The organism is Pseudomonas sp. SB113, assembly GCF_040754745.1.
Taxonomy (GTDB): domain Bacteria; phylum Pseudomonadota; class Gammaproteobacteria; order Pseudomonadales; family Pseudomonadaceae; genus Aquipseudomonas; species Aquipseudomonas grimontii.
Genome location: NZ_JBFMHW010000007.1, coordinates 56,691 through 287,376, shown reverse-complemented (window position 1 = coordinate 287,376; position 230,686 = coordinate 56,691). Strand labels below are relative to the sequence as shown.

General features: G+C 61.4%; 210 protein-coding genes, 6 tRNA genes and 1 riboswitch (2 of these 217 only partly in view). Of the genes, 80 read left to right on the top strand and 136 right to left on the bottom strand.

Annotation, left to right across the window (positions count from 1 at the left end; all coding sequences use genetic code 11):
* The 5 genes in view from AB1462_RS12375 to AB1462_RS12355 are tightly spaced (at most 19 nt apart) and all read left to right on the top strand, a layout consistent with a single transcriptional unit that may run on beyond the window.
* A protein-coding gene (locus AB1462_RS12375; RefSeq protein ID WP_090401996.1) for a DUF6162 family protein crosses the window boundary here: on the top strand, positions 1-423 show its 3' portion. The gene continues 138 nt to the left of window position 1, outside the view; only the last 423 of its 561 coding nucleotides appear in the window; its start codon lies off the left edge, out of view; its stop codon occupies positions 421-423.
* A gap of 19 nt (positions 424-442) precedes the next feature.
* Positions 443-1,363, top strand: coding sequence for a metal ABC transporter substrate-binding protein (locus AB1462_RS12370; protein WP_090401993.1), 921 nt, complete (start codon positions 443-445; stop codon positions 1,361-1,363).
* On the top strand, positions 1,360-2,106 hold the full coding sequence (locus tag AB1462_RS12365) for a metal ABC transporter ATP-binding protein (RefSeq protein ID WP_259194588.1): 747 nt from the start codon (positions 1,360-1,362) through the stop codon (positions 2,104-2,106). Before AB1462_RS12370 ends, AB1462_RS12365 begins: the two co-directional genes overlap by 4 nt.
* On the top strand, positions 2,103-3,002 hold the full coding sequence (locus AB1462_RS12360; RefSeq protein ID WP_101268265.1) for a metal ABC transporter permease: 900 nt from the start codon (positions 2,103-2,105) through the stop codon (positions 3,000-3,002). The genes AB1462_RS12365 and AB1462_RS12360 overlap by 4 nt, the downstream gene beginning before the upstream one ends.
* On the top strand, positions 3,002-3,919 hold the full coding sequence (locus AB1462_RS12355; RefSeq protein WP_315338909.1) for a zinc ABC transporter substrate-binding protein: 918 nt from the start codon (positions 3,002-3,004) through the stop codon (positions 3,917-3,919). The genes AB1462_RS12360 and AB1462_RS12355 overlap by 1 nt, the downstream gene beginning before the upstream one ends.
* A 120-nt stretch (positions 3,920-4,039) precedes the next feature.
* Here the strand turns inward: AB1462_RS12355 and AB1462_RS12350 are convergent, their stop codons facing one another.
* Positions 4,040-4,753 (bottom strand): UTRA domain-containing protein, encoded by a 714-nt coding sequence (locus tag AB1462_RS12350; protein ID WP_053128712.1) that lies wholly within the window; start codon positions 4,751-4,753, stop codon positions 4,040-4,042.
* A gap of 347 nt (positions 4,754-5,100) precedes the next feature.
* On the opposite strand from AB1462_RS12350, the gene AB1462_RS12345 reads away from it, so the two are divergent.
* The 6 genes from AB1462_RS12345 (at position 5,101) to AB1462_RS12320 (ending at position 10,473) form a co-directional block, all read left to right on the top strand.
* Complete coding sequence (locus AB1462_RS12345) at positions 5,101-6,177, top strand: ABC transporter substrate-binding protein (protein WP_027607118.1); 1,077 nt, start codon at positions 5,101-5,103, stop codon at positions 6,175-6,177.
* A 190-nt stretch (positions 6,178-6,367) separates the two neighbouring features.
* Positions 6,368-7,174, top strand: a complete 807-nt coding sequence (locus AB1462_RS12340; protein WP_090401985.1) for an alkaline phosphatase family protein — start codon at positions 6,368-6,370, stop codon at positions 7,172-7,174.
* Positions 7,171-8,016 carry an ABC transporter permease subunit gene (locus AB1462_RS12335; protein ID WP_090401983.1) on the top strand — a complete coding sequence of 282 codons (846 nt, stop codon included), beginning with the start codon at positions 7,171-7,173 and terminating at the stop codon, positions 8,014-8,016. The genes AB1462_RS12340 and AB1462_RS12335 overlap by 4 nt, the downstream gene beginning before the upstream one ends.
* Positions 8,003-8,803: an ABC transporter permease gene (locus tag AB1462_RS12330; RefSeq protein WP_053128704.1), complete on the top strand. Its 801-nt coding sequence runs from the start codon at positions 8,003-8,005 to the stop codon at positions 8,801-8,803. The genes AB1462_RS12335 and AB1462_RS12330 overlap by 14 nt, the downstream gene beginning before the upstream one ends.
* Positions 8,800-9,789: an ABC transporter ATP-binding protein gene (locus AB1462_RS12325; RefSeq protein ID WP_090401981.1), complete on the top strand. Its 990-nt coding sequence runs from the start codon at positions 8,800-8,802 to the stop codon at positions 9,787-9,789. The genes AB1462_RS12330 and AB1462_RS12325 overlap by 4 nt, the downstream gene beginning before the upstream one ends.
* Before the next feature lie 30 nt (positions 9,790-9,819).
* On the top strand, positions 9,820-10,473 hold the full coding sequence (locus tag AB1462_RS12320; RefSeq protein WP_090401979.1) for an HAD family phosphatase: 654 nt from the start codon (positions 9,820-9,822) through the stop codon (positions 10,471-10,473).
* A gap of 38 nt (positions 10,474-10,511) precedes the next feature.
* On the opposite strand, the gene AB1462_RS12315 is transcribed toward AB1462_RS12320, so the two are convergent.
* Entirely contained in the window at positions 10,512-11,474 is a 963-nt protein-coding gene (locus AB1462_RS12315) for a zinc-binding dehydrogenase (protein ID WP_259194584.1), read from the bottom strand.
* A 138-nt stretch (positions 11,475-11,612) separates the two neighbouring features.
* Between AB1462_RS12315 and AB1462_RS12310 the strand changes: the two genes are divergently transcribed.
* Together AB1462_RS12310 and AB1462_RS12305 are read left to right on the top strand one after the other, a co-directional pair.
* The gene (locus AB1462_RS12310) at positions 11,613-13,694 is read left to right on the top strand and encodes a carboxy terminal-processing peptidase (protein WP_186731575.1); all 2,082 of its coding nucleotides are present in this window, start codon (positions 11,613-11,615) and stop codon (positions 13,692-13,694) included.
* 118 nt (positions 13,695-13,812) lie between these two features.
* Positions 13,813-15,582 carry a bifunctional diguanylate cyclase/phosphodiesterase gene (locus tag AB1462_RS12305; protein ID WP_259194583.1) on the top strand — a complete coding sequence of 590 codons (1,770 nt, stop codon included), beginning with the start codon at positions 13,813-13,815 and terminating at the stop codon, positions 15,580-15,582.
* Here the strand turns inward: AB1462_RS12305 and AB1462_RS12300 are convergent.
* From AB1462_RS12300 to AB1462_RS12285, 4 genes are all read right to left on the bottom strand, one after another.
* The gene (locus AB1462_RS12300; protein ID WP_005786715.1) at positions 15,579-15,950 is read right to left on the bottom strand and encodes a hypothetical protein; all 372 of its coding nucleotides are present in this window, start codon (positions 15,948-15,950) and stop codon (positions 15,579-15,581) included. The genes AB1462_RS12305 and AB1462_RS12300 overlap by 4 nt on opposite strands.
* A complete protein-coding gene (locus AB1462_RS12295) occupies positions 15,947-16,285 on the bottom strand; it encodes a multiprotein-bridging factor 1 family protein (RefSeq protein ID WP_367246775.1) in 339 nt (112 codons plus the stop codon). Before AB1462_RS12295 ends, AB1462_RS12300 begins: the two co-directional genes overlap by 4 nt.
* Before the next feature lie 96 nt (positions 16,286-16,381).
* Entirely contained in the window at positions 16,382-16,837 is a 456-nt protein-coding gene (locus AB1462_RS12290; RefSeq protein WP_090401971.1) for a DUF1232 domain-containing protein, read from the bottom strand.
* A gap of 318 nt (positions 16,838-17,155) precedes the next feature.
* Positions 17,156-17,887 carry an FKBP-type peptidyl-prolyl cis-trans isomerase gene (locus tag AB1462_RS12285; RefSeq protein WP_053128690.1) on the bottom strand — a complete coding sequence of 244 codons (732 nt, stop codon included), beginning with the start codon at positions 17,885-17,887 and terminating at the stop codon, positions 17,156-17,158.
* A gap of 258 nt (positions 17,888-18,145) precedes the next feature.
* Here AB1462_RS12285 and AB1462_RS12280 point away from each other — a divergent pair, with 258 nt between their 5' ends.
* Both AB1462_RS12280 and AB1462_RS12275 read left to right on the top strand, forming a co-directional pair.
* Positions 18,146-19,954 (top strand): di-heme-cytochrome C peroxidase, encoded by a 1,809-nt coding sequence (locus tag AB1462_RS12280; protein ID WP_367246774.1) that lies wholly within the window; start codon positions 18,146-18,148, stop codon positions 19,952-19,954.
* Entirely contained in the window at positions 19,951-21,117 is a 1,167-nt protein-coding gene (locus tag AB1462_RS12275) for a catalase family protein (RefSeq protein WP_090399835.1), read from the top strand. The genes AB1462_RS12280 and AB1462_RS12275 overlap by 4 nt, the downstream gene beginning before the upstream one ends.
* A gap of 338 nt (positions 21,118-21,455) precedes the next feature.
* Here AB1462_RS12275 and AB1462_RS12270 read toward each other — a convergent pair.
* A tRNA-Asp gene (locus AB1462_RS12270) sits at positions 21,456-21,532 on the bottom strand.
* A 19-nt stretch (positions 21,533-21,551) separates the two neighbouring features.
* Positions 21,552-21,627, bottom strand: a tRNA-Val gene (locus AB1462_RS12265).
* A gap of 159 nt (positions 21,628-21,786) precedes the next feature.
* On the opposite strand from AB1462_RS12265, the gene rdgC reads away from it, so the two are divergent.
* The 3 genes from rdgC (at position 21,787) to sugE (ending at position 24,202) form a co-directional block, all read left to right on the top strand.
* Entirely contained in the window at positions 21,787-22,707 is a 921-nt protein-coding gene (gene rdgC, locus AB1462_RS12260) for a recombination-associated protein RdgC (protein WP_090399838.1), read from the top strand.
* A gap of 107 nt (positions 22,708-22,814) precedes the next feature.
* Positions 22,815-23,780: a bile acid:sodium symporter family protein gene (locus AB1462_RS12255; protein ID WP_090399841.1), complete on the top strand. Its 966-nt coding sequence runs from the start codon at positions 22,815-22,817 to the stop codon at positions 23,778-23,780.
* 107 nt (positions 23,781-23,887) lie between these two features.
* Positions 23,888-24,202: a quaternary ammonium compound efflux SMR transporter SugE gene (gene sugE / locus AB1462_RS12250; RefSeq protein WP_090399843.1), complete on the top strand. Its 315-nt coding sequence runs from the start codon at positions 23,888-23,890 to the stop codon at positions 24,200-24,202.
* Positions 24,203-24,318: 116 nt separating this feature from the next.
* On the opposite strand, the gene AB1462_RS12245 is transcribed toward sugE, so the two are convergent.
* The 3 genes from AB1462_RS12245 to AB1462_RS12235 all read right to left on the bottom strand — a co-directional run bounded on the left by AB1462_RS12245 (position 24,319) and on the right by AB1462_RS12235 (position 28,687).
* Positions 24,319-26,193: an MFS transporter gene (locus tag AB1462_RS12245; protein ID WP_315338916.1), complete on the bottom strand. Its 1,875-nt coding sequence runs from the start codon at positions 26,191-26,193 to the stop codon at positions 24,319-24,321.
* 57 nt (positions 26,194-26,250) lie between these two features.
* Complete coding sequence (locus AB1462_RS12240) at positions 26,251-27,399, bottom strand: TDT family transporter (protein WP_090399847.1); 1,149 nt, start codon at positions 27,397-27,399, stop codon at positions 26,251-26,253.
* An 88-nt stretch (positions 27,400-27,487) separates the two neighbouring features.
* Positions 27,488-28,687 carry an MFS transporter gene (locus AB1462_RS12235; RefSeq protein ID WP_259194578.1) on the bottom strand — a complete coding sequence of 400 codons (1,200 nt, stop codon included), beginning with the start codon at positions 28,685-28,687 and terminating at the stop codon, positions 27,488-27,490.
* A 90-nt stretch (positions 28,688-28,777) separates the two neighbouring features.
* Here AB1462_RS12235 and AB1462_RS12230 point away from each other — a divergent pair, with 90 nt between their 5' ends.
* Positions 28,778-29,317, top strand: a complete 540-nt coding sequence (locus AB1462_RS12230) for a TetR/AcrR family transcriptional regulator (RefSeq protein WP_090399852.1) — start codon at positions 28,778-28,780, stop codon at positions 29,315-29,317.
* A 126-nt stretch (positions 29,318-29,443) separates the two neighbouring features.
* On the opposite strand, the gene AB1462_RS12225 is transcribed toward AB1462_RS12230, so the two are convergent.
* From AB1462_RS12225 to AB1462_RS12210, 4 genes are all read right to left on the bottom strand, one after another.
* Positions 29,444-30,223, bottom strand: a complete 780-nt coding sequence (locus AB1462_RS12225) for an ABC transporter permease (protein WP_012723134.1) — start codon at positions 30,221-30,223, stop codon at positions 29,444-29,446.
* On the bottom strand, positions 30,220-31,152 hold the full coding sequence (locus AB1462_RS12220; protein WP_090399856.1) for an ABC transporter ATP-binding protein: 933 nt from the start codon (positions 31,150-31,152) through the stop codon (positions 30,220-30,222). Before AB1462_RS12220 ends, AB1462_RS12225 begins: the two co-directional genes overlap by 4 nt.
* A gap of 134 nt (positions 31,153-31,286) precedes the next feature.
* The gene (locus AB1462_RS12215) at positions 31,287-31,904 is read right to left on the bottom strand and encodes a glutathione S-transferase family protein (RefSeq protein ID WP_367246773.1); all 618 of its coding nucleotides are present in this window, start codon (positions 31,902-31,904) and stop codon (positions 31,287-31,289) included.
* Positions 31,905-31,960: 56 nt separating this feature from the next.
* The gene (locus AB1462_RS12210; protein ID WP_090399861.1) at positions 31,961-32,620 is read right to left on the bottom strand and encodes a transglutaminase family protein; all 660 of its coding nucleotides are present in this window, start codon (positions 32,618-32,620) and stop codon (positions 31,961-31,963) included.
* 203 nt (positions 32,621-32,823) lie between these two features.
* Between AB1462_RS12210 and AB1462_RS12205 the strand changes: the two genes are divergently transcribed.
* Together AB1462_RS12205 and AB1462_RS12200 are read left to right on the top strand one after the other, a co-directional pair.
* Positions 32,824-35,271 (top strand): acyl-CoA dehydrogenase, encoded by a 2,448-nt coding sequence (locus AB1462_RS12205; protein ID WP_259194576.1) that lies wholly within the window; start codon positions 32,824-32,826, stop codon positions 35,269-35,271.
* Positions 35,272-35,458: 187 nt separating this feature from the next.
* Positions 35,459-35,866, top strand: coding sequence for a PA2817 family protein (locus AB1462_RS12200; protein WP_053128652.1), 408 nt, complete (start codon positions 35,459-35,461; stop codon positions 35,864-35,866).
* Positions 35,867-35,935: 69 nt separating this feature from the next.
* On the opposite strand, the gene AB1462_RS12195 is transcribed toward AB1462_RS12200, so the two are convergent.
* On the bottom strand, positions 35,936-36,868 hold the full coding sequence (locus AB1462_RS12195) for a LysR substrate-binding domain-containing protein (RefSeq protein ID WP_367246772.1): 933 nt from the start codon (positions 36,866-36,868) through the stop codon (positions 35,936-35,938).
* An 89-nt stretch (positions 36,869-36,957) separates the two neighbouring features.
* Here AB1462_RS12195 and AB1462_RS12190 point away from each other — a divergent pair, with 89 nt between their 5' ends.
* The gene (locus AB1462_RS12190; RefSeq protein WP_315338921.1) at positions 36,958-37,584 is read left to right on the top strand and encodes an alanyl-tRNA editing protein; all 627 of its coding nucleotides are present in this window, start codon (positions 36,958-36,960) and stop codon (positions 37,582-37,584) included.
* 147 nt (positions 37,585-37,731) lie between these two features.
* Positions 37,732-39,471, top strand: coding sequence for a dipeptidase (locus AB1462_RS12185; protein WP_367246771.1), 1,740 nt, complete (start codon positions 37,732-37,734; stop codon positions 39,469-39,471).
* 93 nt (positions 39,472-39,564) lie between these two features.
* On the opposite strand, the gene gltS is transcribed toward AB1462_RS12185, so the two are convergent.
* The 5 genes from gltS to AB1462_RS12160 form a co-directional block, all read right to left on the bottom strand.
* The gene (gltS, locus tag AB1462_RS12180; RefSeq protein WP_090399872.1) at positions 39,565-40,776 is read right to left on the bottom strand and encodes a sodium/glutamate symporter; all 1,212 of its coding nucleotides are present in this window, start codon (positions 40,774-40,776) and stop codon (positions 39,565-39,567) included.
* Positions 40,777-40,974: 198 nt separating this feature from the next.
* Positions 40,975-41,050, bottom strand: a tRNA-Gly gene (locus AB1462_RS12175).
* Between the two features lie 3 nt (positions 41,051-41,053).
* Positions 41,054-41,129 (bottom strand) — tRNA-Glu (locus AB1462_RS12170).
* Between the two features lie 105 nt (positions 41,130-41,234).
* Positions 41,235-41,310: transfer RNA gene (locus AB1462_RS12165), tRNA-Gly, on the bottom strand.
* 3 nt (positions 41,311-41,313) lie between these two features.
* Positions 41,314-41,389 (bottom strand) — tRNA-Glu (locus AB1462_RS12160).
* A gap of 359 nt (positions 41,390-41,748) precedes the next feature.
* Here AB1462_RS12160 and AB1462_RS12155 point away from each other — a divergent pair.
* Positions 41,749-42,519 carry a hypothetical protein gene (locus AB1462_RS12155; RefSeq protein ID WP_090399875.1) on the top strand — a complete coding sequence of 257 codons (771 nt, stop codon included), beginning with the start codon at positions 41,749-41,751 and terminating at the stop codon, positions 42,517-42,519.
* A 126-nt stretch (positions 42,520-42,645) separates the two neighbouring features.
* Positions 42,646-43,458, top strand: coding sequence for an alpha/beta fold hydrolase (locus AB1462_RS12150; RefSeq protein ID WP_367246770.1), 813 nt, complete (start codon positions 42,646-42,648; stop codon positions 43,456-43,458).
* Between the two features lie 35 nt (positions 43,459-43,493).
* Here AB1462_RS12150 and AB1462_RS12145 read toward each other — a convergent pair whose 3' ends face one another.
* The 3 genes from AB1462_RS12145 to AB1462_RS12135 all read right to left on the bottom strand — a co-directional run bounded on the left by AB1462_RS12145 (position 43,494) and on the right by AB1462_RS12135 (position 47,953).
* Complete coding sequence (locus AB1462_RS12145; RefSeq protein WP_090399879.1) at positions 43,494-45,461, bottom strand: methyl-accepting chemotaxis protein; 1,968 nt, start codon at positions 45,459-45,461, stop codon at positions 43,494-43,496.
* Positions 45,462-45,576: 115 nt separating this feature from the next.
* The gene (locus AB1462_RS12140; protein WP_090399882.1) at positions 45,577-46,989 is read right to left on the bottom strand and encodes a PLP-dependent aminotransferase family protein; all 1,413 of its coding nucleotides are present in this window, start codon (positions 46,987-46,989) and stop codon (positions 45,577-45,579) included.
* 202 nt (positions 46,990-47,191) lie between these two features.
* Complete coding sequence (locus tag AB1462_RS12135) at positions 47,192-47,953, bottom strand: SDR family oxidoreductase (protein WP_315339032.1); 762 nt, start codon at positions 47,951-47,953, stop codon at positions 47,192-47,194.
* A gap of 228 nt (positions 47,954-48,181) precedes the next feature.
* On the opposite strand from AB1462_RS12135, the gene AB1462_RS12130 reads away from it, so the two are divergent.
* On the top strand, positions 48,182-49,189 hold the full coding sequence (locus AB1462_RS12130) for an NADP-dependent oxidoreductase (protein ID WP_090399888.1): 1,008 nt from the start codon (positions 48,182-48,184) through the stop codon (positions 49,187-49,189).
* A 45-nt stretch (positions 49,190-49,234) separates the two neighbouring features.
* On the opposite strand, the gene pyrF is transcribed toward AB1462_RS12130, so the two are convergent.
* Positions 49,235-49,933, bottom strand: coding sequence for an orotidine-5'-phosphate decarboxylase (pyrF, locus tag AB1462_RS12125; protein WP_090399891.1), 699 nt, complete (start codon positions 49,931-49,933; stop codon positions 49,235-49,237).
* A 259-nt stretch (positions 49,934-50,192) separates the two neighbouring features.
* On the opposite strand from pyrF, the gene AB1462_RS12120 reads away from it, so the two are divergent.
* Positions 50,193-50,957 (top strand): response regulator, encoded by a 765-nt coding sequence (locus AB1462_RS12120; protein ID WP_090409753.1) that lies wholly within the window; start codon positions 50,193-50,195, stop codon positions 50,955-50,957.
* A complete protein-coding gene (locus tag AB1462_RS12115) occupies positions 50,957-51,994 on the top strand; it encodes a HAMP domain-containing sensor histidine kinase (RefSeq protein ID WP_090399894.1) in 1,038 nt (345 codons plus the stop codon). The genes AB1462_RS12120 and AB1462_RS12115 overlap by 1 nt, the downstream gene beginning before the upstream one ends.
* Here the strand turns inward: AB1462_RS12115 and AB1462_RS12110 are convergent.
* The 9 genes from AB1462_RS12110 to AB1462_RS12070 form a co-directional block, all read right to left on the bottom strand.
* Positions 51,991-53,052: an AI-2E family transporter gene (locus tag AB1462_RS12110; protein ID WP_090399896.1), complete on the bottom strand. Its 1,062-nt coding sequence runs from the start codon at positions 53,050-53,052 to the stop codon at positions 51,991-51,993. The two genes, AB1462_RS12115 and AB1462_RS12110, sit on opposite strands and share 4 nt — an antisense overlap.
* 73 nt (positions 53,053-53,125) lie before the next feature.
* Positions 53,126-53,944 carry a DUF4892 domain-containing protein gene (locus tag AB1462_RS12105; RefSeq protein ID WP_090399897.1) on the bottom strand — a complete coding sequence of 273 codons (819 nt, stop codon included), beginning with the start codon at positions 53,942-53,944 and terminating at the stop codon, positions 53,126-53,128.
* A gap of 102 nt (positions 53,945-54,046) precedes the next feature.
* On the bottom strand, positions 54,047-54,901 hold the full coding sequence (locus AB1462_RS12100; RefSeq protein ID WP_090399900.1) for an alpha/beta hydrolase: 855 nt from the start codon (positions 54,899-54,901) through the stop codon (positions 54,047-54,049).
* Positions 54,898-55,701: an alpha/beta hydrolase gene (locus tag AB1462_RS12095; RefSeq protein ID WP_090399902.1), complete on the bottom strand. Its 804-nt coding sequence runs from the start codon at positions 55,699-55,701 to the stop codon at positions 54,898-54,900. Before AB1462_RS12095 ends, AB1462_RS12100 begins: the two co-directional genes overlap by 4 nt.
* A 97-nt stretch (positions 55,702-55,798) precedes the next feature.
* A complete protein-coding gene (locus tag AB1462_RS12090; RefSeq protein WP_259194568.1) occupies positions 55,799-56,242 on the bottom strand; it encodes a hotdog fold thioesterase in 444 nt (147 codons plus the stop codon).
* A gap of 31 nt (positions 56,243-56,273) precedes the next feature.
* The gene (locus tag AB1462_RS12085; protein ID WP_259194567.1) at positions 56,274-57,923 is read right to left on the bottom strand and encodes an AMP-binding protein; all 1,650 of its coding nucleotides are present in this window, start codon (positions 57,921-57,923) and stop codon (positions 56,274-56,276) included.
* An 85-nt stretch (positions 57,924-58,008) separates the two neighbouring features.
* On the bottom strand, positions 58,009-58,458 hold the full coding sequence (sixA, locus tag AB1462_RS12080; protein ID WP_090399908.1) for a phosphohistidine phosphatase SixA: 450 nt from the start codon (positions 58,456-58,458) through the stop codon (positions 58,009-58,011).
* The gene (locus AB1462_RS12075) at positions 58,455-58,802 is read right to left on the bottom strand and encodes a DUF4389 domain-containing protein (RefSeq protein WP_090399910.1); all 348 of its coding nucleotides are present in this window, start codon (positions 58,800-58,802) and stop codon (positions 58,455-58,457) included. The genes sixA and AB1462_RS12075 overlap by 4 nt, the downstream gene beginning before the upstream one ends.
* Before the next feature lie 10 nt (positions 58,803-58,812).
* On the bottom strand, positions 58,813-59,838 hold the full coding sequence (locus AB1462_RS12070; protein WP_259194566.1) for an NAD(P)H-dependent glycerol-3-phosphate dehydrogenase: 1,026 nt from the start codon (positions 59,836-59,838) through the stop codon (positions 58,813-58,815).
* Between the two features lie 195 nt (positions 59,839-60,033).
* Here AB1462_RS12070 and AB1462_RS12065 point away from each other — a divergent pair, with 195 nt between their 5' ends.
* From AB1462_RS12065 to fabB, 5 genes are all read left to right on the top strand, one after another.
* Entirely contained in the window at positions 60,034-62,154 is a 2,121-nt protein-coding gene (locus tag AB1462_RS12065) for a TonB-dependent receptor (protein WP_338062206.1), read from the top strand.
* 1 nt (position 62,155) lies between these two features.
* Positions 62,156-63,085: an ABC transporter substrate-binding protein gene (locus tag AB1462_RS12060; protein WP_090399917.1), complete on the top strand. Its 930-nt coding sequence runs from the start codon at positions 62,156-62,158 to the stop codon at positions 63,083-63,085.
* Entirely contained in the window at positions 63,082-64,983 is a 1,902-nt protein-coding gene (locus AB1462_RS12055) for an ATP-binding protein (RefSeq protein ID WP_090399919.1), read from the top strand. The genes AB1462_RS12060 and AB1462_RS12055 overlap by 4 nt, the downstream gene beginning before the upstream one ends.
* Positions 64,984-65,232: 249 nt before the next feature.
* Positions 65,233-65,748 (top strand): 3-hydroxyacyl-[acyl-carrier-protein] dehydratase FabA, encoded by a 516-nt coding sequence (gene fabA, locus AB1462_RS12050; RefSeq protein ID WP_003210552.1) that lies wholly within the window; start codon positions 65,233-65,235, stop codon positions 65,746-65,748.
* Positions 65,749-65,759: 11 nt separating this feature from the next.
* Entirely contained in the window at positions 65,760-66,980 is a 1,221-nt protein-coding gene (fabB, locus tag AB1462_RS12045) for a beta-ketoacyl-ACP synthase I (protein WP_090399921.1), read from the top strand.
* A gap of 135 nt (positions 66,981-67,115) precedes the next feature.
* Here fabB and AB1462_RS12040 read toward each other — a convergent pair whose 3' ends face one another.
* Positions 67,116-68,138, bottom strand: coding sequence for an amidohydrolase (locus AB1462_RS12040; RefSeq protein WP_259194563.1), 1,023 nt, complete (start codon positions 68,136-68,138; stop codon positions 67,116-67,118).
* Between the two features lie 140 nt (positions 68,139-68,278).
* On the opposite strand from AB1462_RS12040, the gene AB1462_RS12035 reads away from it, so the two are divergent.
* Positions 68,279-68,695 carry an OsmC family protein gene (locus AB1462_RS12035; protein WP_090399925.1) on the top strand — a complete coding sequence of 139 codons (417 nt, stop codon included), beginning with the start codon at positions 68,279-68,281 and terminating at the stop codon, positions 68,693-68,695.
* A gap of 64 nt (positions 68,696-68,759) precedes the next feature.
* Complete coding sequence (locus AB1462_RS12030) at positions 68,760-69,626, top strand: pirin family protein (RefSeq protein WP_090399927.1); 867 nt, start codon at positions 68,760-68,762, stop codon at positions 69,624-69,626.
* A gap of 44 nt (positions 69,627-69,670) precedes the next feature.
* Here the strand turns inward: AB1462_RS12030 and AB1462_RS12025 are convergent, their stop codons facing one another.
* The 3 genes from AB1462_RS12025 to AB1462_RS12015 form a co-directional block, all read right to left on the bottom strand.
* Positions 69,671-70,438 (bottom strand): N-acetylmuramoyl-L-alanine amidase, encoded by a 768-nt coding sequence (locus AB1462_RS12025; protein WP_090399929.1) that lies wholly within the window; start codon positions 70,436-70,438, stop codon positions 69,671-69,673.
* 124 nt (positions 70,439-70,562) lie between these two features.
* A complete protein-coding gene (locus AB1462_RS12020; protein ID WP_090399931.1) occupies positions 70,563-71,885 on the bottom strand; it encodes an ATP-binding protein in 1,323 nt (440 codons plus the stop codon).
* Positions 71,882-72,562: a response regulator gene (locus AB1462_RS12015; protein ID WP_090399933.1), complete on the bottom strand. Its 681-nt coding sequence runs from the start codon at positions 72,560-72,562 to the stop codon at positions 71,882-71,884. The genes AB1462_RS12020 and AB1462_RS12015 overlap by 4 nt, the downstream gene beginning before the upstream one ends.
* A gap of 177 nt (positions 72,563-72,739) precedes the next feature.
* On the opposite strand from AB1462_RS12015, the gene dsbD reads away from it, so the two are divergent.
* Genes dsbD through dsbG form a run of 3 tightly spaced genes read left to right on the top strand, consistent with a single transcriptional unit; the run spans position 72,740 to position 76,049 of the window.
* Entirely contained in the window at positions 72,740-74,467 is a 1,728-nt protein-coding gene (gene dsbD, locus AB1462_RS12010) for a protein-disulfide reductase DsbD (protein WP_367246769.1), read from the top strand.
* A complete protein-coding gene (locus tag AB1462_RS12005; protein ID WP_090399937.1) occupies positions 74,467-75,312 on the top strand; it encodes a TlpA disulfide reductase family protein in 846 nt (281 codons plus the stop codon). Before dsbD ends, AB1462_RS12005 begins: the two co-directional genes overlap by 1 nt.
* Positions 75,288-76,049 carry a thiol:disulfide interchange protein DsbG gene (dsbG, locus tag AB1462_RS12000; protein ID WP_367246768.1) on the top strand — a complete coding sequence of 254 codons (762 nt, stop codon included), beginning with the start codon at positions 75,288-75,290 and terminating at the stop codon, positions 76,047-76,049. Before AB1462_RS12005 ends, dsbG begins: the two co-directional genes overlap by 25 nt.
* Positions 76,050-76,237: 188 nt before the next feature.
* Here dsbG and AB1462_RS11995 read toward each other — a convergent pair whose 3' ends face one another.
* The 3 genes from AB1462_RS11995 to AB1462_RS11985 form a co-directional block, all read right to left on the bottom strand.
* Entirely contained in the window at positions 76,238-77,542 is a 1,305-nt protein-coding gene (locus AB1462_RS11995; RefSeq protein WP_367246767.1) for an IS4 family transposase, read from the bottom strand.
* Between the two features lie 751 nt (positions 77,543-78,293).
* Positions 78,294-91,202, bottom strand: a complete 12,909-nt coding sequence (locus AB1462_RS11990) for a non-ribosomal peptide synthetase (protein WP_367246765.1) — start codon at positions 91,200-91,202, stop codon at positions 78,294-78,296.
* A 65-nt stretch (positions 91,203-91,267) separates the two neighbouring features.
* Positions 91,268-92,020 carry a thioesterase II family protein gene (locus AB1462_RS11985; protein ID WP_259195034.1) on the bottom strand — a complete coding sequence of 251 codons (753 nt, stop codon included), beginning with the start codon at positions 92,018-92,020 and terminating at the stop codon, positions 91,268-91,270.
* 302 nt (positions 92,021-92,322) lie between these two features.
* Between AB1462_RS11985 and AB1462_RS11980 the strand changes: the two genes are divergently transcribed.
* Positions 92,323-92,874: an RNA polymerase factor sigma-70 gene (locus AB1462_RS11980; protein WP_027603895.1), complete on the top strand. Its 552-nt coding sequence runs from the start codon at positions 92,323-92,325 to the stop codon at positions 92,872-92,874.
* A 2-nt stretch (positions 92,875-92,876) separates the two neighbouring features.
* Here the strand turns inward: AB1462_RS11980 and AB1462_RS11975 are convergent, their stop codons facing one another.
* Both AB1462_RS11975 and AB1462_RS11970 read right to left on the bottom strand, forming a co-directional pair.
* Positions 92,877-93,665, bottom strand: coding sequence for an ABC transporter substrate-binding protein (locus AB1462_RS11975; RefSeq protein WP_259195035.1), 789 nt, complete (start codon positions 93,663-93,665; stop codon positions 92,877-92,879).
* Between the two features lie 93 nt (positions 93,666-93,758).
* Positions 93,759-94,382: a TetR/AcrR family transcriptional regulator gene (locus AB1462_RS11970; protein ID WP_090399949.1), complete on the bottom strand. Its 624-nt coding sequence runs from the start codon at positions 94,380-94,382 to the stop codon at positions 93,759-93,761.
* A 153-nt stretch (positions 94,383-94,535) separates the two neighbouring features.
* On the opposite strand from AB1462_RS11970, the gene AB1462_RS11965 reads away from it, so the two are divergent.
* The 8 genes from AB1462_RS11965 (at position 94,536) to AB1462_RS11930 (ending at position 103,880) form a co-directional block, all read left to right on the top strand.
* Positions 94,536-96,314: an acyclic terpene utilization AtuA family protein gene (locus AB1462_RS11965; protein WP_315337929.1), complete on the top strand. Its 1,779-nt coding sequence runs from the start codon at positions 94,536-94,538 to the stop codon at positions 96,312-96,314.
* Between the two features lie 12 nt (positions 96,315-96,326).
* A complete protein-coding gene (locus AB1462_RS11960) occupies positions 96,327-97,199 on the top strand; it encodes an SDR family oxidoreductase (RefSeq protein ID WP_090399953.1) in 873 nt (290 codons plus the stop codon).
* Between the two features lie 3 nt (positions 97,200-97,202).
* On the top strand, positions 97,203-98,819 hold the full coding sequence (gene atuC, locus AB1462_RS11955; RefSeq protein ID WP_090399955.1) for a geranyl-CoA carboxylase subunit beta: 1,617 nt from the start codon (positions 97,203-97,205) through the stop codon (positions 98,817-98,819).
* Between the two features lie 14 nt (positions 98,820-98,833).
* Positions 98,834-99,991 carry a citronellyl-CoA dehydrogenase gene (gene atuD, locus AB1462_RS11950; protein WP_367246764.1) on the top strand — a complete coding sequence of 386 codons (1,158 nt, stop codon included), beginning with the start codon at positions 98,834-98,836 and terminating at the stop codon, positions 99,989-99,991.
* Positions 99,988-100,749, top strand: coding sequence for an enoyl-CoA hydratase-related protein (locus tag AB1462_RS11945; RefSeq protein ID WP_259195040.1), 762 nt, complete (start codon positions 99,988-99,990; stop codon positions 100,747-100,749). The genes atuD and AB1462_RS11945 overlap by 4 nt, the downstream gene beginning before the upstream one ends.
* Before the next feature lie 275 nt (positions 100,750-101,024).
* Complete coding sequence (locus tag AB1462_RS11940) at positions 101,025-102,914, top strand: acetyl-CoA carboxylase biotin carboxylase subunit (protein WP_367246763.1); 1,890 nt, start codon at positions 101,025-101,027, stop codon at positions 102,912-102,914.
* Between the two features lie 74 nt (positions 102,915-102,988).
* Positions 102,989-103,531, top strand: coding sequence for an exonuclease domain-containing protein (locus AB1462_RS11935; protein WP_090399963.1), 543 nt, complete (start codon positions 102,989-102,991; stop codon positions 103,529-103,531).
* Between the two features lie 64 nt (positions 103,532-103,595).
* Positions 103,596-103,880 (top strand): pyrimidine/purine nucleoside phosphorylase, encoded by a 285-nt coding sequence (locus AB1462_RS11930; protein WP_090399965.1) that lies wholly within the window; start codon positions 103,596-103,598, stop codon positions 103,878-103,880.
* 63 nt (positions 103,881-103,943) lie between these two features.
* On the opposite strand, the gene AB1462_RS11925 is transcribed toward AB1462_RS11930, so the two are convergent.
* A complete protein-coding gene (locus AB1462_RS11925; protein ID WP_090399967.1) occupies positions 103,944-104,750 on the bottom strand; it encodes an MOSC domain-containing protein in 807 nt (268 codons plus the stop codon).
* Positions 104,751-104,789: 39 nt separating this feature from the next.
* Positions 104,790-105,725, bottom strand: coding sequence for a chemotaxis protein CheV (locus AB1462_RS11920; RefSeq protein WP_027603884.1), 936 nt, complete (start codon positions 105,723-105,725; stop codon positions 104,790-104,792).
* Positions 105,726-106,275: 550 nt separating this feature from the next.
* Between AB1462_RS11920 and AB1462_RS11915 the strand changes: the two genes are divergently transcribed.
* From AB1462_RS11915 to AB1462_RS11905, 3 genes are all read left to right on the top strand, one after another.
* The gene (locus AB1462_RS11915; protein WP_186731528.1) at positions 106,276-106,725 is read left to right on the top strand and encodes a hypothetical protein; all 450 of its coding nucleotides are present in this window, start codon (positions 106,276-106,278) and stop codon (positions 106,723-106,725) included.
* Positions 106,726-107,081: 356 nt separating this feature from the next.
* The gene (locus AB1462_RS11910) at positions 107,082-107,975 is read left to right on the top strand and encodes a sensor histidine kinase (protein ID WP_090399969.1); all 894 of its coding nucleotides are present in this window, start codon (positions 107,082-107,084) and stop codon (positions 107,973-107,975) included.
* Positions 107,972-108,631 (top strand): response regulator transcription factor, encoded by a 660-nt coding sequence (locus tag AB1462_RS11905; RefSeq protein WP_090399971.1) that lies wholly within the window; start codon positions 107,972-107,974, stop codon positions 108,629-108,631. The genes AB1462_RS11910 and AB1462_RS11905 overlap by 4 nt, the downstream gene beginning before the upstream one ends.
* On the opposite strand, the gene yegS is transcribed toward AB1462_RS11905, so the two are convergent.
* From yegS to AB1462_RS11635, 54 genes are all read right to left on the bottom strand, one after another.
* A complete protein-coding gene (yegS, locus tag AB1462_RS11900) occupies positions 108,590-109,510 on the bottom strand; it encodes a lipid kinase YegS (RefSeq protein ID WP_315337926.1) in 921 nt (306 codons plus the stop codon). The two genes, AB1462_RS11905 and yegS, sit on opposite strands and share 42 nt — an antisense overlap.
* A gap of 97 nt (positions 109,511-109,607) precedes the next feature.
* On the bottom strand, positions 109,608-110,153 hold the full coding sequence (locus AB1462_RS11895) for a hypothetical protein (RefSeq protein ID WP_090399974.1): 546 nt from the start codon (positions 110,151-110,153) through the stop codon (positions 109,608-109,610).
* A gap of 33 nt (positions 110,154-110,186) precedes the next feature.
* Entirely contained in the window at positions 110,187-110,507 is a 321-nt protein-coding gene (locus AB1462_RS11890; RefSeq protein ID WP_090399976.1) for a hypothetical protein, read from the bottom strand.
* Between the two features lie 24 nt (positions 110,508-110,531).
* Positions 110,532-110,840: a hypothetical protein gene (locus AB1462_RS11885; protein ID WP_090409756.1), complete on the bottom strand. Its 309-nt coding sequence runs from the start codon at positions 110,838-110,840 to the stop codon at positions 110,532-110,534.
* 463 nt (positions 110,841-111,303) lie between these two features.
* Positions 111,304-111,696 (bottom strand): DUF2802 domain-containing protein, encoded by a 393-nt coding sequence (locus AB1462_RS11880; protein ID WP_090399978.1) that lies wholly within the window; start codon positions 111,694-111,696, stop codon positions 111,304-111,306.
* Positions 111,697-112,179 carry a chemotaxis protein CheW gene (locus AB1462_RS11875; protein WP_005790025.1) on the bottom strand — a complete coding sequence of 161 codons (483 nt, stop codon included), beginning with the start codon at positions 112,177-112,179 and terminating at the stop codon, positions 111,697-111,699.
* Between the two features lie 81 nt (positions 112,180-112,260).
* Positions 112,261-113,079, bottom strand: a complete 819-nt coding sequence (locus AB1462_RS11870) for a CheW domain-containing protein (protein WP_146371552.1) — start codon at positions 113,077-113,079, stop codon at positions 112,261-112,263.
* 2 nt (positions 113,080-113,081) lie between these two features.
* Positions 113,082-113,870: a ParA family protein gene (locus AB1462_RS11865; protein ID WP_090399980.1), complete on the bottom strand. Its 789-nt coding sequence runs from the start codon at positions 113,868-113,870 to the stop codon at positions 113,082-113,084.
* 51 nt (positions 113,871-113,921) lie between these two features.
* Positions 113,922-114,809, bottom strand: a complete 888-nt coding sequence (motD, locus tag AB1462_RS11860; protein WP_090399982.1) for a flagellar motor protein MotD — start codon at positions 114,807-114,809, stop codon at positions 113,922-113,924.
* A gap of 15 nt (positions 114,810-114,824) precedes the next feature.
* A complete protein-coding gene (locus tag AB1462_RS11855; RefSeq protein ID WP_027603872.1) occupies positions 114,825-115,565 on the bottom strand; it encodes a flagellar motor protein in 741 nt (246 codons plus the stop codon).
* Entirely contained in the window at positions 115,565-116,698 is a 1,134-nt protein-coding gene (locus tag AB1462_RS11850; protein ID WP_367246762.1) for a chemotaxis response regulator protein-glutamate methylesterase, read from the bottom strand. The genes AB1462_RS11855 and AB1462_RS11850 overlap by 1 nt, the downstream gene beginning before the upstream one ends.
* A gap of 48 nt (positions 116,699-116,746) precedes the next feature.
* Complete coding sequence (locus tag AB1462_RS11845; protein ID WP_315337923.1) at positions 116,747-118,954, bottom strand: chemotaxis protein CheA; 2,208 nt, start codon at positions 118,952-118,954, stop codon at positions 116,747-116,749.
* Between the two features lie 11 nt (positions 118,955-118,965).
* Entirely contained in the window at positions 118,966-119,754 is a 789-nt protein-coding gene (locus AB1462_RS11840) for a protein phosphatase CheZ (protein WP_090399987.1), read from the bottom strand.
* Positions 119,755-119,772: 18 nt separating this feature from the next.
* Positions 119,773-120,147 (bottom strand): chemotaxis response regulator CheY, encoded by a 375-nt coding sequence (locus AB1462_RS11835; protein WP_160385018.1) that lies wholly within the window; start codon positions 120,145-120,147, stop codon positions 119,773-119,775.
* A 171-nt stretch (positions 120,148-120,318) separates the two neighbouring features.
* Positions 120,319-121,059 carry an RNA polymerase sigma factor FliA gene (gene fliA, locus AB1462_RS11830; RefSeq protein WP_090399989.1) on the bottom strand — a complete coding sequence of 247 codons (741 nt, stop codon included), beginning with the start codon at positions 121,057-121,059 and terminating at the stop codon, positions 120,319-120,321.
* On the bottom strand, positions 121,056-121,889 hold the full coding sequence (gene fleN / locus AB1462_RS11825) for a flagellar synthesis regulator FleN (RefSeq protein ID WP_003192912.1): 834 nt from the start codon (positions 121,887-121,889) through the stop codon (positions 121,056-121,058). The genes fliA and fleN overlap by 4 nt, the downstream gene beginning before the upstream one ends.
* Before the next feature lie 105 nt (positions 121,890-121,994).
* A complete protein-coding gene (gene flhF / locus AB1462_RS11820) occupies positions 121,995-123,311 on the bottom strand; it encodes a flagellar biosynthesis protein FlhF (protein WP_090399991.1) in 1,317 nt (438 codons plus the stop codon).
* Positions 123,312-123,323: 12 nt separating this feature from the next.
* Positions 123,324-125,453, bottom strand: coding sequence for a flagellar biosynthesis protein FlhA (gene flhA / locus AB1462_RS11815; RefSeq protein WP_090409758.1), 2,130 nt, complete (start codon positions 125,451-125,453; stop codon positions 123,324-123,326).
* A 234-nt stretch (positions 125,454-125,687) separates the two neighbouring features.
* Positions 125,688-125,891, bottom strand: a complete 204-nt coding sequence (locus AB1462_RS11810) for a cold-shock protein (protein WP_259193650.1) — start codon at positions 125,889-125,891, stop codon at positions 125,688-125,690.
* A gap of 378 nt (positions 125,892-126,269) precedes the next feature.
* Complete coding sequence (flhB, locus tag AB1462_RS11805; protein WP_259193652.1) at positions 126,270-127,406, bottom strand: flagellar biosynthesis protein FlhB; 1,137 nt, start codon at positions 127,404-127,406, stop codon at positions 126,270-126,272.
* Between the two features lie 3 nt (positions 127,407-127,409).
* Complete coding sequence (gene fliR, locus AB1462_RS11800; RefSeq protein WP_024076701.1) at positions 127,410-128,195, bottom strand: flagellar biosynthetic protein FliR; 786 nt, start codon at positions 128,193-128,195, stop codon at positions 127,410-127,412.
* A gap of 4 nt (positions 128,196-128,199) precedes the next feature.
* Positions 128,200-128,469, bottom strand: coding sequence for a flagellar biosynthesis protein FliQ (fliQ, locus tag AB1462_RS11795; RefSeq protein WP_003214552.1), 270 nt, complete (start codon positions 128,467-128,469; stop codon positions 128,200-128,202).
* Between the two features lie 4 nt (positions 128,470-128,473).
* Positions 128,474-129,217 (bottom strand): flagellar type III secretion system pore protein FliP, encoded by a 744-nt coding sequence (fliP, locus tag AB1462_RS11790; protein ID WP_090399999.1) that lies wholly within the window; start codon positions 129,215-129,217, stop codon positions 128,474-128,476.
* Positions 129,217-129,651, bottom strand: a complete 435-nt coding sequence (gene fliO, locus AB1462_RS11785) for a flagellar biosynthetic protein FliO (protein ID WP_090400001.1) — start codon at positions 129,649-129,651, stop codon at positions 129,217-129,219. The genes fliP and fliO overlap by 1 nt, the downstream gene beginning before the upstream one ends.
* Position 129,652: 1 nt before the next feature.
* A complete protein-coding gene (fliN, locus tag AB1462_RS11780; RefSeq protein ID WP_090400002.1) occupies positions 129,653-130,120 on the bottom strand; it encodes a flagellar motor switch protein FliN in 468 nt (155 codons plus the stop codon).
* A gap of 55 nt (positions 130,121-130,175) precedes the next feature.
* A complete protein-coding gene (gene fliM / locus AB1462_RS11775; protein WP_027603859.1) occupies positions 130,176-131,144 on the bottom strand; it encodes a flagellar motor switch protein FliM in 969 nt (322 codons plus the stop codon).
* A 9-nt stretch (positions 131,145-131,153) separates the two neighbouring features.
* Complete coding sequence (gene fliL / locus AB1462_RS11770; RefSeq protein WP_090400003.1) at positions 131,154-131,660, bottom strand: flagellar basal body-associated protein FliL; 507 nt, start codon at positions 131,658-131,660, stop codon at positions 131,154-131,156.
* A 203-nt stretch (positions 131,661-131,863) separates the two neighbouring features.
* Positions 131,864-133,216, bottom strand: coding sequence for a flagellar hook-length control protein FliK (locus tag AB1462_RS11765; RefSeq protein ID WP_367246761.1), 1,353 nt, complete (start codon positions 133,214-133,216; stop codon positions 131,864-131,866).
* Positions 133,217-133,320: 104 nt separating this feature from the next.
* A complete protein-coding gene (locus AB1462_RS11760) occupies positions 133,321-133,665 on the bottom strand; it encodes an Hpt domain-containing protein (protein WP_090400007.1) in 345 nt (114 codons plus the stop codon).
* Between the two features lie 30 nt (positions 133,666-133,695).
* Entirely contained in the window at positions 133,696-135,414 is a 1,719-nt protein-coding gene (locus tag AB1462_RS11755) for a SpoIIE family protein phosphatase (RefSeq protein WP_367246760.1), read from the bottom strand.
* Positions 135,411-135,716, bottom strand: a complete 306-nt coding sequence (locus AB1462_RS11750; protein WP_259193655.1) for an STAS domain-containing protein — start codon at positions 135,714-135,716, stop codon at positions 135,411-135,413. Before AB1462_RS11750 ends, AB1462_RS11755 begins: the two co-directional genes overlap by 4 nt.
* A 167-nt stretch (positions 135,717-135,883) precedes the next feature.
* Entirely contained in the window at positions 135,884-136,333 is a 450-nt protein-coding gene (gene fliJ / locus AB1462_RS11745; protein ID WP_090400014.1) for a flagellar export protein FliJ, read from the bottom strand.
* Positions 136,334-136,336: 3 nt separating this feature from the next.
* Positions 136,337-137,695 (bottom strand): flagellar protein export ATPase FliI, encoded by a 1,359-nt coding sequence (gene fliI, locus AB1462_RS11740; protein WP_090400016.1) that lies wholly within the window; start codon positions 137,693-137,695, stop codon positions 136,337-136,339.
* The gene (gene fliH, locus AB1462_RS11735; RefSeq protein ID WP_090400018.1) at positions 137,685-138,449 is read right to left on the bottom strand and encodes a flagellar assembly protein FliH; all 765 of its coding nucleotides are present in this window, start codon (positions 138,447-138,449) and stop codon (positions 137,685-137,687) included. The genes fliI and fliH overlap by 11 nt, the downstream gene beginning before the upstream one ends.
* 10 nt (positions 138,450-138,459) lie before the next feature.
* Entirely contained in the window at positions 138,460-139,479 is a 1,020-nt protein-coding gene (gene fliG, locus AB1462_RS11730) for a flagellar motor switch protein FliG (protein WP_048720872.1), read from the bottom strand.
* A complete protein-coding gene (gene fliF / locus AB1462_RS11725; RefSeq protein WP_053133228.1) occupies positions 139,472-141,250 on the bottom strand; it encodes a flagellar basal-body MS-ring/collar protein FliF in 1,779 nt (592 codons plus the stop codon). The genes fliG and fliF overlap by 8 nt, the downstream gene beginning before the upstream one ends.
* 16 nt (positions 141,251-141,266) lie before the next feature.
* Positions 141,267-141,596, bottom strand: coding sequence for a flagellar hook-basal body complex protein FliE (gene fliE, locus AB1462_RS11720; RefSeq protein WP_015885194.1), 330 nt, complete (start codon positions 141,594-141,596; stop codon positions 141,267-141,269).
* A gap of 128 nt (positions 141,597-141,724) precedes the next feature.
* Positions 141,725-143,101 (bottom strand): sigma-54-dependent transcriptional regulator, encoded by a 1,377-nt coding sequence (locus tag AB1462_RS11715; RefSeq protein ID WP_367246759.1) that lies wholly within the window; start codon positions 143,099-143,101, stop codon positions 141,725-141,727.
* A 4-nt stretch (positions 143,102-143,105) separates the two neighbouring features.
* On the bottom strand, positions 143,106-144,317 hold the full coding sequence (locus AB1462_RS11710; RefSeq protein ID WP_090409760.1) for an ATP-binding protein: 1,212 nt from the start codon (positions 144,315-144,317) through the stop codon (positions 143,106-143,108).
* Positions 144,318-144,427: 110 nt separating this feature from the next.
* A complete protein-coding gene (locus AB1462_RS11705; RefSeq protein WP_090400023.1) occupies positions 144,428-145,903 on the bottom strand; it encodes a sigma-54 dependent transcriptional regulator in 1,476 nt (491 codons plus the stop codon).
* A 171-nt stretch (positions 145,904-146,074) separates the two neighbouring features.
* Positions 146,075-146,371 (bottom strand): flagellar protein FliT, encoded by a 297-nt coding sequence (locus AB1462_RS11700; protein ID WP_090400026.1) that lies wholly within the window; start codon positions 146,369-146,371, stop codon positions 146,075-146,077.
* A gap of 25 nt (positions 146,372-146,396) precedes the next feature.
* Positions 146,397-146,786, bottom strand: a complete 390-nt coding sequence (gene fliS / locus AB1462_RS11695) for a flagellar export chaperone FliS (protein ID WP_034099507.1) — start codon at positions 146,784-146,786, stop codon at positions 146,397-146,399.
* A 127-nt stretch (positions 146,787-146,913) separates the two neighbouring features.
* Positions 146,914-148,281, bottom strand: coding sequence for a flagellar filament capping protein FliD (fliD, locus tag AB1462_RS11690; protein ID WP_090400028.1), 1,368 nt, complete (start codon positions 148,279-148,281; stop codon positions 146,914-146,916).
* Between the two features lie 83 nt (positions 148,282-148,364).
* On the bottom strand, positions 148,365-148,709 hold the full coding sequence (locus AB1462_RS11685; protein WP_090400030.1) for a flagellar protein FlaG: 345 nt from the start codon (positions 148,707-148,709) through the stop codon (positions 148,365-148,367).
* 74 nt (positions 148,710-148,783) lie between these two features.
* Positions 148,784-150,508 carry a flagellin gene (locus AB1462_RS11680; RefSeq protein WP_367246758.1) on the bottom strand — a complete coding sequence of 575 codons (1,725 nt, stop codon included), beginning with the start codon at positions 150,506-150,508 and terminating at the stop codon, positions 148,784-148,786.
* 265 nt (positions 150,509-150,773) lie between these two features.
* Positions 150,774-151,703, bottom strand: a complete 930-nt coding sequence (locus AB1462_RS11675) for a ketoacyl-ACP synthase III (RefSeq protein WP_367246757.1) — start codon at positions 151,701-151,703, stop codon at positions 150,774-150,776.
* A 276-nt stretch (positions 151,704-151,979) separates the two neighbouring features.
* Complete coding sequence (locus tag AB1462_RS11670) at positions 151,980-153,572, bottom strand: flagellar hook-associated protein 3 (protein WP_090400037.1); 1,593 nt, start codon at positions 153,570-153,572, stop codon at positions 151,980-151,982.
* Positions 153,573-153,586: 14 nt separating this feature from the next.
* Positions 153,587-155,632 (bottom strand): flagellar hook-associated protein FlgK, encoded by a 2,046-nt coding sequence (gene flgK, locus AB1462_RS11665; protein ID WP_146371554.1) that lies wholly within the window; start codon positions 155,630-155,632, stop codon positions 153,587-153,589.
* A 10-nt stretch (positions 155,633-155,642) separates the two neighbouring features.
* Entirely contained in the window at positions 155,643-156,911 is a 1,269-nt protein-coding gene (flgJ, locus tag AB1462_RS11660; protein WP_090400039.1) for a flagellar assembly peptidoglycan hydrolase FlgJ, read from the bottom strand.
* Positions 156,912-156,915: 4 nt separating this feature from the next.
* Positions 156,916-158,004 carry a flagellar basal body P-ring protein FlgI gene (locus AB1462_RS11655; RefSeq protein WP_033901075.1) on the bottom strand — a complete coding sequence of 363 codons (1,089 nt, stop codon included), beginning with the start codon at positions 158,002-158,004 and terminating at the stop codon, positions 156,916-156,918.
* A gap of 27 nt (positions 158,005-158,031) precedes the next feature.
* A complete protein-coding gene (gene flgH, locus AB1462_RS11650) occupies positions 158,032-158,727 on the bottom strand; it encodes a flagellar basal body L-ring protein FlgH (RefSeq protein ID WP_090400042.1) in 696 nt (231 codons plus the stop codon).
* Between the two features lie 53 nt (positions 158,728-158,780).
* A complete protein-coding gene (gene flgG, locus AB1462_RS11645; protein ID WP_027603835.1) occupies positions 158,781-159,566 on the bottom strand; it encodes a flagellar basal-body rod protein FlgG in 786 nt (261 codons plus the stop codon).
* A gap of 72 nt (positions 159,567-159,638) precedes the next feature.
* Positions 159,639-160,379 carry a flagellar basal body rod protein FlgF gene (locus tag AB1462_RS11640; protein WP_090400044.1) on the bottom strand — a complete coding sequence of 247 codons (741 nt, stop codon included), beginning with the start codon at positions 160,377-160,379 and terminating at the stop codon, positions 159,639-159,641.
* Positions 160,380-160,611: 232 nt separating this feature from the next.
* On the bottom strand, positions 160,612-162,174 hold the full coding sequence (locus AB1462_RS11635; protein WP_367246756.1) for a sigma-54-dependent transcriptional regulator: 1,563 nt from the start codon (positions 162,172-162,174) through the stop codon (positions 160,612-160,614).
* Between the two features lie 258 nt (positions 162,175-162,432).
* On the opposite strand from AB1462_RS11635, the gene phhA reads away from it, so the two are divergent.
* From phhA to AB1462_RS11620, 3 genes are all read left to right on the top strand, one after another.
* Positions 162,433-163,224 carry a phenylalanine 4-monooxygenase gene (gene phhA / locus AB1462_RS11630; protein ID WP_367246755.1) on the top strand — a complete coding sequence of 264 codons (792 nt, stop codon included), beginning with the start codon at positions 162,433-162,435 and terminating at the stop codon, positions 163,222-163,224.
* 98 nt (positions 163,225-163,322) lie between these two features.
* Positions 163,323-163,679 carry a 4a-hydroxytetrahydrobiopterin dehydratase gene (locus AB1462_RS11625; protein WP_010208721.1) on the top strand — a complete coding sequence of 119 codons (357 nt, stop codon included), beginning with the start codon at positions 163,323-163,325 and terminating at the stop codon, positions 163,677-163,679.
* A complete protein-coding gene (locus AB1462_RS11620; protein WP_367246754.1) occupies positions 163,679-164,872 on the top strand; it encodes an amino acid aminotransferase in 1,194 nt (397 codons plus the stop codon). The genes AB1462_RS11625 and AB1462_RS11620 overlap by 1 nt, the downstream gene beginning before the upstream one ends.
* Positions 164,873-164,996: 124 nt before the next feature.
* Here AB1462_RS11620 and AB1462_RS11615 read toward each other — a convergent pair whose 3' ends face one another.
* Positions 164,997-165,806: a UDP-2,3-diacylglucosamine diphosphatase gene (locus AB1462_RS11615; RefSeq protein WP_090400052.1), complete on the bottom strand. Its 810-nt coding sequence runs from the start codon at positions 165,804-165,806 to the stop codon at positions 164,997-164,999.
* Positions 165,807-165,943: 137 nt separating this feature from the next.
* On the opposite strand from AB1462_RS11615, the gene AB1462_RS11610 reads away from it, so the two are divergent.
* The 3 genes from AB1462_RS11610 (at position 165,944) to AB1462_RS11600 (ending at position 168,090) form a co-directional block, all read left to right on the top strand.
* On the top strand, positions 165,944-166,693 hold the full coding sequence (locus tag AB1462_RS11610; protein WP_367246752.1) for an AraC family transcriptional regulator: 750 nt from the start codon (positions 165,944-165,946) through the stop codon (positions 166,691-166,693).
* A gap of 99 nt (positions 166,694-166,792) precedes the next feature.
* Positions 166,793-167,677: a DMT family transporter gene (locus AB1462_RS11605; RefSeq protein WP_367246751.1), complete on the top strand. Its 885-nt coding sequence runs from the start codon at positions 166,793-166,795 to the stop codon at positions 167,675-167,677.
* 131 nt (positions 167,678-167,808) lie between these two features.
* Positions 167,809-168,090, top strand: coding sequence for a hypothetical protein (locus AB1462_RS11600; RefSeq protein ID WP_367246750.1), 282 nt, complete (start codon positions 167,809-167,811; stop codon positions 168,088-168,090).
* Between the two features lie 40 nt (positions 168,091-168,130).
* Here the strand turns inward: AB1462_RS11600 and AB1462_RS11595 are convergent, their stop codons facing one another.
* Positions 168,131-168,418: a SelT/SelW/SelH family protein gene (locus tag AB1462_RS11595; RefSeq protein WP_090400062.1), complete on the bottom strand. Its 288-nt coding sequence runs from the start codon at positions 168,416-168,418 to the stop codon at positions 168,131-168,133.
* Between the two features lie 84 nt (positions 168,419-168,502).
* Here AB1462_RS11595 and AB1462_RS11590 point away from each other — a divergent pair, with 84 nt between their 5' ends.
* The gene (locus tag AB1462_RS11590) at positions 168,503-170,692 is read left to right on the top strand and encodes a patatin-like phospholipase family protein (protein WP_315337908.1); all 2,190 of its coding nucleotides are present in this window, start codon (positions 168,503-168,505) and stop codon (positions 170,690-170,692) included.
* Positions 170,693-170,815: 123 nt separating this feature from the next.
* Here AB1462_RS11590 and AB1462_RS11585 read toward each other — a convergent pair whose 3' ends face one another.
* Positions 170,816-171,250: a MarR family transcriptional regulator gene (locus tag AB1462_RS11585; RefSeq protein WP_090400066.1), complete on the bottom strand. Its 435-nt coding sequence runs from the start codon at positions 171,248-171,250 to the stop codon at positions 170,816-170,818.
* A gap of 121 nt (positions 171,251-171,371) precedes the next feature.
* Complete coding sequence (gene recQ / locus AB1462_RS11580; protein WP_090400068.1) at positions 171,372-173,498, bottom strand: DNA helicase RecQ; 2,127 nt, start codon at positions 173,496-173,498, stop codon at positions 171,372-171,374.
* Positions 173,499-173,777: 279 nt separating this feature from the next.
* Between recQ and AB1462_RS11575 the strand changes: the two genes are divergently transcribed.
* From AB1462_RS11575 to AB1462_RS11565, 3 genes are all read left to right on the top strand, one after another.
* Positions 173,778-174,365 (top strand): YecA family protein, encoded by a 588-nt coding sequence (locus tag AB1462_RS11575; RefSeq protein ID WP_090400070.1) that lies wholly within the window; start codon positions 173,778-173,780, stop codon positions 174,363-174,365.
* Between the two features lie 20 nt (positions 174,366-174,385).
* Positions 174,386-174,769, top strand: coding sequence for a YbaN family protein (locus AB1462_RS11570; RefSeq protein ID WP_027603821.1), 384 nt, complete (start codon positions 174,386-174,388; stop codon positions 174,767-174,769).
* A 119-nt stretch (positions 174,770-174,888) separates the two neighbouring features.
* On the top strand, positions 174,889-178,359 hold the full coding sequence (locus AB1462_RS11565) for a PAS domain-containing hybrid sensor histidine kinase/response regulator (RefSeq protein WP_259193663.1): 3,471 nt from the start codon (positions 174,889-174,891) through the stop codon (positions 178,357-178,359).
* Positions 178,360-178,421: 62 nt separating this feature from the next.
* On the opposite strand, the gene rmuC is transcribed toward AB1462_RS11565, so the two are convergent.
* Together rmuC and AB1462_RS11555 are read right to left on the bottom strand one after the other, a co-directional pair.
* Positions 178,422-179,786, bottom strand: coding sequence for a DNA recombination protein RmuC (gene rmuC / locus AB1462_RS11560; RefSeq protein ID WP_186731532.1), 1,365 nt, complete (start codon positions 179,784-179,786; stop codon positions 178,422-178,424).
* A 175-nt stretch (positions 179,787-179,961) separates the two neighbouring features.
* Positions 179,962-180,285, bottom strand: a complete 324-nt coding sequence (locus AB1462_RS11555) for a hypothetical protein (RefSeq protein WP_090400077.1) — start codon at positions 180,283-180,285, stop codon at positions 179,962-179,964.
* Between the two features lie 457 nt (positions 180,286-180,742).
* On the opposite strand from AB1462_RS11555, the gene AB1462_RS11550 reads away from it, so the two are divergent.
* From AB1462_RS11550 to AB1462_RS11535, 4 genes are all read left to right on the top strand, one after another.
* Positions 180,743-181,048, top strand: coding sequence for a hypothetical protein (locus AB1462_RS11550; RefSeq protein WP_090400080.1), 306 nt, complete (start codon positions 180,743-180,745; stop codon positions 181,046-181,048).
* Positions 181,049-181,491: 443 nt separating this feature from the next.
* Positions 181,492-181,713, top strand: coding sequence for a hypothetical protein (locus AB1462_RS11545; protein ID WP_010563939.1), 222 nt, complete (start codon positions 181,492-181,494; stop codon positions 181,711-181,713).
* Positions 181,714-181,992: 279 nt separating this feature from the next.
* Entirely contained in the window at positions 181,993-182,475 is a 483-nt protein-coding gene (locus tag AB1462_RS11540; protein ID WP_090400082.1) for a hypothetical protein, read from the top strand.
* 146 nt (positions 182,476-182,621) lie between these two features.
* Entirely contained in the window at positions 182,622-183,905 is a 1,284-nt protein-coding gene (locus AB1462_RS11535) for an OmpP1/FadL family transporter (RefSeq protein WP_259193664.1), read from the top strand.
* 65 nt (positions 183,906-183,970) lie between these two features.
* Here the strand turns inward: AB1462_RS11535 and AB1462_RS11530 are convergent, their stop codons facing one another.
* From AB1462_RS11530 to cobO, 14 genes are all read right to left on the bottom strand, one after another.
* Positions 183,971-184,522 carry a glutathione peroxidase gene (locus AB1462_RS11530; RefSeq protein WP_090400088.1) on the bottom strand — a complete coding sequence of 184 codons (552 nt, stop codon included), beginning with the start codon at positions 184,520-184,522 and terminating at the stop codon, positions 183,971-183,973.
* A 35-nt stretch (positions 184,523-184,557) separates the two neighbouring features.
* Positions 184,558-184,680 (bottom strand): hypothetical protein, encoded by a 123-nt coding sequence (locus AB1462_RS11525; RefSeq protein ID WP_261384985.1) that lies wholly within the window; start codon positions 184,678-184,680, stop codon positions 184,558-184,560.
* Complete coding sequence (locus AB1462_RS11520; RefSeq protein ID WP_167361137.1) at positions 184,677-185,876, bottom strand: MFS transporter; 1,200 nt, start codon at positions 185,874-185,876, stop codon at positions 184,677-184,679. Before AB1462_RS11520 ends, AB1462_RS11525 begins: the two co-directional genes overlap by 4 nt.
* Positions 185,877-185,939: 63 nt before the next feature.
* Positions 185,940-186,344, bottom strand: a complete 405-nt coding sequence (locus AB1462_RS11515; RefSeq protein ID WP_090400092.1) for a MarR family winged helix-turn-helix transcriptional regulator — start codon at positions 186,342-186,344, stop codon at positions 185,940-185,942.
* Between the two features lie 42 nt (positions 186,345-186,386).
* Complete coding sequence (locus AB1462_RS11510) at positions 186,387-187,115, bottom strand: adenosylcobinamide-GDP ribazoletransferase (protein WP_090400094.1); 729 nt, start codon at positions 187,113-187,115, stop codon at positions 186,387-186,389.
* A gap of 2 nt (positions 187,116-187,117) precedes the next feature.
* Entirely contained in the window at positions 187,118-187,693 is a 576-nt protein-coding gene (gene cobC / locus AB1462_RS11505) for an alpha-ribazole phosphatase family protein (RefSeq protein WP_090400096.1), read from the bottom strand.
* Positions 187,690-188,745 carry a nicotinate-nucleotide--dimethylbenzimidazole phosphoribosyltransferase gene (gene cobT, locus AB1462_RS11500; protein ID WP_315337906.1) on the bottom strand — a complete coding sequence of 352 codons (1,056 nt, stop codon included), beginning with the start codon at positions 188,743-188,745 and terminating at the stop codon, positions 187,690-187,692. The genes cobC and cobT overlap by 4 nt, the downstream gene beginning before the upstream one ends.
* Positions 188,742-189,263 carry a bifunctional adenosylcobinamide kinase/adenosylcobinamide-phosphate guanylyltransferase gene (cobU, locus tag AB1462_RS11495; RefSeq protein WP_367246749.1) on the bottom strand — a complete coding sequence of 174 codons (522 nt, stop codon included), beginning with the start codon at positions 189,261-189,263 and terminating at the stop codon, positions 188,742-188,744. Before cobU ends, cobT begins: the two co-directional genes overlap by 4 nt.
* A 408-nt stretch (positions 189,264-189,671) precedes the next feature.
* Complete coding sequence (locus AB1462_RS11490; RefSeq protein WP_090400103.1) at positions 189,672-191,123, bottom strand: cobyric acid synthase; 1,452 nt, start codon at positions 191,121-191,123, stop codon at positions 189,672-189,674.
* On the bottom strand, positions 191,120-192,109 hold the full coding sequence (cobD, locus tag AB1462_RS11485; RefSeq protein ID WP_259193669.1) for a threonine-phosphate decarboxylase CobD: 990 nt from the start codon (positions 192,107-192,109) through the stop codon (positions 191,120-191,122). Before cobD ends, AB1462_RS11490 begins: the two co-directional genes overlap by 4 nt.
* Positions 192,102-193,010 (bottom strand): adenosylcobinamide-phosphate synthase CbiB, encoded by a 909-nt coding sequence (gene cbiB, locus AB1462_RS11480; protein WP_367246748.1) that lies wholly within the window; start codon positions 193,008-193,010, stop codon positions 192,102-192,104. The genes cobD and cbiB overlap by 8 nt, the downstream gene beginning before the upstream one ends.
* The gene (gene bluB, locus AB1462_RS11475; RefSeq protein ID WP_090400109.1) at positions 193,007-193,657 is read right to left on the bottom strand and encodes a 5,6-dimethylbenzimidazole synthase; all 651 of its coding nucleotides are present in this window, start codon (positions 193,655-193,657) and stop codon (positions 193,007-193,009) included. Before bluB ends, cbiB begins: the two co-directional genes overlap by 4 nt.
* Complete coding sequence (locus AB1462_RS11470) at positions 193,654-195,003, bottom strand: cobyrinate a,c-diamide synthase (RefSeq protein WP_367246747.1); 1,350 nt, start codon at positions 195,001-195,003, stop codon at positions 193,654-193,656. The genes bluB and AB1462_RS11470 overlap by 4 nt, the downstream gene beginning before the upstream one ends.
* Complete coding sequence (gene cobO / locus AB1462_RS11465) at positions 195,000-195,611, bottom strand: cob(I)yrinic acid a,c-diamide adenosyltransferase (RefSeq protein WP_027603802.1); 612 nt, start codon at positions 195,609-195,611, stop codon at positions 195,000-195,002. Before cobO ends, AB1462_RS11470 begins: the two co-directional genes overlap by 4 nt.
* A gap of 72 nt (positions 195,612-195,683) precedes the next feature.
* Positions 195,684-195,943: riboswitch (cobalamin riboswitch) on the bottom strand.
* A 99-nt stretch (positions 195,944-196,042) separates the two neighbouring features.
* Between cobO and AB1462_RS11460 the strand changes: the two genes are divergently transcribed.
* A complete protein-coding gene (locus AB1462_RS11460; protein WP_259193672.1) occupies positions 196,043-197,356 on the top strand; it encodes a sorbosone dehydrogenase family protein in 1,314 nt (437 codons plus the stop codon).
* 134 nt (positions 197,357-197,490) lie between these two features.
* Here AB1462_RS11460 and AB1462_RS11455 read toward each other — a convergent pair whose 3' ends face one another.
* The 5 genes from AB1462_RS11455 to AB1462_RS11435 form a co-directional block, all read right to left on the bottom strand.
* Positions 197,491-198,027, bottom strand: coding sequence for a C40 family peptidase (locus AB1462_RS11455; protein ID WP_090400115.1), 537 nt, complete (start codon positions 198,025-198,027; stop codon positions 197,491-197,493).
* A 144-nt stretch (positions 198,028-198,171) separates the two neighbouring features.
* Positions 198,172-198,816 (bottom strand): NlpC/P60 family protein, encoded by a 645-nt coding sequence (locus AB1462_RS11450; RefSeq protein WP_315338273.1) that lies wholly within the window; start codon positions 198,814-198,816, stop codon positions 198,172-198,174.
* Positions 198,817-199,029: 213 nt separating this feature from the next.
* Positions 199,030-199,734 (bottom strand): DnaA regulatory inactivator Hda, encoded by a 705-nt coding sequence (gene hda, locus AB1462_RS11445; protein WP_027603798.1) that lies wholly within the window; start codon positions 199,732-199,734, stop codon positions 199,030-199,032.
* A 203-nt stretch (positions 199,735-199,937) separates the two neighbouring features.
* Positions 199,938-201,011: an AI-2E family transporter gene (locus AB1462_RS11440; RefSeq protein ID WP_090400117.1), complete on the bottom strand. Its 1,074-nt coding sequence runs from the start codon at positions 201,009-201,011 to the stop codon at positions 199,938-199,940.
* 42 nt (positions 201,012-201,053) lie between these two features.
* On the bottom strand, positions 201,054-202,094 hold the full coding sequence (locus AB1462_RS11435) for a DUF2066 domain-containing protein (RefSeq protein WP_090400119.1): 1,041 nt from the start codon (positions 202,092-202,094) through the stop codon (positions 201,054-201,056).
* A 354-nt stretch (positions 202,095-202,448) separates the two neighbouring features.
* On the opposite strand from AB1462_RS11435, the gene purM reads away from it, so the two are divergent.
* From purM to AB1462_RS11400, 7 genes are all read left to right on the top strand, one after another.
* Entirely contained in the window at positions 202,449-203,507 is a 1,059-nt protein-coding gene (gene purM / locus AB1462_RS11430) for a phosphoribosylformylglycinamidine cyclo-ligase (protein WP_014719398.1), read from the top strand.
* Positions 203,507-204,157, top strand: a complete 651-nt coding sequence (gene purN / locus AB1462_RS11425) for a phosphoribosylglycinamide formyltransferase (protein ID WP_090400120.1) — start codon at positions 203,507-203,509, stop codon at positions 204,155-204,157. Before purM ends, purN begins: the two co-directional genes overlap by 1 nt.
* 8 nt (positions 204,158-204,165) lie before the next feature.
* Positions 204,166-204,879 (top strand): DUF3108 domain-containing protein, encoded by a 714-nt coding sequence (locus tag AB1462_RS11420; protein WP_090400122.1) that lies wholly within the window; start codon positions 204,166-204,168, stop codon positions 204,877-204,879.
* A gap of 273 nt (positions 204,880-205,152) precedes the next feature.
* Entirely contained in the window at positions 205,153-205,341 is a 189-nt protein-coding gene (locus AB1462_RS11415) for a hypothetical protein (RefSeq protein ID WP_033900685.1), read from the top strand.
* A 381-nt stretch (positions 205,342-205,722) separates the two neighbouring features.
* A complete protein-coding gene (locus tag AB1462_RS11410; RefSeq protein WP_367246745.1) occupies positions 205,723-207,648 on the top strand; it encodes an IucA/IucC family siderophore biosynthesis protein in 1,926 nt (641 codons plus the stop codon).
* Complete coding sequence (locus AB1462_RS11405) at positions 207,638-208,849, top strand: MFS transporter (RefSeq protein WP_367246744.1); 1,212 nt, start codon at positions 207,638-207,640, stop codon at positions 208,847-208,849. The genes AB1462_RS11410 and AB1462_RS11405 overlap by 11 nt, the downstream gene beginning before the upstream one ends.
* Before the next feature lie 11 nt (positions 208,850-208,860).
* Positions 208,861-210,981, top strand: a complete 2,121-nt coding sequence (locus AB1462_RS11400; protein WP_367246743.1) for a TonB-dependent receptor — start codon at positions 208,861-208,863, stop codon at positions 210,979-210,981.
* A 65-nt stretch (positions 210,982-211,046) separates the two neighbouring features.
* Here AB1462_RS11400 and AB1462_RS11395 read toward each other — a convergent pair whose 3' ends face one another.
* The 7 genes from AB1462_RS11395 to AB1462_RS11365 all read right to left on the bottom strand — a co-directional run bounded on the left by AB1462_RS11395 (position 211,047) and on the right by AB1462_RS11365 (position 218,942).
* Positions 211,047-211,592: a DUF2058 domain-containing protein gene (locus AB1462_RS11395; RefSeq protein WP_028617375.1), complete on the bottom strand. Its 546-nt coding sequence runs from the start codon at positions 211,590-211,592 to the stop codon at positions 211,047-211,049.
* 25 nt (positions 211,593-211,617) lie between these two features.
* A complete protein-coding gene (gene mazG / locus AB1462_RS11390) occupies positions 211,618-212,451 on the bottom strand; it encodes a nucleoside triphosphate pyrophosphohydrolase (protein ID WP_090400130.1) in 834 nt (277 codons plus the stop codon).
* 132 nt (positions 212,452-212,583) lie between these two features.
* The gene (relA, locus tag AB1462_RS11385) at positions 212,584-214,827 is read right to left on the bottom strand and encodes a GTP diphosphokinase (RefSeq protein WP_027603791.1); all 2,244 of its coding nucleotides are present in this window, start codon (positions 214,825-214,827) and stop codon (positions 212,584-212,586) included.
* Positions 214,828-214,950: 123 nt separating this feature from the next.
* Positions 214,951-216,303, bottom strand: coding sequence for a 23S rRNA (uracil(1939)-C(5))-methyltransferase RlmD (gene rlmD / locus AB1462_RS11380; protein ID WP_259193676.1), 1,353 nt, complete (start codon positions 216,301-216,303; stop codon positions 214,951-214,953).
* Positions 216,303-217,205 (bottom strand): cysteine synthase CysM, encoded by a 903-nt coding sequence (gene cysM, locus AB1462_RS11375; RefSeq protein WP_015885254.1) that lies wholly within the window; start codon positions 217,203-217,205, stop codon positions 216,303-216,305. The genes rlmD and cysM overlap by 1 nt, the downstream gene beginning before the upstream one ends.
* Positions 217,206-217,436: 231 nt before the next feature.
* Entirely contained in the window at positions 217,437-218,042 is a 606-nt protein-coding gene (locus tag AB1462_RS11370) for a tRNA-uridine aminocarboxypropyltransferase (RefSeq protein ID WP_090400134.1), read from the bottom strand.
* Between the two features lie 6 nt (positions 218,043-218,048).
* Complete coding sequence (locus AB1462_RS11365; RefSeq protein ID WP_090400136.1) at positions 218,049-218,942, bottom strand: LysR family transcriptional regulator; 894 nt, start codon at positions 218,940-218,942, stop codon at positions 218,049-218,051.
* A gap of 149 nt (positions 218,943-219,091) precedes the next feature.
* Between AB1462_RS11365 and speB the strand changes: the two genes are divergently transcribed.
* The 5 genes from speB to AB1462_RS11340 all read left to right on the top strand — a co-directional run bounded on the left by speB (position 219,092) and on the right by AB1462_RS11340 (position 223,919).
* Entirely contained in the window at positions 219,092-220,042 is a 951-nt protein-coding gene (gene speB, locus AB1462_RS11360; protein ID WP_027603787.1) for an agmatinase, read from the top strand.
* A complete protein-coding gene (locus AB1462_RS11355; RefSeq protein WP_367246742.1) occupies positions 220,042-220,464 on the top strand; it encodes a nuclear transport factor 2 family protein in 423 nt (140 codons plus the stop codon). The genes speB and AB1462_RS11355 overlap by 1 nt, the downstream gene beginning before the upstream one ends.
* 21 nt (positions 220,465-220,485) lie before the next feature.
* Entirely contained in the window at positions 220,486-222,000 is a 1,515-nt protein-coding gene (locus AB1462_RS11350) for a cytosine permease (RefSeq protein ID WP_090400140.1), read from the top strand.
* Between the two features lie 25 nt (positions 222,001-222,025).
* Entirely contained in the window at positions 222,026-223,408 is a 1,383-nt protein-coding gene (locus tag AB1462_RS11345; protein WP_367246741.1) for a sodium:solute symporter, read from the top strand.
* A 205-nt stretch (positions 223,409-223,613) separates the two neighbouring features.
* Positions 223,614-223,919, top strand: a complete 306-nt coding sequence (locus tag AB1462_RS11340) for a hypothetical protein (RefSeq protein WP_315338287.1) — start codon at positions 223,614-223,616, stop codon at positions 223,917-223,919.
* A 97-nt stretch (positions 223,920-224,016) separates the two neighbouring features.
* On the opposite strand, the gene AB1462_RS11335 is transcribed toward AB1462_RS11340, so the two are convergent.
* Both AB1462_RS11335 and AB1462_RS11330 read right to left on the bottom strand, forming a co-directional pair.
* Positions 224,017-224,139 carry a PA1414 family protein gene (locus AB1462_RS11335; protein WP_003193089.1) on the bottom strand — a complete coding sequence of 41 codons (123 nt, stop codon included), beginning with the start codon at positions 224,137-224,139 and terminating at the stop codon, positions 224,017-224,019.
* 143 nt (positions 224,140-224,282) lie between these two features.
* Complete coding sequence (locus tag AB1462_RS11330) at positions 224,283-225,176, bottom strand: LysR family transcriptional regulator (RefSeq protein ID WP_090400146.1); 894 nt, start codon at positions 225,174-225,176, stop codon at positions 224,283-224,285.
* Between the two features lie 103 nt (positions 225,177-225,279).
* Here AB1462_RS11330 and AB1462_RS11325 point away from each other — a divergent pair, with 103 nt between their 5' ends.
* The gene (locus tag AB1462_RS11325) at positions 225,280-226,488 is read left to right on the top strand and encodes an MFS transporter (protein WP_367246740.1); all 1,209 of its coding nucleotides are present in this window, start codon (positions 225,280-225,282) and stop codon (positions 226,486-226,488) included.
* On the opposite strand, the gene AB1462_RS11320 is transcribed toward AB1462_RS11325, so the two are convergent.
* The 3 genes from AB1462_RS11320 to AB1462_RS11310 all read right to left on the bottom strand — a co-directional run bounded on the left by AB1462_RS11320 (position 226,400) and on the right by AB1462_RS11310 (position 229,390).
* The gene (locus AB1462_RS11320) at positions 226,400-227,842 is read right to left on the bottom strand and encodes an NCS1 family nucleobase:cation symporter-1 (protein WP_090400150.1); all 1,443 of its coding nucleotides are present in this window, start codon (positions 227,840-227,842) and stop codon (positions 226,400-226,402) included. The genes AB1462_RS11325 and AB1462_RS11320 overlap by 89 nt on opposite strands.
* 199 nt (positions 227,843-228,041) lie before the next feature.
* Positions 228,042-228,440 carry a DUF2177 family protein gene (locus tag AB1462_RS11315; RefSeq protein WP_090400152.1) on the bottom strand — a complete coding sequence of 133 codons (399 nt, stop codon included), beginning with the start codon at positions 228,438-228,440 and terminating at the stop codon, positions 228,042-228,044.
* A gap of 113 nt (positions 228,441-228,553) precedes the next feature.
* Positions 228,554-229,390, bottom strand: coding sequence for a S1-like domain-containing RNA-binding protein (locus AB1462_RS11310; RefSeq protein WP_090400154.1), 837 nt, complete (start codon positions 229,388-229,390; stop codon positions 228,554-228,556).
* A 320-nt stretch (positions 229,391-229,710) separates the two neighbouring features.
* Here AB1462_RS11310 and AB1462_RS11305 point away from each other — a divergent pair, with 320 nt between their 5' ends.
* Both AB1462_RS11305 and AB1462_RS11300 read left to right on the top strand, forming a co-directional pair.
* Positions 229,711-229,890: a hypothetical protein gene (locus AB1462_RS11305; RefSeq protein ID WP_017527541.1), complete on the top strand. Its 180-nt coding sequence runs from the start codon at positions 229,711-229,713 to the stop codon at positions 229,888-229,890.
* A 206-nt stretch (positions 229,891-230,096) separates the two neighbouring features.
* A protein-coding gene (locus tag AB1462_RS11300; protein ID WP_090400156.1) for a TorF family putative porin crosses the window boundary here: on the top strand, positions 230,097-230,686 show its 5' portion. The gene runs 133 nt beyond the window's last position; 590 of the gene's 723 nt are visible here — the first part of the coding sequence; the start codon lies at positions 230,097-230,099; its stop codon lies off the right edge, out of view.

Genomic DNA, 230,686 nt, shown 5'->3' with positions numbered 1-230,686 from the left:
CCCAGCCATCAACTGGATGCCCGCCGCGACCTGAGCGCCGCCGAACAAGGCATCTACGCCGACCTGCGGGTAACGCTGGATGAAATCCACTTGCTGCAGCAAGAGCAAAGCGCCCTGCCTGGCCCCGAGCAACTGGCCGAAGAAGGCTTTGCGCCGTTTGCCCACGACGCCAGTTCGGTCAGCCGCGGCGACCATCGCTGGCAGCTGCTGGCGAGTTCGGCCTACTTGGGACTGAGCCAGGCGCCAACCACCAGTGGCTCGCTGCTCATGCGCGTGCAAGGCGCCGAGCCGGACATCTGGCTCAACCGCAGCAAAGACCTGGCCGCCCCCACCGACCTCACTGACCAGGCGCTGATCGCAGCCGGCTGGCAGCAGGTGGTCGCGCAATTCGATGCTGGCGTCACCCGCCAGCACCGTCACTGAACGAGAAGACCGATTGCCCATGTCTATTTCATCTCCCCTGTTGCGCGTGTTTCTGGTTGGCCTGTTCAGCCTGATACTCGCTCCCCTCGCCCATGCCGAGGCGGCCAAACGCCTGCGTATCGGCATCACCCTGCACCCGTATTACAGCTACGTGGCCAATATCGTCGGCGACAAGGCCGAAGTGGTGCCGCTGATCCCGGCCGGTTTCAACCCCCACGCCTATGAGCCACGCGCCGAAGACATCAAGCGCATCGGCACCCTGGATGTGATCGTGCTCAACGGCGTCGGCCATGACGATTTCGCCGACCGCATGATCGCCACCAGCGAGCGTCCGGACATCCCGGTGATCGAAGCCAACGCCAATGTGCCGCTGCTGGCGGCCACCGGTAACGCCGCGCGCGGTGCCGGCAAGGTGGTCAACCCGCACACGTTCCTGTCGATCAGTGCATCGATTGCCCAGGTCAACAACATCGCCCGCGAGCTGGGCAAGCTCGACCCGGACAACGCCAAGACCTACACCCAGAACGCCCGCGCCTACGGCAAACGCCTGCGGCAGATGCGTGCCGATGCCCTGGCCAAGTTGACCAGCGCGCCCAACCCGGACCTGCGCGTCGCCACCGTGCACGCGGCCTACGATTACCTGCTGCGCGAGTTCGGCCTGGAAGTCACGGCCGTGGTCGAACCGGCCCACGGGATCGAGCCAAGCCCCAGCCAGTTGAAGAAGACCATCGACGAACTGCGCGCCCTGGACGTCAAAGTGATCTTCTCGGAGATGGATTTCCCGTCCACTTACGTCGACACCATCCAGCGTGAATCCGGGGTCAAGCTGTACCCGCTGTCGCATATTTCCTACGGTGAATACAGCGCTGAAAAATACGAAGTGGAAATGACCGGCAACCTCAACACCGTGGTGCGGGCGATCCAGGAGTCCGGGGCATGACCGCAGCGCAACAACTTAAAGTCGCCAGCGTCGGCCCGACCCTCGACTTCGACAAGGTGTCCCTGACCCTGGGCCGCACCGTGATCCTCGACGGCGTGAGCTTCCAGGTGCAACCGGGCAGCATCCATGCGCTGGTGGGCCCGAATGGCGGCGGCAAAAGCTCGCTGATCAAGACCCTGCTGGGGCAAACACCGCACCAGGGACAGCTGAGCCTGCAATGGCCGGGCACACCCGGCACCATCGGATATGTGCCCCAGGCGCTGGAGTTCGACCGGGGCTTGCCGATGACTGTCGACGATTTCATGGCCGCCATGTGCCAGCGGCGCCCGGCGTTTCTGGGTTTGTCCAAACACTACGCCGCCGCGATTGGCGAGGCGCTGGAACGGGTCGGCATGCAGGACAAACGCAAGCGCCGCATGGGCGCGCTGTCCGGCGGTGAGCGCCAGCGTGTGTTGTTGGCCCAAGGGTTGATTCCGGCACCGCAGCTGCTGGTACTCGATGAACCGATGTCGGCCCTCGATGAGGCCGGCATCCAGGTGTTCGAACGCTTGCTCAATGACTGGCGCCTGGCCGGGATCACCGTGCTGTGGATCGAGCACGACCTGGAAGCCGTGGGCCGCCTGGCCGACCGCGTCACCGGCCTGAACCGCCGCCTGCTGTTCGACGCTACGCCGAAAGAGGCGCTGACCCCGGACCGCCTGCTGACCCTGTTCTCGACCCACCCTCGGAGCCCGGCGCCATGAGTTATGAAGCGTTTCGCCTGATGGTCCAGGGCTGGGCCTCTTCCGGTTACCTGCCGGAAGCGCTGGCCTATGGTTTTGTGGTCAACGCCCTGCTCGCCGGCCTGCTGATCGGCCCGGTACTGGGCGGCCTGGGCACGCTGGTGGTGGTCAAGCGCTTTGCGTTTTTCTCCGAAGCGGTCGGCCATGCCGCACTGACCGGCGTGGCGGTGGGCATTCTGCTGGGTGAACCCTATACCGGCCCCTATGGCAGCCTGTTCGGTTACTGCCTGTTATTCGGCATCCTGCTCAATTACCTGCGCAACCGCACGGGCCTCGCGCCAGACACCTTGATCGGCGTGTTCCTGTCGGTGTCCCTGGCGTTGGGCGCCAGCCTGCTGCTGATCCTGGCGGGCAAGATCAACGTGCATATCCTCGAAAACGTGCTGTTCGGCTCGGTGCTGACGGTCAACGGCAACGACCTGCTGGTACTGGCAATTGTCGGCTCGCTGGTGATGGCCCTGGCGCTGCCGCTGTACAACCGCATCATGCTCGCCAGCTTCAACCCGCAGTTGGCGGCGGTGCGTGGCGTGGCGGTGAAGACCCTGGACTACCTGTTCGTGATCCTGGTGACGTTGATCACCGTGGCCGCGGTCAAGGTCATCGGCGCCATCCTGGTGGGCGCGCTGCTGGTGATTCCGGCCGCGGCGGCCCGCCTGCTGAGCCAATCCCTCAAAGGCTTCTTCTGGATCTCGGTGGTGATCGCCACCGTCAGCACCCTGTGCGGGATCCTGTTGCCGATCATCTTCGACCTGCCCATCCCCTCCGGTGCCGCGATCATCCTGGTGGCCGGCATCGCCTTCGCCTTTGCCGCCATCGCGCGCGGCACCGTGCCCAGCCTTAAAGGGAACCTTGGATAATGCGCTCCGTTCTTCAGCCTCTGGCCCTGGCCATCGCTTGCTTGATCACCACGCCGCTGATGGCGGCCGACGTCGGCAAACCTGCTGCTCACGCGGCCAAACCGGTCAAAGTCCTGGCCTCGCTGCCGATCACCTACGGCCTCGCGCAGGTGCTGCTCAAGGGCACCGACGTGCAGCTTGAGCGCGCGGCCCCGGCCAACCTGCCGGGCTCGCGGCAGGTGTCGTACTTCACCGGCCGTGGCGCGCCGGCACTGAACACGCTGGCCCAGGACGCCGACGCCGCCATCGGCCTGCGCTCGCTGTGGGCCGATGACCCGCTCTACCCGGTGGCCCGGCGCAGCAATATCCGCATCGTCGAAATCGATGCCGCACGCCCGGTGGATGGCGGCTTGCCGGGGATCGCCGTGCAACCTGGCGTGGCCGACGGCTTGAACAGCCAGCCGTGGCAATCGAGCAACAACCTGGGGCGCATGGCCGATGTCCTGGCCGCCGACCTGAGCCGCCTGGCACCGGGCGCCAAGGCGAAGATCGACGCCAACCTGGCCGCGCTCAAGCAACGCCTGCTCAAGCTCAGCGCTGACAGCGAAGCGCGACTGGCCAAGGCGGACAACCTGAGTGTGGTCAGCTTGAGCGATCACTTTGCGTATCTGATCAGCAGCCTGAATCTGGAACTGCTCAGCACCGATGCCCGGCCCGACGCCGATTGGACGCCTGAGGCGTTGCAGAAACTCAGTGCCGAGCTAAAGGAGAATGACGTAGCGGTGGTGCTGCATCATCGCCAGCCGAGTGATGTGGTAAAAGCCGCCATCACGGCAGGTGGCTCAAAGCTGCTGGTGCTGGACGTCGACGGCGCAGACCCGGTGACCGAGCTGGAAACCAATGTGAATCAGGTGATCAAAACAATTTCAACTGACTGACACATCACCTGTGGGAGGGGACTTGCTCCCGATAGCGGTGGGTCAGTCACAGCTGCACTCACCGACACACCCTCATCGGGAGCAAGCCCCCTCCCACATTTGGATTACGGTGCACAACGGCTAAACCACATCGACGCCGACATGAATCGCATCATGCCGCCAGAATTCCAGGTCGCAGTCGATCAACCGCTGGTGCTGGTCATAATTGACCCGGGCGATCCGCAAGCCCGGGCTGCCCACCGACACGCGCAATGCTGCAGCAGCTTCCACCGGCAATGAGGTCGGTACGATCTCGAAGCGCACCCGCCCGTAGTGCAAGTCGTACTTGCGCGCATACAACTCGGTCATCGACTGATTCAGGTCGCACTCAAGAATCCCCGGGAAATACTGCGGGTTCAGGTAGTGCTCCACATACAACACCAGCCGTCCGTCAATCCGCCGTCCCCGGCAAATCTGGATCACGCTGGACAATGCCGGCAACTGCAACCACGCACACACCGCAGCCGAGGCCGGTTGCAGCCGTGCGGAAATGACCTCGGTCGACGCCACCCGCCCCTGGTCGTTGACCATGGCGTGAAAGTGACTGCGCTGCATCAGGTTGTAGGCCAGGCGTGGCGGCGAGACAAACCAGCCACGACGCTCCTCGCGATAAATCTGCCCTTGGGCCTCCAGCTGTAACAAGGCTTCCCGCACCGTAATTCGAGTGGTACCAAACAACTCGCTGAGCTTGCGCTCGGCGGGCAGCTTGCTTGCAGGCGGCAACAGGCCGTGGTCGATCTGCTCTTGCAGCGCCAGGCCAATGGATGTCACCGCCTTGATTGCCTCATCACGCATCAACGTTACCTATCTGGACTAGACCAGCACTGTTCAGGTGCACAAACCGCTGGGTAAATGGGCTTGCGCGACTGCTTGCCAGCCTAGGCACTCCTGATGACCGACAGATGACAGTCCCTGTCCCGTCCCTGCACCACACCCTGCAATACACCGGCCAAGTCCAGTCCCTACGGGCACTTGAGCATGGTCTACGCTAAGCCTGCGCTGAGCGACATCAAGGCTTTAAAAACGACATCGACATGAAACTGTCATCCATCGCGTCTAGATTGGCTCAGGTATTGCTCTGACCTAGACCAACAACACCGTAGAAAACACCGCCGCGTTGAAAACGCCCAAAGGAGCTTCGGATGAAACAGCTTTTCCTGGCATCACTGTTAGGCTCGACCATTGCCATGTGCACCGCCGCCATGGCCGCTGATACCGATCTAAAAACTCTGGAAGCCGCCGCGAAAGCGGAAGGTGCCGTCAACAGCGTCGGCATGCCCGATGACTGGGCCAACTGGAAAGGCACCTGGGAAGACCTGGCCAAGACCTACGGCCTCAAGCACATCGACACCGACATGAGTTCGGCCCAGGAAATCGCCAAGTTCAAAGCCGAAAAAGACAACGCCAGCGCTGACATCGGCGACGTAGGCGCCGCCTTCGGCCCCATCGCGGTGAAGCAGGAAGTCACCCAGCCGTACAAACCGTCCAACTGGGCTTCGGTGCCGGATTGGGCGAAAGACAAGGACGGTCACTGGGCCCTGGCCTACACCGGCACCATCGCGTTCATCGTCAACAAGAAGCTGCTGCACGGTTCCGAAGTCCCTACCAGTTGGGCTGACCTGCAAACCGGCAAATACAAAGTCTCGGTGGGTGACGTGAGCACTGCGGCCCAGGCGTCCAACGCCGTACTCGCCGCCGCCATCGCCAATAAAGGCGATGAAAAGAACATCGCCCCCGGCCTGCAATTCTTCACCAAGATCGCCCAGCAAGGTCGTCTCGGCCTGTCCAACCCGACCATCGCCACCATGGAAAAAGGCGAAGTCGAAGTGGGTATCGTCTGGGACTTCAACGGCCTGAGCTACAAAGCCAAGATGGCCAACCCGGATGACTACGTGGTGCTGATCCCGTCGGACGGCTCGGTGAAATCCGGCTACACCACCATCATCAACAAATACGCCAAGCACCCGAACGCCGCCAAGCTGACCCGCGAGTACATCTTCAGCGACGCCGGCCAGCTCAACCTGGCGCGTGGCAACGCACGCCCGATCCGTGCCGAAACCGACCTGAAACTGCCGGCCGACATTGCCAAGAACCTGATTCCGGGCGAGCAGTACACCAAGGCCAACCCGCAGCCGATCAAGGATGCCGATGCCTGGGAAGCGACTTCCAAAAAACTGCCTCAGTTGTGGAACGAGCAGGTCATCGTAGAGATGAAGTAAGGGTTTTATCCCACATTGGAGCTCCAGTGGAGATCCAATGTGGGAGGGGGCTTGCCCCCGATGACGGTGGATCAGCGAACAAATCCGTTGAATGACACACCGCTATCGGGGGCAAGCCCCCTCCCACATTTTTGACCCCGTTCCTCCAGAGGAATTGAGCCAAGTCAATCGTTGCGGAGCGCTCTCCCCCATGAAGCACACTGTCATCCTTGTCGTGCTCGACGGCCTGAACTTCGAGGTTGCCCGGCACGCCATGGGGCACTTGCAGGCCTATGTCGGCGCAGGACGCGCAGCCCTCTACACGCTGGAATGTGAACTGCCCTCGCTGTCCCGCCCGCTGTATGAATGCATCCTCACCGGTGTGCCACCGATCCACAGCGGTATCGTGCACAACCAGGTCTCGCGCCTCTCCAACCAGCGCAGCATCTTCCATTACGCCACCGACGCAGGTCTTACCACGGCGGCGGCGGCTTACCATTGGGTCAGCGAGTTGTATAACCGCACGCCCTTTCTCGCCGCACGGGATCGTCATACCGACGACAAGGCGCTGGCGATCCAGCACGGGCATTTCTACTGGAATGACCACTACCCGGATTCCCACCTGTTCGCCGACGCCGAAAGCCTTCGGCTCAAGCACACGCCGGACTTCATGGTGGTGCACCCGATGAACATCGACGATGCCGGCCACAAGCACGGCCTCGACACACCACAGTACCGCAACAGCGCACGCTCGGCCGACATCCTCCTCGCCGATTACCTGCAAGGCTGGCTCGATGCCGGTTACCAGGTGCTGGTGACCGCCGACCACGGCATGAACAACGACCGCTCCCACAACGGCCTGTTGCCGGAAGAACGCGAAGTCCCGCTGTTCGTCATCGGCGATGCCTTCAGCCTGGATACCAAAGCCGCACCGAAACAAACCGAGCTGTGCGGCACCGTCTGCGAACTGCTGGGCGTGCCCCACGACAAACCTGTGTGCCGGGAGTTACTGAAGTGAGTTCAATATCCCGCGGCAAATGGCTGGCCCTCCTGTGCCTGGTGCCTTTCACGCTGTTCTTTATCGTGTTCGAAATCGCCCCGCTGGTATGGGTGCTGATCAATAGCCTGCAAACCGAAGAAACCGGCTGGGGCCTGGACAACTTCACGCGCATCTTCAGTTCGAAGTTCTACCTGCAGGCCATCCAGTTCAGCCTGGAGATCAGCTTCTACTCGAGCATCTTCGGCATCATCATCGCCACGCTGGGCAGTTACTCCCTGCGCCGGGTGGATTCGCCGCTGCGCAACTTCGTCACCGCCTTCGCTAACATGACCAGCAACTTTGCCGGCGTGCCCCTGGCCTTCGCGTTCATCATCCTGCTGGGGTTCAACGGCAGCATCACGATCATGCTCAAGCAAGCCGGGATCATTCAGGACTTCAACCTGTACTCCAAGACCGGCTTGATCATCCTCTACACCTACTTCCAGATCCCCCTCGGTGTGCTGCTGCTCTACCCAGCCTTCGACGCCCTGCGCGAAGACTGGCGTGAGTCGGCCGCCCTGCTCGGCGCCAATGGCTGGCAGTTCTGGCGACATATCGGCTTGCCGGTGCTCACCCCGGCGCTACTGGGCACGTTCGTGATCCTGCTGGCCAATGCCCTGGGCGCCTACGCGACGGTCTACGCCTTGACCACCGGTAACTTCAACGTGCTGCCGATTCGTATCGCCGGCCTGGTGTCGGGGGATGTATCGCTCGACCCGAACTTGGCCAGCGCCCTGGCCGTGGTGCTGGTGGCGCTGATGACCGTGGTCACCGTGGTCCATCAACTGCTGCTCAAGAGGAGCTACCATGTCTCGCGCTGAAGCCGGCCCGGCCTCCCTCTACCACCGCGTGGTGGTGTACCTGTTGTTTGCGATCCTGGTGCTGCCGCTGATCGGCACCTTCGTCTACTCCATTGCCAGCAGTTGGTCGGCGACCATCCTGCCCGCCGGCTTCACGGTGAAATGGTATGTGCAGCTGTGGAGCGACCCACGCTTCCTGATGGCCTTCGGGCAATCGTTGCTGGTGTGCGTGGGCGCGTTGATCCTGTCGGTGGTGTTGATTCTGCCGCTGCTGTTCGTGGTGCATTACCACTTCCCCAAGCTCGACGCCTTGATGAACATCCTGATCCTGCTGCCCTTTGCGGTGCCGCCGGTGGTGTCGTCGGTGGGCCTCCTGCAACTGTACGGGTCCGGGCCGTTTGCGATGGTGGGCACGCCGTGGATCCTGATCGGCTGCTACTTCACCGTGGCGCTGCCGTTCATGTACCGGGCGATTACCAACAACCTGCAAGCCATCAACCTGCGCGACCTGATGGACGCCTCGCAACTGCTTGGCGCCAGCACCTGGCAAGCGGCGATCTTCGTGGTGCTGCCCAACCTGCGCAAAGGCCTGATGGTGGCGCTGCTGCTGTCGTTCTCGTTCCTGTTCGGTGAGTTCGTGTTTGCCAATATCCTGGTGGGCACCCGCTACGAAACCCTGCAGGTGTACCTGAACAACATGCGCAACAGCAGCGGCCACTTCACCAGCGCCGTCGTGATTTCCTATTTCTTCTTTGTGCTGGTGCTGACCTGGGCCGCCAATATCTTGAACAAGGACAAAAGCCAATGAGCTTCGTCAGCGTCCAACATCTGCAAAAAGGTTACGCCGGCACCCCGGTGTTCAGTGATATCAACTGCGAAATCGCCAAGGGCGAGTTCGTCACCCTGCTCGGCCCATCCGGTTGCGGCAAGTCCACCCTGCTGCGCTGCATCGCCGGCCTGACCTCGGTGGACAGTGGGAAAATCCTGCTGGACGGCCAGGACATCGTTCCGCTGAGCCCACAGAAACGCAACATCGGCATGGTGTTCCAGAGCTACGCGCTGTTCCCCAACATGACCGTGGAACAGAACGTCGCCTTCGGCCTGCGCATGCAAAAGGTCAACGCCGATGACAGCCACAAGCGCGTGCAGGAAGTACTGCAACTGGTGGAACTCAAGGACCTTTCCGGCCGCTACCCGCACCAGATGTCCGGCGGCCAGTGCCAGCGTGTGGCCCTGGCCCGCTCCCTGGTCACCCGCCCGCGCCTGTTGCTGCTGGATGAACCGCTGTCGGCACTGGATGCGCGGATTCGCAAGCACCTGCGCGAACAGATCCGCCAGATCCAGCGCGAACTGGGCTTGACCACGATTTTCGTGACCCATGACCAGGAAGAAGCGCTGACCATGTCTGACCGGATCTTCCTGATGAACCAGGGCAAGATCGTGCAAAGCGGCGATGCCGAGACCCTCTACACCGCACCGGTGGATGTATTCGCCGCCGGTTTCATCGGCAACTACAACCTGCTGGACGCCGACAAGGCCAGCCAACTGCTGCAACGCCCGATCAGCGGGCGCATCGCGATTCGACCGGAGGCCATCGAACTGAGCCGCGACGGCGAACTCGACGCGCTGGTGCGCAGCCACAGCCTGCTGGGCAACGTGATCCGCTACCGCATCGAAGCCCGTGGCGTGGAATTGGTGGTGGACGTGCTCAACCGCTCGGCGGACGATCTGCACCCGGACGGCCAGCGCCTGGCACTTTCCATCGACCCCAGTGCGCTGTGTGAAGTAGCCTGAGCAGCAGTAAACTCTGAGAGAGCGTAACGGATGGCATTGGTAATTTTTGATCTGGACGACACCCTGATTCACGGCGACTGCGCCACCCTGTGGAGCGAACAAATGGGCCGCCTGGGCTGGGTCGACCCGGAGTCGTTCATGCGCAGGAACAACGAGCTGATGGACGCCTACAGCCGGGGCGAGCTGGCCATGGAAGACTTCATGGACTTCAGCCTGGAACCGATGATCGGTCGCACCCCGGAGGAAATCGACCACCTGGTGGAGCCATGGGTCGAGGACGTGATTGAGCCGCTGATCTACAGCGACGCCACCAAGACCATCGCCCGCCACCGCGCCAACGGCGACCGGATCCTGGTGATCTCCGCCTCGGGTACTCACCTGGTGAAACCGATTGCGGCGCGTATCGGCATTGATGAGGTGCTGGGGATTGAACTGGAAGTGAGTCACGGCGTGTACAGCGGCCATACCGTCGGTGTACTGACCTATCGCGAAGGCAAGATCACGCGCTTGCTGGAATGGCTGGAGCGCGAAGGTGAGACGCTGGACGGCGCGTACTTCTATTCGGACTCGCGCAATGACTTGCCGTTGCTGTTGAAGGTCGATCACCCGCAGGTGGTGAACCCGGATGCGGTATTGCGCGAGCATGCCGAAAAATCCGGCTGGCCAATCCACCACTGGGTCTGACACCGCCCCTCCCACATCGACCCTATTCCAGTCCGGGATCAGGTGAGGTTTTCGTCAATTACCAACACCAGTTTCCCGGCGATCTGGTTAGTCGCCAGCTCCGCAAACGCCGCCTCGGCATCCTTGATCGGAAACGTTCTGGCCAATTGCGGGCTCAGACGCCCTTCGGCGAACAGCGGCCATACATGCTGGCTCAGGTCGCTGAACAGGTCTGCCTTGAACTGATCATCACGGCTGCGCAGGGTCGAGCCCAACAACTGGATACGCTTGCCCAGTACCTGGGCCAAGTCCAACTGCGCCTCGCGGCCGCCCATCAAGCCAATCAACACCCAACGACCGTCCAGCGCCAGCAGCTTGAGGTCCAGCGCGGCGTAGTTGCCGCCGACCGGATCGAGGATCACATCGAATGGCCCGAAATCCCGCAGCCCTTCGATACCGTCGGTACGTACTACGCCGCCCTGGGCGCCCAGGTCTTCACAGTAGGCCAGGCGCTGCGCCGAGCCGACGCTGACCCAGCACGGGCTGCCAAATGCCTTGCACAGCTGGATCGCCGCCGAGCCCACGCCACTGGCGCCGGCGTGCAGCAAGACTTTCTCACCAGGCTTGAGGCCCGCCAACTGGAACAGGTTGAGCCACGCCGTGCTGTACACCTCCGGCAGCGCCGCCGCTTCAATCAGCGACAAACCTTCCGGTACCGGCAACACATGGCGTGCATCCACCACCACCTCTTCGGCCATGCCGCCACCGGCCAGCAGCGCACAGACGCGATCACCCACTTGCCAGGACGAACCCGGGCCCACTTCGCTGATCACACCGGAACACTCCAGGCCCAGCACGGGACTGGCGCCAGGCGGTGGCGGATATAGCCCTGCACGCTGTAATAAATCGGCGCGATTAAGGCCCGCAGCCGCCACTCGAATGCGAACTTGGCCTACATCACATGTAGGACTTGGTTCTTCCAACCACTCCACATGACCTTCAACGCCTTGCAATGCTTTCACAGTGCCTCCATAGTGAGTCTGGACTGAGCCCGCAGCAGTAGCGTCGGGCTTTTTGCATTATGCGACCGGCCCCTATGGAACCGGCAACTTCAAAGACGGCCTAATATGCGTTATCAATTGCCCCCGCGTCGAATCAGCATGAAGCATCTGTTCCCCAGCACCGCCCTCGCTCTTTTCATTGGTATCGGCTTCGCGTCGATGTCGACCAATACGTTCGCAGCCAACAGCTGGGACAACCTTCAGCCGGACCGCGATGAGGTGATTGCCAGCCTTAACGTCGTCGAGTTGCTCAAGCGTCATCACTACAGCAAGCCGCCGCTCGACGACGCGCGCTCGGTGATCATCTACGACAGCTATCTCAAGCTGCTGGATCCGTCGCGCAGCTACTTCCTGGCCAGCGACATCGCTGAGTTCGACAAGTGGAAGACGCAGTTCGACGACTTCCTCAAGAGCGGCGACCTGCAGCCCGGCTTCACCATCTACAAGCGTTACCTTGACCGTGTCAAAGCGCGTCTGGACTTCGCCCTGGGTGAGTTGGACAAGGGTGTCGACAAGCTCGACTTCACCCAGAAGGAAACCCTTCTGGTCGACCGCAAGGACGCGCCTTGGCTGACCAGCACCGCTGCCCTCGACGACCTGTGGCGCAAACGCGTCAAGGACGAAGTGCTGCGCCTGAAGATTGCCGGCAAAGAGCCAAAGGCCATCCAGGAGCTGTTGACCAAGCGCTACAAGAATCAACTGGCGCGTCTGGACCAGACCCGTGCAGAAGACATTTTCCAGGCCTACATCAACACCTTCGCGATGTCCTACGATCCGCACACCAATTATCTGTCGCCAGATAACGCGGAAAATTTCGATATCAACATGAGTCTGTCGCTGGAAGGCATCGGTGCCGTCCTGCAAAGCGACAATGACCAAGTGAAGATCGTGCGTCTGGTGCCGGCCGGTCCGGCAGACAAGACCAAGCAGGTGGCTCCTGCCGACAAGATCATCGGTGTGGCCCAGGCCGACAAAGAGATGGTCGATGTGGTCGGCTGGCGCCTGGACGAAGTGGTCAAGCTGATCCGTGGGCCGAAAGGCAGCGTGGTGCGCCTGGAAGTGATTCCGCACACCAACGCACCGAACGACCAGACCAGCAAGATCGTGTCCATCACCCGTGAAGCAGTGAAGCTCGAAGACCAGGCCGTGCAGAAGAAAGTCCTCAACCTCAAGCAGGATGGCAAGGACTACAAACTGGGCGTGATTGAAATCCCGGCCTTCTACCTGGACTTCAAGGCCTTCCGTGCCGGTGACCCGGACTACAAGTCCACCACCCGTGACGTGAAGAAAATCCTTACCGAGCTGCAGAAGGAAAAAGTCGACGGCGTGGTCATCGATCTGCGCAACAACGGCGGTGGTTCCCTGCAGGAAGCCACCGAGCTGACCAGCCTGTTTATCGACAAAGGTCCGACCGTGTTGGTACGCAATGCTGACGGCCGTGTCGACGTGCTCGAAGACGAGAACCCGGGCGCCTTCTACAAAGGCCCGATGGCGTTGCTGGTCAACCGTCTGTCGGCCTCGGCTTCGGAGATTTTCGCCGGTGCCATGCAGGACTACCACCGCGCGCTGATCATCGGCGGCCAGACCTTCGGCAAAGGCACCGTGCAGACCATCCAGCCACTGAACCATGGCGAACTCAAGCTGACGCTGGCTAAGTTCTACCGGGTTTCCGGGCAGAGCACCCAGCATCAGGGCGTACTGCCGGACATCGATTTCCCGTCGATCATCGACACCAAGGAAATCGGCGAAAGCGCCCTGCCGGAAGCCATGCCGTGGGACACCATCCGCCCTGCGATCAAGCCGGCCTCGGACCCGTTCAAGCCGTTCCTGGCGCAGTTGAAGACTGACCACGATACCCGCTCCGCCAAGGATGCCGAGTTTGTGTTCATCCGCGACAAGCTGGCACTGGCCAAGAAGTTGATGGAAGAAAAAACCGTCAGCCTCAATGAAGTGGACCGTCGCGCGCAGCACTCCGACATCGAAAACAAGCAACTGGTCTTGGAAAACATCCGCCGCAAGGCCAAGGGTGAAGACCCACTCAAGGAACTGAAGAAAGAAGACGAAGATGCGCTGCCGACCGAGGCGGATAAAACCAAGCCGGAAGACGATGCTTACCTGGCCGAGAGCGGCCGGATCCTGCTGGACTATCTGAAGATCACCAAGCAGGTGGCCAAGCAGTAAATGATGGCGATTTAATGTGATCGCTCCTCGGAGTGTCATCATATAGACATCATTCTGTCGTGAAATGAAGGACCGTCGGCGTAACGCCTGCGGTCCTTTTTTTTCGATCGAGATCGCCATGACCATGACCGAACAGCTGAATGCACTGGGCTCTATCCTGGCTCAAGGCAGTTTGCACAGCCTGTTCCAACCGATCATCTGCCTGTCAGAACGGCGCATTCTTGGCTACGAAGCCCTCAGCCGCGGCCCGTCGAACAGCCCGCTGCACTCGCCCATTGCCCTGTTCTCGGTGGCGCGCCATGCCGGGCGCCTCAGCGAACTGGAAATGGCCTGCCGCGAAAGCGCATGCCGACGCTTCAGCGAGCAAAAGCTGCCGGGCAAGCTGTTCCTGAATGTCTCGCCCGAATCCTTGATGGAGACCGCTCATCAACCGGGCCGCACCCTGCAATTGCTGCGCGACTTCGGCATTCCGCCGAGCCAGGTGGTGATCGAACTCACCGAGCAGACCCCCACCGACGATTTCGACCTGCTGCAAACCGCCCTGCACCATTACCGCAACATGGGCTTTTCGATTGCCCTGGATGACTTGGGTGCCGGCTATTCCAGCCTGCGCTTGTGGTCGGAACTGCGCCCGGATTACGTGAAGATCGACCGGCACTTTATCGACGGTATCCATCAGGATGCGCTCAAGCGTGAGTTTGTCGGCTCTATCCTGCAAATCGCCAGGGCCTCACGTGCCCAGGTGATCGCCGAGGGCATCGAACTGCCGGAGGAGCTGGCGGTATTGACCGAAATGGGCGTCGACCTGGTCCAGGGTTACCTGCTCTGCCGTCCCCAGGAGCAGCCGCCACAGGAAGCGCGCCAGATGTTGCCCAAGCCCGACCAGGCCAACGTGGCCCTCAGCGAAGAGGCCGGCGACCTCAGCGCCCTGCTCAACGAGCAACCGGCGGTCGATCAGGACACTGCCACCGCCCAGGTATTGGAGGCGTTCCGCCGCCAGGCCAACCTTAACTCCCTGGCGGTCCTGGATGGGCGCGGCCACCCGGTGGGTATCGTGCACCGGCATTCGCTGTCGGATGCACTGCTCAAGCCGTTTGCCACCGACCTGTTTGCGCGCAAGCCCATCAGCCGGCTGATGAGTACGGATTTTCTGGCGGTGGAGTTGAGCCAATCGCTGCAACAGGTCAGCCGGCTGCTGACCAGCCGCGCCCGGCAACGCATCGAAGAAGACTTCATCATCACGCTCAATGGCGACTACCTGGGCCTGGGCCGGGTGATCGATGTACTCAAACTGATCACCGAACTGAAAATCCAGCAGGCGCGCTATGCCAACCCGCTGACCCTGCTGCCCGGCAACGTGCCGATCCAGCAGTGCCTTACGCGGCTGTTGCAGCAACAGCGGGAGTCGGTGATCTGCTACGTGGATATCGACAGCTTCAAGCCGTTCAACGACATCTACGGTTACGGACGTGGGGATGAGGTATTGCTGTGCCTGGCGCAATGCCTGAACGACCGGGTCGACCCCAGCCGCGACTTTGTCGGGCATATCGGTGGCGATGACTTTTTGCTGGTATTGGGGCCACAGGATTGGCGCAAGCGGCTCAACCAGCTGCTGGAAGATTTCCATACCCAGTGCCGGCGCTTCTACCGCGCCGAGCACCTCGACGCCGGCTGCTTCGTGGCACTGAACCGCCAGGGCGTACGCCAAGAGTTTGCGTTGCTGTCACTGTCGATTGGGGTGGTGCATTTGTATCCACAGGCCTGTGGACAACTCGATGCCAGCCAGTTGGCGGAATTGGCCTCGCAGGCCAAGCACCATGCCAAGGATATGGCCGGCTACAGCATCCATGTGATCGACAGCATGGACATGTTGCCCCAGGCGCTTTAAGCCTCGGCAGACTCCGGATACTCGTATTCGAACACCCGCACCACTTCCGAGGCATGCCAGGAGGCGGCGGCCACACCATCGGACGGCCCGCTGAAACGCCCCAGGCGCTCCACGCACTCAAAGAACCCGGTACGCGGCAGGCGACTTGCGCCCTGGCTGATCACCAGGGAGCTGCGCAACGGTTGCTCGGCCTTGGCGTCCAGCGCCGCCAGGTGCTCCAGGGCAGCAGCCAGGGTTTGCATCGCCGGCGTCGGAAATTGCAGGCGCTCCAACAGTGCTCGGTAGGTCAGCAGATGGCGCTGGCGGCGCGCCTGGTCCAGTTCATTAAGTAACCCATCCCAATGTTGACGACTGATACGTAGGCTCAAGATTCATCCCTCCAACCTGCAACGCCTAATTCCCAGGCCAGGCTGCGGCGGATTGCGGCATCCGGCTGACGTTCACCACTTTCGATCAATCCTAGATACGAGGGGCTGATGCCCACGGTGCGGGCCAACGCTTCAATCGCCAGGCCCTTGGCTTCACGTAGGCCGCGCAGGTCTGCAAGCGGGCGCAAATCCTGGTCAGGCGCGGCTTGAACAGCAGAAGAAGGCGTCGGTGAAGGCTGTTGCTGACCGGCGGCTTTTAGCAGCGCCTGGTACTGATCCCATGGCAACACCGCGTATTCGGGTTCGCCATTGCGTGAAATTATCTGAATATCCATGACCGCCCCGTAGGATAACTGCACTTACTGAGTAAGCTCTTTCCTTAGGAGTGTAATCCTAACAGCCACAAAGGTCGCAGGGGGATAGCCACGTCATCAGTTTTTTTGCGGGTGTTCCTTGGCCAGCAAGGCAGGGGTCGCAGGCAAGCGCTCAACCACCGCGAGTTTTTCCGGGCGTTGTGCATCACGCCAGGCGCGAAACGCGCTCAGCTCGCCTTCCAGGGTCTTCATGACCCACGCCAGTACGGCGATGTCGTCGAGCATGCCGAACATCGGGATAAAGTCCGGGATCGCGTCAATCGGGCTCAGGAAGTACATCAGCCCCGCCACCACCGAGATCAGTGCCTTGGGGCTGATGGCCCGGTACTCGCCCCGCCAGTACGCCAGGCACAGGGCTTGAAGCAATTTGAGATCTTCCTTGAGCTTGCCCAGGCGGTTGCCCTGGCTGGACCCTTTGGCGGCGACAGCAAACAGCAAGGTCGGCAAGCGCCCACGGCCCAGCAAACGTGCAGCCATGGGTAGGAAACGGGTGAAATTGAAGGGTGGTTTCATCTGTCACTCCAGTTCCATCAAACAGAAAGGTTATCCACACAAATTGTGGATAACCTTGTGAACAGAGCCTGTTTTACCGGCTGAAAGCCACGTTCTACAAGGCTTTCAGTCAGATCGGGCGTTTTTTGCGCACATCAAAAAAACCCAAGATTTCATTGACTTGGCGTTTGCGTGCGGCTACCCGTGCTCGAGTCCTACATCTGACTGTTGCCCTATGCAGACGTTCGTTTGGATCACCAGCACCCGCATTTGGATTTGCGCAGGCTTCAGATACAACAACGCCCCGTCGAGACGGGGCGTTATGTGTTCAGGCGCCGATTACTTCTTGGCGGCTGGTGCGTCAGGGGCTTCAGCCTTGGCTGGGTCCTTGATGGCCAGCAGTTCCAGGTCGAATACCAGCACGGAGTTGGCCGGGATCGCCGGGCTCGGGCTCTGGGCGCCGTAGGCCAGGTCGGACGGGATGTACAACTCGACCTTCTCGCCAACGTGCATCAGTTGCAGGCCTTCGACCCAACCTGGGATCACGCCGCTGACCGGCAGGTCAATCGGGCTACCGCGATCCACGGAGCTGTCAAAGGTGGTGCCGTTGGTGAGCTTGCCGGTGTAGTGAACAGTCACCACGTCAGTCGGCTTAGGCTGTGGGCCGTCGGCTTTCTTGGTGATCTTGTACTGCAGGCCGGAAGCAGTGGTGACTACGCCGTCTTTCTTGGCGTTGTCTTCGAGGAATTTCTTGCCGGCGGCTGCCGACTCTTCGCTCATTTTGGTCATGCGTTCTTCAGCACGTTTTTGCAGTGCGGCAAACGCTTCAACCAGTTCGTCGTCTTTGAGCTTCTGCTCTTTCTTGCCGACGGCATCTTCGATGCCCTGGGCTACCGCTTTGGAGTCCAGGTCATCCATGCCTTCCTGAGCAAGGCTTTTGCCCATGTTCAGGCCGATGCCGTAGGAAGCTTTCTGCGCCGGGGTTTTCAGCTCTACGCTGGTCTGCGAATCACAACCCGCAAGTACCAGGCTAACCAGGGCCACCGCCGCCGCCAACCGATGCTGTTTCATGCTATTTCCTTGTTCATGCGCCAAAAGGGCATTCGAATAAAGTCGCGAGCTTATCAGGCGGCCACGACCAATGGCTACCGGCATGTGAGCAGGAAACTTCTGATAAGTTCACGTGTTTAAAAGCATTTTCATTCATGATGGGCCGCTGCGAAGGATCGTGGGACCACTTGTTACCAGGCTCATGGCCACTTGCCCCACCTGTGGCGTAGTGGCATAACAACGCAACCCCTCGACAAGGCCGAGACAAGGATAGCCATCTTGCGCATTTTTTCCCGTGTTTTACTGCTGATACTCACCGCGCTGGGCCTGATCCTGGCCGTGGTGCTGTACTACACCGTCAACCCCAAGCTACCCGACTACGTGCCCGTGGAGCAGGTGCACTACCAGGCCCAATGGAGTGCCGCCGACCGCCAGACCTATTACTTCACGCCCCAGGGCACTCAAGTAAAAGGCCTGCACTACAACTGGTTCACCGCCTTGGAACTACCGTTCTCCGAGCGGCGTTTTGCCACACCGGAGTATCTGGCGCGCTTCGGTTTCCTGGTGGACCCCAAGCAGGTGCCCACCACGCAAAACCCCGGCAACCTGCCCGTGGGGTTCGCCCGGCATAAAAACGCCGGCAGCAACGTCGAGTACCTGGATATCACCTGCGCCGCCTGCCATACCGGCGAATTGCACTTCAGGGGCCAGGCCCTGCGTATCGACGGCGGCTCGGCCCAGCACGTACTGCCCTCCAGCGTGCCAACCCTGCGCGGTGGCAGTTTCGGCCAGGCACTGGTCGCCAGCCTCGCCGCCACCTACTACAACCCATGGAAATTCGAGCGGTTTGCCCGCCAGGTGCTGGGGGATCGCTACGACGCCGAGCACAGCCAGTTGCGCGAGGACTTCAAACAGTCGCTGGACAAGTTCCTCAAGGTCGCATGGAACGACACCCACCGCGGCCTCTACCCCACCGAAGAAGGCCCGGGTCGCACCGACGCCTTTGGCCGCATCGCCAATGCCAGTTTTGGCGATGCCATTTCGCCGGACAACTACCGCGTCGCCAATGCGCCGGTGGACTACCCGCAGCTGTGGGACATCTGGACCTTCGATTGGGTGCAATGGAACGGCTCGGCCCAGCAACCCATGGCGCGCAATATCGGTGAAGCCCTCGGTGTAGGCGCGACGCTGACCTTTTTCGACGCCGCCGGCCAACCGCTTCAAGGCGATGCCCGCTACCCGTCGAGCGTCAGGGTGCGCGACCTCAACCTGATCGAAGAAACCCTGCAACGTCTCAAGCCACCGACCTGGCCCGAGGACTTGTTCGGCACCATCGACAAGCCCCTCGCCGCCCAAGGTCGCGCCCTATTCGCCGAGAACTGCGCCGGCTGCCACGTGCCCGCTGTCGCCCAGGAAAATGGCAGGCCTGTGCAGCAGCTGAAAATGCTGCCAGTGGAGTACATCGGCACCGACCCAGGCACCGCCAGCAACATTGCCGACCAGCGCTACGACCTCAGTGCCCTGCAGTGGGACCCGGCGGAGCTGGCCAAGCTCAATGTCGAACTGCACCCCACCCCCACCGAGCCGCTGGACCTGAAAAAAATGTCCGTGGCCAAGGGCCTGGCCTACGTCACCGCCTTCGTCGAAGACCACGCCTACCGCGCCGCCGGCGTCACCCCGGCCGAGCGCCCGCGCCTGGATGGCTACGGCCTGCCCATTGGCGTGCGCGAGCTGCGCGCCTACAAGGCCCGCCCGCTGGCCGGTGTGTGGGCTACCCCGCCGTTCCTGCACAACGGCTCGGTGCCGACGATCTACCAGTTGCTCTCGCCTCAGGACGAGCGTAGCACCACCTTCTATAAAGGCACCTTCAACTACGACCCGCGTCACCTGGGTTTTGAGACCGCAGCCTTCAAGAATGCCTTCCTGTTCGACACCAAACTCACCGGCAACCACAACAGCGGCCACGAATTCCGTGCCGGCCAACGTGGCAATGGCGTCATCGGCCGTGGCTTGCTGCCGCAGGAACGCTGGGCGCTGCTGGAATACCTCAAAGTGCTGGGCGGCCCGCTGGAGCAACAACTGCCATGATGATCCGATCTCGATACGACCAACCTTCCCTGCTCGCCCGCCTGTGGCTGCGCATCGGCGCGTTTCTCGGCAAGACCCTGCTGTGGCTGGTGGGCCTGGGACTGCTCGGCTGGCTGGCGAGCACCGCCTGGTTTGCCTGGCAGCACAGCGGCGCGGTGTCGCCGAATGAGCAGATCCCCGCAGGTGAAGCGGCCATGACCCAAGGCATCATCCAGACGGCAGTGCGCATCGTTGACCAGCATCGCGAAGGCACGCGCTACCTGCGCGATGCCCATGCCAAGGCCCATGGTTGCGTGAAGGCCGAAGTCAGCGTACTGGCCGATCTCGACCCGGCTTTGCGCCAGGGTGTGTTCGCCGAACCGGGCAAGACCTGGCAGGCCATGATGCGGTTGTCCAACGGCAACGCCTACCCGCAGTTCGACAGCATTCGCGATGCCCGGGGCATGGCGCTCAAGCTGTTGGACGTGCCGGGCAAACAACTGCTGGCCGACCAGCAGGCACGTACGGAACAGGACTTCGTGATGTTCAGCCACCCGAATTTCTTTGTCAGCGATGTGGCGGAGTACGCGCAGAACATCGGTGCGCAAGCGGATGGCAAGAAAGTCCTGGCGTTCTTCCCCAAAGCCGATCCGCGCAGTTGGCAGGTGCGTCACCTGTTTATCGCCCTGGCAACCCTGGCGCCCGCACCGGCCAGCCCGACGCAGACCACATACTTTTCGGTCTCGCCCTACAAGTTCGGCGCGGCGAATGCCAAGTTTCGCGTCGCGCCCGACCCGCAGAGCTGCCCGGAATACGTCCTGCCCAAACAGAACCAGGACCTGCCGAACTTCTTGCGCAGCGCCTTGAGCCAGCAGTTGTCCACCGACCGTGTGCCGGCGTGTTTTGTGTTGCAGATCCAGCGGCAGAACCCGCAGAAATTCATGCCGATCGAAGACACCAGTATCGAATGGAAGGAGAGCGATGCGCCCTACGAGAGCGTGGCCAAGGTGCGGATCCCGGCTCAGGACTTCGATACGCCCGAGCAGAACCTGGCGTGCGACAACCAGTCGTTCAACCCGTGGTTTGGCGTGGAAGAACACCGACCTATCGGCGGTATCAATCGCTTGCGCAAGGCGGTGTACGAGGCCGTCAGCGATTACCGCCACAGCCGCAACGCCCCGTAAAGACTGCGTAACAATGGGCCCGGCGCCGTAAGGATTGCGTCGGGTCTATTGAGGCGCTTTCGCCGTAACTCTAGCGTGGACGCCTACTCCATCACGTAGGAAGCCCATCATGGAAAGCTCAACCCTAGGCATGATCGTACTGACCATCATCGCCGTGTTCGGCACTGCCTCTTTTTGCTTCGAGCACTTGGCCACGCGCCAGCCGCGCAAGAAAAAGGCCAGGTAGCGCCAGGGCGGCGGCAAGGCGCAGAAAGGTCAAATCGCAGGCAAAAAAAAGCCCGCTCAATGAGCGGGCTTTCTGTGGTGACCTGGCGTTCAGCGTTCCAGGTTACCGAATATGGCGCAGCGGACGGGACTCGAACCCGCGACCCCCGGCGTGACAGGCCGGTATTCTAACCGACTGAACTACCGCTGCGCGTAACACTTGAAGCGAATGGTGGGTGATGACGGGATCGAACCGCCGACCCTCTGCTTGTAAGGCAGATGCTCTCCCAGCTGAGCTAATCACCCTTCGTCTCGGTGTGGCGCGCATTCTACGGAGCGACCTTGGGTCTGGCAAGCACTTTCTTAAATCTTTTTTTTGAGGCCTTCCAATGGCTTAGGCAGGGTTGGCCTGGGGCGCTATCAAGAGAATAATGCCCCCCTTTGTATAAAGGAGAGACTCACCCCATGTGGTTCAAGAACCTGCTTATCTATCGCCTGACCCAAGATCTGCCTGTTGATGCCGAGGCGTTGGAAGCGGCAATGGCCACCAAACTGGCGCGCCCTTGTGCAAGCCAGGAGTTGACCACTTACGGTTTCGTCGCGCCTTTCGGTAAAGGCGAGGACGCTCCCCTGGTTCACGTCAGCGGTGACTTCCTGCTGATCGCCGCCCGCAAGGAAGAACGCATCCTGCCAGGTAGCGTGGTGCGTGACGCACTGAAAGAGAAAGTCGAAGAGATCGAAGCCGAGCAAATGCGCAAGGTCTATAAAAAGGAACGCGACCAGATCAAGGATGAAATCATCCAGGCCTTCCTGCCGCGCGCCTTTATTCGCCGCTCGTCGACCTTTGCCGCCATCGCGCCGAAACAGGGCCTGATCCTGGTGAACTCGGCCAGCCCGAAACGCGCCGAAGACTTGCTCTCCACCCTGCGTGAAGTGATCGGCACCCTGCCGGTTCGCCCACTCACCGTGAAAACCGCGCCCACTGCAATCATGACCGACTGGGTCACCACCCAGAAACCGGCCAATGACTTCTTCGTCCTCGACGAATGCGAACTGCGCGACACCCATGAAGACGGCGGCATTGTGCGTTGCAAGCGCCAGGACCTGACTGGCGAAGAAATCCAGTTGCACCTGACCACCGGCAAAGTCGTTACCCAATTGTCCCTGGCCTGGCAGGACAAGCTGTCCTTCATGCTCGACGACAAGATGACCGTCAAGCGCCTGAAGTTCGAAGACCTGCTGCAAGACCAGGCGGAACAGGACGGTGGCGAAGAAGCCTTGGGCCAACTGGACGCCAGCTTTACCCTGATGATGCTGACCTTCGGTGACTTCCTGCCGGCGTTGATCGAAGCCCTGGGCGGCGAAGAAACCCCGCAAGGCATCTAAGTCGTTTGAAGATCAAATTGAGGGAGGGGCGGTGCGACGATTCGACTTGCCCCTCCCACATTTGATCGCATCAGCCATTCAAAAATCGAACAAAAAAGGACGCCCCCATGCGCGCACTCGCCGCCTTGAGCCGCTTCGTCGGCAATACCTTCGCCTACTGGGTGTTGATCTTCGCCGTCGTCGCGTTCCTCGAACCCAGCTGGTTCATCGGCCTGAAAAGCGCGATCGTCCCGCTGCTGGGCCTGGTGATGTTTGGCATGGGGCTGACCCTCAAACTTGAAGACTTCGCCGAAGTCGCTCGCCACCCGTGGCGCGTGGCCCTGGGCGTAGTCGCACACTTCGTGATCATGCCGGGGGTGGCGTGGCTGCTGTGCCAGGCCTTTCACCTGCCGCCGGAAATTGCCGTCGGCGTGATCCTGGTCGGTTGCTGCCCAAGCGGCACCTCCTCCAACGTGATGACCTGGCTGGCCCGTGGCGACCTGGCGCTGTCGGTGGCCATCGCCGCCGTCACCACCCTCCTCGCCCCGCTGCTCACCCCGGCGCTGATCTGGCTGTTGGCATCGGCCTGGTTGCCGGTGTCGTTCATGGAGTTGTTCTGGTCGATACTGCAAGTGGTGTTGCTGCCGATCGTGCTCGGCGTGGTCGCACAACGCGTGCTCGGCGAGCGGGTCCGCCACGCGGTGGACGTGCTGCCACTGGTGTCGGTGGTCAGCATTGTGATCATCGTCGCCGCAGTAGTGGCGGCCAGCCAGGCGAAAATTGCCGAATCGGGCCTGCTGATCATGGCCGTGGTGATGCTGCATAACAGCTTCGGTTACCTGCTGGGCTACTTCACCGGCCGTGTGTTCAAACTGCCGCTGGCCCAACGCAAGTCGTTGGCGCTGGAAGTGGGCATGCAGAATTCCGGGCTCGGCGCCGCATTGGCCAGCGCGCACTTCTCGCCGTTGGCGGCAGTGCCCAGTGCGTTGTTCAGTGTCTGGCACAATATTTCCGGGGCGTTGCTGTCGACGTATTTCCGTCGCATGAGCGAGAAGGAAGACCGCCGCGCACTGGAGAACACGCCACAAACTTGATCGCATGATCAATTTTCGGCACTCTACCGAGCTTCGCGGGGACGACCTCGCGACGCTATCGAGGCGCACAATCCGGGGACGACCCCGCCTGAAAAAGCGAGGTCATCATGTCCTGGATCATTCTGTTTTTTGCCGGCCTGTTCGAAGTCGGCTGGGCCGTCGGCTTGAAATACACCGACGGTTTCAGCAGGCCGCTGCCCACTGTCCTGACCGTTGCCGCCATGGCCATCAGCCTCGGCCTGCTGGGGCTGGCCATGAAAGAACTGCCCCTGGGCACCGCCTATGCCATCTGGACCGGCGTGGGCGCGGTGGGCACCGTGATTGCCGGGATTATCCTGTTCGGGGAATCCATGGCGCTGTTTCGGTTGGCCAGTGTGGCGCTGATCATTTGCGGGCTTATTGGTCTTAAGATCAGCGCTTAGGCCGCTACCGCAATCGAGGGCAAGCCCCCTCCCACATTTGACCGAGTTGTTCTGACGAACGCGGTCTAGGTGGGAGGGGGCTTGCCCCCGATGAGGCCAGTACACCCAGCACAGAACTACCTGACACTCCCCCGCAAAACACCGACCACCGCCTGCAACTGCGCAGGCGTAGCCGCCTCCACAGCAATCGGCTTACCCGCCACCAACACCACCCGTGACCAGATTCGATGAAAGAAGCCCTTGTTCGGATCGCGACTGAAGAAACTCCCCCACAACCCCTGCAGCGCCATCGGAATCACCGGCACCGGCGTCTCTTCCAAAATGCGTGTCACGCCACCGCGGAACTCGTTCATCTCGCCATCACTGGTCAGCTTGCCTTCCGGGAAGATGCACACCAACTCCCCGTCCTTCAGGTACTGGGCAATGCGCGTGAAGGCCTTTTCGTAGATCTGGATATCTTCATTGCGCCCGGCAATCGGAATCGTCCCGGCGGTGCGGAAGATAAAGTTCAGCACTGGCAAGCGGTAGATCTTGTAGTACATGACAAAGCGAATCGGCCGACGCACCGCGCCACCAATCAACAGCGCATCGACAAACGACACGTGATTGCATACCAGCAACGCTGCGCCTTCGTCCGGGATCAGGTCGAGGTTGCGATGCTCCACCCGGTACATGGAATGGCTGAGCAGCCAGATCATGAAGCGCATGGTGAACTCGGGGACGATCCTGAAGATGTAGGTGTTGACTGCGATGTTGAGCAGCGACACCACCAGGAACAACTCGGGGATCGACAGCTTGGCCACGCTCAGCAGTAGGATCGACACGATCGCCGACACCACCATGAACAGCGCATTGAGGATGTTGTTGGCGGCGATCACTCGCGCCCGCTCGTTCTCGGCGGTACGCGACTGGATCAGCGCGTACAGCGGCACGATATAGAAGCCGCCGAACACCCCCAGGCCAAGGATATCGAACAACACCCACCAGGCTTGGCCATAGCTGAGCACCGCGAGCCAATCATTCGCTTGAACGTTCTGCGGGAAGCCGCCGGAATGCCACCAGAGCAGCAGGCCGAACACCGTCAGGCCAAAGGAGCCAAACGGCACCAGGCCGATTTCCACCTTACGCCCCGAGAGTTTTTCGCAGAGCATCGAGCCCAGGGCGATGCCCACCGAGAACACGGTGAGGATCAGGGTGACCACGGTTTCATCGCCGTACAACCACTCCTTGGCGTAGGCCGGGATCTGCGTCAGGTAGATCGCGCCGACAAACCAGAACCATGAGTTACCGACAATCGAGCGCGACACCGCCGGCGTCTGCCCCAGGCCCATGCGCAGCGTGGCCCACGACTGGGTGAAGATATTCCAGTCCAGGCGCAGTTGCGGCGTAGAGGCCGCTGCCCGCGGAATGTGGCGGCTGGCCAGGTAACCCAGCACGGCCACGCCGACAATCGCCACCGCCACGATCGGCGCGTAATCGGTGGACGACATCATGATCCCGGCGCCAATGGTGCCGGCGAGGATGGCCAGGAACGTGCCCATCTCCACCAGGCCATTGCCACCTACCAGCTCATCTTCGTGCAGGGCCTGGGGCATGATCGAGTACTTCACCGGACCGAACAACGCCGAGTGGGTGCCCATGGCAAACAACGCCAGCAGCATCAATTCCAAATGATTGAACAGAAAGCCTGTGGCACCCACGGCCATGATCACGATCTCGCCAATCTTGATCGCGCGGATCAACGCATCCTTGTTGAATTTCTCGCCAAACTGCCCGGCCAGCGCCGAGAACAGGAAGAACGGCAGGATAAACAGCAAGGCGCACAGGTTGACCCAAATAGTACGGTCACCGTCGATGGTGAGCTTGTAGAGAATCGCCAGGATCAGCGATTGCTTGAAGATGTTGTCATTGAAAGCGCCCAGCAACTGGGTGATGAAAAACGGCAGGAAGCGCCGTGTGCGCAGCAAGGTGAATTGTGAGGGGTGGCTCATCGTCCGTGTTCCTGCGTGGCCTAATAGTTATCAGGCCACGACTTTACCTAACTCCGCTTACTTATTCCCTAGTCCTGCAATGCATGGCGAAACAAAAAGCTCTCCTTTATAGGCGCCCTGCAGAGTGCGCTTGGCCACGATCAGCCACATCAGCGCCAACGCCACCACCAGCAGGCTACCGAATGCGCTGAAGAAGCCCAGGTGCAGCAGGCTCGCCAGCTTCAGCGTGGCCAGGGCGTACACCCCCAAAGGGAAGGTAAAGCCCCACCAGCCCAGGTTGAACGGAATACCGCCGCGCAGGTAACGCAGAGTGATCAATACCGCGATCAGCATCCACCATAAGCCGAAGCCCCACAGGGTGATACCTGCAACCAGGCCGAGACCATTGGCCATTTCACCCACGCCAGGCAAGCCGTTGGCGGCAAAGATCGCTGGCGCATCGCCGCCCAGCAACAACATGCCCAGGGCACCGGTACCGATCGGACCCAGCGCCAGCCAGCTCGACGCGGCCATATTGGCGTGGGGCAGTTTGTGCAGGGCCATGCGCAACATCAGGATGGTCAGGATGCTGAACGCCACCGGCAGCGAAAACGCCCACAACACGTAGCTGGTCACCAGCATTACCAGTTGCGAGTGAACATCCGCCAGGTGCGGCGCGAGCAAGCCACCGCTGGCTGCGGCGACTTCGGCCGCCACCACCGGCAGCAACCAGACAGCCGTCATCTGGTCGATGCTGTGTTCCTGGCGGGTGAACATCATGAACGGGATCAGCACACCGCAGGCCAGGGCCATCACCACATCCAGCCACCACAGGGCTTCGGCCAGCGGGATCACGTCGCCGCCCCAACGCGGCAGGCCAAACAGCAGCAGGCCATTGAGAATGGTCGCCAGGCCCATGGGAATGGTGCCGAAGAACATCGAGACCGTGGAGTGCCCGAAAATCCGCCGCGCCTCGTGGAAAAACATCACCCAGCGCGCGGCATACAAGCCACTGAACAGGATGAACAAGCCAATGGTGAACCACCACAGCGCTTCGGCAATGGCATGCAAACCTGGCAGGTTGACCGGCCATTGCGCCAGGGCCAACGCCAGCACGCCGGTGCCCATGGTCGCGGCGAACCAGTTGGGGGTGAATTGGCGAATCACTTCCCGAGGGCGGGTCAGGTGACTGAAGGGTCTGTAGCTGATGGTCGTCGAGCAGGTCATGATGGCAATCCTCTTCCTCGCATGAGGTTGAGGCCATGGTAGAACCTGATCGAATATCTATATAACGGGTAATATCTCTAACTGTTATCTACTTTGTAGATATGCAGGCTGCCTTGGACTTTGCCGAATCCTGCAGCAGCAAAGCGACCAACGCCCCGAGGGCCAGCAGAATGAGGACTGCGCCGTAACCGTCGGTGGTGGCGATCAGGCCAAAGCTGCGAATCAGGTTGCCCGCCAGCAGCGAAGGCAAGCAAAACGCCAAATAACTCAGCACATAGAATGCCGACATCAAGCCTGCCCGTTCATGGGGCAAGGCCAGCGGCACCACACTGCGCAACGCGCCGAGAAAGCCGGCGCCGAAGCCGCTGCCGGCAATCAACGTGGCGATAAAAAACAGCGGCAGGGTGGCGCTGTGCACCGCCGTGAGGATCAGCGCCACACCCACAGCCAACAGCGTCGCGCCGAGGCGCAGCACCTTGCTGGCCGGGCGATTGCGCAGGGTGAAGATCATCAGCGCCCCGCTCACCGTCAGCACCGCCACCAGGCCGCCGCCGATAAGGTTCGACGTAGAACCTGTCGCCGCCCGCACCAGCGACGGCGCCAGGGACAAGTAAAAGCCCCCCATCGCCCACACCGCCACGTCCACCGGCAGCGACAGCCACAACGCTCGACGCGCCTGGGGCGGCACATGCAACGTGGGGCGCAGCGATGCCAGTGCACCGGGAATGCGATCAACGGTTTCCGGCAGGCGCCATACATACAGCGCCTGCACCAGCATCAGCGCCAGCAGCGTCCAGTAGATCAACTGCGTCGGCAGCGGCGCGAACTCCGCCAGCACACTGCTGCCCATCGCACCGCACGCCATGCCCAGCAAAGGCGCCACACTGTTGACCAGCGGTCCCTGCTGGCGGTCGGTGTCGAGCAATGCCGCACCCAGCACCGCCGTGGCCATGCCGGTGGCAAACCCCTGCACCGTACGCGCGGCGATCAGCCAGGCCACGCTGTCTTCATTGATAAACAGCAACATCGCCAGCATATTCAGGACCAGCGCAGTAAAAATCACCGGCTTGCGTCCCAGGTGGTCCGACAGCGAGCCCACGGTCAACAGCGCCGCCAACAGGCTCAAGGCGTACACGCCAAAGATCAGCGTGAGCATGCCTGCCGAAAAATGCAGCCCCTCCTGATACAGGTGATACAACGGTGTCGGCGCACTGGAAGCCGCGAGAAACGTCAGCAAAGTGACCGCCAGGAACACCAGGCTGGAACGATGAGAAGTGAGGCTGGACATGGGCACGCTCCGCTAAAGCTAATATTTTGCTTTTGCGGAGTGTGCTACCCGCCAGCGCTTAAAGCAAATTCTTTGTGTTAAGGTCGCGGCATGGCGATAAAAGAAGGCCTCCGCCCGGGGGGCCGCAGTGCCCGGGTACAAGAATCGGTCCATTCGGCCGTGCGTGAATTGCTGGAAAGCCATGAGCGCTCCAGTGTCACGGTGCCGATGATTGCCGCGCGCGCAGGCGTCACGCCCTCGACCATCTACCGGCGTTGGGGCGACCTCTCGGTGCTGCTCGCGGATGTAGCCCTGGCGCGTATGCGCCCCGACAGCGAGCCCGCCAACACCGGCAGCCTGCGTGGCGACTTGCGGGCGTGGGCCGAGCAGTACCTGGATGAGATGAGTTCGGAGCCGGGCCGCAACATGATGCGCGATGTGCAATGCAGGGTGACGCCGGGGTACTGCGTGAGCATCTTGAGCGGGCAGTTTCAGGCGATTGTTGATCGTTATCCTCAAGACTCGCCGCCGAGCGTGGACCGCTTGATCAACTTGCTCGCGGCGCCGACGGTGTTTCGTATTCTGTTCTCGTCGGAGCCGTTGGCTGTTGAGGAGTTGCATACGCTGATCGAGCTGGCGCTGAAGGCCTGAAGACCTGACACACAACCAAATGTGGGAGGGGGCTTGCTCCCGATTGCGATGTGTCAGCTACAGATAAGCTGACTGACATACCGCCATCGGGAGCAAGCCCCCTCCCACATTTTTTGACCGCGTTTATCAGGTACGCATCCCGCGCCCGCTCACCAGCAACTTCGCGCAACCGATATACAACACCACCGTCGCCACCAGCATGAAGGTGATCGCCACGCTGATCTTGATATCCGACACACCCAGGATGCCGTAGCGGAAGGCGTTGACCATGTGCAGCACCGGGTTGGCCAGCGACACGGTCTGCCAGAACGGCGGCAGCAAGGTGATGGAGTAGAACACCCCGCCCAGGTAGGTCAGCGGTGTCAGCACAAAGGTCGGGATGATCGAAATATCATCGAAATTGCGTGCGAACACGGCGTTGATAAACCCCAGCAGCGAGAAGATCGTCGCCGTCAGCACCACCACCAGAATGGTGACCCCGAGGTGATGCACCTGCAGGTGGGTGAAGAACAGCGACAGCAGGGTCACGATCACCCCCACCATCAGGCCACGCAGCACGCCGCCCAGGGTGTAGCCGATCAGGATGGTGTGCGGCGACACCGGCGAGACCATCAGCTCTTCGATGGAGCGCTGGAACTTGCTGCCGAAGAAACTGGAGACCACGTTGCCGTAGGAGTTGGTGATCACCGACATCATGATCAGGCCCGGCACGATGTACTCCATGTAGGTGAAACCACCCATATCGCCGATCTGCCGGCCGATCAGGTTACCGAAGATCACAAAGTACAAAACCATGGTGATCGCCGGCGGCAGCAGGGTCTGCGGCCAGATCCGGGTAAAGCGCTTCACTTCGCGGTAGACGATGGTCTGCAGCGCGACGAGGTTGGGTTGAAGTTCAGAACTCATACCGCCACCTTCGTCAGATTTTTCTCCACCAGGGACACGAACAACTCCTCAAGGCGATTGGTTTTATTGCGCAGGCTCAGCACTTCGATGTTCTGGGTCGCCAACTGGGTGAACAACGCAGTGATGCCCATGGCTTTATCCACCTGGACTTCCAGGGTGTGGCTGTCCACCAGGCGGCTGGGGTAGCCAAGCAGTTGCGGCGCCACCGACAGGTTGTTCTTCAAGTCGAGCAGGAAGGTCTCCACATGCAACTGGCCCAGCAGGTTACGCATGCTGGTGTTCTCGACGATAGTGCCGTGGTCGATGATGCCGATGTTGCGGCACAGCTGCTCAGCCTCTTCCAGGTAATGAGTGGTGAGGATGATGGTGATGCCCTTCTCGTTCAGCTCGGTGAGGAAGGTCCACATCGAACGGCGCAGTTCGATGTCCACGCCGGCGGTGGGTTCATCGAGGATCAACAGGCGCGGTTCATGCACCAGTGCACGGGCAATCATCAGGCGACGCTTCATGCCGCCGGACAGCGAGCGGGACGGCACGTCGCGCTTGTCCCACAGGCCCAGTTGAGTCAGGTACTGCTCGGCGCGTTCCTTGGCGATTTTCGCCGGGATGCCGTAGTAGCCAGCCTGGGTCACGACGATGTCGAAGGTCTTTTCGAACTGGTTGAAGTTGAATTCCTGGGGCACCACGCCGATGGAACGCTTGAGCGCCGCCGGGGATTTGTCCAGGTCGTGGCCGAAGATATTCACCGTGCCGCTGGTCTTGTTGACCAAGGTGGAGAGAATACCGATGGTGGTGGATTTGCCGGCGCCGTTGGGACCGAGCAAGGCGAAGAAGTCACCTTCGGCAACGTCCAGATCGATACCACTCAGGGCCTGGAAACCGTTGCCGTAGGTTTTGGTTAGCTGCCGGATGGACAGAGCGGAACTCATATCGGAATACGCACCAAAGAAGGGAATAGAAACAGTAGATGAGGGCGCAGCGCACGTAGTTCAACGGCGGCGCATGACAAGCATGGTGCTTGCCCGCGCCGCACAAGTACAGTCACCTGTATTAATAGTCAGTATTAAGTCAACGCGGTCATGACCGCTTTGCGGTAGGCCGGGCGTTGTTGCAGGCGCTGGTACCAGGCCTCCAGATGGGGCATAGAAGGGCGTTCGATGGGCATCTCGAACCAGGCGTAGATAAAGCAGCCCAGGGGAATATCACCAATGCCGAAGGTGTCGCCCGACAGGTAAGGCTGGTCGGCCAATGCGCTGTCCACGGTGCTCAGTGCATCAATACAGGCCTGACGCCCGGCGTTGATGCTGTCCCAGTTCTGCTTTTCCACCGGGGTGCGCACAACGCCCCAGAACACGGCCTTGAACGGCTCGGCCAGAGTCGAGGTGGTCCAGTCCATCCATTTTTCAGCGCTGGCGCGCACTTGCAGGTCACTCGGGTAAAACGCCGACGCGTGCTTGGCGCAGAGGTAACGCACGATGGTGTTGGACTCCCACAACACAAAGTCGCCGTCCTCGATCATCGGCACCCGGCCGTTAGGGTTCAAGGCCCGGTATTGCGGCGTGTCGACCACACCAAAAGCCCCGCCCGCATCAATTGCCTCATAGTCCAGGCCGAGTTCCTCGGCGCACCACAGTGCTTTCCTGACGTTTGATGAATTTTTACGACCCCAGATCTTCAGCATGACCGCGCCTTATTGTTGATGAACATGGCTGGATGAACGCAGCAGCATACGCCGGTTCACGCGCGGCTTAAATCGCTCTGAATATCGCCCAGCAGGGTTGGCATGTCCTCGCCGAACAAGTGCGGGTAACAGGCCTGGATATGCGCGAAGAAAAAATCCTCGGGCACATCCGGGAACTGGCCATGGTCCACCACGTACTCCATCGAGCGCTGCCCCTGGCGGTTGAATGCATGGAATACGCTGTCGTTGACTCCGTCGAAGTCCAGCGGCGGTACGTCGAAGACGTCACACAGTTGCCGGTTGAACGCCGGGGTCGCCTTGACCCAGTGGCCGTCCAGGTAAAGCTCGGTGTAGCCATGCATGGCAAACACATCACTCTTGAGCAACGCAATCAGGCGCGGCGTCGACAGGTGGTTGCGCACGTCCGCCAGGCCGATGCGCGCCGGAATGCCGCAGTGGCGGGCGCAGGCGGCGAGCAAGGTGGCCTTGGGCACGCAATAGCTTTCGCCGGCGGCCAGGGCAAAGCTGGCGCTCAGGCTGCCGGGGGCGCGGCTGAAGGTGTAGGGGTTGTAACGAATCGCCTCACGCACGGCGTAATACAGACTGACCGCCTGGTCACGTAAATTCGCGCTGGAGCCGCGATGTTTTTCGGCGAACTCCACCACCGCAGGGTGGTCACTATCGATGAAGCGGCTGGGACTCAGGTACGTATCCATGAGCTTGATCTCCGAAGGAAGCCTGGAGTTTAACGACAGGCCTGCCCTAGAGATAACGACGAATCGGCCAAATGTCGGCGCCTGATGAGAGGCGCTCCCAACATAACTTCCAGTACAACTTGTAACACCCTGATCACCCCGCTTGTTCGGATGCCGACTAAGCTCCCTGGTGGTTTCGCCCCTGGTTTCACGGAGGATTGAATATGCTGTTGTTGTGGATACTGGTTCTGGTGGTCGGCATTGCCTACCTTGCACATCGCCGCGTCGCCCCCCTGCCCGCCCTGGGTGTGGTCGCCGTTTACCTGCTGGCGATGGGCGCCTGGAGCCACGCACCGGGTTGGCTGCTGTTGATTTTCTGGGTGTTGATCGCTGTAGTGGCCGCGCCCCTGCTGTTGCCGGACCTGCGCCGCCAATACTTCAGCAAGCCGCTGTTCAGCTGGTTTCAGAAAGTTCTGCCGCCGATGTCCGAGACCGAGCGCGATGCCATCGACGCCGGCACCGTTTGGTGGGACGGCGAACTGTTCAGCGGTCGCCCCGACTGGGACAAGTTGCTGGCCTATCCCAAGGCCCAACTGACCGAAGAAGAACAGGCATTTATCGACGGCCCCACCGAAGAACTCTGCGCCATGGTCAGCGACTGGGAAATCGGCCAGGCCATGGACCTGCCGCCAGCCGCTTGGGACCACATCAAGACCCACGGTTTCTTCGCCCTGATCATTCCCAAGGAATATGGCGGCAAAGGTTTCTCTGCTTATGCCCACTCCCAGGTCGCGATGAAACTCGCCACCCGCAGCGGCGACCTGGCCTCCACCGTGATGGTGCCCAACTCCCTCGGCCCGGCCGAACTGCTGCTGCATTACGGCACCGACGAACAACGCAACCACTACCTGCCGCGCCTAGCGCGTGGCGATGACATCCCATGCTTCGCCCTCACCGGCCCGCTGGCCGGCTCCGATGCCGGCGCCATGCCTGACACCGGCGTGATCTGCAAAGGCGAATGGGAAGGCAAGGAAACCCTCGGCCTGCGCCTGAACTGGGAAAAACGCTACATCACCCTTGGCCCGGTCGCGACCCTGCTGGGCCTGGCCTTCAAGGCCCACGACCCGGACCATCTGCTGGGTGAAAAAGAAGACCTGGGCATCAGCCTTGCGCTGATCCCTACCGACACCCCTGGAGTGGAAATCGGCCGTCGCCACCTGCCCCTCGGCGCCGCGTTCATGAACGGCCCGAACTCCGGCAAGGACGTGTTCATCCCCCTGGAGTACCTCATCGGCGGCCAGGAAATGCTCGGCAAAGGCTGGATGATGCTGATGAACTGCCTGTCGGTCGGCCGTTCGATCTCCCTGCCCGCCGTGGGCACCGGCGCGGCCAAGTTCACCAGCCTGGTGACCGGCCAATATGCCCAGGTACGCGAACAGTTCAACGTACCGCTGTCGGCGTTCGAAGGTATCCAGGAAGCCCTGGCCCGCATCGGCGGCAACGCCTGGCTGATGGACAGCGCGCGTATGCTCACCGCCAACGCCGTGGACCTTGGCGAAAAACCCTCGGTGCTGTCGGCGATCCTCAAGTACCACCTGACCGAACGCGGCCGCGAGTGCATCAGCCACGCCATGGACGTGCACGGCGGCAAGGGCATCATCATGGGCCCGAACAACTACCTGGGCCGCAGCTGGCAGGGCGCGCCGATCTTCATCACCGTGGAAGGCGCGAATATCCTCTCGCGCAACCTGATGATCTTCGGCCAGGGTGCCATCCGCTGCCATCCGTTCGTGCTCAAGGAAATGGCGTTGGCCGGTCGCGAAGACCATGACCAAGCGCTAAAGGAATTTGACGGGCTGCTGATGCAACACATCGGCTTTGCCGTGAGCAACGCCGCCAGCACCCTGGTGCTGAACCTCGGCGTTGGGCATTTCGAGAAGGCCCCGGGCAACCGTTTGAGCCAGGGTTATTTCCGCGCATTGAACCGGCAGGCTGCTGCGTTCGCGCTGCTCGCCGACCTGAGCATGATGCTGCTGGGCGGCGAGTTGAAACGCCGCGAACGCCTGTCGGCACGCCTCGGTGATGTGCTCAGCCACATGTACCTGGCCTCGGCGGCGCTGAAGCGTTATCACGACCTGGATTCGCCGGATCATCTGGAACCGCTGTTCGCCTGGGCCATGGAAGAAAGCCTCGGCGAGTCCGAGCGCGCGCTGGATGAACTGCTGAGCAACTTCCCGAATAAAGTGCTGGGCTGCCTGCTGCGGGTGATTGTGTTCCCGTTCGGGCGTCGCCACACCGGCCCTTCCGATGCGCTGGACGCCGAAGTAGCTGCGGTGATTGGCCGCGCCAAAGGCGACCCGACCTTGGAAGAATTGCTCGCGGGCTGCTACCGCCCGCAATCGGCAGAAGATCCGGTGGGCGCGCTACAACATGCCTACGACCTGCTGGGTGCCAGCCACCCGCTGCAGAAAAAACTGCATGCCGCGCTCAAAAGCGGCCAGGTCAAACCGACTGCCGGCGAGCATGCCATCGACGCCGCGCTGCATGCCGGTGTGCTGCAACCGGCGGAAGCGCAAACCCTGCGTGACGCCGAAGCGGCACGGCGCAAGGTGATCGATGTGGATGATTTCAGCAAGGAAGAGCTGGTACACACTGAGGGTAAAGTCCGCTGAGTTGAGCGGTCATATAAAAACGGGCAAAGCCCTGCCTCACAAATACTGATCCGTTTTGACGGCGTCTGTTGTCGCCATGCTGCGTTGCCTGACAACAACAGCCACTCGTCAAAACGAATCGTATTTGTGAGGCAGGGCACCGAGGCATATACTCTCGCGCCCGTTTTTGCTTTAGAGGACTTATCTCGTGTCCAACGTCGTTGCCGATCATCTCGTCTTGCTCGACCACCTGCGCAGCATCCTGGTTGCCGTCGGCGAAGCCGAACAGGTGCCCGAGGAAAGCCACACCCTGTTTCTGGAGCGCTTCGACGAACTGCGCGCCCTGCTGCCGATCGACCCGATCGAAAGCCAGTACCTGGGCCAGGACCTGATGAGCCAGGTCATCCTGCGCTACCCGCAGATCGCCCATCTGGTGCCCCGCGACCTGTTGTGGTTCTTCGGCGGCGATTGCCTGCACTTCATGCCCGATGAAGAGCTGGATCTGTACCAGGCCTTGGAAGAGCGTCGCTTTGAAGCCGAACAGAACGAGGAGCCGTTCGACTGGAACCAGGAAAAGCAACTGCTGGCCATGCCTCAAGACCAAAGCAAACACTGATCTTTCGAGACACTGCACAACTGAATATGGGAGGGAGCAAGCCCTCCTCCCACATTTTCGACGGCGCGCCTATCGACGGCGCAATGTCGGCTCCCTCGCCATGCACTCCACCAGATAATCGATAAACACCCGCAGCTTCGGCGGCAGGTAACGCGTGGGCGAATGCAACAGCCACGCCTCGCCGTGGTAGGACGCAATAAAATCCCACGCGGGCAACACCTGTACCAACCGCCCCTCCTCCAACGCATGCCGCGCAGTGAAATACGGCAAGCTGCCAATTCCCACGTGCTGCAACACCGCATCCAGCCGTACACCGGTGTGGTTCGCGGCATAACGTCCACGCACGCCGACCGTCACCGCCTTGCCACCGTGACGGAATTTCCAGCGCGAGTCACCCGGGGTTTCCCCCAAGTAGATACAACTGTGCTCCAGCAAATCATGGGGATGACTCGGCGTGCCATGCTCGGCCAGGTACTGCGGTGTCGCGCACAGCAAGTGCTCGATGGGCAATAGCTGTCGCCCGACCAGCCCCGGTGGCGGACTGTCGGTGATGCGGATGCTCAGGTCTACATTGTCGTCGATCAGGTCTACATGCCGGTCTTCAAGAATCAGCTGCACATCCACCTTGGGATAACGCCGCAGAAACTCCGGCATATGCGGGTGCACCACAAACCGCCCCACCGCCTTGGGCACACTGACTCGCACCAGGCCCTCGGCGTCGTGGGTGAACTGGCCACTGATCTCCATCACGGAGCGCGCTGCATTGACCATCTCCTGGCAGCGCTTGAAGACCTCCTCACCGCCTTCACTCAGGCGCAATTTGCGCGTAGTGCGTTGCAGCAAACGGGTAGCCAGGGCCTTTTCCAGACGCGAAATACTGCGGCTTACCGCCGACGGCGAAACGCTCAACTGTCGCGCCGCTTCGGAGAAACTCCCGGTCTCTACTACCTTGACGAAAATCGCCATTTCACCCAGTAGCGGCAAAGGAAGATTGATGCTCATGACGCACAGGTCCATTGATATTTGAGCGGATTATCACCCATCCAAGCACTATTTATACTGCCCACAGAACCCTGATGCGGATGTAGAAAATGACCGAGCGCCTGTTTTTCACCCACGATCACCTCACTGCCGAGCTTGAAGTGCTGAGCTGCACCCCCTGCGAGGGCCAGTTTGCGGTCGTTTTGCAGTCGACGATTTTCCATCCCCAAGGCGGTGGTCAGCCGTTCGATACTGGCTGGCTAGGCGATAGCCAGGTGCTGCGAGTCACCCAGGAAACTGATCGCGTGGTCCACTATGTCAACCAACCTGTGGAACCGGGCCCAATCACCGCGCGGGTCGAAGAAGCACGCCGCGCCCTGCACACCCGCCTGCATTCCGCCGGGCATTTGATCGGCAATGCCGGCGAAACCCTGGGCTGGATGCCGATCAAGGCGCACCACTGGCCAGGTGAGGGCAAGATCACGTTTATCCGTGGCGAAACCGCACAAGCCATGGACGCCGAGATCATCCAACAGCAAATCAACCAATGGATCGCCGCCGACTATCCGCGCCATATGACCCTGGAAGACGGCACCCGCGAAGTGGGCTTCGGTGATCTGCCCTCCTACGCTTGTGGCGGCACCCATGTACAAACGCTGAGCGAGTTGGGCCAGGTAACGATACTGGCGCTTTCGGAGAAAAAGGGCGCGTTGTCGGTGCGTTACAGCCTGGACTAGACCGCAGCGTTGAGGGTGCTATCGAGTTTTTAGATAAGCCTCCCAGCGGTCTCCCGGGCACACCTTGGCAGTGGTAGTGTGTCGAAATATTTCTGACATATTGATCAGAAATCTCCTACTTCCCTTTGCAAAGGAATGCCCCTAGCCATGCACTTTCGACTCAAGCATTTAACGGCTGCCACCCTGTTCGCGGTCGGCCTTTCGGTGATAACCACGCCGGCCTTTGCCAACATCACCCCAGAGCAAAGCACGGCGATTCTGAAGAGTTTCAGCGAAACGTCGGTCACTGATTTCCGGGGTTTCCTCGGCACACTCGCCAAGGGAGAGATGGGCAAGGCCGACGACGTAGGCCCGGCGATCGGTGCCTTCCTCGATAACAAAACCCTGACCGCCGACCAGCAGAACGAGATCCATCGCCTGCTAGGTATTTACACCCGAGTGAAATACGGCAAGGCCGCCCTCGACACCCTGCGCGAACTGGTGGAAATCCCGACCTTCAACGTGGACGGCATGCCGCAGTACAAAAACCCGGAGTTCATCCGGATTGCCGACAAGATCCAGGCCCTGGCCAAGACCTTCAACCTGAACTTCCGTAACGTCGACAACCGCGTGTACGAAATTTCCCTGGAAGGCAGCGGCGACGAAGTGGTGGGCATCCACGCCCATGCCGACGTGGTGCCGGTGACACCGGAGAACTGGGTGTTGAAGGATGGCACCAAGCTCGACCCGTTCAAGGTCACGCTGATCGGCGACCGCATGTATGGCCGGGGCACCGAGGATGACAAAAACGGCATCGTGGTGGCGATGTACGCCATGAAGGTGATCAAGGAAGAAAAGTTGCCGCTGGCACGCAACTTCAAACTGCTGGTGGACACCACCGAAGAAACCTCCGGCGACGCGATCCCCTATTACTTCGAACGCAACCCGACGCCGCAGTACAACCTGGCGCTGGATGGTGGCTACCCGGTGGTGATTGCCGAAAAAGGTTATGGCACTGTCATGGCCACCTTCCCGCGCCGCAAGGGGCAAGGCAAAGGCGCCGAAATCATCGCGATGACCGGCGGCATGGCCACCAACCAGATTCCATCGGCCTCAGTCGCCACGCTTGTCAGCGATAAGCCCGCCGAATTGGCAGCCAGCCTGCAAAAAGCCGGCAGCGAATACGCCAAGCGCAACGGTGGCGATTTTGACGTCACGGCCAAGGTTGACGGTAAGAACGTCAAACTGACGGTCACCGGTGTGTCGGCGCACTCTTCCGAGCCGCAATCCGGTATCAACCCGGTAGCGCGCATGCTGGATCTGATCCACAGCGTCGACGGTAAGATCGCCCTCAAGCACAACCACATCACCGACGCTGCGCGGTATGCCGCCGACAACTGGGGCCTGGATTACCTGGGCGGCAAATTGGGCGTGGGCTTCTCCGATGAATTCATGGGGCCGCTGACCACCTCGCTGACCTTTGTCGGGCTGGATGACAAGGCCTTCAAGCTGGCGGTGAACCTGCGTGTGCCGAAGGGCAAGTCGCCGGAGAAACTCCAGGCCGAGATCGCCGACAAGCTGAGCGCCTGGGACAAAAAAACCAAGGTCAAGGTGGACTTCACCTACTCGGTCGCCGAACCGATGTTCCGCAACCCGGAAGGTGAATGGGTGAAGGCGTTGCTGGCCGTAGCCAGTGAAAACCTGGGCATGGAGCACAAATTCGGTACATCCGCCGGCGCGACCTCAGTGCATGAGCTGCCCAATGGCGTGCAATTCGGCCTGGCGCGTCCGGAAGTGAAATACACCGGGCACACCGACAATGAGTTCAAGACGGTTGACCAGTTCTTGCTGGACCTGCAGATCGTTACCGAAATGATGGGCCGTATCGGACAGTTGCCGACGCTCTGACAGAGGTTCGAACCCGCTACAGGCCCGCAATAGATAGCGCATGCAAAAGCGCCGATCAGCATTGATCGGCGCTTGCGTTGATAGACAAAAAACTCAACCTGCCACGCCAAGGAACGGCAACGCCAAGTACAACTTGATCACCACCGCATTGGTGATATCGATGAAAAACGCCCCCACCATTGGCACCACCAGAAACGCAATCTGCGACGGGCCGAAGCGTTGAGTCACTGCTTGCATATTGGCAATGGCCGTTGGTGTGGCGCCGAGCCCGAAACCGCAATGCCCTGCCGCCAACACCGCCGCATCATAGTTGCTGCCCATGACCCGGAACGTGACGAAAATCGCGAACAACGCCATCAACAACGCCTGCGCGGCCAACAGGATCACTATCGGCAGTGCCAGTGCCGCCAGGTCCCAGAGCTTGAGCGACATTAAGGCAATGGCCAGGAACAACGACAAGCTGACGTTGCCCAGCAGCGATACTTCACGCTCGAACACCTGATGCCAGCCCAGCGCCGACAACCCGTTACGCAGCACTACACCGATAAACAGCACGCACACAAAGGTGGGCAATTCGAACGCCGTACCTTCAAGAAAACCATTGAGCAAAGTGCCGACCTGCAGGCTGATCGCGAGGAGTGCCAGGGTTTCGATAAAAGAGAATGAAGTGATCAAGCGTTCCTGATGCGGCTGCTCGAAGCCCCTGGCCAAGCGCGGTTGCGGGTGCTCCAGGCATGGCGTCTGGACACGTTTGATGAGCAAGCGCGCGACCGGCCCGCCAATCAAGCCGCCGAGGACCAAACCGAAGGTCGCCGAAGCGATGGCCAGTTCGGAGGCGGAGGCGACAGCATATTTTTCGCTGAACACCGAGCCCCACGCAGCCCCAGTGCCGTGGCCACCCGACAATGTCACGGAGCCAGCAAGCAAGCCCATCAGAGGGTCAAGTCCCAACGCCGTGGCCAACGCAATACCCATGGCGTTCTGCACCACCAACAGTGCGGTGACGACCAGCAGGAAAATACCCAGGATGCGTCCGCCTTTCTTCAGGTTGGCGAAGTCCGCATTCAGTCCAATGGTGGCAAAAAATGCCAGCATCAACGGGGCTTGCAACGAAGGGTCGAACCGCACTTCGATATCAGCCAGCCCGCGCAACGCCAGCAGCAGCACGGCAACCAATAAACCGCCGGCCACCGGTTCAGGAATGTTGTAAGTGCGCAAAAAGCTGATTCGCGCGACCAGCCCGCGCCCCAGTAAAAGAACCAGTGACGCGGCGACCAGGGTGGAATAGAAATCGAGTTCAAGCATCTAGGCAGCTCTCTGGAATGGGCCGGGAAATCGGACACGCCAGAGTAAAGATCGCGAAACCTATACGCACCAACCTCACGCCAACTACAGATAAGTCCTGCAAAACGCACAACATGTCCTACAAAACAGGTGTGCATCATCGAAAAAACAGCACGAACAAAAACGCCGATCATCGCTGATCGGCGTTTTTGTTAAATATGGAGCGGGAAACGAGACTCGAACTCGCGACCCCGACCTTGGCAAGGTCGTGCTCTACCAACTGAGCTATTCCCGCAAATGGCGTCCCCTAGGGGACTCGAACCCCTGTTACCGCCGTGAAAGGGCGGTGTCCTAGGCCACTAGACGAAGGGGACACGCTACTGAAACACATGGTGTGTATTTCAGTGCCCAGAGGCCTCATCCGAAGACTTGGTCCTGGTTTCACTCAGTGCCGCCCGAAAGCCACACTGCTTGTAAATTGGAGCGGGAAACGAGACTCGAACTCGCGACCCCGACCTTGGCAAGGTCGTGCTCTACCAACTGAGCTATTCCCGCATATGGCGTCCCCTAGGGGACTCGAACCCCTGTTACCGCCGTGAAAGGGCGGTGTCCTAGGCCACTAGACGAAGGGGACACACGTACAACATTCACTCCCTACCGCGTTTCGCTGTGTGCTTTACGCTGTAAGTGGCGCGCATTCTATGGATGGATTGAAAGGTCGTCAACCCCCAAGGATAAATTTATTTAAATCAATGACTTCGCCCGCGTTTACCGGCCTGCGCGGGCATTCTGCCCGTCCAGGCCTTGACGCCTATATTCTGGCGCCCGACAAGACGCTATAGTTCACTCCAGCAAATGATGGCAATGTGCAGCTATGCAGGGAACGCCTACCTATATAGAAGAAACTACCTGGGTAACTGGTCGATCAGTCCTATCCGTCGACAAGCCCAGTCACTACACTCCACTGTAAACCCTATCAAAGAGGTCACACCGGTGACACCACTCATGATCACCCTGCTGGTAATAGCCGGGATCGTAATACTGATCGCCATTGGCTACATGAACCATGTGGTGGAAAACAACAAGCTGGAAAAGAAGCGCACCGAGATCGAGCTTAACGATCGCCTGCGCCGTTGCGGTGAGATCACCGAGACATTCCCTGGCCAACTGATGACCCCGGCGCTCAAGCTGTTACTGACCCGCCTGGAGCTCAACGTCAACCAGCGCCTGTTGAACCTCAACAAGACCAGTGCACCGATCAAGGCACGTATCGCTGAGCTGAACACGCTGGTGGGCCAGGGCGAATCCATCCCGGTGAACAACCCGCCGGCGCCGATCCAGACCGAAGCCAAGGCCAAGGACGTGCGCTTCCTGCTGGAAGCCCTGCACGGCCAGGTCACCCGCGCCGCCCAGGACGGTTTCCTGCCGACCAACGAAGCCAAGCACTGGATCAAGGAAATCCGTCATATCCTGGTGCTGCTGCACATAGAATTCTTCAACAACCTCGGCCAGCACGCCTTGCAGCAAGGTCAGCCTGGCCAGGCGCGCCTGGCCTTCGAGCGTGGCGTGCAGTACCTGCGCAAACAGACTGAGCCGGTGCTCTACAGTGCGCAGCTGCAATTGCTGGAAGGTCAACTGGCCCGCGCCAACTCTACCGTGCTGGCTAACAGCAAACAGGCGGCAGAGGAAGTCAACGAATTGACCGAAGGCATGAAAGAAGTCGACGCCGACGCCGAGTGGAAAAAGAAAGTCATCTACGACTGATCTGCCCACTCCCCTGTGGTGAGCGGGCTGCCCGCTCGCCACAACATGCCATCAGTTTGCATCTATCGCCCCGCCCCCGACTAGCGTAAAAAAGTGCCCCTCACTCCGTGAAGTCAGAGGCCCGCTATGCCTATCGCCGTCATTGATGGACAACCGCTGCATTACGTCGACCAGGGCACCGGCCCGGTCGTCCTGCTCGGCTCAAGCTACCTGTGGGACCGCGACATGTGGGCCCCGCAGGTCGAAGCCCTGTCGCAACAGTACCGTGTAATCGTGCCCGAACTATGGGGCCACGGCGAATCGGGCCAACTCCCCGCACGCACTCACTCCCTCGACGACCTCGCGCGCCAGGCCCTGGCCCTGCTTGACCATTTAGAGATCGCACAGATCAACCTGGTGGGCCTCTCGGTAGGCGGTATGTGGGGCGCACGCCTGACGTTGCTGGCCCCCGAGCGGATCAACAGCCTGGTGTTGATGGACACCTATCTCGGCGCAGAGCCAGAGTCCACGCGCCAGTACTACTTCTCGTTGTTCAAGATGATTGAAGACGCCGGCGCCATTCCTGAGCCGTTGCTGGATGTGATCGCGCCGATCTTCTTTCGCCCGGACATCGACCGCGAATCAGCGCTGTACCAGGACTTTCGCAAGTCGCTGCAGGACTTTCCCCGGGAACGCCTGCTGCACAGCATCGTGCCCCTGGGTCGATTGATCTTCAGCCGCGAAGATGTGCTGGAACAACTACCGCGCCTGGACGCCGATACCACCTTGGTGATGTGTGGCGAGCAGGACAAACCTCGGCCTCCCGCCGAATCCGAGGAGATGGCCGAACGGATTGGCTGTGCCTTGATCCTGATTCCAGACGCCGGGCATATCTCCAGCAGGGAGAACCCGGACTTCGTCAACGAAGCACTGCTGACGTTCCTCGCCAACCACGCCTGATCGCCGCCCCCTTGATCGCGGCCGCTGTGCTGCGATCAAAGGCGGAAGTGCCCGACCATCCCCTTGAGCTCCGCCCCCAACTGCGCCAGTTGGATACTCGACGCCGCATTGCCCTGCATGCTCAACGCCGATTGATCGGCACTCGCACGAATACTGGTGACGCTACGGTTGATCTCTTCGGCCACCGAGCTCTGCTCCTCAGCCGCAGCAGCAATCTGCTGGTTCATCTGCTGGATCAGCGACACCGCGACTGCGATGCTGCCCAGGGCACTCTCGGTTTCCAGCGCATCGCTGACCGCCAGTTTGACCAGTTCGCCACTTTGCTGGATCTGCTGCACTGATGATTGTGCTGCGCTGCGCAGGGTACCGACCAGCCGCTCGATTTCTTCGGTCGATTGCTGGGTGCGCTTGGCCAGTGCCCGTACTTCATCGGCCACTACCGCAAAACCCCGACCCTGTTCGCCTGCCCGGGCGGCTTCGATGGCCGCGTTCAGGGCCAGCAGGTTGGTCTGTTCGGCGACGCTTTTGATCACGCTCAGCACAGTCCCGATATTCTGGATTTCGGCACTGAGGCTCTCGATGCTGGTGCTGGCACGGGTACTTGAAGTGGCCAGCAACTCGATGCGCTGCAAACTCTGGCGCACCACCTGCTGGCCGCTGTCGACCTTCTCGTCCGCCGTCTGCGCGGCTTGCGCGGCCTCTTCGGCGTTGCGCGCCACATCGTGCACGGTGGCGGTCATCTGGTTCATCGCGGTAGCAACCTGCTCGGTTTCTTCCTTCTGGCTGCTGACCTCGACGTTGGTCTGCTCGGTCACGCTGGACAGCGAATGCGCCGAGCTGGCCAATTGTTCGATACCGGCCTGCAGGCCACTGACCATCTGGCTCAGGCCGTTGCCCATCTGTTGCATCGCCTGCATCAACTGGCCGATTTCATCACGACGGTCGACCTCCATGCGCCCGCTCAGGTCCCCGGCGGCAATCTGTTGGGCCACCGCGATCACACTGCGCAGCGGCGCAACGATCAAGCGGGTAATCACCCAGGCGGCAATCAAGCCCACCAGCAAGGCCAGGGCCGACGAGCCGATGATCAGCATCGCGCTTTTCTTCAGTTGCGCCTGCATCGACAGGTCTTCAGCGTCATAGGCCTGGTTGACCCGGCTGACGACCTGCTCAGCACGATCATGCAGTTGTTTGTAGACGACTTTTTCCTGGGCCAGCAGGCCGGTGTATTCGCCCAGCTTCTCGCTGAACGCGGCGATATGCCCGGAGACTTCGTTGAGCACCGTCTGATAGCCGGAATCCTTGACCGACGTTTTCAGTTGCTCGACCTGGGCCAGGGCCTGGTCAGCCTGCTCGATCTTGCCTTGCTCGGCGTCGTCTGCATCGACCTTGCGGCTTTGGTCCAGGCGTACATGGGCTTCGTTCATGGCCTGCAACATCAAGCGCGAAACCTGACTGACCTGGCCTGCCTGCTCGATAAACTCGGCACCCTCCTTACCTTGGCTTTCCTTGAGGCCGTAGGCCCCGTCGTCCGCCAGGCCGGCCTGCAACACATCCAGGTTATTCGCCACGCTGGACACTGACCAACTGGCCATTTCCAGCGCCAGATCCTTGGTCTGTGTCAGTTCGACAAACTCATCGAACGCCTTACGGTAGGCTGCAAGGGCCTGCTCGACATCGGCCATCACCGGTACATTCGCCGCAGACTGGGCCTTGAGACTGGCCGCCTGGGCCGCCAGCGCATCGACGCTTTCATGCAGGGCGTCGACGGCCTTGGGGTCGGCGTGCAGCGCATAGTCCTGTTCGATCAGGCGCACCTTGAGCAAGCCGCTGTTGAGCGACGACATGGCCTTGAGGCCTTCGAAACGCTGGCCAACGGTTTGCAGGGACCACACGCCGATAGCCGCGACCAAGGCCGTCAGCAGCAGCACCAGGGTGAAGCCCAAGCCCAGTTTTTTCGCCATACCGAGGTTGGCAAAACGTCGTTGCACGCCTGAAATCATTGCACTTGAATCCTCTTGCAATGGCGGATGCCATCAAGCCCGATGGACAAGCAGCGAGATTCGCAACCAGAAGGCACTGAGCACAAGGCATTGGCGCCACAATAATGGCAAAAAGCTACACGCTCGTCGTTTTCAGAATGGTCGAGGTCGATCTGGCGGGCCCCATGGTACGGAACAACGCTAAGGCACGTTGATCAGTAGCATAGGCGACATTGATGCGTAGCCACTCACTGTGCTCGCCAGAAGGACTGAACAACGCCCCAGGCGACAACAACACTCCCAGCTGCCGGGCGCACGCCTGCAATCGCGAAGGCTGCGCCAACCCCGGGCGTGCCCACAGGAACATACCGCCGGAGGGTACGGCGAACACCTCCCACTCTTCGTCCTCCAGCACTTGCAAGGTCACGGCCATTTCAGTGCTCAGCCGCTTGCGCAGGCGCTGTACCCACTTGCGATACGTTCCATTGGCCAGCAAGGTGGCGACCACCGCTTCAGCAAACCGGGAGGTGCCGAAACCGGTCAAGGTCTTGAGGCTGGCCAGCTGCGCAATGATTGCGCTACTGGCGCAGAGGTAGCCCACGCGCAGGGCACTGCTTAGGGTCTTGGAAAAACTCGCGACGTAGATCACCCGATCATCATGGGGCAATGTCGAAAGGCGCGTGCAACTGGCCTGTTGCAGGTCGCCGTAGACGTCCTCCTCAATGATCAGGAAGTTTTCGCGGTGGGCCAGTTCCAGCAAACGCTCGGCCACCACACGGCACAGGCTGGTCCCGGTGGGGTTGTGGTACAGGCTGTGGATGAATAGGCACTTGGGGTGATGCTCCTGTAGCAGCGCCTCCAGCGCCGGGAGGTCGGGGCCGCCTCGGGTGCGCGGTACTTCCAGCAGTTGCACGCCCTGGAACGCCAACTGCCGATAGAGGTTGGCATACCCAGGGGTTTCGACCACCACGCTATCGCCGGCCTTGAGTAGCGTACGTATCAGCAGGTCCTGGGCATGGCTGGCACCTGCGGTGGTAAGGATGCGATCCAGGCTGGTGGCGATATGAATCTGAGTCAGGCGCTTGAGCAGTTGCTCGCGCAGCGCGGGCAGCCCCAGAGGCGTGCTGTAGTTGAACAGCCCGGCAGTGTCGGTGCGCGCAACTTCACGAATGGCATAACTGATGTCATCGCTTTCGCGCCAGGCATCGGGCAACCAGCCGCAGCCCAGTTTCAACTCTCCCAACGGATTATCGGCAAAGGCACCCCACTCGCGCTCCGCCCCCTCATACCAATTACCTTCGTGGGAGACTACGGGCTGGGCCACCACAAATCCTGAGCCCTGCCGGGGCGCCAGTACCCCTTGGGCGACCATCCGTTCGAACGCTTCGATCACGTTGGATTGGCTGAGCAAATTATCCAGGGCCAACTGGCGGACGGACGGCAAGCGTGTGCCGGGGCTCACCCCGTCCTTGCGAATCCATTGCGCCACTGCACTGACGATTTGCTGCACTACCGGTACAAGGGCTTGTCGATCGATCCCTAAATCCATGACCCACTCACTCCAAGTGTCTGTTATCAACCCGAAGAGTTAAGCACAGAAGCCAGGATTTACCGGCCGCATAAATTTATTAAAGTATTGATTTTATTGACTTATTTACCTAATGACACATATTCGGTCACGGCGTTTTGCCAGCTTTGGAAAAGCCCCACGGCCCCCCAGACGTTTTCGAACAAGGGGGCAGTGCAAGGTCCTAGATAGCTGTCGCGCCACCGTCCACGGCCAAGGCGTGGCCAGTGGTGAATGCCGCTCCGTCGCTGCACAGATAGAGCACTGCGCTGGCGATTTCCTCCACCGTGCCGATACGCCCGACCGGGTGCATGGCGGCGGCGAATTCGGCCTTGCGGGGGTCGGCTTCATAGGCGCGCCGGAACATATCGGTATCAATCACCGCCGGGCAGACGGCATTGACGCGGATTTTCTTCTTCGCGTATTCGATCGCCGCCGACTTGGTCAGGCCGATCACTGCGTGTTTGGAAGCCGCGTAGATGCTCATCTTCGGCGCCGCGCCCAACCCCGCTACCGACGCGGTGTTGACGATGGCACCACCGCCCTGGGCCAGCAGCAGCGGCAACTGGTACTTCATGCACAACCACACGCCCTTGACGTTGACGCCCATGATCGCGTCGAACTCATCCAGGCTGCCGTCCGCCAGCTTGCCCTTCTCAATCTCGATGCCGGCATTATTGAAGGCATAGTCCAGGCGACCATAGGCGCTGATGGTCTGCGCCATCAACTGCTGCACATCCGTTTCCTGCGTGACATTGCAGCGCACGAACAGCGCCTCGCCACCGGCCTGGTGGATCAGCGCGACCGTACCCTCGCCGCCAGCCACGTCCAGGTCGGCGACCACTACCTTCAAACCTTCGGCGGCGAACGCCAGCGCAGTGGCGCGACCAATACCGGCGGCGGCGCCGGTCACCAGGGCGACCTGACCGGAAAACGTCATGCTCATGGAAGATGTCCTATAGGGGTTAATTGCAGTGGGCCGAGTCTAGCCAACGCCGAGACGCAGGCGTCAGCACTATCAGAAGGCCGGTTAGTGCTGCATGAGTCATAGTGATAAGGCCGCCGGGCTCACTATCAATGGCACCTATCGATGAGCATTCGCACCCTCGGCTGACCTTGCCCCCTGGCCGTTCAAGGTCTATCAATCATGCTTCACTTCTAAAGAGTCCTTGCCATGACCGCCCAGACCAACCGCCAATTCCTGCTCGCCAAACGCCCGGTCGGCGCAGCCACGCGGGAAACCTTCACCTACCAGGAAGTGCCGGTGGGCACGCCCCAGGATGGGCAGGTGCTGGTGCACAACGAATACCTGTCCCTCGACCCGGCCATGCGTGGCTGGATGAATGAAGGCAAGTCCTACATACCGCCCGTCGGCATCGGCGAGGTCATGCGCGCGCTGGGTGTGGGCAAGGTGATTGCCTCGAACAACCCGAAATTCGCAGTCGGGGACTACGTAAATGGTGCCCTGGGCGTGCAGGATTACTTCCTGGGCGAACCACGCGGTTTCTACAAGGTCGATCCCAAGCTGGCGCCCCTGCCCCGCTACCTGTCTGCGCTGGGCATGACCGGCATGACCGCATACTTCGCGCTGCTGGACACCGGCGCGCCCCAGGCGGGAGAAACCGTGGTGATCTCCGGTGCGGCCGGTGCCGTCGGCAGCATTGCCGGGCAGATCGCCAAGCTCAAAGGCTGCCGCGTGGTCGGCATTGCCGGCGGCGCCGACAAGTGCAAGTTCCTGGTGGATGAACTGGGCTTCGATGCCGCCATCGACTACAAGAATGAAGACGTGCCCGCCGCCCTCAAGCGCGAGTGCCCCAAAGGCGTGGATGTGTATTTCGATAACGTCGGCGGCGACATTCTTGACGCGGTGCTCAGCCGCCTGGCGTTGAAAGCCCGCGTGGTGATTTGCGGCGCCATCAGCCAGTACAACAACAAGGAAGCAGTGAAAGGCCCGGCCAACTACCTGTCACTGCTGGTCAACCGCGCAAGGATGGAAGGCTTTGTGGTGATGGATCACGCGGCGAACTTTGCCGCCGCCGGGCAGGAAATGGCCGCTTGGATGGCCCAGGGCAAGCTCAAGAGCAAGGAGGATATTGTCGAGGGGCTGGAGACGTTCCCGGAGACGCTGATGAAGCTGTTCAACGGCGAGAACTTTGGGAAGTTGGTGCTCAAGGTCAGCTGATACAGGACAGATCCGCTCGTTCCCACGCGTGGGAACGAGCATCGATCAGGCGATCTCGGCGACCACTGCCGCCAACGCCTTGGCCGGATCCGCCGCCTGGCTGATCGGACGGCCGATCACCAGGTAGTCGGAGCCCGCATCCAGAGCCTGGCGCGGGGTCAGGATGCGGCGCTGGTCATCCTGGGCACTGCCCGCCGGGCGAATCCCCGGGGTGACCAATTGCAACGAGGGATGGGCGGTCTTCAAGGCCTGGGCTTCCAGCGCCGAGCACACCAAACCATCAAGGCCGGCTTTCTCGGCCAGGGCTGCCAAACGCAGTACCTGCTCCTGAGGCTCGATGTCCAGGCCAATACCTGCCAGGTCTTCACGCTCCATGCTGGTCAGCACGGTCACGCCGATCAGCAAGGGCTTGGGGCCGCTGCGCTGCTCCAGCACTTCGCGGCAGGCGGTCATCATGCGCAGGCCGCCGGAGCAGTGCACGTTGACCATCCACACGCCCATTTCAGCGGCAGCCTTGACCGCCATTGCGGTGGTGTTGGGGATGTCGTGGAATTTCAGGTCGAGGAACACCTCGAAGCCTTTGTCACGCAGGGTGCCGACGATTTCCGCGGCGCAGCTGGTGAACAGTTCCTTGCCGACCTTGACCCGGCAAAGCTTGGGGTCCAACTGGTCAGCCAGCTTCAGTGCGGCGTCACGGGTGGGGTAATCCAGGGCGACGATGATAGGAGTCTGGCAGACGGACATTGGAATGGGCTCTCAGGCAAGTCGAAATCGGCGCGGATTGTAGCGCAAGCAGCGCCGTTGCGGGATCCGATGATCGGTAAATACTGACCAACCGCCATCAGGCGGGCATTTAAGGTGATTATTTCAAAGCTGATACATTCACGACATGCCCACAACACGCCCTGCCGATAGCCTCGCCCGCACGACCCACCGACCAGCACTACCAGCCATGGGGCTGGGCGCCTATGCTGACCGTAACAACCAGACAGATGATCGCACTATGCATACCCCTTCCGTCCCCGTGAACGACGAGCAAAAAAGCGCGGTGATCGCCGATGACAAGCGCTGGAACACCCGCGCGCTGATCGTCGACGACGATGTGCCGATCCGCGAATTGCTGATCGACTACCTGGCACGCTTCAATATTTTCGCCACCGGCGTGACCGACGGCGCCGCGATGCGCCTGGCCATGCAAGCCGAAAACTACGATGTGGTGGTACTCGACCTGATGCTGCCGGGCGAAGACGGCCTGACGCTGTGCCGCTGGCTGCGCGCTGAGTCGGATATTCCGATCCTGATGCTCACTGCCCGCTGCGAGCCCACCGACCGCATCATCGGCCTGGAACTGGGGGCCGACGACTACATGTCCAAGCCCTTCGAACCGCGTGAACTGGTGGCGCGGATCCAGACCATCCTGCGCCGCGTGCGCGATGACCGCACCGAGCAACGCGCCAATATCCGCTTCGACAACTGGCGCCTCAACAGCGTATTGCGTCAACTGGTGGCCGATGATGGCTTGGTGGTGCCGCTGTCCAACGCTGAATTCCGCCTGTTGTGGGTGTTTATCGAACGCCCGCGCCGGGTGCTGAGCCGTGAGCAACTGCTCGATGCCGCCCGTGGCCGCTCGATTGAAGCCTTTGATCGCAGTATCGATTTGCTGGTGTCGCGCCTGCGGCAAAAACTCGGGGATGACCCCAAGGCACCGCAGTTGATCAAGACGGTGCGCGGCGAAGGCTACCTGTTCGACGCACGGGATATTGGCTGATGCGTGCCCCCTTCAACACGCTGTTCGGTCGGCTGTTCGGTGTGTTGCTGGTGGCGATTGTGCTGGCCCATGCGCTGGCGTTCTTCTGGTTTCACCACTACGGCCAACCGCCCCCGCCGCCACCGGTGCGGTTTATCGAGTTGCCGGACGGGACCATGGCACCGATGCGCGATAAGCACCCACGCCCCTGGTTTGGCGGCCCGGTGGTGCCCCTTACCTTCCAATTCGTCTCGTTGATTATTGCGGCCTGGTACGGTGCCAAACTGCTAAGCCGGCCGATACAGCGCCTGAGTGAAGCGGCGGAACGCTTGAGCCTCGACCTCGACAGCCCGCCCCTCGATGAATCGGGGCCACGGGAGGCCAAACAGGCCGCCTCGACCTTCAACCTGATGCAAAAGCGCATTCGCGAGCAGGTCAGCCAACGCGCGCGCATGCTCGGGGCCGTCTCCCATGACCTGCGCACCCCGCTGTCACGCCTCAAGCTGCGCCTGGAGCAGATTGAGGACACCAAGCTGCAGGGCCAGATGCGCCAGGACCTGAACGACATGATCGGCATGCTCGACGCCACCTTGAGCTACCTGCACGAACAGCGCACCAGTGAAACCCGGCATTGGCTGGACGTGCAGGCGCTGGTGGAATCGATGAGTGAAAACGCCCAGGACCAGGGCTCCGACGTGCAATGTGCGGGCACCTGCGTGCCCTTGCAGGTGCAACCAATGGCTCTGCGCTCATGCCTTAACAACCTGATCGACAATGCTTTGCGTTATGCCGGCACTGCCCGCGTGGAGCTTGAGGACAGCCGCGAGGCACTGGTCATCCGCGTGATCGACCACGGGCCAGGGATTGCGGCCGATAAGCGCGAGGCGGTGTTCGAGCCATTCTATCGGCTGGAAGGCTCGCGCAACCGCAACTCCGGCGGCGTTGGCCTGGGCATGACCATTTCCAAGGAAGCGGCAGAGCGCCTGGGCGGACGCCTGAGCCTGGAAGAGACCCCAGGGGGAGGCTTGACCGCCGTAATGTGGTTGCCGAGGGCTTAAAGGGGCTTGTCTTCGCGCCGCCCTTGCGCCTGGGTTGCGCTCCAATCCATCAGCAGGCTGTACGCCACCGCCAATAAGGTCGGGCCGATAAACAGGCCGATAAAGCCAAAGGCGATCAACCCGCCAAACACCCCCAGCAGCACGATCACCAGCGGCAGGTTGCCGCCTCGGCTGATCAGGTAAGGCTTGAGCACGTTGTCCACGCCGCTGATGATGAAGGTGCCCCACACGCCGAGAAACACCGCGTAGGTGTAGTCGCCCTTCCACGCCAGCCAGGCCGTGGCCGGGATCCATACCAGCGGCGGGCCCATGGGGATCAGGCTGAGCAGGAACGTCACGATCCCCAGCACCAGAGCGCCCGGCACGCCGGCGATCAGGAAGCCGATCAGCGCCAGCAGGGCCTGGGCGGCGGCAGTGCCGATCACGCCGTTGACCACTCGTTGCACCGTACCGGCCACCAGTTCGATGTAATAACCGGCGCGGTCACCGATCAGTCGTTCCAGCAAGCGATGGACGAACATCGCCAAGCGTGGCCCATCGCGATAGAAAAAGAACACGAACACCAGGCTCAGGGTCAGTTCGAGGATGCCGCCGCCGATCTGCGCACTGCGCGCCAGCAGCCAGTTGCCCACCTGCCCCAGATACGGCTTGATGCTGACCATCAGCGCCGCGCCCTGTTGGTCGATGCTGTTCCACATCGCCACCAAGCGCTCCCCCACGAAGGGAATCGAGTCAAGCCAGGTCGGTGCCTCGGGCAGGCCATCGACCTGAATATCCTTGATCAACGCCACGGCATCGCGCACATGGTCAGCCAGGTTTAACCCCAGCCACACCAGCGGCACCGCCACCAGCAGCATCCAGCCCAAGGTCAGAATGCCGGCGGCCAGGGATTCGCGGCCGCCCAGCCAGCGTGTGAGCAGGCGCATCAACGGCCAACTGGCAAAGGCCAGCACCGCGCCCCAGAACAGCGCCGACCAGAACGGCGCCATCACCCAGAAACTGGCACCAAACAGCACCAGCAGCAGGATTTGCACCAGCAGGCGATCGTTATTGAGCATGGGGTATCTCTAGGAAAAAGGCTGTAGGAAGAGAGTTTAGGCGAACGGCACGGGTCCGTTCGCCCTGTTACGGTCAGCGTATCAGATGCAAATGCAGGCCTTTGGTTTCAGTGGTGCCGGTTTCCAGGCGCGCGGCGCGCACGCCTTTGTCGACCAGGGCCTGGCGCCAGGCTTCGGCTTTCGGGCCGGTCAGACTGACGCGCAAGGTCGCATCGAGGTTCAGACCACGGGAAATCAGGGTCAGCCAGGTGTCGTCAGGGTCGCCACCGAGCGCGGGGAAATCCAGCTCGCCGGTGCTTTTCAGCTCGCGCAACAAGGTGGCCGAGGTGGGCAACAGGTCGCCCAGCGGTGCGCCGGCATCCAGTTGCTCCACATGCAGATAGGCACGACGGTTGCCTCGGGTGATGCCGTAGATGGCCACCAGCGAGTTTTCCTGCGGGGCGGCCAGGCGCAGCAGCAGGTATTCCTGCTGGCCGTCGGCACCTACCAGCTTGGCGTTACCGAAGACTTCGTTGGCCCACAGGCTGCTTTCACCGCAGTCGCGGGCCTGACACCAGAACAACAACTGCGCGCCGTTGGCCTGCAACGCTTCGCGCGTCGACGTGAACGCAGCACTGGAGGTGTGTTCGGCGGGCAGTTCATAAGTAATCGCTGTGGTTTGCCCACGGGCGGTGGCCTGGCCCTCGTAACGCAACTGCCCACTGATCTTGCGGATCGCCCCCATGGGGTAGATGCGTTCCTTTTCTTCAGCAGGGCGGTAATCGACGATCTGTGCGTCGACCTGACGGGCCACGGCAGGTAGATCCTGGCTTCCCGGCACATCGGCGGCGAACACCAAGGGGCTGAAACAGCACAGTCCGAGGGCGCGTATACATCCTTTACGCAGGCTCATCGGATCGGTGAGCCCTGGCCATCGGAGGTCGCTGCGGTGTTGAGTTGGTTCATGGTTGACTCCCTTTCAATCCGCCCAGCCTCGGCAGTTGACCGCCCCAAGTCAAGGCGCGGAGAAGAACCGATTGAAACAGTCTGCAACAAGGACCGCACCGGGCTCATCATTCAGGTGTAAATGATGACCACCTGGCAACGTGGTTACCGTAAAGGGTAGCTGGGAAAGCAATTCGGGATGTTTCGCCAACATGCCGTCGGCGGCGACCACCAACTGCGTAGGGCAACCCACGCGCCGCACGAAGGCCATTGCCTGCTCATCGGTCAGACGCAGTGGCGAAGCCAGGGTCAGGCGACTGTCCGAGCGCCAGGTATAACCGCCCGGCACCGGCATCAAACCGCGCTGGGCCAGCAGTTCCGCGGCTTCACGGCTCACGGCAACCAAGCCTTTCATACGCGCTTCTACCGCCCGATCCAAGGTGCTGTAGACCGGTTTGCGCTTATCCTGCAGGTTCAATTGCGCCTGCAAGGCCATGCCCAAGCGCTCGGCGGCGTTCTTACCGCTGGCCGTGGGCGGGATCACGCCGTCAATTAACCCCAGGTGCGTCACCCGTTCCGGCAAGGCACCGGCCAGCACCAGGGAAACGATGGCGCCGAGGGAGTGACCAAGTAATGCAAAACGTTTCCAGCCCAGTTGCTCGGCGACTTGCAGCACGTCGTGGACGTAATCCCACAAGGCATAACCGGCACCTGTAGGACGATGCGCTGAATGCCCATGGCCCGCCATGTCCAGCGCCACGATACGCAAACCCGCAAGCTTCGGCGCCAGGCGCGCAAAGCTGTTGGCATTGTCCAGCCAGCCATGCAGGGCGATCACCGGCAAACCGTCCTCGGGACCAAACAGATGGGCCGCCAACTCAATGTGCGGCAGGCTCAGGCGAACTTCTTCGACGGGTGTGCTCATGCGCAACTGCGCTCACGGGCTTCCCAGCGGGCGAACAGGGTCTTGATCAAGGTCGCGGTGTCCTGGGGACGTTCGAGGGGAAACATATGGCCGCCGGGCATGGTGAGCATTTCGCCCATGGGCAGACGGTCGACACCGCTGGCGTGGTGACGCATCACCACGCGACTCTGGCGACCGCGCACCACCGCCAGCGGCACTTTCAATTGGCGCACCTGGCCGGGGCTGGTGTGGGGCACGCCCCGGTAGATGCTGATTTCGGTGGCCGGGTCGAAGCGCAGGCGCAGGCGATCACCCGCCTGGTACAGGCCGTGTTGCAGGTAGGCGTCGAAGCATTCCGGGTCGAAGCCACGAAACAGGGTCTTGCCGGCAAAGTAGCTGCGCGCGGCGTCCAGGTCGCTGAATTCCTCACGGCGGCCCAGGGTGCGTCCGGCCGGCGTCAGGCGGTCAATAAAACCGAAGCGCTTGGCGGCGCGGATCACCCAGCGGTCGGCGCGGGTCAATACCGGCGAATCGAGCATCACCACCCCGCGATACAGCTGCGGGCAGCGCATGGCCGCGTGCAAATGCAGCACACCACCCAAGGAGTGGCCCACGCCCCACACGGGCTCCGGTTGCTGCTCCAGATGATGGATCAGTTCGTCCACCAGGTTTTGCCAGTTATCATCCACTGGAAACCTGGGGTCGTGACCGTGCTGCGGCAAGTGAGCCACCGCATATTCCGGAGCCAGGGCGGCAAACAGCTTGCCGTAGGTGGCCGAGGGGAAGCCATTGGCGTGGGCAAAAAACACGTGCTGCGACATAGCGGATCCATCTACAAAAACCGAGATTGATTGTCACCAGCCTCACGCCGCACAGCAATGACCGTAACCGCCAGGAATGATGACACTCACGCCACACCTATCGCGCCGGAGGCGTCTCACCCAAGGGCACCACGGCCATGGTCAGGCGCGAGACACAGTTGGTCTTGCCGTCATCGCTGGTCAGGCGGATGTCCCAGACCTGGGTGGTGCGGCCGATATGGATCGCCTTGGCCACCGCCGTCACCCGTCCGCTGCGCACACCGCGTAAGTGGTTGGCGTTGATCTCCAGGCCCACGCAATAGAATTTGCTCGGATCAACGCACAAGTAAGCCGCCATCGAGCCAACGCTCTCCGCCAGTACTACCGACGCGCCGCCATGCAGCAGGCCGAAGGGCTGGTGGGTACGCTGGTCGACCACCATGCTGGCGGTGAGGGACTCGTCGTCGAAGCTTTCAAAGCGGATGTCCAGCAGCTCACCGATGGTGTTTTTCTGGCTGGTATTGAGTTGCTCGATATTCGGTTGAGTGCGCCACAGACTCATGGAAATTTTCCTTATTGGTTTTATTACGGCCCTAATCCTGCCACAGAACCACTTCGGTGCGCTCGCTCCACCCCTGAAACTGAGCACCGTAAGTCGACTCGATCACGTTACGCTTGATCTTCAAGGTCGGGGTCAGGAAGCCGTTCTCCACCGCCCAACTGTCTTTCACCACCACCAGTTGGCGCAGGCGTTCATGTTTATCCAACGCGACGTTGACCTGCTCCAGCCACTGTTCAAGGCTGCTGCGCAACGCCCGCCGGTCATGGGCCCCGGTCGATAACACGCACAAGCCTATGGGCGCGGTGAGGCCATCTCCCACCACGCACACTTGCTCGATGCGCGCATGTTCGGCCAGGCGGTTTTCAATCGGCGCGGGGGCCACGTACTTGCCCTTGCTGGTCTTGAAGATTTCCTTGAGCCGCCCGGTCAGGCGCAGGCGGCCTTCGGCATCCTGCTCGCCCTTGTCACCGGTGCGCAGGAAGCCATCAGCGGTGATCGTCTCGGCGGTTTTCTGCGGGTCCTTGAAATAGCCGAGCATAGTCGCGCCGCTGCGCACCTGGACTTCGCCGGTCGGATCGATGCGCACTTCAACCCCCGGGCACGGCAGGCCGATCCAGCCGATCGTCTGCTGGCCGGGCCGACACACATGGGAGTAGCCGCAGTTCTCGGTCATGCCATACACCTCGAGTACATCCAGGCCCAGGCGTCGATACCAGCGCAGCAGCGCCTCAGGCACGGGCGCCGCCCCGGACAGCGCAATGCGCAACGCGTCCAGCCCCAGGCCGGCAAGTACCTTATGGCCCACGCGCCTGCCGATAAACGGCAGGTGCAACAGGGTATCCAGGCGTTTTTGCGGGATTTTGGCATAGACACCCATCTGGAATTTGGTCCAGATACGCGGCACCCCAAACAGTGCCGTGGGCCGTGCCCTGCGCAGGTCCGCCAGGAAGGTGTCGAGGCTTTCGGCAAAAAACACCGTTTGCCCGGTATAGATCGAGGCCATCTCCACGAACATTCGCTCCGCCACATGGCACAGCGGCAGGTAGGAGAGCAGCCGGTCGCCCTCCCCCAGGCCAAACAATTCAGTGCCGCGTGTGGCCGCGAAACCCAGGGCGCCAAAGCTGTGCATCACGCCTTTGGGCAGGCCGGTGGTGCCGGAGGTGTAAATGATGGTGGCAAGGTCGGACGCGGCCGGCAGCGGGTCATCCTGGATCGGCGCACAGGCTTGCAGGTCGGTCCAACTGAAATCGAACGTGCCTGCCGGGCACAGCGGCAGGTTGATGATCGGCACGCCCGCCGGTATGCCAGGAGCCATGGCGGGCCAATCGTCGAGCTTGCCGATAAAGACCAGCGCCGCCTCGGAATGGGTGAGCACATGGGCGACGGAATCGGCAGTGAGGTTGGGGTACAGCGGTACCGAGACATGCCCGGCCATCCAGATCGCCAGGTCGGCAATGATCCAGTGGGCGCAGTTTTTCGAGATCAGGGCAATGTGCGAGCCGGCAGGCAGTGCCCTGGCACGTAGCCAGTGTGCGGCGCAGCGGGCCTGGTGGCCGGCATCGGCCCAGGTGAGGTGCTGCACCTGCCCTGCGCCAATGGGCTGGACCAGAAAGGTTTTGCGCGGATGCCGCGCTTCACGTTCGAAGAAGACCTGTAACGGCAAACGAAAAGCAACGGGCATGGGACGCGCTCCTTTGTGGTCCGACGATAGCCAACCAAGCACTTGCTTGGCTGACTATATAGCACACACAAAGCAGCGATATGACCTACGGATTCTTCACGCTGACCAGGCTCATCAGCCCGGCCAGCGGGAAGTCGCCCTCCAGTTCCGCCAGGCTGGCGGTGTACATCGGCTGCGGCTGGCGCTGATGACCATGCTGCAAAAAGCTGATCAAGCTGCCGACCAGCGGCTGATGGCTGACCAGCAGCACATTGTCATCGCTGTCGAGCTTGTTCAGAACCTCCAGCGGATTGCCCTCCGGCGTGAGCCAAGGCACCGTGCGGATGTCCGCCTCAAAACCCAGCGCATCCCGCACCAACTGTGCAGTTTGCTGCGCCCGCACGTACGGGCTGGCAATGATCGCGCTGAGCGGCTGGCCGATCAGGTGCGCCGCACTGCGCAACACCTCGGCGCGGCCATGCTCGGTGAGGTTGCGCTCGGCGTCCGTGCGGGCCTGGCCCTCGGCCTCACCGTGACGCAAGACCCACACCTTCATAGCTTCGGCTCCTCATCACGCACCGGGTGCGGCGCCGGCGGCACGCTGTGGGCGGCTTCGCCCTCGGGTGCACGCGGAGTCGGCCAGTCGGCGAACGGCCAAGGCTTCTGCTCAGTGTGGAAGCTGCCAAAGCGGCCGATCTGCGCAAGGAACTGGCTGAGGCTGTCGCCGAAGTTCATCAAGCCCAGGTTTGGCGCGCTGTAGACCAAGCGGTAAATCAACTGCACCACCACCAATGCGCCGAGCAGGAACTGCGCCACCTGCCACACCAGGGCAAACACCAGCATCCAGAGGATGCGCAGGAGGATGGACTCGTACTTGGGGGCTGCTTTCGGATCGTTCATGGCGCGTTCCTCAGTTGAAACCACTGGTGGAAATAAAGTCGACGTCGGTTTTGGGTTCGGCGCGCATCAGCAATTCGATGACCTGGTTCAAGGTGCGCCCTTCAAACAGGATCGCATGCAGCCCGGCGACCAGCGGCATGTACACGCCGACTTCCTGGGCCTTGGCCTTGAGCACCTTGAGGGTGTTGACCCCTTCGGCCACTTCGCCCAGGCGCGTCACCGCGTCTTCCAGGCTCAGGCCCTGGCCCAGGGCGAACCCTACCTGGTAGTTGCGGCTTTTCGGCGACGAGCAGGTGACGATCAAGTCGCCCACACCGGCCAGGCCCAGGAAGGTCATGGGGTTGGCGCCCTGGTTCACCGCGAAGCGGGTCATTTCCGCCAGGGCACGGGTAATCAGCATGCTCTTGGTGTTTTCGCCCATGCCCAGCGCCACCGCCATGCCGGCGATGATCGCGTAGACGTTTTTCAGCGCCCCGCCCAGCTCCACGCCAAAGCGGTCGCCACTGGCGTATACGCGGAAGGTCCGGCCATGCAGCACCGCCTGGACACGCTCGCACAGTTCCTCATCCTCGCTGGCGATCACCGTAGCGGTCAGCGCGTGCTCGGCGACTTCCCGCGCCAGGTTCGGCCCGGACAGCACACCAATGCGCGCCTGGGGAGCGATCTCTGCAAGGATTTCGCTCATCAGCTTGAAGGTCTGCGCCTCGATGCCCTTGGTCAGGCTGACCAGCAGCTTGCCCGCCAGGCGCTCGGCATGGGGCGCCAGCACCGAGCGCAAGGCGCTGGAAGGCAGCGCAACAAAGCACAGGTCGCAGTCCGTCAGGGTGGCCAACAGGTCGGTGACCGGCTCGACCGCCGGATGAATCTTGATGCCTTTAAGGTAACGGGGGTTTTCGCGGTGTACGCGAATCGCCTCGGCCTGCTCGGGATCACGCATCCACTGGCGCACCGGGTGACCGTTCTCGGCCAGCAGGTTAGCCACGGCGGTACCAAAACTTCCGCCTCCCAGGACCGCAATAGGGCGCTGTTCAGTCATATGCAATCCGTTAATCCATACCAGTGGCGATGGCGGCATTATACGGAGCGACCCGCTTGCGGCCAGCCCCCGTATCAAATCCTACGTTCGTCGGGAAATACCATACCCGTGTGACGCAATTGCAAGGGCGACGACTGGCAAATAGCCTCGCCTCAGTTAACATGGGCGGCTATCCGTCATTATCAAGGCCATGTCGTGTATTTGGGCCCTCCTTCCCGTTCATCTCTACTGCTTATGCTGTTGTGCAGTGCACCTGCGCTGGCTGACGACCTGTTCCTCGACAGCCAGCCGCTGCCGCAGGTATTGACCGCCACGCGCCTAAAGCAGTCGGCCGCCGCCGTGCCGGGCAGCATGACCGTGATCGACAGCGAGTTGATCAAGGCCAGCGGCGCAAGGGACATCAGCGAACTGCTGCGCCTGGTGCCGGGGATGATGGTCGGCTACACCACCGGCAACCAGGCGGCCGTGAATTACCACGGCACCAGTGCCAGCGATGCGCGACGCATGCAGGTGTTGATCGACGGGCGTTCGGTGTACCGCGCGGGCCTGGCCACGGTGGACTGGAGCGACATTCCGGTGGCGATGGAGGACATCGAGCGCATCGAGGTCTTCCGCGGCCCCAACACCGTCAGCTACGGGGCGAATGCCTTGATGGCGGTGGTCAATATCCTTACGCGCTCGCCGGCCAACAGCCATGGCTCACGGGTGAAGGTGATTCGCGGTGAGCGGGGCATCGATGACTTTTATGCCAGCCAGGGCGTGGGCTGGGAAACCGGCGATCTGCGTCTGTCGCTGTCCGGGCAACAGGACGATGGCTTTGACAGCGATGCCGTTGGCGCCGATCGCCGGGACGGCCGTCGCCTCAACCGCTTCAGCCTGGCAGTGAGCCAGACCTTGAACACGCAGCAGAGTATCGACTGGCAACTGAACGCCAAGGAAGGCACTAACCAGCGCCCTTACACCTACGCCCCGGTATTCGCCGGGATTACCGAGGGCGGCGACAATTCCGACGTCACGGCCAAGGACTACGCCGGTTCCCTGCGCTGGAACTTTGATTTCAACCCCGAGCACAGCCTGTATATCCAAGGCTCGGCCCAGCAGTGGGACCGCCGGCAAATCTGGAAGGCCTGCGACGCCAAGGTCTCGTTCAGCCCCGAGCTGACCCAGTTGTGGCAGCTCAACCCCAACTATGCCGAACGGCTGGCCCGGCACATGGACACCTACAGCCAGGGCTCCGCGCCACCGGGCAGTGCTGCCGAACAAGCCTTGGCCAACCAGGTACTGGACCAGTGGCGCAACGGCGCCAACCAGAGCGTCTGCGGTGACATCGACCAGAGCACCCGCGAAAGCCGCTACGACATGGAAATCCAAGACACCCTCAGCCTGTCCGACAGCCTGCGTCTGGTCAGCGGCATGAACTACCGCTACGACCGCGCCGACTCGGATACCTACTTCAACGGCACCTTGGACGACACCACCTGGCGCCTGTTCGGCCAGCTGGAATGGCGCGCCAGTGAGCATTGGCTGCTGCAAGGCGGCGCCATGTTCGAAGACACGCACCTGAGCGGCCATTCGCTGACGCCAAGGGTGGCGGTCAACTATTTGATCAATCCGCGCCACGGCTTGCGCGCGGTGTACTCAGAAGCCATCCGTTCGCCGGACATGTTCGAGAACAACGTCAACTGGAGCTACCGCGTCACCAACCTCAGTTCACCGGCCTATGGGCAGAGTTCCGGAGAGTACTTCGTGAAAACGCGGGGTCCGGGCAACCTCGACAAAGAGCTGATGCGCTCGCGGGAGCTGGGCTACAACGGGTTCTTTGCCGACATCGGGCTGAACATGGACGTGAAGCTGTTCTACGACGAAATCACCGACATGATCAGCTCGCCGCTGCGCAATAACCAGTACATTGCCAGCAACGCCAACAGTTCGCGGTTTACCGGCGCCGAGTCCCAGTTCGACTGGCGCGTAAGCAACGCCGACCGCCTGCGGCTGACCTATGCTTACGTCGACGCCACCACCAGCAACCCGCTGGACAAAGCGCAGACCGCGCGTAACAGTGGCTCGGCCGGCTGGTTGCGCGAATGGGGCCAAGGTTGGTCCAGCGCGCTGTTCTACTATGGCGACGACGCACTCAACCAATATCGTTTCGAACGGGTCGACCTGCGGGTGGCCAAGCGCATTGCCCTGGGCAAAGCCAATGTGGAGCTGGCCGGCATGTTGCAACAACGCCTCGATAACCAGCCCACCACCTGGGCCGATAACACTTACGACCATCGTCACGTACTCTACTTCAGCGCGGAGTTAGAGTTCTGACATGGGCGACTCGTCACGGATGACCTTCTTCTTTATCTATAAGCTCCGGCGACTTGCCGTGCTGCTGGCCGGCCTGTTGCTGTGCGCACCGGCCTGGAGCGCCGAGATCCTGCTGACCGCCGCCGAAGACGGCGCCGGGGTAGAAGCCTTTGCCCAGGCGCTGGCCCAGCAACGTCCCGAAGACCGCATCACCTTCACGCCCCTCGCCGACTTGCCAGCGCCAAGCCACCTGCCCGCCGGCACACGCCTGATCCTGCTCGACCTGCCCGGCCTCGACTGGCGCCTGCGGGATCCCCAAGGCCCGCCGACGCTGGTACTGCGCATCAGTCGGCTACAAGCCCATCAGCGCCCGGAGGCCTCACGGCACGCGCGGGTCAGCCTGTTGTGGAGCGACCCACCGCTGGAGCGGCAACTGCGCCTGATCACCAGCGTCCTGCCCCAGGCACGGCGCATCGGCGTGCTCTACGGCGTCGACAGTGAATTCCTGCTGCCCGAACTGCGCCAGCATGCGGCGGCCTTGGAGCTGGAGATCGTGCCGCAGCGCTGGGACAACACTAACGACAGTCGTCCGCTGCAAAGCCTGTTCAGGAACAGCGACGTGCTGCTCGGCCTCGATGACCCGCAGTTGTACAACCCGAAGACCGCAAAGAACCTGCTGCTGAGCAGCTACGCCCAGCAATTGCCGCTGTTCGGGCCCAACGCAGGGTTTGTCCGAGCCGGCAGCCTCGCCAGCACCTACAGCGACCAGAACGACTGGCTGGCAGTACTCGACCGTTTGCTGGACCAGCCGCCGGCCGGTTGGCCACGCGCGCTGTACCCCGAACACTTCAAAGTCGTGGGTAACGCGCAAGTCGCACGCTCACTGGGCATCGAACAGGTGGACGAAGCCAACGTCGCCGCCCGAATGGCCGAAGGAGAAAAACGCCCATGACCTTGCGTCGTCGTTGGGACATCAATACCCGCACCCAGCTCATCACCCTGGGCCCGGCGCTGTTGCTGACGTTGCTGTTGATCAGCTTCTTCACCTTCGTGCGTATCCAGGACCTGCGCCAGGAACTGGACCACACCGGCCAATTGATCGCCAACCAACTGGCACCCGCCACCGAATATGGGGTGATCTCGGGCAACAACGATGTGCTCGACAGCCTGCTGCGCGCCACGCTGGCCACGCCCCATGTGCGCTTCCTGGAGATTCAGGACAGCAGCGAAAATATCCTGGTGTACGTCGAACAACCCTCGGAGAAACACGACCGCTCGCTGTCGGTAAAAGTGTTCCAGGCGCCGATCCGCCTGCAACATATCCAGCTGGGCAATGACTTTTTCCAGGACAACCTCAATGAACCCAAGGCACCCCGCGCGGATTACCTGGGCCGGGTGATCGTCGGTATGTCCAATGACGCCTTCAGCCAGCGCCAGCAGGAAATCCTGTTCAAGGCCGGTATCCTCGCGCTGTTCGCCCTGCTGTTTACGTTCCTGCTCGCCCGGCGCCTGGCGGCGAGCCTGTCGCAACCGATCAGCGCCATGGGCCATGCGGTCAAGGCCATCCAGCAAGGCGACTACAAAACGCCGCTGCCGATTGTGGATGACTCGGAACTGGGCGACCTGTCGCGGCATATCAACAACCTCGCCGAAGGCCTCAACCAGGCCAGCCGCGAACAACAGCAGGCCATCGCCCAGTTGATCCAGACCCGCGAAGAGGCCGAACGGGCCAACAACGCCAAGTCAGACTTCCTGGCCATGATGAGCCACGAACTGCGCACGCCGATGAACGGCGTGCTGGGCATGCTGCAACTGCTGGAAACCACCGAAATGACCGAGGAGCAGACTGAATACGCGGCGCTGGCCTCCGAATCCACCGAGCACTTGCTCAAGGTGATCAACGACATTCTCGACTTCTCACGCATCGAACGCGCCGCCCTGGAGCTGGAGCATATCCCGTTCAACCTGGCCGACCTGATCAACAGTTGCGCCCAGGCCTTCCAGCACAGCGCCCAGCAGCGCGGGCTGGCGCTCAAGCTGCCGATCCCGCCCGGCATGGACGCACTCCGGGTACAGGGCGATCCGACGCGGATCCGCCAGATCCTGGTGAACCTGATCGGCAATGCCTTGAAGTTCACCGAACACGGCACCGTCAGCGTCGAGCCCCACTGGCAGATCCTCGACCATGAGTTGGTGTGGTTCACCTGCACCGTGCGTGACAGCGGCATCGGGATTTCCGCCGAGCGCCTGGAATTGATGTTCGATGCGTTCCAGCAGGCCGACAGTTCCATTTCAAGACGTTACGGCGGCACCGGTCTTGGGCTGCCCATCGCCCGTACCCTGGCCGAACGCATGGGCGGCACCCTGCGCGCGCAGAGCGAAGAAGGCCGTGGCTCGGTGTTTACCCTGGAGATCCCCCTGGCCATCGACCAGCACAGCCAGCCGTCGATCGTCCTGGATGCCGAGGGCAAGCACAGCGCCGGCGAGGGTCGCCATGTGTTACTGGTGGAGGACAACCCGGTCAACCGCACCGTGGTCGAAGCCATGCTGCGCAGCCTGGGCTTTGAAGTCAGCCTGGCCACCGATGGCGCCGAGGCGATCCGCAGTGCCGAGAGCCTGATTTTCACCGCGATCCTGATGGATTGTCGCCTGCCCTTGATCGACGGCTACGAAGCCACTCGGCAGATCCGCCAACTGCCCGGCTGCGCTGACCTGCCGATCATCGCCCTGACCGCCAACGCCTTGCAGGGCGATCGGGAAGCTTGTCTTGCGGCCGGAATGAACGATTACCTGGCCAAGCCGTTCAAACGCACGGATTTGCAGCAAATCCTGCAGCGCTGGGTGCAATAGCGGCGCGCCATCAGCCAACTCCGACTGGCGTGAAAGACGAAAGTGCGGCAGTCTTAGGCACCCGAACGGGCCCATAAACAGGCTCGGTTTAAAATTTCAGTGAACAAGTGTACATTCAGTGCCTTGCCGCTGTGACTTTCACTACAACGCAATAGTCTATGTGTAGGCTGCCGACATGAGGCATGAACGCTTCATTCGGTTCGGGAAGATTTGCCCTACCCTGCCGCATGGGATTATTGAGGAGCTCGCATGACCAAACAAAACGCCTTTACTCGGGAAGACCTGCTGCGCTGCAGTCGCGGTGAGCTGTTCGGCCCAGGTAACGCGCAACTGCCCGCCCCGAACATGCTGATGGTGGATCGCATCACCCATATCAGCGAAGAGGGTGGCAAGTACGGCAAAGGTGAATTGGTCGCCGAGCTGGATATCACCCCGGACCTGTGGTTCTTCGCCTGTCACTTCGAAGGTGACCCTGTCATGCCGGGCTGCCTGGGCCTCGACGCCATGTGGCAACTGGTCGGCTTCTACCTGGGCTGGCAAGGCCTGCCAGGCCGTGGCCGCGCCTTGGGTTCGGGCGAAGTGAAGTTCTTTGGCCAGGTCCTGCCGACCGCCAAGAAAGTCACCTACAACATTCAAATCAAGCGCGTCCTCAAGGGCAAGCTGAACCTGGCCATCGCTGACGGTTCGGTGACTGTCGACGGTCGCGAGATCTATACTGCCGAAGGCCTTCGGGTCGGCGTATTTACTTCCACTGACAACTTTTAAGGGTTATCCGCATGCGCCGCGTCGTTATCACTGGTCTGGGCATCGTTTCTTGCCTGGGCAATGACAAAGAGACCGTCACCGCTAACCTGCGTGCAAGTCGCCCTGGCATCCGCTTCAACCCGGAATATGCCGAAATGGGTCTGCGTAGCCAGGTTTCCGGCTCCATCGACCTGCCCCTCGAAGAACTGATCGATCGCAAGATCTATCGTTTCGTGGGCCACGCTGCCGCCTATGCCTACCTGGCCATGAAAGACGCCATCGCCGACTCCGGCCTGAGCGAAGACCAGGTATCGAACGTACGCACCGGCCTGATCGCCGGCTCCGGCGGCGCATCGACCCTCAACCAGATGGAAGCGCTGGACATCCTGCGCGAAAAAGGCGTGAAGCGCGTTGGCCCGTACCGTGTCACGCGGACCATGGGCAGCACCGTTTCGGCCTGCCTGGCCACGCCGTTCCAGATCAAGGGCGTGAACTACTCGATCTCCTCCGCATGCGCCACCAGTGCACACTGCATCGGCACCGCCGTTGAGCAGATCCAACTGGGCAAGCAGGACATCGTGTTCGCCGGCGGCGGTGAAGAAGAACATTGGAGCCAGTCGTTCCTGTTCGACGCCATGGGTGCGCTGTCCACCCAGTACAACGAAACCCCGGAAAAGGCCTCCCGCGCCTACGACGCCAAGCGTGACGGTTTCGTCATCGCCGGCGGTGGCGGCATGGTGGTGGTCGAGGAGCTGGAACACGCTCTGGCCCGTGGCGCCAAGATCTACGCGGAAATCGTCGGCTACGGCGCTACTTCCGATGGCTACGACATGGTTGCCCCAAGCGGTGAAGGCGCCATCCGTTGCATGCAGATGGCGATGTCCACCGTGGACACCCCGATCGACTACCTGAACACCCACGGCACATCGACTCCGGTCGGCGATGCCAAGGAAATGGAAGGCGTGCGTGCGGTATTCGGCGACAAGGCCCCGTCCATCAGCTCTACGAAGAGCCTGTCGGGTCACTCCCTGGGCGCCGCCGGCGTTCACGAAGCGATCTACTGCCTGCTGATGATGGAAGGCAACTTCATGGCCGGTTCGGCCAACATCGACGAGATCGACCCGGTCGTCGCCGATATGCCGATCCTGACCAAGACAGTTGAAAACGTCAAAGTCGACACCGTGATGAGCAACAGCTTCGGCTTTGGTGGCACTAACGCCACCCTGGTGCTGAAACGCTGGCAGGGTAAATAAGCCCCGCAGGTTGATCACATGAAAAAGCCCCGACTGGTTCGGGGCTTTTTTATGGACGACTGGATGCCCCCTTGCAACCGGTCTCCTGGAAGTTATCAATGCTCCGCCGCATTTGCGTTAGACGAGAACGCAATATCAACGCACACCATCATCGCGAGGCGGTTTAGGCAGGATGGCCAGGAAGTTGTCCATCGCCACTTTGTGGGCAACGTCTTCAGGCAATGCATCAAGGAAGACATCAAAGCGGTGCATTTCCTTACCCAGCTTGTTGAAACGCCCGACGACGTCCGAACCCAGCATAAAGCGCTCCGGGAAGCGCTCTACCAGCGTTACCCACTCTGGCCGAGGCTTACCCGCCTCATCCAGCAAGTACGGCGTGAGCATGCTCCAGGAGAGGTCGATGTACAGGTTGGGGTAGGCCTCGAGCATGCGACTCAACGTCGGCAGCAAAAAGTCCATCTGCACCTGATGGCGGTGAATCTCCTTGCTGGTGCCGGCATGGGCCCAGATAAAGCGGGTGTGCGGGTGGTTGCGCAGTGGCTCTTCAACTTCGGCCAAATACAGCGGGTTGCGCTCGCGCTTGGAGGTGATGTTGGAGTGCAGCATTACCGGCAAGTCGTTTTCCGCCGCCAGATGATAGATGCGCGTCATGGCTTCGTTATTGGCGCGCGGGGTGTCGCCGGAGGTGAGGGCGGTAAGGTCGTCGTGACGGGTGAAGACTTCACCGATGCCCTGCCACAGCCCTGGGTTGAGGTCGAGCATGCGCTGGATATGGGCGGCGGAGTTCTTGTCGTTGGGGTTGAAGCCGGACAGAAAGGGATGAAAGTGTTGGCGCTGTTCAGGTGTCAGTTTATTGACCGCTGCGGCAACAATCACGTCAGTGGCGCTGTACCAATAGGCGTCCGCATCGTCGCCGGCGTAGTAGCGCGGGCGCTTGGGTTCGTCTTCGTGCCACTTCTTTGCGACGGGAATGCCGGAAATCATTACATGTTCGATGCGATTTTCTGCCATCGCCGTAAGCAGTTTGTCCATACCCGCCGTTTCCTGGAAGAAATCCACGTAATGCAGGTGCGCGTCACTGTAGGCATAGTCGCGGGCCTGCACGGCAAGGCTGGTGGCGGCGAGCAACAGGGCAAGACTCAGGCGGGTCCAGGGCACGGTATAACCTCGATAAGGGCGAATACCGGTAGACCTTACGCGCCATACCGGGGTTCAGCCGGCAAAAAATGTGGAACACCCCAGTGCCAGCATGCTCTATAACTGCATGACCTTCATCCTGCCACCCCGTGAGGTTTGCCATGCCTGTTACCGTCAATACGCTGAACGCAGACAACTTCCGCCACAGCGTCAACATCAACAACCACGAGCTGTTTACCGACCTGCCCAAGAGCCTGGGTGGTGACGACTCGGCGCCCTCCCCCCACGATTACTTCGATGCCGCGCTGGCTTCGTGCAAGGCATTGACCGTCAAGCTGTATGCCCAGAAGAAGGACATCCCGCTGACCGGCGTGACCGTGGAAGTCACCCACGACGCCACCGAAGAGCAAAAGGGCAAATACAAGCTCAACGTCAAGCTGACGCTCAAGGGCGTACTCACCGACGAACAGCGCGACGAGTTGCACCGCGTGGCCGATCGCTGCCCGGTACACAAGCTGATGACCACCGCCGAGGTCACCATCGAAACCCACCTTTCGGAAGGTGCGTTCAGCCAATAGCGGCAACCTCTCGTCGAGCGGGTTATGCTCAGTACCATCTAACCCGCTCAGACTGGGATGCACCATGACCCCTCTCACCGTGATCCGACCACGTGCCGAAGATGTCGAAGGCCAGCCGATCCTGCGGCCACTGCCCTCGCGGGAATGCCGCAGCGTCGGACCCTTTGTGTTTTTCGACCATATGCTGCCTACCCGCTATGCGCCGGGCAGCGGCATGGATATCCGCCAACATCCACATATCGGGCTATCCACCCTCACCTACCTGTTTGAAGGCGTGCTGCAGCACAAGGACAGCCTGGGTTCCGACCAAGTGGTCGAGGCCGGGGATGTCAGCTGGATGACCGCCGGCAGTGCGATCGCCCATGTTGAGCGCACACCCGAAACACTCAAGGCCAGCGGTTTCAATATGCATGGCCTGCAAGTGTGGCTGGCATCGCCCAAGGACCATGAAGAGGGACCGGGGCATTACAGCCATCACCCAGCGGCGAGCCTGCCGGTGAGTGACAACCTGGGTGTCCGGATTCGCCTGATCGCCGGCAGTGGCTTCTGCCTCAAATCACCGGTGCCGGTGCTGTCGCCTACGTTGTATGCGGATGTGCAGATGCAAACGGCCACGACCTTGCTGATTCCTGACGAGCACGAGGAACGCGCGGTGTATGTGCTGGAGGGTGAAGCACAGCTGGAGGGCGAGCTGCTTGAAGTGTACAGCCTGGTGGTACTGCCGGCCGGGCAGGCAATGACCCTGTTCGCCGAGAGCGATTGCCACTTGGTGGTGTTTGGCGGAGCACCGCTGGATGGACCACGGCGGATCAATTGGAATTTTGTCGCGAGCAATCCGTTGAAGATCGAGCAGGCCAGGCAACGGTGGGCGGCTGGGGATTGGCCGACGGTACCGGGTGAAACTGAAAGAATTGAGTTGCCGGTGAGATAGCTATCGGGGGCAAGCCCCCTCCCACATTTGAACTGCGTACAGCTTCACAGTCCGCGGTATTTTTCATTCAGTGCATACAGGATCGCGCAGGTTTCGGCATCCAACACACCGCAATAATCCCGCGGCCGAAAGTGCATCTGAAATGCTCGGGTCCGCCGCTCGAACGCCTGGCGATTCTGCGCAGGCTTATAGCCGTAGCGCTGAAATGCCCGCTCCACCTCCACTTCAGGCGGTAAGCCGACACAGAACCGGCGCTGGTACATGGCTCGCGTCGACGGGTCAAACCATGCCCCGATTCCCGCCTCGAAAAAACCGCGCCATGGCAGCCGAGGCCCCGGATCGCTCTTGCGCCAGTAGGCCACGTCCGAATGCCCGAGGATGTCCGTCGGCCCGATCTGCGGGTAGCGACCGAGGATGTCGCGCAGCAGTGCGGTCAGGACCTCGATCTGCTCCTCAGCGTACGCAGGAAAGGTCAACACGCCGCCGTCATCCCGCGCCAGGTTAACGATCTCGATACCGATCGAGCAGCCATTGAGGTCGTCCCGCCCGCCCCACTGGCTTACGCCGGCATGCCAGGCGCGCTGGCCTTCGTCCACCAGGCGAAACGCGCGCAGTTCGTCATAACCCGCAGCGCGGTAGCTGGGCTCTTGCGGGTCGGGCAATAGATAGTGAGCGCTGACCCCGTCCTGGGTCAGGCGGCGCAGGGATGACGCAAAAGGTGCCGCGGTGTAATGCAGGATCAGTTGCCCCACAGGCTCGCCATTGCGTTCGTTGAAACCCGTGGCGGGGAAACTGGTGTCGATGACCAACATAAGAACCGTCCTTTTCAATGCAGGCCGAATCATTCGGCCCGTTCAAGCGCAAAAAAACTAGCGCCATCCTGAAGACTTGAACGTCACAGGGGCGGTAACTATTTGGCACTCGAAAGAACGGCGATCAGCATCGCAGCGGCATGCCCAGCTCAACACGCAAGCCATCCGCCTGGCTGTCGAACTTCAACGAGCAGGAACAGCGCTGAACAATCGCCTGCACAATCGCCAGGCCCAGGCCGCAGCCTTCGCTGTTGCCGTTGCGCCAGAAGCGTTGGGTCAGGTATTGCAGGTCTTCGGCGGATATCTGCTTGCCGTGGTCTCGCACGCGGAAGACGACTTGATCGGCAGCGGTGAACACGCTCAGCTCCACTCGGGTGTCGGCCGGGGTATGGCGCAAGGCGTTGTCCAGCAGGTTGCGCAGGGCTGCGACGGCCAGGCCCACCGGCATTTCCACCGGGGTTTTGGTGAGGTTGTCCGCCAGGATCAGGTCGATGCGCGTGTTGTCACCGGCATTGGCGTCCTGGATGGCCAGACGCGCGACTTCCTCCGCGTTGGACTGCACGCCATCGTCAAACGACAGGCTGCCTTCCACCCGCGCCAGCAGCAGCAATTGCTCCAGGGTGCGATGCAAGCGGTCGGCGCCCTCCTCGGCATGGGCCAGGGACTGATCGCGGGCCGCGCCCTCGGTCATGCGCGCCACTTGCAGGTGGGTCTTGATCGCTGTCAACGGGCTGCGCAGCTCGTGGGCAGCGTCACCCGTGAGACGGCGTTCGCGCTCGATGGTCTTGGCGATGCGCTGCAACAGTTGGTTCTGGGTGTCGAGCAGCGGTTTGAGCTCACTGGGCAGCGGGTGGATCTGCAACGGTTCAAGGGAGTCGGCACTGCGGCGCATCAGCGCGTCACGCATGCGGTTGAGCGGCAACAGGCTCTGGCCGATGCCCAGCCACAGCAGGCACAGGCAACCCAACATGGCCACACCCACCGGCACTGACGCCGCGAGCAGGATCGACATATTCAACGCCTCGCGCTCCACCTGACGGTCGGCAGTAGTGATCAACAGGTCGCCACGGGACAGGGTAAAACTGCGCCAGCCCACACCATCGATGACCTGGTCACGAAAGCCGCTCTTGCGCGACTCCAGACCCTCATCCGGCGTGGTATGGCTGCGGGCGAGGATTTCCCCGCGCAAGGAGCTGACCTGGCACGCCATGCCCCCCGGCACATTGAGTTGCTCGGCACTGAAATGCGCGCCGCCGCTCACACTGGCCAGGCCCGGCATCTGCTCCGTGAGCCCCGCGACCATACGCGCCGACGCTACCAGGCGCTGGTCGAGGGAGAACATCATCTGGTTGCGCAGGTCATTGAGCATCCAGGCGGCCGCCAGGGCCCAGATCAACACAAAAGCGGCGCCCAGCTTGAACGTCAGGCGCAGGCGCAGGCTTTTCACGAAGCATTCTCTCCATCATCTGCCGGGCCCAGGCGATAACCCAGGCCACGCACGGTCTCGACGATGCCATTGCCCAATTTGCGCCGCAGGTGGTGGATATGCACGTTGAGGGCGTTGCTTTCCAATTCATCGTTGAAGCCGTAGACGCTGTCCTTGAGTTGCTCGCTGGACAGCACCCGGCCCTTGTTGTGCAGCAGCGCCTGCAACAGCGCCTGCTCGCGCCGGGACAGGTCCACCGGCTGGCCGCCCAACAGGGTTTCGCGGCTGCTCGGGTCGTAGGTCAGCCGGCCGTGCTCGATCAGGTTGACGCTGCGCCCCGCCATCCGGCGCAACAGGGTTTGCAGGCGTGCGGCCAATTCGCGCAGGTCGAAGGGTTTGAGCAGGTAGTCATCGGCACCGGCTTGCAGGCCGTCGACGCGGTTGGTCACCGAATCCCGCGCGGTGAGGATCAGCACCGGAATCTCCAGGCCCTGGCTGCGCAACTGTTGCAGCAGCTTGAGGCCGTCTTCGTCGGGCAGGCCGAGGTCGAGCACCATGATGTCGAAGGCCGCCGCCTTGAGCATCGCACGTGCAGCCGCCGCCGTGGCCACGCGCTCGACTGTAAAGCCCTGGGCACCGAGGCCGGCCACGATGCCGCTGGCGATCAGTTCGTCGTCTTCACAGACCAGTACGTGCATGGTGAACCCTTCATGAAAGATGGGGGTGATTAAAAATGCAGCGGATTAAGCGCAGATTATGCCGTGAAAAGATGCAAGCTCAGATAATCCCTACACTTTAGAATAGCGCCCGGTTAATCATCGGTTAATCAACGCCACACATTGTGTGCCTCACTTGCATCGAACTAAGGCTTGACCATGCGGCATCTGTTTACCTTTCTGCTGGTGTTATTCGCGGGGTTCGCCCAGGCCGCGCCGGGCAATCCGTTTGAGACCAAACCCGATTTCCTCCCGGTGGGCAAGGCCTTCACCTTTACCTCCGAACGTCTTGAAAGCGGCGAGACCCAGCTGTATTGGCAGATTGCCGACGGTTATTACCTGTACAAGCAGCGCATGAAGTTCGATGGCCTGGCCGAAAAGCCGGCGCTGCCCCAAGGCGAGGCCCATAGCGATGAATTCTTCGGCGATCAGGAGGTGTATCGCCAGGGCTTGGAAGTGAAGATTCCGGCCGGCACCACCGGCCAGGTCAAGCTGGGCTGGCAGGGCTGCGCCGATGCGGGCCTGTGCTATCCGCCGCAGTCGATCACCGTGGATCTGGGCGGCAACCCGGCCGTCGCCGCGACCGCCGAAGCCCAGGACCAGAGCCTGGCCAGCGGCCTGCAACAACGCAGCCTGGGCTGGAGCTTGCTGGTGTTCTTCGGCCTGGGCCTGTTGTTGGCGTTTGCCCCGTGTTCGTTGCCGATGCTGCCGATCCTCGCCGGCCTGGTGGTGGGCAGCGGCGCCAGCCCGCGTCGCGGCTTTGCCCTGGCCAGCAGCTATGTGGTGTGCATGGCGCTGGTGTATGCCGCGCTCGGCGTACTGGCCGCCCTGCTCGGCGCCAACCTCGCCGCGTTGCTGCAAACCCCGTGGATCCTCGGTAGCTTCGCAGCCTTGTTCGTGATCCTCGCCCTGCCGATGTTCGGCTTCTTTGAACTGCAACTGCCGGTGGCGCTGCGTGATCGCCTGGATAACGTCAGCCGCAACCAGAGCGGCGGCAGCCTGGTCGGCGCCGGGGTGCTTGGCGCCCTCTCCGGCCTGCTGGTTGGCCCCTGCATGACGGCCCCCCTGGCCGGTGCACTGCTGTATATCGCCCAGAGCGGCAATGCGCTGCACGGCGGGCTGATCCTGTTCGCCATGGGCATCGGCATTGGTGTGCCGCTGCTGTTGCTGGTCACCGTGGGCAACCGCTTCCTGCCTAAGCCGGGCACTTGGATGAATGTACTCAAGGGCATCTTCGGCTTCCTGTTCCTGGCCACCGCCGTGCTGATGATTCGGCCTGTGGTCGGCGAAAACCTGTGGCTCGGCCTGTGGGGCGCATTGGCCATGGCCATGGCCTACTGCGGCTGGCGCCTGGCCCAGGATTTCGGGCGGGTCGCCATGCTGTTCGGCGCCGGCTCCGTGATCGTGGGATTGTGGGGCGGCCTGCTGCTCGTTGGTGCAGCGGGTGGCAGCGATGACCTGTGGCAACCGTTGAAGGTCTACAGCGGCTCGCAGACCACTCCCGCGCCCTCCGCCCACGAAGCCTTCATGACCCTCAATGACCCCGCCGTGCTGCAAAACCAGCTCGACAGCGCCAAGGCCCAAGGCCAATGGGTACTGGTGGACTATTACGCCGACTGGTGCGTGTCGTGCAAAATCATGGAAAAGCAGGTGTTCGGCAAGCCCGAAGTGCTGGATGCGCTGAAAGACGTGCGCCTGCTGCGCCTGGATGTCACCGCCGACAACGCCGCCAGCCGCGAGTTGCTGGGCCGCTACAAAGTGCCGGGGCCGCCGACCTTCCTCTGGATCGGCCCCAACGGTGAAGAACGCCGCGCCCAACGCATCACCGGCGAGGTGGGTGCCGAGACGTTCCTGCAACGCTGGAACCAGACCCGGGACGCCCTCTGATGCTGACCCTGACCATCGGCACCTTCGCCATCGCGCTGAATCATATCCTGCTGATCAGCGCGTTGATTCTTGCCACCCTGGTGGGCTGGCGCGTGGCCAAGCGTGGCGGTGAGAATCCGGAATCGGTGCTGTTCAGCCTGTTCCTGCTGGGCATGCTGGCCGCCCGCGTCAGCTTTGTGCTGATGTACTGGAGCTACTACAGCAACGACTGGCTGCAGATGGTCGACCTGCGCGACGGCGGCTTTCTCGCCTGGCCCGGTATCGTCGTCCTGATCCTCGGTGCGCTGCTCTATGGCTGGCGTCGCCCGGCGCTGCGCAAGCCGCTGAGCGCCGGGGTCATCACCGGCCTGGTGTTCTGGGGCATGACCAGCCTGGCCCTGAACCTCTACGACAAGGGCACGCAACTGCCGCAGATCACCTTGCGCAATGCCGATGGCCAAGAGGTGCAACTGACCGATTACAAGGGTGGCCCGCTGGTGATCAACCTGTGGGCCACCTGGTGCCCGCCGTGCCGCCGCGAAATGCCGGTGCTGGAGCGTGCGCAACACCAACGCCCCGACGTGACCTTCCTGTTCGTCAACCAGGCCGAAAGCATGCAAAGCGTCAGCACCTACCTGGCCACCCAGGGCCTGACGCTCGATAACGTATTGTTCGACGCCAGCGGCCGACTCGGCCAGGCCGTGGGTTCCATGGCCCTGCCAACCACGCTGTTCTACTCAGCCGACGGGCGCCTGATCAACAGCCACCTGGGCGAGTTGTCCCAGGCCAGCCTGGCCCGTGCCATGGAACCCTTCGACACCGCCACGACAAGGAAACCGACATGCCTCGCCTCCGCCACCTGCTGACCCTGCTGCCGCTGACGCTCGCGGCGACCCTGGCCCAGGCCGAAGACTGGCCGGCACCGATCAAACAGATCGAAGCCAAGGGCGCCAAAATCATCGGCAAATTCGACGCCCCCAGCGGCCTCACTGGCTACGCCGCGCAATACCAGAACCGCGGCATGGCCCTGTACCTGACTGCCGACGGCAAGAGCGTGATCGCCGGCAATCTGTACGACGCCCAGGGCAATGACCTGAGCAGCGCGCCCCTGGAAACACTGGTGTATGCGCCGATGGCCAAGGAAGTCTGGGCCAAGATGGAAAAAAGCAGCTGGATCCAGGACGGCGACAAAAACGCGCCGCGCATCGTCTACCTGTTCAGCGACCCCAACTGCCCGTACTGCAACATGTTCTGGGAACAGGCGCGGCCATGGGTAAAAGCCGGCAAGGTGCAGTTGCGCCACATCATGGTCGGCATCATCCGCGAAGACAGTGCCGCCAAGTCGGCCGCCCTGTTCGCCGCCAAAGACCCGCAAAAAGCCCTGGAAGAACACGAAGCCGCCGGCAAAGGCAGCAAATTGCAGGCGCTGGCCAAGATCCCGGCGGAGATCGAAGCCAAGCTCGATGCCAATATGAAGTTGATGGATGAGCTGGAACTGTCGGCGACGCCGGCGATTTTCTACCTGGATGACAAGGGTGGCTTGCAGCAACAGCAAGGCGCACCGTCGCCGGAGAAGTTGGTGAAGATTATGGGACCGAAGTAAGCGGCGCCTGGTCTGACGCCATCGGGGCATGGGTATCTACACAACTTTCAGGCTGAAAAATCTCTTTGTGGTGAGGGAGCTTGTTTCCGTGGCGGCCTTCGGGCCGACCGCTTTTTGGGGTTTGGGTGAGTACATATCCGTTGCTGCGGTAACGGCGGCTATGGGTTCCGCCCTTACGGCCAGCCCTTTCAAGGTCTTTTGGCTTTAGCGGCCTTGAGCACCCGATCCGTCGACACGTGAGCATTCGCGGCTTTGCCTTCCAGCCACTCTTTGGATTTAGGCACCTTCGGGCCCCGTTTGCTCTTGGCGACGGCTTTGGGTAAGACATTTTTCGCCAGCGTCAGTAGGTACGGAGCCAGCCCATCTTCGGGAAGGGGGATCGATAAGGGCTCTGACGGCAAGGCAATCTGCAGGCCCTCATATCCGCTGCGTACCTGTACCGTCAGGTGAAAAATCGATGCTTCCCAATCGTCGGGCACGGTCTGACGATGAGCCTGTTCAACACTGCGCTTGAGCACCGCCAAGACGTTGTAGGCCAGCACTGCGGATGCAAACCCGAGCAAAGCTGCCTTGGGGTTACCCAAGGTTTCGATTTCGCTGTCCAACACCGATTCCAGGCGCTGGAACATTCCTTCGATGCTCCAGCGACGGCGATACAAATCGGCGATTTGCTCGGCACTGATCGAGTCGGGCAAGTTGCTCCAGAACAACAGCGCGGTGTCGCCAGACTCGGTGGGGGTTTGCAGGGTCAGTTCGACACGTCGCCACTGGCGGCCACCTTGAACTTCGATGATTTGTTCGCGCACGGAGCCCGCCACGACGGGGATAGATTCTTGCCAGTCACCTTCCTTAAGCAAACGTGGATGCTTGCTTGGTTCGCGAATGATGAAGCAAGCCCCGGACTCTTCGCAGGCCTCCATGACGGGGAGCGTGCAGTAGAGCCTATCCGCCATCCACAGTTGCCCCGCACAGGCCTTTTCCAGCAAGGGCAGCACGCTGACACGCTCGCTGGCGTAGGCATCCTCACAAGGCTGAAGATCGACGACCTGGTCCAGATCCGGGTCGTAGACCACCACGGAAAAACCAGGCCGAGCGGCGCCCCGTTCACGGCGCAAAGCGCCCAGACGCTTTTCGCTAGATGGCAGGTGGTTGCCGTCAACGACCCGCAGTTGCCAGCCAGGCAAAATGGCTGAGTGCCCCAGCTCTTTTATCGTCGGGGCCAAGCGCTCTGCGCTGCCGGTGACCAGGGCGCGCAGCAGCGCAGGCTCTGTGCGGCTGACCTTGTCATACAGCGCCGTCAAGCTGACTGGAAGGTCTTCCATCTGTCGCGCAGCGGCATGCAGCGAAGGCCGCAAGCCCAATGAAACAAGGGACATCAGCTCAACGATGGTCGAGAACAACAGCTCACGTGGGTACTGCCGTTGACGATGTTCTTCGAACATCTGATCGATCCAGTCGGCAGGAACAGCCTGCTCCAGAATCACTCTGGTCATGACACTGACCGGTGCTTTTTTTTCAAACCGCGCTAGAACTTCTGCCCACATCGCTTTCGTCACCCTGACTGGAGTTTTGTGGGATTTTATCAAAGACCTTGAAAGGGCTGGCCCTTACGGCGGGTCACTTTGGAAAAGCCCCAAAGTAACCAAAGGGCTCTTGCCCCACCACTCGGTACCTCGCCTAGGCTCGGTATGCCCTCACTCCGGCTTGAATCCGTGGGCCGCCGTCCTGGGCCATCCATGGCCCAGGACGGCTAACCCGGCGTCCTGCCGGGTTACCCTCGGATTCAAGCCTGCGCTCGGCCAGCGTGGTTAACGGGGCGCCTGAGATCAAGATCAAAAGCCAGAGCCAGAGCCAGATCAAAAGATTGCTGACTTCGTCAGCGGTTAAGGAAGTAGAAGCCACACCGCGTACGCTTCAAAGATCAGGTCGGCTTTAAGGCCGCCTCGCTCTGTTTTTGATCTGGGATCGCCCCGTCAAACACGCTGGCCGAACGCAGGCTTTGGAGCGTGGGTAACCCGGCAGGACGCCGGGTTAGCCGCACTGGGCCAAGGATGGCCCATTGCGGCGGCCCACGCTCCAAAGCCGGAGTGAGGGCACACCGAGCCTAGGCGAGGTGCCGAGTGTTGGGGCGAAGCGTTTTTGGTTACTTTTGGCGCTCTTCCAAAAGTGACCCGCCGTAAGGGCGGAACCATAGGTAGCCGTGACCGCAGCAACGGATATGTACTCACCCAAACCCAGCGGAGATTAAAGCCCTTCCAACTCCGCCATCAAATCACTCAACCGCTCCACCTTCTCCGCGCTGATCTCATTGGCCGCCAACCCCTCGATGTACTCGGCCAATTGCGCCACCGTGCTGCACTCGAACATCGCCCTTAGCGGCACATCCCGCTGCAGGGTCTTCTGCACCCGTGAGGCAATCTGCGTGGCCAGCAACGAGTGCCCGCCCAGTTCGAAGAAGTTGTCCTGCACGCCTACCCGTTCGACTTTCAGCACCTCGACCCAGATCGCGGCCAAGGTGTTTTCCAGTTCGTTGCGCGGCGCCAGGTAGTCCTGGCTGTGCAACTGGCCAATCTCCAGTTCAGGCAGGGCCTTGCGGTCGAGTTTGCCGTTGGCGTTGAGCGGCAGGCGCTCGAGCCATAGCCAATGCAGCGGCACCATGTACTCCGGCAGTTCAGCGCGCAGGCGTTGCTTGATACGGTCCAGGCGTTCGCTCGGGTTGAGGGTTTCATCGGCGGCCACCAGGTAACCCACCAGATGCTTGCCGTTGACGCCTTCCTGCACGCCCACCGCCGCATCGCGCACGTGCAGTTGCTCGTGCAGGCGCGCTTCGATTTCACCCAGCTCGATGCGGTAGCCGCGAATCTTCACCTGATGGTCGATACGCCCGACGTACTCCAGCACGCCATCGCTGCGCCGCCGTGCCAGGTCGCCGGTACGGTACAGGCGCTCGCCCGGTGCGCCGAACGGGTTCGGTACAAACACCTGGGCGGTGCGCAGCGGATCGCTGACATAGCCGCGGCCGACCCCGGTGCCGGCCACGCACAGTTCACCGACCGCGCCCTGGGGCACCAACTCCAGCGCGCCATCCACTACGTACAAACGGTTATTGTCGGTCGGCGTCCCAATCGGCAGGTAAGTGCCACGGGTGGACGCCGGATCGACGCGAAAGAACGCCACGTCGTCAGAACATTCCGCCGGGCCATAAGCGTTGACCAGGCCGATGTCCGGGTAACGCACCAACCACTGGTGCGCCAGTTCCGGCGGCATCGCTTCACCGGTTGGCAGCATCCAGCGCAAACCTTCCAGACTGATTCGATCCTGGGCGAGCATGCCCTGGATCAGCGATGGCACGCTTTCCAACACGCTGATGCCGTGTGCCTGCACATGTGCCAGCAAGCCCTGAGGATCGTGGGCGATGCTGTTCGGGACAATATCCACCCGCGCACCGAACAGCGGCGCGGCGAGGAATTGCCACACGGAAATATCGAAGCTTTGTGAAGCGGTCTGCGCGATCACATCCGTTGCGCTCAGTTGCAGGTACGGCACCTTGCTCAATTGGTTATTGAGCATGCCGCGCTGTTCGACCATCACGCCTTTGGGCAGGCCGGTGGAGCCCGAGGTGTAGATCACGTAGGCAAGGTTGTCCGGGCCGCTGTAGATGCCCGGATTTTCCCCACGGGCAGGCACCTCCTCCCACACCAGCAACTGGCAGTCGACACCGTCCAGCAACTCGATGGCCTGCTCACGGCACGCCTCGGTGCATACCAGCAACGGTGTGCGACTCAGGTCAATGATGCGGCTCAAGCGCTGGCTCGGCAGGCCCGGGTCCAACGGCAGGTAACCGGCGCCGGCCTTGAAGCTGCCGATGATCATGCCCAGCAGGTCCAGGTTACGCTCGGCCAGCAACGCCACCGGTTGGTCCAGGCCGACGCCCGCCGCAATCAGCGCATGACCCAGGCCGTTACTGCGGCGGTTCAACTCGTCATAGGTCCATTGCTGGTCCAGGCAACTGGCGGCGATGCGCTGCGGATGCGCGCTCACCTGCGCCTCGAACAACTCGATATAGCTGCGCTCCAACGGGTAGGCGTGTTCGCTCTGGTTGCAGCCGTCCAACAGGAACGCGCGCTCCTGCTCGCCCATCAGCGGCAGGTCGGCCATATCACCGTGGAAGCCCTGCACCAACGCCAGCAGCAGGCGCTTGAATTCGCCGAGCATGCCTTGCACGGTGGTTTCGTCGAAGTAACGCTGGTCGTAGGACAGGTGCAGGCCGAGGTCATCGCCCGGATAGCACACGGCAGTCAGCGGGAAGTTGGTGTGGGTGCGGCCGGAGTCCGAGGTCGCGTTCAGGCTTTGGGCGCGGTCCAACACCGAGACTTCCACCGGGGCGTTTTCAAACACGAACAGGCTGTCGAACAGCGGCTGGCCCTTGGGCAACTCGCTGTGTTCCTGGATCGTCACCAGCGGCAGGTATTCGTACTCGCGCAGCTGCATATTGCTGTCGAGCAACGCGCTCAACCACTGGCGCACGCTGCAGCGCTGGTCGTCCTCGGGCAGCTTCACACGCAGCGCGATGCTATTGATAAACAGGCCGACGGTGCGTTGCATCTCGGGCATTTCTACCGGGCGCCCGGCCACGGTGACGCCGAACAGCACGTCACGGTCGCCACTCAAGCGTCGCAGCACCAGCGCCCACGCCGCCTGGGCAAAAGTGTTGACGGTGAGTTGATGGGCCTGGGCCAGTTCGCGCAGTTGCGCACCATCACGGGCGTCGAGCCGGGTGTAGCAGTCGCCCACCACCATGCCGCCGCTGTGGCCGGCATGTTCGCGCAGGAACGGCCGGTCGCTCGGGATCGGCGTGGTGCGCTCGAACCCTTGCAGGTTTTGCTGCCACCACTGGCGTGCTTCGGCGAGGTTCTGGCGTTGCAGCCAGGCGATGTAGTCGCGGTAGCGCGGTGGCGTGGCCAACTGCGCGTCGCGACCTTCGCCGAGGGCCGTGTAGAGGTCGAAGAAGTCATTCATCAACAGCGAACGGCACCAGGCATCAATAAGGATGTGGTGGTTGCTCATCATGAACCAGTAGCGCGCTTCACCGACACGGATCAACCGCAGGTGAAACGGCGCCTGGTTGAGCAGATCGAAACCGGCTTCGCGCTCGGCCTTGAGCAGCGCTTGCAGGCGCGGTTCATGTTCGCTTTGCGGATCGGCACTCCAATCCAGGTACTCGATCGGCGTGCTGCCCGGCTTGTGGATCACTTGCAGCATGTCTTCGCCGACGTTCCAGCAGAACGAGGCGCGCAAGGCTTCGTGGCGGGCGATCACCGCTTGCCAGGCCTGGGCGAAACGCTCGGGGTCCAACACGCTGTTAATGCGGTAGCGGTCCTGCATGTAGTAGAGGCCGGTGCCCGGTTCAAGCAGGGTGTGCAGCAGCAACCCCTCTTGCATCGGGGTCAGCGGGTACACATCTTCGATGGCGCTGGCCGGTACCGGCAACGTATTCAGTTGCGGCTGGGTCAGGCGGGCCAGGGGGAAGTCGGACGGTGTCAGGCCGCCAGCGTTGTCCTCAAGGCAGTGGGCAACCAGGTTGTGCAGTTCGGCCAGGTAGGCCTGCGCCAGTTCCTGGATGGTCTGTTGGTCGTGGCGTTCGCGGCTGAAGGTCCAGCGCAGCACCAGTTCGCCGCCGTACACCTGGCTGTCGACGCTCAGCTCGTTGGGCAGCGGTGCGTCCAAGTCATGGGCCAGGCCCGCCGATTCGTCCAGCGGGTGGAACAACGCATCATCGCCAAAGCTCTGGTCGAACTGGCCGAGGTAGTTGAAGGTGATCTGCGCGCTTGGCAGCGCGGCCATGCTTTGTTTGCACGCGTCGTCCGCCAGGTAGCGCAGCACGCCATAACCCAGGCCTTTATGGGGCACGGCACGCAGCTGTTCCTTGATCGCCTTGATCGAGTCGCCCTGCCCCACGTGCGGGGTCAAGCGCAGCGGGTAAGCGCTGGTGAACCAGCCGACGCTGCGGGTCAGGTCGATGTCGTCGAACAGGTTTTCGCGGCCATGGCCTTCGAGTTGGATCAGCGCCGAATCATGCCCGCTCCAGCGGCACAGCACACGGGCCAGTGCAGTCAGCAGCAGGTCGTTGACTTGGGTGCGGTAGGCGCTCGGCGCCTGTTGCAGCAATTGGCGCGTGTGTTCGGCATCCAGGCGTACGCTGACGGTGGCGGCATCACGATTGCGCCGCGAACCGTGCGGGCGGGCCACGGGCAATGCCGCGTCAGGACCGGCCAACCGGGCCTGCCACACGCTCAACTCTTCACGCAGGGATTCGCTGCCGGCATACGCCTGCAAGCGCGCGGCCCAGTCACGCAGGGCGCTGGTCTTGGCCGGCAGGCTGACGGACTGGCCGTCGCTGAGCTGGCGGTAGACGTTTTGCAGGTCCTCGAGCAACACGCGCCACGACACACCGTCCACCACCAGGTGATGGATCGCGATCAGCAAGCGTTGCTGACCTTGCGGGCCGTCCACCAGCAAGGCGCGCAACAGCGGGCCGTGTTCCAGGTCGAGGCTGCGCTGGGTGTCGCTGAACAGCGCAGTGCACTGCGCCATATCGCGCACTTGCGCCTGCATCAGCACGCCGCCCTGGGGCACGGCCAAGTGTTCGGCATGCCATTGCGCATCGCGCCGGGTGAAGCTCAGGCGCAGGGCGTCGTGGTGTTCCAGTACCGCCAGCAGCGCTTGCTCCAGGCGATGAGGCTCGAGCAGTTGCAGCGGTTTGAGCACCAGCGCCTGGTTCCAGTGCTGACGCGCGGGAATATCGGTGTCGAAGAACCAGTGCTGGATCGGCGTGAGGCCCGAGCGACCGGTGAGCACACCTTGCTCGGCGATGACCTGCTCGGCGCGCGTGGCGACCGCGGCCAGGGTTTGCACGGTCTGGTGCTGGAACAGGTCGCGAGGGCTGAAATGAATCCCCGCCTGCCGCGCGCGGCTGACCACCTGGATCGACAGGATCGAATCGCCGCCCAATTCAAAGAAGTTATCGTCGAGGCCGACTTGCTGCACGTTCAACACCGCGCACCAGATCGCCGCCAAGGTGCTTTCCAGCTCGTTGCGCGGGGCCACGTAGTGTTGGCGATTGGCCTCGGGGTCGGGTTGCGGCAAGGCGCGGCGGTCGAGCTTGCCGTTGGCGGTCAGCGGCATGCTGTCGAGGACGATCAGGTGCGCGGGCACCATGTGGTCCGGCAGCTGTTTATGGAGATGGGCCTTGAGATGCGCCTTGAGCGCGTCACGCAAGGTGGCGTGGTCGGCGTCGCTGACCAGGTACGCCACCAGCTGCTTGCCACTCGGCGAATCCAGCGCCAGCACCACCGCCTCGCGCACGGCGGCATGCTCCAGCAGGCGGGTTTCGATCTCGCCCAGCTCGATCCGGAAACCGCGAATCTTCACCTGATGATCGATGCGCCCCAGGTACTCCACCAGGCCATCGGCGCGTTGGCGCACCAGGTCGCCGGTGCGATACAGACGACCGCCATGGCGGGCAAACGGGTCGGCGACAAACCGCTCCGCCGTCATCCCCGGACGTTCGTGGTAACCCTGGGCCAAGCCGGCGCCGCCGACATACAACTCGCCGGTCGCCCCTTGCGGAACCAAGGCCAGGTCGGCGTTGAGAATATAGGCCACGCGGGCGCCGATGATGCTGCCGATCGGCACGCTGCCGGCGCCCTCTTCCAACTGCTGCGGCGCGAGGCTGGCCAGCGGCATGACCACGGTTTCGGTCGGGCCGTAGGCGTTGAAAAACACCTCGGGCTGGAACGCTGCGCGGATACGCTGCAGGTGTTCGCCGGTCAGCGCTTCGCCGCCGGTGATGCACATGCGCACCGGCAAGGTCTGGTGCTGGGTCGCCAGCCACTGCGCCAACTGGCTGCCGTAGCTCGGGGTAAAACCAAGGATGTTGATGCGATGGGTACGAATCAGCCCGCAGATTTCCTCGGCATCCCATTGGCCCTGGGCGCGCAGGACCACTTGCGCACCGCTGAGCAACGGCACCAACAGACGCTCGGTGGCGGCGTCGAAGTTGATTGAATAGAAATGCAGCTCGCAATCGTCCGGGCGCATGCCGAAGCGTTCGATCACGGCCTGGCAATGCATGGCGATTTCACCGTGGGACACCACCACGCCCTTGGGTTTACCGGTGGAGCCGGAGGTGTAGATCAGGTAGGCCTGATGTTGCGGCACGCTGATAAACGGCAGCTCGCCGGCCGGGTAATTCGCCAGCACCGGCAAGTCATCTTCCAGGCACCAGCAAGCCACGGTCGCCGGCAATTCGCCGAGGGCTTCGAACATCGCTGCATCGCTGAGCAGCAGGCCGATGCCGCTGTCTTCGATCATGTAGTGCAGGCGATCCAGCGGGTATTCCGGGTCCAGCGGCACATACGCGCCACCGGCCTTGAGGATCGCCAGCAGGCCGATGACCATTTCCAGCGAGCGCGGCAGCGCCAGGCCGACACGCACCTGCGGGCCGACGCCACGCTCGCGCAGCATCCACGCCAGGCGGTTGGCGCGAGCGTCCAGTTCGGCATAAGTGAGGGTGACACCGGCAAAGGTCAGCGCCGGGGCCTGCGCATGCTTGAGCGCCTGACGGCTGAACAGTTGATGGATGCACTGGTCGAGGCGATGCTCGCCGGCTTCCACACCCAGGCTGTCCCGCAACGCACGTTGCTCGGTGGCGCTCAGCAACGGCAGTTCGCTGAGACGTTGTTGCGGGTTGGCGATCAAGGCTTCGAGCAGGTTGCGCCAATGCTCGGCCATGCGCGCGATGCGCGGTTCGTCGAACAGGTCGGTGCTGTAGGTCAGGCAGCAACCCAGGCGGTGATCGAGGTCGGTGACTTCCAGGTTGAGGTCGAACTTGGTCGCGCGGGCATCGTTGGCCAGGTATTCGACGGTCATGCCGGCCAGTTGGCGGCTCTGCTGGAATTCCCAGCGCTGCACGTTGCACATCACCTGGAACAGTGGGTTGTACGCCGCGCTGCGTGGCGGTTGCAGGGCTTCCACCAGATGGTCGAACGGCAGGTCCTGATGGGACTGGCCTTCGATCACGGTGTGACGGACCTGCTCGAACAGCTCAGCAACACTCATCCGCCCAGTGAGCTGGCAACGCAGCACCTGGGTATTGAGGAACGCCCCGATCAACCCTTCGCTTTCCGGGCGAATGCGGTTGGCCACGGGCGCGCCGATGCGCAGGTCGGTCTGGCCGCTGTAGCGGTAGAGCAACACCGCCAGGGTGGCGGTCATGGTCATGAACAGGGTCAGGCCACGTTCGGCGTTGAAGGCACGCACACGAGCGGCGAGATCGTCGCTGAGGTCGAAGCGGTACAGCTCGCCCCGGTGACTTTGCACCGGTGGCCGTGGACGGTCGCCGGGCAATTCGAGCAACGGGTGTTCGTGGCCCAGTTGCGCAGTCCAGTAATCCAGCTGGCGTTGGCGCTCGCCAGACTCCAACCATTGGCGTTGCCACACGCTGTAATCCAGATACTGCACCGGCAACGGTGGCAGCGGAGACAGGCGCTCATCGATAAACGCTTCATACAGCGCGCTGAGTTCACGGGCAAAGATGTCCATGGCCCAGCCTTCGGTGACGATATGGTGCAGGGTCAGCACCAGGTAGTGCTCCTGCTCACCGGCCTTGACCAGGCACGCGCGCAGCAGCGGTCCGGTCTCCAGGTTGAACGGCGTGTGGGCCTCAACATCGGCCAGTTGCCGCAAACGCTGCTCGCGCTCGCTCGCGTTCAACGCAGACATATCCTGCCAACCCATGCGCAGGTCGGTCTGCGCCGAGACCTTTTGACTGGCTACGCCATCGACGCTCGGAAAGGTGGTACGCAGGGTTTCGTGGCGCATGATCAAGGCCTGCAACGCCGCCTCGAAACGCCCCACATCCAGCACGCCACGCAGGCGAGCCATGCCGCCGACGTTATAGGCCGGGCTGTCCGGTTCCATCTGCCACAGGAACCACATGCGCTGCTGGGAATACGACAACGGCACGGGCGCGCTGCGGTCGACGGTGGCGATTGCGGTTTGCTGGTTGCGTTGGCCGCTGGCCTGGATCAGGCCGACTTGCTCGGCAAAAGCGCCCAACTCACTGGCCTCGAACAAGGTGCGCAATGGCAGCTCGACGTCGCAGGCCTGGCGGGTTCGGGAGATGATTTGCGTGGCCAGCAACGAGTGGCCGCCGAGGGCGAAGAAGTCATCGCGCAGGCCGATACGAGGCAAGCCCAGCACTTCCCGCCAGATCGCTGCAATCTGCTGCTGCAAGGGTGTTTCGGGGGCGATGTGCTCGCGGGTTTGCCACACCGGCGCCGGCAATGCGCGACGGTCGAGTTTGCCGCTCGGGCTCAGGGGCATCGCGTCCAGGCGCATCAGTTGCGCGGGCACCATGTACTCCGGCAACTCGGCGGCCAGGGCGGCTTTGACGTCCTGTTCGTCCAGCGCGCTATGGGCGGTGTAGTAACCGATCAACTGGGCGTCACGCACCAGCACCACGGCCTGGGCGATACCGTCCAGGGCCAGCAGGCACGCTTCGATTTCTTCCGGCTCCACCCGGAAGCCGCGCAGCTTGACCTGCTGATCGAGACGGCCGAGGTATTCGAGCACGCCATCGGCGCTCCAGCGTGCGCGGTCACCGGTGCGATACAGACGCGCGCCGGCCTCGCCCAGCGGGTCGGCGACAAAGCGCTCAGCGGTCAAACCGGCACGCCCAAGGTAACCGCGCGCCAGGCCGATGCCGCCAATGCACAGTTCGCCCGGCACACCGGCCGGCAACGGGTTGAGCTGCTCGTCCAGCACGCGGCAGATCACATTGCCCAGCGGCCGGCCGATCGGCGAGCGCTCGCCATCCTCGGCAGTGCAATGCCAGTGGGTGACGTTGATCGCCGTCTCGGTCGGGCCATAGCGGTTGTGCAATTGCACCGCCGGCAACTGCGCCAACACGCGATTGCGCAACTCGGCGGGCAAGGCCTCGCCACCGGAGAACAGGCGCCGCAGGCTGGTGCACTCAGGTACCAGCGGTTCGTCGATAAACAGCTGCAACAGCGGCGGCACAAAGTGCAGCGTGGTTACGCCGTGCGCCTGCACCAACTGCGCGATGCGGTGCGGATCGCGATGTTCGCCAGGGCCGGCCAGCACCAGGCGGCAGCCGGTGATCAGCGGCCAGAAACACTCCCACACCGACACGTCGAAACTGATCGGTGCCTTTTGCATCAGCACGTCGCTGTCATTCAGTTGATACGTGGCCTGCATCCACTGCAAGCGCTCGGCCAGGGCCGCGTGGGTATTGCCCACACCCTTGGGCTGGCCGGTGGAGCCGGAGGTGTAGATCACATAGGCGAGGTTGTCGCCGTGCAGGTGCAGGCCCGGTGGCTGGGTCGGCCAACCGTCGAGGTGCAGGGTGTCCATGGCAATCACGCACACGCCTTCGGCATTCGGCAAGTGTTCCAGTAACGCGGTCTGGGTCAGCAGCAGGTGCACGCCGCTGTCCTTGAGCATGTAGGCCAGGCGCTCGGCGGGGTAATCCGGGTCCAGCGGCACATAGGCGCCACCGGCCTTGATGATCGCCAGCAGGCCGACCAGCAACTGCGGCGAACGCTCGGCAGCGATGGCCACGCACACGTCCGGGCCGACACCTTTGTCGCGCAGGTAATGGGCCAGGCGGTTGGCCTGGGTGTGCAGCTGGGCGAAGGTCAGGCTGCCGTCCTGCCAAACCAGCGCGGTGTTGTCCGAGGTGTGCTGGTTGAGCAGTTCGGGCAGCCATTGTTGAGCGGGTGCGCACGGCGCCTGGCACCACGTTTGCTGTTCATCCTGCTGCATCAGCTGGATGTCGCCGAGGGCTTGCTGCGGTTGCTCACAGACCGCTTGCAACAGGTGGATGTAGTGCTCGGCCAGGCGCTGGATCGTCGCGCTGTCGAACAGTTCATCGGCGTAGTCGAAGGACAGGCTCAGGCGCCCGTTGCGGTCTTCTTCGCTGTGCAGTTGCAGGTCGAACTTGGCTTCGCGGCTGTGCCATGGCAGCTCATCGGCGAGCAGGCCCGGCAGGCGGCGCAAGGCGCTGAGGTCACGTTGCTGATGGTTGAACATGACCTGGAACAGGCCTTGCTCGCGAGCGTGCGGGAAGGCTTCCAGCAGCTGCTCGAACGGCAGGTCCTGATGGGCCTGGGCACCCAATGCCGTCTGGCGGGTGGCGGCCAACAGCTCAGTGAAAGGCAGGCGCCCGTCCAGCTCGGCACGCAGCACCAGGGTGTTGATAAAGAAGCCGATCAGGCCTTGGGTTTCCTGGCGTGGGCGGTTGGCATTGGGCACGCCGATACGGATGTCGCGCTGGCCGCTGTAGCGGTAGAGCAAGGTCTGGAACGCCGCCAGCAACAGCATGAACGGCGTGGACTCATGGGCCTGGGCAGTGTGGCGAATCGCTTCGCTGAGGCTGACACTCAGGCGCGCAGTATGGCGCGACGCGCTGCGGCGTTGCCGGGCCGCTCGCGGGTGGTCGGTGGCCAGGCTCAGGGTCGGATGCTCGTCCCCCAGTTGCTCTTTCCAGTACGCCAGTTGCCGCTGGCCTTCACCGTCGGCCAGCCATTGACGCTGCCAACTGCCGTAATCGGCGTACTGCAAGGCCAGGGGTGGCAACGTCAGGGGCTGACCCTGGCTTGCGGCGGCGTACAAACGCGAGAACTCGTCGATAAGGATATTCAACGACCAGCCGTCCGCGATGATGTGGTGCAGGGTCACCAGCAACTGGTGATCTGCATCGTCCAGGCGCACCAGGGTCACCCACAGCAGCGGGCCTTTTTCCAGGTCGAACAGGGTGCGGGCTTCGTCTTCTCGGATCTGCTGCGCACGGGCTTCACGCTCGGCGACGGGCACGTCGCTGAGATCGATAACCTGCAGGTCGAAATCGCGATTGGCATCCACACGCTGGAAGGCGCGGCCATCGCGTTCATAGAAACGAGTGCGCAGGGCTTCGTGGCGCTGGATCAGGTGCTGGAAGCTCGAGCGCACCGCGTCTTCATCCAACTCGCCACGCAAACGCAGGGCGCCGGGGATGGTGTAGGCGCTGCTTTGCGGGTCCAGTTGCCAGGTGATCCACAGGCGGTTCTGGGCCAGGGATTGCGGCAGCTCTTCCTGGCGTGACAGGGCATGAATAGCACCTTGGGCGATGCCGCCGTCCTGTTGCAGTTGCGCCACGTTGGCAGCAAATGCAGACAGCGTCGGCGCCTCGAACAGCAGGCGCAGGTTCAGCTCCAGACCGAGGGTTTCGCGCAGACGCGCGACCACCTGGGTGGCGGTGATGGAGTTGCCGCCGAGCAGGAAGAAGTGGTCATCGGCCGCGACCGTGGCGACCTGCAACTGCTCGCACCAGATCGCGGCGATCTGGCTTTGCAGTTCGGATTCCAGCGCGGTATCGCTGGCCTGCGCGGGCAGGCCGGGGAACTGCGCGTAGCTGTCGAGGCTGCCATCCACATGGCGAAGCGCACACGCCGCACGCTGCACCTTGCCGCTGGAGGTCTTGGGCAAGGCGCCGGGGTTGAGCAGCACCACCACGCACGGCGCCTCTTGGTAGGCCTCAGCCACGGCTTGGCGAATGGCTTTGATCAGCGCTTCAGGCGGCAGGATCTTCTGCACGCTGCGGCTGATTTCTGCGGCGATGCCGATGCCTTCCAGGCCGTTGTCATTCACCGCAAACGCCGCGACCCGGCCCTTGCGCACCACTTCCACTTCGCGCTCGATGGTCTGTTCGATGTCCTGGGGGTAGAGGTTGTGCCCGCGCACGATCAGCAGGTCTTTCAGGCGGCCGGTGATGTACACCTCACCCTCGCGGATAAAGCCCAGGTCACCGGTGCGCAGCCAGGTGCGGCCGGCATGTTGCACGAAGGTCCTGGCGCTGGCTTCGGGGTTGCGCCAGTAGCCGTGGGCGATGCTCGGGCCGCTGGCCCAGAGTTCGCCGACGCAGTTGTCGGCCAGCTCGGTCAGGGTGTGCGGGTCGGCGATCAGTACCGCGTGTTCCGGCTGGCGGGTGCCGCAACTCATGATCGCACTGCCCTGCCCGGGCTCGGCGCGGTTGGCGGCCAGGGCCTGCGCGTCGACACGCAGCGCGGGGATGCCGTGGCCACGCCGGCCGCCGGCGACAAACAGGGTGGCTTCGGCCAGGCCGTAGGAGGCGAAGAAATTATTCGGGGTAAACCCGCAGGCGGCGAACTTCTCGGCGAAGCGCTCCAGGGTGTCGAGGCGGATCGGCTCGGAGCCGGAATAGGCCACGCGCCAGTTGCTCAAGTCCAGGCGTTCCAGGGCCGAATCACTGACCCGCTCGCTGCACAGGCGGTAAGCGAAATCCGGTCCGCCGCTGATGGTGCCACGGTATTCGCTGATTGCTTCAAGCCAGCGCAACGGCCGGCCGAGGAAGTAGGCCGGCGACATCAACACGCACGGCACGCCGCTGAAGATCGGTTGCAGCAGGCCGCCGATCAGGCCCATGTCGTGGTACAGCGGCAGCCAGCTGACGATCACGTCGTCGGGGTTCAGGTCGATGCCAAAGCCGCGTCGGATCAGCACTTCGTTGGCCACCAGGTTGCCGTGGCTGACTTGCACGCCCTTGGGCAGCGCGGTGGAACCGGAGGTGTATTGCAGGAAGGCGATGTCGTCGGGTTGCAGGTCGGCGGCGCTCCAGGCGCTGGCGGTCTGTGCGTCGAGGGTATCGACACTCAGCACCGGCGGCGCGTTTTCGATCTGCGCGAGGCCATCGGCCAGGCTGGCGATGGTCAGCAGCAGGCGTGGTTCGGCGTCACCGATAATCGACAGCAAGCGCTCCTGGTGATGACGGCGGGTGGACTCCGGCGGGTAGGCCGGCACCGCGATCACCCCGGCGTACAGGCAACCAAAGAACGCCGCGACGTAGTCCGGGCCACTGGGGAACAACAGCACCGCACGGTCGCCCAACTCGGCGTTGGCCTGCAAGGCGGCGGCGATGGTGCGGGCGCGCAGGTCCAGGTCACGGTAACTGAGCACCACGTTGTGCTCGGCCGACTCGGCGAGGAAGCGCAGGGCGACCTGGTCCGGGGTCTGCGCGGCTCGACGTTGAAGGGACTCGACCAGGGTGCGGGGAAGTTCGAAGGCGTCCATCATGGGGTTCCTGCCTGAAATCGGCTTACGGGAAATTCGGCTTACGGGAAAATCGAGAGCAACAGCGATCAGCCGACGGCCAATTGCCGCGCCGCGCCATTGCGCCAGCGGGCCAGGTGTTCGTCGGCGTAGCGGCGCACGCAGCGCAATACGGCACTTTCGTGCTGGATAAGGAAGAAGTGGTGGCCGTCGAACATGTCCAGGGAAAAGCCGCTGGCGGCATCGAGCTGCCAGTCGAGCAACTGGTCGGCGCGCACGCTGTCCTGCTTGCCGCCGAACACATGGATCGGTATGCCCAGCGGCTCACGCTCGCCGTAGATAAAGCTGCCGCACAGCAGGAAGTCGGCGCGCAGGATCGGCAGCATCAACTGCATCAATTCGGGGTTGGCCAGGGCTTCCTCGGCAGTGCCTTGCAGTTCGCGCAGGCGGGCAATCAGTTGCTCGTCGGTCTTTTCGATGGCGTATTCGCTGACATCACGGCGGGCCGGGCCAGCCGTGCCGGAGGCGAACAGTGCCAACGGCGCTGGAACATTTCGCGCGTTTAGCGCATGGGCCAATTCAAAGGCCAGCAGGCCACCAAGGCTATGGCCGAACAACGCGTAAGGGCCGCTCAGGTCGCGGCTGATTTCTTCCGCGAGCTGCGCCGCCAAGGCCTTGATATCACGTTGCAGGGGCTCGTCCATGCGCATGCCACGGCCAGGCAATTCCAGCGGGCACACCTGCAACCACTCCGGCAGGGTGCGGCGCCAACGTGCGTAAACCATGGCACTGGCGCCCGAATAGGGCAGGCAGAACAGGCGCAGTCGAGTCGGCATAGTCATCGAGCGACGACTCCAAACTGAAACACGCTGTGCGCACGGTAAAAACCCATTTCGTCCTCCTGCGGGTGCTGATCCCTGGCCGCTTGACTAACGGCCCTGTCACCCAGAAGAACGGACGGCACCGGCAAATAATTAGTCGCCGGTTACCTGTGAGGGGTGGTTCACACCGAACAAGAAAGCATAAGATTAGTTCGTCTTCTCATTTGACAATCATTATCATTAAGCATAATTTGTTGCCCGATGTGTAGGAGGCTTCAGCAAGGACGCCCTCCCCTAACTTCTTCGCGACAAGGTGATTTTCCATGACGGAACAAGTATCCACAGGCAGGTGCGACTCACCGCTTCTCCAGGCGTTCGTAGACAATCGGCTGATTTTGGTGAAGATCGCAGCACGTATTACCGGGTGCCGCTCCCGAGCCGAAGACGTCGTGCAGGACGCCTACTTCCGCCTGCAATCGGCGCCGACGATCACGTCATCGTTCAAGGCCCAACTGAGTTATCTGTTCCAGATCGTGCGCAACCTGGCGATCGATCACTACCGCAAGCAGGCCCTGGAGCTCAAATACTCCGGGACGGAAGAGGAAGGCTTGAATGTGGTTATTCACGGCGCTTCACCGGAAACCTCCCACATTAATTTCAATACCCTGGAAAACATCGCCGACGCGCTGACGGAGTTGCCCCAGCGCACCCGCTACGCGTTCGAGATGTACCGCCTGCACGGCGTGCCGCAAAAGGACATCGCCAAGGAATTGGGGGTTTCACCGACGTTGGTGAACTTCATGATTCGCGATGCGCTGGTGCACTGCCGCAAGGTGTCGGGCAACCATAGCGATACGTTTGCGCGTCGAGTTTGACCTCAGGGCACCGCCATCACATCAATGCGATACGGCTCGAAAATCTTCAGCATTTCGCCGCTATCGCGCAGTCGCTTGAGCAACGCCGAAAACGCCTCGCCCGTGATCGGCGCCTTGGGCCGCAGCAACGCGTAATGGTGATAAACCTGATCGATGCGCTCCGACACCAGGAACTGCCCGGCCATATCCTCATTGCGCGCCATGAAGTCACTCAAGTACGAACGGGTCACCAGGGCGATGTCCGCACGTCCGCGCGCAACCATCAGCAGGTTGCTGTCATGGGAGTAGGTCAACGTGGCGTTGAAGTGCTCGGCCATGTACTTGGGGTCGGGGTTGAAGTTGGCAAAGGCGTAGTGATAACCGCTGAACACCGCCAGGCGCTTGCCGGCCAGGTCGGCGAAATAGCGTTGGTCACGGCCGGGATCACGCTGGGCGACGAAGATTTCCGCATCCTCAAGCCCCATGTCGACGCTGGTGTGGGGAATTTTCTGCCAGCCCCAGGCAGGATTTTCGAAGATGGCCACGTCGACCCGGCCCTGCTCGAAATCGCGGAAGCGCCTGGGGATGGAGGTGGGCACCAACACAAACTGGTAGTCGGTTTGCGAGGCGTTCAGGGCCTCCACCAGTTGCGGTAACAAACCGGTGTCGGCGCCCTTCTCTGGGCGCACGGTATAGGGCGGGAAATGCGCCGCGCCGATGCGCACCAGTTGCGCAGCCGAAGCCGGCAACCATGCTGCGGTGCCGAGTGCCCATAAAGTAAGTCCTGCAGCCAACCGCCATGGCGATAACATCAAGGCACACACCGTTCAATACATCGATGGCGATAAGCTAGGCGTTTTTGTCCAGCGAGACAACTTTCCGTCGGCAAATTAATAGCTTGCGCCTCAATCGGCCTTCAAAACCATCAGTAAGGCTTCTTCGGCCAATTGCTCCAGGGTCAGGCTGCCCTCGGCGCGAAACCAGGTGGTGGTCCAGGACAAGGCCCCGGTGAGGAAGCGGCGCGCAATAAATACATCGCCCTTGATGTAGCCCGCCGCCTTGGCCTCGCCCAATACCTGCAGCCAAATGTCTTCATATACATCGCGCAGGGCCAGCACGTGGGCCTGGCCGTCGGCCGACAGCGAACGCCATTCATACACCAGCACCGCCATGGCCTCGCCGCTGCCGCCCATGATCGACTGCAACTCGCAGCGAATCAGCGCCAGCACACGTTCGCGCACGTTGGTCGCCTCCTCGAGCGAGGCGCGCATCAAGGCCGTGTTGTAGTGGATGGTTTCCTCCATCACCGCGCGCAGGATCTCATCCTTGCTCTTGAAGTGATGAAAGATGCTGCCGGACTGAATGCCCACGGCGCTGGCCAGGTCACGCACGGTGGTGCGCTCAAAGCCCTTGTTGCGAAACAGGTGAGCCGCGGTTTGCAGCAACTTGCCCCGGGCACTGTCGGGGTCGGTCAATTGGCCGCCGTCGACCATGGTGCGCATTACCCGCAGGGCTTTGTGCTCATCCATGCTGCTCTCCTCTACTTCTACTGACGTCTTGGCCGGCAATTTAGGCCGTGCCAGTCACCCAAGCAAGCGCTTGGCTAAAACTTGTGACCAGAGTTTACAAACCAAGCGCTTGCTTGGTAGTCTCATTACCAGCCATTCGAGGAAGGATTTCTCATGAGCAAAACGGTTCGTATCGGCTGCGCCAGCGCCTTCTGGGGCGACACCTGCACTGCCGCCGCGCAGTTGGTGCACGGCGGCAAGCTGGATTACCTGGTGTTCGACTACCTGGCGGAAGTCACGATGTCGATCCTCGCCGGTGCCCGGATGAAAGATCCCCAGGCCGGCTACGCCACGGATTTTGTCGAGGTACTCACGCCGTTGCTGGCCGAGATCCAACGCCAGGGCATCCGCGTGATCAGCAACGCCGGCGGCATCCACCCCCAAGCCTGCGCCGCTGCCCTGCAAGCTGCCTGCGATAAAGCCCAAGTTCCGCTGAAAATCGCCGTGCTGCTGGGCGATGACCTGCAACCGCGGCTCAAGCACCGGCACGGCATCACCGACATGTTCAACGGCGCGCCGCTGCCGCCGATGTGCGTGTCCGCCAATGCCTACCTCGGCGCACCAGGCATCACGCAGGCGCTGCAACTGGGCGCGGACATCGTCATCACTGGACGGGTGGTCGACAGCGCGGTGGTCAGCGCGGCGTTGGTGCATGAATTCGGTTGGTCGTGGCAGGACTACGATCGCCTCGCCCAGGCAGCCTTGGCCGGGCATATCATCGAATGCGGCGCGCAGTGCACCGGCGGCAACTTCACCGACTGGCGCGATGTGCCCGACTACGAGCACATCGGTTTCCCCATCGTCGACGTCAGCGCCGACGGCCAGTTCACGGTCAATAAAGTCGAGGGCAGCGGTGGCCTGATCAGCGAACTGAGCGTGGCCGAACAGCTGTTGTATGAAATCGGCGATCCACGCGCGTATCTGCTGCCCGATGTGATCTGCGACTTCAGCCAGGTCAAGCTGCAGCAGCAAGGCAAACATTGCGTACGCCTGCACGGCGCCAAGGGCCTGCCGCCGACCGCGCAATACAAGGTCAGCGCCACCTACCCGGAGGGCTTTCGCTGCACCGCCAGTTGCCTGATCGCCGGGATCGATGCGGTGGCCAAGGCCGAGCGGGTCAGCCAGGCGATCATCAACAAGACCTCGGAACTGTTCAGCCAGCGCGGTTGGGCGCCCTACACCGACGTGAACATCGAACTGCTCGGCAGCGAAGCGACGTATGGCGCTCACGCCCTGCGCCACGACTGCCGTGAGGTGGTGGTCAAGCTGGCGGTGCGACACCCGAGCAAGCAGGCGCTGGTGTTGTTCGCCCGCGAGATCGCCCAGGCTGCCACCGGGATGGCGCCGGGACTGACCGGGATTGTCGGCGGGCGGCCAACGGTCTACCCGTTGATCCGCTTGTTCTCGTTCATGATCGATAAGGCCGCCTGCGAGGTGGTGATCGACTTCCAGGGCCAACGCCACGTCTGCGCGTTGCCCATCGCTGACGCCCCGCTCCTGCCTGCCGCCCCGATGGACCCGCCCAAACCCCAAGGCCGCGCCGACGCAAGCGTACCGCTGGTGAAACTCGCCGTGGCGCGCTCCGGCGACAAGGGCAACCACAGCAATATCGGGGTCATCGCCCGCGCCCCCGAGTACCTGCCGTGGATCGCCGAAGCGCTGACCCCGGAGGTACTCGTCGACTGGATGGGCCACGTGCTCGACCCCGTGCACGGCCGCGTCGAACGCTGGTATTTGCCCGGCAGCCACAGCCTCAACTTCCTGCTGGAAAACGCCCTCGGCGGCGGCGGCATCGCCAGCCTGCGCATCGATCCCCAGGGCAAGGCCTTCGCCCAGCAACTGTTGGAAATCCCCATCGCCGTGCCGCAACACATCGCCGATCAACTCACTTAAAGGAGCGCTGCCGTGGCCTTCGACTCGATCTTCAAAGCCGGCCTGTTCCAGGGCCACACCGTGATCGTCACCGGCGGTGGCAGCGGGATTGGCCGCTGCACCGCCCATGAGCTGGCGGCCCTGGGGGCCCAGGTCATCCTCGTTGGGCGCAAGCCGGAAAAACTCGCCAAGGTCGCGACTGAAATTACCGAAGACGGCGGCACCGCACATTGGCAGGCCTGCGACATTCGTGACGAAGAGGCGGTGAAGGCGCTGGTCACACAGCTTATTCACGCGCACGGGCCGATCCATGGCCTGGTGAATAACGCCGGTGGGCAGTATCCGTCGCCGCTGGCGTCGATCAACCAAAAGGGTTTTGAAACCGTGCTGCGCACCAACCTGGTCGGCGGTTTCCTGATGGCACGGGAAGTATTCAACCAGTCGATGAGCAAGCACGGTGGGGCCATCGTCAACATGCTCGCCGACATGTGGGGCGGCATGCCCGGCATGGGCCACTCCGGTGCGGCGCGAGCGGGCATGGACAACTTCACCAAGACCGCCGCCTTCGAGTGGGGGTGCGCCGGGGTGCGGGTCAACGCCGTGGCGCCGGGCTGGATCGCGTCCAGCGGCATGGACACCTACGAAGGCGCGTTCAAGGCAGTGATCCCCACCCTGCGTGAACACGTGCCGCTCAAGCGCATCGGCACCGAGTCGGAAGTCAGCGCCGCCATCGTGTTTCTGCTCAGCCCTGCCGCCGCGTTTATCAGCGGCAGCACCCTGCGTATCGACGGCGCCGCCAGCCTCGGCAGCCGTGCCTGGCCGCTGCACAAGGCGCAACCACCGAGTGAAGCGTTCAACGGTTTCCACCGCGCGTACTTGCCCGATGTGCTCAAGGGGGAGCAATAAACCATGCCGGCGATTGACAGCCTGATCGATCCCCACAGCCCGCTGTTTGCGCAAAACCGCGCCGCCATGCTGGCTGGCATCCAACACCTGCACCAGCTGGAACAGGCCCTGCTGAGCAAGGCCCAGGAGGCCAAGCCTAAGTTCGACAAACGCGGCCAACTGCTGCCGCGCGAGCGCCTCAACCTGCTGCTGGACCCTGGCGCACCGTTCTTGGAACTGGCGAGCCTGGCTGGCTACAAGCTGCATGATGACAAGGACGGCAGCGCCGCCGGCGGTGGATTGATCGCCGGTATCGGCTACGTCAGCGGCGTGCGCATGCTGGTGGTGGCCAACAACAGCGCGATCAAGGGCGGCACCATTTCGCCCTCCGGCCTGAAAAAATCCCTGCGCCTGCAACAGATCGCCATGGAAAACAAACTGCCGGTGGTGACCCTCGCCGAAAGCGGCGGCGCCAACCTCAACTATGCCGCGGAGATTTTTGTCGAAGGCGCACGCAGCTTTGCCAACCAGGCGCGCATGTCGGCCATGGGCTTGCCGCAGATCACCGTGGTGCATGGCTCGGCCACCGCCGGTGGTGCGTACCAGCCAGGGCTGTCGGATTACGTGGTGGTGGTACGCGGTAAGGCCAAGCTGTTCCTCGCCGGCCCGCCGTTGCTCAAGGCGGCGACCGGTGAAGTCGCCACCGATGAGGAGTTGGGCGGCGCCGAGATGCATGCGCAAATCGCCGGCACCGCTGAATACCTGGCGGAAAACGACGCCGACGGCGTGCGCATCGTGCGAGAAATCGTCAGCCTGTTGCCCTGGAATGACCGCCTGCCGCTGGCGCCAAAACGCGCATATCAGGAACCGCTGTACCCCATCGACGACCTGCTGGGGCTGATCCCCGATGACCCGAAAAAGCCCTACGACGTGCGCGAAATCCTAGCGCGCCTGGCCGACGGCTCGCAGTTCCTCGAGTTCAAGGGAGAGTTCGACGCCCATACCGTCTGCGGCCATCTGCACATTCAAGGCCGCGCGGTCGGCGTGATCGGCAACAACGGCCCGATCACGCCCAAGGGCGCGAGCAAGGCGGCGCAGTTTATCCAGCTGTGCGACCAGAGCCGCACGCCGCTGCTGTTCCTGCACAACACCACCGGCTTCATGGTCGGTACCGAATCGGAGCAGCAAGGGGTGATCAAACACGGCGCGAAGATGATCCAGGCGGTGGCCAACGCGCGGGTGCCTAAACTCACCGTGGTGGTCGGCGGCTCGTACGGCGCCGGCAACTATGCGATGTGCGGTCGCGGCCTGGACCCGCGTTTTATCTTCGCCTGGCCCAACAGCCGCACAGCGGTGATGGGCGGTGCGCAGGCGGGCAAGGTGCTGCGGATTGTCACCGAGGCCAAACAGCTGAAGGACGGTTTGGTGCCCGATCCCAAAGTGCTGGACATGCTCGAGCAGGTCACCGCGCAGAAGCTCGACAGCCAGTCCACCGCACTGTATGGCAGTGCCAACCTGTGGGACGACGGGCTGATAGATCCCCGGGACACCCGCACGCTGCTGGGGTTTCTGCTGGATATTTGTCACGAGGCCGAAGTCCGGCCATTGCAGCCGAACAGCTTCGGCGTGGCGCGTTTTTAAGGAGAACAATAAAAATGATCTTCACCCAGGAACACCAGGAACTGCGCCGCACCGTCCGCGCCTTCGTGGACCGCGAGATCAACCCCCATGTGGACGAATGGGAAAAAGCCGGGCGCTTCCCCATCCACGACATCTTCCGCAAGGCCGGCGACCTCGGTTTGCTGGGGATCTGCAAACCGGAACAATTCGGTGGCATGGGCCTGGACTACAGCTACTCGATCGTCGCAGCCGAAGAGTTCGGTACCATTCGCTGCGGTGGCATCCCCATGTCCATCGGCGTGCAGACCGATATGTGCACCCCCGCCCTCGCCCGCTTCGGCTCCGATGAGTTGCGCGAAGAATTCCTGTGCCCGGCCATCAGCGGTGAGCAGGTCGGCTGCATCGGCGTCTCGGAAGTCGGCGCCGGTTCCGATGTGGCCGGGCTCAAGACCCATGCGCGCAAGGACGGCGATGACTACGTGATCAACGGCAGCAAGATGTGGATCACCAATTCGCCCAGCGCCGACTTTATCTGCCTGTTGGCCAACACCTCCGACGACAAGCCGCATATCAACAAGTCGCTGATCATGGTGCCGATGAACACCCCCGGCATCAGCGTCAGCCCGCCCCTGGAAAAGCTCGGCATGCACAGCTCCGAGACTGCCCAGGTGTTCTTCGACGGCGTGCGCGTGCCGCAGCGCAACCGCATCGGCCACGAAGGCGCGGGCTTCATGATGCAAATGCTGCAGTTCCAGGAAGAACGCCTGTTTGGCGCAGCCAATATGATCAAGGGCCTGGAGTACTGCATCGACAGCACCATCGCCTACTGCAAGGAGCGCCAGACCTTCGGCAAGGCGCTGATCGACAACCAGGTGATTCACTTCCGCCTGGCCGAACTGGCTACCGAAATCGAATGCCTGCGCGCACTGGTCTACCAGGCCACCGAGCAGTACATCAAGGGCCAGGACGTGACGCGCCTGGCCTCCATGGCCAAGCTCAAGGCCGGGCGCCTGGGCCGCGAAGTCAGCGACAGTTGCCTGCAATACTGGGGCGGCATGGGCTTCATGTGGGACAACCCGGTGGCCCGCGCTTATCGCGACGTGCGCCTGGTGTCGATTGGCGGCGGCGCCGACGAAATCATGCTGGGCATCATCTGCAAACTGATGGGCACTTTGCCTGGGAAAAAGCCATGAATACCCTGCTGCTCGAACCCCATAACGGCGTGCTGCACATCACTCTCAACCGGCCCGAATGCCGCAATGCCATGAGCCTGGAAATGGTCAACGAACTGCGCGCGGTGCTGGCGGCATTGGACAGCCAGGTACGCGCGGTGGTGATCAGCGGCGCAGGCGGGCACTTTTGCGCGGGCGCCGATGTGAAGGATCTGGTCAGCGCCGGCAATCAATTGCAGGCGCTGAACCGGGCGTTTGGCACGTTACTGCAAGAAGTGGAAGCCGTGGCGCAAGTGGTGATCGTCGTGCTGCAAGGCGCCGTGCTGGGCGGTGGGTTTGGCCTGGCCTGCGTAAGCGACATCGCGATTGCCGATCACCAGGCGCAGTTCGGTTTGCCGGAGACCAGCCTGGGGTTGCTGCCGGCCCAGATTGCGCCGTTTGTGGTCAAGCGTATCGGCCTGACCCAAGCGCGACGACTGGCACTCACCGCCGCACGCTTTGATGGATTGGAAGCTCAACGGCTGGGGCTGGTGCACTTCACCGAGTGCGATCCACAGGCATTGGCGGAGCGTTTGGATGAGGTGCTGGGGCAGGTGCTGCGCTGCGCGCCCGGTGCCAACGCGCGCACCAAGGCGCTGCTGCTGGCCAGCGTGGAACAGCCATTGGGGCCGCTGCTGGACCAGGCGGCGCAGTGGTTTGCCGAGGCGGTGACCAGTGCAGAAGGGATTGAGGGGACGCAGGCGTTTGTGCAGAAGCGCAAGCCTGGGTGGTGCAAATGACGCCCGCTGAGCATGGGTATCTACACAATTTTCAGTGGTCTGTGGCGAGGGCGCTTGCTGCCGTGGCGGCCTTCGGGCCGGCCGCTTTTTGGGGTTTGGGTGAGTACATATCCGTTGCTGCGGTAACGGCTGCTTAAGGTTCCGCCCTTACGGCGGGTCACTTTTGGAAAAGAGCCCTTTTGCTTACTTTTGGGTCCTTCCAAAAGTGAGCCGCCGTAAAGGCGGAACCCTAAGTGGCCGTGACCTAAATAACGGATATACACACGGAGCAAAAAATGCCGCAGTTCACAAAAATCCTGATCGCCAACCGCGGCGAAATCGCCTGCCGCATCCAACGCACGGCCCAAGCGTTGGGCTACCGCACCGTCGCCGTCTACAGCGACGCCGACGCCCAGGCCCTGCACGTGCAGATGGCCGACGAAGCCGTGTGCATCGGCCCCGCCCCGGTGCAACAGTCCTATCTCAACATCGCAGCCATCCTCGAGGCCGCCGAAAAAACCGGCGCCGACGCCATCCATCCCGGCTACGGCTTCCTCTCGGAAAACCCCGGCTTCGCCCGCGCTTGCCGAGACGCCGGCCTGACCTTCATCGGCCCCAGCGTCGAGGCCATCGAACTGATGGGCAGCAAGCGCCTGTCCAAACTGGCCATGCTGGAGGCCGGAGTGCCTTGCATCGCCGGCTACCAAGGCAACGCCCAGGACGATACTTGCCTGCAACGTGAAGCCGAGCACATTGGCTACCCGCTGATGATCAAGGCCAGCGCCGGCGGCGGCGGGCGTGGCATGCGCCTGGTCCACCAGCCAGAGGCGCTGCTGGACAATCTGCACATCGCTCGCTCGGAGGCCATGAATGCGTTCGGCAGTGACGAACTGATCCTCGAACAGGCACTGATCGAGCCGCGTCACGTCGAGATCCAACTGTTCGGCGACAGCCACGGCAACCTGATTTACCTTGGTGAACGCGACTGCTCGATCCAGCGCCGCCATCAAAAAGTCATCGAGGAAGCGCCCTGCCCGGTGATGACGCCCGAACTGCGCCAGGCCATGGGCGAGGCCGCGCTCAAGGCCGGACGCGCAGTGAATTACGTCGGCGCCGGTACCGTGGAGTTCCTGCTCGACCGCAACAGCCGGTTCTACTTCCTGGAAATGAACACCCGCCTGCAAGTGGAGCACCCGGTCACCGAGCTGATCACCGGCCTCGACCTGGTGGCCTGGCAACTGCAAATCGCCGCCGGCCAGCCGCTGCCGCTCAAGCAGGCGCAGGTAAGCCTGAACGGCCATGCCATGGAAGTACGCCTGTACGCCGAAGACCCGGCCCAGGGCTTCCTGCCGCAAACCGGTGAGGTGCTGCGCTGGGAGCCGGCTGTGGGTGTGCGGGTTGACCATGGGCTGCGCGAAGGCGAAACCATCAGCCCGTTCTATGACCCGATGCTCGGCAAAATCATCGCCCATGGCGCCACCCGCGAAGAAGCGCGGCGCAAATTGCTGCGGGCGGTGGAAGACACGCTGCTGCTGGGGGTGACGACCAACCAGCGGTTGTTGGCGGATTTGCTCAAGCACCCAGACTTTATCGGCGGCGATTTCAGTACCGGGTTTATCGCCGAGCACTTCAGCGAAATACCGCGCCAGGCAGCGACGAGTGATCAACTCGCCCTGGCCGCCGCGCTGTTTTACCAACACAGCGCCGACCGGCATCCCCAAAGCCTGGCGGGATGGCGCAACAACGCCAGTATCCCCTGCACCTTTCGCCTTGAGGTTGACGGCGAACCCCACACCATCGCCGCCGCGCCCCTGCCGCTCAGCACCGACGGCCGTCACGCCACCCTGGTGCTCAACGGCATTCGCCGCCGCATCGCTTACCACCTCGATGGCAACCAGTTGTGGCTGCCCGGCCTGACCGTGACCAACCGCACCCAGCAAGTCGCCAGCCGCCAGGCCGATACCGCCAGCGGCAGCGGCAGCGTCAAGGCTCCGATGGACGGCGCCATCGTCGACGTACGCGTCTGCGCCGGTGAACACGTGAGCAAAGGCCAACTGCTGCTGGTGCTCGAAGCCATGAAAATGGAGCACCCACTCAAGGCCTGCATGGACGGCGTGGTCAAGGCCGTACAGGTCACAGCCGGCGATCAGGTACGCAATCGCCAGGTTTTACTGGAGATCGAATAACCACCTAGTCGGAACTACAAGGCCGGGCTACGCTCTATCCCCAACAGGAAAGGACGAGTACGGGAACCTGCACGATGCCTCATTGGCTGATTATTGACCTTGAAGCCACAACGGATGAAGGCGGCTGGCCCGTGACGGAGATGGAAGTCATCGAGATCGGCGCGAGCCTGGTCAACCGCCAGGGCCGCGAGCTGGACCACTTCCAGCGCTTTGTGCGGCCGCTGCGCCGCCCATTGCTCACGCCCTTTTGTCGCCAACTGACGCATATCACCCAGGCAAACATCGACGGCGCCGCGCCCTTCACCGAGGTGTGGCCGCTGTTCGAGCGCTGGCTGGGCCAGCATCAGGCGCGCCTGGAAGGTTGGGCCAGTTGGGGTGACTATGATCGCGTGCAGCTTGAGCTCGAATGGCAGCGCCATGGCCTGGCCAGCGTCATGGCCACCACCCCCCATGTGAACCTCAAGCAGCGCTTCGCCAAGGCCCGGCGCCTGGACAAGCCGCCAGGACTCAATGGCGCCCTGCAATTGGCGGGGATGCAGTTCCAGGGCCAGCAACATCGAGCGCTGGAAGATGCGCGCAACACCGCGCGCCTGCTGCCACTGATTTTGCCGGTCTAGGCAGCTTCCCTGGCCTTGGGCATACTGGCTGACCTTTCCAGACCCTTTTTCCGAGGATTCGCACATGTTTAAAGTCAATGAGTACTTCGACGGCACCGTCAAGTCGATCGCTTTCGGCACTGCAGAAGGTCCGGCGACCCTCGGCGTGATGGCCCCGGGTGAATACGAATTCGGTACCGCCCAGCGTGAAATCATGCACGTGGTGTCCGGCGCCCTGACCGTCAAGCTGCCCGATGCCAATGACTGGGAAACCTTCGCCGCCGGCAGCCAGTTCAACGTGCCGGCCAACAGCAAGTTCCAGCTGAAGGTCGCGGTAGACACCGCTTACCTGTGCGAATACCGCGGCTGATCGCTGCGCCGCAAAAAAAATGCCCGTCTCCTGCGAGACGGGCATTTTTTATGGGCGCATGACTTATTCGAGGATGATCACCGGCATGCCCACTTCCAGGCGGCCCACGCCATCGTTGACCAGGTTCTGGCCGAAAATCGCGCCGTCCTCGGTCTTGCGGTAGGCCTCCAGCGTCACGAAAGGCTCACGGTCGGCACTGCGCTCGCCGGTGTGCGGGTCGATGGTGGTGAGAATGCAGCGTGAGCAGGGTTTGACTGCGCGAAACTCGACATCACCGATGCGCAGGCGCTTCCAGCCGTCTTCGGCGAAGGCTTCGCTGCCCTCGATCACAAGGTTGGGGCGAAAACGCAGCATGTCCATGGGACGGCCGACTTTTTGCGAGAGGTCGTCGAGGGACGCTTGCCCGATCACCAGCAACGGATAACCGTCGGCAAACGCTACCTGGTCATCATCGCGGCCGTAACCCGCTTGGGTGGTGCGGGCACGTTCCAGGGGGATCTGCACCAGCCGCGTGGGCTTGCCGATAAACTCGCTGACCCACGCGGCGGCTTCGTCGCCGGCGTCCGGCACACGCAAGGTGTCGCGCCAGATGGTCACGCCGCGCAACTGCGCCGCGCTGCCCGGCAACGCCACGTCCAGTGGCGCGTAGCCAGGCGAACTCAGGGTCAGGCCGCCGCTGCGGTTCCACAGCGCCGACAGCTGGCTCATCTTCGCCACGGCGCGCTGGGTGAGGAAACGCCCGCTGGCCTCATCCACCAGCATCCAGCGTCGGTCCCCGTCCAACCCGAGCTTATCCAGGCCAATCTGTTGCAGGATCTCGGCCTTGCCGGACTTCAAGGGGTAACGGTACAACGCGCTGAGACGAAGCATGAGCCTGCATTCCTGAGGGGCAAAGCCGTCACCCTAAGGTCAAGCGGACGCTTCGTCCAGCATCAGGCGCTGACGGACCACATCCACCAGCTTGTCCGGCTGGAACTTGGACAGGAAGTTGTCGCATCCGACCTTCTTCACCATCGAGTCGTTGAAGCTGCCCGACAGCGAGGTGTGCAATACCACGTAGAGCTTGCGCAGGCGTGGGTCGTTGCGGATTTCAGTCGTGAGACGGTAGCCGTCCATCTCGGGCATTTCGGCGTCGGTGAAGATCATCAGCAGCTTGTCGGTCATGACATGGCCGGCGTCCGCCCAGGCCTTGAGCATGTTCAGCGCCTTGAGGCCGTCGCTGGCGATGTGCATCTTCACGCCCAGTTGGCCGAGGGTGTCGCGCAATTGCGACAGGGCCACGTTGGAGTCGTCCACCAGCAGCACTTCGCGGCCACGGGCGCGTTCCAGCACCGGGTCGTCGAGCTTTTCGCGGGAAACCTTGGCGTTGTACGGCACGATCTCGGCGAGGACTTTTTCCACGTCAATGATCTCCACCAACTGGTCATCGACCTTGCTGATGGCGGTGAGGTAATGCTGGCGCCCGGCGCTGGTCGGCGGCGGCAGGATGGCTTCCCAGTTCATGTTGACGATGCGGTCCACGCCGCCCACCAGGAACGCCTGCACCGAGCGGTTGTACTCGGTGACGATAATGGTGCTGTTAGGGCCCGGCACCAGCGGACGCATGCCGATAGCCTGGGACAAGTCGATCACCGGCAGGGTCTGGCCACGCAGGTTGACCACACCGCACACGAAGGGGTGGCGCTGGGGCATCAGGGTCAACTTGGGCAGTTGCAGGACTTCCTGCACCTTGAACACGTTGATAGCGAACAGTTGCCGCCCGGCCAGGCGAAACATGAGGATCTCCAGGCGATTCTCACCCACCAGTTGCGTGCGTTGGTCTACCGTGTCGAGAATGCCGGCCATTAAGAGCTCCTGGTGTGCGCTGGAAAGTAATGCGCGAAGTGTTTGTGCAGTTAGCTTGTTATCGGCGGCAAACGCCGGACCTTGACCCCGGTAAAATGCCAGGTAAATTCATTGATGTCACACTGACATCATGCTTTACTGCTGAAGCCTGTTAATACGGCGGTGCAGCGACGTTGCGCGACACTCAAATCGACGCAAGGTTCCGCTATGTAAGGGATTCCCCTATGCACAATCAGGCCCAACCTGATATTCGCAGTATCTAATAGCCATTAATGTGACGCCATTCTCATTGCATGAATGGAGTCAGGCTTTTGTTTGCCATCCCAAGTCCTCGACCCACGGGTCTTCCAGACGTTCACGTCGCGGCAACTGAAGGTGTGCAATCGAGCCCGCTCACGAGGGCCACGCACAGCCGTCGCCGTCATTCAAATAAACGTCCTACTGAAAACTCAGAAGCGACCTACAGATTCCCGTTATCTTTCAGCGGTAGTTTTACGCCATTCACCCGGTGCGACCTCTCATCACCCGACCTTATGTTGTGGAGACTTGCATGATGAACGACGGTAACGAGTGGCAAGTTGCACTTCCAGAGTTCCTGCACGAGGCTCAAAAGCTGCTGACCAAGTCGGAAGAATGCCTGAGCCACCTGCATTTGATCCGCAACGACAGTGACGCCATCGACTGCATGAAAACCAGCCTGATCAAGCTCGCCGAAAAGGCCGATTGTCTGGCCCTGCAAGCGATCAGCGAGTTTTCGCGGCATATCCAGGACGTGATCGCCAACGCCGAAAACCCTTTGCAGCTACATGATCAAGCCCTGGAGGCCCTGCATGACTGCTTGACATTGCTGGCCTGGCAGTTGGAACTGATCGATGCGAAAACAGGCCAACTGACCATGGATAAAGAAGAACAGACCAAGTTGATTGACACGGTCACCTTACAAATTCCGCAAAAGGGTTTCAGTTACAAGCCGCAACAACGTATGCATCATTTGTCTTGAGGCGTTATCAGGTCGCATTCAAGCACAGGGTTATCTAAAAACGACGAATCCAACTAATTTCGTTGGAACGGCGTGGCGCGTTAATATCAATTAGCCATTAACGATACAAACCCTTTAAAATAATACAACCTCACTTCATTAACTCTGGGATTACCCTTCCCGGAGTTTTTGCGCGTTTAAATAAGCGCACCACGCAAGGCACCTGGCGACCAACGGTAAGAGTGGTGGTACTATGCCTGCGCTCGGAGTAACTGAACTTCAGCCTGCTTGAGAACGATTCAAGAACGTATTCCAAACAGAGCCCGGTCAGCCGCGACCGGTCTTCCCGCAGCGAACCTTCATTGGCTCCATCCGCTATGCATGCCAGCCTTAAGACATTCATTGCAAGGGCCGCGTCCCGCAGTCACGCACGCCGTTTGATCCTCGCCCTGTGCCTTGGCTCGCTCCTGCTGAGCCTGTGGGCCTACAGCCGTTCCGCGCCGCTGCCGCTGATGGTGCTGCTGCTCAACCTGGCCACCTTAATGGTGGTTGGCCTGCAACAGTGGCGCTCGCGTAAATCCATCAAGTTCCAGCCTCAGGAATTGGCCGATCGCCTGCTGCAAGTGCAGGAAAACGAACGCCATCGCCTCAGCCGCGAACTGCATGACGATATCGGCCAGTTGCTGACTGCCGCCAAGCTGCAAAGCGAATGGCTCAAGCGCCGCCTGCCGGATGAGCTGCAAAGCCAGTGCAGTATCCTGTGCAACACCTTGAATGAGACCCTGGCCAAGGTGCGCGACGTATCCGCCATCCTCAACCCCCGCCAGCTCGCCAGCCTGGGCCTGGAGGCCAGCCTGCGCGCGCACCTGCTCAAGACCCTGGAAAACACTCCGGTGCACTGGAGCCTTGAATGCCAGCAACGACTGACCGGCATCCCGGAAGAAATGGCCGTGGCAGCCTTTCGCATTACCCAGGAAGCCGTGACCAACATGCTGCGCCACGCCCAGGCGCGCAATCTGCTGGTGCGCCTGCAACGCCTGCCCGAGGGCCTGTCGCTGACCATCTGCGATGACGGCAAGGGCTTTTCACCCGCTATCAATCCCGGTCTGGAAGGTCAACGGGGCATGGCAGGCATGTCCGAGCGCATTGATCAGCTGGGCGGTTCATTATCCGTCAGCAGCCAGCCAGGCAACGGGACACGGATCGACGCGATTTTCCCCTGGGCGCCCCGCGCCCTCGAACGGGCCAGCGCCCCTAAGGTTATCGAGTGAGCTGCACATTACTCCTGGTGGATGACCATGCACTGATCCGGGCCGGCGTACGTGCGCTGATCCAGGATATTCCCGGCTACACGGTAACCGGCGAAGCCAGCGATGGCGCGCAATTGCTCGAGCAGTTCAATGCCTTGCTGCCGGACATCGTACTGCTGGACCTGTCGATGAAACACACCAGTGGCCTGGACGCTCTACAGCAACTCAAGCGGGTGCACCCCAAGAGCAAGGTGCTGATCCTGTCGATGCACACCGACCCGGAGCTGATCATGTGCGCGCTGGAGGCCGGCGCCCACGGCTACCTGCTCAAGGACACCACCGCCAACGAGTTGGAACACGCGCTGCTGGCCTTGCGCAACAACGAGCGTTACCTGAGCCCGGCGATCGCCCATACCGTGATCAACCAGGCCCTGGTGCGCAGCCAGGGGCCGGTAACGCCCGCCGGCCACGGCCACAACCTCACGGCCCGCCAATTGGAAATCCTGCGCCTGATCGTGCGCGGCAAATCCACCCGGGAGATCGCCCATGGCCTGGGCCTGAGCATCAAGACCGTCGAAGCCCACCGCTCGCAAATCATGAAGCGCCTGCAGATATTCGATGTGGCGGGCCTGGTGCTATTTGCCGTGCGCGAGCAGATCATCAGCCTGGACGACTAGGGGCGAACCCACCGGCAGATGCACGCGCAGGGCCTTGGGCAAGGCCTCGAAGTGCAGGTCGTCACCTTCCAGCGGCTCGCCATCGAGGTTGATGTACAAGCCCTGCGCGACCTTGATATTCACCCACGGCAGGCGCGCACGCACGAACATCGCGTCCAGCTCCCAACCGTTGCCCATCAGCTCGCGCAAGGTGCCGACTACTTCCTGGGGCGCCGGCAGGATACTGACGTCTAGCAAGCCATCGTCGGCCAATGCCCCAGGGCACAGCACATGCCCACCGCCCGCCTGGCGACCGTTGCCGATGCCCAGCGCCAACAGCTCGCCTTTCCAGTGAAAATCCGGCCCGTCCAGCTCGGCATAGGCGGCCTTCAACTCGCTGAAGCGCGTCAGGCCGGTGAACAGGTAGGCGGCGCCGCCGAGGACTTTCTTCAAATCTTCGGAGGTATTGGCGGTGACCTGGCTGCCGAAGCCGCCGGTGGCCATATTGAGGAAAATCTGCCCGCCGACCTGGCCGAGGTCGATCGCCCTGGGCGGCACGTCCAGCAACGCCAGGGCCTGGGCGGGCTCCAACGACACGCCGGCAGCCTTGGCGAAATCATTGGCGGTCCCCAGAGGCATCAGCACCAGGCTGGCGTGGCCCTTGGCCTGGGCCATGGCCTCGGCCACGTCGCGCAAGGTGCCGTCGCCGCCGCCGGCAATGATGTGGGTATAGCCGCCCTCCAAGGCCTCCTTGACCAGGCGCTTTGCGTCACCGCCCTCCCAGGTCACCCGTACCGCCAGCTCCCAACCCTGCTCGCGCCGGGCCAGCACGGCGCTGCGCACGTCCTCGTTGAGGGCTTGCTTGCCGTGGAGGATCAACAGTGCCTTGGGTGTGGTCATGGATGGCTTACTCCTGGATTCAAAGGTGCTTGAAGGATGTGGACCTTGGGCGACCGAAAAAAAGCCATGGGCGTTGAAAAATTAATCCAGCGACTGATTAGAAGTTATCCATCGCGCTGCACATCGACAGCTTGCCCTTGGACGCAGGCTCCACAGCGACCCATTGCTTGGCGCCCGCCGGCAGTTCATGCAACTGGATCGAACAATTGGCATACATAGACGCCTGCACCCTGTAATCCACCCCGGGCCGAGGCACGAAGGCCATGCTGGCGGAGCATTGCCGGGAATACTGCAATTGCCCCAGGTAGTGAAAGGCGATCGGCGTGTTCGCCGGCACCACCAATTCCGACGACACCGCAGCCGCCCACGAATAAATCGGCCCAGGCATGCCCAGGCTTTCACCGTTGTGATCCGGGAAGCCCGCTTTCGTCGACGCCATCACCCCGGCGCCCGGCACGTTCCAGTCCAGGCAATCACGCCCCGGCACCGCGCGCACCAGACCATCGGTGATCAACCGCACGCGGGCGGTCTCGCCGGTCTGCGGTGCAACGTAGCCGGTGGACAGGGAGCGGATGTTCGCCACCTGGCCGCAGCCGGTCAGCAGTACCAGCAACGCCACGGGAACCACACGTAAAAGGCTCATCAGCAGTCAACTCGCAGAGGAATAAAGGGCCGCTTACGGCTGACGGCAATTCTGGTTGACCGACAGCTCTGGCGCCGGCTCGTACTTCACCTGCTGCAAGCCATCAGCGCCCTGGAAGATGAAGTACTTGATCCGGCAGTCCTTGAACATCGGCGAATAACCCTCAGCCCGGAAGCCTTGTCCATCAACTTGCTTGGTCACAGCGTTGTTTCGGCTGACCACCGCGAGCACCTGGGCGTAACTCTGGCCCATCTTCACCCCCGGCTCGCCGGTGACCGTCATCGACGAGGCGCAACCGCCCAGCCCTGCCACCGCCAATGCGACGCCGTACAGTCCATTGCGTAGATCGTTCATGCCTTGCTTCCTTTTAGTGTTGGATCAGCGGCGGCCTTCGCACACCGGTGATTCGCCAGCGCGGCCAAGCTTGCACATGTCCAAGTTATCTTTGCGTGTGAAGCCCGCATCTTTCATGCAGTAGAAGCTCCTAAGTCTCTCGTCGATTGAGCCGCCGCCCGTGCCCGCCACATTCTCGTACCCGCACGCGAGCATACTGCTCTTGACGCCCTCTACAGAGACCCCGCTCTTTTGCCAATAGATAAAATCAGGCGGCGGCGGTTGAAAGCCCCTGCCCGTGCAGCCAATCAATAACACCGCGTAAACACTCAACAGCAGGCTCTTCCTGAACATCGCGTTCTTCCTCATGGTTTGCGTAGATCGTTCACGCGCCAGCGCGTCCCTGGCATTGCCCATGGCTCAACGTCAGGTTAATGCCGCTGGCACGGACGCAACGTCCTTGCACCGGATCATCGACAGGATTCATTGGACATCTTCGGCCTGATCGCCACTGAGCACTACGCGGTCGATCTTGAAGCACGGCGTTTGATTGCGCGGTAAGCGCGGAGGTGGCGACGCAAGACGGCAGCAAAACAGAGGGTTTTGCTCGAGAGGGGGGCGACAGACATTTCGCATCCTTGTGAATGAAACTTCCTACATGCGCAGGTTGGTCATCACAAAGACGTAAAAGTGCCATGGCGAAACATGGCACTGTGACACATTCGACACAATCAGCCGCAGCCGACACCCAGGAACTTCAAGCCCGAAGGCTCTACTTCAAGGCATAGAGAGGTTTTGCACGGTATACACGGCGCAATCAGCTTTTGTGTAATTTACTCATCAACTGCGCCTCAGCCTGGGTCAAGCCACACGACTGGGTCAGTTCATCCACCGTAGCGCCCATGCCCACCAGCTTCGCCGCCTGGGCAAATGACAGGCTGGAAGGGTCACGCTGCTCGATCTGCGCCAGCTTGTCCGGCAACGGCGCGAGAATGGCGCGCAGTTCATGCACCTCGTCCCCGACCCTCACCGCACTCTGCTGGAAGTGATCAACCCGCTTGACCAGCTCCAGCACACGTCGATCACGCACCGCATCGCGCTCGGCCTGCTGCATCGCCAATTCGCGCTGCTGGCGTATAGAGCGCAGCAGAAAACCCAAGGTCCCGGCCCACAACAGGGCCAGGACAATCACCGCGACCTCAAGGAACAATCAGATGCTCTCCAGTTCCGACCATTCTTCTTCGCTCATCATTTTGTCCAGCTCAACCAGAATCAACAGTTCGTTGTTCTTGTTGCACACGCCCTGGATGAACTTGGCCGATTCCTCGTTACCCACGTTCGGCGCGGTTTCCACTTCCGATTGGCGCAGGTAGACCACTTCCGCGACGCTGTCGACCATGATCCCGACCACTTGCTTGTCGGCTTCGATGATGACGATACGCGTGTTGTCGCTGACTTCGACCGTGTCCAGGCCAAAACGCTGGCGGGTGTCGATCACCGTCACCACGTTGCCGCGCAGGTTGATGATGCCCAGCACATAACTTGGCGCACCTGGAACCGGAGCGATTTCGGTGTAGCGCAGCACTTCCTGCACGCGCATCACGTTAATACCGTAGGTTTCGTTGTCCAGTTTGAAGGTAACCCATTGCAGGATCGGATCATCCAAACCTTGTGCGGACGCTGACTTGTTCATAGCTGTGACCCCTTCAAATGCCGATGTAGGCGGCGTGTGTACTTCTTTTGGCCGCACGCGCGTGCGGCCCTTATTGTCCAATCAACTGCGTTTGTTCACCGGCATCGCTTTAACGGCACCGCTGGCGATCAACTCGGCCAGTTCGGCAACGTCCAGCAAGGCGCACATGTGTTCGATCACGGTACCTGCCAGCCAAGGCCGCTGGCCCCGGTGGCTGCGCCATTTGATTTCATTCGGGTCCAGGCGCAGCGAACGGCTGACTTGATGCACTGCCAGCCCCCATTCGTAGCCCTGCACCGAGATCACGTATTGCAAGCCTTGGCGGAAGTCATCGCGGTAGCGGTCAGGCATCACCCAGCGCGCGGTGTCCAGCACCTTGAGGTTGCCGGCCTGGCTCGGCAGGATGCCCAGGAACCACTCCGGCTGCCCGAACAACGGCGTCAACTCCTGGCCTTCCAGGGAATAGATCGAGCCCAGGCACACCAGCGGCACCGCCAGGGTCAACCCGGCGACATCAAACAGCAAACATTCGAACGGTTCGGCAGCCCAGGCCGGCCGATCATCACCGCTCACCGGAGGTGGCGTGATGCTCGGTGGCAGGTGCACTTCCACAATCGGCTCGACCACCGCAGGCGCGACGGGCGTGACCACCGGGACGGCCACCGGCACAACAGCCGGCACGATCACCGGCGCGACGTGCGCATCACGGGCCTGTTCCTCCAATACAGCCAACTGGAACTCATCGAGGCTGCTCGAGGACGGCACTTCGACCGCCGGTTCCAGCACCAGCATCGGTTCCGACAATTCTTCGGCGGTCGCGTCCTGCAGCAAGGCATCCAGGTAGGATTCCAGTGCCAGTTGCGGCCGGGTCTTGACCTTGAGTTCGACGGGACGGTTCATCATCAGGCCACCTGCGCCACAAGTTGCTGGGACAGCAGGTGCTTGAGCAATGCACGGTAGGCCAGCACGCCACGGCTTTTGCCGTCGAACTGCGACGGCGTGAGCCCGGCACGGCTGGCATCGCGCAGACGCGTGTCCACCGGGATGTAGCCATTCCAGATGGTCTCCGGGTAGGCGTCGCGCAGTACGCGCAAGGTGCCCAGGGACGCCTGGGTGCGGCGGTCGAACAGGGTCGGCACGATGCTGTACGGCAACGCCTGTTTGCGCGAACGGTTGATCATCGCCAGGGTGCTGACCATACGCTCCAGGCCTTTGACCGCCAGGTGCTCGGTCTGCACCGGGATCACCAGTTGCTGGCTGGCCGCCAAGGCGTTGACCATCAGCACGCCGAGCAACGGCGGGCTGTCGATGATGGCGTAGTCGAAGTCCTGCCACAGTTGCGCCAGGGTCTTGGCGATCACCAGGCCCAGGCCGCTCTGCCCCGGCGACTGGCGCTCAAGGGTGGCCAGCGCGGTGCTCGACGGCAGCAGGGAAATACTCTCGTTGCTGGTCGGCAGCAACAATTGCCCCGGCAGGTCGGACGGTACGTTGCCTTTGTGCAGGAACAAGTCGTAGTTGCTGTGCTCGAGCGCATCCGGGTCGTAGCCGAAATAGCTGGTCATCGAGCCGTGGGGGTCGAGGTCGACCACGACCACACGCTTGCCCGCCTCGGCCAGCAAGCCGGCTAAAGCGATGGAGGTGGTGGTCTTGCCGACTCCACCTTTTTGATTGGCAACTGCCCAGACTCTCATTCGGATGGTTCCTCCCGGTGGGCACACGCGCGACCGAGACATTGCATAAGGTTAGTGAGCCGGCGACGGAGAATTGACGGCACTCTGCTGAACCGGCGGCTTTGCAGGGGCCGGTGCAGTTTGTGTGCCAGCGCGCTTCAAGGCCGCATCCGGTGTTGCATTGGCGGTACCGGTGCCGGTCAGGCTGCGGCGCACCTCCAGGTTTCGTGACACCACCAACACCACCCGACGGTTGCGCGCGCGGCCCTCGAGCGTGGCGTTATTGGCCACCGGCTGGAACTCGCCATACCCCACCGACGCCAGGCGTCCAGGGTTCACGCCCTGCATCGCAAGCATGCGCACGATGCTCGCGGCACGGGCCGATGACAGCTCCCAGTTGGTCGGGTATTGCGCGGTACTGATCGGCACATTGTCGGTAAAGCCTTCAACGTGGATCGGGTTTTCAAACGGTTTGAGGATCGCCGCCACCTTGTCGATGATGGTGAACGCCTGGTCGCTGGGCAACGCATCGGCACTGGCGAACAGCAGGCTGGAATTGAGCTCGATCTCTACCCACAACTCATTGCCGCGCACGGTCATCTGGTTGGAGCTGATCAGGTCGCCAAACGCGGCACTGATGTCATCGGCGATGCTTTTCAGCGGATCGCTGGTGCCGCCTACGCCGGCCGCGGTTTCGTCGCTGTCGTTGACCAGCGGCTTGGCCGGGGTCACGGTCTTGGGCCGCTCCTCGCCAATAGGGATCGGCTTGAGCGAACGGTCAGTGTCGTTGAACACGCCGATCAACGCCTGGGAAATGACTTTGTACTTGCCTTCGTTGATCGACGAGATGGAGTACATCACCACGAAAAATGCGAACAGCAAGGTGATGAAGTCTGCATAGGACACCAGCCACCGTTCGTGGTTGACGTGTTCTTCAGGCTCGCGACGGCGACGGCTCATTGGCATTACTCCCCATCAATCCATGAAGCCCTGGAGCTTCAATTCGATGGAGCGTGGGTTCTCGCCCTCGGCAATCGAGAGAATGCCTTCAAGCAGCATCTCGCGGTAACGGGACTGGCGCATGGCAATCGACTTGAGCTTGCTGGCCACCGGCAACAGCACCAGGTTGGCACTGGCCACCCCGTAGATGGTGGCAACGAACGCCACGGCAATGCCGCTGCCCAGCTGCGACGGATCGGCCAGGTTGCCCATCACGTGGATCAAGCCCATCACCGCGCCGATGATGCCGATAGTCGGCGCGTAGCCACCCATGCTTTCAAACACTTTGGCGGCGTTGATGTCGCGGCTTTCCTGGGTGTAGAAATCCACTTCAAGAATGCTGCGGATCGCTTCCGGCTCGGCGCCGTCCACCAGCAATTGCAGGCCTTTGCGCGAGTAGCTGTCGGGCTCGGCATCAGCCACGCCCTCGAGGCCCAGCAGGCCTTCCTTGCGCGCGGTCAGGCTCCAGTTGACCACCCGATCGATGCCACCGGCCAAGTCGACGCGCGGCGGAAAAATGATCCAGATGAGGATTTGCATCGCACGCTTGAACGAACTCATCGGTGATTGCAGCAACGCAGCGCCCACCGTGCCGCCAATCACGATCAGTGCCGCCGGGCCGTTGGCCAGGGCGCCAAGGTGACCGCCTTCGAGGTAGTTGCCGCCAATAATCGCGACAAACGCCAGGATGATGCCGATCAGGCTCAATACATCCATCAGAGGCAGGCCTCCACCAGATGCTTGCCAATGTCGTCCAGGCTGTAGATGGCGTCGGCCAGGTCAGCCTTGACGATGGCCATGGGCATGCCATAGATCACACAGCTGGCTTCGTCCTGAGCCCAGATCGCGCTGCCGCCCTGCTTGAGCAGGCGCGCGCCTTCACGGCCGTCGGCGCCCATGCCGGTGAGCACCACCGCCAGAACTTTGTCACCGTAGGACTTGGCCGCCGAACCGAAGGTGATGTCCACGCACGGCTTGTAGTTGAGGCGTTCATCGCCCGGCAGGATTTTGATCGCGCCACGGGCATCGACCATCATCTGCTTGCCGCCTGGGGCCAGCAACGCCAGGCCAGGACGCAGGATGTCGCCATCCTCGGCTTCCTTGACGCTGATGCGGCACAGCTTGTCCAGGCGCTCGGCGAAGGCCTTGGTGAACGCGGCGGGCATGTGCTGGATCAAGACGATCGGTGCCGGGAAGTTCGCCGGCAATTGGGTCAACACGCGCTGCAAGGCGACCGGACCGCCGGTAGAAGTGCCGATGGCGACCAGCTTATAGGCCTTGCGCTTCGGCGCAGGCGAATGCGCAGCCGCAGGTGCCGGCGTCCGCGCCGGTGGTGCGGCAGGCCGTGCAACCGGTGCCGGCGCCGGGCGACCGAATGAGGAACTGCTCGGCGCAGCCGGTGCAGCAACCGGTGCCGGCGTAGGGGCTGGCGCGCTGAACAGGCTGCGGCGGTTGCTGCGGGAAATACTGTGGACTTTCTCGCACAGCAGTTGCTTGACCTTCTCGGGGTTGCGCGAGATGTCTTCGAAATTCTTCGGCAGGAAGTCCACCGCACCCGCATCCAACGCGTCGAGGGTCACTCGGGCGCCTTCGTGGGTCAGCGAGGAGAACATCAATACCGGGGTCGGGCAGCGTTGCATGATGTGCCGAACTGCCGTGATGCCATCCATCATCGGCATCTCGTAGTCCATGGTGATCACGTCCGGCTTCAACGCAATGGCTTGATCAATCGCCTCTTTGCCGTTGGTGGCCGTGCCGACCACCTGGATGCTTGGATCGGCGGAAAGAATTTCCGAGACGCGGCGGCGGAAGAAACCCGAATCGTCCACCACCAGGACCTTGACTGCCATAAACACTCCGTTAGGTGGGGCGGGCTGTACCGCCCTGCCCCACCAGAATCAAATACGCCGAGCGGCGTAACGCTTGAGCATGCTCGGAACATCGAGAATCAGCGCGATCCGACCGTCACCGGTGATGGTCGCACCCGACATGCCCGGGGTTCCCTGCAGCATTTTGCCCAAAGGCTTGATGACCACTTCTTCCTGGCCAACCAGTTGATCGACGACAAAGCCGATACGCTGGGTGCCCACGGAGAGAATCACCACATGGCCTTCGCGCTGCTCTTCATGGGCAGCCGAAGCAACCAGCCAGCGCTTGAGGTAGAACAGCGGCAACGCCTTGTCCCGCACGATCACCACTTCCTGGCCGTCCACCACGTTGGTGCGCGACAGGTCGAGGTGGAAGATCTCGTTGACGTTGACCAGCGGGAAGGCGAACGCCTGGTTGCCCAGCATCACCATCAGGGTCGGCATGATCGCCAGGGTCAACGGCACCTTGATGACGATCTTGGAACCCTGGCCCTTGGTCGAGTAGATGTTGATCGAACCGTTGAGCTGGCTGATCTTGGTCTTCACCACGTCCATGCCCACGCCACGGCCCGACACGTCGGAGATCTCGGTCTTGGTCGAAAAGCCAGGGGCGAAGATCAGGTTGTAGCACTCAGTGTCGGTGAGGCGGTCGGCGGCGTCCTTGTCCATCACGCCACGCTTGACCGCGATATTGCGCAGAATGGTCGGGTCCATGCCCTTGCCGTCATCGGTGATCGACAGCAGGATGTGGTCGCCTTCCTGCTCCGCCGCCAGGATCACCTTGCCGCCACGGGACTTGCCCGAGGCTTCGCGTTCTTCCGGGGTTTCGACACCGTGGTCGACAGCGTTGCGCACCAAGTGGACCAGCGGGTCGGCCAGGGCCTCGACAAGGTTTTTGTCGAGGTCGGTTTCTTCACCCACCAGTTCCAGGTTGATCTCTTTCTTCAGCTGGCGCGCGAGGTCGCGAACCAGGCGCGGGAAGCGGCCGAAGACTTTCTTGATCGGTTGCATCCGCGTTTTCATCACCGCGGTTTGCAGGTCGGCGGTGACCACGTCGAGGTTCGACACGGCCTTCTGCATGGCTTCATCGCCGCTGCTCAGGCCCAGGCGCACCAGGCGGTTACGCACCAGTACCAGTTCGCCGACCATGTTCATGATGTCGTCCAGCCGCGCGGTATCGACCCGTACGGTGGTTTCGGCTTCACTGGCCGGTTTTTCCGCGACCGGTGCGGCGGCGGCACGCGCTGGCGCCGGGGCAGCAGCCGGCGCAGGCGCAGGCTTGGCGGCTGGCGCGGCGGCGGCTTTGGCGGCAACCGGTGCCGCCGTGGCCGCAGCGGCGGCTGGGGCTGGGGCGACTTCGGTGAACTTGCCCTTGCCGTGCAGATCGTCCAGCAGCGCTTCGAATTCGTGATCGGAGATCAACCCATCGTCCGCCGGCTTGGCACCGGCAGCCGGTGCTGCGGCTGTAGCGGCGACTGCCGGCAAGGCGTCGGCCGCGAAGGTGCCCTTGCCATGCAATTGGTCGAGCAACGCTTCGAATTCGTCGTCAGTGATGTCGGTGCTGGCAGGCGCGGCAGGCGCATCCGCAGCAGCGGCGGCAGGGGCCACGGCATCAGCCGCGAACTGGCCTTTGCCGTGCAATTGGTCGAGCAAAGACTCGAACTCAGCGTCGGTAATGTCTTCGCTGCTCGGCGCGGCAGCCGGGGCAACGGCTGCCGGCGCTTCGGCCTCGGCCTTGACGGCGCTGAGGGAGCTGAGCAGTTGCTCGAACTCGCTGTCCGTCACATCCGCTTCAGGCTCCGCCACCGGTTCCGGTGCGGCTTCGACCACCGGCGCTGCCGAGGTGTCGGCCGGCTCTGCGTAGCGCGCCAGGGCGGCCAGCAGTTCCGGAGTGGCTGCGGTGATCGGGGCACGCTCGCGAACTTCGCTGAACATGCCGTTGACCGCATCCAGTGCTTCGAGAATCACGTCCATCAACTCCGAATCAACGTGACGCTCACCCTTGCGCAGGATGTCGAACACGTTCTCGGCGATGTGGCAGCACTCCACCAGCTCATGGAGCTGGAGGAAGCCGGCGCCCCCTTTTACAGTATGAAAACCGCGAAAAATTGCATTGAGCAGGTTCGCATCATCCGGGCGGCTTTCCAGCTCGACCAGTTGTTCGGACAGTTGCTCTAAAATTTCGCCGGCCTCTACAAGGAAATCCTGAAGGATCTCTTCATCGGCGCCGAAGCTCATGTGGGTGCTCCTTAGAAGCCTAAACTGGATAACAGGTCATCTACGTCATCCTGACCTGACACAACGTCTTCACGTTTATCGGCATGAATCTGCGGACCTTCACCCTTGGCGAGATGTTTTTGTGGATCTTTTTCAGAGAGGATCGCTTCGCGGTCATGTTCGATGCCGGCAAAACGGTCGACCTGGCCGGCCATGAGTACCAATTTGAGCAGGTTGCTTTCCACTTCGGTGACCAACTGGGTCACACGCTTGATCACCTGACCGGTCAGGTCCTGGTAATCCTGGGCGAGCAGAATGTCATTGAGGTTGCTGGAAACCGTGCGGTTTTCCTGCTCGCTGCGTGACAAAAACCCTTCAACCCGACGGGCCAGCTCACGAAACTCTTCTGCACCGACTTCACGGCGCATGAAGCGGCCCCAGTCAACGCTCAGGGCCTGGGCTTCCGTGGCCATGCCGTTAACCAGAGGCGTGGCGTTTTCCACCAGGTCCATGGTGCGGTTGGCCGCCGCCTCGGTCAGCCTGACCACATAGGACAGGCGTTCGGTGGCGTCGGTGATCTGCGAAATCTCTTCGGCCTGGGGCATGTGCGGGTCAATCTGGAAATTGACGATCGCACTGTGCAGCTCGCGTGTGAGCTTGCCCACTTCCTGGTACAGGCCGCGGTCACGGGTCTGGTTAAGCTCATGGATTAACTGCACAGCGTCGCCGAAATGGCCTTTTTCAAGGCTGTCGACCAACTGGTGAGCATGCTTTTTCAGGGTCGACTCAAAGTCGCCCTGTGACGTTTCTTTATGCTCCATAGCTCCCCCGCGATGGCATTAGCCGTGGATGCGTTCGAAGATCTTTTCGATCTTCTCTTTCAAGGCCTGTGCAGTGAATGGTTTGACTACGTAACCGTTGACCCCGGCCTGGGCGGCTTCGATGATCTGTTCACGCTTGGCTTCGGCGGTCACCATCAACACGGGGAGGCTGCGCAATTTTTCGTCGGCACGCACGTGGCGCAACAAGTCGATACCGGTCATGCCCGGCATGTTCCAGTCCGTTACCAGAAAGTCGATGCTCCCGCTGTTGAGGATCGGAATCGCCGTAAGGCCGTCATCCGCCTCGACCGTGTTTGTGAACCCAAGGTCACGCAACAGGTTTTTTATGATCCGCCGCATCGTTGAGAAGTCATCAACGATGAGGATTTTCATGTTCTTGTCCAATTCGACCTCCAAGCAGTCTTAAACGCGCCCAGCACCTGGACGCGCCATTTCAATCAACAGGCATTACACAAAAAGGACTGCCGGGGGCACCACGGCCCGAGCCCGCGAAGGCCTATCACCTTCGCGGTATCGCGTTGCAATGCTCCCCCACACTGCCTGTCAGCGCGCTCGCCACTCTCCCAAACGCCCCCGCAAGCGGGCGGCGCACTGGCTGTGCAACTGGCTGACACGCGATTCGCTGACCCCCAGGACCTCACCGATTTCCTTGAGGTTCAGCTCTTCGTCGTAGTACAGCGCCAACACCAACCGCTCGCGCTCCGGCAAGTTGGCAATGGCGTCCGCCAACGCCCCCTGGAAACGCTCATCTTCCAGGTCACGCGACGGCTCCATATGAGCGCTCGCGCCGTCCTCATGCAGCCCTTCGTGTTCGCCGTCCTGCAACAGGTCGTCGAAACTGAACAGGCGGCTGCCCAAGGTATCGTTCAAAATCCCGTAATAATCGTCGAGACTCAATTGGAGTTCGGCCGCAACTTCGTGATCTTTAGCGTCGCGACCGGTTTTTGCTTCAATTGCACGAATTGCGTCACTGACCATGCGGGTATTTCGGTGCACCGAACGCGGCGCCCAGTCACCCTTGCGCACCTCGTCGAGCATCGCGCCACGGATGCGGATCCCCGCATAAGTCTCGAAGCTCGCGCCCTTGCTCGCGTCGTACTTGGTCGACACTTCGAGCAGGCCGATCATGCCCGCCTGGATCAGGTCTTCGACCTGGACGCTGGCGGGCAGGCGTGCCAACAGGTGATAGGCAATGCGCTTGACCAGCGGCGCATAGCGCTCGATCAATTCGCCCTGGCTGTCACGGGCAGATTTCTTGTACACGTTATAGCCGTTCGCTGTCATAGCACCGGTCCCGCACTCGTCTGATGCACCAATCGCTCGACGAAAAACTCCAGATGCCCCCGAGGGTTGGCGGGCAACGGCCAGGTATCGACCTTCTGGGCAATAGCCTTGAACGCCAATGCGCATTTGGAACGAGGGAACGCTTCGTAGACTGCACGCTGCTTTTGCACAGCCTTGCGCACACACTCGTCGTAAGGAACCGCACCGACGTATTGTAAGGCGACATCGAGAAAGCGATCCGTGACCTTGGTCAACTTGGCGAACAGGTTGCGACCTTCCTGCGGGCTCTGGGCCATGTTGGCCAAGACGCGGAAGCGGTTCATGCCGTAGTCACGGTTAAGCAGTTTGATCAGGGCGTAGGCGTCGGTGATCGAGGTGGGTTCATCGCAGACCACCAGCAAGACTTCCTGCGCCGCGCGCACGAAGCTGACCACGGACTCGCCGATCCCGGCGGCGGTGTCGATCACCAGCACGTCGAGGTTGTCGCCGATGTCACTGAATGCCTGGATCAGGCCGGCATGCTGCGCCGGGCTCAGGTGCACCATGCTCTGGGTGCCGGAGGCGGCCGGCACGATGCGGATCCCGCCAGGGCCCTGGAGCAGCACGTCGCGCAGCTCACAGCGCCCCTCGATCACATCGGCAAGCGTGTGTTTGGGCGTCAGCCCCAGCAGAACGTCGACGTTCGCCAGCCCCAGGTCAGCATCCAGCAGCATGACGCGACGGCCAAGCTCTGCCAGGGCCAGGGACAAATTCACTGACACGTTAGTTTTCCCGACGCCACCTTTGCCGCCGGTCACCGCGATCACCTGTACGGGATGCATGCTGCCCATTTTATTTCTTTACCTTGTCTTGCTTAGACGCAGGCTACATGGCTTGGCCGCGTGAATCGCTTGCAGACCATCGATGTAGGTACATTTCACGGTGTTCATCACGCCTCAACCCACCCGTTTTGCCGGGTTGTGATAGAGGTCGGCGAACATGTCGGCCATCGCTTCCTCGCTAGGCTCTTCTTGCATTTGCACGCTGACGGCGCGGCTGACCAACTGATGACGGCGCGGCAGATGCAAATCATCCGGGATCCGCGGCCCGTCGGTCAGGTAGGCAACCGGTAGTTCATGGCTGATAGCCAGGCTCAACACTTCGCCCAGGCTGGCGGTTTCATCCAGTTTAGTCAGGATGCAACCGGCCAAACCGCAACGCTTGTAGCTGTGGTACGCAGCGGTAAGAACCTGTTTCTGGCTGGTGGTTGCAAGCACCAGGTAATTTTTCGACTTGATGCCACGCCCGGCCAGGCTTTCCAGCTGCATGCGCAATGCCGGATCGCTGGCTTGCAGGCCAGCGGTGTCGATCAGCACTACGCGTTTGCGCAGCAACGGGTCGAGCGCGTTGGCCAGGGATTGGCCCGGGTCGACGTGGGTGACCGGCACATTGAGGATACGGCCCAAGGTCTTGAGCTGTTCCTGGGCGCCGATGCGGTAGCTGTCCATGCTCACCAGCGCGATGTTATTCGCGCCGTACTTGAGCACATAGCGCGCCGCCAGCTTGGCGAGGGTGGTGGTCTTGCCCATGCCGGCAGGGCCGACCATGGCGATCACACCGCCCTCTTCCAGGGGTTCGATTTCCGGGGTGGCGATCATCCGCGCCAGGTGGGCCAGCAACATGCGCCAGGCCTGGCGAGGCTCTTCGATTTCGGTGGTCAGGGCCAGCAGGTCACGGGACAGCGGGCCGGACAGGCCAATGCGTTGCAGGCGGCGCCAGAGGTTGGCCTGGTGCGGTTTGCTGCCTTGCAGCTGGGTCCAGGCCAGCGAGCCCAGCTGCACTTCCAGCAGCTCGCGCAGGCCGTTGAGTTCAAAACGCATCGAGTCGAATACACGCTGATCGACTGCGGCGGCCGGGGCTGGCGCGGCAGGACGCGGCGGTTCGATGAACGTTGGCTCAACCAGCGGTTCGGCGGCGGTCAGCGGCAGGCCGGCGAACAATTGGCGGTTGGTGGTGGCATCGCTGTCGCCACGCATGCTCAGTTCGGCCTGGGCCGAGACGATGCGCGAAGCGGTCTTGCGCAGTTCGTCTTCGAGTTCCATGTTCGGCACACGCGGCGCCAATGCCGAGGGGGTGTAATCCAGGGCAGCCGTCAGCTCGACACCGCCGGCAATACGACGGTTACCGATAATCGCAGCATCGGCACCCAGCTCATCGCGGACCAGTTTCATGGCCTGACGCATATCGGCGGCGAAAAAACGCTTAACTTGCATAACCCACTACCCTCAGCCGTTGGGCCCTACTGTCGCGACGATAGTCACTTGCTTGTTGTCAGGAATTTCCTGATAAGCCAAAACGTGCAAATTCGGTACTGCCAGACGTCCAAACCGCGACAACATCGCCCGGACCGGGCCTGCCACCAGCAGAATCACCGGTTGGCCCTGCATTTCCTGGCGCTGTGCGGCGTCGATCAACGAACGCTGCAGTTTCTCAGCCATGCTTGGCTCCAGCAGAACGCCCTCTTCCTGGCCTTGTCCTGCCTTCTGAATACTATTGAGCAATATCTGTTCCAACCTTGGTTCCAAGGTGATCACAGGCAGCTCGGAGTCAAGCCCTACAATGCTTTGCACGATTGCGCGGGACAATCCGACACGCACCGCCGCCACCAGCGCGGCAGTATCTTGACTCTTGGCGGCATTGTTGGCGATGGCCTCGGCAATGCTGCGAATGTCGCGTACGGGCACCTGTTCGGCCAGCAGCGCCTGCAGCACCTTGAGCAGTTGCGACAACGACAGCACGCCCGGCACCAGCTCTTCTGCCAGTTTTGGCGAAGCCTTGCCCAGCAAGCCCATCAATTGCTGGACTTCTTCGTGGCCGATCAGCTCGTGGGAGTGCTTGTACAGAATCTGATTGAGGTGAGTGGCAACCACGGTACTGGCGTCCACCACGGTGTAGCCCAGGGACTGCGCCTGGCTGCGCTGGCTGATTTCGATCCACACCGCGTCCAGGCCAAAAGCCGGATCTTTGGCGGTAATGCCGTTGAGGCTGCCGAATACCTGGCCGGGGTTGATTGCCAGCTCGCGGTCCGGGTAGATCTCGGCTTCGGCCAGGATCACGCCCATCAGGGTCAGGCGGTAGGCACTGGGTGCCAGGTCGAGGTTGTCGCGGATATGCACGGTGGGCATCAGGAAGCCCAGGTCCTGGGACAGCTTCTTGCGCACGCCCTTGATCCGCGCGAGCAACTGGCCACCCTGGTTGCGGTCGACCAGCGGAATCAAGCGGTAGCCGACTTCCAGGCCAATCATGTCGATTGGCGTCACGTCGTCCCAGCCCAACTCCTTGGTTTCCTGGGCGCGGGCCGGCGATGGCAACAGTTCCTGCTGGCGCGCAACTTCTTGCAGGGCTTGGACCTTGACCGCGTTTTGCTTCTTCCAGAACAGGTAGGCACCACCGCCCGCCATGGCCGCCATGCTCAGGAACGACACATGGGGCATGCCAGGCACGATCCCCATGATCGCCATGATGCCCGCCGCCACGGCCAGCGCCTTGGGCGAAGCAAACATCTGGCGGCTGATTTGCTTGCCCATGTCTTCGGAGCCCGACGCACGGGTCACCATGATGGCGGCAGCTGTAGATAACAACAGTGATGGCAATTGCGCCACTAAACCGTCACCGATGGTCAGCAAGGCGTACACCTTGCCCGCATCGCCGAAGGTCATGCCGTGCTGGAAGATACCGACCGCCATGCCGCCGATCAGGTTGATGAACAGGATCAGCAGGCCGGCGATGGCGTCACCGCGCACGAATTTGCTGGCACCGTCCATGGAACCGTAGAACTCGGCTTCCTGGGCGACTTCCAAACGGCGGGTCTTGGCCTGGTTCTGGTCGATCAGGCCGGCGTTGAGGTCGGCGTCGATAGCCATCTGCTTGCCGGGCATCGCGTCGAGGGTAAAACGTGCGCTCACCTCGGAAATCCGCCCGGCGCCCTTGGTTACCACGACAAAGTTGATGATCATCAGGATGGCGAACACCACGATACCGACCACGTAGTTACCGCCGATCACCACCTCACCGAAGGCCTGGATCACCTTACCGGCAGCCGCGTGGCCATCTTGACCGTGGAGCATTACCACTCGGGTGGACGCCACGTTCAGCGCGAGCCGCAGCAGGGTCGCCACCAGCAGAATCGTCGGGAATACCGCGAAATCCAGCGGCCGCAGGGCGTAGACACACACCAGCAGCACCACGACGGAGAGGGCGATGTTGAAAGTGAAGAACACGTCCAACAAGAACGGCGGCATCGGCAACATCATCATTGCCAGCATGACCAGCAACAACAACGGCACACCCAGATTGCCCCGCGAGAGGTCAGTCAGGGTGCCACGGGCCGTGCTGAACATTTGAGAGCGATCCACCACCGGTATTCCTCGTTTCCTTGAAGCAAACTTTTGACGCCGGAAGGCGTCCTGGAGGCGGTATTGCAAGAAGCCTTCCAACTTTGCTTTTGAGGGTGTGGATCGCTACAGGCGCCCAGGTTTTATTGGATGTACACGAAGCAAATGTGGGAGGGGGCTTGCCCCTTCCCACATTTGCTTCGGTGCAGGGGTGGCGCAGAGAGGGAAACATTCAAACGACCCAAACTGCTTTTTCTATAGGGCTTTTACGTTCTCGGCCTGGGGCCCTTTTTGGCCCTGGGTGACGCCAAACTCAACTTTTTGCCCTTCTAAAAGGGCCTTGAACCCGTCCCCAATGATCGCTGAATAGTGGACAAAAATATCCCCACTACCATCGTCGGGCGTAATAAAACCAAAACCCTTCTCCGCGTTAAACCACTTCACAGTACCCGTTGCCATTGCCGTTCTCCGAACACTTCAATTACGGACCTGCACAGGTGTCGTCAGATCAGTTTGACGTCGCATGCATAGATGCCATCCGGTCGATGAATCATCCGAAACGACACTTTCCGGCCCTCCAAAAGCATGTATCCACCCGAACTGCGCAGATCTACTGACACGTCATCCCCACCATCATCCGGCGCAATCGAGCCTTTACCGGTCTGTGGGTCATAAGCTTTGACTCTGCCTATAAACAACTGCATCACCTCACTTCCCGCGTCCTGTTGCGCAGTGCCTGAAGCAATAGAACCGAGAAAAGGTGATGCTGGCTACTGTCAAAGTTGACAGGTAGAGGGGATTTTTCGACGAGCGGCAGCACTGTAATTGCGTTAAAGATCAGGAATCGCGGCGCAATTCCGGCGGAATCGGCAAGTCCTTGAGGGGATCAGGGCGTTTGCCCTTGCCCGCGCGGTATTGGCGAATCTGATAGACATACGCCAACACCTGGGCCACGGCCAGGTACAACCCTGCGGGGATTTCCTGGTCGAGGTCGGTGGAGTAGAAGATCGACCGCGCCAGTTCCGGTGACTCCAGCAACAGGATGTCGTGGGCCACCGCAATTTCACGGATTTTCAGGGCAGTGAAGTCGCTGCCCTTGGCCAGCAACATCGGTGCGCCGCCCTTCTCCGGGTCGTATTTGAGCGCCACGGCGTAGTGGGTCGGGTTGGTGATGACGACATCGGCGTCGGGCACCGAAGCCATCATCTTGCGCTGGGACATTTCCCGCTGCAGTTGGCGGATGCGTTGCTTGACCTCGGGACGGCCTTCCTGGTCCTTGTGCTCGTCGCGCACTTCCTGCTTGGTCATCAGCAGTTTCTTGTGGCTTTCCCACAGCTGGATCGGCGCATCCACCGCCGCAATGATGATCAGCCCGGCGGCCATCCACAGCGCACTCCAGCCCACCACCTGCACGCTGTGGATGATGGCCGACTCCAGCGGCTCGTGGGCAATAAGCAGCAAGTCGTCGATGTCGGACGACAACACCATCAGCGCGACAAACAGAATCAGGATGAACTTGGCCAGGGCCTTGAGCAGCTCCACCAGGGCCTTGGCGGAAAACATGCGCTTGAGCCCTGCCCCGGGGTTCATGCGGCTGAACTTGGGCGCCATGCTGCCGGCGGCGAACAGCCAGCCACCGAGGGCGACCGGACCGATCAGCGCGGCCAGCAGCAAGGTGATCAAGATGGGCTGCACCGCCAATATTGCGATTTTGCCCGAGTGCAGCAGGTATTGGCCCATGGAGCCGGGGTTGAGCAACACATCGCGCGGCAAGGTGAAGTTGTGCTTCATCAGCTCCATCAGGTCCAGCGCCAGGCCACCGCCATAGATCAGCAAGGCACCGGCACCGGCCATCATGGTCGCAACGGTGTTGAGTTCCTTGGAGCGAGCAATCTCGCCCTTTTCCCTGGAGTCCTTTTTACGTTTCTCCGTGGGGTCTTCTGTTTTGTCCTGACCACTCTCGCTCTCGGCCATGGCTCAGCGCGCCCGTGCCAGATCACGTAAGAACTGCAAGGCGTCGGTCGCCAGCGGTTGATACTGATTGAGAATGTCAGCCATGCCGACCCAGAAAATCCCCATGCCCAGCACCAGGGTCAGGGGGAAACCAATCGAGAAGATGTTCAGCTGTGGCGCCGCGCGAGTCATGACGCCAAAAGCGATGTTGACCACCAGCAACGCCGTGATCGCCGGCAGCACCAGCAACAGCGAGGCACCGAGCACCCAACTGAGGCGTCCCACCAGCTCCCAGAAATGATTGACCACCAGCCCCGACCCCACCGGCAAGGTGGTGAAGCTTTCGGTCAGCACCTCGAACACAACCAGATGGCCGTTCATTGCCAGAAACAGCAAGGTCACCAGCATGGTCAGGAACTGCCCGATCACCGCCGCCGACACGCCGTTGGTGGGGTCGACCATGGACGCGAAACCCATGCCCATCTGGATCGAGATAATTTGCCCGGCGATCACGAACGCCTGGAAAAACAGTTGCAGCGAGAAGCCCAGCAGCGAGCCGATCAGGATCTGCTCGGCGATCAGCATCAGGGCACTGAGGTCGAGTGCATTGACGGGCGGCATTGGCGGCAGGCCCGGCACCAACACCACGGTGATCGCCACCGCGAAATACAGGCGGATACGGCGCGGTACCAGGGTGGTACCGAACACCGGCATGCTCATCAGCACCGCCGTCACGCGAAACAACGGCAGGATGAAAGAGGCCACCCACGTGCTGATCTGGGTGTCGGTCAATGCCAGCAAAGACTGCATCGGGTCAGCCGATCAACTGCGGAATACTGCCGTACAGCTGCAGGATGTATTCCATGAAGGTCTGTACCAACCAGGGGCCGGCGACGATCAGCGTGATCAGCATCACCAGCAGGCGCGGCAGGAAGCTCAAGGTCTGTTCGTTGATCTGGGTCGCGGCCTGGAACATCGCCACCAGCAGGCCCACCAACAGGCTCGGCACCACCAGCACGGCAACCATCATGGTGGTCAGCCATAGCGCTTCACGGAACAGGTCGACGGCGACTTCTGGGGTCATGGCGCTATACGCCTCCGAAACTGCTGGCCAGGGTGCCGATAATCAGCGCCCAGCCGTCCACCAGCACAAACAGCATGATCTTGAATGGCAATGAAATAATCAGCGGCGACAGCATCATCATACCCATGGCCATCAGCACGCTCGCCACCACCAGGTCGATGATCAGGAACGGGATAAAGATCATGAAGCCGATCTGGAACGCCGTCTTCAGTTCCGAGGTGACGAACGCCGGCACCAGGATGGTCAGCGGCGCCTGGTCCGGGGTCGCGATGTCGGTGCGCTTGGACAGCCGCATGAACAGCTCAAGGTCGCTGGAGCGCGTCTGCGACAGCATGAAGTCCTTGATCGGGCCCTGGGCCTTGTCGATCGCATCCTGGGCGGTCATTTTCTCTGCCAGGTACGGCTGCAGGGCTTGCTGGTTCACCTTGTCGAACACCGGCGCCATGATGAACAGCGTCAAGAACAAGGCCATGCCGGTGAGGATCTGGTTCGACGGCGTCTGCTGCAAGCCCAGGGCCTGACGCAGGATCGAGAACACGATGATGATCCGCGTGAAACTGGTCATCAGCATGACAAACGCCGGGATAAAACTCAGCGCGGTCATGATCAGCAGGATCTGCAGGCTGACCGAATACTCCTGGGCCCCCGCCGCGTTGGTACCCAGCGTAATCGCCGGGATCGACAACGGGTCGGCGCCAAACGCCAACGGCGCGGCCAGCAACAGCATGAGCGTCAATAAAACGCGCATTACTTCTTATCCTTCTGATCCTTGCCCAGCAACTCCATCAGGCGCTGGGCGAATTCTGGCGTGGCAGGCTGGGACTGGGTGGTTTGCACCGGGGTCTTGAGCACGTGCAGCGGGGTGATTCGGCCAGGGGTAATGCCCAGCAGTATCTGTTCCTCGCCCACTTGCACCAGCACCAGCCGATCACGCGGGCCGAGGGCGCGCGAGCCGATCATTTCGATGACCTGGGCATTGCCCGGGCCGATGTTCTGCACGCGACGCATCAGCCAGGCCAACACGAAGATCAAGCCGACCACCAGCAACAGGCCCAGCACCAGCTGGGTGAGTTGCCCGCCAACGCTGCCGCCGACCGGCGCAGCGGCAGCTTGAGCCACCGGCTCCGCCGCCCACGCCGCCAATGGCAACGCGGCTAACAGTCCCACCATCAGCCGTTTCATATCAGCGCAACTTCTTGATGCGTTCGCTTGGGCTGATCACGTCGGTCAGGCGGATGCCGAACTTTTCGTTGACCACCACCACTTCGCCGTGGGCGATCAGGGTGCCGTTGACCAGCACGTCCAGCGGCTCACCGGCCAGGCGATCCAGCTCGATCACCGAGCCCTGGTTGAGTTGCAGCAGGTTGCGGATGTTGATGTCGGTGCTGCCCACTTCCATGGAGATCGACACCGGGATGTCGAGGATCACGTCCAGGTTCGGCCCATCGAGGGTCACCGGGTCGTGGTTCTTCGGCACGCTGCCAAATTCTTCCATGGGCAAACGGTTACCCGCTGGCGCAGTGGCGGCGTCGGCGGCCAGCAGTGCGTCGATATCGTCCTGGCCAACATCGCCGGTTTCTTCCAGGGCCGCAGCCCATTCGTCAGCCAGGGCCTGGTCTTCGGCGGAAGTGTTTTCGTGTTCGGTAGCCATTACATGTCCTCGGCGGAGCAAACATTCATAAATAGGGGCGCATCAATAGGTGTGGCTAGCGACGATTGATCGGCTCAACCACTTGCAAAGCGAGGTTGCCCTTGTGGGAACCGAGCTTGACCTTGAACGACGGCACGCCGTTGGCGCGCATGATCATTTCGTCCGGCAATTCGACCGGGATAATGTCCCCCGGCTGCATGTGCAAAATATCCCGCAGGCGCAACTGGCGACGGGCCACGGTGGCGCTCAGCGGCACGTCGACGTCCAGCAGGTCTTCGCGCAGGGCCTTGACCCAGCGTTCGTCCTGGTCATCGAGGTCGGACTGGAAGCCGGCGTCGAGCATCTCGCGTACCGGCTCGATCATCGAGTACGGCATGGTCACGTGCAGGTCGCCGCCACCGCCATCGAGTTCGATGTGGAACGTGGACACCACAATGGCCTCGCTCGGCCCGACGATGTTGGCCATGGCCGGGTTCACTTCCGAGTTGATGTACTCGAAATTGACTTCCATGATCGCCTGCCAGGCTTCCTTCAAGTCAATGAAGGCCTGTTCCAGCACCATGCGCACCACGCGCAACTCGGTGGGGGTGAATTCACGGCCTTCGATCTTGGCGTGACGGCCGTCACCGCCGAAGAAGTTGTCCACCAGCTTGAACACCAGCTTGGCGTCGAGGATGAACAGCGCGGTACCGCGCAGTGGCTTGATCTTGACCAGGTTGAGGCTGGTGGGTACGTACAGCGAGTGCACGTACTCGCCGAACTTCATCACCTGCACACCGCCCACCGCCACGTCCGCCGAACGGCGCAGCATGTTGAACATGCTGATCCGGGTGTAACGGGCGAAACGTTCGTTGATCATCTCCAGGGTCGGCATGCGTCCACGGACGATGCGATCCTGGCTGGTCAGGTCATAACTTTTGACGCTGCCGGGCTCGGCAGCCATTTCGGTCTGTACCAGACCGTCGTCGACGCCATGCAACAGCGCGTCGATTTCATCCTGGGACAGCAGGTCCTGCACGGCCATGTGGTGATCCTACTGCAATACGAAATTAGTGAAGAGCGCCTGCTCGATCACGACTTTGCCGAGCTCCTTCTGGGCCACTTCCTGCACGCTGGCAGTGACCTTCTGGCGCAGCATTTCCTGGCCCACCGGGGTGGCCAGGGCGTCGAAACTCTGCCCGGAGAACAGCATCACCAGGTTATTGCGGATCACTGGCATGTGCTCCTTGAGAGCCTCCAGGTCCGCCGCATTCCGCGCCAGCAAGGTGATGCTCACTTGCAGGTAGCGTTGGCGACCGTTCTGGTTGAAGTTGGCGACAAAGGCCGGAAGCATCGGCTCGAAGATTGCCGGTTGCTTGACGTTACCGGCAGTTTCGGCGACAGGTGCCGGCTTGCTGGCACTGCTGTGCATGATGTACCAGGTGCCGCCTACAGAGGCACCGATGGCCAGGAGCAGGCCCACGACAATCATCAGGATAAGCTTGAGCTTGCCTTTGCCTGCCGGTGCGGGTGCTTTTGCTGCGTCGTCACTCTTCGCCATGCCAATAATCCGTCACTATTCGGGGATTCATAGATCTACGGAAAGGCAAGAGCAAGTGTTATGCCAGAGTTGTCTGGCAAGCGCCGAGGAAGGAACACCACAAATCAAATGTGGGAGGGGGCTTGCCCCCGATAGCGGTGTATCAGTCAACTGCTGTATGAACTGACACCCCCTCCCACATTTTGTCCTATGCCGGACTCACGTCAGGCGTAGTAATCGACGGCGCTGGAGCCGATCACCGTCGAAGTCACGGGCGCCACTGCTTCAGCCACATCAATGTGGTTGCCGCTGTCGCCGTTATCTCCACCGCGCCCGCCGCTACCGCTCACACCACGGGTCTGGGTCTGGGTCTGGGCCTGCTGTTGCTGCTGCTCCTGGCCACGGGACTGGTCGGACACGTTCACATCCACCTGCCCCATGCCCTGCTGGGCGAACATCTCGCGCAAGCGACCGGACTGGCTTTCCAGGGCTTCGCGCACCACCGGGTGGGCGCTCATGAAGTTGACCTGGGCCTGCTGGTCGGCGGTCATGTTGACCTTGATGTCCAGGCGACCGAGTTCAGCCGGCTGCAACTGGATCTCCGCCGATTTGAGGTTGGCGCTGGAGAGGTACATCACGCGGTTGACGATCTCGTCGGTCCAGCCGCTCTGGTGCATGGCCAGCGGCGCATTCGTCACCGGCGGCAAGGCATTCGCGGTTTTCGGCGTGGCCGCCTGGGTCAATGCGGCCAGGCGATTGGCGAAGTCATCGACGCGGGTGTCGCTGCTGGCCTCTTTCAAGTCCTTGAGGCCGCCTTCGATCAAGCCGCTGAAGGCCTTGTCGCCGCCCTGGCCAGTGCTGTCCTTGGTGGCTTGCTGGTCGACCATGGTCGCCAGGCCGGCGGCAAAGTTCTGTGCGGCGGTTGGCTGGTCCTGGGTAGTCGTCGGTGCGGTTTTGGCCGGCGCCTGGCTGCTGGCCGACACATGCCCGCCCTGCTCCATCGCCAGGCGTACGGCCGGCATGGCGTCCAGGGGATCGGCCTCGGGATCGAAGGCCGGCTTGGCTTCCTCGGTCGCGGCGATTGGCGCGGTAACCACCGGCGCCGCCTTGTCATCCTTGGCAGCGGCAACGGGTGCCGGGGTTTCCACCGGCACCGGCACCACCACCGGGGTGACCGTGGCAATCAATGCCGGATCGACCACCGGGTCCACCGGAGGCTGCTGCGCCAGGGCCGGATCGACGGGTGCCTCGTCATCCTTGCTGGCAGTGTCGTCGGACGCTGCCGGTGGCTTGGCAGGCAAGGTATTGCCGCTATCGGCAACCGCTGGCGTGCTGGCGGCAGGTTTGTCGTTGCCCGCCGCAGGCTTGGCGCTGGCATCGGCAGGCTTGTCCCGCGTGGGCTTGGCCGAGTTGTCATCGGCCTTGACCGTGGGCTTGGAACCTTGGCTGGCGAACACTTGAGCGAAGCCAGGGCCCTTGTCCCGTGGGTCCGCAGCCACTGCCGGAGGATTGACGGCAGGCGCTTGAGGCTTGGCCGCAGGGGCAGCCTGAAGAAGCGAATTCGGGGCGACTGGCATAGGTAAAGGTCTCCACTGCATGGGGATCGGGGATGCAGTATCAGGAGGTAGAGCAAGAGTCGGGCCAGGTTGATCATTCCCCACGCGCTGCGCGGGAACGATCATCAAATCTGAAACCGCTGCCGCTCCGATTCATACATCGGTTTCACCAACGCAAACTCGTGATCAATCTGATCGACCAACGCCCCCAGGTCTGCCGCCGCCTCAACCGACTCAGCCTCCAACCGCTGGCACAACTGCGCCAATCGCACCGCGCCAAGGTTGCCGCTGCTGCCCTTGAAACTATGCGCAATCCGGCCCAGCGCCTTGGCATCGTCCCGCGCCTGGCGCAAGGCTTCGATGCGCTTCTGGGAATCGTCGAGGAAGGTCGCGAGCAACTTGGGGTACTCGCCTTCCATGACTTCCTGCAAACCCGATAACACCGCCGGGTCCAGATGAATATCAACCACTTGCTCGCTCCTTGATCAAGAATCGGCGGATTATGCCAGAGCCCCCCAGCAAAACTCTACGCACACACTGCGCCCGCCATCGGACCAGCGCACCTCGCTGCTCAATTGGCGCACCAGGTTCAGGCCTCGGCCGGACAGCCGGTCGATGTCCTGCGGCCGGGCCAGCACTTGCTCCACGTCGAACCCTGGCCCGCTGTCTTCAAGGCGCAGGGTCATCTTGCCGCCCGCCTCGGTGGGCACCACCTGTACATGCACGCGCACATAACCACTGCTCAACTGGGCCAGGCGGTCATTGCGCTGACGGTAATACTCGGCAAAACCCTGGGCATCGCGCTTGAGCCGCGAGTCCAGGCCCAGCACACCATGTTCCAACGCATTGGAGTACAACTCGGCCATTACGCTGTAGAGCGCCCCGCTCTGCTCGCGCAGCCCCTGGATCTCCAGCAGCAGTTGCAACAGGTAGGGCAAGGGGTTGTAACGCTTGAGGGTTTCGGCACGAAATTCGAAACTCACCGACCAATCCAGCGGGCACGACTGGCCGCTGTCAGCATACAACGGCCCGGTCGCCCGCAGCGGCTGCCCGGGACCCAGCGTGATCTCCACCATGCTCACGTCATCGCGCGCCACGCCGCAAAAGGCCGCCAGGGCCTGCTCGATGTCGTCGAACAGGCGGTCGGGCTCACGGTTGGCGGCAAACACCTGCTGCAAGCGCTCGGCGCCAAACAGTTGGTCATTGGCGTCGGCGGTATCCAGCACCCCATCGGACAACAGGAACACCCGGTCACCCAGGGCCATCGGCCAGACTTCGGTGCAATCATCAAAGGCTGGCGCCGCCAGCACCCCCAACGGCAAATGCCGCGACTGCAACGGCGTGCGCTTGCCGCTGGCGACTTCATGCACATAGCCTTCGGGCATGCCGCCGTTCCACACCTCCACCACCCGCCGCTGCGTGCTCAGGCACAACAAGGTGGCGCAGCAGAACATGTCCACCGGCAGGATGCGTTTGAGCTTGGCATTCATCTCCCGCAGGATCTGCGCCAGGCCATAGCCCTTGGCGGTCATGCCGTAGAACACTTCAGCCAGGGGCATGGCGCCCACCGCTGCCGGCAGGCCATGGCCGGTGAAATCGCCGAGCAGTACGTGCATGTCACCCGACGGCGTGTACGCCGCCAGCAGCAGGTCGCCGTTGAACAGCGCATAGGGCGATTGCAGGTAGCGGATATTCGGCGCCGCGTTGATGCAGCCGGAGTGGGCGACTTTATCGAACACCGCCTTGGCCACCCGTTGCTCACGCAGCAGGTAGTCATGGTGCCTGGCGATCTGGTCACGCTGCTGCAACACCGTGGCTTGCAGGCGGCGCAGGCGATCCATGGCGTTGATCTTGGCCGCCAGGATCAGCTGGTTGTAGGGTTTGGGCAGGAAGTCATCGCCGCCGGCATCCAGGCATTCGGCCAGGGCGGCGCTTTCGCGCAAGGACGTGAGGAAGATGATGGGGACCAGCTCTTCCCCCGCCAACTGCTTGATCTGGCGCGCAGCACCAAAGCCATCCATCACCGGCATCAATGCGTCCATCAACACCAGTTGCGGACGCTCACGGGCGAACACTTCAACGGCTTCCTCGCCGTTGCTGGCGGTAATCACGTGGTGACCCTGGCGTCGCACGATGGTCGACAGCAACAGCAGATCGGCGGCGCTGTCTTCGGCGATCAGGATCGTCAGCGGCTCGACCGCGGGGGCCAGGGCGCTCAATTGATGTCGAACAATTTATCGAAGTTGGAGATGGCGAGGATCTTGCGCACATCGGAGTTGGTGTTGATCACCTGGACCTCCGCCTCCTCGCCACCGGCATGGTCCCGCAACAGCAGGAGCATGCCCAGGGCCGAACTGTCCATATAGGTGGTTTCTTTCAGGTCGACCACATACGAATCAGGCACCTTGTAGTAACGCTCGTAGGCGTCGCGAAACGCCTGGTGGCTGCCGAAATCGAACCGGCCCTTGATGGCGATCGTCAACTTCTTCCCGTCCAGGGATACTTCTGACTCGATTGACATGCGACTGCTTCCTTGTCATAGGCATAGACACAAGGTGTAGCAGGCGAATGGGATACCAGCAACACCGCAAGTCAAATGCGGGAGGGGGCTTGCTCCCGATAGCCGTGGATCAGTCAACAAACTCATTGGCCGATCTACCGCTATCGGGAGCAAGCCCCCTCCCCCATTCAGAATTGTGATTGGCGGGGAAGACGCTGTGATAGTTCGTCGAGCAGCTTCTGCTCGCGCTTGTCTTCCAATGCCCGCGCTTCGTCGATGTAGCGCTGCACCAGTTTGCGCAAGCCCTCGACGCGGGCAAAGGCTTGCTGCCAGCTCTCGCGAGCCTTGTCGAGGTTGTTCTGGTGCCAGGCCAGGCTTTGGCGCTGCTGGCCGACGGCCGTTTCGAGCTGATTGAGAAAGCCCTGGTAACTCATCAGCCATTGGCCCGACACACCTTGCGTGCCGCGTTCGATCCATTGCTGCTGGTATTCGCTACGGAAGCGCTCAAGGTCGCCCAGCTTGCTTTCCGCCAAACGCACTTGCCCCTGGAAATACCCCAGGCGCTGGACGGCGGTTTTCTCGGCTTTTTCGGCCATGTCCACCACCGGGGCCAGGCGCGCAGCGCGGCTGTTGGCCATGGCTTAGCCGCCCGGCGCGGGGGCGAAGATCGAACCCAGGTGCGCTTCGCTTTCACCCATGCTGATCTTGTCGTTGAGGCCCTGGCGCAAGTAGGTCACCAACTGCGGTTGCAGGGCGATCGCCAGGTCGGTGTCGCGATCACCACCGGCCACATAGGCGCCGACGCTGATCAGATCGCGACTCTGTTGATAACGCGACCACAGCTGCTTGAACTGCTGCGCGCGGGCCATATGCTCCGGCGTGACCACCGACGGCATCACCCGGCTGATCGACGCTTCGATGTCGATGGCCGGGTAGTGCCCCTCCTCCGCCAAACGCCGCGACAGCACGATGTGGCCGTCAAGCACGCCCCGCGCCGAGTCGGCGATGGGATCCTGCTGGTCATCGCCTTCGGACAATACGGTGTAGAACGCGGTGATCGAACCACCACCGGCCTCGGCATTACCGGCGCGCTCCACCAGCTTGGGCAGCTTGGCGAACACCGACGGCGGGTAGCCCTTGGTGGCCGGGGGCTCGCCGATGGCCAGGGCGATTTCCCGCTGGGCCTGGGCGAAACGGGTGAGCGAGTCCATCAGCAACAGGACGTTCTTGCCCTTGTCGCGAAAATATTCGGCGATGCGCGTGCAGTACATGGCCGCGCGCAAACGCATCAGCGGCGCATCGTCCGCAGGGGATGCGACCACCACCGAGCGCTTGAGGCCTTCTTCACCGAGGCTGTGCTCGATGAATTCCTTCACCTCGCGGCCCCGCTCGCCGATCAGGCCCACCACGATGATGTCGGCCTCGGTAAAGCGCGTCATCATGCCGAGCAATACCGACTTACCCACACCCGTACCGGCGAACAGGCCCAGACGCTGGCCGCGGCCGACCGTCAATAAACCGTTGATGCTGCGAATGCCCACGTCGAGCGGCACGCTGATGGGGTTGCGGTTGAGCGGGTTGATCGTGGGGCCGTCCATCGGCACCCAGTCTTCGGCCTTCATGCCGCCCTTGCCGTCCAGCGCGCGACCGGCGCCGTCCAGCACACGGCCGAGCATGCTCATGCCCATGGGCAGGCGGCCGGTATCGGCCAGGGGCACCACGCGGGCGCCGGGCGCAATACCGGCCAGGCTGCCGACGGGCATCAGGAAAATCTTGTTGCCGGAAAAGCCCATCACTTCGGCTTCGACCTGCACCGGGTGATAGCTGTCGTCGTTGATCACCATGCAGCGACTGCCCATGGCGGCGCGCAGGCCTTCGGCTTCGAGGGTCAGGCCGACCATGCGCAACAGGCGCCCTTCGAGGATCGGCTGGCCGGGCAACTCGGTGGCCTCGGCGTAACCGCCCAGGCGCTTGGCGAAGCTGGTGCGGTCAAGGCGCATCGGGGGCGTCCAGGTCCACGCTCAGGTCCGGCTCGGCCGGGTTCAGCGCCTGCTCGTGTTGCTGATCAAGCAGCTTGGCCATGATCTGGCTGATGCGGGTTTCCACCGTGGCATCGATGCGGCTGTGCTCGGTCTCGACCCGGCAACCGCCGGGCTGCAGCGCCGCATCTTCGACGATGCGCCAGGTTTCTTCATGGCGCTCGCGCATCGCTTTGACCTGTTCGAAGTCCTGCGGGTTGATGTACAGCCGCACATTGCCGACGCCCAGGGGCAGCAGCTTGAGAGCTTCGCGCATCACGCTTTCGATCTGGCTGGAATCCAGCACCAGTTCGCGCTGGATCACCTGGCGGGCGATGTGCTGTACCAGGCCGACCATGGATTTTTCGATTTGCGAGTCCTGCTCGGCGATGGGCGCGAACAGGTTGCCCATCAGCCGATCCAGGCTCTCCAGCTTGACGCTCAGCGCCGCCTCGGCCTCCTGGCGCACCTTGAGGGTGGTGCTGCGAAAACCGTCTTTCTCGCCGGCGGCGAAGCCTTCGTTGTAGGCCTCCTGACGGATGCTCTCCAACTCTTCCAGGGTCAGTGGCTGGACTTCCTCCAGCGGCACTTCTTCCATTTCCACCGGCGGCTCTTCAACCGGTTCCGGCTCGGGCTCGGGCACATGCGGATCGAAGCTGGGCAACGACCAGATGTCGAACCCACCGACGTCCCGTGCGCGAATCAGATCGCTGGGCGCCTCATCTTTGTTCGACATGAGCAGCGCCTTAGATCATTTCTTCGCCGCCCTTCCCGCCGAGAACGATTTCTCCGGCTTCGGCCATACGGCGGGCAATCGTGAGGATTTCCTTCTGGGCGGTTTCCACGTCGCTGACGCGTACCGGCCCCTTGGCTTCCAGGTCGTCGCGCAACAGCTCGGAGGCACGCTTGGACATGTTCTTGAAGATCTTCTCCTTGACGCCTTCGTCGGAGCCCTTGAGTGCCAGTACCAGCACATCGGAGGACACTTCGCGCAGCAGCGCCTGGATGCCACGGTCGTCGACATCGGAGAGGTTGTTGAACACGAACATGAGGTCTTCGATCTGGCCGGACAGGGTGTCGTCGATCTCGCGGATCGAGTCCATCAACTGGCCTTCGACCGAGCTGTCGAGGAAGTTCATGATGTCGGCCGCGCGCTTGATACCACCCAAGGTGGTACGCGAGGCGTTCGAGTTGCCCGAGAACTGTTTCTCGAGAATCGTGTTGAGTTCTTTCAGGGCCGCCGGCTGCACGGTGTTCAGCGACGACACGCGCAGGATGATGTCCAGGCGCACTTTATGGTCGAAGTGGCCGAGGACCTCACCGGCCTGGTCCGGGTCGAGGTAAGCCACCACGATCGCCTGGATCTGCGGGTGCTCGTAGCGGATCACGTCGGCGACCGCGCGCGGTTCCATCCACTTGAGGCTGTCCAGGCCACTGGTGTTGCCGCCCAGCAGGATGCGGTCGATCAGGCCGTTGGCCTTGTCTTCGCCCAAGGCCGAGGTGAGCATCTTGCGGATGTAGCTGTCGGAGCCGACGCCCAGGCTGGTCTGGTCGCCGACGATCTCGACGAACTCGCTCATCACCTGCTCGACTTGCTCACGGTGCACATTGCGCATCTGCGCCATGGCCACGCCCACACGCTGGACCTCTTTAGGCCCCATGTGACGCAGCACTTGGGCGGCGTCGGTTTCACCGAGGGACAGCAGCAATACAGCGGCTTTGTCGACCTTGGTAAGTTTGGCAACAGCGGCTCGACTATCACTCATCTGCGTTAATCCACTCTTTCACGACCTGGGCCACACGGCCCGGGTCTTCTGCTACCAGACTTTTGATTGCGTTCAACTGAGCGTCGTAGCCTTCGCTCGGGCTCGGCAACAGGATGCTTTGCGGGCCGCCGAGGCTGACGCGGTCGTTGGCCAGTTCGCCGTCCAGGCCGCCCATGCCACCCAACTCGACATCGCTGCCACCGAAGGCCGCCAGTTGCTTCTTGCCGTTGCCGGTAATGTTGTTGAGCACCGGGCGCAGCACACCGAACACCAGCACCAGGATGAACAACACACCCAGCACTTGCTTGACGATGTCCCAGAACCACGGCTGGGTGTAGAACGCCGCTTCGGCGATCACTTCACCGCGCTCGGCGGAGAACGGCATGTTGATCACGCTGACGCTGTCACCACGACTGGCGTCAAAACCAACGGCGTCCTGCACCAGGCGCGTGAAGCGCGCCAATTCGTCGGCGCTCCACGGCGCACGTGTTACAGCACCGTCAGCGGCGTTGACCTTGACCTGGTCATCGACCACCACCGACACCGACAGGCGATTGACGCGACCCTGCTGCTGCTTGGTGTGGCTGATAGAACGGTCGAGTTCGAAGTTCTTGGTGGACTGGTTGCGCTTGTCCGCCGGGTACGGCGCGAGCATCGGCTGGCCGGTGGCCGGGTCCATGATCTGCTGGCCGTTGGCATCCAACAGTGGCTGGCCAGGCTGGATCGCGCCAGCGGTGGCTGCGGCGCCACCGGTGGTTTGCGGCGCCGAGGCCGGGGCCGGTGGCTGGTTGCTCAGGGCACCCGGCACACCTTGCGGGCCATTGCTGGCGGTGCGTTGTTCGCTGGTCGATTGCTCACTGCGCAGGGCCGGCTGGTCCGGGTTGAACTGCTCGGAGGTCGACTCGACGGCACTGAAGTCCACGTCGGCAGACACTTCCGCCTTGTAGCGGTCATTGCCCAGCACCGGTTGCAGGATGTTGTGCACACGCTGGGTGAGCATGCTTTCCATGCGGCGGCTGTAGTCGAACTGCTTGCCGGCCTGGGTCAGCGCGGAGTTTTCGGCCATGTCGGACAGCAGGTTGCCCTTCTGGTCGACCACGGTGATTTGCGACTTGCTCAGTTCGGGAACGCTGGTGGCCACCAGATTGATGATCGCCAGGACCTGGCCAGGCTCCAGGGAGCGGCCGGAAAACAGTTCGACCAGTACCGAAGCACTTGGCTTGCGCTCGTCGCGCACAAACACCGAGCTTTTCGGGATCGCCAAGTGCACGCGGGCACCCTTGACGTTGTTCAGGCTGGAAATGGTGCGCGCCAGCTCGCCTTCAAGGCCACGCCGGTAGCGGGTGGCTTCCATGAACTGGCTGGTCCCCAGGCCCTGATCCTTGTCGAGGATCTCGAAACCGATGTTGCTGTCGGACGGGGTCACGCCGGCGGCGGCCAACTTCATCCGCGCACGGGCCACATCGTCGGCCTTGACCAGCAAGGCGCCGGAGTTGGGCTCCACGGTGTAGGCGATGTCGGCGGCGGCGAGGGTTTCCATGATCTGCTTGGAATCCATGCCCGCCAGGCTGCCGTACAGCGGCCGATAATCAGGTTGCTGCGACCACAGCACTACGGCAAAACCAATCGCCACGCTGGCAGCCAGGCCGACCATCAGGCCCACCTGACGCAGCATGGTCATTTCCGAGAGGTTTTCCAGGAACGATAGGCCAAACAGCGGCGGCTTGCCGTCTGCCTTGGCGGGTACGTTGTCGGAGACTGCTTCTGCCATGACTTAAATCTCGCCCTTAAACCGGCATCTGCATGATGTCTTGATAGGCCTGGACCAGCTTGTTACGCACTTGGGTCAGGGCCTGGAAGGAGACGCTGGCCTTTTGCGAGGCGACCATCACATCGGTGAGGTCCACGCCGCTTTTGCCGATCTCGAACGCATTGGCCAACTGGCTGGAGGCTTGCTGGGTGTCGCTGACTTTGTTGATGGCCTGGCCGAGCATGTCGGCGAAGCTGCTTTGGCCCAATTCCGGCGCTGGCGCGACGGATTTCGGCTGAGCCATGGCATCCATTTGCATGGAGCGCATATCCAACATCAACCGATTGAACTCAATACCCTGGCTCATGACCTTCTCTCTCCAACCCGCAAATTTTTGACACTACGCAGCGATTACTAGGGGAGGTAGCAACAAGGGTGCCAGCTCTGTATCAACTCGTAAGAAAAGGCGACAAACCTTGTCGACCTTGTTACCGGTTACGTGGCGAATAAATACGCTTCCACGTCCATCCCGGCGTCGCGCATCTGCGCCAGCTTGTAGCGCAGGGTGCGCGGACTGATGCCCAGGCGCTCGGCGGCCTCTTTGCGACGGCCGCGCTCGGCACGCAGGGTGTCGATGATCATCTGGAATTCGCGGCGGCGCAGGTCGTCGCCCAGGGCGCCGGCAGACTCAGCCTCTGCAACCACCGGCACGGGCGCCAACGTCGGCAATGGCGCGGCACCACTGCCCATGGCCAGACAGAAATCCTGGGGCTGGATCAAGCCGCCCTGCTGCAGAATCAGCGCGCGCTGGATGGCGTTGTCCAATTCCCGCACGTTGCCGGGCCATGGATAACTGATCAGGCAGGCCTGGGCTTCGGCCGACAGCCGCGCCTGGGCGTGCTTCATTTTTTTGACGTGGTTGTTCAGCAGGCGCTCGGCCAGCGGAATGATGTCTGCCGGGCGCTCACGCAGCGGTCGCCAGGCCAGCGGGAACACCGAGAGCCGATAGAACAGGTCTTCCCGGAAACGCCCCTCCGCCACTTCGCCGGCGAGGTCACGGTTGGTGGTGGCGACCACGCGGATATCCAGCTGGATCGGCTTGCGCGCGCCGACTCGCTCCACTTCGCGCTCCTGCAGCACCCGCAGCAGTTTGGCTTGCAGGCCCAGGGGCATTTCCGAAATCTCATCCAACAGAATGGTGCCGCCATCGGCCTGTTCGAACTTGCCCGCCTGGGCCGCGATGGCGCCGGTGAACGAGCCCTTTTCGTGGCCGAACAGCGTGGCTTCAAGCATGTTGTCGGGGATCGCCGCGCAGTTGATGGCGATAAACGGTTGTTTGGCGCGGGTCGACTGCTGGTGGATATAACGCGCCAGCACCTCTTTACCGGTGCCGGACTCGCCGGAGATCAGCACCGTGGAATCACTGCGCGCCACACGGGCCGCCAACTCGAGCAATTGGGCACTGGCGGGTTCGAAGGCAATCGGGCCCTCGCCTTCGTGGGCCGGGATCACGCCCAGGGCGTGGCGCGCGACCAGTTCGATCAGGGCTTTAGGCTCGAAGGGTTTGACCAGGTAATCCGCAGCGCCCTGGCGCATCGCGTCCACGGCACGCTCCACCGCGCCATGGGCGGTCATCAGCAACACCGGCAGTTGCGGCTGACGCGCCCGCAGCAGGCCGAGCAACTGGTGGCCGTCCATGCCGGGCATGTTCACGTCGCTGACCACGAGGCTGAAGGTTTCCTGCTCCACCGCCTCCAAGGCGTCCTCAGCAGACCCGACCGCCCGGTAGTCATGGCCCGCCAACAGCAGCGTGTCAGCCAATGCTTCACGCAGGGCGCGATCGTCTTCCACCAACAGAACCTTGATAGCCATATCCTTACTCCGCGCTCGCCGCGCATGAAAACAGCGGCAAGGTCATTAATGCACAGGTGCCACGCCCCAAGCGGGAATGCAGCTGCAATTCTCCCTGATGGGCACGCGCCACGGCCTTGACCACGGTCAGGCCCAGGCCGGTACCGTTGGTCTTGGTGGTAAAAAACGGTTCACCCAGGCGCTTGAGCACCAGCGGGTCGATGCCGCTGCCGCTGTCGCTGATGCACAGGCGCAAGGTTTGCTCGCGGTTGTACAGGTGCACCTTGAGCCGCGCACCGGGGCCACTGGCCTGGGTGGCGTTTTCGATCAGGTTGAGCAGCGAGCCCACCAAGGTGTCGCGGTTGCACAGCAGCTCGCCGAGGTGGCTGTCGCACTGCCAGCGCACTTGCACGTCTTGAATATGGGTAGCGGCCGCAGCCTGCAGGGCCTGCATCAGTTGGGCCGGCGTCACGCGGTCGGTCAGCGGCAATTCGCCGCGGGCAAACACCAACATGTCGCGCACCTGGTGCTCCAATTCATGCAGGCGCTCCTTCAGGCGCCCGGCAAAGCGCTGGTGGGTGGCGGCGGGCAACTGTTCATCAGTCAAATGACTGGCGTAGATCAACGCGGCCGACAGCGGCGTGCGGATCTGATGCGCCAACGAAGCGACCATCCTGCCCAGGGACGACAAACGCTCATGGCGCGCCAACTGGTCTTGCAGGTGACGGGTTTCAGTCAGGTCGTTGAGCAGCACCAACTGGCCCGGTTCCGCATCCAGGGAACGGGTGGCAATGGACAGGCGACGACCGTCTTTCAGGGAGATTTCGTGACCATCGTCCTCACGCGGCGCAAAGCAGCGGGTGATGACATGGCGCCACAGCTCGCCTTCCAGCGGCAGGCCGAGCATGTCGCAGGCCGCCGGGTTGGCTTCACGCACGCGGCCGTCTTCATCGATGACGATCACGCCACCGGGCAACAGCGACAGCAGGTTTTGCAGACGGTTGGCCAGGCGCTCTTTCTCGGCCAGCTCTTCCATGCGCTGGGCGCTGACCACCGCCAGCTCGCCTTTAAGCTCGGAGACCCGGGCTTCCAGCAGGCTGTAGGAGTCGGTCAGTTGGCTCGACATCTGGCTGAACTGCGAGAACGCCTGTTCAAGACCCTGGCGGGTCGGCGGCTCTACAGGCGGAACCAGCCCCTGGATGGCAGGGGTCGAAGATAGTTGGGCGGCGTGGGGCATCATGCTCTCTCGCTTGGCTGACCGTCAGTTAAACGGAACGTTGCGAGAGCTATAGCAATAGTTGTGCCGAAAAAAAACCGCTGAAATATCAGCGGCTTGGAAAACAGGCGTCAATCATCTGCCTGTTCATCACCTTCTTTGCGGCTCATACCGTACTTGCGCATCTTCTCCACCAGGGTGGTTCGACGGATACGCAGGCGCTCGGCGGCACGGGCGACGATGCCGTTGGCGTCGTCCAGGGCCTGTTGGATCAACCCCTGCTCGAGGTTGCCGAGATAGTCCTTCAAGTCCAGGCCTTCGGGCGGCAGCATCGCGGTGGAGCCGAAGTCTGGGGCATGGCCGTTGATGGCAACGCGTTCTTCCATGTCGCTGCGCAGGCTGTCGACCAGTTGCTCGTCTTCGTCGTCGACGTAGCGGAATTTCTTCGGCAACTCGACCACGCCGATCACCCCGTAGGGATGCATGATCGCCATGCGTTCCACCAGGTTGGCCAGTTCACGGACGTTGCCCGGCCAGCCGTGGCGGCACAGGGACATGATCGCGGCCGAGTTGAAGCGGATCGAACCGCGCTTTTCGTGCTCCATGCGCGAGATCAGTTCGTTCATCAGCAGCGGGATGTCTTCCACGCGCTCACGCAGCGGCGCCATCTCGATCGGGAATACGTTGAGGCGGTAGTACAGGTCTTCGCGGAAACTGCCGACCTCGATCATGCTTTCGAGGTTCTTGTGGGTCGCGGCGATGATGCGCACGTCGACGCTCTGGGTCTTGTTGCTGCCCACGCGCTCAAAGGTGCGCTCCTGCAATACACGCAGCAGCTTGACCTGCATCGGCAGCGGCATGTCGCCGATTTCGTCGAGGAACAGGGTGCCGCCGTTGGCCAGCTCGAAACGCCCGGCACGACTGGTGATCGCCCCGGTAAAGGCGCCCTTCTCGTGGCCGAACAGTTCGCTTTCGAGCAGCTCTGCCGGGATCGCCCCGCAGTTGACCGGCACAAAAGGCCCGTCGCGGCGCTTGGAGTGGTAGTGCAGGTTGCGCGCGACCACTTCCTTGCCGGTGCCCGACTCGCCGAGGATCAGCACACTGGCGTCGGTATCGGCCACCTGCTGCATCATCTGGCGCACGTGCTGGATGGCACGGCTGGTGCCGACGAGGCTGCGGAACAGGTTGGGTTCGCGGTGGCGACCGCGCTCGCGGGCCTGGTCGTACATCTCGCGATAGACCTGGGCACGGTGCAGGGAATCAAGCAATTTGCTGTAGCTGGGGGGCATTTCCAGACTGGAAAGCACGCGGCGGCGCTGGTCTTCCGGCAGCTCGACAGAAGAAATATCACCAATTAGCAACACCGGAAGGAACTCATCCCAGGTAGACAGTGTCTTTAACAAGCCCAAAACACCACCTGGAGCGTTTACCGTCCCGATCAGCACACAAATGACTTCACGGCTCGATGACAATGAGCTCGACACCTGTTGCCAATCATGGCTGCCACAGGGCAGATTTTCTTCGCCAAGAAAATTCAAAATCACCGCCAAGTCGCGGCGGCGGACGCTATCGTCATCGATCAGCAGAATTTTGGTTTCACGCCACATGCAATAGCAACTTCCCTAGTAAAACTTCCTGCCCCGAGATTGTGGGCAATCGAGGCGCCTGTAAGACTTCTTACCTTACTAGACGTCTGAAATCTGAAAACAGCACTAGTTAAGTCAAAAAAGCTGGCACGGTCAAATTTATGACGCGCCGGTAGGATTAACTGCGACTGTTCAGCCGAACAGATGGTAAACCTTTGACGCATTTTTCGCTTGGTTGATCTGCGACATCTCTTCAAAAATCGCCTGGCGCTCGCCTGTCGTCACCTCCAGTAACTGCTGATATACCACCAACAGGCTCTCAAGCTTCTCGCGCAGCGCATCTTCGTCCACCGGCGCTTCGCTGAGCACCTCATCGATCACCGCGCGGCAACCCAGGTCCAACTCGCCAACGGCCTCCCAATTGCGGTCGGCCAGCGCGCCGATCAGGGCTTCGCGGGTTTCGTCGATGCGTTGCAGTGCTTGGCTCATGATCTGTACCTCAAGGCGATCCGCCTTATTGTGGAGCGATGGCATCCCAGCCGGTTTTGACTGTAATCAGCAGGCGGGCGACTTCGTCGATCATCTCGGCGTCATTGACTTGATTCGCCTCGACCAGACGATTGCCCATGTAGTTGTACAGGGCGTCCAAACGCTGTATCGCTTCCGGATCTTCGGCTTTCTCCGGCTCCAGGCCATCGCGCAGGCCGGAGATAATTTCGATCGCCTTGCCCAGCAGCAGCCCTTTCTGGGCGATATCACCGCGACTCAACGCCCCCTTGGCCTGCGCCATACGATCCAGGCCACCTTCCATCAGCATCTGCACCAGGCGATGCGGGCTGGCCTCGGAGACCTGAGCATGGGAATTGACCTTCTGGTACTGGCGAAGGGCTCTCATCGGGTTCATGTTGCTACCTCGTTACTGGCGACAATCGAATAGGTTTGCTTAACCAGTTTTTCGACTGAGGCGACAAAAACTTTAATCCAGAACCATGGGCCAGGGCCCTGAATCAGGGCCGCGGGCGCGCCGTCCATCAGCTCGACTTCGGATTGTTCAGCGAGTTGAGGGTGGTCATGATGCTGGAGCTGCTGGAGTTGATCTGGGCGATCATGGTGTCCATAGCGGTGTACTTGGCCGTCAGGGACTTCTGCAAGGCATCCATGCGCCGCGTCAGGTCATCCGTCTCTTTGGTCAAGTCGGTCAACTTGTTGTTGAGATCGGTGGCACGGGTCGCCAGCGTGCCGGTGGTGCCGACATAACTGTTGGTCGCCTTGTTCATCCGCGTGATCAAGCCCGTGTCGCCCGTGAACAGCTTGGCGATATCGCCGGCGCCTTTAACTACTGCCGCGTTCCAGGTTTTGTCATCCAGGCTCAACAGCCCGGTTTTCTGGTCAGTGGTTACACCCATCTGTGCCAAACTGGAAATACTGCCTGCACCAGAACCGCTGACCAACTCCGAACGCAGGCTGTTCACCAGTTGACGCATCGAAGCATCACCGGTCAACGCCCCTGCGGTGGTGGTCGAGGCATCGCCGGTGGCGGTGACTTTGGTCTGGGTATTGACGGCTGTCATCAGCGCGTTGTACGCGGTGACGAACGACTGTACCGAGGTTTTCAACGTGTCGGTGTTGCTGGCCACGGTGATGGTCGTTGGCTTGGTCAAGTCAATCGTGTCCAGCAGATCCAGGGTCACGCCACTGATCGCAGACGTGATCTTGTTGCTGTTGGATGACATTTCAACGTCATCGATGAAGTACTTGGCATTTTTTGGGGCCGCGCCCTTGTCATACCCGGTGGCCAGCTGCGAGTCGCCACTGAGGGTGATGTCGGTGCCTTCGCCCATGTTGGTCGACGTCAGTACCAGACGTGCTCCGTTGGAGTCACTCAGCACGTTGGCGCTGATGCCCTGGGACGAAAGCTGAGTATTGATGGACTCGCGCACCTGTTGCAAGGTTGCGCCGCCAGGAATCACCACGTCATAGCTTTTGCCCGACTGGTTGATCGTCAACGTCTGGTCTTCGTCGGTGCTATTGGCCTTGCCCGTCGCGCCGTCCACATTCACTGCGGTGGTGACTTTCGACGCGGTCGCCAGGTTCGTGACTTTCAGCACGTACTTGCCGCTGGACGCGCCGTCAGCCAAGGTCACCTTGGCATTTTTCTCTTCCGAAGAAGTGGCCGCCAGCCCATTGAACGCCGAGGCATTGTTCAACTTGGTGATCGCCGCCTGGTAGGCTTCCAACGCCGTCTTGACCGAACCAACCGCCGACAACTGCACGGTGGCCTTTTTCTGCTCGTTGGTGATCTGCGCTTGCTTGGGCGCTTGTTCAGCCCCCACCAGCGCCTTGACGATAGCTTGCGTGTCGTAGCCCGAACCTGGGCCGGAAATCGTTGAACTAGCCATTTGCCATTCTCCTTGTCCTGCAGCGGCCGTTTTTTTGGCGCTTATGCGTTCTGACCGCAATCAGAGACATGTTTCGTGCCAACTCAGGCCTTGCTATCAAACAGCAAGCTGCTGGCATCGCTAAGGTTCTGCGCCAGCTTCAGCGCAGTCTCCGAGGGTATCTGTCGAATCACTTCACCACTGTCCGTGGCGATCACCTTGACGACCACCTTGCCGGTGGAGTCATCGATGGAAAAATCCAGGTTGCGCTGTGAAGCCTGCACAAACTCGCGAATATCGGTTACCGCTTTTTCCAGCGCGACGCGCTGCGGCTCCTCGCCCTTGACCGGTTCGCTGCTGGCTGCAGTCTTTGCCTGGGGCACCGGTGCGGCGCTGGGCTGGGCTGTACCAGAGGCGTAGGGAGTACTTAGCTTGATGCTCATGTCCATGTCACCACCTCCAAACTGAAAAAACGGAAGGGCACGTTAAACGCACCCTCCCGTTATTTAACCGCTGTCGCCTATTACTGAAGCAGCTTCAGAACAGAGGATGGCAGTTGGTTGGCCTGGGACAGGATCGCAGTGGAAGCCTGTTGCAGGGTTTGTTGCTTGGTCAGCTCAGCAGCTTCAGAAGCGAAGTCAGCGTCTTCTACGCGGCCTTTGGCAGCGGAGGAGTTCTGCGAAATGCTCTGCAGGTTGGCCACGGTGCTGGCGAAGCGGTTTTGTACGGCACCCAGCTGCGAACGCTGGCTGTCGATCTGCTGCATGGCGTCGTCCAGAGCCTGGATGGCCTGCTGCGAAGAAGCGGCAGTCAGGACGTTCAGGTCGGAAACGCTGGTTTCCATGGTAACAGCGGTTTTGGTGCCGGCGTTAGCAACAGCGGTAAGACCCAGTGCAGCCAGGCCAGTACCGGCGCTGCCGTCCTTAATAGTAATGTCTTTGTCAGCGAACAGGTTCAGGGTGCCGTCAGTATTTTTGCTGGCTTGTACACCAGTGCTGGCGCTGTTGATCGAAGAAACGATCGCGTCAGCAGTGTCACCAGTCTTGAACTTAACTTCAACGCCGTTCACAGAAACGGAGGTGTCAGAGGTCAGTTTAGCTTGGCTGGTACCAGCCGAAAGACCCAACTGCGACAGCGAACCACTGGTGGTGTTGGCTAGCTTGATATCGGCACCACCGCCCGACGTTACTTTGACTCGACCATCAACCAAAGTCGCGGTGCCACCAGTACCCGCAGCAGTGGCAATTTTGCCCAACACAGTGGCGTATGTATCGGTAGCAGTCCAAGCTACAGCATTGCCGTTGACCGAAACGCCACCGACTGCGCCCATTGCGGTAGTGCCAATTGGAGTAGTGTTTGTAGCAGGAGTAGAGCCAGCGGTCAGACCGAGCTTGGTCAGGCCAGCTGTTGCACCACCGGTAGCGGAAGCGCCCAGGGTAATGGCACTTTTCGACGTCAGACTCACGACGCCAGCGCCATCAGCGGTAGCAGTCACACCAGTAGTAGCTGTTTGAGCGTTGATCGCGGTAACAGCGGCAGTACCTGCAGCGCTACCAGCTGCAGCAACACCCAGAGTGATTTCAGTACCGTTGATGGTAAATGCATCGGTAGCCACGGTAGCCAGTGCCGCAGCACTGCCCGTAACAGTGGCTTTAGTGCCACCCAGTACAGAACCGGTCGAAGTAGCGGCCAAGCCAGTCATCGCAGTGCCGTTTACAGCTGCTTCTTTGTAGTTGCCTTTCAGCGCAGTAGAGCTGATGTCGGTCATACCGAACGAGATAGTCTCGTTGGCATTCGCTCCGATCTGGAATGCTACGTTGTTGAACGAGCCGTCCAGCAGGTTACGACCACCGAAGGTGGTGGTGCTGGCGATACGGTTCAGCTCGCCCACTTTAGCGGTGAATTCCTGCTGCAGGGAAACACGGTCAGCGTCGCTTTTATCACCGTTCGCCGCTTGCAGGGCGAGTTCACGTAGACGCTGCAGGGTGTTGGTGGATTCTTGCATCGCGCCTTCAGCGGTCTGGGCAATCGACACGCCGTTGTTGGCGTTGGAGATTGCAACGTTCAGGCCTTTGACCTGGTTGTTCAGACGGTTGGCGATCTGCATGCCGGCAGCGTCGTCTTTGGCGCTGTTGATTTTCAGGCCGGAGGACAGACGGTTCATCGACTGGCTCAGAGCGTCGGAAGCTTTGTTCAGGTTCTTCTGGACACCCAGGGAAGTGATGTTGGTGTTTACTGATAATGCCATGACGAAATCCTCGTTGATTGGATGCTGCGGCTTCCGGCCCTGGCAACCGCCGGGTGTGGCCTAGAGAACCTACGTAATAGTTATCGTCGTGGTAGCCAGTTGCTTGAGGGTTTTTTTGAATTTTTTTACTAGCACCGTGCCACCCCTTGCAATTCAAGGGCTTAGGCCCGCGAAAAACCCCGGTTTCATTGGCTTTTCTGGCGCCAATAAAAAAACGCCGATGATCTCTCGATCATCGGCGTTTCTTTTGAAGCCGGTTAAAACCTCACGAACGATAGAGAATCGCCGACCCCCACGACAACCCCACACCAAAACCACTGATGGCCACGCGCTTCCAGGTGGCGTCGATCACATGCTTTTCCAGCAGCAACGGAATGCTCGACGACACGGTGTTGCCGGTCTCGACCATGTCCTTGATGAACTTGTCCACCGGTGCATCTTCAAAGCGACGCGCCACGGCGTCGACAATCGCCGCACTGCCCTGGTGAATGCAGAACGCATCGATCTCATCGGCCGCAAGGTCCGACTCGTTGAGCAGCTCGTGCAAATGCGCCGGCACCTTGAGCAAGGCGAAGTTGAATACCTGGCGGCCGTTCATGAAGAACACGCCATCGCTGACCTTGAGGTGCGGTGCGCCGGAACCGTCGGTGCCGAACTTGGCCTTGCCCAGCAACCACGGCGCATCTTCGCCCATCCAGGTAGCGGTGGCGGCATCGCCGAACAGCATGGTGGTGTTGCGGTCTTCCGGGTCGACGATCTTCGAATACGGGTCGGCGGTGACCAACAGGCCGTTTTTCAGGCCGGTGGCTTCCATGAAGCCCTTCATCGCGTAGATACCGTAGACGTAGCCGGAGCAGCCCAGGGAAATATCAAACGCCGCCACGTGCGTGGGCAGGCCCAGTTTGTCCTGGACGATCGCAGCCGTATGGGGCAAACCCTCTTCATCGCCGTTCTGGGTGACGACGATCAGCGCATCGATGGACTCGCGCTTCAAGTCCGGATTGTTGGCAAACAAAGCGTTGACCGCCTCGACACACAGATCGGAGGTTTCCTGCGCGGCTTCCTTGCGCGGCAGGAACGCCGAACCGATCTTGCCGATGATGAATTCTTCATCCTTGGCGAACTTGGCACCCTGGGCGTAGTTATCGATCCCGTCTGCCGGCACGTAACTGGCGATGCTTTTTATGCCAATCATTGTGGCTTCCCAATACTAAATAGCTGGAGAACACCCCGAGGACTGCGCCTGGAGTGCTGACAATAAAGGGGATAACCCCATAAAAATCTCGCTGAAAGCCGCCTCGCAAGGACCCTGTGACGACTTATCCTTTTCACACGATACAGTGAAGATGCGCTTTATGACTCATAGGTCACTCAATTTTGTTTGGATTGTGCAAAACGTTTCAACAATTTAGCCGCAGAAACGACAGCGGCCCGCCCTGTTTCCAGAGCGGGCCGCTTGACGTGACGCCACTTACATCTTGTTGAACAGGCTCAACTGCGAGATTTTCACGAAGGCCAGTTGTGACGCCTGCAGCATGGTTTGTTGCAGGCTGAGGTTGATGGCCGCTTCGGCGAAGTCGACATTGCCCAGCGAGTTCATGGTTGTGGTATTGGCCAGGCCAATGCTGGTGTTTTCCTGCACCTGGATATCCAGGGTGTTGAGGCGCGCACCGATGCCACCACGAATCTGGTCGATCTGGCTGTAGGCATTGGTCAGGTTGCCGATCGATCTGGCCACCACATCCTTGAGTTCCTTCTGCAATGCCGGGTTGCCATCCGACGGTGTCTCGAGGGTCCGACGCAGGCGACTGAGGGTGTCGAGCACGTTCTCGTTCTTGTTACTGGTGGCACCGACCAGGAACTGATCGCCGTCTGCAGGATCCGCACTGACGCCCAGGGTAACACCCGCCACCGTGATCGAGGTGGCACCGGCGGCCAGCGTATCGCTGGCGATGGCTTTGCTGTCTGCGCTGTAAGGCTGCGCGTAGACGCTGTAAGCACCCGCCGCGCCGAACTTGATCACCAGGCCGGAGTTGGGGAACGTACTGGAATAGGCGGCCTGATCGGTCACTGCACCGCCCGTCAACTGCGCCGTGCTCGGATTGCTTGGCGTCCGCGACACACTGAACGAGTCAGGCTTGATCGACAGGCTGAACTCGCGGCCCGCCACCACCAGGTCCGACGGCGCGCCCGGCAATACGTCTTTGCCCAGGTTCAAGCCGATGTCGAACTTGACCCCACGCAGGTTGAGGGTGGAGGCGCCTTCCTTGGTGGAGTCGAAGGTGCCGTTGCCCGGGATCTCGGAAGTGATGTCCTTGCCGGCCTTGTCGCTGACGGTGTACTGGGTACTGCTGGTAAAGGTCAGCTTGTACGGCTGGCCGTCGGCAAATTTGTCGCTGCTGGTGCCCGAAGCAATCAGGCCTGCCGATACGGTGACTTTACCGTCATCCACATCCACAGCCGGGTTCGGCAGCACGCGCGTGGCTTGCGTACGCCCGGTATTGGCCGCGGTTTCAAGCATGCTCTTGGCGGTATCCCCCATCGAGATCGACAGGTTTTCGGCGACTTTCAGGGTCAGCGGAGTGTCATCGCCCTGATAGGTGTAGGTGCCGTCGTTGTTGCGCGAATAAGGCGGCGTGTCGGTCTTGCTCCCGGAAAACAGGTAATTGCCGGTGGAATCCTTGGTATTGAGCAGACCCATGATCTGGTCTTCCAGGGAACCGATTTCAGCGGCCGTCGACTTGCGGTCGGCATCACTGATACCGACGTTACCCGCCTTCAGGGCCAACTCACTGGCCCTTTGCACAGCTATGTTGATGTTTTCCAGCACGCTGTCTTCGGTGCTCAGCGAATTTTTCAGCGTGTCGATATTGCCGTTGAATTGCCCCAGCATGTCTTTCTGCTGTTGCAGCATCAGCAACCGCGCCGCCGCCACCGGATCATCCGCCGCCGTTTGCACGCGCACACCGCTGCTTGCCTGATCCTGGGCCTTCACCACGCTGGAATAGTTCTGCTGGTAATTGGCGGAGCTGGTTTCGAAATACTGCTGTGTAGAAATACGCATCGTCCCAGACTCCCTTAAAGGCTATTGATCAATGTAGTGAAGGTTTCCTGCGCAGCCTTGATGATCTGCGACGACGCGGTGTAGTACTGCTGGAACTTGATCATGTCGCCCGCCTCGTCATCCAGGTTGACCCCGGACACGGAGTTGCGCGCAGCCTTGTTGGCCGCCAGTAAGGCGCCGGTCGCAGAAACGTCAACACCGGACTGGTTGGCCTTGGCACCGACCTGGGAGACCAGGCGGCTGTTGGCACCGGTCAGGCTCACGCCGACGTTACCCCCCCCCAGACCCACAGTGGCCTTGGTCTGCAGATCAAGCAACTGTTGGGCGTTGCGGCCATCGGACTTGCCGCCGCTGTTGAACGAAAAGGTCGTGCTGTCACCATCAGCCGGCGAACCGTTGATGGTGGTGTCGAATTTGAAGCCGGAACCTGGGATCACGGCGCCGGTGGCATCCAACTCGGGCACATTGACGCTGATCTTGTTGCCCTGCCCCGGAATGATGGTGCCGGTACCGATCGCCTTGCCCTGGGCATTACTGATCGTATACGACTGAGTGCCGTCCGCAGCCGGCTTGCCGAACACCATTTTGACCGGCATCAGGCCTTTAATATCCGTACGTAACTGCGCGGTAGCCGCCCCGCCGTGGATGTCCAACGGAACGCTCAACGACGGCTGGGTAAACGTGCCCGTGCCGGCATTGGTCTTGCCGCTCTCGCCGATCAGCGGGCCGGCAAATGCGAGCTTGTTGGCATCGGCCATCTCCACGCCGATAGCACTGGCACCGGTGGCAGTAGGGCTGACTTTATAGCTGTCGGGGAAGCTCATGCTGCCCTTGCCATCAAGGGCCAGGGTGAAGCCGTCCATCGGCACCTGGTTGGCAGCGGTGATGTCGAAGGTGCCCATGGCCTTGCCGTCGGAGCGCAGCACCGTGACCATGTTCGGGTTGGTATTGTCGCTGAAGGTGACCTGGTAGTCGAACGTGGTGAGCTTGCTGCTGTCAGTGATCGTCACGTTCAGGTTGCTGGCGGTGGCACTGTTGCCCGCCGCGCCCTGGCTGCGTGAAGCAATGGCGGCAGCGCTGTTGATGTCCTTGAACAGCGAGGTACCGAAATCACCATTCAAGTCCAGGCCCTGACCCAACTGGTTGTTGATGGTATCGGCGGTGGCAATGGCCAGGCGGCCCAGCTCATTGATAGCCGGCATCAGGGCGTCGCTGCGATAACGCAACAGGCCACCAATGCTGCCGCCACTGACCACCGAACCGAGGTCCAGGGCGGTGCCGCTGACATTCAGTTGAATGGTGTACTGACTGTTATCCGATTTGCTCGGCACCGCAGAAATCGTGTTGACAATCCCACCCTCCACCAGCGACTGGCCAGTGCCGGTGGTAATACTGAATTGGCCGTTCTTTTCCGTCGCAGTCACACCGATCAGCTCGTTGAGCGAGCGCACGGCCTCATTACGCGAGTCCAGCAGGTTGGCTGGCGCGCTGCTGGCCGAACCTTGGGCCTGGAAGATCTGCTTGTTCAGCGAGGCAATCGAGGCGGTCAGTTGGTTGACCTGGTCACTCATGGTGCTCAACTGGCTGTTGATGGTTTCTTTTTGCTGGGTCAGTTGCGTCGACAGCGAGTTGAAGCGATTGGTCAGGGTCTGGGCATTGGCAACCAGCAGTTGCCGGGCCGAAAGGTCATTAGGGTTCGACGAAGCCGTCTGCAACGTTGCAAAAAACGAGCTGAGTACCGACGACATGCCAGTGGTGCGGTCCGACAACAACTTGTCCACACTGCCGATCTGGCCCTGGTACGCATTGGCGTCCGCACTCAACGATGTGCTGTTTTGGTAGGCAGTATCCAGATACTCGTTGTACACCCGACGCACATCCGCCAGGGTCGTGCCGCTGCCGATGAACACACCGCCGAACTGGTTCGACGCATTGGCGGTCTGAGCGCTCTGCTGGCGGGAGTAACCCGGAGTATTGACGTTGGCAATGTTGTTACTCAAGACCGACAACGATCCTTGAGCGGCGTTAAGCCCCGACATCCCGATATTGAGCAAACTCATGGTTCAGACCTTATAAATGAGTGGTCGCGCCCGCGGCAGCGTAGTTCTGGTAACTGTTCATGGTTTTCGCGATCTGCGAAATCTTGCTGGCGTAGTCCGGGTCAGTTGCATAACCGGCCTTTTGCAACTCGCGTACAAACTGTTCCGGGTTATCGGCCGACTTCACAACTTCTTTATAGCGATCATTGCTTTGCAGCAACGTCACGAGGTCATGGAAGCTGTCCTGGTAAGAATCGTAGGAGCGGAACTGCGCCGTTTCCTTGACCATCGCCCCATCACGAAACTCGCTGGTGATCGCACGTGCCTGACCGCCCTGCCAACTCTGGCCGGCCTTGATACCGAACAGGTTGTGGCTGCTGCTGCCATCCTGGGCGCGCATCACCGACTTGCCCCAACCGGTTTCCAGGGCGGCCTGAGCCACCAGGTACTTCGGATCGACACCGATACGCGCCGCGGCCGCCTTGGCCATCGGCAACATGGTCGCGACAAATTCATCCTGGGAACTGAACGCCTTCTTCACCGGCGCCAATGGCGGCTGGGCCACGGCGCGACCGTAGACCTGCATGCGCCCGCTCGGTACGGCAAACGTGCGCGCAGTGCTGTTGACCACGTTGTCGGCAGCCGCGCTGTTACGCAGCGGCGCCGCCTGGGCAACGGTGGTGGTGTCGGTGCTCGGCACGATGCCGGCGAGCAGGCGATCGGTCAGCTTGCTCGGCAAGGCGATACGGCGCTGGTTCATCAGTGCGATGTCGTTGCTGTGGGCCGCAGCGGCACCCGCCTGGGGCTCCGCCACGCGATAGGCCCACAGTGGACGCTGGCCATTGGAACGCCCCAACGGGCCCTCGGCCTGGGTACCGGCGGCAATTTGCGTCGGCACATCGACTTTCTTGACCGCCTCGGCCGCCGCCGGGCCCTGCAAGGTGGCCGCCTGGGCGTCCACCGGCTTGTTCTTCTGCATCTGGCGCATCAGCACATCGGCCAGGCCGATACCGCCGCCTTCGCGGGACATCGAAACCGCCAGTTGCTGGTCGTACATTTCCTGGTACTGCTTGGCCGCCGGGGTATTCATCGGGTTGTCTTTACCCAGTGCCTCGGTGGCCGAGCGCATGGACTTGAGCATTTCGCTCAAGAACAGCGATTCGAATTCCTGCGCCACCTTGCGCATGTTGCCTTCGCTGTTCTTGTCGCCGACCTTCAACTGGTTCAGGCGATTCAAGTCGGAATACGAACCCGAATCCGCCGTGCTGGTCAGGCCGCTGTTACGCATGTCCATGGCCATGGCGTTAAATCACGATCAGGTCGGCTTGCAACGCGCCGGCCTGCTTCAAAGCTTCGAGGATCGCCATCAAGTCGCCTGGCGCTGCGCCCACCTGGTTCACTGCACGCACAATCTCATCGAGGGTGGTGCCGGGGCCGAACTTGAACATCGGCTTGGCTTCTTGCTGGGCATTCACTCGCGAGCGTGGCACCACCGCCGTCTGGCCATTGGACAATGGCCCAGGCTGGCTGACGATCGGGTCTTCGGTGATGGTCACGGTCAGGCTGCCGTGTGTCACGGCGGCCGGCGAGACCTTGACGTTCTGGCCGATCACGATGGTACCGGTACGCGAATTGATGATGACCTTGGCCACCGCCTGGCCGGGGTCGACTTCGAGGTTTTCCAGGATCGACAGGTAGTCCACGCGCTGGCTTGGGTCCAGCGGCGCGGTGACGCGGATCGAGCCGCCGTCGATGGCTTGGGCCACGCCAGGGCCGAGCATGTCGTTGATCTTGTCGACCACACGCTTGGCGGTGGTGAAGTCCGAACGGTTGAGGTTCAGGGTCAGGCTGTTGCCCTGGTTGAAACCGCTCGGCACGGTGCGTTCAACCGTGGCGCCACCGGGGATGCGACCGGCCGACGGCACGTTGACGGTGATCTTCGAACCGTCGCGACCTTCGGCGTCAAACCCGCCCACTACCAGGTTGCCCTGAGCGATGGCATAGACGTTGCCGTCGATACCTTTAAGTGGGGTCATCAGCAAGGTGCCGCCGCGCAGGCTTTTGGAGTTACCGATGGACGACACGGTGATGTCGACCACCTGGCCCGGCTTGGAAAACGCCGGCAAATCGGCACTGATCGACACCGCCGCGACGTTCTTCAACTGCACGTTGCCCGAACCCGCCGGCACCTTGATGCCGAACTGCGAGAGCATGTTGTTGAAGGTCTGCAGGGTAAACGGGGTCTGGGTGGTCTGGTCACCCGTGCCGTTGAGCCCCACCACCAGGCCGTAGCCGATCAACTGGTTGGAACGCACGCCAGAGATGCTGGCGATGTCTTTCAGGCGTTCGGCCTGGGCGACTGCGCTCAGACTCAGCAGGAGTGCCGCCGCCATCAGCTGTTTGAGTTTCAAAGTGGCCACCTAGAAAGGGAACAGCGGGCTAAGGAAGAAACGGTCGAACCAGCCCGGCTGACTCGCATCAGCGAACGAACCTGTACCCGAGTAGGTAATGCGTGCATCGGCAATGCGCGTCGACGACACCGTGTTGTCGGTGGAAATATCATCAGCACGGACCATGCCGGCAATGCGCACCAGCTCGTCGCCGGTATTGAGCGTCATCCACTTCTCACCGCGCACGGCGATGATGCCGTTGGGCAATACATCGGCCACCGTCACAGTGACCGAACCGCTCAAGCTGTTGCCCTGCGCTGCCGCACTCTTGCCGTTGGTGGCGCGATCACCGCTGTAGCCGGCATTCAGACTCAGGTCACCATTGCCCAGGGGGTTATTGGTGTTGGGCACGGCGCCAAACAGCGAGCTCAAACCAATGCTGGCCGTACTGGTCTTGTCGATCTGGGAGTTGGCGTTCTTGCTGGCCTGGGTTCGCTCGTTCAGGGTGATGGTGATGATGTCACCCACGCGGAACGCCTTGCGGTCGCTGTACAGGTTCTGTTCGAAACCGGCCTGGTAGATCGAGCCATTGTTGGCCGCCGCCGGCAATGGCGTGCGCGGCAACACCGGCGCGTAGTACGGGTCATTGGGTTTTGGCGTCGGGGCGACACAGCCCGCGAGCACGGCAATCCCACTCAATGCCAAGACAGAAACAAAGCGATTCATGACCCTTACCTCACGGTGTTGCAGGCGCTCTAAGGAGCGCCCCATAGACTTGATTACAGATTCTGCGTTACGAACGAAAGCATCTGGTCGGCGGTGGAGATCACTTTGGAGTTCATCTCGTAGGCGCGCTGAGTGGTGATCATGTTGACCATCTCTTCAACGGTGCTGACGTTGGACGTTTCCAGGGTGCTTTGCAGCGTGGTGCCGAAACCGTTCAGGCCTGGAGTGCCGATTTGCGGCGCGCCGCTGGAAGCGGTTTCCAGGAACAGGTTATTACCCATCGCCTGCAGGCCGGCCGGGTTGATGAAGTCGGCGGTTTGCAGGTTGCCGATCACTTGCGACGCCGGGTTACCGGCCACGGTGATCGACACGGTGCCGTCGTTGCCGACGGTGAAGGTCTGGGCGTTGTTCGGCACGACGATAGCCGGTTCCAGGGCGAAACCGTTGGCCGTCACGATCTGGCCATTGGAGTCCAGGTGGAAGGTACCGTCACGGGTGTAGGAAGTGGTCCCATCCGGCTGCAGGATCTGGAAGAACCCTTTACCGTTGATGGCCATGTCCAGCGGCTGGCCGGTCTGCTGCAGGTTACCGGCGTTGAAGTTCTTCTGGGTACCAACGATCTTCACACCGGTACCCAGTTGCAGGCCCGACGGCAATTCGCTGTCCTGGGTCGACTGGGCGCCTGGCTGGCGTTTGATCTGGTAGAGCAAGTCCTGGAACTCGGCGCGGTCACGTTTGAAACCCGTGGTCGACACGTTGGCCAAGTTGTTGGAAATGGTGGTCAGGTTGGTGTCCTGGGCGGACAGACCTGTTTTGGCAACCCATAGAGCCGGAAGCATGCTGTTCTCCTTCGTGCGCCTGTTTGTTGGCGCTGCGCTGCAAAAATTAGTAGTCGGTCAATAACGCTGCAATCAGCTCATCGCCATGACGCGGGTCATGGCCTGGTCGTCTTCCTTGGCGCTGTTCATCATCTTGATGTGCAGCTCGAACTGCTTGGAAAGCGCCAGGACCGCGGTCATTTCTTCCACGGCGTTGACGTTGCTCGCCTGCAGGAAACCCGAGGTCAGCGTGACGTTCGCATCGGCCACGGCCGGCTGGCCATCCTTGGTGTGGATGGTGCCATCCAGGCCTTTATTCATATTCTTGAGGTCGGGCTGGACCAGCTTGATGCGGTCCACTTCAGCCATCACCCGCGGGCCTTCGCCCATGGCGCGGATGCTGATGGTGCCGTCGGCGCCCACTTCGATTTTCTGCTGCGGCGGCACGGCAATCGGCCCACCGTTGCCCATGATCGGCATGCCGTTGCCGGCGCGCAGCACACCCAGCGCATCGACGTTCATGCTGGCACTGCGCACGTACGCTTCACCGCCATCCGGGGTTTGCACCGCCATCCAGCCATTGCCGTTCACCGCCACATCCAGGTCGCGACCGGTCTCGATCATCGCGCCAGGGCTGAAGTCGGTCGCGGGACGTTCGGTCATGGCAAATGCACGCGCCGGAAAGCTGTCACCGAACACCGGCATCGAACGCGCCTGTTCCAGGTCACGTTGAAAACCGTTGGTGGAAATGTTCGCCAAGTTGTTGGCATGGGCCTTCTGCGCCAGTGCATTCTGGCTGGCGCCGGTCATTGCCACATAAAGGTACTTGTCCACGCTCTTTCCTCTTTCTGACGCAGGCTTGCCGCCCACCGCTGTACTGATGAGGCTTAAGCAATTTGCGAACCAACTTTTAAAAACAGGGAAAAGTCCAGGCGGGGCTGGGGTTTGCGGGCAGGCAGCAGGATTTGAAGGACTGGAGATAGTCGAAAAAACGGCGGACTTATGCCGCTTACGGCAAGTACCCGTCTTACGAGTGACAGAGAACCAATGCAGGAGGGGCAGTTGGTTATTTGTCCGCCTTGAGGATTTCGTAATCACGCAACTTATTGGCGATGGTGGTGTGCGACACCCCCAGGCGTTTCCCCAACTGCCGGCTGCTGGAATGTTCGGCATACAGGCTCTCCAGCACCGCCTTCTCGAAGCGCCCGACAATCGCCTCCAAGCCGCCCTCCAGGGAAAAATCGCCAAGCGGTTGGCGCACGCCGTAGTCCGGCAGGCGAATGTGCTCGACCTTGACCGTCCCGCCCTCACACAGCGACACCGCCTGGAACAGCACGTTTTCCAACTGCCGCACATTCCCCGGCCAGTGGTAGTGGCTGAGCCTGTCCATCGCGGCAGGCGCCAGCTTGGGCAGCGGGCAGCCGATCTGCCGACTGGCCTGGTCGAGAAAGTGCTCGACCAAGGGCGCAAGGCCGTCGAGGCATTCGCGCAGGGGTGGGATATGCAAGGACAGCACGTTAAGGCGGTGATAGAGGTCCTGGCGGAATTCGCCACGGGCGCAAAGTTCGGACAGGTCCACCTGGGTGGCGCAGATCACCCGCACATCCAGGTACACCTCTTCGTCACTGCCCACGCGCCGAAAGCAGCCGTCCTGCAGGAAACGCAGCAATTTCACCTGCAAGCGCGCGCTCATTTCCCCGACGCCATCGAGAAACAACGTACCGCCTGACGTCAGTTCCAGCAGCCCGAGCTTGCCTTCGGCCCGCGCGCCTTCAAACGCGCCGGGGCCGTAGCCGAACAATTCGGTCTCGGCCATCGACTCGGGCAACCCGGCGCAGTTCAGCGCCATCAACGGCGATTGCCCGCGCGGGCTGGCCAGGTGACAAGCGCGCGCCAGCAGTTCCTTGCCGGTGCCGGTTTCGCCCTCTATTAATAGAGGCGCATCCAACGGCGCCATGCGCCGTGCTTCACGCACCACGGCAGCCATGACCTTGGAGCTTTGGAAGATACTGTCGAAACCGCGCAGCTCCTGTTTGCGCACATTGTAGATACGCTCGCCCACGCGGTCGGCACGGTGCAGGGTCAAGACGGCACCGGCCATGGCTTCGCTGTCATCGTGCTCGGAGGATTGCAGCGGCGCGATGTCCGCCAGGAACACATCACCCTTGACCTTGACCCGCAAGCCATTGATCCGCGATTTACTCGCGCGCACCAGCTCCGGCAAATCGAAATCCTCGGCGTAACGCGACAGCGGAATGCCCGGCACCTCATCCACCCGCACCCCGAGCAACTGCGCGGCCGCACGGTTGGCGGCGACGATTGAACCGCCCATGTCGATCGACAGCACCGGAAATTCAAGCGCACCGAGTAGCGCATTGAGCTCCATATGCCGACGCTCACTGGGCATCAGCCCTACCCGTTTAACCCCGAACACCCCGGCAATCGCCTCGAACTGCGGGCGCAACGCCTGAAACTGCATGTTCACCAGGTTCGGGCAGAACAGGTAAATGGCGTTGCCATGCTCGCCACCCACCTCACCCTTGGCGACGTTGACGCCGTATTCCACCAACAGGTTGAGGATGTCCCGCAGGATGCCGATGCGGTTCTGGCAGTGCACTTTGATACGCATGAAAAGGCCCGGAAAGTGGGTAGGCGCCGCGTCTTTTTGTCGCTGGGCGCAGAAAGTCGTCAAAATTATGTGACAGCTTGCAGGCTTTTCCCAGCCCAATACGGCAACCAACCCCGCAAGCGTAACGAATACTTTACGAAAAACGGTAATTTTTCCTACTTTGACGCGTTTGAAGCCGATGTGAATCTTGCCCCGCACGGAGTATCAATAGGCTCATCGCAGGACATAACAAGAATTAATGCCTAGCAGGAGAGCCGTATGAAGCAGACGCACTACGTGGCCCGCGAGCCCGATGCGCAAGGTTTTATCCACTACCCGCCGGAAGAACACGCGGTGTGGCACACCCTGATCACCCGTCAATTGAAAGTGATCGAGGGCCGCGCGTGCCAGGAATACCTGGACGGCATCGACAAGCTCGGCCTGCCCCTGGATCGCATTCCGCAACTGGGTGAAATCAACCAGGTGCTGTCCGCCACCACCGGCTGGCAAGTCGCCCGCGTACCGGCGCTGATCCCCTTCCAGACGTTTTTCGAATTGCTCGCCAACAAGCAGTTTCCGGTGGCGACCTTTATTCGTACCCGCGAAGAACTGGATTACCTGCAAGAGCCGGATATTTTCCACGAGATCTTTGGCCACTGCCCGCTGCTGACCAACCCCTGGTTCGCCGAATTCACCCATACCTACGGCAAGCTCGGCCTGGCGGCCACCAAGGAGCAACGGGTGTACCTGGCGCGCCTGTACTGGATGACCATCGAGTTCGGCCTGGTGGATACCCCCGAAGGCCGGCGCATCTACGGTGGCGGGATTCTGTCGTCGCCCAAGGAAAGCGTGTACTGCCTGTCCGACGAGCCTGAGCACCAAGCCTTTGACCCGCTGGAAGCGATGCGCACCCCGTATCGCATCGACATCCTGCAACCGCTGTATTTCGTGCTGCCCAACCTCAAGCGCCTGTTTGAAGTGGCGCAGGAAGACATCATGGGCATGGTAGAGCGCGGTATGCAGCTGGGCTTGCACGCCCCCAAATTTTCGCCCAAACCAAAGGCTGCTTGAACTGCGTCTTTTAAGGCCAGGTGAGTCTGTTCCCTGGCCCCGCGTTGCTTTAGGGTGACGCCACTGACCTTCACCTATTCGAATTCAGGACACCGACCATGACCACCTTGAACCAAGCCCACTGCGAAGCCTGCCGCGCCGATGCCCCGCAAGTCAGCGATGAAGAACTGCCGGTGCTGCTCAAGCAGATCCCCGACTGGAACATCGAAGTACGCGACGGCGTGATGCAGCTGGAAAAGGTTTTCCTGTTCAAGAACTTCAAGTTCGCCCTGGCCTTTACCAACGCCATGGGTGAAATCTCCGAAGCCGAAGGCCATCACCCGGGCCTGCTCACCGAATGGGGCAAGGTCACCGTGACCTGGTGGAGCCACTCCATCAAGGGCCTGCACCGCAACGACTTCATCATGGCCGCGCGCACCGACGAAGTGGCCAAGGACGCCGAGGGCCGCAAGTAATGCATTTCGATGCCATCGGCCGTGTACCCGGCGACCCGATCCTCGGATTGATGGACCTGTATGCCCAGGACGCCAACCCAAACAAGTTCGACCTCGGCGTGGGCGTCTATAAGGACGACCAGGGCCTGACACCGATTCCAGCGTCGGTGAAGCGCGCCGAACAGCGCCTGGTTGATACCCAGGCGACCAAGACCTATATCGGCGGCCACGGTGATGCAGCCTTCGGCGCACTGATCAGCGAACTGGTGCTGGGCGCCGACTCCGTCCTGCTGCGCGAACACCGTGCCGGCGCGACCCAGACCCCAGGCGGCACCGGCGCCCTGCGCCTGAGCGCCGACTTTATCGCCCACAACCTGCCCGGCCGTGGCGTATGGTTGAGCGACCCGACCTGGCCGATCCACGAAACCATCTTTGCCAAGGCAGGGCTCAAGGTCAGCCACTACCCGTACGTGGGCGCGGATAACCGCCTGGATGTGGCGGCGATGCTGGCAACGCTGGCCACTGTGCCCAAGGGCGACGTGGTGCTGTTGCACGCCTGCTGCCATAACCCGACCGGGTTCGACCTGTCCCAGGATGACTGGCGCCAGGTGCTGCAAATCGTGCGCGAACGCCAGTTGCTGCCGCTGATCGACTTCGCCTACCAGGGCTTTGGCGACGGCCTGGAGCAGGACGCCTGGGCGGTGCGCTTGTTTGCGGCTGAACTGCCGGAAGTACTGATCACCAGCTCGTGCTCGAAGAACTTCGGCCTGTACCGCGACCGTGTCGGCGCGTTGATCGTGTGTGCGGCGGATGCCGAGAAGCTGACGGATGTGCGCAGCCAGTTGGCGAATACCGCGCGCAACCTGTGGTCGACGCCGCCGGACCATGGTGCGGCGGTGGTCGCGACCATCCTCGGTGATGCCGAGCTGAAAAAGCAGTGGAGCGAGGAAGTCGAAGCCATGCGTGCGCGAATCGCGCAGTTGCGTTCGGGACTGGTGGAGGCGTTGGCGCCCCACGGTTTATCTGAGCGGTTTGCGCACATTGGCGCGCAACGCGGGATGTTTTCCTACACCGGTTTGAGTGCCGGGCAGGTGAAACAACTGCGCGAGAAGCACAGCGTGTATATGGTCAGTTCGGGGCGGGCCAACGTGGCGGGTATTGATGCGACACGCCTGACGCTCCTGGCCGAAGCCATCGCCGACGTATCCCACTGAAGAAACCGGGACTTAAAATGTGGGAGGGGCTTGCTCCCGATGGCAGTGGGTCAATGACAGGTGTATTGGCTGACACTCCCTCATCGGGATCAAGCCCCCTCCCACATTTGGACCGCGTTGGCCTTCAGTTTATGATCATCTCGGCCTTGAGCAGCGCCTCTTTCGCCTGCGCATCCGCCAACCGATACAACTCGATGCTCCCATCCCAGTGCTCGATCAACGCCGTGCACGACTCCACCCAATCCCCGCAATTGAGGTAATCCACCTCGCCCACTTTGCGAATCTCCGCATGGTGAATATGCCCGCACACCACACCATGCAACTCGCGCTTGGTCACTTCGTGGGCGATGGCTTCTTCAAAATCGCTGATAAAGCTCACGGCGGTCTTGACCTTGTGTTTCAGATACGCCGACAGAGACCAGTAGCCATAGCCGTAGCGGGCGCGCCAGTGGTTCAACCAGCGGTTCAAAGTGAGGGTGAACTCGTAGGCCGAGTCGCCCAGGAACGCCAGCCAACGGTGGTAACGGGTGATCACATCAAACTGGTCGCCGTGGATCACCAGCAGATGGCGGCCGTCGGCCGTCACGTGCACGGCCTCATCCACCAGCTGGATGTTGCCCAGGATCAACGTGGAATAGCGGCGCAGGAACTCGTCGTGGTTGCCGGTGACATAGATGACCTCGGTACCGCGCTTGGCCATGGTCAGCAGGCGGCGGATCACGTTGGTGTGGGCCTGGGGCCAATACATGCCGCCGCGCATTTTCCAGCCGTCGATAATATCGCCTACCAGGTAGACCTTGTCGGCGTGGTAGCCCTTGAGGAACTGCGATAAATGTTCGGCCTGGCAATCCCGGGTGCCCAAGTGCACGTCGGAAATCCACAGGGTACGAACCCGCTGCTTGCGGCTGGGCTTGGTGAACTCGGCACTGGTCATGGGCATCCCTCGACGCTGTTTTCGCGAGCTTGCGCCTTGGCGATTAATAGCCCATGACAGTCGTGCGTCAGTCTGATGACAGCGCTCACCCGCCGCGAAGCGTTGTAGACTGGCGCCTTGCTGCCCAGGAGACCGCGATGAGCCCCACCCTCACGCTACGCCACTACCTCGAAGCCCCCATCGCCCACAGCCATGACCATGCGCAGTTGGTGTTCGGCCTGTCCGGGCATCTGGATCTGGAAGTCGATGGCCGCGGCAGCCAGGTGCGCGAAAGCAGCGTGATGGTACTGCCCTTCTCCGCCCACCACGCCTGTGGCAGTCGCGATGGCAGCCGCTGCCTGGTGCTGGATGTGCCCACGGAGCATTGGGTCCTGCAATCCCTGGGCGAACACGCCGACGCCAGCCGCCGCCTGCTCGATCAACCGGCACGCCTGGCCCTGGATTCCCGGCAACACCAACTGGTGCAATGGCTGGCGAACAGCCCCGTGGATGACCCACTGATCGTCCAACAGGGCGCGGTGCTGTTGCTGGCCAGCCTCAATCATTCGCAGGCCCCGCAGGTAACGAGCCGTCGCCTGCCGTATGCGGCATTCAATGCGCATATCGAGCGACACGTCGCGCATCCGTTGCAGGTCGCCGACCTGGCGCGTATCGCCGGCCTGTCGGTGGCGCGCCTGCATGCGCGCTTCATCGCCGAATGCGGACAGACGCCCATGGATTACATCCGCAGCCGTCGCCTGCAACTGGCCTTGAACCTGCTGCGCGAGACGCCGCTGCCCATCGGTGAAATCGCCGAGCGGGTTGGCTACACCTCACAAAGTGCCTTTGCCGCCGCCATGCTCCGCGAGTTTGGCGCCTCTCCCGGTGCGTTGCGGCGCGCCACGTAGGGCGAGCCTTGCGCTAAAAATCGCGAGTCGCACGACAGACGCACGCACCGGCACCCTCTAGACTGCGACCCTGTCACTCCCGTTGGTTCAAGGATCGCAATGACTCCCCGCTCAGCCCTCGGCGCCCTGCATATCGGCGCATTGATGTTTGGCCTTACCGGCGTATTCGGCAAGCTGGCGGCCGCCTCGCCGGCCATCATCGTCTTCGGTCGCGCCGCGTTTGCCGTGCTTGCCCTGGCAGTATTTGCGCGCTTCGCCAGTAACGCCCCCTGGAAAACTTTGGCGCTGCAGGATTGGCGCCGCCTGCTGGTCAGCGGCGTGTTGCTGGCGGCCCATTGGGTGACGTTCTTCATGGCGGTCAAGGTCGCCGGCGTGGCCGTCGCCACGCTGGGGTTCACCGCATTCCCAGCCTTTACCGTGATCCTCGAAGGGCTGATCTTCCGCGAACGTATTCGCGCCAATGAAATCGTGCTGGTGGCCCTGGTCACCGTCGGCCTGGTGCTGGTAACGCCGGACTTCAATCTCGCCAGCGAAGCCACCGGCGGCCTGCTTTGGGGGATTGTCTCGGGCTTGCTGTTCTCATTGCTGTCGCTGAACAACCGCGCCAGCTCCGGACGGATTCCCCCCGTGCAGGCAGCGCTGTGCCAGAACGTAGTGGTCGCGGTGTGCCTGCTGCCCGTGGCCGCGCCGGGGCTGGCGGACGTTCGCGCGCTGGACTGGTTGTGGATCGGTCTGCTTGGTGTGTTCTGCACGGGCCTGGCCCACAGCCTGTTTGTCGCCAGCCTCGCGGTGATCAAGGCGCGTACCGCCTCGGTGGTGTTCGCCATGGAGCCGGTCTACGGCATCACCGTCGCCTGGCTGCTGTTCGCCGAAACCCCGACCCTGCGCATGCTGTTGGGCGGCGCGTTGATCATCGTCGCCATCGTGCTTTCCGGGCTGATGGGCAGCGCCAGCCAGGCCAAACAGCCCACTGCAACGGCCTGATCTATACTTTAAACATCCGCAACAGTCAGCCGTCGTTCAACGGATAAAGACTCCTCGACGACAGCCATGGTGTTTTCTGAAGTTGCTGCAAGCGAGTGGTCACTCCATCAACGCTATGCAGGGGTTACATCATGGAAATGCTCATCAGCTTGCTGGTTCAGATCATCAGCGGCGCCGTCGGTGGCAATTTGGCCGGCATGACCAAACAAAGCCTGGGCACCGGGCTCAATACCTTTCTCGGCGGTATCGGCGGCCTGGTGCTGGGCCAGGTCGTAGCGGTGCTGACTGGCACTTCGGGCGGCGAGGCGCTGGATGTGGCGGCGGTCGGCAGCAATATCGTCGGCGGCGGCGTGGGTGGCCTGGTGCTGACCTGGGTCGTGGGCTTCATCAAGAGCAAGATGGCCGCCAAATAACGGGCATCCAGGGGTCACCGTCCTGATGTGGCGGTGACCTTCATTGCGTACGGTCGTTGTGGCCCAGGTCGCGTTGTGGGTCGATCTGGTCGCGCACGCGTTGCTTGAGCACCTTGGCTTCAGGAAAACCACCGTCAACCTTGCGTTCCCAGATCTGCACACCATCGCAGGTGATGCGAAACGCCCCGCCGGTTGCCGGCTCCAGCGACACTTTGCCCAGGTCCTCGGCAAACGTACTCAACAGCTCCTGGGCCAGCCATGCGGCGCGCAACAGCCACTGGCACTGGGTGCAATAGGTGATGACGATCTCGGGTTTGCTCGCAGACATAATTTGACAGGTTCCTGGCATAACGAGGGATGAGGATCGGATGGCTATAATACCGGCCTTTATCGCCCAGCCTCGAGATTCATGATGCGCCGCCTGCTGTCCTGCCTGTTCCTGTGCCTACTCCCTCTTCTTGCCGATGCCGTTGAGACGCCCCGTCCCAAAATCGGCCTGGTGCTGTCCGGCGGTGCCGCCCGGGGCTTGGCGCATATCGGCGTGCTCAAGGCCCTCGAGGAACAGGGTATTCATATCGACGCGATTGCCGGCACCAGCATGGGCGCGGTGATTGGTGGGCTGTATGCGTCGGGCTACAAGATCGATGAGCTGGAAAAACTTGCGCTGGGCATCGACTGGCAACAGGCGCTGTCCGACGCACCGCCACGGGAAGACGTGCCGTTTCGACGCAAGCAGGATGACCGGGATTTCCTGGTCAAGCAGAAGCTCAGCTTTCGCGATGACGGCTCCCTCGGCCTGCCCCTGGGCGTGATCCAGGGCCAGAACCTGGCGCTGTTGCTGGAGAGCATGTTCGCCCACACCAGCAACACGCGTAATTTCGACAAGCTGCCGATCCCCTTCCGCGCCGTGGCCACCGACATCACCACCGGCGAGAAAGTGGTGTTCAGCAAGGGCCACCTGCCCCAGGTGATTCGCGCCAGCATGTCGATTCCGGCCGTGTTCGCGCCGGTGGAGCTGGACGGCCGGCTGCTGGTGGATGGCGGCATGACCGATAACATCCCACTGGATGTGGCGCGCGAGATGGGCGTAGACATCGCCATCGTGGTCGACATCGGCACCCCGTTGCGTTCACGCAAGCAACTGGCAACGGTGGTGGACGTGCTCAACCAGTCCATCACCCTGATGACCCGACGCAACTCCGAAGAACAACTCAAGGCCCTGCACCCCAAGGACGTACTGATCCAGCCGCCCCTGGCCGCCTATGGCGTGACCGATTTCGGCCGCGCCAAGGACATGATCGACGCCGGCTACCGTGCCACCCGCGCCCTCGACGTCCGCCTGGCACATTTGCGCCCCGCCGAGCCGATCGACCCGCAACTGGTGGCGGCGCGTACCCCAGGCGAACGCACCCCGGTGATTACCGCGATCAAGGTGGAGAACGACTCGAAAGTCAGCGACGACGTGATCCGCTACTACATCCGCCAACCGTTGGGCGAACCGCTGGAGCTTGGCCGCCTGCAAACCGACATGGGCACTCTGTATGGCCTGGATTACTTCGAGCAGGTGCAATACCGCGTGGTGAAAAAGGGCCAGGACAACACCCTGGTGATCAGTGCGCGCGGTAAACGCAGCGGCACCGACTACCTGCGGCTGGGCCTGAACCTGTCGGACGATATGCGCGGCGACAGCGCCTTCAACCTGGGGGCCAGCTACCGCATGAACGGTATCAACCGCCTTGGCGCCGAGTGGCTGACGAGGGTACAGATCGGTGATCGGCAGGAGCTGTACAGCGAGTTCTACCAGCCGATGGATACCGGTTCGCGCTACTTTGTCGCGCCGTATATCAGCGCCCAGGCACAGAACGTCGAGCTGATCCTGGACAACGACCCCATCTCCGAATACCGCCTGGAACGCTACGGTTTCGGCCTGAACGTGGGACGCCAGATCGGCAACAGCGGCGAGATCCGCTTCGGTGTCGGCGAGGCCTGGGGCAAGGCGGATGTGCGCATCGGCGACCGCGACCTGCCAAGTGTGAGCTTCAGCGAGGGCTTCTATGAACTGAAGTACTCCTTCGACTCCCTGGATAACGTGTACTTCCCCCACAGCGGCGAAGATATCGGCCTGGCCTTTCGCGAATTCGAACCTGGGTTGGGCTCGGACCAGCGCTACCGGCAATGGGAGTTCAAGCTGGACAAAGCCATGAGCCACGGCCCGGACACCCTGGTGCTGGGCGGTCGCTACGGGCGTACCCTGGATGATTCGGACGTGGTGATTTCCAGCTTCCTGCTGGGCGGTGCGCGGCAGTTATCTGGCTTCCGCCAGGATGCGATTTCCGGCCAGAACATCAGTTTGATGCGGGCGGTGTACTACCGCCGGCTGACGCCGCGCTCCTACCTGCCACTGGATTTCCCGCTGTACCTGGGCGCATCCCTGGAACGGGGTCGGGCATGGAACAACGACAATGAATTCGACAGCGGCTATATCAACGCCGCGAGTATTTTCCTGGGGTTTGATACGCCGCTGGGGCCGCTGAATTTCAGCTATGGGTTCAACGATGATAATCAGAAGGCGGTGTACCTGAACCTCGGGCAAACCTTCTAAGTCCCCCCTCGTGTAGCAGCTGTCGAGCGCAAGCGAGGCTGCGTCGGGCGCGACTCGAGTTTGAGTCGGCAGCGCGCCTGACGCAGCCTCGCTTGCGCTCGGCAGCTGCTACGTGGGGGCGGATCAGGACTTTTCCAGGTTCGCCAGGATGTGCCCATGCACCCGCATGCATACGCGCATATCTTCTTCGTCAACGCCTGCAAACAGCTCGTGACGCAACGCCGTGGCGATCGTCTCGATCTGCTCGATCAACGGCTTGGCGGTGTCACACAGCAGGATGCGTTTGGCGCGACGGTCTTCTACCACGGCCTGGCGTTGCACCAAGCCCTGGCCTTCGAGGCTGTCGAGCAACCGGGCCAGGGTCGGCCCTTCTACGCCGACGCTTTGCGCCAGCTCACGCTGGGTGGGTGCTTCTTCGAAACGAGCCAGGTGCAGCAGCACCAGCCAGCGCGCCTGGGACAAACCCAGCCCGGCCAAACGGCGGTCGAGCTCGGCGCGCCAACCTCGGGACATTTGCGCCAGCTGCATGCCAAAACGGTGTTGATCGGTTAACGGCATAAAAAACTCATGGTTTAGACTGAAAATAAAGTATGGCTAATTATTAGTCAGCTAAGCATGAGCCATGTCACTAGGCAAGACTTGCTATGTACTGATTCGTTACATTGTCGTAATTGGCACACTAAATTTCGAATTCAGACTGCAAAGCGGCCCGCACACAGTACAAAACCCCTTCCGGAACACGACCGGCAAACAGCGGTGCAATCTCCGTAACCGGTGGCAATTCGCCTTCCCCGTCAAGGAATGCGTCCTGGATCTCGCCGAGCAAATCTTCCGGCAAATCAAGGGCCTGCTCCAGGGACAACTGCTGCTTGCCGATGGATTCGGCCAGCAAGGTGTAGACGTTTTTCTCCGAGCATTGCAGCTGGCCGGCGATCTGGATCGGGGTCATGCCGGCGCGTGCCAAACTGATCAGTTCATGGCGAATATCGGCGATTTCCTTCGGCGCTTCGGCCTGGCCACCGAGCACTTCAAGGAATGCCTGGCCGTAGCGCTCCAGCTTACGCGCACCGACGCCGCTGACCCGCGCCATTTCGGCCATGGTGGTGGGTTGCTCGCGCAGCATTTCCAGCAACGTGGAGTCGGGAAAAATAACGTACGGCGGCACGCTGTGCTCTTGGGCCAGTTTGCGTCGCAGGGTACGCAGGGCTTCCCACTGTTCGCGTTCCTCACCCCGTACGAGCTGGCTGGCCTGACTGGTGCTGGTCTTGGCGGTCGTTTGCGGCTTGAGGTCGCGGCGCAGCTCCAGGCTCACCTCGCCCTTGAGCAGCGGTCGGCAGCTGTCGTTCAGGCGCAGGCCGCCATACCCTTCGATATCGATGTCCACCAGGCCACGCGCGACCATCTGCCGGAACAACGAACGCCACTCACCTTCGGCACGGGCCTTGCCGACGCCGTAGACCGAGAGTTTTTCGTGGCCGAAGCTGCGTACTTTTTCGTTGTCCTTGCCCAGCAACACATCCACCAGATGGCCTACGCCATAACGCTGGCCGGTGCGGTAGATCGTCGACAGTGCCTGGCGGGCCGGCTCGGTGGCGTCCCAGGTCTGCACACCATCAATGCAGTTATCGCAGTGGCCGCACGGTTGCGGCATGTCCTCGTCGAAGTACGCCAGCAAGGTCTGGCGGCGGCAGCGGGTCTCTTCACACAACGAGAGCATCGCGTCGAGCTTGTGCTGCTCCAGGCGTTTGTGGCGCTCGTCGCCTTCGGAGTTCTGCAGCATCTGCTTGAGCATCACCACGTCCTGCAGGCCATAGACCATCCACGCGTCCGCCGGCAGGCCATCACGGCCGGCACGCCCGGTCTCCTGGTAATAGGCCTCAAGGGACTTGGGCAGATCCATATGGGCAACGAAGCGCACGTTGGATTTGTCGATGCCCATACCAAATGCGATGGTGGCCACCATGATCAGGCCTTCCTCGTTGAGGAAGCGTTTCTGGTGGGCAGAGCGTGTTTCGTTGGGCAGGCCGGCGTGGTACGGCAGCGCCGGGTAGCCCTGCTCGCAGAGGAACGCGGCCACTTCATCGACCTTCTTGCGCGACAGGCAATAGACAATGCCCGCATCGCTGCGCCGTTCGGAAAGGAACGCCAGCAACTGCTTGCGCGGCTGCTCCTTGGGTACGATGCGGTAGAAAATATTCGGCCGGTCGAAGCTCGACAGGAAACGCTCGGCGTTCTGAAGGTGCAGCCGCTCGACGATTTCTTCACGGGTGCGCTTGTCGGCGGTGGCGGTCAGGGCGATGCGCGGGACGTCGGGAAACAGCTCCGCCAGTTGACCCAGTTGCAGGTATTCGCGACGGAAATCGTGACCCCATTGCGATACGCAGTGAGCTTCGTCGATGGCGAACAGGGCAATTTCCAGGCTCTGCAAAAACGCCAGCATGCGCGGCTGCACCAGCCGTTCCGGCGCCAGGTAGAGCATCTTCACTTCACCGCGCTTGATCCGCGCGGCCAGGTCGCGTTGCTGCTCGGCACTGAGGGTGGAGTTCAAGGCCGCGGCAGCGACGCCGAGTTCTTCCAGGGTCGCAACCTGATCGTCCATCAACGCGATCAGCGGCGACACCACCACCGCCAGCCCGTTACGCAACAGCGCGGGTACCTGGAAACACAACGACTTGCCACCCCCGGTAGGCATCAGGACCAGGGCATCACCACCCTTGGCCACGCGCTCAATGATCGCACCCTGGCGGCCACGAAAACTGTCGTAGCCGAAGATGTCCTTGAGGACGCGTTGAGCCTGATCGAGCATGTATAACTCCAACAAAATAGTGCCGAAATCCCTCTGTACAGGCTGGCCGAAAAAATGCGGCCTCACGGAAAATAATCCGTAAGCGAAGTTTTCTCGGCCTGGCGCTTGGCCTGCAGGGGCATCACAAAACGCGGCAGTATACCCGAGCGTCATCCGGCAAAGGGCGCCGCTGACGAATTGCAGCCCGTCTCTAAAACCTGGCAAATATGCACGCCGACTGGCTTGGGCGCGCAAGAACGCCTAGAATTCAGCATCGTTTATTCCCAAGGTAGTCCTTCAATGTCCTTCGCTGAGCAACTAACCCGCCTGCAAGCCTTCCTCGACGCCGATGAGCTGCATGACGAGGCGCTGGACTATGTGGCCGCCCACGGCTACCTGACCGCCCTGTCGATCTGCTCCGAGGTCGTTCCCGACCGTGAATGGATCGACGCGCTGTTCGCCGAAGAGCCGCACTACGCCGACGCCGCCCAGCGCGAAGAAATCGAATCCACCCTGCTGGCCCTCAAGGCCCACATCTCTCGCCAACTGGCCTCCGATGAGGAGTTCGAGCTGCCGTGCGACCTGGACCTGGGCGAAGAACCGGACGACTCCGACCTGCGCGGCTGGTGCATCGGCTTTATGGAAGGTGTGTTCCTGCGTGAAGCCGCCTGGTTCGAAACCGCCGAGGAAGAAGTCAGCGAAATGCTGCTGCCGATCATGGTCGGTTCGGGGCTGTTTGAGGAAGAAGCTGAATTTTCCGACATCGCCGCCGACGCCAACCTGATGGACGACATGATCGTACAGATCCCGGAAGCGCTGACCGCCCTGTACCTGCTGTGCAATGCTCCTGACGAAAAACCGGCGATCCTCAAGCCACGTCACCACTGAGTCGCCTGCCCGTGACACCCATGGGCAATCGCTCGCTGCTCCTGCGTTACGTGCTGCTGGCCATCGGCTGGCTGAGCGTAGCGTTGGGAGTGATCGGTATTTTCCTACCCGTGTTGCCGACCACGCCCTTCCTCCTGCTCGCCGCCGCCTGCTTCGCTCGAAGCTCCCCGCGTTTCTACCAGTGGCTGGTGGAACACCCGCGCCTGGGCCCCTGGATTCGTGACTATCTGGATGGCAATGGCATCCCGCTCAAGGGCAAGGTCTACGCCATTGGCCTGATGTGGTTGAGTATTGGTTTTTCCTGCTACCTGGTGCCATTACCATGGGCACGCGGGTTCATGCTGACCAGCGCCGTACTGGTGACAATCTACATCCTGCGCCAGAAAACCCTGCCACCGCGCTAAGCACGCACTGCGACATTAGATCCCACACGACCTTGGTCGACACTGACTAACCCCAGGCATCATGCGAGACTGTCCAACCGGGCCTGGAATGCCTGGGTGTTCTCATGCTCGGAGTTACCATGACGCTGTCCAGCGGGCTGATCGCCGCCGTTGCCCTGGCCTATATGGCCATTATGTTTGCCATCGCCTTCTACGGTGACCGCCGCCGTGCGCCGCTGCCGCCGCGCATGCGTGCCTGGGTCTATAGCCTGTCGCTGGCCGTCTACTGCACCAGTTGGACCTTCTTCGGCGCCGTAGGCCAGGCCGCCGAACAACTGTGGGCGTTCTTACCGATCTACCTGGGACCGGTGCTGTTGCTGGTGTTGGCACCCTGGGTCCTGCAAAAGATGATCCTGATCAGCAAGCAGGAAAACATCACCTCCATCGCCGACTTCATCGCGGCACGCTATGGCAAATCCCAGTCCCTGGCGGTGGTGGTCGCGCTGATCTGCCTGGTGGGCGTGCTGCCTTATATCGCCCTGCAACTCAAAGGCATCGTGCTGGGGGTCAACCTACTGATTGGCGCTGGCGCGGACACCACCGGCACCCGCGCGCAAGACACCGCCTTGATCGTGTCCCTGGTGCTGGCGTTGTTCACCATTGTGTTCGGTACCCGCAACCTCGACGCCACCGAACACCACCGAGGCATGGTGCTGGCGATTGCGTTTGAATCGCTGGTGAAGCTGCTCGCCTTTCTCGCAGTCGGGGCGTTTGTGACCTACGGCCTGTACGACGGTTTCGGCGACCTGTTCAGCCAGGCGATGCTCGCGCCACGCCTGGAGGAATACTGGAAGGAAACCATCAACTGGCCGTCGATGGTGGTGCAAACCGGCGTCGCCATGATGGCAATCATCTGCTTGCCTCGGCAGTTCCATGTGACTGTCGTAGAGAACATAGACCCCCAGGATCTGCGCCTGGCCAAGTGGGTGTTTCCGGCCTACCTGATTCTCGCCGCGCTCTTTGTAGTACCGATCGCCTTGGGCGGCAAAATGATGCTGCCCGGCTCGGTGCTTCCGGACTCCTACGTGATCAGCCTGCCCCTGGCCGAGGCTCATCCGGCCCTCGCCGTGCTGGCGTTTATTGGCGGTGCGTCGGCGGCCACCGGCATGGTGATCGTGGCGAGCATCGCCTTGTCGACCATGGTCTCCAACGACATGCTGCTGCCGTGGCTGCTGCGCCGTTCCAGCGCCGAGCGACCGTTCGAAGTGTTCCGCCACTGGATGCTGTCGGTGCGCCGGGTCAGCATCGTGATCATCCTGCTGCTGGCGTATGTCAGCTACCGCCTGCTGGGCTCCACCGCGAGCCTGGCGACCATCGGCCAGATCGCTTTTGCCGCAGTGACTCAACTGGCCCCGGCCATGCTCGGCGCACTGTATTGGAAGCAAGCCAACCGACGCGGTGTGTTTGCCGGGCTGGCGGCGGGTACGTTCCTGTGGTTCTACACCTTGGTCCTACCGGTCACCGCGAAAAGCCTGGGTTGGTCACTCGCGATTTTCCCGGGGCTGACGTGGATGCACTCGCACCCGCTCGGTTTGTCGGTGACTTCTCTTACGCTGGGAACGGTGTTTTCCCTGGCAGGCAACTTCACGCTGTTTGTGTGGGTGTCGATGCTGTCGCGCACGCGCGTGTCGGAACACTGGCAAGCCGGGCGCTTCATCGGCCAGGAAATCAGCCAGCGCGCCAACGCCCGCTCGATGCTCTCGGTACAGATCAGCGACCTGCTCAGCCTGGCCGCGCGTTTTGTCGGTGAAGAACGGGCCCAGCAGAGTTTTATTCGCTTCGCCTATCGACAGGGCAAAGGCTTTAACCCCAACCAGAACGCCGACAACGACTGGATCGCCCACACCGAGCGCCTGCTGGCCGGTGTGCTTGGCGCCTCTTCGACCCGCGCCGTAGTAAAAGCTGCGATTGAAGGGCGCGAAATGCAGCTGGAGGACGTCGTACGCATCGCCGACGAAGCGTCTGAAGTGCTGCAATTCAATCGCGCATTGCTGCAAGGCGCCATCGAGAACATCACCCAGGGCATCAGTGTGGTGGACCAGTCCCTCAAGCTGGTGGCCTGGAACCGGCGCTACCTGGAGTTGTTCAATTACCCGGACGGGTTGATCAGCGTAGGCCGACCGATTGCCGACATCATTCGCTACAACGCCGAGCGCGGCCTGTGCGGACCGGGCGAAGCCGAAGTGCATGTGGCGCGCCGCCTGCACTGGATGCGCCAGGGCCGCGCGCATACGTCCGAGCGCCTGTTCCCGAATGGGCGGGTGATCGAGCTGATCGGCAACCCGATGCCCGGCGGCGGCTTCGTCATGAGTTTCACCGACATCACCGCGTTCCGCGAGGCCGAGCAGGCACTCACCGAGGCCAACGAAGGGCTTGAGCAACGGGTGACGGAGCGAACCCACGAACTGTCGCAGCTCAATGTAGCGCTCACCGATGCCAAAGGCGTTGCCGAGTCCGCCAGCCAGTCAAAAACCCGCTTCCTGGCGGCCGTCAGTCATGACCTGATGCAACCGCTGAACGCCGCCCGGCTGTTCTCCGCCGCCCTTTCCCACCAGAACGACGGCCTGTCCAGCGAAGCCCGGCAACTGGTACAGCACCTCGACAGTTCGCTGCGTTCGGCCGAAGACCTGATCAGCGACCTGCTGGATATTTCGCGCTTGGAAAACGGCAAGATCAACCCGCAGCGCCAGCCCTTTGTCCTCAATGAACTGTTCGACACCCTCGGCGCGGAATTCAAGGCCCTGGCCCAGGAGCAAGGCCTGCGTTTTCGCCTGCGCGGCAGCCGCTTGCGCGTCGACAGTGACATCAAGTTGTTGCGGCGGATCCTGCAGAATTTCCTGACTAACGCTTTCCGATATTCCGATGGCTCGGTGCTGCTGGGCGTACGCCGGCGCAAGGGCGAGCTGTGCCTCGAGGTGTGGGACCGTGGCCCTGGCATCCCGCAGGATAAACAGAAGGTGATCTTCGAAGAGTTCAAGCGCCTGGACAGCCACCAGACCCGCGCCGAGAAAGGCCTGGGCCTGGGCCTGGCGATTGCCGACGGCCTGTGCCGGGTGCTGGGTCACCGCTTGAGCGTACGTTCCTGGCCGGGCAAGGGCAGCGTGTTCAGCGTACGCGTGCCACTGGCGCGCAACCAGACCAGCCCGCAGGTCAAGCCCGCACAGGAAAATGGCCTGCCCTTGAGCGGCGCGCAAGTGCTCTGCGTGGATAACGAAGAGAGCATCCTGATCGGTATGCGCAGCCTGCTGACACGCTGGGGCTGTGAAGTATGGACCGCCACCGATCAAGCGCAATGTGCGGCGCTGCTGGCGCAAGGCATACGCCCGCAACTGGCGCTGGTCGATTACCACCTTGATCACGGTGAGACCGGTACCGAGTTGATGGGCTGGCTGCGCACACAAATGGCGGAGCCGATTCCCGGCGTGGTCATCAGTGCCGACGGCCGCCCGGAAATGGTGGCAGAGGTGCATGCGGCGGGCTTGGATTACCTTGCCAAGCCGGTGAAGCCAGCCGCGTTACGAGCGTTGCTGAGTCGACACTTACCTCTATAAACCGGATGTACCCGGTAAAAATGTGGGAGGGGGCTTGCCCCCTCCCACATTTCGGATTGCGTTTAGTCGGGAAGGTGCGCGACGCCGTCGGCGTCGGTCATCGCCCGCTCCAGCAAATCCGCCGGCAGGCTTTTGCTGGCACGCGCACCGAGCAACTTTAATTGCTCGGTGCGGCTGACCAGATTTCCGCGTCCATCTGTCAGCTTGTTCCGCGCTGCGCTGTAAGCCTTATCCAACTGCTGCAGACGATTGCCCACTTCGTCCAGATCCTGGATAAACAGCACGAACTTGTCGTAAAGCCAACCGGCGCGTTCGGCGATTTCGCGGGCGTTCTGACTTTGACGCTCTTGCTTCCAGAGGCTGTCGATCACGCGCAGGGTGGCGAGTAACGTCGTAGGGCTGACGATCACGATATGACGGTCGAAAGCCTCTTGGAACAGATTCGGTTCAGCCTGCAAGGCCGCGGAAAAAGCGGCTTCGATCGGCACGAACAACAACACGAAATCCAGGCTGTGCAAGCCTTCCAGGCGCTTGTAGTCCTTGCCGGCCAAGCCTTTGACGTGATTACGCAGCGACAGCACATGCTGCTTCAAGGCCTCGCGACCGATCACCTCATCATCGGCCGCGACGTACTGCTGATACGCCGTCAGGCTGACCTTGGAATCCACCACCACCTGCTTGTCACCGGGCAACATGATCAGCACATCCGGCTGGAAGCGCTCACCGTCCGGGCCCTTCAAGCTGACCTGGGTCTGGTACTCACGGCCCTTCTCCAGACCTGCGTGTTCCAACACCCGTTCGAGGATCAACTCACCCCAGTTACCCTGGGTTTTCTGGCCCTTGAGGGCGCGGGTCAGGTTGGTGGCTTCGTCTGACAGGCGCAGGTTCAGTTGCTGCAGGCGTTCAAGTTCCTTGGCCAGGGAAAAGCGCTCGCGAGCCTCGTTCTGATAGCTCTCTTCCACGCGTTTTTCGAAGGACTGGATGCGCTCCTTCAAGGGATCGAGCAACTGGCCAAGGCGTTCCTGGCTGGTTTCGGCAAAGCGCTGCTCACGCTCATCGAAGATCTTGCCGGCCAGCTCAGCGAACTGCGCACGCAACTCGTCCCGTGAGCCTTGCAGGTCGGCCAAGCGCTGCTGATGACTTTCCTGCTGCTCGCGCAGTTCGGCGCGCAAGGCGGCAGACAGTGCGTCGAGGCGGCGTAATTCGGTTTCCTTGGCGCTGCGGTCAAGGTTCCAGGCGTGGGCGGCGTCGCGGGCGTTATCGCGGTCGATCTGCAACAGCTCGACCTCCCGGCGCACAGCCGCAAGGTCCGCTTGCTTGGCGGCGTTGGCCTGGCTCAGATCGCTGATTTCATCGCGACTGGCATCCAATTGAGCGGCGAGGCCCTCCTGGGCCAGTTGCGCAGTGGCCAGGCGCTCTTCGAGCAGTTCCCAGCCGGTGCTCCGCGCGGTCAACCGCCGCTGAATCTGCCAGCACACCGCCAATAACGGCACTGCGGCGCCAGCAAGGCCCAGGGCAATACTGGTCCAGTCAAAAACCATAGCCATTTCTGCCATCATCGAAAAGGAGCAAGGTTAACCAAGCGTAGAGCGGGAGGACAGCTCAGTCTTCGACCTGGCCCAGTTCACGCTGGGCGCGGCGATCACCGGCACGGGCGGCCAGGCGCAGCAGATCGTGGCCGATACGGCGGTCGCGGGCGTTGCCGCATTCACGGCACATCAATTGGCCCAGACGGCTTTGCGCAGCCACTACGCCCTCACGGGCCGGCTGTTTGAGCAAGCGCCCGGCAAAGTGTTTGACGTTGGTGCTGTGCCCCAGGCGTGGGCTGTCGAGCAACCACAGGGCGACTTTCAAGGAAAAACGCTTGGGTGCGGTAACAGTCTGCGGGGTGTCGGTAACAGAAAGTGATACTGAGCGAAACTTCATAAAGCACTGTGGGACAGAACGGAAGGCGCGCCACTCTACTCTTTTTTTCGTACAGGTAAAGCTGAAAAAACCCTGCACGCCCGTTCTAGAGCAAGCGCTCGGGACAATCCACAGAAGCTGTGGATAACTCAGTGGACAACCAGCCTTTAACACGCGCAAAGGCCCATGGAACGGGGCTCGCAGTCAAACTGACGATTTTTTCACCAATAAAAAAAAGCCAGATTTTTCATTGACTTAAATTTCCATTGCAGGCAAATGGCGGTCCTGCACAACAATTGACAGCCCGGTTACACACGCCGCAACTAATGTGCACAAGTACCGATCCGATGGTTATATCCCCGGCTTTTTTTGAAGCGACAGGCTTCAAAAATGTTACCGCTGGGGCAAAACAGGGACTTTTCAAATCTTTCCCGGCTCGCCACACTGCCCGACGGACAACGCAACGCTGAGTGGGCCGATGAAAGGAATGCTGTTATTCGCCGTGTTGTTACTGGCCATCTGCGCCATTTCATTAGGGATCAATGTCGTGCTGCCATCCCCGGATGGGGCGTTGTTTGCCATCGCTATCCTGCTGTCGGCCGCTTTCACCGCCGTGAGCCTGTGCATCGAGTTGGGAGAGGGGCGCATCAATGACATGGGCGACGTGATGAAGGTGGTCGAGACCGGCCAATCCTTGCGCCTGACCCTGGCCGCCTATGGGCTGGGTTGTTCGCTGGCCGCCGCCGTCACGGTGCTGGTGTATCGCGGCCTGCTGGGCGGCTGATTGAAGTTTTTTGATTAGCGCGCTTCCATTACCTGTTTCAATCCGTTACTATCCGCAGCGTTAGTACCAAGCTGAAAGTCAATTCTGGTCGAACAACTCCCCTGAACAACACGGGATCGACCACCTCGATGGTTTCCAGGTATCACTTGCGACGACACTGCCTTTGAACAAGCAAAGGGTGCCGCGAAGTTTTCATACTCTGACCGAACCAACCTGCAAATTGATCAGGATCTTCACCCTGGGCCCAGAACCTTTGCCCCTGTTGTGCTGCCTGCCCTCCTAAGTACCTACCTGCCAGCCCAAGCGCGCCTAACTTATTAGCGCTTCAAACTGGCTGCTTTGTTCCAGTCGGGTTCTTCGTTTGATCAATGGTGATCAACGTTACTGGAACGTTTTAACGTTGCACGGTTCTTATCCGTGTCATTTGTAGGAACACCAATAATATGTCCGCTATCCACACTCAGGATGCCATTCGCACCCTCACCAATGCTTTTGCTCCAATGAACTGCCTGATCATGGCCGCTCGCAAAGGCTGCTTCAGCTTCACCCTGGTCAACGAACACGGCATCGCTCGTCACAGCGAACGCCTGTACCCCGATCAATACTCCAGCGCTGAACCGCTGCAGGCCGTGATCGAGCGTACCCGTCAGGCACTGGTTGCCTGATCGACCCGAGTCGCTGAAACACAAAAAACCCTGTTTAAAACACAGGGTTTTTTATTGCCCGAAATTCGTATCTTGAGCATTTGTACTAAGTTCAAATCGATATAAACGTTATAACTGGATGAGGAAGATGTTTTAAAAACAGTCCTTTACCTCATGAATATGACACTACACTTCAACTCAAGCGGCATGATCCGCTTCCGACGAGCCTGAGATCCGATCCACTGCTGCCAAGCCCCTTTTCTCAGGACTCGTCGACCACTTCCACGGATTGAGGCGTGTATGGGTATCGCAGCCAGTGAATTGTGTCGCTATGTGATCCGGCCGACGCTGACTTACCTCGGCCAGCAGAGCCCAACGGCTGAGTCACTGCTGCTGGGTATTGCGGCCAGCCAGTCGGAATTGGGTTCCGCCTTGCACGATCGACGCGGCCATGGCCTATACAGCATCACCGAACCTCGCCATCGCGCCTTGTGGGATAACTACCTGGCGCTCGACCCCGAGCGTGCCAGCCTGGTACGCGGGCTGGCCAGCCAACATGCCTTCCTCAGTGCGCCCCAACTGGAGCTCACCGTAAACCTGCGTTACGCCACCGCTATCGCTTGGCTCCTGGTCGAACAACACAGCCCCGCCCTGCCACCACCTGGTGATGTTTTAGCCATGGCGCGTATCTGGAAAGAAATATTTCATCCTCAAGGAAGGCTGCGGGATTTCACCCAAGCCTGGCAAACCTGTGTTTCCCCCATGAATCACGTGGCCTGCTGACCTTGCAATTTGCAAGATTCGGCAAAAAACCCGAATTCTGGTCGGATTGTCCTACAAAACCGCTCTATCTCCTGCATTACAGCCTATAGCGCGATGTTAATTTTATTGATACTTTCCGCTGCGGTGATCACCACGGAGTTCTAATAATGAAAAAAGTAATGCTCAAGACCACACTTAGCCTCGCCGTTGCCATGGCATCCTCCCAACTGTTCGCAAGCGGTTTCGCACTGAACGAACAGAGCGTCAGCGGGATGGGTACGGGTTTCGCAGGTCGCTCCTCTTCTGCCGATGATGCAAGCACTGTCTACGGTAACCCGGCCGGTATGTCCCGACTGAATGGCCAGCAAATCACCGGCGGTGTTGCTGCCATTGATGCGTCGACCGACATCAGCAATACCGGTGGCAACTCTCGCGGTTCCAACAAAGGCGACATGGTTCCGTTCACCGCGGTGCCATTCGGTTTCTACACCAACAAACTCAACGACCAGTGGGCCATCGGCTTCGGTGTATACGCACCGTTCGGCCTGGTGACCGACTATGAAAACGGCTTCCAGGGCCGTGGCTTTGGCAGCAAGAGCGAAGTGAAGGTCATGACCTTCCAGCCAACTGTCAGCTACGCGTTCAACGACCGTGTATCCATCGGTTTCGGCCCGACCATCAACCGGATTTCCGGTGTGCTCGAGTCGGACAGGACCCTCAACCCGCTCGTCCCCGATACCAACGTCAAACTCAAGGGTGACGATACCGCCCTGGGTTTCAACGTCGGCGTATTGGTCCAGGCTACCGACACCACGCGCGTGGGTCTGACCTATCACTCGAAGGTCAAGTACAAAATCGAAGGCCACACTACCGTCAGCGGCCCCGCAGCCACTCAACCAATCCTGCGTAACAACCGTTACGACGCCTCGCTGAAAATCGACACCCCAGAGTCCTACGACCTGTCGGTCACCCAAGACCTGACCGATGCCTGGAAACTCTATGGCGGTGCAACCTGGACGCGCTGGAGTCGTCTGAAAGAGATCAGCGTCAACAACGAAGGCGTAACAGCAGCGGGCGGCATACTGGCGCCAAGCCAACTCGGTACCATCACCGAAGAACAAAATTGGCATGACACCTGGGCCTACGCCGTGGGTACCTCGTATCAGTTGACCAAGCAAGTCGTGCTGCGTACCGGCCTGACCTTCGACCAATCCCCGACGAACAACACCGATCGTTCGCCGCGCATCCCGACTGGCGACCGTACGATCTTCAGCGTGGGCCTGGGCTACAAAGTCATGGATAACATGACCGTCGACCTGGCGTATTCGTACCTGAAAGAAGAAGACATCAAGATCAACCAGACTGCTGACGCTCCGTCGACAGCCAGTTACCGCGCCAAATACGAAAACAGTGCCAACGGTTTCGGCCTGGGCATGACCTACACCTTCTGATCCAGACGGGTGTAAAAAAGCCCCGCACTCCTGCAAAGGAGGCGGGGCTTTTTAGTACCCGATGATCAGGGTTTAGACGCTATAGCCTGCTCCACAGCCTTGATCAGATCCGGGCTGTCCGGCTTGGTGAGGCTGGAGAAATCGGCAATCACCTTACCCTGGCGGTCGACCACGTACTTGTAGAAATTCCACTTCGGCGCGTTGCTCTGCTGCGCCAACACCTTGAACAGGTGCACCGCGTCCGGCCCCTTGACCTTCTGCGGCTCGGTCATGGTGAAGGTCACGCCGTAATTCACGTAGCAGACCTTGGCGGTTTCTTCGCCGGTCTTGGCCTCCTGCTTGAAGTCATCGGATGGCACACCGATCACCTCCAGCCCTTCGCCCTTGTAACGCTGATACAGCGCTTCGAGACCTTTGAATTGCGGCGCGAACCCGCAAAAACTCGCCGTGTTGACGATCACCAAGGGCTTGCCGGCAAAACGTTGGCACAGGTCGATGGATTCCTTGGCGCGCAGCTTGGGCAATTGGCCCTCCAGCAACGGCGGGCAGTCGGCAGCCAACGCCACGCCGCCAAAAGCAGCCATCAGCACAGGTACAGCAAGCCAGCGCATCTGCATGTCGAGACGTCCTTTAAAAAGTTCAGGGATCGAACTTAACAGATCGACATACCCAGTTGCATCAACGCCAGGCCACCGCGCTGCCATCCCCACCAGGCCAGCGCCAGCAACAGCGCAGTCGCTGCTGCCCCGCCGAACCAATACCAGCTCGAACTCATGCCGCCTCCATCTGCGCCTGCAATCGCGCCACCGGCCGCTCACGCACCGGCCAATTCAGGGCTGCGGCGAGCACGCTCAACAGGATCGCCACTTGCCAGATCAAATCGTAGTTACCGGTTCGATCATAGACCACCCCGCCCAACCAGCCGCCAAGGAACGAGCCAAGCTGATGAAAAAGGAACACGATCCCACCCAGCATGGAAAGGTTTCGCACCCCAAACAACGTAGCGACCGTGCCGTTGGTCAGCGGTACCGTGGACAGCCACAGGAAGCCCATGGCCATGCCGAACAGGTACGCCGTGACTTCGGTCACCGGCGCCCACAGGAACAGCATGATCACCACCGCGCGCAGCAGGTACAACCCGGTCAACAAGCGCGGTTTGGACATGCGCCCGCCGAGCCAGCCGGCGGTGTAGGTGCCGAAGATATTGAACAGCCCGATCAACGCCAACACCGTGGTACCGACCGTGGCCGGCAAGTGCTGGTCCACCAGGTAAGCCGGCAGGTGCACACCAATAAACACCACCTGGAAACCGCAGACGAAAAAGCCGAAGGCCAGCAACCAGAACCCGGAGTGGGAGCAAGCTTCCTTCAAGGCTTCACGCAGGGTTTGCTGGCCAGCCATCACCGGCAGCGGGCGGTCCTTGAGCATGCTCACCAGCGGCAGGATCAGCGCCACCATCAAGCCCAACACCAGCAAGGCTGCCGACCATCCCAGCCAACTGATCAAGCCCAAGGTGCCCGGCACCATGGCGAACTGGCCAAACGAACCGGCGGCGCTGGCAATGCCCATGGCCATGCTGCGCTTTTCCGGCGCCACGGCGCGGCCGACCACACCCAGAATCACCGAGAACGACGTGCCCGACAGGCCAATCCCGATCAGCAGGCCCGCACTCAAGGACAACGACCACGCCGAATCCGACATGCCCATCAACACCAGGCCTGCGGCGTATAACACCCCGCCGACAAACACCGCCTTGGTGGCGCCGAAACGGTCGGCCAAGGCTCCGGTAAACGGCTGCGCCAGGCCCCAGATCAGGTTCTGCAAGGCGATGGCAAAGGCGAAGGTCTCACGGCCCCAGCCGAATTCGCTGCTCATCGGCGCCAGGAACAGGCCGAAACCGTGCCGCACGCCCAAAGACAACGCCAGGATCAGCGCACTCCCTACAAGGATCCAACCACTGGTGCGCCACATCGACGTCATTTCTTATTCTCCGCTCGCGGGTATATACCCGCTTGTAGTCGAACAAACCCGCGTTCAGGCGAGTTCATCCAGCAAGGCCAACAGGGTTTCGCGTTTTTCCGCGCCGAGTTGATCGATCAATTTCTGTTGCGCCGCCTCCCAAGCGGGTAACGCTGCGGCCAGTCGCTCTTCACCGGCTGCGGTCAACAACACCAGGCGGTTGCGCAGGTCATCACCCTCCACCATCTGCACCAGCCCCTCGCCTTCCAGCACCCGCAGGTTGCGCCCCAAGGTGCTGCGATCCAGGCCCATGGCGTCGGCCAGGCTGGAAATGCTCGGTTGATCGAGGCGCTGCAGGTTGCACAGCAAAGAATACTGGGCAACGTTGATCCCGAAGCCGTCGAGGGCGCCGTCGTAGTGCCTGCTGACGCCACGGGCGGCACGTCGCAGGTTGGTGCATAAACATTGGGAGGCAAGCATGGAACGTGTATATACCCGCGATTAGGGAAATGCAAGAAAGTGTTACAACGCCAGGCCGACCAGAACAGCCACTTCCAGCAGCTCCAGCAGCGCGCCAGCGGTGTCGCCGGTGGTGCCGCCGAGGCGATTGACCATCAGTTGGCGCAGGCCCATAAAACACACGGCCGCGAGCAGCACGGCAACCCCACCGCTGAAACCACCGATCAGGATGCAGGCCAGGCCACTGAGGACCAACACCTGTTGACCGACGATGCGCGGTAAATGATCCGACAGCGCCTGACCCAACCCACCCGCTCGCACATACCGCGTGGTGAGAAACAACGCCAGCATCGACGCCCGCCCGATCAACGGCGCGAGAATCAACGCCGCACCGTTGTGCTGCTCGATCAACGCCACCAGCGCTGTGAACTTGAGCAGCAACACCAGGCCCAGGGTGACCACGGCAATCGGCCCGCTGCGTGGATCTTTCATGATGCTGAGAGTGCGCTCGCGGTCGCCGAAACCGCCCAGCCAGGCATCGGCGCTGTCCGCCAGGCCATCGAGGTGCAAGCCGCCACTGAGCAACACCCAGGCCGTCAGCAGCAGCGCGGCGTGCAACAACAGCGGTGATCCGACCAGCAGCGTATTCAGGCCCCACAGCAGTACGCCGAACAGCAACCCGACCACGGGATAAAACAGCAACGAGCGCCCCAGCTCCTGCGGTTGCGGCATGCCCGGCAGACGAATAGGTAAGCTGCTGAGAAATTGCAGGGCGATCCAGAACGGCAGCATCCTCAGATTCCTTCCTTCAGCACGCCATCGGCGCCGACCTGCAGGTTGAACAACCCGCCATGACCGACTTCGACATTCAGCAACTGCTCACGGGGCAGCCCCCGAGCCTGGGCCAACAGCAAACGCATCACGCCACCGTGGCTGATCAACAGCACACGCTGACCGGCATACGCCTCATGCAGGCGTAAGACGGCGCCCAACACCCGCTGGGAAAACTCGCCAACCGGTTCGCCCTGGGGCGGTGTGAAGCTATAGGGATCGGCCCAGAACCGGCCCAAGCCTTCGGCGTCGGTCTCCATCAGCGCTGCGGCACTCTGCCCTTCCCATGCACCGAAGTGCAGTTCCTGCAGGTCCTTTTCCAGGCTCACCGGCACATTCAGCCGCGCGCCCAGCTCATCCGCGAACCGCGCGCAGCGTTGCAGCGGCGAGCTGATCAGCCGATCCCAAGGCCCCTGTGCCACCACGGCGGCGCGCATTTGTTCCCAGCCCTTGGCGGTCAATGCATCGTCCAGGCTGCCGCGCAGGCCACCCCCCAGTTCGGTTTCGCCATGGCGCAACAGGTCCAGGTGCAAGGTCATTCCGGACGGTCTGCCACGGCCGCTTCGGCAAACGTCGCCATCTGCCCGTGCAGCGCACAGGCCAGGCGCAGCAACGGCACCGCTAACGCCGCGCCACTGCCCTCGCCCAGGCGCAGGCCCAGTTCCAGCAACGGTTGTGCGTCGAGGCTCTGCAAGACATGGCGATGGCCAGGCTCGGCACCGCGATGACCGAACAGCAGCCAGTCGCGGCACGCCGGGTTCAAGCGCGTGGCGACCAGCGCCGCGACGGTGCAGATAAACCCATCCACCAGCACCACAATGCCTTCCTGGGCGCAGGCCAGATAAGCGCCCACCAAGGCAGCGATTTCAAAGCCGCCAAGATTGCACAGGGTTTGCAGCGCATCCCCACGCTGCGCGGCATGCAAGGCCAGCGCGCGCTCGATCACCGCCACCTTGTGACTGACGCCTTGGGCATTCAACCCCGTGCCCGGGCCCGTCAGGTCGGTCACCTGGCAATCGAGCAAAGCGCAGGCCAGCGCACTGGCAGCGGTAGTGTTGCCGATGCCCATCTCGCCGCCGACAAACAACTGCGCACCGCTTTCACGGGCGCGCAGCACACTGTCGCGACCCGCCTGCAATGCCAATCGGCCCTGGGCGCCGGTCATTGCCGGGCCCTTGACGAAATTGGCGGTGCCCGCGCCGATATTCAGGTGCCGCACGCCGGGCAGGCGCAACGAAGGGGTCACCGTGCCAAGGTCGACGACTTCCAACCGCGCATCCAGTTGCCGCGCCAATACACTGATGGCCGCACCACCGGTGACAAAGTTATGCAGCATCTGCCCGGTCACTTCCTGGGGAAACGCCGATACACCTTCGGCAACCACGCCGTGGTCACCGGCAAAGATGGCAATCCACAGCTGTTCCACCGACGGCTTGACCTGGCCCTGCAAGCCGGCCAATTGCACCGCCAACGCTTCCAACTGGCCCAGGGAGCCGGCCGGCTTGGTCAATTGCTGCTGGCGCGCCAGGGCTTGTTCGTACGCCGAGGCGTCAATGCCCTTACAAGGGTTGAGCCACCAGGAGTCAGTCATAACGCAGTACCTTTCAACGTCAGGGGCAGGCCGGCAACCGTCAGGACAACACGCTGACACCGCTCGGCCAAGGCTTGATGCAGCCAACCGGCTTCATCCACATAGCGGCGAGTCAATTCGCCCAGCGGCACGACACCCAGACCGGTCTCGTTGCTGACAAAAATGATTTCACCCGGCAGCACGGCCAGGGTTTCCAGCAATTGATCGCGCTCAAACGCCAGGCGCTGCGCGTCTTCGAGCATCAGCAGATTGGTCAGCCACAGGGTCAGGCAATCCACCAACAGGCAACGACCAGGCGCAGCGTTTTCGCGTAGCACACGCGCCAGCTCGACAGGTTCTTCGATCAAACCCCAATGATCAGGGCGACGCTCGCGATGCAAGGCAACGCGGGCATTCATCTCACCGTCAAGCGGTTGGCTGGTGGCGATATAAATGACGGAAAAACCACACTCTGCAGCAAGCTTTTCAGCAAGGCGGCTTTTGCCGGAGCGGGCGCCGCCTAAAATCAGTTGAAGCATGAGACACCCCCTACCCACCCATCCACGATGCGAAGCGAGTCGTTTTTGATCTGGCTTTTGATCTGAAGTCGCCCCGTAAACCACGCTGGCCGAACGCAGGCTTGAATCCGTGGGTAACCCGGCAGGACGCCGGGTTAGCCGCACTGGGCCAGGGATGGCCCATTGCGGCGGCCCACGGATTCAAGCCTGCGTTCGGGCACACCGAGCCCAAGCGAGGTGCCGAGTGGTGGGGCGAAGACCTTTTGGTTACTTTTGGGTCTTTCCAAAAGTGACCCGCTGTAAGAGCGGAACCATAAGTGGCCGTTACCGCAGGAATGGATATGTACTCGGTATACCTGAACAATTCAGCACCTGACACACCGCCTTCGCGAGCAAGCCTGCTCCCACATTTGGATCGCATGCACACCGTTAAACCCCGCACAGCTTGCGCAATAAATCAGTATCCAAATGGTTCTCCACCAGGTCGGCCAACCGCTCAATATCGCGCTCGCGCAAAGCGTGATAATCCACCTCCTGCACATCCTGCAACCCAGCCCAACGCAGCAACGCACTGCAGGCCGCCGGGGTCTCGAACAAGCCGTGCAGATACGTGCCGAGAATCTGCCCGTCAGCGCTTTGCGCGCCGTCACTGCGACCGTCATCCAGCAGCACGGCGGCGTTCGACAGGGCAGCGCCGCACGTCACGCCCGCATGGATCTCATACCCGCTGACCTCGGCATTTTCCAGCAACAAACGCCCGCGAACATTACGCAGTTGCTTCTCTTCTTCCAGGGTGGTGCTGAACGCCAGCAGCCCCAGGCCGTCGCTGGAACCGGCTGGCCCTTCCAAACCTAACGGGTCGTGCACTTGCTCACCGAGCATCTGCAAGCCGCCGCAAATCCCCAGCACCTTGCCGCCATAGCGCAAGTGCCGCGCCACGGCAGTGTCCCAACCATTGGCCCGCAGGTACGCAAGGTCGCTGCGCACGCTTTTCGAACCGGGCAGGATGATCAGGTCGGCGGCCGGAATCGGCTGGCCCGGCCCGATGAACTGCAAATCCACCTGGGGGTGCAGGCGCAGCGGATCGAAATCCGTATGGTTGCTGATGCGCGGCAACACCGGCACCACCACCTTGAGCACCTGCGCCGCCTTGTCGATCTGGCGCTGGTCGATGCCGTCCTCGGCTTCCAGGTGCAGGTCCATCACGTAGGGCAATACGCCCACCACCGGTTTGCCGGTGCGTGCTTGCAACCAATCCAGGCCGGGTTGCAGCAGTGCAATGTCGCCGCGAAAGCGGTTGATGATGAAACCTTTGACCCGCGCCTGTTCGCTGGGGGAGAGCAATTCCAGGGTGCCCACCAGATGGGCGAACACGCCGCCGCGATTGATATCGGCAATCAGCAGCACCGGGCAGTCGACGGCCTCGGCGAAGCCCATGTTGGCAATGTCGTTGGCGCGCAGGTTGATCTCGGCTGGGGAGCCTGCACCTTCCACCATCACCACCGGGTAGGCTTCGCTCAACCGCGCGTGGGAAGCCAGCACCGCCTGCATCGCGATGGCTTTGTAGTCGTGATAGGCCACCGCGTTCATGCTGGTCACTGCGCGGCCATGGATGATCACCTGGGAGCCGGTGTCGCTGTTGGGTTTGAGCAGCACCGGGTTCATGTCGGTGTGGGGCGCCAGGTTGGCCGCCTGGGCCTGCACCGCCTGGGCGCGGCCGATCTCGCCGCCTTCGGCCGTCACGGCGCTGTTGAGCGCCATGTTCTGCGGTTTGAACGGCACGACTGCAATACCCTGGCGCACCAGCCAACGGCACAACGCGGTGACAAGGGTACTTTTGCCAGCATCGGAGGTGGTGCCTTGCACCATCAGCGTACTCATGAGGCGTCCTTATAGGCAGCCAGCGCTTCGTCGAGGCGCAACCAATCGGCCTCGGTGTCAGGTAGGCCAAAACGCACGCTGCTGTTGTGCACAAACAGACGCAGCAAGATGCCGCGCTGGGCCATGAATTCGTGCATGCGCTCGGCGTGCGGGGTGATCAGCCATTGGAACAACGCGCAGCCGCCCTGGGGTTGAAAGCCACGGCGCTCGAGCATTTCAAACAAGCGCTGGGCGGCCTCGATGCAGCGTACCCGCTGCCGCGCATGGCCGGCGGTATCGCGCAGGCACACTTGGCCCAGCACCCGCGTCGGCCCGCTGACGGCCCACGGCCCGACCTGTTCGGCCAGCAGCTTGAGCAGCCTGCGCTCGGCCAGCACAAAGCCCAGACGCACCCCGGCCAGGCCGAAAAACTTGCCGAACGAGCGCAGCACAATCAGGCCGACCTGATGGGCCTGGCTCGCCAGGCTCAACTGCGGGGTGACATCCATGAACGCTTCGTCCACCACCAGCCAGCCGCCGCGCTGGGCCAGCCTTGAGTGCCAGTCCAGCAGGCGTCGCGGGGTCAGGCTCAGTCCGGTGGGGTTATTGGGATTGACCACCACCAGCACGTCGAGGCCGTCGAGGAAGAAGTCGACTTCCTGCTCCTGCACCTCACGCACCACGTAACCGGCACGGCGCCAGGCCTCGGCGTGTTCGGCGTAGCACGGCGACAGCACGCCGACCTTGCCGGCGCGGCGCAGGCGCGGCAGCAACTGAATCGCCGCCTGCGAGCCGGGCACCGGCAGCAGATGCGCGGCGCCGTAATACTCGCTGGCCGCCTGTTCCAGGCCGTCGTCGGATTCCGGCAAGCGCGCCCAGGCCCGCAGCGGAATCTCGGGGATCGGCCACGGCCAAGGCGCGAGGCCGCTGGAAAGGTCCAGCCAATCGGCCTCGGCAATCCCGTACTGAATCGCTGCCTTGCGCAGCCGGCCACCGTGCTCAAGCATAAAACTGCCCCCCCACGCATAGAATCAGCAGCCACAACCATACGCCGCGCTGCACCAGCTGCCAGCCGCGATCAATAGAGTCGGCATCCGCTGCCGGGCCTTCGCCCAGTTGCGGGCGATGGTGCACCTCGCCGTGGTAAATCGCCGCGCCGCCCAACTCAACGCCCAACGCACCGGCACCGGCCGCCATCACCGGTCCGGCATTGGGACTGTCCCAGGTCGGCCCCTGGGTGCGCCAGCATTTGAGGGCCAAGCGGGTTTTGCCCAGCACGGCGTAGGTCAAGGCCACCAGGCGTGCCGGAATATAGTTGAGGACATCATCGATCTTGGCCGCGGCCCACCCGAAGCGCTCGAAGCGTTCATTGCGATAGCCCCACATGGCGTCGAGGGTGTTGCTCAGGCGGTAGAGCACCACGCCCGGCACGCCGGCGACGACAAACCAGAACAGCGCGGCAAACACCGCATCGCTGCCGTTTTCGAGCACCGACTCGGTGGCGGCGCGGGCGACTTCGGTGCGGTCCAGCTCGCTGGTCTGGCGGCTGACCAGGTAGCTCACGCGCGTGCGGGCCGCGTCGAGGTCATCGCTGCGCAGGGCCTGGGCCACCGGGATCACATGTTCGCCGAGGCTGCGCATGCCGAGGGCGCAATACAACGCAAGGATCTCCAGTACCCAGCCGATATACGGCGCCCACGACAACGCGGTAGCCAGCAGGGTCAACGGCACCACGGCGATAAACCATGCGGTCACGCCATGGCTGCGCCAGCCACGGCCACCGCTGTTGAAACGCTGCTCGATGCGCCCGGCAAAATTACCGAACGCCACCAGCGGATGCCAGCGCCTGGGCTCGCCCAACAGCGCATCCAGCGCCACCGCGGCGACACACAGCAAGGCCACACTCATTGACTCACTCCCCACGCATTTTCATACAACATGTCACTCAACGGCCGAGGCTCGGTCCAGCCTTCGAGCTGCAACATCGGTGCCGGGTAAAATTCCGTCACCGGCCCCAGGCACAAGACCGCCAGGGGTTTCGCGCCGGGCGGCAGGCCCAGCAGGTCGGCCAGGGCCTGGGGTTCGAACAGCGAGACCCAGCCCATGCCCAGCCCCTCGACCCGGGCAGCCAACCACAGGTTCTGGATCGCACAGGACAGCGACGCCAGGTCCATTTCCGGCAGGGTGCGCCGTCCGAAGATGTGGCGCTCACGGTCATCCATCAACGCCGCCACCAGCACTTCGGCGCAATCGTGGATACCTTCGACCTTGAGCTGCATGAACGCGTCGGAGCGCTCGCCCAATGCCTCGGCGGTGCGCACGCGCTCTTCTTCCACCAGGTGTTGAATCTGGCTTCGCAACGCGCGGTCGCTGATGCGGATAAACCGCCAGGGCTGCATCAGGCCAACGCTGGGGGCCTGGTGCGCGGCCTGGAGCAGGCGATGCAGCAATTCGGGGGCGACCACGCCGCCGCTGAAGTGGCGCATGTCGCGGCGTTCGGCGATGGCGCGGTAGACGGCGTCGCGGTCGGCCTGGGGGAAAGCGTTGTCGGTCATGGCCCTAGCGGGGGCAAGCCCCCTCCCACAGTGGATAGGGTTTCAGCTCGGTCCGGTGCAAACAAGGCGGCTACCGCCGTCGGATTCGAGGGGAAATAGAAGTGCACGTAAGAGGCCGTCATCCGCCCCTGTCGGAAGACCGCTTCGGCACCGCGCCCACCGTTCGGGCTCAGGCCACGGGCAATCGGCTGGCACTCGGTGCTGGTCAGGGAATGGTGATACGTGTGCCCGCGCAGCACGCCTTCCGGCAGCTCTACGCTTTGCAGGGCCAGGGCCGCGAGTTTCTTTTGCATCACCGCGTCGCCTTGCAGCAGGCCGACCAGTTCGGCGCGGGTGCCGTCGACATCGGTGAGCGAATCCAGCAGGTAGAGCATGCCGCCGCACTCGGCGAGCAAGGGTTTGCCGGCGGCATGGTGGTTACGAATGGCTTCAAGCATCAGGGTGTTTTCCGACAGCGCCTGGTGGTGCAGTTCCGGGTAACCGCCGGGCAGATAGAGGCTGTCGGCGTCGGGCAATTGGCGATCATGCAGCGGCGAGAAGAAGCGCAACTCGGCGCCCATCGCCCGCAACAGGTCGAGGCTGGCGCCATAGGTGAAGGCGAAGGCTTCGTCACGGGCCACCGCAATGCGCACACCATCCAGTAACGGCTCGGCCTCGATCACTGCTGGTGCGGCGAAGGTCACCGGTGGCGGCAATGCGACTTCACAGCTGCTGCCCAATGCCTGGGCGGCGGCGTCCAAGCGCACGTCGAGATCGTTCAGCTCGCTGGCCTGCACCAGGCCCAAATGGCGGCTGGGCAGTTCGATCCCGGTTTCGCGGGACAATGCGCCATACCAGCGCAGGCCTTCGGTCAGGCTGCCTTCCAGCAGTTGCGCATGGCGCAGGGTGCCGACGCGGTTGGCCAGCACCCCGGCGAACGGCAGGTCCGGCTGATAGCGCGCCAGGCCGAGGGCCAGGGCGCCAAAGGTCTGGGCCATGGCGGTGCCGTCGATGACACCGAGCACCGGCACGCCGAAATGCCGCGCCAGGTCGGCGCTGGACGGCGTGCCATCGAACAGGCCCATCACACCTTCGATCAGGATCAGGTCGGCCTCCCCCGCCGCTTCCCACAGCAGGCGGCGACTTTCCTGCTCGCCTACCATCCACATGTCCAATTGATACACCGGCGCACCGCTGGCGCGCTCGTGGATCATCGGGTCCAAGAAGTCCGGGCCGCATTTGAACACACGCACCTTGCGCCCCAGGTTGCGGTGCAAACGGGCGAGCGCGGCGGTGACGGTGGTTTTGCCTTGGCCGGACGCCGGTGCGGCGATCAGGACGGCCGGGCAATGACGGGGCTGATTCAAAGTTCGACGCCCTTCTGTGCCTTGATACCGGCCTGGAACGCGTGCTTGAGCATGCCCATTTCGGTGACGGTGTCGCCCATCTCGATTAATTCAGGCTTGGCGCCACGGCCGGTGACGACCACGTGCTGCATCGGCGGACGGGCCTGCAGGTCGCTGAGTACCTGATCGAGGTCCAGGTAGCCATGCTTGAGGGCGATGTTCAGCTCATCCAGCACCACCAGGCCGATGGTGGGGTCTTGCAGCAGTTCACGGGAGACGGCCCAGGCGGCTTCAGCGGCGGCGATATCACGCTGGCGATCCTGGGTCTCCCAGGTGAAGCCTTCGCCCATCACGTGGAAACGCACTTGCTCGGGGAAGCGGCGGAAGAACAACTCCTCACCGGTGCTGTTGCGCCCCTTGATGAACTGCACCACACCGCACTGCATGCCGTGGCCCATGGCGCGCGCGAGCATGCCGAATGCCGAGCTGCTCTTGCCTTTGCCGTTGCCGGTCAGCACCAGCAGCAAGCCGCACTCATTGGGGGAATTGGCGATGCGCTCGTCGATCACGGCTTTTTTGCGCAGCATGCGCGCCAGGTGGCGTTCGTCGCGGTCGGGGGTATCGGTCATGGCAGCTCTCCGTTGGGGCTGGACAAAAACGGCAGGCAGGAAAAAACAGACAGCCAAGCATCGCCCACCGTGATGCTGTTGGATGATCCAGGCCGGTCTCCGGGCTCATGAGTGGCGCGCTTGTTCTCATCTACAGCGCGAACACGCCGACGGCGCGCCTTCCCATATCGCGGGCGATACAGTGGCAAAAGGCACCGTCTTGACTCATTTACCGTTGCGGGGGCAGCGCCGGAATCGCGGCAGCACTGTGTACAAGTGCGCTCACTCACCGGCTTCCCTGTTTCACTCTGTCGACCCATGGGTCACAGAGCACCTGGAACAAGCCGCGAAGGTTAGTGGGTTGGGGGTGGAGCGTCAATTAAAGCTGGCCTTGCACTTGAACCATCGCACCGCCGCTCTCCTCTACCCTTACAGGTATCAAGGAGAACACCATGCAAAAAACCAGATTCGCCCTACTCATCATGCTCGCCGGCAGCCTCGCCGCCTGCGGTGAAAGCTCCACCCTGCAGGTGTCCGATGGCACCGGGCCGTCGCCCCAGCTACCAGAGCCGAACAAAACCCTGATCCCCACCGTGAACATCGCCCCGGCAATCGGCTGGCCAGAGGGCGTGAAGCCGACAGCCGCGGCCGGCACCCAAGTGGCGGCGTTCGCCGAAGGCCTGGACCACCCGCGCTGGCTGTATGTGCTGCCCAACGGCGATGTGCTCGTGGCGCAAACCAATGCGCCGCCCAAGCCGGACGATTCCACGGGCATTCGCGGCTGGGTCATGGAGAAGGTCATGGGCCGTGCCGGCGCCGGGGTACCAAGCCCGAACCGCATCACCCTGCTGCGCGATGCCGATCACGATGGCGTCGCCGAGACCCGCACGGTGTTCCTGGAAAACCTCAACTCACCGTTCGGCATGACACTGGTCGGCAATGACCTGTACGTGGCCGATTCGGACAAGCTGCTGCGCTTCCCCTATCAAGCGGGCGAAACCGCGATCAAGGCACCTGGCACCACGGTGGTCGACCTGCCGGGCGGCAGCATCAATCACCACTGGACCAAGAACGTGGTCGCCAGCAAGGACGGCAGCAAACTGTATGTGAGCGTCGGCTCCAACAGTAACGTCGGCGAAAACGGCCTTGAAGCGGAACAGGGCCGGGCGGCCATCTGGGAAGTGGATCGCGCCAGCGGCCAGCACCGCATTTTTGCTTCCGGCCTGCGTAACCCTAACGGCATGGCCTGGGAACCCCAGAGCGGCAAGCTATGGACAGCGGTAAACGAGCGCGATGAGATCGGCAGCGACCTGGTGCCGGACTACATCACCTCGGTCAAGGACGGCGGGTTCTACGGCTGGCCGTTCAGCTATTACGGCCAGCATGTGGATGTGCGCGTCACACCGCAAAACCTGGACCTGGTCGCCAAGGCAATTGCGCCGGACTATGCGGTCGGGCCTCACACCGCTTCTTTGGGCCTGACATTTGCCGAGGGCAGCAAACTCCCGGCGCCGTTCAGCAATGGCGCGTTCATCGGACAGCATGGTTCGTGGAATCGCAAGCCGCACAGTGGCTACAAGGTCATCTTCGTGCCGTTCGAGGCAGGCCAGCCTAAAGGCCAGCCGGTGGATGTGCTGACCGGGTTCCTCGATAAAGATGAGAAAGCCATGGGCCGCCCGGTGGGCGTGGTGATTGATCAGCAAGGGGATTTGCTGGTGGCGGATGACGTGGGGAATAAGGTGTGGCGGGTGTCGGCGGCTAAATAAACGCCCCCAGACGCAACATAAAACCAATGTGGGAGGGGGCTTGCTCCCGATAGCGAAGTATCAGTCACAGTATCTGTGCCTGACCCACTGCTATCGGGAGCAAGCCCCCTCCCACATTTAGTTCGGTGTTTGGTTCAGGGGTTGCGTGCCAGATTGGCCGGCAACACACGCTTGGCGCTCAGGTAGGCATTCTGCCAATACGCCTTGGACAAAGTATCCAGCTTCACCGTACCGCCGGTTTGCGGCGCATGGACAAAGCGGCCTTCACCCACATAGATCCCGGCGTGGCTGACCTGGGAACCGCCACCGGTGGCGAAGAACAGCAGGTCGCCGGTCTGCAGGTTCTGCTCGCTGACATCCTGGGCGCGCATCACGATCAGTTCGCGGGTGGTGCGCGGCAGGGAGATGCCGGCGGCGTCGCGGAAGACGAAGCCGATCAGGCCGCTGCAATCAAAACCCGAGTCCGGCGTGTTGCCGCCCCAACGGTAAGGCGTGCCGACCAGGCCCAGCGCACGAAAGAGCACGTCTTCGGCCGCAGGCGAGAAATTCTGGGTGGAATAGTTGAATAGCGGCTTGGGCTTGACCGCAACGGGAGCGGGTGGCGGCCGGCTGGCGCAGGCGCTGATAAGCGCGGCGCAGAGAATAAGGATCAGGCGGGCTGAGGTCGACATGTGCAGAACAATCCTGGTCTGGATGCGGCTATCGCTGCCGAACGCTGAAAACCAGAACGCGCAAGCAAAGCTCGCGCGAACGGATTACAACAATGTCCAGGGATTCTAGCGCTTACACGTCAAACTTCAAGTAACACTTTAAGTTTACTTGCTGGCGGTAACCGTAGTCGGGGCCATGGCGAGTGCGCGCTTGGCTTCGATGAAGGTTTTGCTCCAGTAGCTGTCGCCCAGGCTGTCGACTCGAACACCGCCACTGCGACGGCTGCTGGAGTGGATAAACTGGTTATCGCCCAGGTAGATACCGGCGTGACTCACACGACCACGGCCTGCAGTACTGAAGAAAAGCAGATCACCGGGCTTGAGGTTGTTGCGTGCGACCAACGGTGCTTTCACGTTGATCATTTCGCGAGTGGAGCGTGGCAGGTTCATGCCAGCTTCTTCACGAAACAGGTAGCCGATGAAACCGCTGCAATCGAAACCGGCTTCAGAGGTACCGCCGAAACGGTAACGGGTACCGATCAGGGACATGCCGCGTTCGAGGATGCTGTCGGCCAGAACTGGAAGCTGGTAAGGCTTGTTGCCGGAGAAAGCGGCCAGTTCCTTTTCGGTTGCTTGCTCTTCTTTATAAAGAGTCTCTTCATAAACAGAAGCAGACTGCGCAGCAACGAATTTTGCCTGGGACTGTTGTTGAGTTTTTTGCTGCTCAACCACCTGTTGAGGGTGGGAGGCGCAACCAAACAACAGGGTAACGAGTGCGAGGGGCACGAGGGGTGCGAAGCGATTTAGCATGGGCACGACCGTGGCTGATGTGTAAAGAAGTCGAGACTATGCCCTCTATCACATCGATTTGCAAATTCAATCGTATTTTATGTGACTTCTTGTTTGGACTATGACATCTAAGCCCTTAACACCCTATGCAACCCATTTGCGTGGCCAAACCGGCCCAAACGCGGGTTTTCTGGCGCCTGTAATTCGCCGAAAGCCCCGAAAACAAAGGGCGGGCTACCAGCCGAGGGTTTCCTTGAGGAAGGGGATGGTCAGCTTGCGCTGGGCCTGCAAAGAGGCCTGGTCGAGCTGTTCGAGCAAATCGAACAACGCGCTCATGCTGCGGGTGCCACGGGTGAGGATAAAGTGCCCGACTTCATCGGTGAGGTGCAGGCCGCGACGGGATGCGCGCAATTGCAGGGCGCGCAATTTGTCTTCGTCGGACAGCGGGCGCATCTGGAAGATCAGCGCCAGGGTCAGGCGCGACTTGAGGTCAGCCAGTTTCACCGGCAACTCGCGTGGCGAGGTAGAGGCGGCGATCAACAAGCGCCGGCCGCTGTCACGCAAGCGGTTGAACAGATGGAACAGCGCCTCTTCCCAATCCGCCTTGCCGGCCACTGCCTGCAGATCGTCCAGGCACACCAGCTCATATTGCTCAAGGTTGTCGAAGATCCCGATACCGCGATCCATCAACTCGGCCAGGGGCAGGTAAACCGCCGGCTCGCCCATCTGCTCGAAACGCAGGCAAGCGGCCTGCAACAGGTGGGTACGCCCTACGCCGTGCTTACCCCACAGATAGATCAGGCTTTCGGTCCACCCGGCGTCGGCTTCGCAGAGCCGCTCGACATAGCCGAGTGCAGCGGCATTGGCGCCTGGGTAGTAATTGATAAAGGTAGCGTCATCACGCAGACGCACACCTAAGGGCAGCTGAATCGGTTTCATGCTGACTGAACGGCTCCCATCGAACCGTTAGTGGCCTCTGTGTAAAGTTTGCAAAGTTTATACCCGTGACGCCGGGCGCACAATGCAGCAGACCACAAGCAAAATCAAAGGTTTGCGTTAACTTGCCGGTTTTACGCGGATTGTTTGACGCCATAGCCCCACAAACAACAAACCCGGCCGAAGCCGGGTTTGTGACGCAGCGTTTACAGGTCGGGGTCTTCGACCCCCGTATAGGCGTCGGAATCCTTGTACAGATCGTGCACATGACGCACCAGCACCATGATCACCGCCGCCACCGGCAGTGCCAGCAGGATGCCGGTAAAGCCGAACAGCTCGCCGCCCGCCAGGATCGCAAAGATCACCGCCACCGGGTGCAGGCCAATCCGGTCCCCCACCAGTAACGGCGTGAGCACCATGCCCTCCAAGGCCTGGCCGACCATGAACACCGCGACAATCCCCAGCATCGGGTAAAGGTCGCCGCCAAACTGGAACAGCCCGGCCACCAGCGCCGCACCGATACCAATCACAAAGCCCATATACGGCACGATAGCGGCAAGGCCGGCGATCAGGCCGATCAACAAGCCCAGCTCCAGGCCGATGGCCATCAAGCCTGCCGCGTAGATGATCCCCAGCGCCAGCATCACCAGCAACTGCCCGCGCACAAAGGCGCCAAGCACCTCATGGCACTCGCCGGCCAGGGCCACGATGCGCTCTTCACGGTTGCGCGGCAGCAGGCTGCGGATCTTGGCCATCATGATGTCCCAATCGCGCAGCAGGTAGAACGCCACCACCGGAATCAGCACCAGGTTGGTCAGCCAGCCGATCAGCGCCAGGCTGGACGCGGTCGCCTGGCTGAGGATCACACCCACAATATCGGTGGTCTGGCCCATGTGCTCGCTGATCGCCGCCTTGACCTTGTCGAACTTCCAGAAACCATCCGCCAGCCCGAGCTTGGTTTGAGCCCACGGCATCGCCGTGTGCTGCAGCCAGTCCAGCATCTGCGGTGCCAGCTCATAGAGTCGGAACAGTTGCTTGGCCAGCATCGGCACCAGCACCAGCACCAGCGCGGTGATGATCAACGTGAACAGCGCAAACACTGCAACCACACCCAATGTCCGCGACAGACCGGCTTTCTCCAGGCGATCCACCACGGGATCGAACAGATAGGCGAGCAGCAACGCAACCAGGAACGGCGTCAGGATCGAATGCAGCAAGAACACAAACACGCACAGCAGGACGATCCCGCCAAGCCACACCCAACGACGCGTATCCGCCATAAACCACTCCATTATCTGCTTCTATCTATATAGGAAGAACGTTTACCAACGAAAACGCAGTTGCGCCTGGGGCTCAGGAGCCGCTGCCGGTTGTGTGCCATCGACCACGGGCTGCTGCGCGGGGGCCTCACCTGCCGGCACCTCCTGCAACTTGGCCAGGCTCAACTGGGTACGCAACTGATCGGCGCTGCCGTGGACCCGATACACAATACGATCCCCCTCCACGCGCTGCGGTTGGCCACCAAACGGCTCGAGCAGATGCCCCAGGGCCGCATAGCGCTCCAGGTTCATGCCCTGCACTTCCAGCAGTTGTTCGGTGCTCACGCCAGGCTTGACCGCAAAGCGCGGCGCGAGTTTTTGGCTGACTGCCAGCATGACCGCATCAGCCAGCGCGCCAGTGTCGGCGCCTTGCGCAGTGCCCTGCTCGCTCTTGTCACCCAGCCACAGGCGCCATTTGGCCTGCCATTGATTGCCTTCCTGGCGCGCATGCACGGCGAGCAAGGCGTCGGCACCGTAGCGCTCGGACGCGGCGCGCAACGGCGTGGCATCGGCACTTTCCAGATTCGGCGCCGTGGCGACGACCTGTTCATCCAGATCCCCCAGCGGCAGGCGCAACGGCAAGCCACGGTGTTGTGCCGCGCGGCGCAGGGCCTGTGCGGCAGCCTGGCCATCGCCGACGAGGCTGCTGCCTTCGGTGGAGTCGTTCAGCCACCAGCCGAGGATCGACGGCCGGTTACTGCCCCAGATCGACAAGCCCGCTTCGCGCAAGACGCGATCGGTGCTGACCGGATCGAAGTCCACTTGCAGGCTCTCGGGTGGGCCGGCGTCGTAGCCGTATTGGCTGATAATTTGCTGCGGGTCCTTGCGAACCGCCGCAAGGCCCGGGCCGTCGGCAGCCTTGGCATCGCCGGTGAGGCGAATGACCAAGGTCTGCACCGCGCGCTGGGTGGCCTGGTCTCGCTCTTGCGGAGACTGGCTGCTGACCGGTTCAAGTACTTGATAAAGACCATTGAGGGTTTCGGCATGACTCGCCAGGCTGACCAACGACAGACAGCCTACAAAGAAGAATTTACACAGACGCATGGAGGATTCCCGAACAACAGATTTAGCGGCTGGAACAGACCGCGTGAACTCGGTTTGCCAAGGCTGTGACCACAGCGACCGGTAAAACATTCACAAGGTCCTGGTAAGTTTTCGCTACGTCATAACGATAGCGGATTCAAGGCTATACCTTAATACGTGCCATGGCAGAGGCGATTGGCTTTTTGACTTGGTTTTTTTAGCCTATATGGCCCTGCCCGTCGGCCCGAGGATGGCCGCTGCCCCTCAAGCCTGATAAAATCGCGCGCCTTCGCAGACCGTCAACGGCTGGGCCTTTTACCAAAAGTGCCTGCCCGCTCGGTCGTTACCCCTGAATCCCCCCTAAAGGCCTGGATCATGAGCAAGCAACCCTCCCTGAGCTACAAGGACGCCGGTGTAGACATCGACGCCGGTGAAGCATTGGTCGAACGCATCAAGAGCGTTGCCAAGCGCACTGCGCGCCCCGAAGTCATGGGCGGCCTGGGCGGTTTTGGCGCCCTCTGCGAGATCCCGGCCGGCTACAAGCAGCCTGTATTGGTTTCCGGCACCGACGGTGTGGGCACCAAGCTGCGCCTGGCACTGAACCTGAACAAGCACGACAGCATCGGCATCGACCTGGTGGCCATGTGCGTCAACGACCTGGTGGTATGCGGTGCCGAGCCGTTGTTCTTCCTCGACTACTATGCCACCGGCAAGCTGAACGTCGAGACCGCCACCCAGGTGGTGACCGGCATCGGCGCCGGCTGCGAACTGTCGGGTTGCTCCCTGGTCGGCGGCGAAACCGCTGAAATGCCGGGCATGTACGAAGGCGAAGACTACGACCTGGCCGGCTTCTGCGTCGGCGTGGTCGAAAAGGCTGAAATCATCGACGGCTCCAAAGTGGCTGCCGGCGACGCCCTGCTTGCCCTGCCATCGTCCGGCCCGCACTCCAACGGCTACTCGCTGATCCGCAAGATCATCGAAGTGTCCGGTGCCGACATCGAGAACATCCAGCTCGACGGCAAACCGCTGACCGACCTGCTGATGGCCCCGACCCGCATCTACGTCAAGCCACTGCTCAAGCTGATCAAGGACACCGGCGCGGTCAAGGCCATGGCCCACATCACCGGCGGCGGCCTGCTGGACAACATCCCGCGCGTACTGCCAAAAGGCGCCCAGGCGATCGTCGACGTGGCCAGCTGGCAGCGTCCTGCGGTCTTCGACTGGCTGCAAGAGAAAGGCAACGTCAATGAAACCGAGATGCACCGCGTGCTGAACTGCGGTGTGGGCATGGTGATCTGCGTGGCGCAGGAACACGTTGAAACCGCGCTGAACGTCCTGCGTGAAGCGGGCGAGCAGCCTTGGGTCATCGGCCAGATCGCCACCGCTGCCGAAGGCGCGGCTCAGGTTGAACTGAAGAACCTCAAGGCTCACTGATGCCTCAGACCTGTGATGTCGTGGTGCTGCTCTCCGGCACCGGCAGTAACTTGCAGGCCCTGATCGACAGCACGCGCACCGGCGACAGCCCGGTGCGCATCGCTGCGGTGATCTCCAACCGCAGCGACGCCTACGGCCTGCAACGCGCCAGGGACGCGGGTATCGAAACCCGCTCGCTGGATCACAAGGCTTTCGAAGGCCGCGAGGCCTTCGACAGCGCCTTGGTCGAACTGATCGACGCTTTCACCCCCAAGCTCGTGGTACTGGCCGGTTTCATGCGCATCCTCAGCGCCGATTTCGTGCGGCACTACGAAGGGCGGCTGCTGAATATCCACCCTTCCCTTTTGCCCAAGTACAAAGGCATGCACACGCACCAGCGCGCGCTGGATGCGGGTGACAGCGAGCATGGCTGCAGCGTGCACTTCGTCACCGAGGAACTCGATGGCGGGCCTCTGGTCGTACAGGCAGTGGTTCCGGTAGAGTCTGACGACTCGGCGCAGACACTTGCGCAACGGGTTCATACCCAGGAACACAGGATTTACCCGCTGGCTGTTCGCTGGTTTGCCGAGGGGCGGTTGATTCTTGGTAATCAGGGTGCATTATTGGACGGTCAGTTACTTGCGGCCAGCGGCCACTTGATTCGAACCTAGGAGATTTTATGCGTCGCGCCTTGCTCTTCGCTTTTGCGCTGTTCGCCTTGCCTGCCGTGCAAGCGGCAGATCTACACCCGTTCTCCGCCAGCTACACCGCCGACTGGAAACAGTTGCCCATGAGTGGTTCGGCAGAACGCAGCCTGACCAAGAATGGTGACGGCACCTGGACCTTGAACTTCAAGGCTTCCATGATGATCGCCAGCCTGACCGAAACCAGCGTGATCCTGTTTGACAAGGACGCCCTGCAACCGAAGAGCTACTCCTTCGAACGCGGCGGCCTGGGCAAGACCAAGAAGATCAACCTGGACTTCGACCCGTCGACCAAAAAAGTCACGGGCTTTGAAAACAAAGACCCGGTCAACGTCCCCCTGCAAAGCGGCATGCTCGACAAGTCGACCTACCAGTTGGCCCTGCAGCGCGACGTCGCAGCCGGCAAGAAAAGCATGAGCTACAACGTGGTTGAAGGCACCGACGTCGACACTTACGACTTCCGTGTGATCGGCCCGGAAAAAGTCCAGACCAAGGTCGGCAGCATTGACGCGATCAAGGTTGAGCGCGTACGCGACCCGACTCAAAGCAAGCGCATCACCCAGATGTGGTTTGCCAAGGATCTGGGTGGCATCCTGGTAGCCCTGCGTCAGGTGGAAACCGACGGCAAGGAATACAACATCATGCTGCAAGACGGCACCGTTGACGGCAAGGCCATCAAGGGCAGCTGATTGGATTGATGAGCTGAGAAGAGCCTCGCTGAATGCGGGGCTTTTTTTCGTCTGGGGGTTTTGGGTTCAAGTGTCTGCCGTCATCGGGAGCAAGCCCCCTTCCACATTTGAACCGCGAACACTTCCCCCTGCGGGAGGGGGCTTGCTCCCGATGGCGCCCAACATGAAACTTCTGTCATAAACCTCTAAAGCGGTTTACTTAGCAAGCTAACAAACCGTATAAAAAGACCTGCGACGACTTGCCGCACACCCACCATAGATTGGAGCAAGCAGATGACTGTAAAAGTAACTGAACGCGACGACGAACATATGTCCCACGAAGCGCTGGGCCATGGGATTCATATCTGGGATGTCCACCAACAAGACCTGCTGGTCGGCATGTTTCACAACGAGAGCGATGCTCATAATTATAAAAACGAGCTTGAATCGCTTGAGATGAAACGCCAGGCAGAAAGCTCCTGAAACACTGAAATCAAGTAGACGCCGGCCCACGCAGCCAGGCCGTCTGCACATGACAGACCCCGCCAATGAGCGGGGTTTGCCGTTTTAATCCTGAGCGTCTTTTCCTTAGCCTCGACAATTGTATTGAAAAATATACATTTCACGCCCCTCTCGCCCACCTCCTCCACGGCAATATTCAGACGCTGAAGTAGCCCGTTACAGAGGCCTAGACGCCACTTGACAGTGCTTTTTTGTCAGCCGAATCGTTCGCCACCTTCCTCTCCTGGCGCCTCTGACTAAATCCTTTCAGCAGGAAAGTAACAATAAATAGACAACTGGTAATAGTTCTCGATAACATTCAGCCGCTTTTCACCCAGGCTCACGGATAGGGAACTCCACTTGATGCGCGGACACAGCCGTACCCCGGAACAATCGTTGCTTGAACGTTGGAGCGAAGCACTTGCTACCCCGCAATTTCAGGCTAACAACGTCACCCTCGACGCTCTGATCACCGCCCTGGCACCCGCCGCCGAGCGTAGCTTTCAACGTTTGATCCAAGCACTGTTTCGTGAAGGATTGCTGGACCCCAGCACCCGCACCTATGACGAACACGGACAATGCTGGCTCGCACTGCCTGACCAGAACCGCCTGCGTTTCGAGCACCTGCGCCCCGGCCGCATGGCCAGCTGGGACGTGCGTGGACGGGTCACCCTGCTGCGTGATGATCATCCTGACCTGAATATTCAGTTCCCGTCGCAGTTACTGACACTGCTAAACCGCAGCCTCGAATCACCTGCAGACCCGGAAGTCCTGGACCGCCTCAACACCGAAATCGACGACAGCTTTGTCAACGACACGCTGTGCCTCGCCTTTCATGAGCAATGGACACTCAAGCTCCATACGGCCATGGGCCCGACACACCAAAGCAACCTCTTGAGCTACCTCAAGCATGACCCCAGCGTGACCAATCCGACCTCCACGCTTGAGCAATGGGGCACGCTGGGCCATCCCTGGCACCCCAACTACAAGACCAAACTGGGTTTGAATACCGATCAGGTCATCGATTTCTCACCGGAATTCGAAGCACGTTTTCCGGTATTCCTGTGCGCTCTGCATCGCCAATTCGCCCATGTCGAAATGCTGGCGGGCACCGCAGATTACTGGCAATGGTGGCAACAACATTTCCCCCAGGCCGCCCGGCAACTGACGGCGCAGTTGACCGCTCAAGGCCTTGAGGCTGGGGATTATCTGCCACTGCCCGCTCACCCTTGGCAGGCGCGCCAGGAATTACCTCAACTATTCGCCAACGAAATTGGCGATCGATTGTTGGTGCTGACTGATATCGTTGCGTTCACCGCCCACCCAACCATGTCGTTCAGGACCGTGGTGCCTGAAGGTCGGTGTGACGCACCGATGGTGAAACTTCCAGTTTCACTGCGCCTGACCAGTGTGCAGCGCACTGTTTCACCACGTTCGGCGCGCATGGGCCCGCGGATCAGCCACCTGCTGCTGGCGATCCTGGAGCGTGAGCCGGCGATCCAGAAGATCCTCAGCATCGTCCCCGAGCGGATCGGCGTGCATTTCAAGCCGCAACCGATCAATGACGAACACTCTCGCCACCTGGCCGTACTGTACCGTGACGCCCCCCAGAGCCTGCTCCAACCGGGCGAAATGGCCGTGCCGGTAGGCAGCCTGTTCGCGGTCGACCAGCACGGGCAGCCGCTGCTGCGCCAATGGGTACGACTGAGCCAAGGCAAGGACGACACAGATGCCCTGCTCGCCTTCTTTCGGGATTACGCCTCGATTGCCGTACCGGCGCTGCTGGGCATGTATTTGCGTTATGGCGTGGCCTTCGAAGCGCATCAGCAGAATTCCTTCATGGTCATGGCGGCTGACGGGCAGTTGAGCCGCCTGCTATTGCGTGATTTCGGGGATATCCGGATCGACCGCAAAACCTTGCACGCCCATGGCCTGGACATCGAACTGCACGATCCCAAGATGACCCTGTACGACGATGCCGGTTTCGTGCGCGACAAGCTGTTGCACACCGTATTCATGTGCCACCTGGGCGAACTCGTGTTGCTCAGCGCACGCCACTTCGACGTGCCCCAAGTGCTGCTCTGGAACGAACTGTCGGCACAGGTCAGCCAGTGCTTCGACGACTTGCGCAACGACGTCGAACCACAACGCTGGGAGACCGAGCGCAAGGCTTTGCTGGAGCAGGACTGGCCAGCCAAGTCGTTCATGCGCATGCGTCTGTTGGAGAGCCATGCCGATATCGTCGGGCGCTTGCCGAACCCGCTGAGCGCCGCCGCCAATGCCGGCTAACAACACCGCACTGCGGCTGCTGGTGGTGATTCAGTTGGTGTCGATGGGTGCCATGGAAATGAGTGGACCTTTCTGGCCGCTGCAAATCCAGAAACTGCTCGGCGTCGCCAATGCCCAGTACACCGGCCTGCTGTCCTCGCTGGTGTACGCAGGGCCGATGATGGCGGCAATGATCCTGACCCCCATGTGGGGGCGACTGGGTGACCGTACCGGGCACAAGCCAATGATCATCCGGGCGCTGCTGGCGTTGGCGGTATGCCAGGGCCTGGCCGCCGTTACCTTCGATCCCTGGCTGCTCGTGGCAATCAGGGTAGCGCAAGGGGCACTGGCCGGTTTTATCGCAGCGGCGCAAGCCTATGCACTGGCCTGCTGCGGCGACGGCGGGCGCGGGCACATTCTGGCTCGACTGCAATCGGCGACTGCCGTGGGCTCTCTGGCCGGGCCGGTGTTGGGCGGCTGGTTAATGGATGTCTCGGGCTTTGCACTGCTGTGCTACAGCGCCACTGCGGTGTGTGTGTTGTGCGCGGTGATCAGCCTGTTCTTGCCCACCGACGCACCACGATCACGACCAGCACGCACCGCAAAACCGACCGCGCTGCCTAAAGGCTGGCTCGGTGCGATGCTGGGAATCATCGTGTTGATCCAGGCGGCCAAGATGATGCCCCAGCCGTTTTACGCCTTGTACATCGCCGACGTGTTACACGCCCCCGCGTGGCTGATCGGCGCCAGCTATGCCGCCAGCGCACTGACCCTGGCGCTGTCCGCACCGTTATGGGGGCGCCTGTTCGACCGGCATCAACCGGCGCACACGTTGCGCGTCATCGAGTGGGTCACGTGGTCCTGTGCCTTGACGCTGGCGTTTACGGCACTGGCCAGCGAATGGCTGGGATTCCTCACCAGCCGGCTACTGTGGGGCGTTTGGCAGGGTGCATTGCTGCCGGTCGCCTACACGTTGATCGCCAACACCGTTGCGCCCAGTCAGCAGGGCTTCGCCCTGGGCCTGGGCAACAGCGCCGCCAAAGCCGGCGCGCTGTGCGGCGTGCTGATGGGCGGTATCGGCATGGGAATCGTGGGTCTGGCGCACAGCTTCTGGCTGGTGGCGCTCACTTACGCCTTGGCCGCCCTGGGCATCCGCGCAATCCGTTCGTTCACCCGAACACCTGAGACATCCGGTTTTTCTGTCAATACTTCTAATAACTGAAAGGCAAGGTCATGAACAAATCGCAACTGGCAGTTCTGCTGCCGCTTCTAGGGTCGATAAGCGTGCCTGCCTGGGCCGATGAGAATGAAGGTACGCAAGCCGCCACCACCAACCTGCAACTGCAGGCAACGGTAGTGTCGGCCACGCGCAGTGAAACCAGCATCGCGGCGATTCCTGGCTCGGTGCAGGTGATCAACGAAGACCAGATCCGCCAGCAAGCGGGTGCCGGCCGCCGAGTTGCAGACATCCTCGGGCAATTGGTACCGGGCATCGCCCCTTCCAGCGGCGGCATGAGCAACTTCGGCCAGACACTTCGCGGCCGCAGTACCCTGATCCTGATCGACGGGGTATCCCAGAACGCCACACGTGACAACTTCCGCCAGCTCAACAGCGTTGCGCCGGAAAGCATCGAGCGTATCGAAGTCATTTCCGGCGCCAGCAGTGTCTACGGTGCGGGCGCGTCAGGCGGCATCATCAACATCATCACCAAGCGCAACAAAGGTGAAGACCTGGCGTTGAGCAGCAAGATCGGCATGACCACCGGCAACAACTTCAGCCATAAAGGTTTCTCCTACGAAGCGTTCCAAAGCGCCACGGGCCGCAGCGGCCCGGTGGATTGGTATCTGTCGGCCAACACTGTGCAACGCAATGACCAGTTCGACGGCAACGGCAAGCGCATTCCCCAGGACACGTCCCAGGGCAGCAACATGGACACCGACACCTACGACCTGCAAGGCCGCTTTGGCTACACGCTGGATGACGACAAGAAAATCAGTCTGTCCCTGCAAGACTACAAGGACGAACAAGACACGCGTTACACCAAGAACCCACGCGTCACCAACACCGCCGTCGCCGTAAAAGGCCTGGACCTGGACGATCAACCGTACACCCACAACCAGGCAGTGAACCTCAATTACGCCGATCAGGATTTCTACGGCCAAGGCTTGCAGATTGAAAGTTATTGGCGGCGTGCCGACGCGTTGTTCTTCCCCGACCTGTCCAGGGGCCGCGCGGGGGTGTCCGACAACAACAGCGTGCAAGATGTTTACGGCCTGCGAGCGGCCATCGACACGCAAATGCCGGACATCGGCACGGCGACCGGCAACCTGGTCTGGGGTGCCGATTATGATCATGAAACCTCACGTCAGCGTGGCGACCAGTACCGGGTCAACGGTCTCACCTACACCAAGACCGGTACCACGTTCGAACTGGGGCCGGACATCCAGACAACAACCAAAGCCATCTTTGGCCAGCTGTCCTACGACATCGGTGACTGGACCCTGCGTGGCGGTGTACGCCGCGAGTGGATCGAAAGCGACATTGCCGACAGCACTGCTTACGGCGAAATCGTCCAGACCGGTAATCGCGCGACACTACCCGGCGGCACCCTCAAATACGATGACACCCTCTACAACCTCGGGGCGGTGTACCACCTGAGCGAAAACCAGGATGTATTCGTCAACTTCAGCCAGGGCTTTTCCCTGCCGGACATCCAGCGCTTCCTGCGTGACGTCAACAGCACCTACGACATTCAAAAACTGAATGCCCAGGCCCTGAAGGTCGACAGCTACGAGCTGGGCTGGCGTGGTAATTGGGACAAGTGGCTGGCAAATGTCACCGCGTATGAAAATACCTCGGATGTCACTCAGTTCTATGATGCCACTGATCGTGTGTTGCGCCTGGTGAACCAGAAAGAACGCGTACGCGGTATCGAAACCAGCCTGACGTACAACGTCACCGATCAATGGTCGGTGGGTGGTACTTATGCTTACGCCAAAGGCGAAACCCGCCAGAACGGACAATGGATCGACTTGCCGGCAACACGTATCGCCCCCGCCAAGACGACCGCCTTTGTTGGCTATGACCGTGGCGACTACAGCCTGCGCTTGCAAGGCATGCGCCTGGCCGACTACGACGCGGCGTTCAAGGACAACAACGGCCGCGATATCGAAGGGTACACGCTGGTCGACCTGTTGGGCTCCGTCAGACTGCCGGTGGGTCGCCTGGAAGGTGCGGTGTACAACCTCAGCAACCGTAACTACCAGAACATGTTTGCCCAAGCCAACGCCCGCGCGCCTTACCCGAACGCCGAGGGTCGCACCTTCAGCATGAGTTATGCAGTGGATTGGTAACAGCCTGACGCTGCAGGCTAAAACACAAACCCCGCCTTTTGAGCGGGGTTTGTTGTTTTACCGCCTTACCACATCAAATCATCCGGGATCTGGTAAGCGGCGTAGGGATCGTCTTCATCCGGCACCTGGCTTTCGGTGAGGATGTTGAGCTGCACGATACGCTCCGGTGCGCGCTCCTGGATCTTCAGCGCGGCTTCACGCGGGATCACCTCGTAGCCACCACCGTGATGCACGATGGCCAGGGAGCCGTTGCTCAGCTTGTTGCGCATCAACGTGTTGACCGACAGGCGCTTGACCTTCTTGTCATCCACGAAGTTGTAGTAGTCCTCGGTGGTCAGCTTAGGCAGGCGTGAGGTCTCGATCAGTTGCTTGACCTGGGCCGTACGGGCCTTGGCCTCGGCTTTTTCCTGTTGCTGGCGATTCAGCTCCTGGTCACGCTTGACCTTCTCGGCATGCGCCTCGGCGGCCAGGCGGGCCTGGGTGTCATCGGCCTCGATCTGGCCCTTGTGGACCAGCCGCTGCTGCTTCTGTTTTTCTTTGCCGACCTGCTTGGCCTGCTTTTGGTTGACCAGACCTGCTTTGAGCAACTGGTCGCGAAGGGAAAGGCTCATGGTGCTTACTCACTTAGGCAACTGCTCAACCGCAGCTGGACACGTTCTTTTCCTGACGTTTGGCTTCGCCCCACAGGGCGTCCAACTCTTCGAGGGTGCAATCTTCTATGGGTTGATGCATATCGCGCAATGCCTGTTCGATAAATCGGAAACGTCGTTCGAACTTGGCATTGGCGCCACGCAGCGCTGTTTCCGGGTCGACCTTGAGGTGACGGGCCAGGTTGACCGCCGCGAACAGCAGGTCACCGACTTCATCGGCGATGGCTACCGCGTCGTTATCGGCCATGGCTTCGAGCACTTCGTCCAGCTCTTCGCGCACGTTATCCACCACCGGCAAGGCCGATGGCCAGTCGAAGCCGACCTGGCTCGCGCGCTTCTGCAATTTGGCGGCCCGGGACAAGGACGGCAAGGCGGTCGGCACATCGTCCAGCAGGGACAGTTGCTCCGGCGCGTCGGATTTTTCCGCGCGCTCCTCGGCCTTGATCTGCTCCCAACGCTCCTTGACCTGCTCTTCGCTCAGTTGAGGAATATCCAGTGGCGCATACAGATCACCGGTCGGGAACACATGGGGATGACGGCGAATCAGCTTGCGGGTGATGCTGTCGATCACCCCGGCAAATTCGAAACGCCCCTCTTCCCGCGCCAGTTGGCTGTAGTACACCACCTGGAACAACAGGTCGCCCAACTCACCTTGCAGATGATCAAAGTCGCCGCGCTCGATGGCGTCGGCCACTTCGTAAGCCTCTTCCAGGGTGTGCGGGACAATGGTGGCGTAGGTTTGCTTGATGTCCCACGGGCACCCGTATTGCGGGTCCCGCAGGCGGCTCATCAGGTGCAGCAGGTCTTCAAGTGAATACATCTTTCTGTGTCCGATCAGTCTGGGAGGGGGCTTGCTCCCGATAGCAGTGCGTCAGCCACCCGATGTATCAACTGACAGCCTGCTATCGGGAGCAAGCCCCCTCCCACATTTAGCCTGCATTCATTCCGCGAATCATGGGGTGCGGTTGCGCCGCGTCTCAATGATGTTCGGCAACTGCGAAATCCGCCCCAGCAATCGCCCCAGTGCGTCCAGGCCCGGAATCTCGATGGTCAGGGACATCAACGCAGTGTTGTCCTCCTTATTCGAGCGGGTATTGACCGCCAGCACGTTGATGCGCTCATTGAGCAACACTTGCGAGACGTCACGCAGCAGGCCGGAACGGTCGTAGGCACGAATGATGATATCCACCGGGTAGGTGAGCACCGGCACCGGGCCCCAACTGACCTGGATAATCCGCTCCGGCTCGCGCCCACCCAGTTGCAGCACCGAGGCGCAGTCCTGGCGGTGAATGCTCACGCCACGGCCCTGGGTGATGTAGCCGACGATGGCATCCCCCGGCAACGGCTGGCAGCAACCGGCGATTTGCGTCAGCAGGTTACCGACGCCCTGGATCTGGATATCGCCGCGCTTGCCGGGCTTGTAGCCGGTAGCTTTGCGTGGGATCAGCTCCAGTTGTTCGTTGCCGCGCTCCGGCTCGACCAGTTGTTGGGCCAGGTTGACCAGTTGCGCCAGGCGCAGGTCGCCGGCACCGAGGGCGGCGAACATGTCTTCGGCAATCTTCATGTTGGCCTTTTCGGCCAACTTGTCGAAGTCCACCTGCGGCAGGCCCAAGCGACCCAGTTCGCGTTCGAGCAGGGTCTTGCCGGCGGCGACGTTCTGGTCGCGCGCCTGCAACTTGAACCAATGCACGATCTTGGCCCGCGCCCGCGATGTGGTGATGTAGCCCAGGTTCGGGTTCAGCCAGTCGCGGCTCGGCGTGCCGTGCTTGCTGGTGATGATCTCGACCTGCTCGCCGGTTTGCAGGCTGTAGTTGAGCGGTACGATGCGCCCGTTGATCTTGGCGCCCCGGCAGTTATGGCCGATCTCGGTGTGCACGCGGTAGGCGAAGTCCAGCGGCGTAGCGCCCTTGGGCAAGTCGATGGCATGGCCGTCGGGGGTGAAGATGTAGACCCGGTCCGGCTCTATATCTACACGCAACTGTTCGGCCAGGCCGCCGATGTCGCCGAGTTCTTCGTGCCATTCCAGCACTTGGCGCAGCCAGGAGATTTTCTCTTCGTACTGGTTGGACCCGGCCTTGACGTCGGTGCCCTTGTAGCGCCAGTGCGCGCACACGCCCAGCTCCGCCTCTTCGTGCATGGCGTGGGTGCGGATCTGCACCTCCAGCACCTTGCCCTCGGGGCCGATCACTGCGGTATGCAGCGAGCGATAGCCGTTTTCCTTGGGGTTGGCGATGTAGTCGTCGAACTCCTTGGGAATGTGCCGCCACAGCGTATGGACGATACCCAGCGCGGTGTAGCAGTCGCGCATTTCCGGCACCAGCACGCGCACGGCGCGCACGTCGTAGATCTGACTGAAGGCCAGGCCCTTGCGCTGCATTTTGCGCCAGATCGAATAGATGTGTTTGGCGCGGCCGCTGATGTCGGCGTCGACACCGGTGGCCTGCAACTCGGCGCGCAACTGGCCCATCACGTCGCTGATAAAGCGCTCGCGGTCGAGCCGCCGCTCGTGCAGCAGCGTGGCGATCTGTTTGTATTGATCAGGTTCGAGGTAGCGGAAGGACAAGTCCTCCAGCTCCCACTTGATATGGCCAATGCCCAGGCGGTGGGCCAGCGGCGCGTAGATGTCGAAGACTTCGCGGGCGACGCGGTTGCGCTTTTCGTCGTCGGCGGTCTTCACCGCACGGATCGCGCAGGTGCGCTCGGCCAGCTTGATCAGGGCGACACGTACGTCGTCGACCATCGCCACCAGCATCTTGCGCAGGTTTTCCACCTGGCCCTGGGTGCCCAGCACCATGGACTGGCGCGGGCTGAGGCTAGCGCTGATGGCAGCCATGCGCAGCACGCCGTCGATCAGCTTGGCCACAACCGCGCCAAAACGCTGGCTGACGGTCGGCAACTGGATGTGCCCTTCACGCACGCCGCGATAGAGCACGGCGGCGATCAGCGAGTCCTGGTCCAGCTTGAGATCGGCAAGGATCTCGGCGATTTCCAACCCGGTGCGAAAGCTGGAAGTGCCTTCGGCCCACAGGTTCTTCGCTGCATTGTCTTGTTGCTCAGACTCACGAGCGAACTCGCAGGCTGCTTTCAAGGCTTCACGGTCCAGTGCCGGGTCGACACTGATGGCATGATCCAGCCATGCCTCGAGATTGATACTGCCGTCGGTGTTGATCGGCTGGTGTGCTCTCACCTGTACCATCTTGCTTACCTTCCCTACGACGCACCTTGGATGCGCCAAAATCATCGCCGACCTTTTTACTGCGAACTCCGTAGCAGATCATAGGCCTTGGAGATCGCAGGCCAGTCGGATTAAACGGGCATCCTAGCCCGCTTCAAATAACGCCATGGCCTCGACATGCGCTGTCTGCGGAAACATGTCGAGGATCCCGGCACGTTTTAGCCGGTAGCCTTGCTTGACCAGCTCAACCGTGTCCCGCGCCAACGTCGCCGGGTTGCAGGACACATACACCAGGCGCTTGGCCCCCAGGGTGGCGAGCTTGCGCACAACCTCCAGGGCACCATCGCGGGGTGGGTCCAAGAGTACCGCAGAAAAGCCCTGTTTGGCCCATTCCACGTCATTCAAAGGCTGAGACAAATCGGCCTGAAAAAACTGCGCATTATGCAAATTGTTGCTGATGGCGTTCCGTGCAGCCCGGTCCACCATGGTCTGCACACCTTCCACCGCCACCACTTCGCGTACCTGTTTCGCCAGCGGCAGGGCAAAGTTGCCCAGGCCGCAGAACAGGTCCAGGACCCGTTCATCAGGCTGCGGCGCCAGCCAATCCAGGGCCTGGGCAACCATCGCCTCGTTGACCGCGGCGTTGACCTGGACAAAATCCCCTGGCCGGTACGCCAACGCCAAGTCCCATGCGTCCAATCGGAAACCCAGTGACAGATCAGGCTCAACAGGTTCCGGCTGGCCTTCGCCATGCAGCCACAACTGGGCTTCATGGAAGCTGCAAAATTCTTTCAGGATCAGCAGGTCCGCGTCCGACAACGGCGCCATATGCCGCAGCAGCACGGCCACGGACGACCCACTGAACAACTCCACATGCCCCAGGGCCTGAGGTTTGCTCAAGCGACGCAGCATGTTCGGCAGGCGCTGCATGATCGGTTGCAAGGCCTGTACCAGCACCGGGCAAGCATCAATGGCGACGATGTCCTGGCTGGCCACGGCGCGGAAACCCACGTCGAGTTTTTTCGCCTTGGCATCCCAGCGCACGGCCACGCGGGCGCGGCGTCGATAGCCAAACTCAGGACCGCTCAACGGTGCGGCCCATTCCTGCGGTTCGACACCGGCCACGCGGGACAGTTGCTCGGCGAGCATGCGCTGTTTCAGGGCAAGTTGTTCGTCATGGGGCAAGTGCTGCACGCTGCAACCGCCACAGCGGCCGAAGTGCGCGCACGGTGCCGGACGACGCAGCTCGCTGGCATTGAACACGCGTTCGGTGCGGGCCTCGACCACTTTACCGTGGGTGCCCAGCACCCGCGCTTCAACCTCTTCGCCGGCCAGCGCACCGTTGACAAACCAGGTGCGGCCTTCAAAGAACACGAGGCCGCGGCCGTCGTTGGCCAGGCGCTCGATGGTCAGGCGTTGCTTCTTGCCCACGGGAATCTGTGGGGCCCGGCTGCCGCCCGTCGGTTGGAAGCGCAGACCTCTCTCGTGCTTGGCCATCAGTTGGGTTCGTCGAAAATGCCGGTCGACAGGTAACGGTCGCCTCGGTCACAGATGATCGCGACGATCACCGCGTTTTCCACTTCCTTGGACAAACGCAACATACCCGCCACGGCACCGCCGGACGACACGCCGCAGAAGATGCCTTCTTCACGCGCCAGGCGGCGGGTGGTGTCTTCGGCTTCACGCTGGGCCATGTCGATGATGCGGTCCACGCGCGTCGCGTTGTAGATCTTCGGCAAGTACTCTTCGGGCCAGCGCCGGATACCCGGGATAGCCGCGCCTTCCATCGGTTGCAGGCCAACGATCTGGATCGCCGGGTTCTGCTCCTTGAGGTAGCGCGAGTTGCCCATGATGGTGCCGGTGGTGCCCATGGAGCTGACGAAATGGGTGATGGTGCCCTGGGTCTGGCGCCAGATTTCCGGACCGGTGGTGGTGTAGTGCGCTTCCGGGTTGTCCCCGTTGGCGAACTGGTCCAGCACCTGGCCACGGCCTTCGGCGGCCATGCGCTCGGCGAGGTCGCGGGCGCCTTCCATGCCTTCTTCCTGGGTGACCAGCACCAGCTCGGCGCCATAGGCGGTCATTGCCGCCTTGCGCTCGGCACTGCCGTTGTCGGGCATGATCAGCACCATCTTGTAACCCTTGATCGCGGCGGCCATGGCCAGGGCGATCCCGGTATTACCCGAGGTGGCTTCGATCAGGGTGTCACCGGGCTTGATCTGCCCGCGCAGTTCGGCGCGGGTGATCATCGACAGCGCCGGGCGGTCTTTTACCGAGCCGGCCGGGTTGTTCCCTTCGAGCTTGAGCAACAGGGTATTGCTGGTTTCACCCGCCATGCGTTGCAAGCGGACCAGGGGCGTGTTGCCGACGCAATCGGCGATTGTAGGGTACTGCAAGGTCATGGCGTATTCGCAATCCAGACTGCGGGGGCGAACATCATACCGGGAAAGACTGGCGGGCCATATCACGCAAAGTGTGGTGCTTATGGCTTAAAGGAATAAGCAGAAAAGAGGGTGAGCTTGAGGACGCCATCGGGAGCAAGCCCCCTCCCACACTGGACCGCATTCTCATGCTGGAACTCGGTCGAATGTGGGAGGGGGCTTGCTCCCGATGGCCGCGCCTCGATACCCCGCCTAGCCCAAATGCCCATCGCCATGATTTCTCTGAAAGACCTCCTCCCCCATCGCCGCAATCTGCCCTTCGATCAGCGCCTCAAAGGGTTTGAGCAGCAGTTCGAACGATGCCGGCGCCTCCAGCACCTGCAACGCCTGCACAATCGCCTCCACTGTCGACAATGCCCCAGGCCCGGGCGCCTTGCGCAGTCGATAGCGGGACACGGCGGCCTCAGCCAGCGTCACACGAGGCAACGCCGCCAACAAAGGATTGAGGTGCAGCAGTTTGCGCGCCTTGCGCCAGGTGCCGTCGGGCACCACCAGCAATAGCGGCTGATCGCCGGGGGCATAGGCTTGCAGCGGCTGGGCATCGTCAGCAGGAAACAACAACCGCGCCTGATAGCCGGGCGGGTTCAACAGGGTCGGCAGATCATCAAAGACCTCACCCACTATCAACTGCGCATTGTTCAGCCCCAGCGCCGCCAACCGCGCGGTGTTAAGCGCATGGTTGACCTCGCTCGGGTGCTGCAAAAGAAGCACACGTGTGCGGCTGTCGAGGCTGGGGATCAGCGCGCACAAGCAATGGGCAACGGGCCTGAGGCAGCGGGAACATTGGGGTCGGGACATGGTTCTTCAGGCCTGGTTGAGCTGGGCTTTGAGTAAATCGCGGAAGGTCTGGATCAGCGGTTCGCGGCTGCGCCCCCGGCGCATGATCATCGAGAACGGCGCCTGGTAGCCGAAGGTCGCCGGCAGCAATACGCGCAGGTCGCCCTTATCGGCCCAGGCCTGGGCATAGTGCTCGGGCAGGTAGCCGATGTAAGCACCGGAGAGCACCAGGATCAGCTGCGCTTCCATGCTTTCCACGGTGGCGGCGCTGTGCTTGAAACCGTGGCGCGCCAGTTCCGCCTGGCTCCAGTAGCCACGCCCGACCATGCGCTGCTGGGTGATCACTTGTTCGGGGATACGTCGTTCGCTGAACAACGGATGGCGTGTGCTGCAGTACAACCAGTGCTGCTCGCGGTACAGCGGCATGTAGATCAGCCCACTCATGCGGTTGGAGAATGCGCCGATGGCCAGGTCGAGGCGGTTGTCCTGCACGCCGAGTTGCAGTTCGTAGGGGCTCATCACCGATAAATGCAGGTGCACCGCCGGGTGCTCCAGGCTGTAGGCGCCGATGACTTCCGCGAACGGCAAGGCCTTGTCGCTCACGGTGGAATCGAGCACGCCGAGCTTGAGTGTCCCGCGCAGCTCGCCCTTGAGCGCGGCGGCGTATTGCTCGAAGCCTTCCAGTTCGCCCAGCAGGCGCAAGGTTTCCTGATGAAACAGCTCGCCTTTGCTGGTCAGGCTGAACCCGCCCCGCCCGCGATGGCACAGCACCAGGCCCAACGCGCTTTCCAACTGGCTCATGTAGGTGCTGATGGCCGACGTGGACAGGTTGAGTTCGTGCTGGGCGTTGGCGAACCCCTGGTGGCGCACGACGCTGACGAAGATGCGCAGGAGTTTCAGGTCGGGCAAGGCGTTGGCCATGGTCGGCTCCGGGTGTCGATCTGAGCAGTCTACCCGCCCGCATTAGTTTAGAAAAATCTGAACTAAGTATTTGCCCCTGCCGATTCTTCCCTTCCCTCGCTTTTCGCAGAATCGGCCCCTGATAAACACAACAACGATGAGGCAATCCCGTGGACAAGATTTTCCACCAACCACTGGGCGGCAACGAAATGCCGCGCTTCGCCGGCATCGCCACCATGATGCGTCTTCCCCACCTGCAATCGGCCAAGGGCCTGGATGCGGCCTTTATCGGCGTGCCCCTGGACATCGGCACCTCGCTGCGTGCCGGCACCCGCTTCGGGCCGCGTGAAATCCGCGCCGAGTCGGTGATGATCCGCCCCTACAACATGGCCACCGGTGCCGCGCCGTTCGACTCGCTGTCGGTGGCGGACATTGGCGACGTGGCGATCAACACCTTCAATTTGCTCGACGCCGTGCGCATCATCGAAGAGGCCTACGATGAGATTCTCGAGCACAACGTGATCCCGATGACGTTGGGCGGCGACCACACCATTACCCTGCCGATCCTGCGGGCGATCCACAAGAAACACGGCAAGGTCGGGCTGGTGCACATCGATGCCCACGCCGACGTCAACGACCATATGTTCGGTGAGAAAATCGCCCACGGCACCACCTTCCGCCGCGCCGTGGAAGAAGGCCTGCTCGATTGCGACCGCGTGGTGCAGATCGGCCTGCGCGCCCAGGGCTACACCGCCGAGGACTTCAACTGGAGCCGCAAACAGGGCTTCCGTGTGGTGCAGGCCGAAGAATGCTGGCACCACTCCCTCGCGCCACTGATGGCCGAGGTGCGGGAAAAAGTCGGCGGCGGCCCGGTGTACCTGAGCTTCGACATCGACGGCATCGACCCGGCCTGGGCGCCCGGCACCGGCACCCCGGAAATCGGCGGGCTGACCACCATCCAGGCGATCGAAATCATCCGTGGCTGCCAGGGCCTCGACCTGGTTGGTTGCGATCTGGTAGAAGTTTCGCCGCCCTACGACACCACCGGCAACACCTCGCTGCTGGGCGCCAACCTGCTGTACGAGATGCTCTGCGTACTGCCTGGCGTGGCGCACCGCTGATGAGCGTGTCGCAGGTAATGAAAGCCGCCGCCGACCTGGTGTCGGCCTTTGCGCACAACGACCGCACCGCCTACTTCGGCGCGTTCACGGCCGATGCCAGCTTTGTGTTCTACACCCTCCCCCAGCCGCTGCTCAGTCGCGACGCCTACCAGGCGTTGTGGGACAGCTGGCGTCAGGATGAAGGGTTCGAGGTGCTGTCCTGCGCCTCGAGCAACGCCTTTGTCAGCCTGCAGGGTGACGTGGCGATCTTTATTCATGACGTGGCCACCGAGCTGCGCATGAACGGGGAGCAATTCTTTAGCCAGGAACGCGAGACCATTGTCTTCAAACGGCAAGGATCTCGCACAGAACAACAAGAAGGCCCGTGGCTGGCCTGTCACGAACAATTGTCCGCTATGCCGGAAGGGCTGCCGCCCCCTTAGCCAATGTGATCGGAGCTGATCATGAATAATAAAAACAACGAAAACAGTATTCGCAAAATAGAAACCAACGGGGTCGAACAGATCCCCGACAACGAACGTACCGCCGGGCCCAAAGACCTGTTTCGCCTGATCTTCGGCGGTGCCAATACGTTTGCCACCGCCGTGCTCGGTTCCTTTCCGGTGTTGTTCGGGTTGTCGTTCCAGGCCGGGGTCTGGGCGATTGTGCTGGGCGTGCTGGTGGGTGCGCTGATCCTGGCGCCGATGGGCCTGTTCGGGCCGATCAATGGCACCAACAACGCCGTGTCCTCCGGTGCGCACTTCGGCGTGCACGGGCGGATTGTTGGCTCGTTTCTGTCATTGCTGACGGCGATTGCCTTCTTCTCACTGTCGGTGTGGAGTTCAGGCGACGCGCTGGTCGGCGGTGCGAAACGGCTGATCGGCCTGCCGGAAACCGACCTGACCCTGGGCCTGGCCTACGGCGTATTCGCCATGCTTGTACTGACGGTGTGCATCTATGGCTTTCGTTTCATGCTGTGGGTCAACCGCATTGCGGTATGGGCGGCAAGCCTGCTGTTTCTATTGGGCATCTTCGCGTTCGCACCGACCTTCGACAGCCACTTCGCCGGCACCGTAGCCCTGGGCCAGACCGGCTTCTGGGCGGCGTTTATCGGCGCGGCGCTGGTGGCCATGAGCAACCCGATTTCCTTCGGGGCGTTCCTGGGTGACTGGTCGCGCTATATCCCGCGTGAGACGTCGAAAATGCGCATCATGCTGGCCGTGGTCCTGGCACAAATCGCCACCTTGATCCCGTTCCTGTTCGGCCTGGCCACCGCGACCATCGTGGCGATCAAGGCGCCGGACTACATCGCGGCCAACAACTACGTCGGCGGCTTGCTGGCGGTGGCGCCCACCTGGTTCTTCCTGCCGGTGTGCCTGATCGCAGTGATTGGCGGCATGTCCACCGGCACCACCTCGCTGTATGGCACCGGCTTGGACATGTCCAGCGTGTTCCCGCGCCTGCTGTCGCGGGTCAAGGCCACGCTGCTGATCGGGGTGATGTCGATTGCCTTCATCTTTATCGGACGTTTCGCCGCCAACCTGGTGCAGAGCGTGTCGACCTTCGCCGTGCTGATCATCACCTGCACCACGCCGTGGATGGTGATGATGATCATCGGCCTGATCGTACGTCGCGGCTTCTACTGCCCGGATGACCTGCAGGTGTTCACCCGTGGTGAAACCGGCGGCCGCTACTGGTTCAGCCATGGCTGGAACTGGCGCGGGCTGGGGGCCTGGATTCCGAGTGCGTTGATGGGGCTGTGCTTCGTCAACTTGCCGGGGCAGTTTGTCGGGCCGCTGGGTAATTTGGCCGATGGCATCGATATCAGCTTGCCGGTGACGCTGGGGCTGGCGTCGGTGGTGTACCTGACGTTGTTGCGTGTGTTCCCGGAGCCGGCTTCGGTGTATGGCCCCAAGGGGCCGCTTCGCAGCCCAGCGGGTGCAAGCGCCCTCGCCACAACGCGCGCGCCTACCACTTAAAAACAATAATCGGAGACCCGCCGTCATGGCTTTGGATTTATTCGTCGTACTCATCTACGCCGCCGGCATGCTCGTGCTCGGCTATTACGGCATGCGCCGCGCCAAGACCCACGAAGACTACCTGGTGGCCGGTCGCAACCTGGGCCCGTCGCTGTACATGGGCACCATGGCGGCCACGGTGCTGGGCGGTGCATCCACCGTCGGTACCGTGCGCCTGGGTTACGTGCATGGCATCTCCGGCTTCTGGCTGTGTGCCGCGCTGGGCATGGGGATCATCGCGCTGAACCTGTTCCTGGCTAAACCGCTGCTCAAGCTGAAAATCTTCACCGTCACCCAGGTGCTGGAAAAGCGCTACAACCCCATGGCCCGCCAAGCGAGTGCGGTGATCATGCTGGCCTACGCGCTGATGATCGGTGTGACCTCGATCCTGGCCATCGGCACCGTATTGCAAGTGCTGTTCGGCCTGCCGTTCTGGATTTCGGTGCTGCTGGGCGGTGGTGTGGTGGTGGCCTACTCGACCATCGGCGGCATGTGGTCGCTGACCCTCACCGACATTGTGCAGTTCGTGATCAAGACCGTCGGCCTGATGTTTATCCTGCTGCCGATCTGCCTATACCGCGTCGGCGGCTGGGACGAACTGGTGGCCAAGCTGCCGGCGTCGAGCTTCAGCTTCACCGCGATCGGCTGGGACACGATCATCACCTACTTCATGATCTACTTTTTCGGCATCCTGATCGGCCAGGACATCTGGCAGCGGGTGTTCACCGCCCGTGACGAAAAGGTCGCCAAGTACGCAGGCACTTTCGCCGGTTTCTACTGCATCCTTTACGGCCTCGCCTGTGCACTGATCGGCATGGCGGCCCATGTACTGATTCCGGATCTGGACAACGTCAACAACGCATTCGCGGCCATCGTCAAAGTCTCGCTGCCGGACGGCATCCGTGGCCTGGTGATCGCGGCGGCACTGGCGGCGATGATGTCGACAGCCAGCGCCGGCCTGCTCGCCGCCTCCACCGTATTGACCGAAGACCTGCTGCCACGTTTACGCGGCGGCAGACAATCGAGCCTGGCAATCAACCGCCTGTTCACGATGCTGACCGGTATCGTCGTGCTGGGCATCGCACTGGTGGTCAATGACGTAATCAGCGCCCTGACCCTGGCCTACAACCTGCTGGTGGGTGGCATGCTGATCCCGCTGATCGGCGCGATCTTCTGGAAACGGGCGACCACATCGGGGGCAATCACCTCCATGACCCTGGGCTTTGTGACGGCGCTGGTGTTCATGTTCAAGGACGGGCTGGATGCGAACACGCCGATCTACTACAGCCTGGCGGTGGCGTTGGTGAGTTTTGTGCTGGTGAGTTTGCTATCGCGCCGGCCAGAGGCGCAGGTCGCTCGGGCGGTGTAAGGCATAACGGGGTTCAGCGCGGTTTCTTCAGCGGGTGCGACGTCGGATGTCGCACGCGTTTTTTTCCTGGGTCTATCCGCTGGCCATTAGTCGGAACTGGTATTTCTGACAGTAGAAGCGCTGCTGAGGACCGTAATAGCCTGACCTGGCCATTTCAAACTTGAAGAAATTGGCTTTGCCATCCGACAACCCAGGAGATATCGAAATGAAACAGCGTGATCCTTCCTACCCAGCGGCGCCAACAGTTCCACCTCAACTTAAGACAGGGGACTACGTACATCTGGACGGTCCCAACGCAGGCGTCTGCACCGGACTATACAAGCTCATGTTTTATAAAAACGGCAGCTCATTCGCCACGCTGCCTATACAGCGAGCATTCAAAGACTCGTTCATTTTTGAAGTTCACGGGAGTTTCGAAGGAGAGATCGAGGTGAAAGGCCACTATCACGACTGTGCCACTGGCCTGGAACACCAGCATAGCTTTGGGTCTACCCACGTCAGTCGAGACTAATGATGTATTCCAATAGTCGTGCAATTATTCGACTTACCCGGCGGCGCTCTCACGGCGTATAGCGTTCTTCATCGTGCAAGCGCCTCCCTGGCGGGCCTCACCGGCGACGCGGCCGACGCTGCTCGTCATCGGTACGAATCGGCACCGGTTGCAGTGGCGGCTCGATCAAGCCCAGTGCAACGCCGAGGTCGTGGAGCCAGTTCTGGATTTTCTCTTTCATGGTTTGCCCCCTTTGAGGGTAATGCTGGTAGGCGCAAGTTCTGTCGCCTTTTCCTACATTGATAATAGCCCTAAGTCCTACGTATTGCTTGAACGAAACCACAACGAACTATTACTGAATTGATCCAAATCCTGACGGATCGTTCAAGCAATCGCGCGCGCGTCTTGCAGGACCTCGGCCCTGCCCTCTCGCTGCAGGTCGATCCATGCGTTGAGGTTAGCGCCGAGCATACCCTTTCGCCACATCAGCCAGGTGGTCGCAGTGGCAAAATGCCCTGTCAGCGGATGAACGGACACGCTGTCCTTGCCCGGCAGGCTGTCGAGCATGGATTCGGACATCAACGCCACGCCTGAACCGGCGATGACGCAGGCGAGCATGCCCTGATAAGACTCGATCTCAATCGCCCGCCCCATGGCGACGTGCTCGTGGGAAAACCAGGATTCCAACCGCGCCCGATAGGCACAGCTGCGGCGGAAAGTGAACACCGAACGGCCAGCAACGTCCTGTGGCCCGCGCACCGGCGGATGGTCAGCTTCGCATATCAGCACCAGGCGTTCTTCGCACAGGGCTACACCGTCCAGCGAGGCGATAGTGCTGGGCCCGTCCACAAAAGCAGCATCCAGGCGACCGGTAATCAACCCTTCGAGCAACTCACCGCTGGGCGCCGATTGCACCTGCAAGTTCACCATCGGGTAGGCCTTGTGGTAACGCGCCAACAATTTCGGTAAATGCACCGCCGCCGTGCTGTACATGCTGCCCAGTACAAAGTCGCCGGCCGGTTGCCCGCCTTGCACGGCGCCATGGGCTTCATCGTGCAGCGCCAGCAGACGGGTGCTGTAGTCCAGCAATACCTTGCCCGCCGGAGAAAGCTGCAAGCGCTGGCGTTCACGCACGAACAACTCCACGCCCAGCTGTTCTTCCATCTGCTTGAGCCGGGTCGACAAGTTCGACGGCACTCGATGCAGACGCTCGGCAGCGCGGGTGATGGAGCCCTCTTCCGCCACGGCCTGGAATATCCGCAATTGACTGAACTCCATGCCTTTCTCCAAAACTGAACAAGTTGCTCACTATTATTCATTTTTACAGAAAGTCAATGCGCTTTAGCCTGACGGTATTCGCTTACCAGCAGGACACCTGACCATGTCACCCCTGATCCGCTTACTCGCCAGTTTTATCGCCCTGATGATGGCCATGGGCATTGGTCGCTTCGCTCTCACCCCGCAAGTGCCCCACTTGCTCAGTGAAGGGCAGATCGACCTGACCGGCGCCGGTCTGATCGCGGCGGCCAATTACCTGGGCTATTTCGTGGGTGCGGTGGATTCGATTTTTGCGCGCAGCCATCAGCATGTGCGGGGTCGCCTGTATGGCGGGCTATGGCTGTGTGTGCTGCTGACGCTTGCGTCGTACTGGGCCCATGGTTTCTGGCCACACTTGCTGCTGCGCTTCGGAACCGGCGTTGCAAGTGCCTGGGCATTGGTGATGATCACCAGCCTGAGCCAGCCGCTGGCGATTGCCGCCGGGCGTCCACGCCTGGGCGCCCTGGTGTTTGCCGGGCCAGGGCTGGGGATTCTGTTAACCGGGTTGCTGGCGTTGGGCTCCAACCTGTGGGACCAAAGCTCTGCAACGTTGTGGCTGATCTACGGTGTGGTGGCGCTGGCGATGCTACTGGCAATCTTGCCCTTCTTGCCCCAGCCGTCCAGCGTCACTGCGCCTGTTGCAAGCCACGCCGACACGGCCAGCAACGGTAGCATTACCCACCTGTGCTGGATCTATGTGTTGTTCGGCCTGGGCTACATCATTCCGGCGACGTTCCTGTCACAGATGGCCCGCGCGCAATTCAAAGGCGCCTGGCAAGCCGATCTGTTCTGGCCATGCTTTGGCCTGGCCGCGGCGATCGGCGTGGTGGTCGCAAGCCTGCGTCGCAAGGACCCGGACACCACCCGCCGCTGGCTGATGACCACGTTGTGGCTGCAAGCGGCCGGCGTATTCGCCTGCCTGCTGGGTAACGGTTGGGGTCTGGCGCTGGGGGTGTTGCTGTGCGGTACGCCATTCCTGGCCTGTATGCAGTTGGTGATGGCGCGCCTGCGGGAGATTGCCCCCCACGGCTATCAGCGCAACACCGGGCTGCTGACCGCCAGCTTTGCCATCGGCCAATTGAGTGGGCCGTTGCTGGCGTCGGTGAGCAGCCACCTGAGCGGTGGCCTGCAACCGGCGTTGGTGATCGCCGGTGCAGGCCTGTTAGTGGCGGGAGGCGTGTTGGTCAGCCCGCGGCCAACGGTGCCGGTGCACGAACCTGCTCACGCCGCGCCAACACCAGGAAAAACAGCCCACCCAGGAAGCAGCCGGTGAACCAGGCAAAGTTAGCCATGCCCTGCAACGCCGGCGTGAAGGTGATCGCGACACCCGCCAGTGTCGCGGGCACCAGCGCCTTGACCGCCGTCCAGTTAACACCGCCGTCGAAGTAATAGCGCCCGCTCGGGCTGTCATCGAACAGCGCGTCCACGTCGATCTTCTGCTTTTTGATCAGGTAGAAATCCACCAGCAGAATCCCGAACAACGGGCCGATAAAGGCCGCGAGAATATCCAGGGTGTAGTGGATCATCAGCGGGTTATTGAACAGGTTCCACGGGGTGATGAAGATCGAAGCCACGGCGGCGATCATGCCACCGGCGCGCCAGCTGATTTTGCTCGGCGCGACGTTAGCGAAGTCGAACGCCGGGGACACGAAGTTGGCGACGATGTTGATGCCAATCGTGGCAGTGACAAATGCAAAAGCGCCAAGCAGCACCGCCACGCTGTTATCGATTCGCGAGACGGTAGCGATCGGGTCATGGAGCATTTCGCCAAACACCGGCAAGGTGCCCGAGACGATCACCACGGTCACCAGGGAAAACGCCAGGAAATTCACCGGCAGGCCCCAGAAGTTGCCGCGTCGCACGTCCCGCATGCTGCGGCAGTAACGGCTGAAATCACCGAAATTCAGGGTCGGCCCGGAAAAGTACGAGACCACCAGCGCCGTCGCCACGATCACCTGGCCGAATGCCTGCCAGCCCGACAGGGATTTTTCCGCCAGGGTAAAGCTGATATTCGCCCAACCCGCCTTCCACACGATCCAGCCGGCCAGGGCAAACATCACCGCATAGACCACCGGCCCCGCCCAATCGATAAAGCGGCGAATGGACTCCATGCCGGCCCAGAACACAGCCGCCTGCAACACCCATAGACTGAGGAAACCAAACCAGCCCAGGTAAGACAGGCCGGCAAAGTGCGGCTCTGCAAACACCGCCATCTGTGGGAAAAAGCGCAATACCACAATGATCAAGGCACTCGACGCCAGGTAGGTCTGAATCCCGTACCAGGCCACCGCAATCAAGCCGCGAATCACTGCGGGAATATTTGCGCCGAACACACCAAACGCCAGCCGGCAGATCACTGGATAGGGAACGGCAGCCTGCTGGCTGGGCTTGGCCACCAGGTTGGCAATCAGTTGCACGATGCAGATGCCTGCCAGCAAGGCAATCAACACCTGCCAACTGGCCAGCCCTAAGGCGAAGAGACTGGCGGCGAACACATAGCCACCCACGCTGTGCACGTCACTCATCCAGAAGGCGAAGATGTTGTACCAGGTCCACTTTTGCGGCAGTGGGCCCAGGTCCTGGTTGTACAGGCGCGGGCTGTAGCCTTTGGGCAATTGTTCGGTCATCGCTGGGCTCCTCGTAATACCGGCCTGCGCTTCCGTCACGGGGGTGCATACGGGAGGCGGCGTGGTTTGTATACGAGATAGTCAGCAGAATACGTGCCAATAGAACACAATCCCTCTGCAACGGCGTTCCAAAGGGGGACAAGGAGGTTTATTAACGGGGACTGCGCTCAGCAACGGTGCAGATTGATCCTGTACACAATCATCGGTGCACTCGTTGTGCACACAAGTACCCGACCGTGCAGCAAGCCGCTGTGAGGAAGGTGCCCCAGGCCATGTCCATCACCGCCAACCCACCAGACCAGCCTTGCAGCGTGGCCCAGTTGCTCAGGTCATAGGTGCCGTAGGCCACCAGGCCCAGCATGGCGCCCATCCGCGCAGCGCGTTGCCAACTGGCGCTGGGCAAGACCACGAACACCACGCAACCGAGGACATACAAGAGGTAGAACAGCGCTGCGGGCAACAGGCGAGGCTGATCGAGCATCAGCGGGCCCAGCAGGGATTTGTAGGTCGGGCCCATGAGGACGCCGAGCCAGAGACCGTCGAGGATCAGGAAGGCAAGCAAGGTGCCGAGGTAAGCGAAGACAGACTTCTTGGACATTGATGCACCCTCTGTAGGAGCGAGCTTGCTCGCGAAAATATTCCAGGCGCATCACGGTGTCGGATGTACCTTTTTCGCGAGCAAGCTCGCTCCTAAAGAAGAGCAAACCGCACTCAGCTTAGTTCAATGCGATCCGCGTGAATCACGATCTGGCCCTGCTTGTAGAGTGCACCAATGGCCTTCTTGAAGTTGCCCTTGCTCACGCCAAACAAGTTGCTGATCACCGCCGGATCGCTCTTGTCGCTGACTGGCAGGCTGCCGTTGTTTTCACGCAACTTGGCGAGGATCTTCGAGTTTAGGCTGGAGGCCGCTTCCTGGCCGACCGGTTGCAGGCTCAGGCTGATGTTGCCATCGGCACGAATCTCTTTGATAAAGCCTTTCTCTTCCTTGCCCGGACGCAGGAACTTGAACACTTCGTTCTTGTGGATCAGGCCCCAATGCCTGTTGTTGATGATCGCCTTGAAGCCCATGTCGGTGGCTTCGGCGACCAGCAGGTCGACTTCCTGGCCCACGACGTAGTTGGCCGGCGTCTTGTCCAGATAGCGGTCAAGGCGTGCGGTGGCGGTAATACGCTTGGTGTGTTTATCGAGGTAGACATGCACCACGCAGTATTCGCCGGCGGTCATCTGACGTTTTTCTTCCGAGTACGGCAGCAACAGATCCTTTGGCAAACCCCAATCGAGGAACACACCAATGCTGTTGACTTCCACGACTTTCAAACTGGCAAATTCGCCGACTTGAACTTTCGGTTTTTCGGTAGTGGCGATAAGTTTGTCATCGCTGTCCAGATAAATGAAAACGTTAAGCCAGTCTTCATCTTCACTGGGAATATCTTTGGGGATATACCGATTAGGCAAGAGGATTTCGCCATCTTGCGCACCATCAAGGTACAAACCAAAGTTAGTGTGTTTAACCACTTGCAAGCTGTTGTAGCGCCCGACTAAAGCCATTTCCAATACCCTCATTGCGTGGGCGGCATTCTACCCGAGTTGTGCTCGACACGCGCGCACACCTGAAAAATCGCGGGGTTGCCTGGCATTCCAGTGGCACCGTTCCGCTCGTCCGATCATTCGACTGAATTTTGCCACGCCCCCATGCCGGCTCAACCCGTGGTTTCGAGTTAAAACAGTAAGTTAGGGGTTAATTTCAAAAATAAACTTTGGCTGTTTTCAGCTGCCGCACTTATTCCCGGGGATATTTACCAAGCAATTGTCAAGTATTTCCTGTACGATGCCTGGCCAAGTTAATTTTCTACAGGTTAGTGGCCGCCATGCGCGTAAAAGCATCCAACAGCAAAGCAAAGCCAGCTCCCGCCGTTGAAACCAGCGAATCGATCAACAACCAGATTGCTGCGTTTCTCAAGTCCGGTGGCGAAATCCAGCAAATTGCCAAGGGCGTGAGCGGCCAGACTTTCGGCCCGTCCAAGCAGATCAGCCTGGGTAAAAAGTAACACCGCGCAGTACACCTGGTCCCTATGCGTCTTGCCTTCAAGGCGCTAGGACTAGAGCCTGAAATACCCTCTCGCTTCACCTTCAAGTCATGCAAATCGACGAACGGGCCTCACCTCCTGACATTCGCCGGTATGCTTGCACACGTCTAGCACGGGCATCTGCCCTATTTTTTCGTTCCTGCTCCTCGCTTTTCATGGAGTGAAGCATGCTTAAACGCTGCATTTTCGTGGCCAGTTTCCTGGCAGCCAGCCCTCTCGCCGAAGCGCAGATTTTCCAGCGTGAACTGGGTGACTTCGACCTGAAATTGGGCACTACCCCCAGCCGCAGCATGGCCCAAGGCCTGGTCAAGCCGACCTCGCCGGGCAGTGACTCGTTCCATGGCGGGCTGGACCTGAGCCACGACAGCGGCCTGTACTTTGGCCAGTTTTCTCCGAACATGGGCCTGTCGTCGGCCAGCACTCTCGAAGTCGATTCGTACATGGGGTTCAAGCACCCTTTCGACCAGACCCTGGGCTACGAAGTCGGCCTGATCCATTACAGTTATCCCAAACTCAGCCCCCTCGACAGCCAGGAGCTCTACGGCGGCCTCAACCTGCTGGGCAATCGCTTCGGCGCCTCCTTCAGCAACGATCCGGACCGCCAGGACAGCACCCTGTTCGCCGACCTCACCGGCACCCAGCCCTTCGGCATCGGCGTCAGTATGAAATACACCACCCATCAACTGGGCACCCCGACCTCAGTGGAGGGGGGGTCCATCAGCAGCTTCAGCGACTGGTCGATACAGTTCTCCCGCGC

Coding starts and splice junctions, on each gene's coding strand:
- rlmD (WP_259193676.1), bottom strand. CDS start 216,303: ATGGCCAAGCACGAGAGAGGTCTGCGCTTCCAACCGACGGGCGGCAGC.
- AB1462_RS12275 (WP_090399835.1), top strand. CDS start 19,951: ATGATGATCCGATCTCGATACGACCAACCTTCCCTGCTCGCCCGCCTG.
- purM (WP_014719398.1), top strand. CDS start 202,449: ATGAGCAAGCAACCCTCCCTGAGCTACAAGGACGCCGGTGTAGACATC.
- atuD (WP_367246764.1), top strand. CDS start 98,834: ATGATCTTCACCCAGGAACACCAGGAACTGCGCCGCACCGTCCGCGCC.
- AB1462_RS11550 (WP_090400080.1), top strand. CDS start 180,743: ATGAAAGGAATGCTGTTATTCGCCGTGTTGTTACTGGCCATCTGCGCC.
- AB1462_RS11420 (WP_090400122.1), top strand. CDS start 204,166: ATGCGTCGCGCCTTGCTCTTCGCTTTTGCGCTGTTCGCCTTGCCTGCC.
- AB1462_RS12320 (WP_090401979.1), top strand. CDS start 9,820: ATGGCATTGGTAATTTTTGATCTGGACGACACCCTGATTCACGGCGAC.
- AB1462_RS12285 (WP_053128690.1), bottom strand. CDS start 17,887: ATGAAACAGCATCGGTTGGCGGCGGCGGTGGCCCTGGTTAGCCTGGTA.
- AB1462_RS11940 (WP_367246763.1), top strand. CDS start 101,025: ATGCCGCAGTTCACAAAAATCCTGATCGCCAACCGCGGCGAAATCGCC.
- cbiB (WP_367246748.1), bottom strand. CDS start 193,010: ATGAGTGTGGCCTTGCTGTGTGTCGCCGCGGTGGCGCTGGATGCGCTG.
- AB1462_RS11810 (WP_259193650.1), bottom strand. CDS start 125,891: ATGGCAACGGGTACTGTGAAGTGGTTTAACGCGGAGAAGGGTTTTGGT.
- phhA (WP_367246755.1), top strand. CDS start 162,433: ATGAAGCAGACGCACTACGTGGCCCGCGAGCCCGATGCGCAAGGTTTT.
- AB1462_RS11655 (WP_033901075.1), bottom strand. CDS start 158,004: ATGGCGGCGGCACTCCTGCTGAGTCTGAGCGCAGTCGCCCAGGCCGAA.
- AB1462_RS12085 (WP_259194567.1), bottom strand. CDS start 57,923: ATGCCCGTTGCTTTTCGTTTGCCGTTACAGGTCTTCTTCGAACGTGAA.
- AB1462_RS11890 (WP_090399976.1), bottom strand. CDS start 110,507: ATGAACGATCTACGCAATGGACTGTACGGCGTCGCATTGGCGGTGGCA.
- AB1462_RS11705 (WP_090400023.1), bottom strand. CDS start 145,903: ATGTGGCGTGAAACCAAAATTCTGCTGATCGATGACGATAGCGTCCGC.
- fliA (WP_090399989.1), bottom strand. CDS start 121,059: ATGACAGCGAACGGCTATAACGTGTACAAGAAATCTGCCCGTGACAGC.
- AB1462_RS12005 (WP_090399937.1), top strand. CDS start 74,467: ATGCTGACCCTGACCATCGGCACCTTCGCCATCGCGCTGAATCATATC.
- AB1462_RS12365 (WP_259194588.1), top strand. CDS start 1,360: ATGACCGCAGCGCAACAACTTAAAGTCGCCAGCGTCGGCCCGACCCTC.
- AB1462_RS12100 (WP_090399900.1), bottom strand. CDS start 54,901: ATGAGCACACCCGTCGAAGAAGTTCGCCTGAGCCTGCCGCACATTGAG.
- fliJ (WP_090400014.1), bottom strand. CDS start 136,333: ATGGCCAACAGCCGCGCTGCGCGCCTGGCCCCGGTGGTGGACATGGCC.
- AB1462_RS11585 (WP_090400066.1), bottom strand. CDS start 171,250: ATGCCGTTAACCGATCAACACCGTTTTGGCATGCAGCTGGCGCAAATG.
- cobO (WP_027603802.1), bottom strand. CDS start 195,611: ATGACCGATACCCCCGACCGCGACGAACGCCACCTGGCGCGCATGCTG.
- hda (WP_027603798.1), bottom strand. CDS start 199,734: ATGAAACCGATTCAGCTGCCCTTAGGTGTGCGTCTGCGTGATGACGCT.
- cobC (WP_090400096.1), bottom strand. CDS start 187,693: ATGACCTTGCACCTGGACCTGTTGCGCCATGGCGAAACCGAACTGGGG.
- AB1462_RS12210 (WP_090399861.1), bottom strand. CDS start 32,620: ATGGATACGTACCTGAGTCCCAGCCGCTTCATCGATAGTGACCACCCT.
- AB1462_RS11935 (WP_090399963.1), top strand. CDS start 102,989: ATGCCTCATTGGCTGATTATTGACCTTGAAGCCACAACGGATGAAGGC.
- AB1462_RS11310 (WP_090400154.1), bottom strand. CDS start 229,390: ATGGCTTTAGTCGGGCGCTACAACAGCTTGCAAGTGGTTAAACACACT.
- AB1462_RS12120 (WP_090409753.1), top strand. CDS start 50,193: ATGCATACCCCTTCCGTCCCCGTGAACGACGAGCAAAAAAGCGCGGTG.
- AB1462_RS11965 (WP_315337929.1), top strand. CDS start 94,536: ATGAGCAAAACGGTTCGTATCGGCTGCGCCAGCGCCTTCTGGGGCGAC.
- AB1462_RS12220 (WP_090399856.1), bottom strand. CDS start 31,152: ATGAGTTCCGCTCTGTCCATCCGGCAGCTAACCAAAACCTACGGCAAC.
- fliF (WP_053133228.1), bottom strand. CDS start 141,250: ATGGCAGAAGCAGTCTCCGACAACGTACCCGCCAAGGCAGACGGCAAG.
- AB1462_RS12325 (WP_090401981.1), top strand. CDS start 8,800: ATGAGCTTCGTCAGCGTCCAACATCTGCAAAAAGGTTACGCCGGCACC.
- AB1462_RS11340 (WP_315338287.1), top strand. CDS start 223,614: ATGAAACAGCGTGATCCTTCCTACCCAGCGGCGCCAACAGTTCCACCT.
- AB1462_RS11670 (WP_090400037.1), bottom strand. CDS start 153,572: ATGCGTATTTCTACACAGCAGTATTTCGAAACCAGCTCCGCCAATTAC.
- AB1462_RS11600 (WP_367246750.1), top strand. CDS start 167,809: ATGGAAATGCTCATCAGCTTGCTGGTTCAGATCATCAGCGGCGCCGTC.
- AB1462_RS11945 (WP_259195040.1), top strand. CDS start 99,988: ATGAATACCCTGCTGCTCGAACCCCATAACGGCGTGCTGCACATCACT.
- AB1462_RS11680 (WP_367246758.1), bottom strand. CDS start 150,508: ATGGCATTATCAGTAAACACCAACATCACTTCCCTGGGTGTCCAGAAG.
- AB1462_RS12205 (WP_259194576.1), top strand. CDS start 32,824: ATGCTGTTGTTGTGGATACTGGTTCTGGTGGTCGGCATTGCCTACCTT.
- sugE (WP_090399843.1), top strand. CDS start 23,888: ATGTCCTGGATCATTCTGTTTTTTGCCGGCCTGTTCGAAGTCGGCTGG.
- AB1462_RS12025 (WP_090399929.1), bottom strand. CDS start 70,438: ATGTTGGTCATCGACACCAGTTTCCCCGCCACGGGTTTCAACGAACGC.
- fleN (WP_003192912.1), bottom strand. CDS start 121,889: ATGGGCAGCATGCATCCCGTACAGGTGATCGCGGTGACCGGCGGCAAA.
- fliD (WP_090400028.1), bottom strand. CDS start 148,281: ATGGCTAGTTCAACGATTTCCGGCCCAGGTTCGGGCTACGACACGCAA.
- AB1462_RS11455 (WP_090400115.1), bottom strand. CDS start 198,027: ATGTCGACCTCAGCCCGCCTGATCCTTATTCTCTGCGCCGCGCTTATC.
- AB1462_RS11535 (WP_259193664.1), top strand. CDS start 182,622: ATGAAAAAAGTAATGCTCAAGACCACACTTAGCCTCGCCGTTGCCATG.
- AB1462_RS11910 (WP_090399969.1), top strand. CDS start 107,082: ATGCATGCCAGCCTTAAGACATTCATTGCAAGGGCCGCGTCCCGCAGT.
- AB1462_RS12060 (WP_090399917.1), top strand. CDS start 62,156: ATGGGCGACTCGTCACGGATGACCTTCTTCTTTATCTATAAGCTCCGG.
- AB1462_RS11870 (WP_146371552.1), bottom strand. CDS start 113,079: ATGAACCGTCCCGTCGAACTCAAGGTCAAGACCCGGCCGCAACTGGCA.
- AB1462_RS11370 (WP_090400134.1), bottom strand. CDS start 218,042: ATGTCCCGACCCCAATGTTCCCGCTGCCTCAGGCCCGTTGCCCATTGC.
- recQ (WP_090400068.1), bottom strand. CDS start 173,498: ATGCTCGATCAGGCTCAACGCGTCCTCAAGGACATCTTCGGCTACGAC.
- AB1462_RS12310 (WP_186731575.1), top strand. CDS start 11,613: ATGAAGCATCTGTTCCCCAGCACCGCCCTCGCTCTTTTCATTGGTATC.
- AB1462_RS11525 (WP_261384985.1), bottom strand. CDS start 184,680: ATGAGTTCGAGCTGGTATTGGTTCGGCGGGGCAGCAGCGACTGCGCTG.
- AB1462_RS11930 (WP_090399965.1), top strand. CDS start 103,596: ATGTTTAAAGTCAATGAGTACTTCGACGGCACCGTCAAGTCGATCGCT.
- AB1462_RS11435 (WP_090400119.1), bottom strand. CDS start 202,094: ATGCGTCTGTGTAAATTCTTCTTTGTAGGCTGTCTGTCGTTGGTCAGC.
- AB1462_RS12235 (WP_259194578.1), bottom strand. CDS start 28,687: ATGTCCAGCCTCACTTCTCATCGTTCCAGCCTGGTGTTCCTGGCGGTC.
- flhB (WP_259193652.1), bottom strand. CDS start 127,406: ATGGCCGAGAGCGAGAGTGGTCAGGACAAAACAGAAGACCCCACGGAG.
- AB1462_RS12195 (WP_367246772.1), bottom strand. CDS start 36,868: ATGAGCATCAATCTTCCTTTGCCGCTACTGGGTGAAATGGCGATTTTC.
- AB1462_RS12345 (WP_027607118.1), top strand. CDS start 5,101: ATGAAACAGCTTTTCCTGGCATCACTGTTAGGCTCGACCATTGCCATG.
- flgK (WP_146371554.1), bottom strand. CDS start 155,632: ATGAGTTTGCTCAATATCGGGATGTCGGGGCTTAACGCCGCTCAAGGA.
- AB1462_RS11920 (WP_027603884.1), bottom strand. CDS start 105,725: ATGGCCGGCATTCTCGACACGGTAGACCAACGCACGCAACTGGTGGGT.
- AB1462_RS11750 (WP_259193655.1), bottom strand. CDS start 135,716: ATGTCAATCGAGTCAGAAGTATCCCTGGACGGGAAGAAGTTGACGATC.
- AB1462_RS12140 (WP_090399882.1), bottom strand. CDS start 46,989: ATGGATTTAGGGATCGATCGACAAGCCCTTGTACCGGTAGTGCAGCAA.
- AB1462_RS11850 (WP_367246762.1), bottom strand. CDS start 116,698: ATGGCAGTCAAGGTCCTGGTGGTGGACGATTCGGGTTTCTTCCGCCGC.
- AB1462_RS11590 (WP_315337908.1), top strand. CDS start 168,503: ATGCGCCGCCTGCTGTCCTGCCTGTTCCTGTGCCTACTCCCTCTTCTT.
- AB1462_RS11605 (WP_367246751.1), top strand. CDS start 166,793: ATGACTCCCCGCTCAGCCCTCGGCGCCCTGCATATCGGCGCATTGATG.
- AB1462_RS11405 (WP_367246744.1), top strand. CDS start 207,638: ATGCCGGCTAACAACACCGCACTGCGGCTGCTGGTGGTGATTCAGTTG.
- AB1462_RS11540 (WP_090400082.1), top strand. CDS start 181,993: ATGGGTATCGCAGCCAGTGAATTGTGTCGCTATGTGATCCGGCCGACG.
- cobD (WP_259193669.1), bottom strand. CDS start 192,109: ATGCTTGAGCACGGTGGCCGGCTGCGCAAGGCAGCGATTCAGTACGGG.
- AB1462_RS11625 (WP_010208721.1), top strand. CDS start 163,323: ATGACCACCTTGAACCAAGCCCACTGCGAAGCCTGCCGCGCCGATGCC.
- AB1462_RS12305 (WP_259194583.1), top strand. CDS start 13,813: ATGACCATGACCGAACAGCTGAATGCACTGGGCTCTATCCTGGCTCAA.
- AB1462_RS12115 (WP_090399894.1), top strand. CDS start 50,957: ATGCGTGCCCCCTTCAACACGCTGTTCGGTCGGCTGTTCGGTGTGTTG.
- AB1462_RS11345 (WP_367246741.1), top strand. CDS start 222,026: ATGGCTTTGGATTTATTCGTCGTACTCATCTACGCCGCCGGCATGCTC.
- AB1462_RS12340 (WP_090401985.1), top strand. CDS start 6,368: ATGAAGCACACTGTCATCCTTGTCGTGCTCGACGGCCTGAACTTCGAG.
- AB1462_RS11510 (WP_090400094.1), bottom strand. CDS start 187,115: ATGCTGCCGTTCTGGATCGCCCTGCAATTTCTCAGCAGCTTACCTATT.
- AB1462_RS11530 (WP_090400088.1), bottom strand. CDS start 184,522: ATGCAGATGCGCTGGCTTGCTGTACCTGTGCTGATGGCTGCTTTTGGC.
- AB1462_RS11675 (WP_367246757.1), bottom strand. CDS start 151,703: ATGATTGGCATAAAAAGCATCGCCAGTTACGTGCCGGCAGACGGGATC.
- atuC (WP_090399955.1), top strand. CDS start 97,203: ATGCCGGCGATTGACAGCCTGATCGATCCCCACAGCCCGCTGTTTGCG.
- AB1462_RS11490 (WP_090400103.1), bottom strand. CDS start 191,123: ATGAGTACGCTGATGGTGCAAGGCACCACCTCCGATGCTGGCAAAAGT.
- bluB (WP_090400109.1), bottom strand. CDS start 193,657: ATGACCGACAACGCTTTCCCCCAGGCCGACCGCGACGCCGTCTACCGC.
- AB1462_RS11410 (WP_367246745.1), top strand. CDS start 205,723: ATGCGCGGACACAGCCGTACCCCGGAACAATCGTTGCTTGAACGTTGG.
- mazG (WP_090400130.1), bottom strand. CDS start 212,451: ATGTATTCACTTGAAGACCTGCTGCACCTGATGAGCCGCCTGCGGGAC.
- AB1462_RS11875 (WP_005790025.1), bottom strand. CDS start 112,179: ATGAACAAGTCAGCGTCCGCACAAGGTTTGGATGATCCGATCCTGCAA.
- AB1462_RS11595 (WP_090400062.1), bottom strand. CDS start 168,418: ATGTCTGCGAGCAAACCCGAGATCGTCATCACCTATTGCACCCAGTGC.
- fabA (WP_003210552.1), top strand. CDS start 65,233: ATGACCAAACAAAACGCCTTTACTCGGGAAGACCTGCTGCGCTGCAGT.
- AB1462_RS12190 (WP_315338921.1), top strand. CDS start 36,958: ATGACCGAGCGCCTGTTTTTCACCCACGATCACCTCACTGCCGAGCTT.
- AB1462_RS12185 (WP_367246771.1), top strand. CDS start 37,732: ATGCACTTTCGACTCAAGCATTTAACGGCTGCCACCCTGTTCGCGGTC.
- AB1462_RS11395 (WP_028617375.1), bottom strand. CDS start 211,592: ATGAGCCTTTCCCTTCGCGACCAGTTGCTCAAAGCAGGTCTGGTCAAC.
- fliS (WP_034099507.1), bottom strand. CDS start 146,786: ATGAACCCGATGAGAGCCCTTCGCCAGTACCAGAAGGTCAATTCCCAT.
- AB1462_RS12225 (WP_012723134.1), bottom strand. CDS start 30,223: ATGAGTTCTGAACTTCAACCCAACCTCGTCGCGCTGCAGACCATCGTC.
- purN (WP_090400120.1), top strand. CDS start 203,507: ATGCCTCAGACCTGTGATGTCGTGGTGCTGCTCTCCGGCACCGGCAGT.
- AB1462_RS11710 (WP_090409760.1), bottom strand. CDS start 144,317: ATGCCCCACGCCGCCCAACTATCTTCGACCCCTGCCATCCAGGGGCTG.
- AB1462_RS11440 (WP_090400117.1), bottom strand. CDS start 201,011: ATGGCGGATACGCGTCGTTGGGTGTGGCTTGGCGGGATCGTCCTGCTG.
- AB1462_RS12350 (WP_053128712.1), bottom strand. CDS start 4,753: ATGCGTGATGAGGCAATCAAGGCGGTGACATCCATTGGCCTGGCGCTG.
- AB1462_RS11350 (WP_090400140.1), top strand. CDS start 220,486: ATGAATAATAAAAACAACGAAAACAGTATTCGCAAAATAGAAACCAAC.
- AB1462_RS12035 (WP_090399925.1), top strand. CDS start 68,279: ATGCCTGTTACCGTCAATACGCTGAACGCAGACAACTTCCGCCACAGC.
- fliI (WP_090400016.1), bottom strand. CDS start 137,695: ATGCGCCTTGACCGCACCAGCTTCGCCAAGCGCCTGGGCGGTTACGCC.
- fliQ (WP_003214552.1), bottom strand. CDS start 128,469: ATGACCCCAGAAGTCGCCGTCGACCTGTTCCGTGAAGCGCTATGGCTG.
- flgG (WP_027603835.1), bottom strand. CDS start 159,566: ATGCTTCCGGCTCTATGGGTTGCCAAAACAGGTCTGTCCGCCCAGGAC.
- relA (WP_027603791.1), bottom strand. CDS start 214,827: ATGGTACAGGTGAGAGCACACCAGCCGATCAACACCGACGGCAGTATC.
- fabB (WP_090399921.1), top strand. CDS start 65,760: ATGCGCCGCGTCGTTATCACTGGTCTGGGCATCGTTTCTTGCCTGGGC.
- fliG (WP_048720872.1), bottom strand. CDS start 139,479: ATGAGTGATAGTCGAGCCGCTGTTGCCAAACTTACCAAGGTCGACAAA.
- AB1462_RS11365 (WP_090400136.1), bottom strand. CDS start 218,942: ATGGCCAACGCCTTGCCCGACCTGAAACTCCTGCGCATCTTCGTCAGC.
- cobU (WP_367246749.1), bottom strand. CDS start 189,263: ATGCTTCAACTGATTTTAGGCGGCGCCCGCTCCGGCAAAAGCCGCCTT.
- AB1462_RS11565 (WP_259193663.1), top strand. CDS start 174,889: ATGACGCTGTCCAGCGGGCTGATCGCCGCCGTTGCCCTGGCCTATATG.
- AB1462_RS11515 (WP_090400092.1), bottom strand. CDS start 186,344: ATGCTTGCCTCCCAATGTTTATGCACCAACCTGCGACGTGCCGCCCGT.
- sixA (WP_090399908.1), bottom strand. CDS start 58,458: ATGAAGGTGTGGGTCTTGCGTCACGGTGAGGCCGAGGGCCAGGCCCGC.
- AB1462_RS11620 (WP_367246754.1), top strand. CDS start 163,679: ATGCATTTCGATGCCATCGGCCGTGTACCCGGCGACCCGATCCTCGGA.
- cysM (WP_015885254.1), bottom strand. CDS start 217,205: ATGACCTTGCAGTACCCTACAATCGCCGATTGCGTCGGCAACACGCCC.
- fliR (WP_024076701.1), bottom strand. CDS start 128,195: ATGCAGTCTTTGCTGGCATTGACCGACACCCAGATCAGCACGTGGGTG.
- AB1462_RS12370 (WP_090401993.1), top strand. CDS start 443: ATGTCTATTTCATCTCCCCTGTTGCGCGTGTTTCTGGTTGGCCTGTTC.
- AB1462_RS11985 (WP_259195034.1), bottom strand. CDS start 92,020: ATGACTATGCCGACTCGACTGCGCCTGTTCTGCCTGCCCTATTCGGGC.
- flhF (WP_090399991.1), bottom strand. CDS start 123,311: ATGCAAGTTAAGCGTTTTTTCGCCGCCGATATGCGTCAGGCCATGAAA.
- AB1462_RS12030 (WP_090399927.1), top strand. CDS start 68,760: ATGACCCCTCTCACCGTGATCCGACCACGTGCCGAAGATGTCGAAGGC.
- AB1462_RS12255 (WP_090399841.1), top strand. CDS start 22,815: ATGCGCGCACTCGCCGCCTTGAGCCGCTTCGTCGGCAATACCTTCGCC.
- AB1462_RS11915 (WP_186731528.1), top strand. CDS start 106,276: ATGATGAACGACGGTAACGAGTGGCAAGTTGCACTTCCAGAGTTCCTG.
- AB1462_RS11840 (WP_090399987.1), bottom strand. CDS start 119,754: ATGGAGCATAAAGAAACGTCACAGGGCGACTTTGAGTCGACCCTGAAA.
- AB1462_RS12090 (WP_259194568.1), bottom strand. CDS start 56,242: ATGAGTCTGTGGCGCACTCAACCGAATATCGAGCAACTCAATACCAGC.
- AB1462_RS11970 (WP_090399949.1), bottom strand. CDS start 94,382: ATGGATGAGCACAAAGCCCTGCGGGTAATGCGCACCATGGTCGACGGC.
- AB1462_RS11545 (WP_010563939.1), top strand. CDS start 181,492: ATGTCCGCTATCCACACTCAGGATGCCATTCGCACCCTCACCAATGCT.
- AB1462_RS11895 (WP_090399974.1), bottom strand. CDS start 110,153: ATGAGCCTTTTACGTGTGGTTCCCGTGGCGTTGCTGGTACTGCTGACC.
- AB1462_RS11555 (WP_090400077.1), bottom strand. CDS start 180,285: ATGAAGTTTCGCTCAGTATCACTTTCTGTTACCGACACCCCGCAGACT.
- AB1462_RS11845 (WP_315337923.1), bottom strand. CDS start 118,954: ATGAGCTTCGGCGCCGATGAAGAGATCCTTCAGGATTTCCTTGTAGAG.
- AB1462_RS11355 (WP_367246742.1), top strand. CDS start 220,042: ATGAGCGTGTCGCAGGTAATGAAAGCCGCCGCCGACCTGGTGTCGGCC.
- AB1462_RS11520 (WP_167361137.1), bottom strand. CDS start 185,876: ATGTGGCGCACCAGTGGTTGGATCCTTGTAGGGAGTGCGCTGATCCTG.
- AB1462_RS12230 (WP_090399852.1), top strand. CDS start 28,778: ATGGCGATAAAAGAAGGCCTCCGCCCGGGGGGCCGCAGTGCCCGGGTA.
- AB1462_RS11925 (WP_090399967.1), bottom strand. CDS start 104,750: ATGCTTCGTCTCAGCGCGTTGTACCGTTACCCCTTGAAGTCCGGCAAG.
- AB1462_RS11715 (WP_367246759.1), bottom strand. CDS start 143,101: ATGGCTATCAAGGTTCTGTTGGTGGAAGACGATCGCGCCCTGCGTGAA.
- AB1462_RS11330 (WP_090400146.1), bottom strand. CDS start 225,176: ATGGAGTTCAGTCAATTGCGGATATTCCAGGCCGTGGCGGAAGAGGGC.
- AB1462_RS11835 (WP_160385018.1), bottom strand. CDS start 120,147: ATGAAAATCCTCATCGTTGATGACTTCTCAACGATGCGGCGGATCATA.
- AB1462_RS11700 (WP_090400026.1), bottom strand. CDS start 146,371: ATGAGCCAAGCACTGCAACGCATCGACGAAACCCGCGAAGCCCTGATC.
- cobT (WP_315337906.1), bottom strand. CDS start 188,745: ATGACTGACTCCTGGTGGCTCAACCCTTGTAAGGGCATTGACGCCTCG.
- AB1462_RS11615 (WP_090400052.1), bottom strand. CDS start 165,806: ATGACCAGTGCCGAGTTCACCAAGCCCAGCCGCAAGCAGCGGGTTCGT.
- AB1462_RS11400 (WP_367246743.1), top strand. CDS start 208,861: ATGAACAAATCGCAACTGGCAGTTCTGCTGCCGCTTCTAGGGTCGATA.
- AB1462_RS12055 (WP_090399919.1), top strand. CDS start 63,082: ATGACCTTGCGTCGTCGTTGGGACATCAATACCCGCACCCAGCTCATC.
- AB1462_RS11305 (WP_017527541.1), top strand. CDS start 229,711: ATGCGCGTAAAAGCATCCAACAGCAAAGCAAAGCCAGCTCCCGCCGTT.
- fliL (WP_090400003.1), bottom strand. CDS start 131,660: ATGGCGAAGAGTGACGACGCAGCAAAAGCACCCGCACCGGCAGGCAAA.
- AB1462_RS11635 (WP_367246756.1), bottom strand. CDS start 162,174: ATGCGTATCAAAGTGCACTGCCAGAACCGCATCGGCATCCTGCGGGAC.
- AB1462_RS11990 (WP_367246765.1), bottom strand. CDS start 91,202: ATGATGGACGCCTTCGAACTTCCCCGCACCCTGGTCGAGTCCCTTCAA.
- AB1462_RS12330 (WP_053128704.1), top strand. CDS start 8,003: ATGTCTCGCGCTGAAGCCGGCCCGGCCTCCCTCTACCACCGCGTGGTG.
- AB1462_RS11415 (WP_033900685.1), top strand. CDS start 205,153: ATGACTGTAAAAGTAACTGAACGCGACGACGAACATATGTCCCACGAA.
- flgH (WP_090400042.1), bottom strand. CDS start 158,727: ATGAATCGCTTTGTTTCTGTCTTGGCATTGAGTGGGATTGCCGTGCTC.
- AB1462_RS11855 (WP_027603872.1), bottom strand. CDS start 115,565: ATGGATGTATTGAGCCTGATCGGCATCATCCTGGCGTTTGTCGCGATT.
- AB1462_RS12110 (WP_090399896.1), bottom strand. CDS start 53,052: ATGCTCAATAACGATCGCCTGCTGGTGCAAATCCTGCTGCTGGTGCTG.
- fliN (WP_090400002.1), bottom strand. CDS start 130,120: ATGGCTACCGAACACGAAAACACTTCCGCCGAAGACCAGGCCCTGGCT.
- flgJ (WP_090400039.1), bottom strand. CDS start 156,911: ATGGCCATGGACATGCGTAACAGCGGCCTGACCAGCACGGCGGATTCG.
- AB1462_RS11865 (WP_090399980.1), bottom strand. CDS start 113,870: ATGAGAGTCTGGGCAGTTGCCAATCAAAAAGGTGGAGTCGGCAAGACC.
- dsbG (WP_367246768.1), top strand. CDS start 75,288: ATGCCTCGCCTCCGCCACCTGCTGACCCTGCTGCCGCTGACGCTCGCG.
- AB1462_RS12075 (WP_090399910.1), bottom strand. CDS start 58,802: ATGAACGATCCGAAAGCAGCCCCCAAGTACGAGTCCATCCTCCTGCGC.
- fliH (WP_090400018.1), bottom strand. CDS start 138,449: ATGTCGAACAAAGATGAGGCGCCCAGCGATCTGATTCGCGCACGGGAC.
- AB1462_RS12360 (WP_101268265.1), top strand. CDS start 2,103: ATGAGTTATGAAGCGTTTCGCCTGATGGTCCAGGGCTGGGCCTCTTCC.
- rdgC (WP_090399838.1), top strand. CDS start 21,787: ATGTGGTTCAAGAACCTGCTTATCTATCGCCTGACCCAAGATCTGCCT.
- AB1462_RS11685 (WP_090400030.1), bottom strand. CDS start 148,709: ATGGACATGAGCATCAAGCTAAGTACTCCCTACGCCTCTGGTACAGCC.
- AB1462_RS11335 (WP_003193089.1), bottom strand. CDS start 224,139: ATGAAAGAGAAAATCCAGAACTGGCTCCACGACCTCGGCGTTGCACTG.
- AB1462_RS11570 (WP_027603821.1), top strand. CDS start 174,386: ATGGGCAATCGCTCGCTGCTCCTGCGTTACGTGCTGCTGGCCATCGGC.
- AB1462_RS12245 (WP_315338916.1), bottom strand. CDS start 26,193: ATGAGCCACCCCTCACAATTCACCTTGCTGCGCACACGGCGCTTCCTG.
- AB1462_RS12015 (WP_090399933.1), bottom strand. CDS start 72,562: ATGCACGTACTGGTCTGTGAAGACGACGAACTGATCGCCAGCGGCATC.
- AB1462_RS11325 (WP_367246740.1), top strand. CDS start 225,280: ATGTCACCCCTGATCCGCTTACTCGCCAGTTTTATCGCCCTGATGATG.
- AB1462_RS12295 (WP_367246775.1), bottom strand. CDS start 16,285: ATGGATATTCAGATAATTTCACGCAATGGCGAACCCGAATACGCGGTG.
- pyrF (WP_090399891.1), bottom strand. CDS start 49,933: ATGTCCGTCTGCCAGACTCCTATCATCGTCGCCCTGGATTACCCCACC.
- fliM (WP_027603859.1), bottom strand. CDS start 131,144: ATGGCCGTGCAGGACCTGCTGTCCCAGGATGAAATCGACGCGCTGTTG.
- AB1462_RS11315 (WP_090400152.1), bottom strand. CDS start 228,440: ATGTCCAAGAAGTCTGTCTTCGCTTACCTCGGCACCTTGCTTGCCTTC.
- motD (WP_090399982.1), bottom strand. CDS start 114,809: ATGAGCCGTCGCCGTCGCGAGCCTGAAGAACACGTCAACCACGAACGG.
- AB1462_RS12095 (WP_090399902.1), bottom strand. CDS start 55,701: ATGTCGCAGCACGTGTTTTTTGCCCACGCCAATGGCTTCCCCTCGGCC.
- AB1462_RS11575 (WP_090400070.1), top strand. CDS start 173,778: ATGTCCTTCGCTGAGCAACTAACCCGCCTGCAAGCCTTCCTCGACGCC.
- AB1462_RS12355 (WP_315338909.1), top strand. CDS start 3,002: ATGCGCTCCGTTCTTCAGCCTCTGGCCCTGGCCATCGCTTGCTTGATC.
- AB1462_RS11885 (WP_090409756.1), bottom strand. CDS start 110,840: ATGTTCAGGAAGAGCCTGCTGTTGAGTGTTTACGCGGTGTTATTGATT.
- AB1462_RS11610 (WP_367246752.1), top strand. CDS start 165,944: ATGAGCCCCACCCTCACGCTACGCCACTACCTCGAAGCCCCCATCGCC.
- AB1462_RS12145 (WP_090399879.1), bottom strand. CDS start 45,461: ATGATTTCAGGCGTGCAACGACGTTTTGCCAACCTCGGTATGGCGAAA.
- fliO (WP_090400001.1), bottom strand. CDS start 129,651: ATGAAACGGCTGATGGTGGGACTGTTAGCCGCGTTGCCATTGGCGGCG.
- AB1462_RS12105 (WP_090399897.1), bottom strand. CDS start 53,944: ATGAGCCTGCGTAAAGGATGTATACGCGCCCTCGGACTGTGCTGTTTC.
- fliE (WP_015885194.1), bottom strand. CDS start 141,596: ATGAGCCAGGGTATTGAGTTCAATCGGTTGATGTTGGATATGCGCTCC.
- AB1462_RS12150 (WP_367246770.1), top strand. CDS start 42,646: ATGCCTATCGCCGTCATTGATGGACAACCGCTGCATTACGTCGACCAG.
- AB1462_RS12215 (WP_367246773.1), bottom strand. CDS start 31,904: ATGCTGAAGATCTGGGGTCGTAAAAATTCATCAAACGTCAGGAAAGCA.
- AB1462_RS11460 (WP_259193672.1), top strand. CDS start 196,043: ATGCAAAAAACCAGATTCGCCCTACTCATCATGCTCGCCGGCAGCCTC.
- fliP (WP_090399999.1), bottom strand. CDS start 129,217: ATGCGCGTTTTATTGACGCTCATGCTGTTGCTGGCCGCGCCGTTGGCG.
- AB1462_RS12135 (WP_315339032.1), bottom strand. CDS start 47,953: ATGAGCATGACGTTTTCCGGTCAGGTCGCCCTGGTGACCGGCGCCGCC.
- AB1462_RS11320 (WP_090400150.1), bottom strand. CDS start 227,842: ATGACCGAACAATTGCCCAAAGGCTACAGCCCGCGCCTGTACAACCAG.
- AB1462_RS12070 (WP_259194566.1), bottom strand. CDS start 59,838: ATGACTGAACAGCGCCCTATTGCGGTCCTGGGAGGCGGAAGTTTTGGT.
- AB1462_RS11765 (WP_367246761.1), bottom strand. CDS start 133,216: ATGCCAGTCGCCCCGAATTCGCTTCTTCAGGCTGCCCCTGCGGCCAAG.
- dsbD (WP_367246769.1), top strand. CDS start 72,740: ATGCGGCATCTGTTTACCTTTCTGCTGGTGTTATTCGCGGGGTTCGCC.
- yegS (WP_315337926.1), bottom strand. CDS start 109,510: ATGACCACACCCAAGGCACTGTTGATCCTCCACGGCAAGCAAGCCCTC.
- AB1462_RS11450 (WP_315338273.1), bottom strand. CDS start 198,816: ATGCTAAATCGCTTCGCACCCCTCGTGCCCCTCGCACTCGTTACCCTG.
- AB1462_RS12240 (WP_090399847.1), bottom strand. CDS start 27,399: ATGACCTGCTCGACGACCATCAGCTACAGACCCTTCAGTCACCTGACC.
- AB1462_RS11980 (WP_027603895.1), top strand. CDS start 92,323: ATGACGGAACAAGTATCCACAGGCAGGTGCGACTCACCGCTTCTCCAG.
- AB1462_RS11995 (WP_367246767.1), bottom strand. CDS start 77,542: ATGACCAGAGTGATTCTGGAGCAGGCTGTTCCTGCCGACTGGATCGAT.
- AB1462_RS12290 (WP_090401971.1), bottom strand. CDS start 16,837: ATGAAACCACCCTTCAATTTCACCCGTTTCCTACCCATGGCTGCACGT.
- gltS (WP_090399872.1), bottom strand. CDS start 40,776: ATGCTTGAACTCGATTTCTATTCCACCCTGGTCGCCGCGTCACTGGTT.
- AB1462_RS12130 (WP_090399888.1), top strand. CDS start 48,182: ATGACCGCCCAGACCAACCGCCAATTCCTGCTCGCCAAACGCCCGGTC.
- AB1462_RS11975 (WP_259195035.1), bottom strand. CDS start 93,665: ATGTTATCGCCATGGCGGTTGGCTGCAGGACTTACTTTATGGGCACTC.